This window comes from Exiguobacterium sp. BMC-KP (assembly GCF_001275385.1).
Lineage (GTDB): Bacteria > Bacillota > Bacilli > Exiguobacteriales > Exiguobacteriaceae > Exiguobacterium_A.
This window is the reverse complement of the sequence record NZ_LGIW01000014.1, coordinates 1-228,415: the sequence shown is the minus strand read 5'-3', so window position 1 is coordinate 228,415 and position 228,415 is coordinate 1. Positions and strand designations below refer to the sequence as shown.

At 46.9% G+C, this 228,415-nt stretch carries 235 protein-coding genes, 4 tRNA genes, 1 pseudogene and 2 riboswitches; of the genes and pseudogenes, 86 read left to right on the top strand and 154 right to left on the bottom strand.

The window, feature by feature from the left end; all coding sequences use genetic code 11:
* Positions 1–82 precede the first annotated feature (82 nt).
* From ADM98_RS17645 to ADM98_RS05070, 4 genes are all read right to left on the bottom strand, one after another.
* Positions 83–211: a hypothetical protein gene (locus ADM98_RS17645; RefSeq protein ID WP_268760705.1), complete on the bottom strand. Its 129-nt coding sequence runs from the start codon at positions 209–211 to the stop codon at positions 83–85.
* Between the two features lie 77 nt (positions 212–288).
* Complete coding sequence (locus ADM98_RS05080) at positions 289–1,137, bottom strand: MBL fold metallo-hydrolase (protein WP_053452530.1); 849 nt, start codon at positions 1,135–1,137, stop codon at positions 289–291.
* Positions 1,138–1,221: 84 nt separating this feature from the next.
* Positions 1,222–3,888, bottom strand: coding sequence for an MMPL family transporter (locus ADM98_RS05075; RefSeq protein WP_053452529.1), 2,667 nt, complete (start codon positions 3,886–3,888; stop codon positions 1,222–1,224).
* Positions 3,889–3,918: 30 nt separating this feature from the next.
* Entirely contained in the window at positions 3,919–4,362 is a 444-nt protein-coding gene (locus ADM98_RS05070) for a MarR family transcriptional regulator (protein WP_029343331.1), read from the bottom strand.
* A 133-nt stretch (positions 4,363–4,495) separates the two neighbouring features.
* Here ADM98_RS05070 and ADM98_RS05065 point away from each other — a divergent pair, with 133 nt between their 5' ends.
* Positions 4,496–4,687 carry a hypothetical protein gene (locus tag ADM98_RS05065; protein ID WP_053452528.1) on the top strand — a complete coding sequence of 64 codons (192 nt, stop codon included), beginning with the start codon at positions 4,496–4,498 and terminating at the stop codon, positions 4,685–4,687.
* 40 nt (positions 4,688–4,727) lie between these two features.
* On the opposite strand, the gene ADM98_RS05060 is transcribed toward ADM98_RS05065, so the two are convergent.
* The 3 genes from ADM98_RS05060 to ADM98_RS05050 form a co-directional block, all read right to left on the bottom strand.
* On the bottom strand, positions 4,728–5,177 hold the full coding sequence (locus ADM98_RS05060) for a universal stress protein (protein ID WP_053452527.1): 450 nt from the start codon (positions 5,175–5,177) through the stop codon (positions 4,728–4,730).
* Between the two features lie 28 nt (positions 5,178–5,205).
* The gene (locus ADM98_RS05055; RefSeq protein ID WP_053452526.1) at positions 5,206–5,655 is read right to left on the bottom strand and encodes a general stress protein; all 450 of its coding nucleotides are present in this window, start codon (positions 5,653–5,655) and stop codon (positions 5,206–5,208) included.
* Positions 5,656–5,719: 64 nt separating this feature from the next.
* Complete coding sequence (locus ADM98_RS05050) at positions 5,720–6,454, bottom strand: hypothetical protein (RefSeq protein WP_053452525.1); 735 nt, start codon at positions 6,452–6,454, stop codon at positions 5,720–5,722.
* 123 nt (positions 6,455–6,577) lie between these two features.
* On the opposite strand from ADM98_RS05050, the gene ADM98_RS05045 reads away from it, so the two are divergent.
* On the top strand, positions 6,578–7,216 hold the full coding sequence (locus ADM98_RS05045) for a FusB/FusC family EF-G-binding protein (protein WP_053452524.1): 639 nt from the start codon (positions 6,578–6,580) through the stop codon (positions 7,214–7,216).
* 75 nt (positions 7,217–7,291) lie between these two features.
* Here ADM98_RS05045 and ADM98_RS05040 read toward each other — a convergent pair whose 3' ends face one another.
* From ADM98_RS05040 to msrB, 4 genes are all read right to left on the bottom strand, one after another.
* Positions 7,292–8,830: a GGDEF domain-containing protein gene (locus tag ADM98_RS05040; RefSeq protein WP_053452523.1), complete on the bottom strand. Its 1,539-nt coding sequence runs from the start codon at positions 8,828–8,830 to the stop codon at positions 7,292–7,294.
* A gap of 195 nt (positions 8,831–9,025) precedes the next feature.
* Positions 9,026–11,596 carry a HAMP domain-containing sensor histidine kinase gene (locus ADM98_RS05035; RefSeq protein ID WP_053452522.1) on the bottom strand — a complete coding sequence of 857 codons (2,571 nt, stop codon included), beginning with the start codon at positions 11,594–11,596 and terminating at the stop codon, positions 9,026–9,028.
* Positions 11,597–11,740: 144 nt separating this feature from the next.
* A complete protein-coding gene (locus ADM98_RS05030; RefSeq protein WP_053452521.1) occupies positions 11,741–14,587 on the bottom strand; it encodes a S8 family peptidase in 2,847 nt (948 codons plus the stop codon).
* 149 nt (positions 14,588–14,736) lie between these two features.
* Positions 14,737–15,837, bottom strand: coding sequence for a peptide-methionine (R)-S-oxide reductase MsrB (gene msrB, locus ADM98_RS05025; protein WP_053452520.1), 1,101 nt, complete (start codon positions 15,835–15,837; stop codon positions 14,737–14,739).
* Between the two features lie 187 nt (positions 15,838–16,024).
* On the opposite strand from msrB, the gene ADM98_RS05020 reads away from it, so the two are divergent.
* Positions 16,025–16,411 (top strand): DUF302 domain-containing protein, encoded by a 387-nt coding sequence (locus ADM98_RS05020; protein ID WP_053452519.1) that lies wholly within the window; start codon positions 16,025–16,027, stop codon positions 16,409–16,411.
* Between the two features lie 64 nt (positions 16,412–16,475).
* Here ADM98_RS05020 and ADM98_RS05015 read toward each other — a convergent pair.
* From ADM98_RS05015 to ADM98_RS04975, 9 genes and pseudogenes are all read right to left on the bottom strand, one after another.
* Positions 16,476–17,254 (bottom strand): annotated as a pseudogene (locus ADM98_RS05015) (sulfite exporter TauE/SafE family protein).
* Positions 17,255–17,305: 51 nt separating this feature from the next.
* The gene (locus ADM98_RS05010) at positions 17,306–17,533 is read right to left on the bottom strand and encodes a sulfurtransferase TusA family protein (protein ID WP_053452518.1); all 228 of its coding nucleotides are present in this window, start codon (positions 17,531–17,533) and stop codon (positions 17,306–17,308) included.
* Between the two features lie 44 nt (positions 17,534–17,577).
* Positions 17,578–18,714: an MBL fold metallo-hydrolase gene (locus ADM98_RS05005; RefSeq protein ID WP_053452517.1), complete on the bottom strand. Its 1,137-nt coding sequence runs from the start codon at positions 18,712–18,714 to the stop codon at positions 17,578–17,580.
* A gap of 35 nt (positions 18,715–18,749) precedes the next feature.
* Entirely contained in the window at positions 18,750–19,325 is a 576-nt protein-coding gene (locus tag ADM98_RS05000; protein ID WP_082318503.1) for a sulfurtransferase TusA family protein, read from the bottom strand.
* Between the two features lie 32 nt (positions 19,326–19,357).
* The gene (locus ADM98_RS04995) at positions 19,358–19,654 is read right to left on the bottom strand and encodes a rhodanese-like domain-containing protein (RefSeq protein WP_023466941.1); all 297 of its coding nucleotides are present in this window, start codon (positions 19,652–19,654) and stop codon (positions 19,358–19,360) included.
* A 25-nt stretch (positions 19,655–19,679) separates the two neighbouring features.
* Positions 19,680–20,039, bottom strand: coding sequence for a rhodanese-like domain-containing protein (locus ADM98_RS04990; RefSeq protein ID WP_053452516.1), 360 nt, complete (start codon positions 20,037–20,039; stop codon positions 19,680–19,682).
* A gap of 22 nt (positions 20,040–20,061) precedes the next feature.
* Complete coding sequence (locus tag ADM98_RS04985) at positions 20,062–20,541, bottom strand: DsrE/DsrF/DrsH-like family protein (RefSeq protein WP_053452515.1); 480 nt, start codon at positions 20,539–20,541, stop codon at positions 20,062–20,064.
* A gap of 57 nt (positions 20,542–20,598) precedes the next feature.
* Positions 20,599–20,862, bottom strand: a complete 264-nt coding sequence (locus ADM98_RS04980) for a metal-sensitive transcriptional regulator (RefSeq protein WP_023466936.1) — start codon at positions 20,860–20,862, stop codon at positions 20,599–20,601.
* A 145-nt stretch (positions 20,863–21,007) separates the two neighbouring features.
* Entirely contained in the window at positions 21,008–21,856 is an 849-nt protein-coding gene (locus tag ADM98_RS04975) for a LysR family transcriptional regulator (RefSeq protein WP_053452514.1), read from the bottom strand.
* Positions 21,857–21,972: 116 nt separating this feature from the next.
* On the opposite strand from ADM98_RS04975, the gene ADM98_RS04970 reads away from it, so the two are divergent.
* Positions 21,973–22,821: a sulfite exporter TauE/SafE family protein gene (locus ADM98_RS04970; RefSeq protein ID WP_053452513.1), complete on the top strand. Its 849-nt coding sequence runs from the start codon at positions 21,973–21,975 to the stop codon at positions 22,819–22,821.
* Positions 22,822–22,873: 52 nt separating this feature from the next.
* Here ADM98_RS04970 and ADM98_RS04965 read toward each other — a convergent pair whose 3' ends face one another.
* Entirely contained in the window at positions 22,874–23,731 is an 858-nt protein-coding gene (locus ADM98_RS04965) for a YihY/virulence factor BrkB family protein (protein ID WP_053452512.1), read from the bottom strand.
* Between the two features lie 187 nt (positions 23,732–23,918).
* On the opposite strand from ADM98_RS04965, the gene ADM98_RS04960 reads away from it, so the two are divergent.
* The gene (locus tag ADM98_RS04960; RefSeq protein WP_053452611.1) at positions 23,919–25,013 is read left to right on the top strand and encodes a nitric oxide synthase oxygenase; all 1,095 of its coding nucleotides are present in this window, start codon (positions 23,919–23,921) and stop codon (positions 25,011–25,013) included.
* The gene (locus tag ADM98_RS04955) at positions 25,010–25,456 is read left to right on the top strand and encodes an NUDIX hydrolase (RefSeq protein WP_053452511.1); all 447 of its coding nucleotides are present in this window, start codon (positions 25,010–25,012) and stop codon (positions 25,454–25,456) included. The genes ADM98_RS04960 and ADM98_RS04955 overlap by 4 nt, the downstream gene beginning before the upstream one ends.
* Positions 25,457–25,476: 20 nt before the next feature.
* Here ADM98_RS04955 and ADM98_RS04950 read toward each other — a convergent pair whose 3' ends face one another.
* From ADM98_RS04950 to ADM98_RS04925, 6 genes are all read right to left on the bottom strand, one after another.
* Positions 25,477–26,256 (bottom strand): GNAT family N-acetyltransferase, encoded by a 780-nt coding sequence (locus ADM98_RS04950; RefSeq protein ID WP_160315916.1) that lies wholly within the window; start codon positions 26,254–26,256, stop codon positions 25,477–25,479.
* Between the two features lie 93 nt (positions 26,257–26,349).
* A complete protein-coding gene (locus ADM98_RS04945) occupies positions 26,350–27,738 on the bottom strand; it encodes an amino acid permease (protein ID WP_053452509.1) in 1,389 nt (462 codons plus the stop codon).
* A 222-nt stretch (positions 27,739–27,960) separates the two neighbouring features.
* The gene (locus ADM98_RS04940; RefSeq protein WP_053452508.1) at positions 27,961–29,757 is read right to left on the bottom strand and encodes a mechanosensitive ion channel; all 1,797 of its coding nucleotides are present in this window, start codon (positions 29,755–29,757) and stop codon (positions 27,961–27,963) included.
* A gap of 215 nt (positions 29,758–29,972) precedes the next feature.
* Complete coding sequence (locus ADM98_RS04935) at positions 29,973–31,829, bottom strand: ABC transporter ATP-binding protein (protein ID WP_053452507.1); 1,857 nt, start codon at positions 31,827–31,829, stop codon at positions 29,973–29,975.
* Positions 31,826–33,550 (bottom strand): ABC transporter ATP-binding protein, encoded by a 1,725-nt coding sequence (locus ADM98_RS04930; RefSeq protein WP_053452506.1) that lies wholly within the window; start codon positions 33,548–33,550, stop codon positions 31,826–31,828. Before ADM98_RS04930 ends, ADM98_RS04935 begins: the two co-directional genes overlap by 4 nt.
* On the bottom strand, positions 33,543–34,028 hold the full coding sequence (locus ADM98_RS04925) for a MarR family winged helix-turn-helix transcriptional regulator (RefSeq protein WP_053452505.1): 486 nt from the start codon (positions 34,026–34,028) through the stop codon (positions 33,543–33,545). The genes ADM98_RS04930 and ADM98_RS04925 overlap by 8 nt, the downstream gene beginning before the upstream one ends.
* A 155-nt stretch (positions 34,029–34,183) precedes the next feature.
* On the opposite strand from ADM98_RS04925, the gene ADM98_RS04920 reads away from it, so the two are divergent.
* Positions 34,184–34,525 carry an ASCH domain-containing protein gene (locus tag ADM98_RS04920; protein WP_053452504.1) on the top strand — a complete coding sequence of 114 codons (342 nt, stop codon included), beginning with the start codon at positions 34,184–34,186 and terminating at the stop codon, positions 34,523–34,525.
* Between the two features lie 46 nt (positions 34,526–34,571).
* Here the strand turns inward: ADM98_RS04920 and ADM98_RS04915 are convergent, their stop codons facing one another.
* A complete protein-coding gene (locus ADM98_RS04915) occupies positions 34,572–35,441 on the bottom strand; it encodes a cation diffusion facilitator family transporter (protein WP_053452503.1) in 870 nt (289 codons plus the stop codon).
* A gap of 299 nt (positions 35,442–35,740) precedes the next feature.
* Between ADM98_RS04915 and ADM98_RS04910 the strand changes: the two genes are divergently transcribed.
* Positions 35,741–36,064 (top strand): thioredoxin family protein, encoded by a 324-nt coding sequence (locus ADM98_RS04910; protein ID WP_023466923.1) that lies wholly within the window; start codon positions 35,741–35,743, stop codon positions 36,062–36,064.
* Between the two features lie 76 nt (positions 36,065–36,140).
* Here ADM98_RS04910 and ADM98_RS04905 read toward each other — a convergent pair whose 3' ends face one another.
* From ADM98_RS04905 to ADM98_RS04855, 12 genes are all read right to left on the bottom strand, one after another.
* A complete protein-coding gene (locus ADM98_RS04905) occupies positions 36,141–36,320 on the bottom strand; it encodes a hypothetical protein (RefSeq protein ID WP_152910954.1) in 180 nt (59 codons plus the stop codon).
* 154 nt (positions 36,321–36,474) lie between these two features.
* Entirely contained in the window at positions 36,475–36,771 is a 297-nt protein-coding gene (locus ADM98_RS04900; RefSeq protein ID WP_053452501.1) for an excalibur calcium-binding domain-containing protein, read from the bottom strand.
* A gap of 114 nt (positions 36,772–36,885) precedes the next feature.
* Complete coding sequence (locus tag ADM98_RS04895; RefSeq protein ID WP_053452500.1) at positions 36,886–37,740, bottom strand: DUF3298 and DUF4163 domain-containing protein; 855 nt, start codon at positions 37,738–37,740, stop codon at positions 36,886–36,888.
* Positions 37,724–38,227, bottom strand: a complete 504-nt coding sequence (locus ADM98_RS04890; RefSeq protein ID WP_200904884.1) for an RNA polymerase sigma factor — start codon at positions 38,225–38,227, stop codon at positions 37,724–37,726. The genes ADM98_RS04895 and ADM98_RS04890 overlap by 17 nt, the downstream gene beginning before the upstream one ends.
* Positions 38,228–38,351: 124 nt before the next feature.
* A complete protein-coding gene (locus tag ADM98_RS17325; protein ID WP_156357227.1) occupies positions 38,352–38,513 on the bottom strand; it encodes a hypothetical protein in 162 nt (53 codons plus the stop codon).
* A gap of 18 nt (positions 38,514–38,531) precedes the next feature.
* Entirely contained in the window at positions 38,532–39,005 is a 474-nt protein-coding gene (locus ADM98_RS17235; RefSeq protein WP_152910953.1) for a hypothetical protein, read from the bottom strand.
* 153 nt (positions 39,006–39,158) lie between these two features.
* A complete protein-coding gene (locus tag ADM98_RS04880) occupies positions 39,159–41,516 on the bottom strand; it encodes a carbohydrate binding domain-containing protein (protein ID WP_053452497.1) in 2,358 nt (785 codons plus the stop codon).
* A 61-nt stretch (positions 41,517–41,577) separates the two neighbouring features.
* On the bottom strand, positions 41,578–42,924 hold the full coding sequence (locus ADM98_RS04875) for a GH1 family beta-glucosidase (protein ID WP_053452496.1): 1,347 nt from the start codon (positions 42,922–42,924) through the stop codon (positions 41,578–41,580).
* Positions 42,925–42,947: 23 nt separating this feature from the next.
* A complete protein-coding gene (locus tag ADM98_RS04870; RefSeq protein WP_081637442.1) occupies positions 42,948–43,871 on the bottom strand; it encodes a carbohydrate ABC transporter permease in 924 nt (307 codons plus the stop codon).
* 3 nt (positions 43,872–43,874) lie between these two features.
* The gene (locus tag ADM98_RS04865; protein ID WP_023466912.1) at positions 43,875–44,771 is read right to left on the bottom strand and encodes a carbohydrate ABC transporter permease; all 897 of its coding nucleotides are present in this window, start codon (positions 44,769–44,771) and stop codon (positions 43,875–43,877) included.
* A 60-nt stretch (positions 44,772–44,831) separates the two neighbouring features.
* Positions 44,832–46,139 carry an ABC transporter substrate-binding protein gene (locus ADM98_RS04860; protein WP_023466910.1) on the bottom strand — a complete coding sequence of 436 codons (1,308 nt, stop codon included), beginning with the start codon at positions 46,137–46,139 and terminating at the stop codon, positions 44,832–44,834.
* Between the two features lie 204 nt (positions 46,140–46,343).
* On the bottom strand, positions 46,344–47,357 hold the full coding sequence (locus ADM98_RS04855) for a LacI family DNA-binding transcriptional regulator (RefSeq protein ID WP_053452495.1): 1,014 nt from the start codon (positions 47,355–47,357) through the stop codon (positions 46,344–46,346).
* A 221-nt stretch (positions 47,358–47,578) separates the two neighbouring features.
* On the opposite strand from ADM98_RS04855, the gene ADM98_RS04850 reads away from it, so the two are divergent.
* Positions 47,579–48,007: a VOC family protein gene (locus ADM98_RS04850; RefSeq protein ID WP_053452494.1), complete on the top strand. Its 429-nt coding sequence runs from the start codon at positions 47,579–47,581 to the stop codon at positions 48,005–48,007.
* 91 nt (positions 48,008–48,098) lie between these two features.
* The gene (locus tag ADM98_RS17110; RefSeq protein WP_082318502.1) at positions 48,099–48,272 is read left to right on the top strand and encodes a nucleotidyltransferase domain-containing protein; all 174 of its coding nucleotides are present in this window, start codon (positions 48,099–48,101) and stop codon (positions 48,270–48,272) included.
* A 123-nt stretch (positions 48,273–48,395) separates the two neighbouring features.
* Here ADM98_RS17110 and ADM98_RS17535 read toward each other — a convergent pair whose 3' ends face one another.
* Positions 48,396–48,530, bottom strand: a complete 135-nt coding sequence (locus tag ADM98_RS17535; RefSeq protein ID WP_214748433.1) for a ribbon-helix-helix domain-containing protein — start codon at positions 48,528–48,530, stop codon at positions 48,396–48,398.
* 60 nt (positions 48,531–48,590) lie between these two features.
* Here ADM98_RS17535 and tnpB point away from each other — a divergent pair, with 60 nt between their 5' ends.
* The 5 genes from tnpB to ADM98_RS17315 all read left to right on the top strand — a co-directional run bounded on the left by tnpB (position 48,591) and on the right by ADM98_RS17315 (position 51,222).
* On the top strand, positions 48,591–49,763 hold the full coding sequence (gene tnpB, locus ADM98_RS04845) for an IS200/IS605 family element RNA-guided endonuclease TnpB (RefSeq protein ID WP_053452493.1): 1,173 nt from the start codon (positions 48,591–48,593) through the stop codon (positions 49,761–49,763).
* Positions 49,764–49,829: 66 nt separating this feature from the next.
* The gene (locus ADM98_RS04840; protein WP_053452492.1) at positions 49,830–50,060 is read left to right on the top strand and encodes a hypothetical protein; all 231 of its coding nucleotides are present in this window, start codon (positions 49,830–49,832) and stop codon (positions 50,058–50,060) included.
* A 1-nt stretch (position 50,061) separates the two neighbouring features.
* Complete coding sequence (gene hepT, locus ADM98_RS04835) at positions 50,062–50,469, top strand: type VII toxin-antitoxin system HepT family RNase toxin (RefSeq protein ID WP_053452491.1); 408 nt, start codon at positions 50,062–50,064, stop codon at positions 50,467–50,469.
* A gap of 321 nt (positions 50,470–50,790) precedes the next feature.
* Positions 50,791–50,946 (top strand): hypothetical protein, encoded by a 156-nt coding sequence (locus ADM98_RS17320; RefSeq protein WP_156357226.1) that lies wholly within the window; start codon positions 50,791–50,793, stop codon positions 50,944–50,946.
* 3 nt (positions 50,947–50,949) lie between these two features.
* Positions 50,950–51,222 carry a hypothetical protein gene (locus tag ADM98_RS17315; RefSeq protein WP_053452490.1) on the top strand — a complete coding sequence of 91 codons (273 nt, stop codon included), beginning with the start codon at positions 50,950–50,952 and terminating at the stop codon, positions 51,220–51,222.
* Positions 51,223–52,020: 798 nt separating this feature from the next.
* Here ADM98_RS17315 and ADM98_RS04825 read toward each other — a convergent pair.
* Both ADM98_RS04825 and ADM98_RS04820 read right to left on the bottom strand, forming a co-directional pair.
* Positions 52,021–54,339 (bottom strand): DEAD/DEAH box helicase family protein, encoded by a 2,319-nt coding sequence (locus ADM98_RS04825; protein ID WP_053452489.1) that lies wholly within the window; start codon positions 54,337–54,339, stop codon positions 52,021–52,023.
* Positions 54,336–54,659: a nucleoside triphosphate pyrophosphohydrolase gene (locus tag ADM98_RS04820; RefSeq protein ID WP_053452488.1), complete on the bottom strand. Its 324-nt coding sequence runs from the start codon at positions 54,657–54,659 to the stop codon at positions 54,336–54,338. Before ADM98_RS04820 ends, ADM98_RS04825 begins: the two co-directional genes overlap by 4 nt.
* 89 nt (positions 54,660–54,748) lie before the next feature.
* Here ADM98_RS04820 and ADM98_RS04815 point away from each other — a divergent pair, with 89 nt between their 5' ends.
* Together ADM98_RS04815 and ADM98_RS04810 are read left to right on the top strand one after the other, a co-directional pair.
* Positions 54,749–55,138, top strand: coding sequence for a RidA family protein (locus ADM98_RS04815; RefSeq protein WP_053452487.1), 390 nt, complete (start codon positions 54,749–54,751; stop codon positions 55,136–55,138).
* A gap of 270 nt (positions 55,139–55,408) precedes the next feature.
* Positions 55,409–55,960 carry a DUF4352 domain-containing protein gene (locus tag ADM98_RS04810; protein ID WP_053452486.1) on the top strand — a complete coding sequence of 184 codons (552 nt, stop codon included), beginning with the start codon at positions 55,409–55,411 and terminating at the stop codon, positions 55,958–55,960.
* A gap of 19 nt (positions 55,961–55,979) precedes the next feature.
* On the opposite strand, the gene ADM98_RS04805 is transcribed toward ADM98_RS04810, so the two are convergent.
* A complete protein-coding gene (locus ADM98_RS04805) occupies positions 55,980–56,333 on the bottom strand; it encodes a hypothetical protein (RefSeq protein ID WP_053452485.1) in 354 nt (117 codons plus the stop codon).
* A complete protein-coding gene (locus tag ADM98_RS04800; RefSeq protein ID WP_053452484.1) occupies positions 56,330–56,710 on the bottom strand; it encodes a hypothetical protein in 381 nt (126 codons plus the stop codon). Before ADM98_RS04800 ends, ADM98_RS04805 begins: the two co-directional genes overlap by 4 nt.
* Positions 56,711–56,859: 149 nt before the next feature.
* Between ADM98_RS04800 and ADM98_RS04795 the strand changes: the two genes are divergently transcribed.
* The 5 genes from ADM98_RS04795 (at position 56,860) to ADM98_RS04775 (ending at position 61,792) form a co-directional block, all read left to right on the top strand.
* Positions 56,860–57,540: an ABC transporter ATP-binding protein gene (locus ADM98_RS04795; protein ID WP_053452483.1), complete on the top strand. Its 681-nt coding sequence runs from the start codon at positions 56,860–56,862 to the stop codon at positions 57,538–57,540.
* Positions 57,533–58,564: an ABC transporter permease gene (locus ADM98_RS04790; protein WP_053452482.1), complete on the top strand. Its 1,032-nt coding sequence runs from the start codon at positions 57,533–57,535 to the stop codon at positions 58,562–58,564. The genes ADM98_RS04795 and ADM98_RS04790 overlap by 8 nt, the downstream gene beginning before the upstream one ends.
* Positions 58,565–58,637: 73 nt before the next feature.
* Positions 58,638–60,716, top strand: a complete 2,079-nt coding sequence (locus ADM98_RS04785) for a methyl-accepting chemotaxis protein (RefSeq protein WP_082318501.1) — start codon at positions 58,638–58,640, stop codon at positions 60,714–60,716.
* A 21-nt stretch (positions 60,717–60,737) separates the two neighbouring features.
* A complete protein-coding gene (locus ADM98_RS04780) occupies positions 60,738–61,388 on the top strand; it encodes a Type 1 glutamine amidotransferase-like domain-containing protein (protein ID WP_053452480.1) in 651 nt (216 codons plus the stop codon).
* Positions 61,385–61,792: an NUDIX hydrolase gene (locus ADM98_RS04775; protein ID WP_053452479.1), complete on the top strand. Its 408-nt coding sequence runs from the start codon at positions 61,385–61,387 to the stop codon at positions 61,790–61,792. Before ADM98_RS04780 ends, ADM98_RS04775 begins: the two co-directional genes overlap by 4 nt.
* A gap of 47 nt (positions 61,793–61,839) precedes the next feature.
* Here the strand turns inward: ADM98_RS04775 and ADM98_RS04770 are convergent, their stop codons facing one another.
* Positions 61,840–62,931: a GGDEF domain-containing protein gene (locus ADM98_RS04770; protein WP_035399134.1), complete on the bottom strand. Its 1,092-nt coding sequence runs from the start codon at positions 62,929–62,931 to the stop codon at positions 61,840–61,842.
* A gap of 145 nt (positions 62,932–63,076) precedes the next feature.
* Here ADM98_RS04770 and ADM98_RS17450 point away from each other — a divergent pair, with 145 nt between their 5' ends.
* Positions 63,077–63,253 (top strand): hypothetical protein, encoded by a 177-nt coding sequence (locus ADM98_RS17450; RefSeq protein WP_023466867.1) that lies wholly within the window; start codon positions 63,077–63,079, stop codon positions 63,251–63,253.
* 95 nt (positions 63,254–63,348) lie between these two features.
* The gene (locus ADM98_RS04765) at positions 63,349–64,992 is read left to right on the top strand and encodes a methyl-accepting chemotaxis protein (RefSeq protein WP_160315915.1); all 1,644 of its coding nucleotides are present in this window, start codon (positions 63,349–63,351) and stop codon (positions 64,990–64,992) included.
* A gap of 47 nt (positions 64,993–65,039) precedes the next feature.
* Here the strand turns inward: ADM98_RS04765 and ADM98_RS04760 are convergent, their stop codons facing one another.
* Positions 65,040–65,567 carry an NUMOD4 domain-containing protein gene (locus ADM98_RS04760; RefSeq protein WP_053452477.1) on the bottom strand — a complete coding sequence of 176 codons (528 nt, stop codon included), beginning with the start codon at positions 65,565–65,567 and terminating at the stop codon, positions 65,040–65,042.
* Between the two features lie 132 nt (positions 65,568–65,699).
* On the opposite strand from ADM98_RS04760, the gene ADM98_RS04755 reads away from it, so the two are divergent.
* On the top strand, positions 65,700–66,278 hold the full coding sequence (locus ADM98_RS04755) for an AAA family ATPase (RefSeq protein WP_053452476.1): 579 nt from the start codon (positions 65,700–65,702) through the stop codon (positions 66,276–66,278).
* A 38-nt stretch (positions 66,279–66,316) separates the two neighbouring features.
* Here ADM98_RS04755 and ADM98_RS04750 read toward each other — a convergent pair whose 3' ends face one another.
* Genes ADM98_RS04750 through ADM98_RS04740 form a run of 3 tightly spaced genes read right to left on the bottom strand, consistent with a single transcriptional unit; the run spans position 66,317 to position 68,745 of the window.
* On the bottom strand, positions 66,317–66,658 hold the full coding sequence (locus ADM98_RS04750; protein ID WP_053452475.1) for a GNAT family N-acetyltransferase: 342 nt from the start codon (positions 66,656–66,658) through the stop codon (positions 66,317–66,319).
* Positions 66,659–67,705, bottom strand: a complete 1,047-nt coding sequence (locus ADM98_RS04745) for a DNA alkylation repair protein (protein WP_053452474.1) — start codon at positions 67,703–67,705, stop codon at positions 66,659–66,661. It abuts the gene before it with no gap.
* The gene (locus tag ADM98_RS04740) at positions 67,702–68,745 is read right to left on the bottom strand and encodes a bifunctional transcriptional activator/DNA repair enzyme AdaA (protein WP_087681842.1); all 1,044 of its coding nucleotides are present in this window, start codon (positions 68,743–68,745) and stop codon (positions 67,702–67,704) included. Before ADM98_RS04740 ends, ADM98_RS04745 begins: the two co-directional genes overlap by 4 nt.
* Before the next feature lie 162 nt (positions 68,746–68,907).
* Between ADM98_RS04740 and ADM98_RS04735 the strand changes: the two genes are divergently transcribed.
* The 4 genes from ADM98_RS04735 (at position 68,908) to ADM98_RS04720 (ending at position 73,425) form a co-directional block, all read left to right on the top strand.
* Positions 68,908–69,483, top strand: a complete 576-nt coding sequence (locus ADM98_RS04735) for a class I SAM-dependent methyltransferase (protein ID WP_053452473.1) — start codon at positions 68,908–68,910, stop codon at positions 69,481–69,483.
* Entirely contained in the window at positions 69,461–70,150 is a 690-nt protein-coding gene (locus ADM98_RS04730) for a response regulator transcription factor (RefSeq protein WP_053452472.1), read from the top strand. Before ADM98_RS04735 ends, ADM98_RS04730 begins: the two co-directional genes overlap by 23 nt.
* Positions 70,147–71,496: a sensor histidine kinase gene (locus tag ADM98_RS04725; RefSeq protein ID WP_053452471.1), complete on the top strand. Its 1,350-nt coding sequence runs from the start codon at positions 70,147–70,149 to the stop codon at positions 71,494–71,496. Before ADM98_RS04730 ends, ADM98_RS04725 begins: the two co-directional genes overlap by 4 nt.
* A gap of 135 nt (positions 71,497–71,631) precedes the next feature.
* On the top strand, positions 71,632–73,425 hold the full coding sequence (locus ADM98_RS04720; RefSeq protein ID WP_053452470.1) for an acyltransferase family protein: 1,794 nt from the start codon (positions 71,632–71,634) through the stop codon (positions 73,423–73,425).
* A 50-nt stretch (positions 73,426–73,475) separates the two neighbouring features.
* Here the strand turns inward: ADM98_RS04720 and ADM98_RS04715 are convergent, their stop codons facing one another.
* From ADM98_RS04715 to ADM98_RS04705, 3 genes are all read right to left on the bottom strand, one after another.
* Positions 73,476–74,465: a copper resistance D family protein gene (locus ADM98_RS04715; protein ID WP_160315914.1), complete on the bottom strand. Its 990-nt coding sequence runs from the start codon at positions 74,463–74,465 to the stop codon at positions 73,476–73,478.
* On the bottom strand, positions 74,462–74,989 hold the full coding sequence (locus ADM98_RS04710; protein ID WP_023466847.1) for a copper resistance CopC family protein: 528 nt from the start codon (positions 74,987–74,989) through the stop codon (positions 74,462–74,464). Before ADM98_RS04710 ends, ADM98_RS04715 begins: the two co-directional genes overlap by 4 nt.
* 63 nt (positions 74,990–75,052) lie before the next feature.
* The gene (locus ADM98_RS04705; RefSeq protein WP_023466846.1) at positions 75,053–76,423 is read right to left on the bottom strand and encodes a hypothetical protein; all 1,371 of its coding nucleotides are present in this window, start codon (positions 76,421–76,423) and stop codon (positions 75,053–75,055) included.
* 245 nt (positions 76,424–76,668) lie between these two features.
* Between ADM98_RS04705 and ADM98_RS04700 the strand changes: the two genes are divergently transcribed.
* The gene (locus tag ADM98_RS04700; protein ID WP_053452468.1) at positions 76,669–77,688 is read left to right on the top strand and encodes a hypothetical protein; all 1,020 of its coding nucleotides are present in this window, start codon (positions 76,669–76,671) and stop codon (positions 77,686–77,688) included.
* A gap of 66 nt (positions 77,689–77,754) precedes the next feature.
* Here the strand turns inward: ADM98_RS04700 and ADM98_RS04695 are convergent, their stop codons facing one another.
* The 3 genes from ADM98_RS04695 to ADM98_RS04685 form a co-directional block, all read right to left on the bottom strand.
* Positions 77,755–78,240: a FixH family protein gene (locus tag ADM98_RS04695; protein ID WP_023466843.1), complete on the bottom strand. Its 486-nt coding sequence runs from the start codon at positions 78,238–78,240 to the stop codon at positions 77,755–77,757.
* Positions 78,233–79,600 carry a PepSY-associated TM helix domain-containing protein gene (locus tag ADM98_RS04690; protein WP_053452467.1) on the bottom strand — a complete coding sequence of 456 codons (1,368 nt, stop codon included), beginning with the start codon at positions 79,598–79,600 and terminating at the stop codon, positions 78,233–78,235. Before ADM98_RS04690 ends, ADM98_RS04695 begins: the two co-directional genes overlap by 8 nt.
* 276 nt (positions 79,601–79,876) lie before the next feature.
* A complete protein-coding gene (locus ADM98_RS04685) occupies positions 79,877–80,458 on the bottom strand; it encodes a DedA family protein (RefSeq protein WP_053452466.1) in 582 nt (193 codons plus the stop codon).
* A 272-nt stretch (positions 80,459–80,730) separates the two neighbouring features.
* On the opposite strand from ADM98_RS04685, the gene ADM98_RS04680 reads away from it, so the two are divergent.
* Positions 80,731–81,516, top strand: coding sequence for an NUDIX domain-containing protein (locus ADM98_RS04680; protein ID WP_023466838.1), 786 nt, complete (start codon positions 80,731–80,733; stop codon positions 81,514–81,516).
* A 48-nt stretch (positions 81,517–81,564) separates the two neighbouring features.
* Here ADM98_RS04680 and ADM98_RS04675 read toward each other — a convergent pair whose 3' ends face one another.
* Positions 81,565–82,413 (bottom strand): VOC family protein, encoded by an 849-nt coding sequence (locus ADM98_RS04675; protein ID WP_053452465.1) that lies wholly within the window; start codon positions 82,411–82,413, stop codon positions 81,565–81,567.
* A 121-nt stretch (positions 82,414–82,534) separates the two neighbouring features.
* Here ADM98_RS04675 and ADM98_RS04670 point away from each other — a divergent pair, with 121 nt between their 5' ends.
* Positions 82,535–82,885: a winged helix-turn-helix transcriptional regulator gene (locus tag ADM98_RS04670; protein WP_053452464.1), complete on the top strand. Its 351-nt coding sequence runs from the start codon at positions 82,535–82,537 to the stop codon at positions 82,883–82,885.
* A 103-nt stretch (positions 82,886–82,988) separates the two neighbouring features.
* A complete protein-coding gene (locus ADM98_RS04665; protein ID WP_053452463.1) occupies positions 82,989–83,771 on the top strand; it encodes a nucleotidyltransferase domain-containing protein in 783 nt (260 codons plus the stop codon).
* Between the two features lie 260 nt (positions 83,772–84,031).
* Here ADM98_RS04665 and ADM98_RS04660 read toward each other — a convergent pair whose 3' ends face one another.
* From ADM98_RS04660 to ADM98_RS04650, 3 genes are all read right to left on the bottom strand, one after another.
* Positions 84,032–84,616: a DUF4352 domain-containing protein gene (locus ADM98_RS04660; protein WP_023466833.1), complete on the bottom strand. Its 585-nt coding sequence runs from the start codon at positions 84,614–84,616 to the stop codon at positions 84,032–84,034.
* A 168-nt stretch (positions 84,617–84,784) separates the two neighbouring features.
* Entirely contained in the window at positions 84,785–85,720 is a 936-nt protein-coding gene (locus ADM98_RS04655) for an NADP-dependent oxidoreductase (protein ID WP_053452462.1), read from the bottom strand.
* A 112-nt stretch (positions 85,721–85,832) separates the two neighbouring features.
* Entirely contained in the window at positions 85,833–87,302 is a 1,470-nt protein-coding gene (locus tag ADM98_RS04650) for a methyl-accepting chemotaxis protein (protein WP_053452461.1), read from the bottom strand.
* Positions 87,303–87,455: 153 nt separating this feature from the next.
* Between ADM98_RS04650 and crcB (ADM98_RS04645) the strand changes: the two genes are divergently transcribed.
* Both crcB (ADM98_RS04645) and crcB (ADM98_RS04640) read left to right on the top strand, forming a co-directional pair.
* Positions 87,456–87,854, top strand: coding sequence for a fluoride efflux transporter CrcB (crcB, locus tag ADM98_RS04645; RefSeq protein ID WP_023466830.1), 399 nt, complete (start codon positions 87,456–87,458; stop codon positions 87,852–87,854).
* Positions 87,855–88,205 (top strand): fluoride efflux transporter CrcB, encoded by a 351-nt coding sequence (gene crcB / locus ADM98_RS04640; RefSeq protein WP_023466829.1) that lies wholly within the window; start codon positions 87,855–87,857, stop codon positions 88,203–88,205. It abuts the gene before it with no gap.
* A gap of 54 nt (positions 88,206–88,259) precedes the next feature.
* On the opposite strand, the gene ADM98_RS04635 is transcribed toward crcB (ADM98_RS04640), so the two are convergent.
* From ADM98_RS04635 to ADM98_RS04585, 11 genes are all read right to left on the bottom strand, one after another.
* A complete protein-coding gene (locus tag ADM98_RS04635; protein ID WP_053452460.1) occupies positions 88,260–89,114 on the bottom strand; it encodes a DegV family protein in 855 nt (284 codons plus the stop codon).
* A gap of 69 nt (positions 89,115–89,183) precedes the next feature.
* Positions 89,184–90,212 carry an aldose epimerase family protein gene (locus ADM98_RS04630; RefSeq protein WP_081637451.1) on the bottom strand — a complete coding sequence of 343 codons (1,029 nt, stop codon included), beginning with the start codon at positions 90,210–90,212 and terminating at the stop codon, positions 89,184–89,186.
* 92 nt (positions 90,213–90,304) lie between these two features.
* Entirely contained in the window at positions 90,305–91,981 is a 1,677-nt protein-coding gene (locus ADM98_RS04625) for a LytS/YhcK type 5TM receptor domain-containing protein (RefSeq protein WP_053452459.1), read from the bottom strand.
* Between the two features lie 178 nt (positions 91,982–92,159).
* Positions 92,160–93,476, bottom strand: coding sequence for a hemolysin family protein (locus ADM98_RS04620; protein ID WP_053452458.1), 1,317 nt, complete (start codon positions 93,474–93,476; stop codon positions 92,160–92,162).
* Between the two features lie 36 nt (positions 93,477–93,512).
* Positions 93,513–93,881, bottom strand: a complete 369-nt coding sequence (locus ADM98_RS17640; RefSeq protein ID WP_035399153.1) for a MerR family transcriptional regulator — start codon at positions 93,879–93,881, stop codon at positions 93,513–93,515.
* A 156-nt stretch (positions 93,882–94,037) separates the two neighbouring features.
* Positions 94,038–96,173 (bottom strand): (Fe-S)-binding protein, encoded by a 2,136-nt coding sequence (locus ADM98_RS04610; protein WP_053452457.1) that lies wholly within the window; start codon positions 96,171–96,173, stop codon positions 94,038–94,040.
* A 177-nt stretch (positions 96,174–96,350) separates the two neighbouring features.
* Positions 96,351–97,685, bottom strand: a complete 1,335-nt coding sequence (locus ADM98_RS04605; RefSeq protein ID WP_053452456.1) for an alkaline phosphatase — start codon at positions 97,683–97,685, stop codon at positions 96,351–96,353.
* 104 nt (positions 97,686–97,789) lie between these two features.
* Positions 97,790–98,227 carry an NUDIX domain-containing protein gene (locus ADM98_RS04600; RefSeq protein ID WP_053452455.1) on the bottom strand — a complete coding sequence of 146 codons (438 nt, stop codon included), beginning with the start codon at positions 98,225–98,227 and terminating at the stop codon, positions 97,790–97,792.
* Positions 98,228–98,284: 57 nt separating this feature from the next.
* On the bottom strand, positions 98,285–98,704 hold the full coding sequence (locus tag ADM98_RS04595) for a hypothetical protein (protein ID WP_023466820.1): 420 nt from the start codon (positions 98,702–98,704) through the stop codon (positions 98,285–98,287).
* A complete protein-coding gene (locus ADM98_RS04590) occupies positions 98,694–99,116 on the bottom strand; it encodes a DUF1934 domain-containing protein (protein WP_235147615.1) in 423 nt (140 codons plus the stop codon). The genes ADM98_RS04595 and ADM98_RS04590 overlap by 11 nt, the downstream gene beginning before the upstream one ends.
* A gap of 108 nt (positions 99,117–99,224) precedes the next feature.
* A complete protein-coding gene (locus tag ADM98_RS04585; protein ID WP_052169408.1) occupies positions 99,225–100,925 on the bottom strand; it encodes a glycoside hydrolase family 13 protein in 1,701 nt (566 codons plus the stop codon).
* A gap of 347 nt (positions 100,926–101,272) precedes the next feature.
* Between ADM98_RS04585 and ADM98_RS04580 the strand changes: the two genes are divergently transcribed.
* From ADM98_RS04580 to ADM98_RS04540, 9 genes are all read left to right on the top strand, one after another.
* A complete protein-coding gene (locus ADM98_RS04580) occupies positions 101,273–102,709 on the top strand; it encodes an NAD-dependent succinate-semialdehyde dehydrogenase (protein ID WP_023466816.1) in 1,437 nt (478 codons plus the stop codon).
* Positions 102,706–104,334, top strand: a complete 1,629-nt coding sequence (locus ADM98_RS04575; RefSeq protein WP_053452454.1) for an acetolactate synthase large subunit — start codon at positions 102,706–102,708, stop codon at positions 104,332–104,334. The genes ADM98_RS04580 and ADM98_RS04575 overlap by 4 nt, the downstream gene beginning before the upstream one ends.
* Positions 104,335–104,339: 5 nt before the next feature.
* The gene (ytxJ, locus tag ADM98_RS04570; protein WP_023466812.1) at positions 104,340–104,666 is read left to right on the top strand and encodes a bacillithiol system redox-active protein YtxJ; all 327 of its coding nucleotides are present in this window, start codon (positions 104,340–104,342) and stop codon (positions 104,664–104,666) included.
* A 293-nt stretch (positions 104,667–104,959) separates the two neighbouring features.
* A complete protein-coding gene (locus tag ADM98_RS04565; protein ID WP_023466811.1) occupies positions 104,960–106,495 on the top strand; it encodes a DHA2 family efflux MFS transporter permease subunit in 1,536 nt (511 codons plus the stop codon).
* A gap of 118 nt (positions 106,496–106,613) precedes the next feature.
* Positions 106,614–106,910, top strand: a complete 297-nt coding sequence (locus tag ADM98_RS04560) for a metal-sensitive transcriptional regulator (RefSeq protein WP_023466810.1) — start codon at positions 106,614–106,616, stop codon at positions 106,908–106,910.
* 13 nt (positions 106,911–106,923) lie between these two features.
* Positions 106,924–109,053 carry a heavy metal translocating P-type ATPase gene (locus tag ADM98_RS04555; RefSeq protein ID WP_053452453.1) on the top strand — a complete coding sequence of 710 codons (2,130 nt, stop codon included), beginning with the start codon at positions 106,924–106,926 and terminating at the stop codon, positions 109,051–109,053.
* A complete protein-coding gene (locus tag ADM98_RS04550) occupies positions 109,050–109,256 on the top strand; it encodes a heavy-metal-associated domain-containing protein (RefSeq protein WP_023466808.1) in 207 nt (68 codons plus the stop codon). Before ADM98_RS04555 ends, ADM98_RS04550 begins: the two co-directional genes overlap by 4 nt.
* An 86-nt stretch (positions 109,257–109,342) precedes the next feature.
* Entirely contained in the window at positions 109,343–109,567 is a 225-nt protein-coding gene (locus ADM98_RS04545) for a hypothetical protein (RefSeq protein ID WP_023466807.1), read from the top strand.
* Positions 109,568–109,738: 171 nt separating this feature from the next.
* The gene (locus ADM98_RS04540) at positions 109,739–111,040 is read left to right on the top strand and encodes a globin-coupled sensor protein (RefSeq protein ID WP_023466806.1); all 1,302 of its coding nucleotides are present in this window, start codon (positions 109,739–109,741) and stop codon (positions 111,038–111,040) included.
* A gap of 56 nt (positions 111,041–111,096) precedes the next feature.
* On the opposite strand, the gene ADM98_RS04535 is transcribed toward ADM98_RS04540, so the two are convergent.
* Together ADM98_RS04535 and ADM98_RS04530 are read right to left on the bottom strand one after the other, a co-directional pair.
* Positions 111,097–111,705 carry a class F sortase gene (locus ADM98_RS04535; protein ID WP_053452452.1) on the bottom strand — a complete coding sequence of 203 codons (609 nt, stop codon included), beginning with the start codon at positions 111,703–111,705 and terminating at the stop codon, positions 111,097–111,099.
* Positions 111,677–112,465, bottom strand: coding sequence for a DUF4397 domain-containing protein (locus tag ADM98_RS04530; protein ID WP_053452451.1), 789 nt, complete (start codon positions 112,463–112,465; stop codon positions 111,677–111,679). Before ADM98_RS04530 ends, ADM98_RS04535 begins: the two co-directional genes overlap by 29 nt.
* 220 nt (positions 112,466–112,685) lie before the next feature.
* Here ADM98_RS04530 and ADM98_RS04525 point away from each other — a divergent pair, with 220 nt between their 5' ends.
* Both ADM98_RS04525 and ADM98_RS04520 read left to right on the top strand, forming a co-directional pair.
* On the top strand, positions 112,686–113,144 hold the full coding sequence (locus ADM98_RS04525) for an Lrp/AsnC family transcriptional regulator (protein WP_023466803.1): 459 nt from the start codon (positions 112,686–112,688) through the stop codon (positions 113,142–113,144).
* The gene (locus ADM98_RS04520) at positions 113,144–113,737 is read left to right on the top strand and encodes a LysE family translocator (protein ID WP_053452450.1); all 594 of its coding nucleotides are present in this window, start codon (positions 113,144–113,146) and stop codon (positions 113,735–113,737) included. The genes ADM98_RS04525 and ADM98_RS04520 overlap by 1 nt, the downstream gene beginning before the upstream one ends.
* Before the next feature lie 45 nt (positions 113,738–113,782).
* Here the strand turns inward: ADM98_RS04520 and speB are convergent, their stop codons facing one another.
* The 3 genes from speB to ADM98_RS04505 form a co-directional block, all read right to left on the bottom strand.
* Positions 113,783–114,655, bottom strand: a complete 873-nt coding sequence (gene speB / locus ADM98_RS04515) for an agmatinase (RefSeq protein ID WP_053452449.1) — start codon at positions 114,653–114,655, stop codon at positions 113,783–113,785.
* Between the two features lie 114 nt (positions 114,656–114,769).
* Positions 114,770–115,612, bottom strand: coding sequence for a polyamine aminopropyltransferase (speE, locus tag ADM98_RS04510; RefSeq protein WP_023466799.1), 843 nt, complete (start codon positions 115,610–115,612; stop codon positions 114,770–114,772).
* 144 nt (positions 115,613–115,756) lie between these two features.
* Positions 115,757–116,428, bottom strand: coding sequence for an NAD(P)H-dependent oxidoreductase (locus tag ADM98_RS04505; protein WP_035399166.1), 672 nt, complete (start codon positions 116,426–116,428; stop codon positions 115,757–115,759).
* A 377-nt stretch (positions 116,429–116,805) separates the two neighbouring features.
* Here ADM98_RS04505 and ADM98_RS04500 point away from each other — a divergent pair, with 377 nt between their 5' ends.
* Together ADM98_RS04500 and ADM98_RS04495 are read left to right on the top strand one after the other, a co-directional pair.
* Positions 116,806–118,362 (top strand): BCCT family transporter, encoded by a 1,557-nt coding sequence (locus ADM98_RS04500; RefSeq protein ID WP_035399263.1) that lies wholly within the window; start codon positions 116,806–116,808, stop codon positions 118,360–118,362.
* 90 nt (positions 118,363–118,452) lie between these two features.
* Positions 118,453–119,298 (top strand): metallophosphoesterase, encoded by an 846-nt coding sequence (locus ADM98_RS04495; protein ID WP_023466795.1) that lies wholly within the window; start codon positions 118,453–118,455, stop codon positions 119,296–119,298.
* A gap of 35 nt (positions 119,299–119,333) precedes the next feature.
* On the opposite strand, the gene ADM98_RS04490 is transcribed toward ADM98_RS04495, so the two are convergent.
* Positions 119,334–119,828, bottom strand: coding sequence for a YwhD family protein (locus ADM98_RS04490; RefSeq protein ID WP_023466794.1), 495 nt, complete (start codon positions 119,826–119,828; stop codon positions 119,334–119,336).
* A 65-nt stretch (positions 119,829–119,893) separates the two neighbouring features.
* Positions 119,894–120,418 (bottom strand): hypothetical protein, encoded by a 525-nt coding sequence (locus ADM98_RS04485; RefSeq protein ID WP_053452448.1) that lies wholly within the window; start codon positions 120,416–120,418, stop codon positions 119,894–119,896.
* Between the two features lie 130 nt (positions 120,419–120,548).
* On the opposite strand from ADM98_RS04485, the gene ADM98_RS04480 reads away from it, so the two are divergent.
* Both ADM98_RS04480 and ADM98_RS04475 read left to right on the top strand, forming a co-directional pair.
* Complete coding sequence (locus ADM98_RS04480) at positions 120,549–120,773, top strand: 2-hydroxymuconate tautomerase (protein WP_082318497.1); 225 nt, start codon at positions 120,549–120,551, stop codon at positions 120,771–120,773.
* 72 nt (positions 120,774–120,845) lie between these two features.
* A complete protein-coding gene (locus ADM98_RS04475; RefSeq protein WP_053452447.1) occupies positions 120,846–121,490 on the top strand; it encodes an NAD(P)-dependent oxidoreductase in 645 nt (214 codons plus the stop codon).
* Between the two features lie 54 nt (positions 121,491–121,544).
* Here the strand turns inward: ADM98_RS04475 and ADM98_RS04470 are convergent, their stop codons facing one another.
* The 3 genes from ADM98_RS04470 to ADM98_RS04460 all read right to left on the bottom strand — a co-directional run bounded on the left by ADM98_RS04470 (position 121,545) and on the right by ADM98_RS04460 (position 125,007).
* The gene (locus ADM98_RS04470; RefSeq protein ID WP_053452446.1) at positions 121,545–122,723 is read right to left on the bottom strand and encodes a NupC/NupG family nucleoside CNT transporter; all 1,179 of its coding nucleotides are present in this window, start codon (positions 122,721–122,723) and stop codon (positions 121,545–121,547) included.
* Between the two features lie 122 nt (positions 122,724–122,845).
* Complete coding sequence (locus ADM98_RS04465; RefSeq protein ID WP_235504831.1) at positions 122,846–123,673, bottom strand: phosphotransferase family protein; 828 nt, start codon at positions 123,671–123,673, stop codon at positions 122,846–122,848.
* A 26-nt stretch (positions 123,674–123,699) separates the two neighbouring features.
* On the bottom strand, positions 123,700–125,007 hold the full coding sequence (locus tag ADM98_RS04460; protein ID WP_053452444.1) for an HD domain-containing protein: 1,308 nt from the start codon (positions 125,005–125,007) through the stop codon (positions 123,700–123,702).
* Positions 125,008–125,152: 145 nt separating this feature from the next.
* Here ADM98_RS04460 and ADM98_RS04455 point away from each other — a divergent pair, with 145 nt between their 5' ends.
* Positions 125,153–125,974, top strand: coding sequence for a lipoate--protein ligase family protein (locus ADM98_RS04455; RefSeq protein ID WP_053452443.1), 822 nt, complete (start codon positions 125,153–125,155; stop codon positions 125,972–125,974).
* 16 nt (positions 125,975–125,990) lie between these two features.
* Entirely contained in the window at positions 125,991–126,839 is an 849-nt protein-coding gene (locus tag ADM98_RS04450) for a DegV family protein (RefSeq protein WP_053452442.1), read from the top strand.
* 68 nt (positions 126,840–126,907) lie between these two features.
* On the opposite strand, the gene ADM98_RS04445 is transcribed toward ADM98_RS04450, so the two are convergent.
* The 9 genes from ADM98_RS04445 to ADM98_RS04405 form a co-directional block, all read right to left on the bottom strand.
* Positions 126,908–127,126, bottom strand: coding sequence for a hypothetical protein (locus ADM98_RS04445; protein WP_053452441.1), 219 nt, complete (start codon positions 127,124–127,126; stop codon positions 126,908–126,910).
* Positions 127,119–127,565, bottom strand: a complete 447-nt coding sequence (locus tag ADM98_RS04440) for a hypothetical protein (protein ID WP_160315913.1) — start codon at positions 127,563–127,565, stop codon at positions 127,119–127,121. Before ADM98_RS04440 ends, ADM98_RS04445 begins: the two co-directional genes overlap by 8 nt.
* A complete protein-coding gene (locus ADM98_RS04435) occupies positions 127,531–129,051 on the bottom strand; it encodes a flotillin family protein (protein WP_029343201.1) in 1,521 nt (506 codons plus the stop codon). The genes ADM98_RS04440 and ADM98_RS04435 overlap by 35 nt, the downstream gene beginning before the upstream one ends.
* The gene (locus tag ADM98_RS04430) at positions 129,048–129,569 is read right to left on the bottom strand and encodes an NfeD family protein (RefSeq protein WP_053452439.1); all 522 of its coding nucleotides are present in this window, start codon (positions 129,567–129,569) and stop codon (positions 129,048–129,050) included. Before ADM98_RS04430 ends, ADM98_RS04435 begins: the two co-directional genes overlap by 4 nt.
* Positions 129,559–129,786, bottom strand: a complete 228-nt coding sequence (locus ADM98_RS04425) for a hypothetical protein (protein WP_053452438.1) — start codon at positions 129,784–129,786, stop codon at positions 129,559–129,561. Before ADM98_RS04425 ends, ADM98_RS04430 begins: the two co-directional genes overlap by 11 nt.
* A gap of 151 nt (positions 129,787–129,937) precedes the next feature.
* On the bottom strand, positions 129,938–131,125 hold the full coding sequence (locus tag ADM98_RS04420; RefSeq protein WP_235504830.1) for a multidrug effflux MFS transporter: 1,188 nt from the start codon (positions 131,123–131,125) through the stop codon (positions 129,938–129,940).
* Between the two features lie 11 nt (positions 131,126–131,136).
* Complete coding sequence (locus tag ADM98_RS04415) at positions 131,137–132,270, bottom strand: YfbR-like 5'-deoxynucleotidase (protein ID WP_053452436.1); 1,134 nt, start codon at positions 132,268–132,270, stop codon at positions 131,137–131,139.
* 52 nt (positions 132,271–132,322) lie between these two features.
* On the bottom strand, positions 132,323–133,087 hold the full coding sequence (locus ADM98_RS04410) for a TerC family protein (RefSeq protein WP_053452435.1): 765 nt from the start codon (positions 133,085–133,087) through the stop codon (positions 132,323–132,325).
* Positions 133,088–133,252: 165 nt separating this feature from the next.
* Entirely contained in the window at positions 133,253–134,110 is an 858-nt protein-coding gene (locus ADM98_RS04405) for a TerC family protein (protein WP_053452610.1), read from the bottom strand.
* A 378-nt stretch (positions 134,111–134,488) separates the two neighbouring features.
* Here ADM98_RS04405 and folE2 point away from each other — a divergent pair, with 378 nt between their 5' ends.
* The 4 genes from folE2 (at position 134,489) to ADM98_RS04385 (ending at position 139,879) form a co-directional block, all read left to right on the top strand.
* A complete protein-coding gene (gene folE2, locus ADM98_RS04400) occupies positions 134,489–135,394 on the top strand; it encodes a GTP cyclohydrolase FolE2 (protein WP_023466774.1) in 906 nt (301 codons plus the stop codon).
* Between the two features lie 109 nt (positions 135,395–135,503).
* On the top strand, positions 135,504–137,270 hold the full coding sequence (locus tag ADM98_RS04395) for a LytS/YhcK type 5TM receptor domain-containing protein (protein WP_053452434.1): 1,767 nt from the start codon (positions 135,504–135,506) through the stop codon (positions 137,268–137,270).
* Positions 137,251–137,946: a LytR/AlgR family response regulator transcription factor gene (locus ADM98_RS04390; protein WP_053452433.1), complete on the top strand. Its 696-nt coding sequence runs from the start codon at positions 137,251–137,253 to the stop codon at positions 137,944–137,946. The genes ADM98_RS04395 and ADM98_RS04390 overlap by 20 nt, the downstream gene beginning before the upstream one ends.
* A gap of 139 nt (positions 137,947–138,085) precedes the next feature.
* Positions 138,086–139,879 carry a carbon starvation CstA family protein gene (locus tag ADM98_RS04385; protein ID WP_053452432.1) on the top strand — a complete coding sequence of 598 codons (1,794 nt, stop codon included), beginning with the start codon at positions 138,086–138,088 and terminating at the stop codon, positions 139,877–139,879.
* Between the two features lie 61 nt (positions 139,880–139,940).
* Here the strand turns inward: ADM98_RS04385 and ADM98_RS04380 are convergent, their stop codons facing one another.
* From ADM98_RS04380 to pta, 13 genes are all read right to left on the bottom strand, one after another.
* Entirely contained in the window at positions 139,941–140,765 is an 825-nt protein-coding gene (locus ADM98_RS04380) for an energy-coupling factor transporter transmembrane component T family protein (RefSeq protein WP_053452431.1), read from the bottom strand.
* Positions 140,756–142,459 carry a DUF3744 domain-containing protein gene (locus tag ADM98_RS04375; protein ID WP_053452430.1) on the bottom strand — a complete coding sequence of 568 codons (1,704 nt, stop codon included), beginning with the start codon at positions 142,457–142,459 and terminating at the stop codon, positions 140,756–140,758. The genes ADM98_RS04380 and ADM98_RS04375 overlap by 10 nt, the downstream gene beginning before the upstream one ends.
* A 70-nt stretch (positions 142,460–142,529) precedes the next feature.
* Positions 142,530–143,081, bottom strand: a complete 552-nt coding sequence (locus ADM98_RS04370; protein WP_053452429.1) for an ECF-type riboflavin transporter substrate-binding protein — start codon at positions 143,079–143,081, stop codon at positions 142,530–142,532.
* Positions 143,078–143,935: an SAM hydrolase/SAM-dependent halogenase family protein gene (locus ADM98_RS04365; protein ID WP_053452428.1), complete on the bottom strand. Its 858-nt coding sequence runs from the start codon at positions 143,933–143,935 to the stop codon at positions 143,078–143,080. The genes ADM98_RS04370 and ADM98_RS04365 overlap by 4 nt, the downstream gene beginning before the upstream one ends.
* Before the next feature lie 372 nt (positions 143,936–144,307).
* The gene (locus tag ADM98_RS04360; RefSeq protein ID WP_053452427.1) at positions 144,308–144,751 is read right to left on the bottom strand and encodes a GDYXXLXY domain-containing protein; all 444 of its coding nucleotides are present in this window, start codon (positions 144,749–144,751) and stop codon (positions 144,308–144,310) included.
* The gene (locus tag ADM98_RS04355) at positions 144,748–145,935 is read right to left on the bottom strand and encodes a DUF2157 domain-containing protein (protein ID WP_053452426.1); all 1,188 of its coding nucleotides are present in this window, start codon (positions 145,933–145,935) and stop codon (positions 144,748–144,750) included. The genes ADM98_RS04360 and ADM98_RS04355 overlap by 4 nt, the downstream gene beginning before the upstream one ends.
* A 167-nt stretch (positions 145,936–146,102) precedes the next feature.
* Positions 146,103–148,082 (bottom strand): methyl-accepting chemotaxis protein, encoded by a 1,980-nt coding sequence (locus tag ADM98_RS04350; protein ID WP_053452425.1) that lies wholly within the window; start codon positions 148,080–148,082, stop codon positions 146,103–146,105.
* 191 nt (positions 148,083–148,273) lie between these two features.
* Positions 148,274–149,515: a hypothetical protein gene (locus tag ADM98_RS04345; RefSeq protein WP_160315912.1), complete on the bottom strand. Its 1,242-nt coding sequence runs from the start codon at positions 149,513–149,515 to the stop codon at positions 148,274–148,276.
* Between the two features lie 315 nt (positions 149,516–149,830).
* Positions 149,831–150,130 carry a rhodanese-like domain-containing protein gene (locus ADM98_RS04340; RefSeq protein ID WP_053452423.1) on the bottom strand — a complete coding sequence of 100 codons (300 nt, stop codon included), beginning with the start codon at positions 150,128–150,130 and terminating at the stop codon, positions 149,831–149,833.
* Positions 150,131–150,254: 124 nt separating this feature from the next.
* Complete coding sequence (locus ADM98_RS04335; protein ID WP_053452422.1) at positions 150,255–151,631, bottom strand: amino acid permease; 1,377 nt, start codon at positions 151,629–151,631, stop codon at positions 150,255–150,257.
* Positions 151,632–151,852: 221 nt separating this feature from the next.
* Positions 151,853–153,154: a nucleobase:cation symporter-2 family protein gene (locus ADM98_RS04330; RefSeq protein ID WP_053452421.1), complete on the bottom strand. Its 1,302-nt coding sequence runs from the start codon at positions 153,152–153,154 to the stop codon at positions 151,853–151,855.
* Complete coding sequence (locus tag ADM98_RS04325; RefSeq protein WP_053452420.1) at positions 153,151–153,735, bottom strand: xanthine phosphoribosyltransferase; 585 nt, start codon at positions 153,733–153,735, stop codon at positions 153,151–153,153. The genes ADM98_RS04330 and ADM98_RS04325 overlap by 4 nt, the downstream gene beginning before the upstream one ends.
* A 76-nt stretch (positions 153,736–153,811) precedes the next feature.
* A riboswitch (purine riboswitch) is annotated at positions 153,812–153,911 on the bottom strand.
* 70 nt (positions 153,912–153,981) lie between these two features.
* Positions 153,982–154,968, bottom strand: coding sequence for a phosphate acetyltransferase (pta, locus tag ADM98_RS04320; protein WP_053452419.1), 987 nt, complete (start codon positions 154,966–154,968; stop codon positions 153,982–153,984).
* Positions 154,969–155,313: 345 nt separating this feature from the next.
* On the opposite strand from pta, the gene hemQ reads away from it, so the two are divergent.
* Both hemQ and ADM98_RS17445 read left to right on the top strand, forming a co-directional pair.
* Positions 155,314–156,090 carry a hydrogen peroxide-dependent heme synthase gene (gene hemQ / locus ADM98_RS04315; protein ID WP_053452418.1) on the top strand — a complete coding sequence of 259 codons (777 nt, stop codon included), beginning with the start codon at positions 155,314–155,316 and terminating at the stop codon, positions 156,088–156,090.
* A gap of 103 nt (positions 156,091–156,193) precedes the next feature.
* Positions 156,194–156,343: a hypothetical protein gene (locus tag ADM98_RS17445; protein WP_023466754.1), complete on the top strand. Its 150-nt coding sequence runs from the start codon at positions 156,194–156,196 to the stop codon at positions 156,341–156,343.
* A gap of 96 nt (positions 156,344–156,439) precedes the next feature.
* Here the strand turns inward: ADM98_RS17445 and ADM98_RS04310 are convergent, their stop codons facing one another.
* Positions 156,440–156,808: a DUF423 domain-containing protein gene (locus ADM98_RS04310; RefSeq protein ID WP_029343179.1), complete on the bottom strand. Its 369-nt coding sequence runs from the start codon at positions 156,806–156,808 to the stop codon at positions 156,440–156,442.
* A 2-nt stretch (positions 156,809–156,810) separates the two neighbouring features.
* Positions 156,811–157,416, bottom strand: a complete 606-nt coding sequence (locus ADM98_RS04305; protein ID WP_053452417.1) for a trimeric intracellular cation channel family protein — start codon at positions 157,414–157,416, stop codon at positions 156,811–156,813.
* A 165-nt stretch (positions 157,417–157,581) separates the two neighbouring features.
* Between ADM98_RS04305 and ADM98_RS04300 the strand changes: the two genes are divergently transcribed.
* From ADM98_RS04300 to ADM98_RS04285, 4 genes are all read left to right on the top strand, one after another.
* Complete coding sequence (locus ADM98_RS04300; RefSeq protein WP_023466751.1) at positions 157,582–159,210, top strand: ABC1 kinase family protein; 1,629 nt, start codon at positions 157,582–157,584, stop codon at positions 159,208–159,210.
* A 142-nt stretch (positions 159,211–159,352) separates the two neighbouring features.
* Positions 159,353–160,204 (top strand): GRP family sugar transporter, encoded by an 852-nt coding sequence (locus ADM98_RS04295; RefSeq protein ID WP_200904886.1) that lies wholly within the window; start codon positions 159,353–159,355, stop codon positions 160,202–160,204.
* A gap of 17 nt (positions 160,205–160,221) precedes the next feature.
* Positions 160,222–161,007, top strand: coding sequence for an SDR family oxidoreductase (locus tag ADM98_RS04290; RefSeq protein ID WP_053452415.1), 786 nt, complete (start codon positions 160,222–160,224; stop codon positions 161,005–161,007).
* A 32-nt stretch (positions 161,008–161,039) separates the two neighbouring features.
* Positions 161,040–162,017, top strand: a complete 978-nt coding sequence (locus ADM98_RS04285; protein ID WP_053452414.1) for a cation diffusion facilitator family transporter — start codon at positions 161,040–161,042, stop codon at positions 162,015–162,017.
* Between the two features lie 41 nt (positions 162,018–162,058).
* Here the strand turns inward: ADM98_RS04285 and ADM98_RS04280 are convergent, their stop codons facing one another.
* The 3 genes from ADM98_RS04280 to ADM98_RS04270 all read right to left on the bottom strand — a co-directional run bounded on the left by ADM98_RS04280 (position 162,059) and on the right by ADM98_RS04270 (position 163,820).
* On the bottom strand, positions 162,059–162,769 hold the full coding sequence (locus ADM98_RS04280) for a thermonuclease family protein (RefSeq protein ID WP_053452413.1): 711 nt from the start codon (positions 162,767–162,769) through the stop codon (positions 162,059–162,061).
* A 73-nt stretch (positions 162,770–162,842) separates the two neighbouring features.
* Positions 162,843–163,493 (bottom strand): SDR family NAD(P)-dependent oxidoreductase, encoded by a 651-nt coding sequence (locus ADM98_RS04275; RefSeq protein ID WP_053452412.1) that lies wholly within the window; start codon positions 163,491–163,493, stop codon positions 162,843–162,845.
* Between the two features lie 60 nt (positions 163,494–163,553).
* On the bottom strand, positions 163,554–163,820 hold the full coding sequence (locus ADM98_RS04270) for a DUF5327 family protein (RefSeq protein ID WP_053452411.1): 267 nt from the start codon (positions 163,818–163,820) through the stop codon (positions 163,554–163,556).
* A gap of 57 nt (positions 163,821–163,877) precedes the next feature.
* On the opposite strand from ADM98_RS04270, the gene ADM98_RS04265 reads away from it, so the two are divergent.
* Together ADM98_RS04265 and ADM98_RS04260 are read left to right on the top strand one after the other, a co-directional pair.
* On the top strand, positions 163,878–164,846 hold the full coding sequence (locus ADM98_RS04265) for a Gfo/Idh/MocA family protein (protein WP_053452410.1): 969 nt from the start codon (positions 163,878–163,880) through the stop codon (positions 164,844–164,846).
* Between the two features lie 33 nt (positions 164,847–164,879).
* A complete protein-coding gene (locus ADM98_RS04260; RefSeq protein ID WP_053452409.1) occupies positions 164,880–166,541 on the top strand; it encodes a glycerol-3-phosphate dehydrogenase/oxidase in 1,662 nt (553 codons plus the stop codon).
* Positions 166,542–166,586: 45 nt separating this feature from the next.
* Here the strand turns inward: ADM98_RS04260 and ADM98_RS04255 are convergent, their stop codons facing one another.
* The 5 genes from ADM98_RS04255 to ADM98_RS04235 all read right to left on the bottom strand — a co-directional run bounded on the left by ADM98_RS04255 (position 166,587) and on the right by ADM98_RS04235 (position 172,376).
* Positions 166,587–168,023, bottom strand: coding sequence for an amino acid permease (locus ADM98_RS04255; RefSeq protein ID WP_053452408.1), 1,437 nt, complete (start codon positions 168,021–168,023; stop codon positions 166,587–166,589).
* 208 nt (positions 168,024–168,231) lie between these two features.
* Positions 168,232–169,545: a DUF2252 domain-containing protein gene (locus tag ADM98_RS04250; RefSeq protein WP_053452407.1), complete on the bottom strand. Its 1,314-nt coding sequence runs from the start codon at positions 169,543–169,545 to the stop codon at positions 168,232–168,234.
* A gap of 69 nt (positions 169,546–169,614) precedes the next feature.
* Positions 169,615–170,562 (bottom strand): peptide-methionine (S)-S-oxide reductase MsrA, encoded by a 948-nt coding sequence (msrA, locus tag ADM98_RS04245; protein WP_053452406.1) that lies wholly within the window; start codon positions 170,560–170,562, stop codon positions 169,615–169,617.
* Positions 170,563–170,631: 69 nt separating this feature from the next.
* A complete protein-coding gene (locus ADM98_RS04240) occupies positions 170,632–170,814 on the bottom strand; it encodes a hypothetical protein (protein ID WP_035399267.1) in 183 nt (60 codons plus the stop codon).
* Between the two features lie 80 nt (positions 170,815–170,894).
* Complete coding sequence (locus ADM98_RS04235) at positions 170,895–172,376, bottom strand: amino acid permease (RefSeq protein ID WP_053452405.1); 1,482 nt, start codon at positions 172,374–172,376, stop codon at positions 170,895–170,897.
* Between the two features lie 131 nt (positions 172,377–172,507).
* A riboswitch (Lysine riboswitch) is annotated at positions 172,508–172,696 on the bottom strand.
* Positions 172,697–172,859: 163 nt separating this feature from the next.
* Here ADM98_RS04235 and ADM98_RS04230 point away from each other — a divergent pair.
* Both ADM98_RS04230 and ADM98_RS04225 read left to right on the top strand, forming a co-directional pair.
* Complete coding sequence (locus tag ADM98_RS04230; protein WP_053452404.1) at positions 172,860–173,315, top strand: MarR family winged helix-turn-helix transcriptional regulator; 456 nt, start codon at positions 172,860–172,862, stop codon at positions 173,313–173,315.
* Between the two features lie 136 nt (positions 173,316–173,451).
* Positions 173,452–174,543 (top strand): diguanylate cyclase, encoded by a 1,092-nt coding sequence (locus tag ADM98_RS04225; RefSeq protein WP_235504829.1) that lies wholly within the window; start codon positions 173,452–173,454, stop codon positions 174,541–174,543.
* A 48-nt stretch (positions 174,544–174,591) separates the two neighbouring features.
* On the opposite strand, the gene ADM98_RS04220 is transcribed toward ADM98_RS04225, so the two are convergent.
* Complete coding sequence (locus ADM98_RS04220; RefSeq protein ID WP_053452402.1) at positions 174,592–175,197, bottom strand: TetR/AcrR family transcriptional regulator; 606 nt, start codon at positions 175,195–175,197, stop codon at positions 174,592–174,594.
* 192 nt (positions 175,198–175,389) lie between these two features.
* On the opposite strand from ADM98_RS04220, the gene ADM98_RS04215 reads away from it, so the two are divergent.
* From ADM98_RS04215 to ADM98_RS04195, 5 genes are all read left to right on the top strand, one after another.
* Entirely contained in the window at positions 175,390–176,046 is a 657-nt protein-coding gene (locus ADM98_RS04215; RefSeq protein ID WP_053452401.1) for an HlyD family secretion protein, read from the top strand.
* A gap of 12 nt (positions 176,047–176,058) precedes the next feature.
* A complete protein-coding gene (locus ADM98_RS04210; protein WP_053452400.1) occupies positions 176,059–177,750 on the top strand; it encodes a DHA2 family efflux MFS transporter permease subunit in 1,692 nt (563 codons plus the stop codon).
* A 130-nt stretch (positions 177,751–177,880) separates the two neighbouring features.
* Complete coding sequence (locus ADM98_RS04205; protein WP_053452399.1) at positions 177,881–178,438, top strand: hypothetical protein; 558 nt, start codon at positions 177,881–177,883, stop codon at positions 178,436–178,438.
* Between the two features lie 123 nt (positions 178,439–178,561).
* Complete coding sequence (locus ADM98_RS04200; RefSeq protein ID WP_053452398.1) at positions 178,562–179,119, top strand: nitroreductase family protein; 558 nt, start codon at positions 178,562–178,564, stop codon at positions 179,117–179,119.
* A gap of 221 nt (positions 179,120–179,340) precedes the next feature.
* Positions 179,341–180,537: an MFS transporter gene (locus ADM98_RS04195; RefSeq protein ID WP_053452397.1), complete on the top strand. Its 1,197-nt coding sequence runs from the start codon at positions 179,341–179,343 to the stop codon at positions 180,535–180,537.
* Between the two features lie 79 nt (positions 180,538–180,616).
* On the opposite strand, the gene ADM98_RS04190 is transcribed toward ADM98_RS04195, so the two are convergent.
* The 3 genes from ADM98_RS04190 to ADM98_RS04180 form a co-directional block, all read right to left on the bottom strand.
* Positions 180,617–180,916 carry a hypothetical protein gene (locus tag ADM98_RS04190; RefSeq protein ID WP_053452396.1) on the bottom strand — a complete coding sequence of 100 codons (300 nt, stop codon included), beginning with the start codon at positions 180,914–180,916 and terminating at the stop codon, positions 180,617–180,619.
* 68 nt (positions 180,917–180,984) lie between these two features.
* Positions 180,985–181,437 carry a DUF4385 domain-containing protein gene (locus ADM98_RS04185; protein ID WP_053452395.1) on the bottom strand — a complete coding sequence of 151 codons (453 nt, stop codon included), beginning with the start codon at positions 181,435–181,437 and terminating at the stop codon, positions 180,985–180,987.
* 49 nt (positions 181,438–181,486) lie between these two features.
* Positions 181,487–182,116 carry a TetR/AcrR family transcriptional regulator gene (locus ADM98_RS04180; RefSeq protein ID WP_053452394.1) on the bottom strand — a complete coding sequence of 210 codons (630 nt, stop codon included), beginning with the start codon at positions 182,114–182,116 and terminating at the stop codon, positions 181,487–181,489.
* Between the two features lie 108 nt (positions 182,117–182,224).
* Between ADM98_RS04180 and kynU the strand changes: the two genes are divergently transcribed.
* Genes kynU through kynB form a run of 4 tightly spaced genes read left to right on the top strand, consistent with a single transcriptional unit; the run spans position 182,225 to position 186,392 of the window.
* Positions 182,225–183,502, top strand: a complete 1,278-nt coding sequence (gene kynU / locus ADM98_RS04175) for a kynureninase (RefSeq protein ID WP_053452393.1) — start codon at positions 182,225–182,227, stop codon at positions 183,500–183,502.
* Between the two features lie 10 nt (positions 183,503–183,512).
* Positions 183,513–184,892 carry an amino acid permease gene (locus ADM98_RS04170; protein WP_152910951.1) on the top strand — a complete coding sequence of 460 codons (1,380 nt, stop codon included), beginning with the start codon at positions 183,513–183,515 and terminating at the stop codon, positions 184,890–184,892.
* 23 nt (positions 184,893–184,915) lie between these two features.
* Positions 184,916–185,755, top strand: coding sequence for a tryptophan 2,3-dioxygenase (gene kynA, locus ADM98_RS04165; protein WP_053452391.1), 840 nt, complete (start codon positions 184,916–184,918; stop codon positions 185,753–185,755).
* 13 nt (positions 185,756–185,768) lie between these two features.
* Positions 185,769–186,392: an arylformamidase gene (kynB, locus tag ADM98_RS04160; RefSeq protein WP_053452390.1), complete on the top strand. Its 624-nt coding sequence runs from the start codon at positions 185,769–185,771 to the stop codon at positions 186,390–186,392.
* A 37-nt stretch (positions 186,393–186,429) separates the two neighbouring features.
* Here kynB and ADM98_RS04155 read toward each other — a convergent pair whose 3' ends face one another.
* From ADM98_RS04155 to cydD, 3 genes are all read right to left on the bottom strand, one after another.
* Positions 186,430–187,071, bottom strand: a complete 642-nt coding sequence (locus tag ADM98_RS04155; protein WP_053452389.1) for an alpha/beta hydrolase — start codon at positions 187,069–187,071, stop codon at positions 186,430–186,432.
* A 208-nt stretch (positions 187,072–187,279) separates the two neighbouring features.
* On the bottom strand, positions 187,280–188,989 hold the full coding sequence (cydC, locus tag ADM98_RS04150; protein WP_053452388.1) for a thiol reductant ABC exporter subunit CydC: 1,710 nt from the start codon (positions 188,987–188,989) through the stop codon (positions 187,280–187,282).
* Positions 188,986–190,716, bottom strand: coding sequence for a thiol reductant ABC exporter subunit CydD (gene cydD, locus ADM98_RS04145; RefSeq protein ID WP_053452387.1), 1,731 nt, complete (start codon positions 190,714–190,716; stop codon positions 188,986–188,988). Before cydD ends, cydC begins: the two co-directional genes overlap by 4 nt.
* A 208-nt stretch (positions 190,717–190,924) precedes the next feature.
* On the opposite strand from cydD, the gene ADM98_RS04140 reads away from it, so the two are divergent.
* Both ADM98_RS04140 and ADM98_RS04135 read left to right on the top strand, forming a co-directional pair.
* Positions 190,925–191,407 (top strand): Rrf2 family transcriptional regulator, encoded by a 483-nt coding sequence (locus ADM98_RS04140; RefSeq protein WP_029343142.1) that lies wholly within the window; start codon positions 190,925–190,927, stop codon positions 191,405–191,407.
* A gap of 22 nt (positions 191,408–191,429) precedes the next feature.
* The gene (locus tag ADM98_RS04135) at positions 191,430–191,798 is read left to right on the top strand and encodes a nuclear transport factor 2 family protein (protein ID WP_029343141.1); all 369 of its coding nucleotides are present in this window, start codon (positions 191,430–191,432) and stop codon (positions 191,796–191,798) included.
* A 62-nt stretch (positions 191,799–191,860) separates the two neighbouring features.
* On the opposite strand, the gene ADM98_RS17310 is transcribed toward ADM98_RS04135, so the two are convergent.
* Together ADM98_RS17310 and ypfJ are read right to left on the bottom strand one after the other, a co-directional pair.
* Positions 191,861–192,028, bottom strand: coding sequence for a hypothetical protein (locus ADM98_RS17310; protein WP_156501855.1), 168 nt, complete (start codon positions 192,026–192,028; stop codon positions 191,861–191,863).
* 82 nt (positions 192,029–192,110) lie between these two features.
* Entirely contained in the window at positions 192,111–192,953 is an 843-nt protein-coding gene (ypfJ, locus tag ADM98_RS04130) for a KPN_02809 family neutral zinc metallopeptidase (protein ID WP_053452386.1), read from the bottom strand.
* A gap of 183 nt (positions 192,954–193,136) precedes the next feature.
* Here ypfJ and ADM98_RS04125 point away from each other — a divergent pair, with 183 nt between their 5' ends.
* Positions 193,137–197,582, top strand: coding sequence for an MFS transporter (locus ADM98_RS04125; protein WP_053452385.1), 4,446 nt, complete (start codon positions 193,137–193,139; stop codon positions 197,580–197,582).
* Between the two features lie 44 nt (positions 197,583–197,626).
* On the opposite strand, the gene ADM98_RS04120 is transcribed toward ADM98_RS04125, so the two are convergent.
* The gene (locus ADM98_RS04120; protein WP_053452384.1) at positions 197,627–198,799 is read right to left on the bottom strand and encodes a glycosyltransferase; all 1,173 of its coding nucleotides are present in this window, start codon (positions 198,797–198,799) and stop codon (positions 197,627–197,629) included.
* A gap of 49 nt (positions 198,800–198,848) precedes the next feature.
* On the opposite strand from ADM98_RS04120, the gene ADM98_RS04115 reads away from it, so the two are divergent.
* The 3 genes from ADM98_RS04115 to ADM98_RS04105 are packed head-to-tail and all read left to right on the top strand — an operon-like array spanning position 198,849 to position 202,031.
* On the top strand, positions 198,849–200,027 hold the full coding sequence (locus ADM98_RS04115; RefSeq protein WP_053452383.1) for a hypothetical protein: 1,179 nt from the start codon (positions 198,849–198,851) through the stop codon (positions 200,025–200,027).
* A 1-nt stretch (position 200,028) separates the two neighbouring features.
* The gene (locus tag ADM98_RS04110) at positions 200,029–201,168 is read left to right on the top strand and encodes a glycosyltransferase family 4 protein (protein WP_053452382.1); all 1,140 of its coding nucleotides are present in this window, start codon (positions 200,029–200,031) and stop codon (positions 201,166–201,168) included.
* Positions 201,165–202,031 (top strand): glycosyltransferase family 2 protein, encoded by an 867-nt coding sequence (locus ADM98_RS04105; protein WP_053452381.1) that lies wholly within the window; start codon positions 201,165–201,167, stop codon positions 202,029–202,031. The genes ADM98_RS04110 and ADM98_RS04105 overlap by 4 nt, the downstream gene beginning before the upstream one ends.
* Here the strand turns inward: ADM98_RS04105 and ADM98_RS04100 are convergent.
* Positions 202,015–202,626: a response regulator gene (locus tag ADM98_RS04100; protein WP_053452380.1), complete on the bottom strand. Its 612-nt coding sequence runs from the start codon at positions 202,624–202,626 to the stop codon at positions 202,015–202,017. The genes ADM98_RS04105 and ADM98_RS04100 overlap by 17 nt on opposite strands.
* A gap of 40 nt (positions 202,627–202,666) precedes the next feature.
* On the opposite strand from ADM98_RS04100, the gene ADM98_RS04095 reads away from it, so the two are divergent.
* Positions 202,667–204,001 carry a sugar phosphate nucleotidyltransferase gene (locus ADM98_RS04095; protein WP_053452379.1) on the top strand — a complete coding sequence of 445 codons (1,335 nt, stop codon included), beginning with the start codon at positions 202,667–202,669 and terminating at the stop codon, positions 203,999–204,001.
* A 41-nt stretch (positions 204,002–204,042) separates the two neighbouring features.
* Here ADM98_RS04095 and manA read toward each other — a convergent pair whose 3' ends face one another.
* The 11 genes from manA to ADM98_RS04040 all read right to left on the bottom strand — a co-directional run bounded on the left by manA (position 204,043) and on the right by ADM98_RS04040 (position 212,347).
* Complete coding sequence (gene manA / locus ADM98_RS04090; protein WP_053452378.1) at positions 204,043–204,993, bottom strand: mannose-6-phosphate isomerase, class I; 951 nt, start codon at positions 204,991–204,993, stop codon at positions 204,043–204,045.
* 176 nt (positions 204,994–205,169) lie between these two features.
* Positions 205,170–205,811: a peroxiredoxin-like family protein gene (locus ADM98_RS04085; protein WP_053452377.1), complete on the bottom strand. Its 642-nt coding sequence runs from the start codon at positions 205,809–205,811 to the stop codon at positions 205,170–205,172.
* Between the two features lie 40 nt (positions 205,812–205,851).
* A complete protein-coding gene (locus ADM98_RS04080) occupies positions 205,852–206,919 on the bottom strand; it encodes a YcjF family protein (RefSeq protein ID WP_053452376.1) in 1,068 nt (355 codons plus the stop codon).
* Positions 206,920–207,017: 98 nt separating this feature from the next.
* Positions 207,018–207,485, bottom strand: a complete 468-nt coding sequence (locus ADM98_RS04075; RefSeq protein WP_268760704.1) for a GNAT family N-acetyltransferase — start codon at positions 207,483–207,485, stop codon at positions 207,018–207,020.
* 52 nt (positions 207,486–207,537) lie between these two features.
* Complete coding sequence (locus ADM98_RS04070) at positions 207,538–207,975, bottom strand: GNAT family N-acetyltransferase (protein WP_082318492.1); 438 nt, start codon at positions 207,973–207,975, stop codon at positions 207,538–207,540.
* A 107-nt stretch (positions 207,976–208,082) separates the two neighbouring features.
* Positions 208,083–208,784, bottom strand: coding sequence for a YjjG family noncanonical pyrimidine nucleotidase (locus ADM98_RS04065; RefSeq protein WP_053452373.1), 702 nt, complete (start codon positions 208,782–208,784; stop codon positions 208,083–208,085).
* A 2-nt stretch (positions 208,785–208,786) separates the two neighbouring features.
* Positions 208,787–209,257, bottom strand: a complete 471-nt coding sequence (locus ADM98_RS04060; protein WP_053452372.1) for a DMT family transporter — start codon at positions 209,255–209,257, stop codon at positions 208,787–208,789.
* A gap of 12 nt (positions 209,258–209,269) precedes the next feature.
* A complete protein-coding gene (locus ADM98_RS04055) occupies positions 209,270–209,932 on the bottom strand; it encodes a Crp/Fnr family transcriptional regulator (RefSeq protein ID WP_053452371.1) in 663 nt (220 codons plus the stop codon).
* A 12-nt stretch (positions 209,933–209,944) separates the two neighbouring features.
* Positions 209,945–210,370 (bottom strand): DMT family transporter, encoded by a 426-nt coding sequence (locus ADM98_RS04050; RefSeq protein WP_053452370.1) that lies wholly within the window; start codon positions 210,368–210,370, stop codon positions 209,945–209,947.
* 193 nt (positions 210,371–210,563) lie between these two features.
* Positions 210,564–211,418 (bottom strand): PPK2 family polyphosphate kinase, encoded by an 855-nt coding sequence (locus ADM98_RS04045; protein ID WP_053452369.1) that lies wholly within the window; start codon positions 211,416–211,418, stop codon positions 210,564–210,566.
* A 74-nt stretch (positions 211,419–211,492) separates the two neighbouring features.
* Positions 211,493–212,347: an SDR family oxidoreductase gene (locus ADM98_RS04040; protein WP_053452368.1), complete on the bottom strand. Its 855-nt coding sequence runs from the start codon at positions 212,345–212,347 to the stop codon at positions 211,493–211,495.
* Positions 212,348–212,469: 122 nt separating this feature from the next.
* Between ADM98_RS04040 and ADM98_RS04035 the strand changes: the two genes are divergently transcribed.
* Positions 212,470–212,802: a winged helix-turn-helix transcriptional regulator gene (locus tag ADM98_RS04035; protein WP_235504828.1), complete on the top strand. Its 333-nt coding sequence runs from the start codon at positions 212,470–212,472 to the stop codon at positions 212,800–212,802.
* A gap of 60 nt (positions 212,803–212,862) precedes the next feature.
* Here ADM98_RS04035 and ADM98_RS04030 read toward each other — a convergent pair whose 3' ends face one another.
* The 4 genes from ADM98_RS04030 to ADM98_RS04015 all read right to left on the bottom strand — a co-directional run bounded on the left by ADM98_RS04030 (position 212,863) and on the right by ADM98_RS04015 (position 215,863).
* A complete protein-coding gene (locus ADM98_RS04030; protein WP_053452367.1) occupies positions 212,863–213,855 on the bottom strand; it encodes an NAD(P)/FAD-dependent oxidoreductase in 993 nt (330 codons plus the stop codon).
* A 64-nt stretch (positions 213,856–213,919) separates the two neighbouring features.
* The gene (locus ADM98_RS04025) at positions 213,920–214,810 is read right to left on the bottom strand and encodes a phosphotransferase family protein (protein ID WP_053452366.1); all 891 of its coding nucleotides are present in this window, start codon (positions 214,808–214,810) and stop codon (positions 213,920–213,922) included.
* Positions 214,807–215,289 (bottom strand): GNAT family N-acetyltransferase, encoded by a 483-nt coding sequence (locus ADM98_RS04020; protein ID WP_053452365.1) that lies wholly within the window; start codon positions 215,287–215,289, stop codon positions 214,807–214,809. The genes ADM98_RS04025 and ADM98_RS04020 overlap by 4 nt, the downstream gene beginning before the upstream one ends.
* Before the next feature lie 13 nt (positions 215,290–215,302).
* A complete protein-coding gene (locus ADM98_RS04015; protein WP_053452364.1) occupies positions 215,303–215,863 on the bottom strand; it encodes an isochorismatase family protein in 561 nt (186 codons plus the stop codon).
* A 129-nt stretch (positions 215,864–215,992) separates the two neighbouring features.
* Between ADM98_RS04015 and ADM98_RS17305 the strand changes: the two genes are divergently transcribed.
* The gene (locus tag ADM98_RS17305; RefSeq protein ID WP_023466676.1) at positions 215,993–216,166 is read left to right on the top strand and encodes a hypothetical protein; all 174 of its coding nucleotides are present in this window, start codon (positions 215,993–215,995) and stop codon (positions 216,164–216,166) included.
* Positions 216,167–216,205: 39 nt separating this feature from the next.
* Here the strand turns inward: ADM98_RS17305 and ADM98_RS04010 are convergent, their stop codons facing one another.
* The 4 genes from ADM98_RS04010 to ADM98_RS03995 are packed head-to-tail and all read right to left on the bottom strand — an operon-like array spanning position 216,206 to position 218,887.
* Positions 216,206–216,805, bottom strand: a complete 600-nt coding sequence (locus ADM98_RS04010; protein WP_053452363.1) for a short chain dehydrogenase — start codon at positions 216,803–216,805, stop codon at positions 216,206–216,208.
* Between the two features lie 38 nt (positions 216,806–216,843).
* A complete protein-coding gene (locus ADM98_RS04005) occupies positions 216,844–217,611 on the bottom strand; it encodes an alpha/beta hydrolase (RefSeq protein ID WP_053452362.1) in 768 nt (255 codons plus the stop codon).
* Positions 217,612–217,641: 30 nt separating this feature from the next.
* Complete coding sequence (locus ADM98_RS04000; protein ID WP_053452361.1) at positions 217,642–218,208, bottom strand: hypothetical protein; 567 nt, start codon at positions 218,206–218,208, stop codon at positions 217,642–217,644.
* A 40-nt stretch (positions 218,209–218,248) separates the two neighbouring features.
* Positions 218,249–218,887 (bottom strand): hypothetical protein, encoded by a 639-nt coding sequence (locus tag ADM98_RS03995; protein WP_053452360.1) that lies wholly within the window; start codon positions 218,885–218,887, stop codon positions 218,249–218,251.
* Between the two features lie 124 nt (positions 218,888–219,011).
* On the opposite strand from ADM98_RS03995, the gene ADM98_RS03990 reads away from it, so the two are divergent.
* Complete coding sequence (locus ADM98_RS03990; RefSeq protein ID WP_200904883.1) at positions 219,012–219,503, top strand: DUF4365 domain-containing protein; 492 nt, start codon at positions 219,012–219,014, stop codon at positions 219,501–219,503.
* 231 nt (positions 219,504–219,734) lie between these two features.
* Here ADM98_RS03990 and glmS read toward each other — a convergent pair whose 3' ends face one another.
* The gene (glmS, locus tag ADM98_RS03985) at positions 219,735–221,531 is read right to left on the bottom strand and encodes a glutamine--fructose-6-phosphate transaminase (isomerizing) (protein WP_053452359.1); all 1,797 of its coding nucleotides are present in this window, start codon (positions 221,529–221,531) and stop codon (positions 219,735–219,737) included.
* On the opposite strand from glmS, the gene ADM98_RS17300 reads away from it, so the two are divergent.
* Complete coding sequence (locus ADM98_RS17300) at positions 221,530–221,682, top strand: hypothetical protein (protein WP_160315911.1); 153 nt, start codon at positions 221,530–221,532, stop codon at positions 221,680–221,682. The genes glmS and ADM98_RS17300 overlap by 2 nt on opposite strands.
* A gap of 259 nt (positions 221,683–221,941) precedes the next feature.
* Here the strand turns inward: ADM98_RS17300 and glmM are convergent, their stop codons facing one another.
* The 10 genes from glmM to ADM98_RS03935 all read right to left on the bottom strand — a co-directional run bounded on the left by glmM (position 221,942) and on the right by ADM98_RS03935 (position 228,323).
* Complete coding sequence (glmM, locus tag ADM98_RS03980) at positions 221,942–223,297, bottom strand: phosphoglucosamine mutase (RefSeq protein WP_053452358.1); 1,356 nt, start codon at positions 223,295–223,297, stop codon at positions 221,942–221,944.
* A gap of 29 nt (positions 223,298–223,326) precedes the next feature.
* Positions 223,327–224,613 carry a CdaR family protein gene (locus tag ADM98_RS03975; protein ID WP_053452357.1) on the bottom strand — a complete coding sequence of 429 codons (1,287 nt, stop codon included), beginning with the start codon at positions 224,611–224,613 and terminating at the stop codon, positions 223,327–223,329.
* A complete protein-coding gene (cdaA, locus tag ADM98_RS03970) occupies positions 224,613–225,473 on the bottom strand; it encodes a diadenylate cyclase CdaA (protein WP_053452356.1) in 861 nt (286 codons plus the stop codon). The genes ADM98_RS03975 and cdaA overlap by 1 nt, the downstream gene beginning before the upstream one ends.
* Before the next feature lie 79 nt (positions 225,474–225,552).
* The gene (locus ADM98_RS03965) at positions 225,553–226,173 is read right to left on the bottom strand and encodes an anti-sigma factor (RefSeq protein ID WP_053452355.1); all 621 of its coding nucleotides are present in this window, start codon (positions 226,171–226,173) and stop codon (positions 225,553–225,555) included.
* A 16-nt stretch (positions 226,174–226,189) separates the two neighbouring features.
* On the bottom strand, positions 226,190–226,753 hold the full coding sequence (gene sigW / locus ADM98_RS03960; protein WP_023466660.1) for an RNA polymerase sigma factor SigW: 564 nt from the start codon (positions 226,751–226,753) through the stop codon (positions 226,190–226,192).
* Between the two features lie 125 nt (positions 226,754–226,878).
* Positions 226,879–227,787, bottom strand: a complete 909-nt coding sequence (gene rocF, locus ADM98_RS03955) for an arginase (protein ID WP_023466659.1) — start codon at positions 227,785–227,787, stop codon at positions 226,879–226,881.
* A 211-nt stretch (positions 227,788–227,998) separates the two neighbouring features.
* A tRNA-Ala gene (locus ADM98_RS03950) sits at positions 227,999–228,074 on the bottom strand.
* Positions 228,075–228,084: 10 nt separating this feature from the next.
* Positions 228,085–228,156 (bottom strand) — tRNA-Gly (locus tag ADM98_RS03945).
* A gap of 6 nt (positions 228,157–228,162) precedes the next feature.
* Positions 228,163–228,235: transfer RNA gene (locus tag ADM98_RS03940), tRNA-Lys, on the bottom strand.
* Between the two features lie 4 nt (positions 228,236–228,239).
* A tRNA-Tyr gene (locus ADM98_RS03935) sits at positions 228,240–228,323 on the bottom strand.
* Between the last annotated feature and the right edge of the window lie 92 nt (positions 228,324–228,415).

Sequence of the window (228,415 nt, the reverse complement as noted above, 5' to 3'; positions counted from 1 at the left end):
ACAGCCTCACGCAAGTTATTACCCAATATCTGGTCCCTATGCACTCCCCTGAATTCAAAAAACCGGAACGCACGCGTTCCGGTCATTGTAGATAAAGATCATATAGTAGATACAGGATGCCTCCGACGATGATTAAAAACGAAAAAATGCCAGCTTTCCCAAAAAAGACGCGATCGACCGTATCATCGCGTTCAAATCTTTGCTTTGTCATATAGTACCACTCCCTTTAATAAGCTCGTAGTACTAGTCTTTTTCGACATTTCGTACTCTATTCCTTGTTACAACCTGTCATTTCATTCCATTTGCAAAATAGATCAATGTTTCGGTTTCATCTTCTGTTAAGGAACGTCCCGTTTCTTCCGCATACAATGTCCGCATGTCCTTTAGTTTTCCTCCGGTCGCTTCTGTCACCCGAATTGCTCGACGTAACATCTGGACCTCTTCTTCAAATTCTGACTTCGGCATCGCTTCTCCATGCGACCAAACATAATGATCGACTTCTAAACGATCGAGTGTTGCGAGTAAACGCGTCGTCCGTTCTACCGTATAATTCCACTTCGGTGAGAAGATATCGGCATACATCGCGTCGCCTAGGAACACGACGCGTTCTTCCGGAATATAGACGAGTAGACTTCCTGGAGAATGATCATTTTCGACTTCAATCAAATGACAGTGTACTCCACCTAAATCGATCTCCAGTTGTCCTGTAAAACCAATCGTCGGTAAGATGACTTCGATGTCGCGCGTTGTCCCAAACTCAAGTTTGATCGCGTCCGCACAAAATGGAATCTCAATCCCTTGATCCATCCGGTCTTGTAACGCTTCATCCGTCCAGGCGTATGGTTGCATTTCTTTCATGCGCTTAATCGTTTGTTGTGTTGCCATCGCTGGAAGACCGAGATGTTTCATCCCAAAAATATGATCCCAGTGCCAGTGGGTCAGGGCCAATAAGTCAGGTGTCCCGAGATCCCGCTTCTTCATTTCTTCTAAAAATAGCGTGGCATGGGCTAACGAGTTCCCTGCATCAATCATCAATTGATGATTCTCCCCGCGTACGACGGCGAGGATCGGGCGGTCCGTCTCGCTAACCGGCGTCTGATACCAAATTCGTGAAGTCAGTTGTTTGAAATGTTGCATAATCTACCTCCTTATTATCTGCTCTTAGTATACGCCACGAAAAAACCGAGTCCATCTAGAAGACGAACCCGGTTGTGTTAGTTCTTATTTTTTAGTGTTTGGTCGAAACGGCCACCAGACTCCTTTACCAAACGATACCGTGATCGCTGGAATCAAGAGTGGTAAGACAATCAATCCATACAAGAGTAAACCTGTAATAACGATTGTTGCGATTTGAACGAGACTCAAGACACCGGATGGCATCATCGCTCCAAACGTTCCTGCAAGAATGATCGCTGCCGTAATGATGACAGATCCCATCTTTTTCATCGACAGGAACATCGCTTCCTTCGTATCAAGTCCGTTAATTGTCTCTTCCCGGAATCGGTCGAGTAAGAAGATCGAGTAGTCGATACCAAGGGCGATCAACATGACGAATCCGAAGAACGGAACAGCCCAACTAATTCCGTCATATCCGAGTCCATTGACGAAGATCAACTCAGCAATCGACATCGACGTGTAGTACGTCAGCAATAACGAACCGATCATGAACAATGGCATGATCAACGAACGGAACATAATCGCTAAAATCACGAAGAGACTGATTAACATGACGGTCACCGTTCGTTTGAAATCGGCTTTCGACGTATCATTCAAGTCACTGTTGACACTTGAGATACCACCATACGCGACTGTACTGTCTGCAAACGGTGTACCTTTAATCGTATTCGCTGTCGTCTCTTTGATTGCTGCGACGGTTTGAATCGCTTCCGGTGAATACGGATCATCTTCGAGGATCACTTCGAATTTCAATCCTGTCTGTTGATCGATGGCGTAACGATCAATCGCTGGCTTAAAGGCTTTATCTGACAGCGTATCTTTTGGAACGAACACACCGGTTCCACGAATCGATGTCGCTTGTCCCATTTCGGTCAGAAGATCTGAAATCTCTTCAAGACCACTTTCAATTTTTGTCAGTCCTTCATTCGCTTGACCGACACCATCCGCAAGTTGTGTCAACCCATTTCCAAGTTGACCAGCTTGTGCTCCTTGAGACGCAATTCCGCTCGCTGCTTGACTGATGCCAGCTTGGACTTGGCTCAATTGACCAGATAAGGCATTTAACGTCCCGACTGTTTGTGGGATGTTTTGGGTCGACTGTAACCCTTGACCGACGAGCGTCAACTGTTGGTTGATTTGCCCTAGTCCGTCCGCTGCTTGTTGCAATTGGCTAGCGCCTGCCGAGGCAGCATCTCCTGCCGGCAACTGTCCTGTGATCCCATTGAGATTATCTTCAACGGTCGTCAAACCAGACTGAACGTCTGTCAGACCCGCTGTTGCTTCTTTCATCCCATCAGCAACTTGTTTTAGTTGACGATCGACATAAAAGTCATTGATGACTTCGCCAGTCGGACGGGAAATCGAACGAACCGATTTGACGCCATCAACCTTCACGAGTTCACGGCTTAATTGTTCTGCATAAGGAACTGTTTTTTCCGTAATCAAATCTTTGTCACTCTTAAGGATGACATTGACCGGTAACGACTCACCTGCACCAAAACCATCAGAGATTGCATTGAGTCCTTTGACTGTCTCATATTTCGCACCAATCTCGTCAACTGTATTGAATGATAGATCATCATCATACGTAAAGAGTGTCGGTACCGTAACAACTGCAACGATGATCATCGCAAGCAACGGACGACGGATCGATAATCCGCCATAGTGCGCCCAAAGTTTGCTATCTTGGTGACTCGCTGCTTTCTTCGACGGCCAAAATAGCTTTTCTTTGAGCGTAGCCATAAAGAATGGAACGAGTGTGAACAAGACGAGTAAAAGTACGGCAATCCCGACCGCAACCGCGACCGATGACTTAAAGATTGGGAAATCTGCGAAGCCGATTGCCGAGAAACCGACAAGAACAGCGAGTCCACTGATTAGTAGAGTCCGTCCTGCTGTTTTATACGTGTTGACGATTGCTGTCTCAACATCGTGTCCTGCCGTCAACTCTTCCTTGTATCGGCTCAGTAGCAAGATACAATAGTCCGTACCAATCCCGAACAGAATGGCGACGAGGAAAATTTGCGTATAGTTCGATACCGGGAAGCCGAACCAATCGACGAAAAAGGCGACGAGTGATTGACTGATCAGGTACGTAAAACCAACCGCCACAAGTGGAACGAACGGTGTAACGACTGAACGGAATACAAGTAACAGAAGTCCGAAAATCAGCCCAACCGTAATCAATTCCGTCCGCTTCAGCCCCTCTTGCGAGCTCGTATTGACGTCGTCATTAATTAACGCTTCACCTGTTAAATAAATCGTTTGATCCTTCGGTAAGAGATCTGTCCGAATTTGTTTTGCTAGTTTGACGATCTCTTCTTGCGAACCGTCAACCGTGATCGGCACAAGGACCGTCTTTTGATCTTTTGAGACGAGCTGTCCTTCCGTCTCTTTGTTTTCAAACGGATCAAGGACATCGGTGACTGGACGATCCAGTGCTTCTAAATCCTTAACGATTTGACCGATTGATTTTCGATCGGCATCACTTACTTTGTCTTTGAGCGGAATGACAAGAGAAATTGTTTCTTCACTTGCTCCCGCTTTTTCTAAAATATCAGCTGCTCGCTGCGAATCCGCATCATTCGCAAGCTGAATCGCCCCTGCTTCCTCTGCTTGTTTAGCTAAGTTTGGCGCCGTGAATAGTAGTCCTACTGTGACGATGAGTAATAGCGCAAGAATTGCCCACCGCCATTTAACGATTTGTCGCATGTCTGATTCTCCTCTTCCTTTTATCTGTCTTTAGTCGTTCAACTGCAAAATCTCTTTGATTTTCTTAAAGGTTTCGATGAATTGGATGATTTCTTCTTCCTCGACCTTTCCTTCAATTAAATTCTCAAGATACGTATAGATTTCTTGCTCCGCTTCAGTTGCAACTAATCGACCTGACTCCGTCAGCGAAATATACTTCGTCCGGTGGTCATCTTCTCGTCGTTCGACGATGACAAGTCCTTTTTCCGTCAACTTCTTCAAACGGTTGGAAATCGCGCTTTTGTGAACGCCCTGTACTGCCGCGAGACGACCTGACGAAATCGGTCCGTATTTGCCGACAAGCTTCAACACATGCAGTTGTTCCGGTGAATACATTTGCCAAACAGGCGCTTCGACAGACTTTAATACACGTTCCGTTCCGTGGATCATAACTTCTTCAAACAGGAGGACTGCTTCACGTAGATTGTCTTTCATTTTTAGTTTACCCCCTAAACTCATGACATTAGTTTAGCCCCTCAACTAGAAACTTGTCAACTTCAAACTGTCACAACTTCTCATGCAAAACATGACTATTTTCGATATGATAGAGCTAGAGAGGAGCATGCTTATGTTGACTTTGTTTTGGATTGCGTTAGTCATCTGTCTCGTAGGTCTTGTCTTTACGTTACGGATTGCCAAGCAACCCACAGAAGAACGGTACGACCATAAAACTTCAGCAAAAAACATGTCTTGGATGTATTTCATTTTTCTCCCGATCATTCTGATTTTATTAGGAATCTTCTATTACTTTTTAACATGACATGAAACAGCACACATCGGTCGATGTGTGCTGTTTCATGTCACTTCAAGGTTTTCGGACGGACGATATAAATGTCACATTTCGCATAACGGGAGATGTTTTCAGAAACACTCCCGATCATGATTCGTTCCATCGCATTCATTCCGACCGCTCCACAGACGATCAACCCTGCACCGACGCGTGGTGCGATAACCTTTGGAATCAATGTTTTCGGAGAGCCATTTTCAATAACGAGTTCAACTGTCTCTACTCCAGCTTCCCGTGCCCGTTTTTCATAACGATCAAGTAGTTCTTGCGCATATTCCGTAACGTTCTGATCAATGAAACGCTTATTGGCACGGACATTAGCAAATGTTTGAATATCGATGACATGAGTGATGACGAGTTTTGCATGATCGAGTTTTGAAAATTTGACTGCTTTCTCAAAAGCTAAATCGGCTGTCTTCGATCCATCAACTGCGACTAAAATCGTATGATACTGGCTCTCCATCAAGAATCATCCTTTCTGCACGACTCTCTTACAGCATCCGGTCATTTTCATTTTCAAGGGCGCGGTTTTCATGATCCAGCTTACGTTCCGCCTCGATTCCTTCCGGCTCAGTCTCAAGAATACTCTTCGGCTCCGGTGCAGGACGCGACGCGCCCGCTTCATCTGCTAAAAGAACGTATTCTCCCTGTTGGACGCGCACGACGTGTTGACGAATATCTGACTCTGGTAACCCAAGTTCCGTAAACGCTGTTTGGATTTCCTCAGCAGAAGCTGGTTTTCCAGTAAATCGTTCAAACAGTGTTCGTTTTCCGGAGACGAGTTGCGCAGCAGATTGTCCGCGTAACATCGCCATATCCGTTTTGTCTTGCAGCACGACATACAAATCTTCTTCTAGATAACCCGCAAAATGTAAATCCTCGATTTTTCGAATCAAATCTGTTTCGTTCTGATAGACGCCAATCCATTGTTTTTTCCCCACGATGTATGTCCCCCTCTTTTATAACAGCTATAAGGGATATACCCCAAATTCACCTAAAACATGACTAGGTTGAAGAAGACTTCGAAGAATGCTGCCGAAAGAATCGCTGTCGTTTATAGAAGATGTAATAGCAGACGAGTAACGCACATACGATTCCGAGACCCGTCACGATTTGTTGCAAGAACCCGAGACGCTCGTTAAAGAACAATCCAATCAGATACCACACGAGCACGAGACCAAACACCCAATCCGAATGAATCACGATGAATAAGAGACCTCCGATAATCGCTAAGATGAGTGCAACCGTACTCCATTGGTGTTCGGAAAGACCGAACAGTGAGGTGAATTGAAAGTCAGACAAGATTCGAAACGGTAAAATCAACAGCATCGTACTCATCCAAGCGAGCAACACTGAAAACGGCGAACGCATCCAAGGCGAGCGTCGTGGATGATACTGAATTTTCATATAGACTAAGCAAAGACTGATGAATGAAATGGTCGTCCAGACGAGTTCCCACGGTGGTCCGGTCATACTACTGACACCAAGCGTCACGAGCGATAACGCGAGCCATCCCCCAATATCTTCTATCAGTTCTCGATCTGCCGGGAAGGCACGAACTGGTCGGATACACCAAATCAATAGTGTCGTAAAAACGACACCTGCAATAGCGTCAAAGAAAGGTGCCGGAACAAGAGGTAATGCAGGAATAGTGACTGGATGCGGCCATACGACGCGTGCTAGTAATGCAAAGAGGAATGCTCCTATGTTCATGAAGCGTAAGACTGTTAAAAATTGCATCCGCCTCTTCACCTCCTCGTTCATTCTGTTATTCAATTCCCGTTGCAGGAGTTAGAAAAACAAAAATGTCACTTTGTTCTCTTACCAAATTCCGGTACGATGAAAAGAAAAGGAGGAACGAGCATGGACGCATTTTTACTGCCTTATCAATACAATTTCATTCGGAATCAAGTCGATTTGCTACAACATCAGTTCGCTGCCGTTCATGACCCAGATGTCCGTGATGCGGTCCGGTACAGCGCCGCTGAAAAGATATTCGATCTATTACCCGTACTTACACCGGAGCAAGAAGCCCTGTTGACGAAGATGCGTGACGCTGAATCCGAACAGGACCTTCTCGCGTACTTGGCGCACGTCGAACCTTTTGTCCAACCGTTTCCGAGTATTTCGGAATCACGCATCCGACAGCTCTTCAAAAAAACGAAAAAGTTGCATATTCCACCACTCCATTCCTTCGAATGGGCACAGACGACGTTTTTAAGCTGGAACGATACCGGGAATCGAAAAAAGTACTTCGTCTATCCTTTAGATGGGGAATGGATTGGTGTCGAAAGTACCTATCTGCCGTCGATTCAAAAAGGAATTTGCGCAATTTGTCATACGTATAGTGACATTACACTCGTGACCGCAACGACACGTCGTTCAGCGGAACAACATCAGACGATTGGTCACCATATGTGCATCGATAGCGATGCGTGTAATCACGCCGTGACGAATCCAGATGTCATTGAAACCTTTCTAGCACGTATACAAAAGAAATGATGTTATGAAAAAGACGCTCGTATGCTGATCCGCTTTGGTTCAGCATACGAGCGTCTTTTTTAGACATGACTTCGTTCAGATTGGCGTTGTCGATACATCGTGCAAGTAAAATTGATTTTTCCCACGACGCTTTGCCTCATACATCGCAAGATCCGCCTGCTCGATCAAGTCCGATCGAGACGCTGCATGTGCAGGATAGATCGCTCCACCGATACTTGCCGTCACAGGAAGTGAGATAATCCCGTGATGAAACGGCTGCTCGAACAACGATACAAGCTGTTCCCCACACTGAATCACTTCATCTTCTTGTTCAACGTCAAACAATAAGACGACGAACTCATCCCCACCTTGCCTTGAAATGACTGTATTCGGTGGCAGTTTCTTTTGTAAGCGTGTCGTGACATCGATGATGAGTTGATCTCCGACGCGATGTCCGTACGTATCATTAATTTTTTTGAAGTGATCGATATCGATAAAGAACAAGCCGACTTGTCCTTCACTCGCTTCCGCTCGGTACAGGGCATCTTGAAACAGTCGCGCAAATAAATAGCGATTCGGTAATCCGGTTAAAGCATCATGGTACGCCATATGCCGCATCTCTTCCATTGCAGATGCCAATGCTTCCGTCCGCTCCTCTACCTTCGCCTCGAGATTCTCGCGTAACCGTTGATTATCAACGACAATCCGGATTTGACGAGAAATCAATAACGGGATGGCAATCATCAGACCAATCGTCAAACCGTTCCAACTAATGGTTTGACGTGCCATCGTGACGAATAAAATCAATAAGAACAAATAAGGTGTAATCAAACGTAAGACATCGATCCATCTCCGTGTGGCGTCAAGCGTCACGTGGGATTCCTCAGCGTCAAAGCGATACGCGGCAAGCCCAACAATCATGACAGTCGCTAGCCACAACGGATCAAGCGAGCTCAAGGGAATCGGATAATCGAATCGTTCGAGTACGACATATAAAAGATCAGCGAGTAACTGAAAATGAAACGCGAGTAAAATCAATAATAACGAACCGCCATTTCCTCGCTTCATCAAACCAAAAAATAAGACAATCATCCCACCAAGTAACAATAAATCGCCGATCGGATAACGTAACCACAAGAGTGTTTCGATTGTCAGCAATTCATTCGCTTTTAAATACGGTGTGACCAAGTAATGCCAAGAGAGCGAAGCAGCAACCACTAAAATAATGAACTCATCAAATAAAAAGACGCGTAAATTAACCTCGCGTCGTCGATTTTGTAGGAAATAACCAAAGGCGATGATGTAGATCAAAATTTGAAGACTAAAGATTAAATCAATCCAGTCAAACGGCTCCGTTCGTGTTCGTCCTTGGATGAAATAAAGGAGCTGTCCACATTCGCCTATGCCAAGCATTGCGTTAGCGAATAATAATAAAAGAAATAAACGAGAAGTAAAAGGGCGTCTTGTATGACGTCGCTGTGCCTGCCAAATTAAATAGAGGGAGATTGATACACCACCGATCGTGAACAGACTATTTACGATTTGCCCTAACATCGTATCCGTCCCAACGTACGTCACCCAGCCGATATGAATGAGAAGCCAGCTGATGACAACTCCCAACCATTTCTGATACATGACGAATCCCCCTCTCCTTTTTTAACTATAGTTCGTTTGTCCTACAGGTATATCGGTTCATGCTTGCTGTTTATTCACTCTTTTTTTATTTTATTACTATCTTTTTGTAAGTTTGACTATTTTGAGCTCAACAAAAAACCGTGCTCACACCTAAGCGGTCTGAACACGGTTTGATCATAACGTATCACATTATCTTTAACTGGAACGTCGATTCTCTTTCGGCGATTCAATCGATTCGGTTAGACTAAGCGGTAAAACGATAATAAACCGACTACCTTTCCCGACTTCAGATTCCACATGAATGACGCCTTCATGTTCCTTGACGATTTCCTTACAGATCGATAAACCGAGTCCAGTCCCGCCGATTCGACGTGTATCCGAATTATCAACACGATAGAATTTATCAAATAAGTGTGCGAACGCATGGTGTGGAATCCCAATCCCTTCGTCCTTCACTTCAATGATAGCTTGATCGTCTTTCGTATCAATCCAGACATCCACGCGCCCACCGTCCGGAGAATACTTGATCGCGTTATTGATCAAATTATTCATCAACTGCTTAATCCGATCCTCATCACCTAGAATCAACGGGCGATCTGGACTGAGTAACTGCAAATGAAGATCGTGTTGTTCACTTGAGGCATCATACAAGGACATCACCTGTTCGGTTAAGCTAAATAAATCGAGATGCGCCATCTGATACAACTGTCCACCCGACTGCATGCGCTGAACATCTAAGAAGTCTGTGACGAGATTCGATAATCGTTCCGTCTCATTATGAATCGTCGCTAGATATTTCTGCTGTTTTGAATCATCGATTTTTCGATTCAACATCAATTCTGTAAAACCATAAATCGATGACAGTGGTGTACGTAACTCATGCGAAACAGTGGAGACAAGTTCTGTTTTTAAACGATCCGCTTCCGTTTCCCGGGTAATATCCCGCAAAACAAGGATGATTCCCTTCCATCCACCTACAACATCAATACGCTCCGCGTAGACTTCAAGATGAGCGGTGTTGTTTCGAACATCAAAGCGAACCTTATCCGGTGAAATCTCACCTGAGCGAATCAAATCCAGATACGTATTAAAGGCTTCAACATCATCAACTAACTGGCGCATGACATTGATGACATACTCACTCGATGGCAAAGTTCGATCTACTGTAAATTCCGATTGGAGTTCTGGAATCAACTCAAACAACGGTCGATTGACGTACAACTCTCCATTTCCATCCTCGAGATAGATGATTGCTTCTCGGATCGAGTCCAACACTTGCTCTGTTTTTTCTTTTTCCTGACGCATTCCTTCGTAAGAACGTGTTCGTAAAAGTGAAAGCGTCATTTGTTGCGCAAACTCGCGAATATCCGTCAGCTGTTGTCCTTTATATGAAGATTTGTAGCGAACGAGATAGATGGCGGCAATCAACTCATGGGTTTCTGGGTCTTGGACTGGAATCGTCACTTCATACGTACTAAAGGAATACGGATGATCTTTTTCACGTGTCACTCGTTTTTCTGATTGGACGAATTCCATCTCACGAACAGCACGATTGATAACGGACATCTCATCTTTCAGGAGAACTTTTAAATAGTCCATCGTCATGCCGTTTGTTGTTGTACCGATGAACTCCCCTTCTTCGTAGAGTAAAAGAGCACCGTACTCCGAAGAGGTGATATCGATCATCTTTTGAACGATTGCCGGATATGATTCGACAGTTTCACGAACGGCGAGCGCCTCCGTCAATTCGCTACGTAATCGCAACTTTTCCTCATTCTTTTTCGTCGTTTGATACGCTTCTTCGAGTTCCTCTTGTTGCGCCTGTAACTCTTCTTGTTGCGCGAGCAATTCCTCACTTTGCGCCTGCAATTCTTCGTTTTTCCCTTGCATCGCATCCGTATGGGCATTCGTCGTCACGACCATCCGATTAAAGGAAGCACGTAACAATCCAATTTCGTCTGGACGTTGTTCTGCTGTCTTGTCGATTTCAATCGATTCCTTACGGGCAAGTTTTTGATTATCCTCGACTAGTCGTAACAATTGTCGCGTCATTCGACGAAGGAACGGATGAATGAATAAGAGAATGAATGCAACGAGCACAACGATACTTGAAATCCAAATCCATTGTGATTTCGCGACCTCACTTCGTAATTCTCCAACAGCTGTTTCTTGCTGTTGATTGAGATTCGTTCGATATTCATCAAGTGCAGCAGATGCTTTTTCAATATCTGGTGTAATATCGATTGATCCATCTGCGGTCGGCTTTAATCGTCCTTGTTCTACAAGACGCTCGGCAATCGGTAAAGAAAACAGACTATCGCCTTGTAAAAAATCTTCGTTAATTCGATTCGCCTTTTTTTCGTTAACGTAAGACTGGGTCAACGGAAATAAGGCATCGTAGTACAATTCATATAGATTCGTCATTTGTGCGGCGAATTCTTCTTCTTCATCCGTTTTTGCATTTCGCATGAACCAATCAGTCTCACTTTTAATATCTGTTCGAAGTGCTTGAACCTCGTCAAACCGATCCTGGTCTCCAAATATGACAAAACCTCGTAAGCCGAACTGAACCGTTTGCCAATTGTCCCATAAATCGTTGGCTCGGCGATTTTGTTCACTGATCGTTTCAAGATTCTCTTTAGACGTTTCAATTCGCCCTTCCATGTAGTCATAGACAAAGAACGAAGTAATCGATACTACGACCAGTACCGCATAAAAAACCGTCAGCAGTTGCCGACCGATTCGTCGCCGAATCCAATTCATCATGAATGTATCCTCCTCATCATTCACTGAATGATGCTTTTTCATTTGTTTCTTTTAATATAATAGAAACGCTTTCGAAGCAACAGCTAAGATGTACAAAAAAAGACCTTTTCTCGGAATGTACCCGAAAAAAGGTCTTCGTACCCCTTATTTTTTCGCTTTCTTGACTGTAACAGAAGTCACAGGACTCAATTGTCCGCGTGTATTCTTCACATAGACAGATAGTTTTGCTTTTGCTTTTTGCTTCGGAATTTTTACGGAATAGTTTCCTTTAGAAGAAACCGTTCCTTTTCCAATCACTTTTTTCTTCGCATCTTTTACATAGACACTCAATTTCTTTTCAGCTGTACCCGTTACTTTCGTTTGACCGGCATAGACCGATTTCACTTTGGGTGCAGTTGGCGCTGGTAAGACTTTTACGACAGTCGGTTTACTTGTACGTTTGGCAATATCCGTCACCGTAACGATCAAGCTTGAACCACCCACCTGTTTCGGTAATTTCGCGCTGAACGTACCTTTTGCATCGACTTTCGCCGTTGCAATTTTCTTTTGTTTCGCATCTTTGACTGTAATCGTACCGCCCGCAAGAGCTGTACCTGTCAGTTTTGTTGCACCGGCAAGAACTGGTTTGACTTTTGGTGCGGCTGGTGCTTTACCAGCAATAACTTCTGTACGTTCTGACGTGACGTCAAGCCCGTTTACGTAACGAACCGTCAAAACGGTCCCTTTAGTTTGACGCGGAATCGACACGCTGTATTTTCCAGATTTAGCTGTAGTAGACCCCAACTTCTTAGTTGACCATACTTCAACCTTTGTTCCGGTTTTAACCGTTCCTGTAACAGTCAGTTTATTATCATATACTTTGTTAACAGCTCCACTTAAATTCAATTGCGAAATTGCCCGAGGAATACTGACTTTTCCGTATCCTGAAACTGGACTGACATAGGCAGGAAACTTAAATTCAAGCTCTTCTCCCTCTTCTTCCTCAAACCAATCATTCGGGTTTTCGAAAGCTAGTGGTTCTGCACTTTTTTGTAGAATTTGTTCGATTTGTTTAGGTGTTAGTTTAGGATTAAGTGACTTCAAGATTCCCGCAACAGCTGCAACGTGTGGTGAAGCCATGCTTGTTCCATCCATATAGACCGTATTACCGTCCGGAATCAAACTCGCAACTTTTGAACCTGGTGCAACGACATCAAGTCCTACTCCATAATTCGAGTAATCTGAAACCATACCGAGCGTATTCGTCGCTCCAACAGAAATCGCATATTCTGAGTTTGCTGGGAACCCGACCATCATATCGTAGTCATTTCCTGAAGCGGCAACGACTGTTACACCATGATCCGCAGCATATTTCATCATATAAGCCATTGTGCGGCTTTCACCACCACCAAGACTCATATTGATGACTTTCGCCCCATGATCAACAGCATATTTAATACCGAGTGCAATGGCATCTGTTTCTCCTTCACCATTTGCATTTAAAACTTTAACTGGCAAGATTTGTGCCGACTGATGGATCCCTTGGATACCGTAATCGTTGTTGATCGTCGCTGCGATGACTCCTGCTACGTGTGTTCCGTGACCATTATCATCAATCGCGTCACCGTCACCGTTTACAGAAACATAGTTTTTCTCATTCGCAATATCAACTTTCCCTTGTAAATCCTTTAAGCGATAATCAACACCTGTATCGATGACTGCAATTTTGACAGGTGCTAACTTTTTCCCACTAAACCGTTTTTGGAACTCCTCAAAACCAATCCCAACATTCGGGAACTGTTCGAAAACTGTTTTCTTATTGACGGCCCATTGGTAGTCAAAATTGATATCACTTGTTGCTTTGTAAGTTTGAATCTTTTCAACATATTCGACAGCTGATGAACGACCAATCGATTGCTTTAATGCTGATGCTGATTGCCCTTTCACCGTCGGGTCTTCTGTCACAACAATGAAATCACCAGCTTTACCGAGTGGTAAACGCTCAACATCTGCCGATTGAATTCCAGCAATTTTCATTGAACTGACTGTTTTCCCTGGCTTTAACTTAACAATGAATCGCGTAGTTTCTTTTGACTGAATGTTCATCCCTAATGTTCCGAACGTATCGTCTAATGTACTACCACTCATTTCAGATATCTTCATTTTTTTTGCATATCCATCGATTTCTTCTGCAATCACAGCAGGAGAAGCATCACGTGATAATGTATAAAGACGGTCGACCGCTTGTTGATCTGTCTTTGTCAGCGTGTACGATGTTCCACGTACAAGTGCCTCCATTGCAGGTTTCAATGTTTTTAAATCTTCGTACGCTTGTTGGCGCTTATCCTTATTGAAAAGAAGCGTTTTGACAACGTACGGTGATGTTTTGTAATAAAGTGAAGTCAATGCACGACCTGCATCCGATTGACTCAATACTTGTTTTTGAATCGAGTGCATCAGAGCTAGCATTGGTTTTTCTTCTTTTGTTTGTTTTAATGCTTCTTCTGCCATACAGCTAATATCGCTGATTGGCTCGTATTCAACAGCCAATTTGACGTTATTGTATGTTAACTTAACGTTTGCCGCTTTTGTCGTTTTCCCCTCTTCGATGTTCGGGTAATATTCGACTTTGACATAATATGGTCCATCCCATGCATACGGAACAGCTAATTTTGTTGGTGCTTTTTCGTTCGGCTCGGATTCTGTCCGGTAACGATCAAATGTATCATCTTCAGCTGCCATCGCTTCGCTCGGATAAGCTGTTACTTGAACAGGTTGATCCGTATCGATCGATAACTCGAAGTGTGATGCAGTTTTTTCTATACCAGCTTCATGATTGACACGGTACCAATATGTATTTTTTTCTTCCATTCCGGTCTTAAGTGTCGTTTCTTTTCCTGCTTGTAAAAGTGTTGCGTTTGCAAGAGCGGTCTCCGCCTTTGCAGTAGTTGGTCCTACTCCGAGCGTTAAAACTAAACAGCTCAGCATGACCCAAATCATCAATTTCTTCACACATGCTCCTCCTTCAAAATGGATATACTTTAATTTGATTATAAACAGTATATGGATAAAATGGATAATTAATTTATAGTGAAATCTTACAATTTTGAAAGAAAGACGCATCATGTTCTAAAGAACACGATGCGTCTTTTCGATTCCATTCATTTAAAATCTGCTACATATTCGCTGTATCCTTCTTGTTTCAATTCCTCTTTCGGAATGAAACGTAACGCAGCCGAGTTCATACAATATCGAAGTCCGGTCGGTTTCGGACCATCTGAGAAGACGTGTCCGAGATGTGCATTTCCATGTCGACTCCGAACTTCCATCCGTTTCATCCCGATTGAGAAGTCACTTTTCTCAATGATATTGCCCGGCTCAAGTGGTTTCGTAAAACTCGGCCAGCCTGTCTTCGAGTCATATTTATCATTTGATGAAAACAGTGGTTCTCCAGAAATCAGATCGACATAGATCCCGTCTGCTTTTAAATCATGATACGGATTATCAAATGCTGGCTCTGTTCCATCTTCTTGTGTCACTTTATACTGGATCGCGGTTAATTTCTTTTTGATTTCTGCATCAGACAACTTTGGATAAGTTGGAAGATCGAGTTTCGGTTGATCGTTCCAGTAGCGATTGATGAAGTCGTCACGTCCAGAAGCTGCCCGATAAAACTTATATTTTTTCTCGTTCGTCAAATAATAATCCTGATGGTATGCTTCCGCTTCGTAAAAAGGACCTGCTGCAATCAATGGTGTGACGATTTTATCATCGAAGATTTGTTGTTTGTCTAAATCCTGTTTCGATTGTGCTGCGATTTCTTTTTGTTTCTCACTCGTGTAGAAAATCGCTGTCGTGTACGATTCCCCTTGGTCGACGAATTGACCATCTGCGTCCGTTGGATCAATCTGACGCCAGTAAACATCAAGCAATTGTTTATATGAGATGACACTCGGATCAAACGTGATCAACACCGCTTCCCGATGCCCTGTCGTCTCCGCTGACACTTGATTATACGTCGGATTTTCAACATCACCGCCCGTATAACCAGAAATGACGGACTTGACTCCTTTTAACTCTTCGAACGGGGGCTCCATACACCAGAAGCATCCTCCAGCTAAAATCGCTGTCTCTTCCGGTTGATAACTCAATTCCTTACTGCCACTTGATTTTGCTTGCTGTTGCTGGAACACGAAGTATCCCCCGACCATGATGACGATGAGACCGATGACGGATAAAACTGTCCACATTCGTTTCTTCATCTCCCTTCGCCTCCTTTATTTAGCTTACGTCACGTGACGTCGATTGGATGTTCTTTTATTTAACTGTACCGCGCTAATGCCGGCTTGTCGTAGCATGTGCTCAAACGGAGCACATTACATCATCTGGATTAAAGAAGTGCGATCAGGGAATAGACTCTATAGCTCAAAAACACCAGGAGGGGTATCTATGTTTGATTATACTGTTACATCGCATCACGACTTGGATCGCGTCATGACTCAATTGAAGCAAGCTCTATCAGAAGCATCGTTCGGTGTCCTATGGGAATTTGATTTAGCGAAAAAATTCGAAGAAAAAGAACTTTCTTTTGCTGAAAACTACCATATTCTCGAAGTATGCCAGCCAAAAGAAGCGCATCGCGTCGTATCCCACGATTTACGAGCCGGTTACTTTCTCCCTTGTAAAATCGTTGTCTATACAGAAGACGGACAAACGAAAATCGGTATGCCAAAGCCGACTGCCTTGATGGACTTAGCAGACGAAGCAGCACTTCAGACGGTCGCAGAAGAAGTGGAACATACGCTACGTCACGTGATTGATCAGTCCGCCCAATAAGAAAAACGCTCTACCTGTACGCATTTCCACTAGGAAACATCGTACAAGTAGAGCGTTTTTTTGTTCATAAGATATCGATCCAAATCTTCACGGCTGTCGCTAAAATCAGGACAGCGAGAATGACCTGGAGAATCTTCGTATTCATCTTCTTCCCGGCGATTGCGCCGAGCGGTGCTGCAATTAAACTAGCGATGACCATGATGGCTGCAGGACCCCAGTCGACTTGTCCTGTCGTGATTTTACCGACAGTTGCGCCGATCGACGAAATGAACGTGATCGCAAGCGACGAAGCAATCGTCATCCGTGTCGGGATTTTTAAGAGGACAAGCATGATCGGGACGAGTAAAAAAGCACCTGCTGCCCCGACGATTCCGGCTCCGACACCCACGATGAATGCCGATACAGCTGCGACGGTTTTATTGAACTGGACCTGATCGAGCGGAATGTCGTCAAGCCCTTTTTTCGGAACGAACATCATGATCGCTGCCGTTAACGCGAGAACACCGTAGACGATATTGATTGTATCTTCAGCCAGGATATTTGAACCATAGGCACCGATGAAGCTACCGATTAAAATCGATCCCCCCATGTAGACGATCAATGATTTATTCAAATAACCGCCTTTCCGATACGCCCAGACGCCACCAATCGTCGCAAAAAAGACTTGAATTGCGCTGATCCCCCTGCGACTTCATGGGCGGAAAATGCCGCAAAACCGAGTAGTGGTGGGATATACAGTAACATCGGATATTTAATGATTGATCCGCCAATTCCTAACATTCCTGAAATGTAGGATCCGACGAATCCGATTAAGAAAATCGTCACGATAAAACCTAATTCCATCGTTTATCACCCCTTAAAAAAGAGAGCCGTCAATCAGCTCTCTTTTCAAAATTAACCTTTTTGAATCCAGAATTTTAGGACGCTTGCTTCTTCTTCATGTTTGAGGAGTTCATGACCACCCGATGTCGCCCAAGCCTGAAGATCGTTTTTTGCCCCTTTATCCGTTGCATGGACTTCAAGGATTTGACCTGATTCGAGTTCCGCGATGGCTTTTTTTGTTTTCACGATTGGCATCGGACATGCAAGTCCTTTTGCGTCGAGTACGAGTTCTGATTTCATGTTGTATTCCTCCTGAATGATTTTGATGTTAGATATGAATCGGTTTAGCGCACCGCACAGCGGTTCGGACCGACTTCCATTTCCCGTTGTGTCTCGAGATCGGGTGTCTGTTTTCCCATGTTCGTTTCACGGATGTCTTGGTACGCGTTCGGTTGTGGTGGCAGGTTCTCTGTGACCATCTTCCGGAATTCAGTTTCATCGTCGATGTTGAGACCATGATTGTTCGCAAGTAAGATGCTTAATTTCTCCGCTACACTACCGTCCGTGTTCAATTCTTCAATGATCATGAAGTGTGCTGGCAGAACAATCAATTCCGGTGAAAGATCACGATATGTGTTGTAGAGTGAATCGCGTAAGTCGCCGACCCAGTCTTCTGCGAGACCGGCTAAATCCGGACGACCAATCGAATCGATGAACAAGATATCACCCGTCAACAAATAGCGCTGATCGACGATGAATGACGTTGATCCAATCGTATGTCCCGGGGAATAAAGCGCGCGTACTTCAATCGCCGTATCCCCGACTTGTACCATACTGCCGTCTTCAAGTGGTGCATACTCGAATGTGACATCTGTTGCATCTTTAGGTGGCAACCAATACGTCGCCCCTGTTTTTTCTGCGATGTCGCGTCCTCCAGAAATATGATCCGCATGAAGATGTGTATCAAACACATGCTTAATCGTAATGTTACGTGACGCTGCATAATCCAGATAAACATCCGTCATTCGTGTCGCATCGATAAGAACAGCCTCTCCTTCTGAGATGACCATATACGAGAGACATCCTTTACCGATTCGGACAAACTGGATGACTTCCCCTTGATCAGCTCCCGTATCGTTCAACGTTCCGAGTGAAATTGGTTCTAGATGTTCACTCCATGCTTTCATGCCGCCTGAGAAATACGATACGTCTCGCCCTGCTTCTTCCAGCATATCGGCGACGAAAATCGATGAACCTTCTTTTGCGCAAACGACGAGGACATCCTGATCCGTCGGAAGCTGATCGAGAATCTCCTCAACACCATCCAACAATTCAAAATACGGAATGTTGAGGTACTTGAAGTTCTCTCCTTCAATCTTCCAATCTTGAAACGCATCTTCATTCCGTACATCTAAGATGAACAGAGACTCACGTCCAATGATTTTCTTCGTAACTTGTGCGGCTGTCATTGCTTGTGCCATATCTACTAGTTCCTCCTCTGCTTTACGCTGTTGAATTATTTCGCTGAAACGAGTGTTGTTGTCTCAAATGCCCATTCCTGCATACCCGGTAAGACATTGTGGACCGTGTAGCCCTTGTCACTGAGCTGTCGGCATGCCATATCACTTCGACTGCCTGTCCGGCAAATGACATAAATCGTCTGATTCGAATCCAGTTCCGTGTGTCGTGCTTCCAGCTCGCCTAACGGAATATTGATCGCTCCCGGTACGTGAGCGAAGGCATATTCTGCTTGTTCCCGAACATCGAGTACCGTGATTGAGTCGTCCTGACGTGCTGCTTCAACTTTTGCGTTATCGACGGTTTGGTTGAATGCTGCAGGTTCCGTGACATCGCCCGTCGATTTCCGAACGTAATGACGGAGTACTTCGCCTTCTTCAATCGTACCGAGGTAATGATTACCGGTACTGTTCGCCCAAGCACGAAGATCTGCAGTCGAACCTTTATCTGTCGCCTGGACTTCAATGACTTGTCCCGGTTCTAACGTCTTGATCGTTTTTTTCGTCCGAACGATTGGCATGGGACAAGCGAGACCTTTAGCGTCCAATACGATATCTGATTTAATCATAGTCATACAATTCGCTCCTTTACGGTGTGGGGTATTATTTATTTCGTTTCGCCTTCGTACGACATCATGCCGCCATCCATGTTCGTCACGTCATATCCTTGTCCTTCGAGATATGTTGTTGCGCGACCACTCCGTGCACCAGAACGACATACCATGACATACTCTTTTTTCTTGTCGAGTTCGTTCATCTTGAATTCAATCAATCCGAGTGGAATATGGATCGCTCCCGGAATCATTCCTTCTTTGACTTCATCGACTTCTCGGACATCAATGACGTTCAGTTGTTCACCACGTTCGATTTTTTCCTGTACTTCTGTTGCTGTCATGCGTTTCATATTCATTTCCTCCTCTTCATTCGATTCAACGCCAGGCATTCATTCCGCCACGGACTTCCGTGACATTCGGATAACCGGCTTTTTTTAATACTTTGACGGCTTGTTTGCTTCGCATTCCGCTTTGACAGATGACGAGCACTTCTTTGTCTTTCGGGATTTGATTCAGTTGACTGTTTAACGTTTGTAATGGAATATTCTTAAATCCTTTGATGTGATTGCCCTTGAATTCTGCTGGTGTCCGAACATCGAGATAAAATCGCTTGCGGTCGTTTAACAACGGTTTCAGTTCCGTTGTCGATACTTGCTTGACACCTTTCGTTGGTGCAAACATCTTATAAGCGAGATAGCCGACGATGAGCAACAAGATAATCGATAGTACATCCATGCGTCATTCCTCCTTCAGATCATTAGATGAATAGATTGACGTTTCCGTTCTCCGCATCGGCGAGGTAGGCGGCAACTCCTGCGTACTCAATGCCGTCGTGCAATTCTTCCTGTTTTAAGCCGAGCAGATCCATCGTCATCGTACAGGCGACGAGTTTGACGTCCTGCTCTTTTGCTAATTCAATCAAGTCCGGAAGTGGCATCGCATTGTGTTTCTTCATGACGTTTTTAATCATTTTTTGACCGGCACCACCGAAGTTCATTTTCGAGAGTGGCATCTTATCGGCACCGCGTGGCATGAACTTACCGAACATCTTCTCAAGGAATGTTTTATCCGACTGGATTGGTTCATCTTTACGCATCGCATTCAAACCCCAGAAGGTATGAAAAATCGTGACTTCGTGATCGTATGCGGCTGCACCGTTGGCAATGATATAAGCTGCCATGACTTTGTCGTACTCTCCACTAAATAAAACGATGGTTGTTTTTTTCGTATCTGACATGAACGTAATTCCTCCAAGTTTTTACCCTAATGGGTATATTAATTCGTAAAAAATTTTTTATCTACTTTTCATTAAGAGTTGAACAGCCTCTGCAACGGCTTGTTCATGATTTTCCGTCGCATCATCCTGACGAACACAGTCAATCAAGTTCTCACTGACGACGAGACCAATGACACGATCGATTGCACTACGTGTCGCACTCAGTTGTGTCACGACATCCTTACAGGACGCCTCTTCTTTCATCATTCGAACGATACCGTGGATCTGTCCTTCAATCCGATTCATCCGATGAATGATGCGATCTTCATAACCGTTTTCCATATGAAGTCCATCTCTTTTTTTTAATGTGACATGCGTCATACCTCGTTGGTACATTTCATACAATAATACCTATAGGGGTATAAGTCAACGAAAAAGATTTCTGGATTCATCACTCTGTTCGGTGAGTCCGGAAATCTTTTTGTAGTCAGCCTTTCCAATTCGCTTCTAAAAAATCGATCCAACGCTCTGCTAGTCGAGTTGGCATCTTCTCTGGTAACACATAGCGAAACGTCCGGTTGGAGATTTCTTTCGCATGAAGCGTAAAGGCTTCAGACGGGAAGGACGTGACAAGTCGTTCTGACAGCGCTGCAATACCACTCCCATTTAAAACAAGTTGTCGCGCTAAATAATTCGCATCTACTGTAATCGTTCGAGCGGGAACGATCGACGACGCATCAAGCCAACGATGAAGTGCATAGCGAGAAGCGGACCCTTCTTCGCGGACGATCCACGTCGCATCTTCGAGTGCAAGATGTGTCGCTCCAATGATATGCAGTTGATCTTTCGCAAAGATGATTTGTCTTATTCCATCAAGTATCAGTTCACCTTCAATCATACCGAGATCAATCTCACGATGTCGTAAAGCTGCTGCCACTTGATCATGATTCATCAATTGGATGTCCAGTGAGACTTTAGGGTGAGCGCGCGAAAACAGATGGATCATATCATCAAGCATTATCTCGTGGATCGTATGTGTTGCTCCGATTCGTAGCGTACCTTGGAAGACCCCTTCCGATTCATCTAACTGCGACTGCATCTGTTCGAGTTGGAATAGAATTTCTTTTGCATGCCGATAAACGATCCACCCCATTTCCGATACCTCTACCCCTATTGCGAAGGAATCACGTATTAATAACGAATGTCCGACATCTTCTTCGAGTCGTTTCACGTGAACACTGATCGTCGGTTGCGACAGAAATAACTGCTCCGCTGTTTTCGTAAAATGACGTGTCTCGACAAGTGTAACGAATGTTCTCAGTTCCGTTAATTTCATGTATTCTCCCTCCCCATTACATTTCATAATCATTTATATTTAAATAATTCATTTTTATAATCAAAGATTCCTCTTTCATACTTGAAGTATCACGTATTAGAAAGAAGGATAACTTCATGATTTATATCTTATTTATGTTGTTGGGTGCTATCATCGGCATTCTCTCCGGCTTTTTCGGAATCGGTGGTGGTATCATTCTCACCCCCCTGTTATTAATTCTCGGCTATGAAGCGAGTACCGCAATCGTTCTCAGTCTGTTACTGACACTCGGTTCGACTATAACCGGTACACTCTCGCATCTCCGCTTAAAAACATTCCGTTTTCGCGATGCTGGGATCATCGGTCTATCTGGAATCATCGGTTCAGCGTTAATCACACCAGTCGTCTTTTGGCTCGAGCGTCATGCTGTTACTGACATCGTCTTGTCGAGTCTTTATATCGTCTTACTGCTTGGATTTTCGATTCAATTTCTACGCCCCCGTTCAAAAGAACGTCCGTCTTTTCCGGTTCATGATGCTTCCGTCATGAAGCTCGCCGTCACCGGTCTCGCTGCCGGAATTCTCTCCTCATTGATGGGTGTCAGCGGTGGATTCTTATTAACCCCCCTCTTGATTGGTTGGGTTCGCTTCCCGCTCAAACAAGCAATCGGAACGAGTATTGCCTCTGCAACCCTTATCGTTCTAGGAGGCGTAACAAGTTATGTCGCTTCCGGAACCAGTGCCCCGTTATCGCTTGGTCTTGCCCTGATCGTCGGTGCGTTCATCGGCTCACCACTCGGTGCTGCACTCTTGAATCGCTTTAATGAGCCGTTCGTCCAAAAAGCGTTAGGTATCTTTTATGGTGTCGTTGCCTTGAGCGTCATCGTCAAAGTGTTCGGCCTTCCTTATCTGTCACTCGTATTACTCGCTTTGTTCACACTCAGTCTGTTGAGCGTCTTTGGATACCGGATTCTTAAAACTACCTAAACGAAAAAGCAGCTGACGACATGTGTCAGCTGCTTTTGTGCGTGCTTGATGATTAACGCACGCTTTCTTCTTTGATTTTTTGCGGCTTCATGATTTTTGCTTCTTTTTTCTGACGCATGCGTTCTGCATTCATCAGTCCCCCTAACATCAAGACGACGGCAGATAAATAGAACCACGTCATTAAGACGATGATGCCGGCAAGCTGACCGTAAAGACGATCGTAACTACCGAACTCAGCATAGTAAGAGAAAAATTCCGAAACGACTTGCCAGGCAATCGTTGCAAAGATTGCACCAGGGAGTACCTGACGAACCGTCAGATGGACACTCGGTAAGATCCGATACAATAAGATGAAAAAGACAAGTAAGAACAATGTGCCGAGTCCCCAGCGGAATAAGAACCAAATCCAAGAGTAGTTCGTCACGAAATCAGCGACGATCGCAAAATGGTTGATGAAACGTCGTGTTAGTTTCTCTGAAATCGGAACGATCAACGATATCGGAAGAATGATCATCATCCCGATCGTAAAGGCGAAGTCTTGTAAGAGCCCGCGCCAAAATGGTGCTTTTCGTGTCACTTCAAGCGCATCATTCAGCGAGCGGACAAGTGACTGGACCGACATTGAAGCGAGCCAAAAGGCTGCGAGGAAACTGATCGAGGCAAGTTTAAAGCCACCTTGATCAAAAATCCCAACGACATTTCGCTGAATCAAATCGTACGTTTCTGCCGGAGCAAACGGTCGAATCAAATCAAGTACGTTATCCGACGTAAACGGTAAGAACGAGACGATTCCGACAACAAATAATAAGAACGGGAATAAGGACAACATCAGATAGTAGGCGAGCTGAGCCGATTTATCGAAAAAGGCTTCGCCAAAAAAACGGGCAAATACAGGTTTGATTAAAGACATACATATTTCCTCACTTTCAACTAATTCTCTACACTATCCCCCATTTCGTACCTCCTTTAAACTTTTGGAAGTCTTTTGAACTTATAACAACCTTATACATCATTCAAGTTTGGCGCTTCGGTTCCACGCAGGGTACACTAGGAACAGAGATTGTATTGTGCTTGTTTTTCAGAAAGGATTTCGATTCGTGTACTCACTCATTCAATCCGAAGCAGAACGCTTCTTTACTTCTTATATAGAGCAATACCCCGAAATGATCGGACGTCAGCAAGAAGTTATCCGTTCAATCGAAGAGACGGGAACATATGAGCAGACGTCTTCTGAGCTGGCGTTCGGTGCCAAGCTCGCTTGGCGCAACAGTAACCGCTGTGTTGGACGTCTCTTTTGGGAACAACTCCATGTCTTTGACGCGCGGGAGGCGTTGACCGTCGAAGCGGTCCGCGACGCGTTATTTGAGCACATCCGGTTCGCGACGAACGAAGGACGAATTCGCTCGACAATCACGATTTTCCACCCGACACGGGTTCGACTCTACAATCACCAACTCGTTCGTTACGCCGGTTACGAAACGGACAATGGCATTATTGGTGACCCGGCTTCCATTCAACTAACGCGCCAATGCGAAGCACTTGGTTGGACAGGAGCGCATACATCGTTTGATATTCTGCCCCTGTTGATTGAACTCGATGGACAAGTCAGTCTACATCCGATTCCTGGCGAGCTTGTCCTCGAGGTCAGCATCACGCATCCTGATTATGATTTGTTCGGCGGTCGCGAAGTCCGCTGGTATGCTGTACCGATGATTGCCGACATGCAGCTTGAAATTGGTGGCATCGTCTATCCGTGCGCCCCGTTCAATGGATGGTATATGGGAACAGAGATTGGTGCTCGTAACCTTGCCGATACGGAGCGTTACGATCTCTTACCACTCGTAGCCACCCAACTCGGTTTGAACACGTCACGTGAACGTTCGCTTTGGAAAGACCGAGCGCTCGTCGAGCTGAACGTAGCCGTGCTTGAGTCTTTCGAGCGTGCTGGTGTCACGATCGTCGATCATCATACGGCTGCGAAACAATTCGCTCGTTTTGAAAAAAACGAAGCGGCGTGCGGTCGTGATGTGACTGGGGAGTGGTCATGGCTCGTACCACCGATGAGTGGTGCGACGACACATATGTTCCATAAAGATTACGACCCGGAAATCAAACGACCGAACTTCTTCCCCAAATCGACACAGACAGCTCCTGTGACCGGCTGTCCGTTCCATCAAGGAGCCCTGAAATGAATTATGTCGAACAGTTACGCAAAAAAATCGGTCACGATCCAGTCATTCTCGTCGGTTCCGTCGTCCTCGTCGTGCAGAACGAGCACATTCTGCTAGAGCAACGGAACGAAGCACAAGCTCGCTTCGGTTTGCCTGGAGGATTGATGGAATGGGCGGAATCACCGGAAGAGACAGCCCATCGGGAACTCGCGGAAGAGACGGGATTAGAGGTGGAACAATTGACGCTACTCAATGTCTACTCTGGTCCGCAATACGTGACGACGTTAGCGAACGGAGACGTCTTTCAAAGCGTCACCCTCGCCTATATCGGTGAACATCCAATTGGCACATTAAAACAAAGTGATGAAAGTATCAAGCTTCAGTTCGTCCCGCTCGACGACTTACCAGATCACTTAGTAGGTTCTCACGCTCGAATGATTGAAGACTACAAAAAGCGCCGCTAAATCGATAGCAGCGCTTTTATTTATAGAGACTGACGCATGATGTATTGTTTCAAATCTCGCTGAGTCCATCCTTCAGAACGTAATGCTTCCCACACCTTCACATCTGTCGATTGATAATGATAGGTCGTCCCTGGTAAACGACGGACGATTTCTGTCGCGTGTCTTGCTTTTTGGTCTGCTGGACCGACAACTGACAAAAGTGATGACCCGGCTACTGCCACTACACTTTCTTCTAATTGATAATACTCCGTTTGTACTTGCTGCATGACATGAGGATCCTGTTGCCAAATGTACTCACCTTGGATGTCGTATCGCTTTAAGAATTCTGCTTCTTTAATCGTAGGCAGAACCACTTCTTGTCGTTCATCCGTTAGGTGAAAATAACCGATTTCTCCAACAATCGTATAGTGAAGTGATTCATACAACCGTATCGCTAGATCATTCCCTTGAATGACTTCAAGCATCAACTCATTCATACCGATTTCTTTTGCATGACTCAGTTGCGCTTGGTATAAGGCTTTCGCAATCCCAAGACGACGATACTGCGGAGAAACCCCTAGTCCTCCACACCGCATGACGCGTCGACCATCAATGTCCTTCCAACCGTTCAGCCATAGACCGACTGGCTTTTCTCCATGATAGGCAACGAATGAATGCTCTAACTGATTCCCATCTCGTTCGATGATGCGCTCTTGGAATTCTGCTTCCGATAAGTGCAGCGGAATCAAATAGTCTTGAAATCCATCCTGCATCGCTTGGTACGCCATTTTTACGTCAGGTGCGCGTTGAATGTGAATCATTGAAAAACCTCCTTTTCCACTGAGCTGTTTCGCTTTCTTACTCTTGATTTCCTGCATACAAAAACACCCTTGTCGCCAAGGGTGTTAGTTGATTCATTGATGGAGTTTCGAACGCTTGCGTCCATATCCGAAGTACAACAGTAATCCAATTGCTGTCCAGATGAAGAATGCGATCCATGTGAACGGCTGTAAGTTAACCATCAGCATGATACAAGCGAGGACTGATAGAATCGGTAAAACTGGAACGAACGGTACTTTAAACGCCCGCTTCAAGTCCGGACGCGTCCGGCGTAAGATGATGACAGCGATCGAAATCAGTGAGAACGCTGCAAGTGTTCCGATGTTGATCAATTCAGCGAGTGTACCGAGTGGAACGAATCCAGCGATCAAACCAGCTGCCGTTCCGAGAATCCATGTCGCTTTGACCGGTGTATGCGACTTTTCATTGACGTCCGAGAAGACCTTCGGTAATAATCCATCACGACTCATCGCGAACAAGAGACGGACGAGACCAAATGTCATGACGAGGATGACCGTCGTCATACCAACGATGGCTCCTAAATCGACGAACCCTGCAACCCAGTCTTGACCTGCAACTTTTAACGCAAGGGATACCGGGCTATCGACACCTTCAAACTGCTTAAATGGAACGATCCCGACCATGATAGCAGAGACGACGACGTAGAGAACAGTAACGATTGCCAGTGATCCTAAGATCCCGATTGGTAAGTTGCGCCCTGGATTTTTAACTTCTTCTGCTGCCGATGTGACAGCATCAAATCCAAGGTAAGCGAAGAACGCAATTGCTGAAGCTTGTAAGACACCACTCATACCGAATGGTGCGAACGGTTTGTAGTTACCTGGTTCAATGTACCAGATCCCGACGACGATAAAGAGCACGACGACTGCCACTTTGACGAGTACCATGATATTGTTGACGCGCTTTGTTTCTTTAATACCGAGTGAGAGTAAGAGCGTAATGACCATTAGAATCAAGAATGCTGGTAAGTTGAAGAACGTCTCGCTTCCCGGTACAGCACCTGGAGCAGCTGTTAAAGCCGTCGGTAGTTCTAAACCAAAACCAGCCAAGAGCGACTGGAAGTAACCTGACCAGCCAGTTGCAACGGCACTCGAAGCGAGACCGTATTCCAAAATGAGACACCACCCGATGATCCAGGCTACGACTTCCCCGATCGTCGCGTATGTATACGTATATACACTACCTGAGACAGGAATCATCGATGAAAATTCAGCATAACAAAGGGCTGCGAGCGCACAGACGATAGCGGAAATAATGAATGAGATCGGTAAAGCAGGTCCTGCATAAAGAGCGCCCGTTCCTGTCAGAACGAAAATTCCGGTACCGATGATGGCACCAATTCCAAGTAAAATAAGGTCAAACCCTGATAAGTGACGTGCCAGTTTGGAATGTTGTTTCATGTCCATCATCACACTGACATCTTTCTTGCGAAGCAAACTCATGTTTCATCCTCCGAACTTTTCTCTTTTTTCTGAATATTCAAATCATTAAGGTAATTGACTTTCTTATCATAACAAACGATGTCAGGTTCGATAAGTCTTTTTTTCTGTATTTTTTCACAAAGTGGTCAAACCACTTTTGTGACAATACGACAATGCTTTGATGCGTCAACGCAAAAAACACTCTTTCCCCTAAAAGAAAGAGAGGAAAGAGTGTACGTGTTATTACGGACGATCGTTTGGATGATCAAGGTTAGGACCTTTATGCTCATCTGGATCGATCGGGTAATCATCTTGTTGTGCTAAATCGTTTTCTGGCAATGCACCTTTTGGTGTACCATGCGTCGTCTCATCTGTTGAAGAAGAGCGCGCTGAACGTGGTGCACGATCTGGTGTCACATCATCTGCCGCTTGTGAAGCTGCACCTTTTGCTGCATCTTTTAAGCTTGGTGATGAAGAAGTAGATGCTGACTTACTCGGAAGGTTCGATGTGTCGACTTCCGTGTTCTCTGCTTTCTTTTGAAGACGATCGAGGTAACGCGATGCATTATCACGTCCACCGAGACCAAACGCAAGACCGAAAGCAAGAGCGAGTGCCCCAAGGATCAAGATGAAGGCTGAGTTGACAATCGTATCAGCAACACCAAGTTGATCAAGTGCCATGAAGACAGCAAGTGCAAGGATTGCATACTTCGCAACGCTTGAGAGGACTTTCAGTTCAGAGTTACCGAACAGGCTGTCCATCGTACGTTTGACGAGATTGCTGACGATGATCCCGATTGCGAGAATGATGATCGCTGTTAGGACGCTTGGTAAGAACGCAAGGACGGCACGACCGAGGTCGACCATGAAGTCAAGACCAATCAAGTTGAAAGCTTCGACGACGAAGAGAACGACGATGACGATCTCAACGAGTGCACCAACGATTGAAGCTGGTGATGTAGATGCTTGGTTTGCATCCCATGAACCGATTTTCAAGTGACGTGTTAGGTTGTTGAAGCCAAGACGTGATAAGAGATCCGTAACGAATTTCTTAATGAAGCGTCCGACATAAAGACCAACAAGAATCAGAACGACACCGACGATGATGTTCGGAATCATACCAAGGACATCGTTCAACATGTTGATCGCTGGTCCTGTGATTCCTTTAATATTCAATTGATCAAGTGCTGAAATCGTGATTGGAATCAGAATCAAGATGAAGACGACTGTTCCAAGAATCGACGAAAGTGATTTCGCATCTTTTTGATCTGTTGATCCAAGGTTGAAGCGTGCTGCAAATTTATCCGTTCCAACAGCATGAAGGAAATTCGTCACGATATCGCGGACGATTTTCGCTACGAGGAAGCCGACGAAGAAGATGGCTGCCGCAGCAATCAAGCGTGGAATGAATCCAAGGAATGACGATAACAATTGGCTGAACGGTTGAGAGACACTTTCAACGTTCAAGGCATCGAGGACACCCGGTAGGAACAAAAGCAAGACGAGATAGAAGACGATTTCTCCAGCGATTTTCGGGTAAGACGATAAGTCTGTCTGACCTTGAAGCATCTTGTTTGAACGCACTTTGTCGTTCGACATCAACTTCGTTCCCGCTTTGACGATGATCATGCGAAGAACGACCGCGATGACGTATGCCAAGAGAAGGATGAGTGCTGCTTTCAAGATGTTCGGAATTGCTGCGAGTAATGTACTCATCGTATCCGCAAGTGGTCCAGCAATGATGTTTAGATCAAGGATGTTGAAGACCAAGATAAGAACGAAGACCATGAGAACCCAAAAGACGACGGTTCCAATGATTTTTTCAGGTGTCCACTTTTTCTTCTTTTGTGGCGCCCCTTCTTTTTGAGGTGACAACTTGTTGACGACCCCAGACTTCTCTAACGCTTTTTGAATCCCGTTTGCGATCAGCTTGGCAATGAGCCATCCAATCAAGAATACGATGATCGCTCCAAGCAAGTTGCCGAGTGATCCGAGAATGCCGTTCAAGTTCAACGACGTTCCGTTCCAAATGTTATTCATCCTGCCACACTCCTTCACCTAAATAAAATTATATATTTCTGACACTTCTTTAATTTCCCCAGCTAAAGGATTTATTAAACCCTTGTCCGTACCAGAATGTGGCGTTTCTTGTTTTTCCTACAAGAAATTGGATGATTGCAATATGTGAAGATACACTGTTGCCTCATTCACTTCATAAAAAAGCAGCATCGTCTAAAAGACGACACTGCACTAATTCAAACGACTTCCTTTTCAGAGAATTGACTGTTGTACAAATCCGCATAAAAACCATCTGCCTCGAGCAATTCTTCGTGTGTTCCCTGTTCGATGACACTTCCTTGATTCATGACAAGAATCAAATCGGCATCCTTGATCGTCGAGAGACGATGGGCAATGACGAAGCTCGTCCGCCCTTCCATCAAGCGACGCATCGCTTGCTGGATGAAGACTTCTGTCCGTGTATCCACACTAGAGGTCGCTTCATCGAGAATCATGATCGGAGGATCGGCAAGAACTGCCCGAGCGATCGTCAACAACTGTTTCTGACCTTGCGAGATGTTCGAGGCTTCCTCATTCAAGACCGTATCGTACCCGTCCGGCAACGTCCGGATGAAGTGATCAGCGTGCGCCGTTTTGGCTGCGGCGATGATTTCCTCCTCGGTCGCTCCACTCTTACCGTAAGCAAGATTATCCCGGATCGTACCGTTGAAGAGCCACGTATCTTGTAAGACCATCCCGAACGTCGTCCGTAAGTCTTCGCGTGACATCTCGCGGGTATCGATGCCGTCAATCCGAATCGTCCCCCCGTTCAACTCATAAAAGCGCATCAATAGATTGATCATTGTCGTCTTACCGGCACCCGTCGGTCCAACGATCGCGACGGTTTGTCCCGGTGCGACATCGATGTTCATGTCCTCGATCAAGAGATCGGTTCCGTAACCAAAATCAACGTGTTCGAACGCGACCGCCCCTTCAGCCTGCGTAAGACGATGTGTCGTTACTTCCTTGATTTCTTCTTCTTCGTCCAGTAATTCGAAGACACGTTCCGCTGCTGCGACCGTCGATTGGACGATGTTCGCGATGTTCGCCGTCTGTGTGATCGGTTGCGTGAACTGGCGTGTATAGGTGATGAACGCTTGAATATCCCCGATCGAGATCGCCCGTTGCGTGACGAGAATCCCGCCGACGATACTGATCAAGACGTAACTGATATTCCCGATGAACATCATCATTGGCATGATGATCCCGGAGATGAACTGTGCTTTACGTCCTGCTTCATACAACTCTTCGTTGACGGCATCAAACTGCTCGACCGCTTTGCGTTCATGTCCGAACGCCTTGACGACCGAGTGTCCGGTATACATCTCTTCGACGTGACCGTTCAATTGTCCAAGTGTCCGTTGTTGATCGGCAAAGTATTTTTGGGACCGTTTCAAAATCGGACGGATCGCAAAAATCGAAACCGGTAATGAGACGAGCGAAATCAGCGTTAACAGCGGACTAATCGTCAACATCATGATCAGAATTCCGACGATTGTCACAATTGAGGTGATGAACGATGTCACACTTTGTTGTAACGTACTCCCAATCGTATCAATATCATTCGTCACACGGCTGAGTGTCTCCCCGTTCGGACGACCATCGTAATATTTCAATGGCAGGCGTTCGAGTTTATGATTGACGTCTTCGCGTAAATCGTAGACTGTTTTTTGAGCGATACCTGACATCAAATACTGTTGCAAGTAATTGAACAGACTACTGATGATATACAGTCCAGCCAGCCAGAGCAGGATTTGTCCGATTTTTGTGAAGTCGATCGCCGCTCCCGGCACACCTTGGAACTTCGCATATGCCCCTTCAAACAATTCCGTGATCGCTGTTCCCATGATTTTCGGACCGGCAATCATGAAGACCGTACTGAGGATGGCTGCGAGGAAAACACCAACGAGTGCCGTCCGACGCGGACGCAGATACCGAAGCAGACGACGGAACGTTGCTTTGAAATCCTTTGGTTTTTCTCCGAGCATCATCATATTTCCGCCACCGGGACCACCAGGCGGAGGACCGCCGGCAGGTCGTTTTTTCTCACTCATGCGATTTCCTCCTCTGATAGTTGTGACTTAACGATTTCCTGATAAACGGCATTGTCAGCAAACAATTCATCATGCGTTCCGATTCCGGCGACTTTCCCTTCATCAAGGACGATGATTTGATCGGCGTCAATAACGGTGCTGACACGCTGAGCGACGATCAAGACCGTTGCTTCACGTGTTTCTTCCCGTAAGGCTTTTCGAAGTGCCGCATCAGTTTTAAAGTCGAGCGCTGAAAAACTGTCATCAAAGACATACAAGTCCGGTCGACGAACAAGTGCCCGAGCAATCGACAACCGTTGTTTTTGCCCACCAGAGACGTTTGATCCACCTTGTTCGATCCGTGCGTCGTAGCCGTCCGGCATCCGTTCGATGAAATCGGTCGCTTGTGCAATTTGCGCAGCATGCGCGACCTCTTCGTCTGTCGCGTCCTCTTTCCCGAAACGAATGTTTTCCGCGATCGTGCCCGTGAACAATAACGCCTTTTGGGGAACGAAGCCGATTTTCGACCGCAGTTCCTCTTGCGGGACATCCTGGCTATCGACACCGTTGACGCGGATACTCCCTTCCGTCACGTCATAAAAACGAGGAATCAAATTGACGAGTGTTGATTTACCAGAACCGGTTCCGCCGATCACAGCCGTAACTTCACCTGGTCGTGCCGCAAAACTGATATCGGATAAGACAGGTGTCTCAGCACCTGGGTAACGGAATGTGACGCGATCAAAGACGAGCGTTCCTTTTTCACGGTCAGCGGTTTGTGTACCCTCATCTGTCATCGTCGGAGTCATCTCGAGGACTTCATTGATCCGTTTCGCCGAGACGGCTGCCCGCGGAATCATGACGAACATGACCGATGCCATGACGAGAGCGAACATAATTTGCATGACGTACTGAATGAACGCCATCAAGTCCCCGATTTGCATGCCACCATTATCGATCCGGATGCCCCCGAACCAAATGACACCGACAACGGTCAAGTTCATGACGAGCATCATCACTGGCATCAAGAACGCCATGATCTTATTGACCTTGATCGAGACTTCTGTCAAATCCGCGTTCGCTTTCGTCAATCGTACTTGTTCATCGCGTTCTCGGTTAAAGGCACGGATGACACGAATTCCGGTCAGGTTTTCCCGCAGGACGAGGTTCAAGCGATCAAGTCGTTTTTGGACCTTCCCGAACAATGGAACCCCTTTCCACAGAATCAACAGGATCGAAAGCACAAGGACCGGCATCGCTGCGACGATGACGAGCGATAGTTTGGCGTCTTTTGAAACAGCCATAATCAATCCACCGATGAACATGATCGGGGCACTGACGACCATCCGTAACATCATGATGACGACTTGTTGGACTTGCGTGATATCGTTCGTCGTCCGCGTAATCAGTGACGCCGTCCCGACTTGGTCAAACTCTTGCAGGGAAAACCGTTCGACATGATTGAATACTTGGCGGCGAATATCCCGCCCGAGTCCCATCGATGCCTTCGACGAATAATAACTAGCGGCAACTGCGGCTAACGCCCCGATACCGGTAATCCCGAGCATGACAGCACCAATCTTCCAAATGTAGGCGGTATCGCCAGTGACGACCCCTTTGTCAATGATGTCTGCCATCAGTGTCGGCAAATAGAGATCAGACATCGATTGTGCGAAAACCAAGATGAGCACAGCAAGAACTGCCCATTTATAAGCCGTCAACCGTTTGAGTAACTTAATCATCCGAGCATCCTCCTTTCATTTCTGGCTGTAAGATACGTCCGATGCCTTCCGCAATCTGAGCATGCGTCGCAAGCATCTGGTCGAACACCTTTTGATCAATCGTCTCAAGGACCTGTTCGAGTTGACGTTGCATCCCCTTCTCTTGTTCTTGAATCTCCGTCACGAATTGTTGTCCCTGATCACTGAGCGATAGGACGACTTCTCGTCGATTTTCAGGATTCGTCTCTCGAATGACCCAACCGGACTGCACTAAACCTTCGATCGACTGACTCAGTGTGCTCTTTGGTAAATGCGTATGTGTCGCGAGTGCTTTTTGCGAGATTGGTCCACGTGGCGCAATCGTCATCAAGCTATGAAATTGCGGTAAACTGAGTCCGTTTTCCTGTGCTGTCTGGTGTGCTGCTCGGACGAGATGCCGTTGCACGTTCCAAAACGACTGCATCATCGCCGTTGAACGAACTGTTTCCGTTTGCTCCATCCTGCTTTCCCTCCTTGTTCCATTTCAAATCGTTCCAAAAGGAACAATTACTTATATGAATTAAAATACGCCGATTATTTCTAGTTGTCAACGAAAAGGCAATGTGAAAAATCACATAGTTTTGCTATGCTTTTGTAGAGAAGGAGTGAAGACAGATGAGACATGAGATGGGGTTATACGAAGTACCGTTTCGTTCGATTAAACAGGGGCTGAAAACAGTCGAAATTCGACTCAATGATCCGAAACGTCAACAAGTACAAGTCGGTGATCAGATCCAGTTCACCCATACGGAAACGAGCGAGGCGCTACTCGTCCAGGTGACAAAACGAGAGACATTTCAAGATTTTCAAGCACTGTATGAACACGTATCACAGGAAGCTATCGACTGCGTCGGTTGGTCGATCGACGAACTCGTAACATCTACTTATACAATCTATTCGCCCGAAGCCGAGCAACAGTACGGAGCACTGGCTCTTCACATCGAGTTGTTGCCATAAAAAAAACGTCTTTTCTACAGTCAGCGTAGAAAAGACGTTTTTGAATTCATTCGGGTTCGACGTGAACATGGATATCATAAACTCCGTATTCTTCCGTCAGCGTATCCTCAACACGTGTCGCAATATCGTGCGCTTGATGGATGTTCAAGGTGGAGTTGACGAGGATGACGACATCGACGACTTCATTGTTGCCGTAGTTGCGTCCTTTGATGGACTTGATGCCTTTGACACCTTCAAGATCGAAGATAACATCTTCGTACATCTTCAGTTTCTTTTCATCAAAGCCATCCGTCAGTTCATGAGATGCTTCCGTAAAAATGTCCCACGCCGTCTTACAGATCAAGAAGCCGACGATGATCGCTGTCACGACATCAAGCCATGGCATGCCGAACTGTGATCCGACGATCCCGATCGTAGTCCCGACACTGACCCAAGCATCGGATAGATTATCCTTCGCTGCTGCCATGACGGCTTTGCTTTCAATCTCCTCGGATAACTTCTTATTGTAGCGGTAGACGAAGTACATCACGAGAGCTGAACCGATTCCGACATACGCTGCAAGAACATCAGGCGATTCCTGCTTGCCTTCGAATAACGTCGAAATTGTATCAATCAAGACTTGGAGACCGACTGCCATCATAATGAAGGAAGCTACGAGCGAGGCAATCGTCTCACTTTTCCAGTGTCCGTACTTGTGATCGTCATCTGCTGGACGTTGTGAGATCCGTAAGCCGATTAAGACAGCGATCGAAGCAATGATATCCGTCGCGTTGTTCAAACCATCTGCCCGGAGAGCCGCGGAGTCTGCTGTATAACCAATGATTAATTTTAAAGATGATAACAAGATATAGGCTGCGATACTGATCATTGCACCGCGTTCGCCGCGTTTAAGATTATCGTATTTTTGTTGTTCCATTCTCGTCGCCCCCACTTTCTCTGCGATTAGCAAACCTCATCGTAACAGTCGGAAATCGAGTGGGTCTAGAGAAATCATTTTGTTTCGAACTAGGTAATTAACAAAAGCTCAACAATGTTTCCTTTAACCAAAACAAAATGAATCAGGTCATGTGGCTCTTTTAAAGAAAATCGGTAGCATTATCTTAAAGGACAACCAACTTTTTTGACTTGTCAGACTCTTTGACGAACATAATTCGTGCAAGTTCTGAAGGGAATCGGTAGACTAAAGGTACAACACCAAGAGGAGGAGTTCTCACAATGGCAGAATTCATTAAGAGTGAAGAAACATTCAAGGAATTGATTTCAAGTGATGCACCGGTCATCATCAAGTTCGAAGCAGATTGGTGCCCCGACTGCAAACGGATGGATTACTTCATGCCGGACGTCGAGTCACAATTCGACCACTTACCAATCCATACGATCGACAAGGATGAGTTCCCTGAAATCGCATCGAACCACGATGTCATGGGAATCCCAAGCTTGCTCGTCTTCAAAAACAATGAAAAATTGGCGCACTTGCACAGTGCAAATGCCAAAACACCTGAAGAAGTTACAGCATTCCTTAAACAAAACTTCAACTAAGCAAAATAACCTGACGCCGCTGCGTCAGGTTATTTTTTATGTACCGATCTGATTTGGAGTGCTACTTCCATCCTTCTTAGCTTTTCTTAAAAAAGATGCGGGTGAACAGATTTGTAATCGTTCCAGCTATAGCTGCTTCGATCAGAGCGACGACCACGATTGCTAATAAATCCTGTACACCTAATGCGCCTAAGAAATTAATGAGATTCAGAATGAAAAATAGAATGAAGAAAATTAAATAGTCTCGTTTTCGCATAATAATACTCCTACTCAACATATATTTGTCGTCTTTCATCGCTATAACACTACCACACATGATAATCTTCCAAGGATTACATAATTGAAAGGAACAACTAGCATCTATAAAAAAGTAGTCTTTCTCCCGCTCGAGAAAGACTACTTTTACTCATTTAACGTTCACACGCAATACCGTCTTTATCCCGGTCACTCTTGGTGTTTAAGTTATACGTCGCAAGGCTCACGTATGCCTTATATTTTGTTGCTTTGTAGACCGGTTTTCCGTTCTTGTCATACCCGGTCCGATTCTTTAGCCCCGCTTTTTTCGCGACGCCGCCTTTGTACGTTTTCTGCATTTCCGTACAGTTCTTAAAGGCTTTTGCCTTCGTCGCCGCCTCACTAGCTGCCGGAACATGGATTAAGGCCAGACTGACGACACCCGCGAGTACAAGCCGACTCCATTTTTTCATAGGGATTCCTCCTTTTTTCAAAAAACAACGATTCGTCTTTTGATTATAAGAGGTCATTTTTGGAAATTGTTTCCTTTTTTTATTTTTACGTCAATGATTTTTAAAATCTGACAATCAACGAATATAGATCGAACTGACGAGGTCACCTTTTAAGATCGATGTCGGGATCTTAAATTCGACGATGCCCATATATCCTGGAGCGATGCTGTACTCATCAAATGACAGAACTAATTCGTGGTCTGCCGTAATATAGAAGTTTTGCTTCGCTGAAATGTGCTTGAACTGTTCGTCCTCCGGTACATCCGGTGTTCCTTCGACGAAGTAGACTTTCCCTTCATCTGCTTTCATTTGCCGACGCATCTCTTCTTTTAGATAATCACTGATCGTCGTGATATATCCGTCATCCTTGAACAAAGACGGTAACGTCAGGACAAGCTGTTGCTTCTTATCAATCGTATCGTACTGGACGCTTTCCGCTGCACTTGCCCGTGTCTCCGTGACGGTTCGCCCAATCGACAACAGGTCATCCGTATCCGTCTTGACATCATAGCGGCTATCGATCGCAAATGCTCCCTCCTGTCGGTTCGTCTCTTGTTTGAACTTTTCATAGAGCGCCTGACCATCCGCGATATACTTTTCATTCAGCTGTTGCTCGAGCGCCTTATCCGGTAACGTCACTTGTGGTGCTTTAATATCAGCCGACTGTTGTGTCTTCGTCTCTTTCCAGTCAATCGTTACGATCTCAGTTAGTTGACCGAGGACTGGTACCTTTGCCATCGCGTCCGCAAACGACGCATTACTATTTAATCCACCAACGAATAACGTGATCGCGGCGGCTGTAATCAATACGGATCGTTTCGTCCGCGAAGGACGCATTCGGCGCTCGACTTGTGCAATCATCTCATCGAGTTCTTTAGGAACCGGTGGTTGTTGGTACGCCTGTTTCAGATCATCAAGTTTGTTCGACATCTAGATCATCTCCATTCAATTTCATTTTTAGTAAGGTCAATCCTTTATACAGCCGGGACTTGGTCGTACTTAAATTCAGCTCCAAAATCGTTGCAACTTCTTTTAAAATCAAGTCCTCGAAATAGTGTAAGATGACGACTTCCCGGTACATGACCGGTAGCTCCTCGAGCGCCTGTCGTAAATCAGAATCGGGGTACGTATCTTCTTTCGTCGCGACGAGTTCGATCAGTCGATCCGTGTCGTAACTGATACTATGCTGATGCTTCCGGATCGCATCAATCGCTGTGCGTGTCAAAATCTGATAGAACCAGGCTTTCATCCGTTCCTCATCTTCGAGTCGGTCGAGTGACTGTAACGCTTTTTGGATACTGTCCTGAATGACATCCAGACTATCCTGTTCATTTTTCATATAACTGTAGGTCAACCAGTAGAGATTCGGTTTGTATTGCTTTAAAAAACGGACGAATGCTTTTTCCCGTTTTCTCATTTGACGAGAGGTCATAGGCCGCGGCTCCTTTTTTCGATATCGTTCTGTGTATACATCATTAAGACGGGCGAGTCGAGAAAAAAGTTGACGACACAACAAAAAAAGGTGACACAAGGTCACCTTTTCATGGAGCAGACTTCATTAAGATAAGGATAATCAACAGAAACGGAACGATGAAAAGTAATGGAATGCCGACAATCGTGATACATCCAATATCAACCTTTCGCTGTTTTCGGCGTTCACGTTTCCCCGTCCGTTCTTCACGTTCATTTACGGGACTCAACATACAACTCACCTTTTCTACTTAATAATGCAAATGTCGTGATGTATCACTCCACATTTTCACCTGAAGTAAAATGAGCGCGATACCGTATAAGACACTCATGTATAACGAAAATTCACCAAACAGGACATTCGTCCAAGCATTTAATCCAAACAATGGAATGACAAAAATAAAATACAGTAAAAACTCAAGACTCGCTAATAGATCAAACCAAAGTGTCTCTGAAAACATTCCTTCGAGCAACCAGACACTATAAATATACAGTGTCGAAATCAGACCGAACCAAAGATACCTCGCGATTAATCGATACATCTTCTCTTCCTTTATGTAAAACAGCGAGCCGACTAAATAGCCGAACCAGATGACTGAAGCAATGCTTTGCCATCCATTTATCGTTCCGTCGGGATGAAGTATAGCGGACCAGCCATTGATGCCAATCATACTAATTAAAATTAACAGAAAGAGCAGTCGATATGGTATGTTCCTTTGACGCATGATATGTTTCCTCCCCAAAGCATAAGTACCTATCTTTTCTTTTACTTAATATTCCATATGATAGGTTTTGTTCCTCTTCCATTTCAATAAATTATTCGTCTCTGTCGTTTAAACCACAACAAGGCAATGGACGTGTCCATTGCCTTGCCTTAGTCATTCCTTCACTTTGAGATTCACATCATCAATCGTTACGTCATGGACAGCGAACGGCGAACCTTCTGCGCGTCCCATCAGGAACTTCAACGCACCTGTATCAGCTTGTCCCATCGTAAAGGTATAGCTGTACGTCTTCGGTGTTGTCGTGATTGGCTCGACTTGACTGAAGTAACGCGTGTACGAAGCATTTTCAATCGTCACTTCGATCGGACGCGGTACAGTCGACGATGCCGTGAAGCTCAATACATATGTTTTGCCTTTCGCGAGTGACAAGTTTCCTTGCTCGAGCAAGACACTCCATGGTTCTTGTCCTTCCGCTCCAATCTTTATGCGTGCTGCTTCATTGACAGCTTCGATAGCGGCTTGCGCATCATAGTGGACGTATGACGACCATGACGTTAATCCGTTTGTGAACGAACCGTTCTTCAGTGGTGACGGATCAACCGGCACCGGTGTCACATCGATCAACTCCACATCATCGAGCGAGATTTTCCCGGCTCGTCCACTGAAGTCAAACACAAGCTGATTGTCGTCTGCCGTTTGTGTAGCCGTGAACGGAATGTCGACAGTCGTTGCTTGTTTCGTCAACGGTACAGTCGTCTGTTTCAATTGCTCTTGTGCTCCAGTGATTTTCACCTGAAGTGATTTCGCTTTTTTCGCACCTGCTGTGAATCGAAGCTGATACGCATGCCCAGCTTCTAGTTGAAGTCCCTTTTGCGTTAAGCGTGCCGTCGTTTTTTGTCCATGTCCTTCATAACGGAAATCACGTGACTCAGGATCAACAGCCCCTGTTGTCCGCTTGTTACCGTTGAAGTGCCAATACGTCAAACGATCCATTGCCCCTTGATCGAACGTCCCGTTGTAGACGAGATTCCCGTCCGGTAGTGCCGGTTTTGTTGCATCTTCATCGATGACGCCGCGCGGAATCTGTTCGACACGGACGTTCCCGATCTGAACACCCGCTTTTTCAAGTCCGAGGTTGAACTCAAGACGCGCTGCGAGATCCGTCTCTGCCGCCATATCGAATGTGAACGTATGCCGTTTGACGCTCGGTGTCAGAGCAATCGACTGTTCATTCGAATATTTCGTGTACCCACGCTCTGCTCCACCGCCGACTTTGACCATCATCTTCCGGTCTGCTGTGCTGCTCGCGTCAAAGCTGACTTGGTAACGTCCACCTTGCGCGAGTGATACGTTTTGAATCAACTGATGGGAGTACGTCTGTGAACCAGGCTGATCAATCGTGACGTCCGCCATCCGTTGCCCCTCTTTTTCAATGATCGCAAGACTTCCTTTGCCACCGAAGTCCGGGAGCGTGACGTAGTTCCAGTACAGCGGATCAAACGACTGATTCCCGGTGATCATCGTGACCGGTTGTTCAAAGGCTGCATCATAGACGAGGTTCCCTTCGATCGGTTGCTTGGCTCCGTCCGGTAGCGTCACGTTTTCGTAGGTCGGCTCGACTGGTTCACGGTACGCTCGATTTTTCAAATCATAGACACGAACGTAATCGACTTCCATCTCAGCCGGGAACTTCGTCGTCGCATCGACTTCTCCGTCGAACCAACCACCGACCGCGAGGTTCATGACAAGATAGAAATTTTGGTCAAACGGTGCCGGATAACTATAGTTCGTTGCCGCGTTCAAGCCTTTACTGTACCAATCGTTTTGTGTTTGATAGAGGTTACCGTCAACGTACCAGCGGAGTTCGCCCGGCTCCCATTCGACCGCGTACGTATGCCATTGATCAATCCGTTGACCGTCTGGGAAGTGATAGTCTTTCCCCGTATATTTATTGTTCGGCCAGTTTTCCCCGTAGTGAATCGTTCCGGCGACTTTATCTGGTTGACTGCCCCAGGCTTCCATGACGTCAATCTCACCTGACGCTGCCCAGGCGCCGTACTTGTCTTGCTCCGGTAACATCCAGAACGCCGGCCAAAGCCCTTTTCCGGTCGGTAGCTTCGCTTTGATTTCATAGCGACCATACGTCTTACTGAACAAGCCTTTCGTCTTCAGCTTCGCTGACGTGTAATCGTATGTACCGAGATCATCCGTCGTCTTTTCCTGCTTCGCCTTGATAACGAGTTTTCCGTCGCGAATAAACGAGTTGTCCTGCTTCGTCGTATAGTATTGTTTTTCGTTATTGCCCCAGCCCGGTGAGACCGGTTGTCCGTTCGCATCCTTGATCCAGTTCCCCGTATCATACGTCCATTTCGTCCGGTCGAGTTGTTTTGCCTGAAACTCATCCGACCAGACGAGCTTCCACTTCGTCTCTTTTTTGTCTGCCTTCGCATCGACTGCTTGACCGCTCAGCAATAAACCAGTCCCGACCGCTAGTGCTACCCATGCCTTCATGTCTGTTTCCTCCTTTTAGTCAAAAAGAGGCAAGGACGAATGCTCGACCTTGCCTCCTTTGTCACGCTTCTTGCGGAATCGTTGCCTTATGTTGCTCGATGACGCCCGCATACCAGTGGGCGCTGTCTTTCCAAATCCGTTCCTGCGTCTCGAAATCGACGTAGAGAATCCCGAAGCGCTTATCGTAGCCGAAGCTCCACTCGAAGTTATCGAGCAGTGACCAGAGATAATAGCCTTGGATGTTCATGCCTTCTTCGTTTAAGTCAGATACCGCTTGGAGATGCTGTTCGACATAATCGATCCGGTTTTGGTCAGCGACGCGACCATCAATCAATTCATCATCGAATGCGGCACCGTTTTCTGTGATGTAGATTGGTAAATCCGTATACTCGGCACGCAAACGACGAATCAAGTCCTTGAATTCGCTCGGTGCGATGTCCCAGCCCATACCTGTTTTGTCGTAATCCGAGTACGCATCCTTCTGCAGGAAATCGTTCGCAGCACTGAATTCGACGAGGTTCCGGCTGTAGAAGTTGATTCCGAAGAAGTCACACGGGACAGAAATCGTCTCCATGTCGCCTTCCTCGATGAACGCGTAAGAATGGACGTATTTCGAGAACAAGTTCATCATGTCGACCGGATACTGACCTTTGAAGACCGGATCGAGGAACCAACGATTCGCGTACCCATCTGCATTGTTCATTGCCAGCTGATCGTTGGCGGAATCCGTCTTCGCATACTTCGGTGCCAAGTTCAAGGTAATGCCGATTGGTGTGACCGATTTGAACTCACCCTTCAACAGTTCGACTGCTTTTCCGTGTGATAACAACAAGTGATGCACGGCACGAACGGCTTCGTTCATATCCGTATGACCTGGTGCATGTTGCCCGAGATGGTAGCTGAGGAACCCTGCACACCACGGTTCATTGTGTGTGATCCACGAGTCGACGATCCCGTCGAGCTCCGCAAAACAAGCACGAGCGAAGTCAAGGAACCAGTCGACCGATGCTCGGTTGACCCAGCCGCCTTCTTCATGTGCCCACAGTGGTAAGTCCCAGTGGTACAGCGTCACGGCTGGCTTGATGCCTTCAGCCCGCAGACGTGTCGCGAGTTTCTTATAGAACGCCATGCCTTCCGGATTGTAGACCCCTTTTTGCGGGAAGATGCGTGGCCAGGCAATCGAGAAGCGGTACGTGTCGACGCCAAGACGTTTGATGTGCTGGATGTCCTCTTCATAACGGTGATAATGGTCACAAGCGACATCACCGTTATGTTTTTCGAAGACTTTTCCGTCCTCATCACAGAAGGCATCCCAGATCGAAGGCGTACGTCCGCCTTCGTTGTGGGCTCCTTCGATTTGATACGACGACGTCGCCGTTCCGAATACGAAGTTCGGTGCAAATTTCATATGTGTAATCTCCTTTAAGCTACTTATTCTTTAACGGCACCTGCCGAGATACTGCTGACGATATATTTCGAGAGGAACAAGAAGGCGATCATGATCGGTACGACGGAAATCGCGATCCCGAGATAGAGCGAGCCTAAGTTCTCTGCGACTTGTGACCCTTTCAAGAAGCCCATCAAGACCGGTAACGTATACTTCTCTGGGGAGAAGAGTAAGACGAGCGGCATGATGTAGTTGTTCCATGAACCGATGAACGTAAAGATCGACATCGTCGCGATCGCCGGCATCATCATCGGCAAAGCGATCGTATGGAAGATCCGGAACTCACTCGCTCCGTCCATCCGTGCTGCCTCGATCAGACTCGGATGCAAGACCGTCTGGACATACTGTCGGACGAAGAAGACCGTGAACGGACTTGCAATCGCCGGAACGATCAAGGGGATATAACTATCGAGCAACCCGAGATTTTTACTTAATTCGTAGAAACCGATCAATCCGAGCTGACCCGGAACCATCATCATGACGAGCATGAAGACGAACATCGCATTCTTCCCTTTGAACTGATAAAAAGCGAATCCGAATGCTGTCAACGCCGAGAAATACCCTGATAGGACGGTAACGAGAACGGCAATGATCAAGCTGTTCTTGAACCCAGACCAGATGTTGACGTATGAACTGAGGGCGGCGTAGTTCTCAGCAAGTGAGTTCCCGGGAATCAACGAGAACCCGGACAAGACTTCTTCGTTCGAGCGCGTTGCGTTGATGATCATCATCAAAAACGGGATGATACAGGCGATCGTTAAGACGACGAGACCAATATAGATGACACTTTTGCCGAACCAGGCTTTCTTTTGTTTCGGTGGTGGCGTCAACTTGAGCGGGCGTTCGGAACGCTCCGGTTGTTCCTCCGTTTGTGGCACGATCCGACGTGCTTCTGCATTTCGTTCCATCGGTCAGGCTCCTTTCGGCGAACGTTCTTTTCGGAACATCCCTTTGAAGACGATGATTGAAAAGACGAGCGTGATGGCAAACAGTCCGTATGCGACAGCAGCGGCGTAGCCATAGTTGTTGTATTTGAAAGCTTGGTTATAGAGATAGAGCACCATCGTGTTCAAGGCACCATCTGGCGCACCGACACCATCCGTAATCAACATCGGGAGGTCGAACAATTGCAGACCACCGATCAACGACGTGATCATGATGTAGAGCAAAATCGGTTTTAAGAGTGGCAACGTGATGCGTGAGAAAATCTGCCAACGTGTTGCCCCGTCAATCAAGGCTGCTTCGAAGTAGTCCTTCGAGATCCCGGATACGCCCGCCATGACGACGATGAACGAGTGACCGAGCCACATCCATGTCAGGATAAGCGAGACGGAAATTTGTGCGGTCACCGGTTGCGTCAACCAGTTGATCGGCTCCGAGATGATTCCGATTTTCATCAACATCATGTTCAGTGAACCATGCTGCCAGTCGAGCAAGATGCCGAACAATAAGGCGACCGAGCTGATCGTGATCAAGTTCGGTAAGTAGAACGTCGCCCGGAAGAAGGCAAGCCCTTTTAATTTCAACTGGAGATCCGAGAACAACAAAGCGAGCAATAAAGCGCCACCGATCTGAAGGATGAAGTTCAGACCCCAAATCTTCAGAGTGTTAAAGAACGCTTCGATGAAGTACGTATCCCCGAGTAACCGCGTATAGTTCGCGAGTCCGACGAGTTGTTCGCCTTCAGCGCCCGTGTAGTTCGTGAAACTGTAATAGAAAGTCAAAGCAACCGGATAGATGCTGAAGATCAAGAAGACGATCCAAAACGGTGCGATGAACAGATACCCATGGCGATCGAGTTTTTTCACAGGTCAAACCCCTTTCTTAAACAAGAAGAGGTGAGGCGAGGATCGCCCCACCTACTCTCCTTATTCCGGTACTTTTACGTCCGGATACGCGTTTTTGACTTTTTTGTAGAACTCAGCAAGTGCTTCGTCTTTTGATTTTTTACCTTGGACGTATTCCATGACCGATGCACCATACAATGTATCGAGCTGCTGGTCATACTTCGTGACGATTCCTGGTGTGATCTTGTCTGCTTGATCAAGGAAGAACTCATAGTTGTTCTGTCCGCCGAGAAACTCATCTTTGAAGTCGGTCTTGATTTTTTCAGTAACTGGTTTGTACGCTAACACGTCACCTGTTTCTTTTGCCCAATCTGTTAAGAACGCTTCGTCTTGCGTCATCATCTTGACGAAATCATACGCAAGCTTTTGTTTCTTCGAATCTTTGTAGACACCTAACCACGTACCACCCCAGAAGTATGGGCTCGGTCCGCTTGTGACCGCCCAGTCACCCGCTGATTTTTTCGCGTTTTCTTTGAGGACACTGTGAAGACCCCATGTCGGGAGAACGTAAGAGAAGACTTCTGTTTCAGTCTCTTTACCGTTTTCTTTGACTTTGACCGGTTTATCCATGCCTGCGAACCATGATGGTGACCATTCTGGTGCAAGTGCTGTGTATTGTTTCGTCCGAAGTTCTTTTGCGTAATCCATGTAATCCTTCTTGTCTTGTGTCAAGACGAGCTCTTGCTTATCGTTGACCCAAGGTTGTGGGTCGTTCCCTTGTGCGAACCAACGGATTGATCCTTCATCCGGGAACATCTTGTAGCCTTTGCTCTTCATTTTTTCAGCGACTTCGAAGACGCCGTCCATCGAGTCCATCATGCCGCCGATTTCTTTTGGATCGTCTGTACCGAGAACTTTTTTCGCGATGCTTCGTTTGTAGTAGACGCCACCTGGTGTCGTTTGCCATGACAGCGCACGCACGTTGCCGTCCTTATCTTTCCCCATGTCATAGACGTACGGAATATAGTCATCTTTGACTTCGCCTGCGTTGAATGGTTTTTCAGAGAGGTTCGCCCAGTAGCCGGCATCAACCCACTGTTTCAAGAACGCGATTTCACCTGTGAAGATATCCGGTGCGCCGACGCCACTTTCAAGAGCTGGTTTCAACTTCGTCGGGTAGTCGGCGATTGGCACGATCGTCAATTCGACTTTGACTCCGTTTTTCTCTTCGAACTTTTTGATAGGCTCTTTTAACTCATCCGTGAACGACCAGATTTTCAAGACTTCTTTCCCGCCGCTCGTCTTTTCTTCGCTGCTACCTGAACATCCAGCAAGAACGCTTGCTGTTAACGCACCGACTGTTAACACGCTAACTAATTGTTTCTTCATCTCATCTCATCCTTTTGTTAAGTATTCCGCTTGTACGTAAGCGGTTTCAATTAATTATTCAAAAATACCGAAAGCGCTTTCGAAAAGGCTTTAAAGAAAATTCCCGAAAGCCCTTTCGGAAAAAGTGATAAAAAATGATTTCGAAATCGCTCTCGCTTTTCCTCACTGACAACGAGCGAGAGCGATTCCGAAACAACCATTGTGTTATTCAGGTACTGGACCTGTCGATTGACGAACCATCAAGTTAACCGGAATGACATCGCGTGTCGTAACCCGTTTTTTGTTGACGATCTGTTCAATCAAGACTGATGCTGCATGTTGACCAATCGTTTCCGTATCTTGTCGGACCGTCGTCAACTTCGGTGTAATGTATTTCGCGACATAGATATCATCGTACCCAACGACTGAGATGTCTTCTGGAATCCGTAACCCGGCTTCATGAATCGCTTCAATCGCACCGATTGCCATTTCATCCCCGGCAACGAAGACCGCTGTCGGTCGTTCAGGTAATGCTAGCAATTCGTTCATTGCCCGCTTGCCTTCTTCCCCGGAAAAGAATCCACCGTTGACGAGATATCCGTCCGGAATCGGCAAATCAAGTTGTTTCATCGCTTGCTGATAGCCTTCAATCCGCGCTCTTCCCGCATCTGTCGACGTATCCCCCGCAATGTGGGCGATCAACCGATGACCGAGTTCGTGCAAATGATTGATGGCGAGTGTGCCACCAGTGATGTTATCCGAGTAGACGACACTACAATCGGCACTGTCCATGTCGACGACGACGATCGGAATCGTACTTTGAATCAACTCTTGGACGTGCTGGTCCATCTGATCGGAGCAGATGACGACGATGCCGTCGACTGCCCGGTGTCGGAAATGCTCGAGGTAACTCATATCACGATTGCGTAAGTTTCGCGATGCGAAGATGAGGTCATACCCTTGTTGTTCTGTTGCTTTTCGGAAACTCTCAATGATCGCGTTGAAGAACGGATGCATCATTCCGACGCCATGTGCTTCCGAGAACATCACACCGATCGTCCACGAACGTTTCGTCGAGAGCGACTGGGCGTGCGCGTTCGGTAAGTATCCCATCTCGGCTGCTGCTTGGACGATTTTTGCTTTCGTCTTTTCGCTAACATCCGAATAATTATTTAAGGCTTTTGAGACCGTTGTAATTGAAAAACCGGTCATCTTCGCTAAATCATAAATTGTTCCCATGCTACTCACTCCATTTCATCGAAAGCGCTTTCGATAAATTTAGTATACGAAGTCTCTCTGGAAGTTGCAACCTATTTTTTTATGAAAAATCAGATAAATTGAAAACGTTATCATTTATACTGGATTCAATACAAAAAGAAATCGATTTTTCTTTTAATACGAACAAATGTTTGGTATACTTAAAAAAACACACTTCGCCTTTTTTAGAGAGGAGCTTTCCCATGCCCATTAATCCGTATCTCGTCTTCAACGGCAACACGCGTGAGGCAATCACGTTCTATGCACAGGTTTTCGGTCAAGAACTACCGGACATCATGGAGTTCGGACCAGGTCCCGGTCCTGACGGTCAGCCCTACCCAGAAGAGATGCAGTCACTTGTTCTACATGCTGAACTGATCGTTCATGGTACCCGCTTAATGTTCTCAGACGCAATGCCACATGATCCGGTCACTATTGGTCAGAATGTTACCTTGGCGCTCCACTTATCTGACGTCGATGTGTTACAGAAGACATTTGATCAACTCGCAAAAGACGGTAACGTCATCATGCCGATCCAAAAGACATTCTGGAGTGAAGCCTACGGAATCGTCGAAGATACGTTTGGTATCCAGTGGCAGGTCAATCATGTAGAGAGTGAAGTGTCGGTGTGACCTTTAAACTCCTCGAGTTCTCGAGGAGTTTATTTTTAATATATCTTAGCCATAGTACACTTTGAAAAAAGGGTTGGAAGGAGCGAATCACATGATATCGATGACGTCGCGACAACAACTCGTTCAAACGATTAACGTACGCGTGCATGATCATTTCATTATCTTATTCGGCTCCGGAGCTACGGGAAACATGACAGATGATAGTGATTTGGATATCGCTTATTTAAGTGACCACACCCTCTCTGCCTACGATCGATTTTTATAAAAGCGGGCGCAAAACCCCTATGCCTTTAGGCTAAGGGATGTATGCCTAACTTCCTTGTGTTTGGATGTATTTTTGAATCATTTGTTTGCTGACATTTCCGATGCTACAGGAGACATCACTCCATTACTTTTCTAAACCTTTGCGAATCAGTTCATACACCGCACCGGCAAAAGAAGAAATATAATTCTCTTTTTGATATTTCTCTATTTTTTCCACTAAATCTTTTGGAAATTTAATCAATTTTGATACGCGCTCCATTTGACATCACCTCTTATTAAGTATATACTCAATATATACTAAAAGGGGGTGAAAATCAAGATGAAAGAACACAAGGCTTACAAATTCAGAATCTACCCCACGAAAGAGCAGAAAATCTTGATTGCGAAGACGATCGGTTGTTCACGATTCGTCTTCAACCACTTCTTAGCGAGGTGGGATGAGACCTACAAAGCGACTGGAAAAGGACTCTCTTACGGTTCTTGTTCCAAAGAAATTCCTATCCTGAAGCAGGAGTTTGACTGGCTGAAAGAAGTCGATAGTACTTCCGTGCAAGCTAGCGTCAAACATCTTACCGATGCCTATGACCGTTTCTTCAAGAAACAGAATGAACGTCCTCGTTTTAAATCAAAGCGAAACCCCGTGCAATCGTACAAGACGAACATCCAAGGCAAGTCTCAACTGCCTGAAGTCTCCATCATCGGGAACAAGCTCAAACTTCCGAAGCTGAAATGGGTTCGTTTCGCCTATTCGAAACAGATCGCAGGACGTATTTTGAACGCTACGATTCGACGTAACGCTTCAGGGAAATATTTCGTCTCCCTGCTCGTCGAGCAGGAGATCCACGAATTGCCGAAGACCGGCTCATCTGTTGGCGTCGACGTCGGACTCAAGAACTTTGCCATCCTGTCGGACGGCACGGTATACAAGAACGACCGTTACTTCCGTTCGCTTGAGAAGAAACTGGCGCGCGAGCAGAGAAAGCTCTCTCGACGTCAGCGCATCGCCTTGGCTAGGAAAGTCAAGTTGTCCGAGGCGAGGAACTACCAGAAGCAGAAGCGGAAGGTCGCCCGCATCCACGAAAAGATTTCAAACAAACGTACCGACTTCCTGCACAAGGTATCGACCGAGATCGTCAAAAACCACGACGTCATCGGGATCGAGACCTTGCAGGTAAAGAACATGCAGAAGAACCGCAAGTTGAGCAAGTCCATCTCCGAGGTTAGCTGGTCGGAGTTCTTCCGCATGCTCGAGTATAAGGCCGACTGGTACGGCAAGACCGTCGTGAAGGTCGGAAAGACCTTTGCCTCGAGCCAGCTCTGTTCGAGTTGCGGCCATCAACACAAAGACGTGAAACATCTTGCCCTACGTGAATGGACATGTCCGAGTTGCGGAGTCCATCATGATCGCGATATGAACGCAGGACTGAACCTCAAGCAAGAAGCAGAACGTATCTTAGCTTCTTCAACCGTCGGGACGACGGGGTTAGCCTGATCATTTTTCGACCGTTAGGTCGGATAACTCAGGAATCCACTACGGCTTTAGCCTAATGGTAGTTCAATGGCGGGTCAATTAGCACGACTCGCTGGTCGTGAAGTTGATCTCGTCGATATAAAACAGATTGCCCCGATTTTGACGATGCAGATCCTCACAGAAGGTTTAGTCATCGACTGCCAAAATCCGAACGAGCTGATACGACAACAAATGCGTGCTTATAGCATGTATGCTGCCTTTTCTGAGGAGAGGGCTCCAATCGTACAGTCAATCAAAGATCAGAGGAGTGCTTTTTAATATGAACGATGTGTTGTTAAATAAGATAGCGACCATTGAACGTTGTTTATTAAGAATACAGGATGTCTATCAGAACAAACCTAGTCATTTAAAGGATGACACCAAACAAGATAGTATCATTTTGAACATCCAGCGCGCATGTGAGGCAAGTATCGCCATCGCCATGCATCTAGTTCGAACACGGAAGCTTGGTCTACCTAAATCGAGTCGTGATGGATTTCAGTTGCTCGAGGAAGGTCAGCTCATCGATGCTTCACTGGCTACTAGTCTCATGAATATGGTCGGATTTCGTAACATTGCAGTACATGACTATCAATCACTAAATCTGGACATTCTTCAAGCGATATTAGATTGTCATCTTAATGATTTTTTGACATTCACTCGAACTGTCATTGAACTAGAGGATTGATTCGCTACGAAGCTTTTTTATAAGTAAAGGCGATTCCGTAAATTGGAATCGCCTTTTGTTTAGCTATCACTTAAAGAGTGAAATGCATAATTGGCTGCATTAACGGCTCCAACTAGTATTGTCTTATGTATATTGAAAATTCTCCATTTCCTCACACCTCTTCATTGTAATGTAGCTAAACAAAATAGAAATAATCTTTCAAACGTTTCTACAGGTTCAAAGCAATTTACAGGAACAGTTGATGATATAAAATATGTCATAGGCGTTGAAAAAGGACATATAGATTAACTTAATTCATGAATGGAAGAAGGAGTGTGCTTTATGGATATCCAAACCTTTATCTTTTTAGAAAATGAACAGGAACATGTGAACATCACAGAACAAGATCGCATTCAAGTATACATTCAGCAAAAAGAGGATTGGTTAGAAGACGGCTCTTTAAATCTAGACGGTACGATTTCGTTTACCCAGAATTAAATCATGCAAGGAGCCAATCACTCAGACGAACCTGCACCATTGTGGCAGTACTATGCAGATGCTTTGAAAAACTGTCTAGAGGATGACTCCGCTACATTTTATTATCTGAATACACCTATCGAAGTGTGCTTAAAAAAGGTAGGTAAATATCGATTATCATTAATTATTGATCAAGAAGAAGCTATCTATAATACATTAGATTTCATTCAAGCTTTTAAACAATCAGCTCTATCTTTTCTTCAGCTAATTGAATTTACTTCTAAAATGAATTACTAGGAATAAATTAAAAATTCAAAAATTTTACATTTAAATGCATTAAATTCATTTAATTTATTGTATTTATCCTTTTCTTCCAAACCTGATATTTGCAGATTTCATAGTTTTTATATTCATTACAAACCCTTATAATCCAACAATTTTTTAGACATTAATGATAGGTTGGTTTTAGAAAGACAGGAAACCTGATAAGTTAACCTGATAAAAATTAATGAAATTTTATCAGCCCCCATTAAAAAAAATGATTTAATATATATTTTCAAAATGGTTGAAGCAAAATATTTACCTAAAAAATTTTATTTCCTCATTTTTATTACGAAATTAATTTAAATAAAATTACCTGAAATAAAAATCTCAGCTTCATTATTTTATATTTCCTTACTTAATAGACCATTTTAATTTTTTATTATAATTCCTTCTGTATTTCTTATAAATCATTCTATCGGTTTATAATTCCGTAAGAGTTTGTTTATCTATCTTTCTACCTCTTTATAATCCTGCACAGTTCTCTTATAAATCATTCTATCGGTTTATAATTTCGTAAGAGTTTGTTTATCTATCTTTCTACCTCTTTATAATCCTGCACAGTTCTCTTATAAATCATTCTAACGGTTTATAATTTCGTAAGAGTTTGTTTATCTATCTTTCTACCTCTTTATAATCCTGCACAGTTCTCTTATAAATCATTCTATCGGTTTATAATTTCGTAAGAGTTTGTTTATCTATCTTTCTACCTCTTTATAATCCTGCACAGTTCTCTTATAAATCATTCTATCGGTTTATAAAATTGATTAAGGATTAGCTTTTAGATCGAAAGTATTCGTTAATTCTGTAATTGACGATATCTTTTATGATTCTATAAAGTTCTCTACTTTTTATATTTAATCTCATTAACAAAAACTCACCAGAGAATGTTAATATTCCGCCCATTCTCGGAAACGGCATCTTTTTCAATAAACTTTCTACTTTTACTGTGTCAAATAGTCCTTTTAACTCCGCCGTTTGCGTATCCTTCAACTCCCGATACTTTTCCGCATGCAAATACTCATAAAAGAACGGCGCGACTTCTCCAACCGTAATTGGCTCCATCCATCGTTCTTCTCCCCGCTCAAGCATTGCTAACAGAACGACCATCTTATAACTCCGATTCATGATCGTCTTTTCGACTTGTTCAATCAATTCACGATTTGCGTCGTACGCTTCGACCTCTTCGTCCGATAGTTCCTGATGCTCCTTCAAGAACCCAACGTAAGAACCCCAATCTTGTTTATAGCCTTGTGGAACTGCCGCATATTCTCCGATTTCAACATAGGATGGTCGATGACCAAGTTCGTATTTGATTCGCTCGTATTGCTCAATCAATCGTAACTTCCGCTGACTTGGTTGCCTGAGTCGATGAATCAATTCCAGTGCCCGCGTATCGAACTCAATCACACAGCCGGGTGGTGGCGTAATCGGTTCTGTCTGCCCTCGCTTGAACGATTCTTTCATTGTTCCAAGTAGTTTCAGTTTCGTTTCGACGTTACGGTAATTCCCAATTAAGTCAATGATGACGCAATGCGATTTGTCTTGCGCTAAGCGTAGTCCGCGTCCGATTTGCTGCGTATAAATGGCGACAGATTCCGTCGGACGACAGAACAGCAGTGTATCCACTTTCGGAATATCGACACCTTCGTTGAATAAATCGATCGTAAAAAGAACTTCAATCTCGCCTTGCTCGAATGCTTGCATATATTGCGCGCGATTTATCGTCTGTCCTGTCAGTGCAAATGCCTTCGTTCCTTTATCTCGAAATACTTGCGCTAGATATTCCGCCTGCTTAATCGACGAACAAAAGCCAATTGTCTTCGTTTGATGATGTTTCTCCCATGAATGATAGATATTATCCGCGACTTCACGATCGAGTTGCCGATGCTCGAGCTGCGACGCATCATACGTTCGACCAATTCTTCGAATCTGGGAATAGTCGATCGTGTCATGAATACCGTAATAATGAAACGGCGTCAAAAATCCTTCAGCAATCGCTGCCGTGAAGTGCATCTGGAAAGCAACGTTATGGTGACAGATCGCATAGACATCGGCTCCATCCATCCGGTCTGGTGTCGCCGTCAGACCGAGCAGGAAACGGGGCGTGAAATGATTGATGATCTTCCGATAACTCGTCGCTGCCGCGTGATGGAACTCGTCGACGATGATGAGATCAAACTGGTCAGTTGAAAAACGGTTCAAATGACGCTTTTGCGCCAACGTCTGGACGGAAGCGAAGACGATCTCCGTCGTCTCTGTGACGGTCCGGTCACTGCCGATGTAGAAACCAGTCTGCCACGCCGGATTGACTTTTTGAAACGAACGCTCTGCTTGCAGTAATAGTTCTTTTTGATGTGCCAGGAACAGGACTCGTGTAAAGTCTCCCGCAAAGAACGCACTCAGGTAGGTCTTCCCTAGTCCAGTCGCAAGCACTGCCAACGCCCGTGTCCGTCCTTCTTCCATCGTTTCCCGTAACGCTTGGAGCGCTTCTTCCTGCACCCGGTGCGGCAGGATTTCTGGCGCAACGACGACCGTTCCTTCGTCATACTCGACTTCTGGTTCCGCGACATACTGACGTGCCGCGTACTCTTGACGATAAGCATCTAAGACAACCGGATTCAGTTCTTCTGCCGATTCGCTGAGGTAAAGATCCATGAAGGCATCAATCGCATCATCAAGGATCTGTGGAGCGACAGCTTGTGGTAGATGGACGTTCCATTCGATTCCAGACCGAAGTGCACTGTTCGAGATGTTCGACGAACCGACGATTGATAAGCCAGTCTCTGCGTTTCGAAACAGATACGCTTTCGGATGGAAAGAGCGTCCACCAGACCGATAAAAGCGAACTGACAACCCATCAAGCGCAAGCAACTGTGCCAATGCTTCTGGGTCAGTGATATGTAGATAGTCGCCAATCAACAGACGAATCTCGGCTCCTCGTTGCAACGCACGACGAAACGCCGGGACGAGTAAAGCGACGCCTGACTTCTGAGCAAACGCTGCGACGATATAGACTTCCTCTGCCTGATCAATGGCTTCGATAAGTGAGTCATATAAGTGATGCGTCGTCAGCTTCGCTTCCGGGATCAATCCTCGACCTCGATCAGGTAGAGGCGTTCTTCAAATCCACCGCGTTGTTGCTGTTTCTTCGCTCGGACGGCTTCCAGTTCCTCGACTGTCACGCCATGTATCTTCGCTAACGCTTGGATGAGCTCCAGTAAATCAGCTAACTCCTCGACAGCGTCTGTGTCCGTCGTCGCTTCCTCGTATTCAGCCAGTTCTTCATGTAATTTCTTTTTCGCTTCCACTAGGAATTCATTTTCGTCCAACGTGCGGAACGTCGCTTTTTTCCCGTTTTGGTCGATGATGTTTGGAATCGTGTCTCGAACTAATTTATGATAAAGTGGCATATCAATTCACTCCTTTGAAGGGTTGAGGGATATCCGAGTCGAATCACTCGGTGTCGTACATATGTATTTTATAAGAGGAGGTTCTTTTCATGTCTACATTCAAACAGATCGACACAACGAACGCCCCTGCTGCGATTGGTCCTTACTCGCAAGGCTTTATCGCAAACGGAACACTCTATGCTTCCGGGCAAATCCCGATCGACCCGGCAACAGGCGAACTTGTTCCAGGCGGAATCACGGAGCAGACGGAACAAGTCATGCGAAACGTCGATGCCATCCTGAAAGAGGCAGGACTGACACCCGACCGCGTCGTCAAGACGACATGCTACTTAACGAGCATGGAACACTTCGCTTCTTTTAATACGATCTACTCCGATTACTTCGCACCGCACGATCACTTCCCAGCTCGGTCTTGTATCGCTGTGAAGGAACTACCAAAAGGTGCCTTGGTCGAAGTCGAGATTTTAGGACTCCTCTAATCACACATCACGCATTTTGCGTGGTGTTTTTATTTGTAAATCCTTGTAGTGTCTTCTCTATTCAAAACCTAAAAAATAGAAATTTCAAAATTATTTTAATATAAATAAATTATGGTATTAATTTGGGTTTTATGATAGATTACTATTAATTCTTACTTATTTTATATTAAAATTTGTTATTTATTAAAAAGTATAGCATTTTTTCCATTTTAATAAGTGTAGGAAATACATAGCAATTCTTATTGAATTCGAAGGGATCGGTTTATCAGTATGAAAAAGCTTCTTAAATTGGTACTTGGTTTGATCATCGCAATCGTCATTCTTATCGTTGCAATGGTCGCATGTACATCATTCTTCGCAAACGAAGTAGACAAAGAGCTCAAAAAAGGAGGAGAAGTCACTGCAGTCGATTCAAAACAGGCTAAAGGCGATAAACAAAAAAATACACCTAAGCATTTTGCATTCGGCGATACGATCAAAGTCGGTGATGTACAGCTCACGATTTCAAAAGCTCAAAACCAGTCTCCTGCTCAATACAGCGAATCAAAAAATGGAAATGTCGTTGTATTTGATGTAACAGCAATCAATAAAGGCGATGATTCTGCTTTCATCGATGATACGGAATTCAACCTCTATATTAATGATGAACAAGTCGATTCTTATTTCGGAGATGACATGGCAATCAGTGGTGATTTAAACAAAGGTAAGACGTTAAAAGGTAAACTCTTTTACGATGCACCAAAAGGTCAGTCCCTCGAACTTATCTACAAACCTTCTTTCTCATGGAACGATAACGAAGTCGTCTTTAAAGGTAAAAATTAATGAGTAAGCGCTCCTAGTTTTAAGGAGCGCTTTTACTTTGTTTTGCTCGTCGTTGAATCGCATGCATCACGATTGGTATTTGTACAACCAGATTCAAGATACTTACTCCGATCACTAGTTGACTGACCGTCAATGGATTGAAGTACCCTTCGCCATATCCTCTCCCTACGCTGAGCGCGATCCCGTATGAAATCGCAAACGAAACTAGATTGCCGATGACGATATATTTCGGTTTCCCACTCCGCGCAAGTGAATACGATAGAGCACCGAGTCCAAACAAAAATAAGGCATAGCCTAGAAGTGAACCTTCTTTCCAATCAAAATAGGGTCCAAACCAAGCAAAGGGAATCACATACAACCATGTTCGTTTCATCGCTGCCCCTCCTGACTCGCTTGTGATGTGAAAAAACGATACAACGCGTCACGGATGTTTCTCCATCCAGGTGGATAGACATTTGACTTACTGATACAGATGATTTGTTTATTCGTCGTTACTTCAAGCGTCCAATCCGTCCCGTCTAGCATCTCATGCACTGACTCAGGATACGTCTCCCACGCTACTAGATCATACTTCTTCATCCACATATCCATGAACGCTAGATCGTCTTGTGTCAGTATACGTTCTCCGGATGCCGTCAATCGATTTTCTTCATCTTCTGCTCGAATTGTTTGACTTGCACGGTTCCACCAAAACGTCTGTCCTATTCCCCTTCCGGACTCGCGGTAATAGATCCGTTTTACTGTCTCCATCATAATCATCCCCTAAATTTGATGTTCCCAGTATACTCCATTTATTATTTTTAACCTGTTTCATTTTTTACTATGGTTCTGCTGATTTCTGTTGCTGTGAAACATTTTTCTCCTTCTATCAGTAAATGTAGTGAAAGGAGATGTTTCACATGCATGTATCCATTCAACAAGCCGGTTATGACGTAGGTCAGCCCGTCTTACAAGAGATTGCGTTTGCTTTACAGCCTGGATCCATCACCGGTTTGATTGGTACAAACGGTGCAGGAAAAAGTACGACGATTCAAGCGATGTTCGGTACGCTGCCTTGGGTCGAAGGAGAGATCGATTTACCGGTCTCACTCGCCTATATTCCGGAGCTGCCGACCTATTACGAATATTTGACACTCGCCGAGCACCTTGAGTTGGTCGCCTCGCTCCACGAGACGGATCATGCCTATACGGAACGACTCTTAAAGACGTTCGAACTGCATGCTGTCACAAGTGACTATGTCTCTTCTTTCTCTAAAGGAATGAAACAGAAAGTAATGCTCGTCTGTGCCTTGATGCAACGCGCAGACTGCCTGATCATCGATGAACCGTTCGTCGGTCTTGACGCGGTCGCGACGATTCGATTATTACATTTACTCGAAGCAGAACGGACGCGTGGCGTGGCGATTCTGCTCGTCACCCACGTCCTTGATTCCGCGGAACGTCTTTGTGACGACTTCGTCTGGATTGATCAGGGGCGCATCAAACATCAAGGAACACTCGCTCAAATCGGTGAAGCCTCTGGTCAGCCTGGTGCCCGCTTGTTCGACATCATGGAAGCGATGGTGCTCGAGCATGATTGAAACCTTTTTGAAGCAACGGATCCGTCGACGGCATACGGAACAGCGTCGCTTCTTTCGAGAAATTTTCGATTGGACGATTTTGCTCTATCTCGTCATTCCAGTCGGTCTGTTCATCATCTATGAAACGATCCAGATTTTAAACGGTCAAGCGGACTGGGTTCAAACAGTTCCGGTCGCTTGGATTTTACTCGGTTGGATTCTGTATGGATTCCTGCCCGCCTTTTACGCCTGGTTCGAACCCGCAGATCGTCTCTTCTTCAAACCGGTTCCTGGAGCAATCGTTCGAATGAAGTGGTATTCCGTTCGGTATCACTTCATGCGGATTTTTCTATTGACTGCCGGATTACATCTACTCTGTTTTCCGTTACATAGCACCCGGTTTGACCAATCTAGTATCACAGTACTGCTGATTAGTCTTGCGCTCTCTTTGCTCCAACCGTTCTTTAGCTTCTGGACGTACCGGTTATCCGGACAACGGTTCTTGCGAAAATGGAGCGGTCACCTCGTCCTAGCAACCGGACGTATCACTCTGTTGCTCCTGCTTTGGCTGCAACCGCATCCTGTCCTCTTCGTTGTTGCACTGGGTGTGTTACTATTCGGATCTCTTCATGTCCGGCACTGGTCACGGCGTGAGGACGGATTAACGGAGGACATTCTGTTGTCGATGAAACGACAGTCGAGTTTATCGACGACCGTCCTTGAATTGAACGGTGCCTTACCAAAACCGTCGCATCGAAAGCGTCCGTTCCTTCATCTGCGATTATTCAAGCAGACGCATCAGCAACTCCCGCTGATCACGTATCTGCGAGATCCGAGTAAACGTCGTTTCTTACTCCAGCTGTTTGCTGCGATGAACTATGGCCTTCTCGTCTTACCATGGATTGGACGTGGTCTTGTCATCGCCTTCGTTCTGTTCGTCCTGTATCAAGAAGTAAAACAACACGCCCTGTGGTTTAGAAAGCAGCGCTTCTTTCGGCTCGTTGACTCTCGTATTACAGCTTCTACGGAAAATAAAGTCATTTAAAAGATATGGAAATCCAATATCTCTTCTCGTGTTCCTTTCGTACACTAAAGGTAATCTAAAACGAACGGAGTGGATGCGTATGAAGTGGGGTCTGTATCCGAAAATGTTACTTGCTTTCCTCGGTCTTGCAATCGTACCGATCGTCTTGATCGGCTCGTTTTTGTATATTGAAACGAAGAATGCCTTAACGGACGAAGCTTACGCGAAACTTGAGGCGATTCGTGATGCTAAAAAAGCGACTGTCACGCAACATATCGATGAGAAATTTTTGAACCTCGAAGCATTAGCAGAGAACGAACAAGTCCAGCAAGCTTTCGCTCCCTTAACGAAACAGTTTGCGGACGGTGGACTGGCGAACGACGCCTACCAACAAGAAGCCAAAAAATTCGATACCTACTTCAATCAATACATCGAGCAGTCCGGCTTCTATGATGTCTTCTTCATTGATCCGGACGGAAATGTCGTCTATACGGCGTTCAAAGAACCGGATCTCGGTCAGAATGTCGTCACCGGTGATCTCAAATCGTCAGGGCTCGGAAAAGCGTATCAGGACGCCTTAACAAAACAAACAGGCGTCATTGCTGATTATGCGTACTACGAACCGTCAAAAGCTCCTGCTGCTTTCTTTGCGATTCCCTATGTCGACCCAAAGACGAACAAACCACGTGGAGTTCTTGCGCTTCAGCTCGCCGGTGATCGAATCAATCAGATCATGAAAACAACGGCTGGACTCGGCAAAACCGGTGAATCGTATCTTGTTGGTGCCGATCAACGCTTACGCTCTGATTTCCGAGCGACAAAACAGACGGAAGTCGGCGAAAAACGGGTCCAGTCGACGCCAGTCAAACAAGTCGTTGCCGGTCAGACGAAAACGACAGAAACAACGGACACCGATGGTCATGAAGTCGTGACGTCCTTCACACCACTAAAAATCGCTGGTCTCAACTGGGGACTGATCACAGAAGTCCATACGGAAGAAGTGTTTGCTTCTTTATCTGATTTCGTACAAAAGCTATTGATTGCGTTAGTGGCGTTAATTGCTTTGGTAGCACTTGCTGCGATCCTCTTCACACGCACGCTCGTCCGACCAATTCGCGCGTTACTGCATAGTGCGGGCGCGATTGCCGAACACGATTTATCACAACCGGTCGTTGCGACGTCACGTGATGAGATTGGACAGCTCTCCCGTTTATTCGAGACAATGCGCCTCTCTTTAATCAATTTGGTACAGCGAGTCGATGCAATGTCACGGACGATTGATGACTCTCTCGCTGAGCTCGTCGTTGAAGCCGAAGAGACCGGACACGGAACAAAAGAGATGGCAACAGCAATGACTGGAATTGCCGCAACCGCCCAGCAACAGTCTGGCGCGTTTGATGGGCATACAGCGTCCTTACAATCCTTGACGGCAACAATCGAGCAGAACGCGCAAACGTCGGCTCTCGTCGTCGATAGCGCTAGTCGTTCAGAAAATCTTGCAACGACCGGACGTTCGGATCTCCATGCCGTTACGGAACAGATGCAATCGATTCAAAATGCGATTGATGAGGCTGCCGATAAATCACGTCGCGTCCAAATCGCTTCCGAGAATATCTTAGAGATCATCAGCATCATCGAATCGATCGCTAACGAAACGAATCTTCTCTCATTAAACGCTTCGATCGAAGCCGCACGTGCCGGGGAACAAGGCAAAGGATTCGTTGTCGTCGCACGCGAGATTCAGAATCTTGCCAACCAATCGAAACAGTCAATGGTTCGCGTCCAGGAAACAATCGATTCGATCCAACTGGAGACAAAACAACTCGAAGACGCCATGGCACGCGGAACCGTTGCCGTTCAAGACGGTGTCGTTCGCGTCACGGAAGCGACGCAATCGTTTGATTCGATCGTCACCCAGTCAAAAGGTGTCACTGTTGATATGGCCGCCCTTTCGGAAACGAACCGGGATGTCTTATCGACCGCTTCCCACCTCGTCGCACAAGCCGAACAGCTGCGTGCCGGAATCATCGCCAGCGCTCAAGACAACCAACATGCATCCGAGCAATCACTCGCTTTCAGCGAACGAATGGATGTCGTCCATACGCTGACGGAAGAGATTTATACGCTCTCCCGTGAGTTGCACGAGACGATCAACCGCTATACACTGGATTAAACTTGAAAGGAGACATGCCTCATGCCGACTCACTTATTCCTCTTTGGAGGCGGTCCTCCTTTTACACCGAACTTACGAACACGATTTGCTACATTAACGAACGGTGGACCGGTCGCGATTCTATACATTCCGCGGATCGGTAAGGACTGGACGCGTTACGCCTCGATCTATACGAAGCAGTTACAGGAAGATGGCATTTCGTCTTTCGTCCATCTGCCACTATCTGACGCACCAACAGACGGACAACTCGCGCAACTGAAACAGTGTCAAGGCATCATCATCTCCGGTGGCGAGACCGAATTGTATCAGCAATACTTGGTCGGTACACCGATCGGTGACATCATTCAGTCGCGTTTCGCAGATGGTGTTCCGGTCGTCGGTTTTTCAGCTGGTGCCCTCGTTTCGCCCGAACGGTGTATCATTCCGGAGATCGACCAACGCGACAATCGACGTCTTCGCTTGCCTGGTCTTGCCTTACTGAACGACGCGGTCGTCTGTGTCCATTACGAGACGTGGGGCGAAGCTGCCCATCTCGTGCAATCGTTTACGGAAGAAAGTGCAGACCGTGCTTTCGGACTTGCTGACGAAAGCGGGATCTATTTATGCGATCAGCAGCTCGTCGAAACAGAAGGAACCGATCCCGTCGTATTGTCGCGGAGTCCCGTCAGATGACAGCGATCGTTCCTGCCGTCAAAGGCATCATCATTCACGAGCAACGTCTCCTGATCGTCCGCCGGGCTGCTGCTGACTTCGGCGGTGGGACGTGGGAATGCCCGGGTGGCAAGATCGACTTCCATGAACTGCCAGTCGATAGTCTCGTTCGCGAGATAAAAGAAGAGACACAGTTGACGGTTACCCCGGAGCGTCTGCTCTATGCCTCGAGCTTCCTGACGCATCCCGATCGGCAAATCGTTCTCTTGATGTACATCTGTTCGACGCATCAGACGGACGTTCAGTTATCCGCGGAACACGACGCTTATCTCTGGGCGGACGAAACAATGATTCGTCAGTTGATCGCGCCGAATATCTTAGCTGATTTTGAACGACATGATGTATTTTCGTTACTGCATCGCTAAACACAACTGCCCCGCCTGACCAGTTGGTCGAGCGGGGCAATTTTTATTTACAGTAAAGGATCTCGGTAACAGACGACGCGATTCCGACCGGTTTGTTTGGCTTCATACAATGCTAAGTCGGCTTTCTGGACGGTCTCAAATACAGTCGATGCTTGATCGGATGAAGCGGCACCTAGCGATAACGTGACATGAAAAACGGGGTGCTCCTTATAAACGAAGTGTTGATCGGCGCAGGCAGATCGAATCCGTTCCCCCAGTCGTTCCGCTTGTCGAAGTGGTACGTCCGGCAACAGTAAGACAAACTCTTCACCACCGTACCGACCGACGACGCCCTGTTCTGGACAATACGATTGCAAGAGATGGCTGAGTTGTCGTAAAACGACGTCACCCCCTTCGTGTCCGTATGTATCATTGATTGATTTAAAATGATCGAGATCGAGAATGAGGACGGAGAAGACTGTTCCGTTCTGAGCGTACTCGGCTAACGTTTCATCTAGCTTCCGGCGGTTTCCCAGTTGCGTCAGCCCATCCGTTAAAGCCAGTTCCTGTTGTGTGTGGACGAACAAAAAGTGCTTCCTTAATTCCTGTAAGAAACGATAGGTGACGTAGCCACCAATCATGATGACGATGATATAGACGAGCGCAATCTCTAAAAACCGCTCGAACGTGTTCGTTAATAAATAGAGCGCCGGTAAGCTGTATGCGATCCCTGTTCCAAGCAACACGAGATAATCCTTCATCCGTTGAGCAGCGAACCGTCGATAAATCGTCGCTGTCACGAGTAACGCGACACAGATCAAGGTTGTCAGAATCAGTCCTTGGTATTCGCCAGCTGGTGTCACCGCAAATCGGGCGCCGATGATGAACAGCATCGTGATGCTACCGCTGACTAATCCGCCGTAAAAGTACGCCGTGACGAGCGCAACGAGACGCAAATCAATCTTTGCAACGTCATAGGAAATACTGTTAAAGATCAACAGGGCACCAATCACACCGGCGATACAACCGATCGCGAGTCGGACTTGTAAGGAAGAGTTAGGCGAGATGCGCTCGATCCGTCTTAGCGGTAAAAACGCAAACAGCAATGTCGCAATCAACAGTGAGAAGTTCAACAACAATGAATTAAGCAACGTAAGCACGACGACATCCTCCTCATTCCATTTCAGATGTTTACTCTATTCCCTCCAAATTACACATTCCCCTCTTTTTCCAAGGTTTTCAAACAAGAGGAGAGGGAATCAAACAAATATGTCTATCGTCTACATCATTAAGGGGGAATCTTTCATGGACCGTCAAGCTGAAAAACGAAAAAGTAAGATGCCATTCTTCATTATTCTCGTCATCGCTATCTTCGTCATCGTTGCTGCTGCGTTGATCATTTACGTCACATCCGAACCAAAAGAAGAGACACAAGCACTTATGACACACCTTGCGACTGTCTTACCGATTTACGTGAACTAGATTCACAAGACCTTTACACAAGCCGTACAACACCTTCATACATGTTGCGCCCCCTCCTTCCGATAGGTACACGGGAGGAGATGTTTTTTATGCTTATGAAAAAACGACTATTAGCACAACAACTAAATGGATGGCTGATTCCGATCGTTGCCATCGGACTAATTGTGATCAGCGGTCTAAGCGTTTACGCATCGTATCAACAATCCGTCGCAGCAACTGAGGAACGGCTGATGCGTGAGTTAACCATGTTCGACGCGAATGTCCGGGCAACGTTTCTTGCGTATCCGGATGACACCACAGACCGCTCGCGTGCCATCAAACGATTGCAACAGCAACAGCGAACCGACTTATCACTTGACGACTACACGGTTCGCTTTCAAAGCCTGAACACGAGTGAGGCGTTCCGACCGTTGACACTCGAACCGGCAAAACGAAAACAACTACAACAGCACTTAAAAACAGCCCGTACATATGCTTTTTCGAATCAAGACCAGTTTCTTGTCGCAATGACGATTCCGGAACTCGATGACGTCATCTTGCTGACGACTGATCGCGATAAATTAATCGCCCCTGCTCAAGATTTAGCTTGGACACTTGTCTGGGTCAGTTTGATTACGCTTGTCAGTATCAGCCTCTTGATTCGCTCACGAATTAGAAGACAACTCGCCCCGTTATCGAAACTCTCCTTACAGATTGAAGAAGCGCATGCGAAGCGATCGTATCGTCCATTAACACTCAAGACGACGACCTTTGAGTTACAACAGCTGACGTTTCAATACAATCAGTTGATGCAACAGATCGGAGATTTAACGGCTGAGATGCAACAAGCGAGTCAGGAGCTCGAATCCGTCCAGCCCCACTTTTCCTCACGCTTATCCGCGATGGATCAATCGGTCCAGGCCGTCGATGAAGTCGCCGGTTCTTTACTTGCGCAATCGTCGCAAATGGATCAGACAATCGTCGCCTCGACACGTTTGACCGCTCAAGGGCACGATGCGTTAAGTGAGATGCAAACGACACTTCTCAACAGCCAACATGCCGTAACCCGTTTTCAACAGACTGTTCAGACGAATCACACGACACTTGAGACCTTACAAGAGGAAAGCCAGTTACTGAAGGAACAATCCGCGGCGACAGAGCAGATTTTGCAACAGACCTCACATCTACAGCAGCAAATGGAGACCTCAATCTCACACATCCAACGTGTCGCTGAAGAGACGCGCCGCTTGTCACTGAACGCGCTGATTGAGGCAACCCGTGCCGGAGAAGCCGGTCGTGGCTTCACCGTCGTTGCCAAGGAAGTCGAAAAACTCGCAATCGATATCCGAATGAGTACAGATCATATCCGGCAGGTCAATCAGACCTGGACGACAGGACTCAATCAAGTCGAACAAGCCCTCTCGCAGATGACGGAACGTTTTCTCTCAACATCGCAACAGCTCGAGACGGCAACGGCACACTTGCAACAGATGCTGACTGAAGCGACGACGATCGAAACGACACTGGGTACCGTGGAACACCAACGTCAAATCGTCGCAGATGTTCAGTCGAACATGCAGGAACATCTGCAGTCCGTTCAGCAGTTGATGTCGGAGCTCTCTTCTTACAGCCAAGTCCTCGGTGATCAAATGCAACACCACGTCAACCAGCAGACGGAACTGAAGACACATAGTGCGGTACTCGAGTCACGCATCAGTTCGTTGCAACAGACCGTTCGCTCGAGTGAATCGCCATCTTAACAAAAGGAGCGCCTCCCATCTCTGGTAAGCGCTCCTTTCCTCTGTTCTCAGCCGATATAACGTGCTTCCTTTTTATCGATGATATTTCGAATCCGGTTCTCCGTCACCTGATACTGCTCTGCCAGCTGACGAATCGTCTTCCCTTTTTCATACTGCGCGCGAATCGTTCGAATCTGAAACGATGACAGCGTCACATGTTGACCTAACAAGAGATCAAACTCGCCCAGCAGTTCAGTATACTGTTGATCGATCGAAGGCAGGACGTCTAAGTTCGATAACTGATCGTCAGCCCGTTTGCCGTTGCGCCGGACGAGTTTCGCTTCCGTGACGTCAGCCGTTAGAAAAGCTTGTGCAACGAGTACACCGACCTGGACGCGTTCTCCTCGACCACGTTGATAAAGCGTGACTTTCCGGTATCCTTCCCGATTGAGTCGCGGACGGAGCAAGACACCTTTTCGTCGTTGCTGGACACCGCGACACGTCACAATCGTTCGGTCGAGCGATCTTACGCGACCTAGCGATGAGACTTCATATATACCTACATAGCCGATGACGGCTTTCCATTGTTCTTGCATGGTTGTCCTCCTTCAGACAAGGACACGACGGGACTTCATACTTGAATTATATCAAATTACGAACAAACGTTCTAGTGATGTCACTCGTCGGAATGTGCTATTATTAGCAGAAAAAGGAAATGAGGTTCGTCTATGAAATTTGTCTTGTTACTCGGTCCCCAAGCGGTCGGAAAGATGACGATCGGTCAGGAAATCGAACGATTGACGGAGATGAAAGTCTTTCATAACCACCAGACGATCGACCTGTTATTGCCTTATTTTGATTTCTCTGAACCCGCACATCACCGCTTAAAGGATACGATCCGGCGCGAGATGTTCAAGGAAATGGCGAACAGTTCGCTCGAAGGTGTCCTGTTTACATTCCTCTGTCTATTCGGCGTCGAAGGTGGTGGTCTCGAGTTCATTGAAGAGACAGTCGAATTATTCGAACAAGCGGGTGCTGACGTCTATATCGTTGAACTCGATGCGCCGGTCGCAACACGCCTGCACCGGAACACGACCGAAAACCGATTGACGCACAAAGTAACGAAGCGTGATCTCGCTGCTTCTGAACAGGACTTACGCGAGACGGCGGACGGATACCGGACATGTTCGCTTCCAGGTGAACTACCGGACGTCAACTACCTCTTCCTCGATACGGAACAGTTAAGCGCGCGTGAGAGCGCTGAAGCGATTTGCGACCATTTCAACTGGTCCAAAACAACGGTCTAATCATAAACGAGCCCCGTCCTGCTCAAGCAGGCGGGGCTTTAATGATAGAGTTTGCGTTCATATCGATTCGCCTGCAACTGAAATCCGTTCCGACGCCAGACCGCCGCACTGCCCGCTTCGCCGTAAACATACGTCAGTAATAACGTCCGTGCGAGATACGACAAAATCGACGTCAACGCTTCTGTAATGTATCCGTGCTGATCATCCTCATCCGTCGTCGTGTAACGTAAGGTTCCGGTCGATCCATTCCATGTGAAGGTAATCGTCCCTACGATCGTTTTCTCACGCAACGCATGCAACGTCCATTTACAACCCGATTCTTCATCCGTTGCTTCGACAAACAATCGTGACGTCGTAAAATCCGGATGTCGTCCTTTCATTCAGCTCTCCTCCTCGACCTCAAACGTTGCTGTCGCGTAAACCTCTCCGTTAATTAAAATCGTTAATGTATGTGTACCAGGATAATGGACACGCGTCGTCATGTTCCGAAACGATTGGCGTCGTTCAACTTGTAAGACACCTTTGACTTCCCGCTCCCGCAGTTGAAACACCTTCCGACTCGTTCCACGTTGTTTGACGTAATCGATCGCGTATTCAAGACGCAGACGTTGCTCGACGGAACTGTTTACTTGAAACGAAAACTGTAACTCTTGACCAATCGTCACTGGTGAGACGACCAAGTCCGTCACCGCGACCTCACCTTGCGTGACGTGTCCGAACAACTGTAACACTTCTGGATTTCCGCGCTTCAGTAACGTCCGCGAAGCATGGCGTAAAATCCAGTCTGTATTCGGATCTGTTCCTAAGTGACGTTCGATTCGCTCGATCAGGTATTCCGGATGTGTCTTTGAAATATCGTTCAAGTGATTGGCGACACTTTTTCGGACGTAAAGTGACGGATCCTGTAGTAAGGCGTCAAGAATCGGTAACGCCGGACGCGGATCAGCAATCAAACGCGGAATCGCTTGTCCCCACGGCAGACGCGGGCGTGTTCCTTCAGACGCTAAGCGCCGGACGTGTTCATCGTCTGATGTTGTCCATTTGAGTGCCTGGTCGAGATATCGTTCCTGATCGACAAGTAGAAAACGCCGAACGGCGAACTCCGACGTCGAATGTTGCGTCAACTTGGCAAGTATCTCTATCGCAAGCGTCCAGTCAGAAAGGTCTGCCGTTCGTTCGACATACTCTGGAAAAACAATTCCCGGTAGCCCAGTAAACTGCGGTGCGAGTCGCTCTAGCTCCGACACCGAGTCCGGAAACGGTGGCAAGATCGTCTCCAGCGTCTCCGCCACACGACGGACACGTTGTTTAAACGCGAGTTCTTCCCAGTCTCCCTGCTCGACTCGTCTTCGAAAATCCGGTACATCGACCGCTGCTCCTAAGCGGTCGAGCCAACTCGGTGAAAATACATCTTTAATCAAACTCATCCTTCATCCAGTCCTCTCTGTGTGCGCTCCAGTTTGAGCAATGTTTCCTTGCGTGCGAGTCCACCCGCGTATCCACCTAAATCTCCATTCGTCCGAATGACCCGATGGCACGGAATGACGATTGCCAGTTGGTTCGCTCCATTCGCTCGTGCGACGGCACGAACAGCAGTCGGTTGACCGATCCGGATCGCCAGCTCTTGGTACGAGATCGTCTCCCCACTCGGAATCCGCTCGAGTTCTTCCCAGACGCGGCGTTGAAATGGTGTCCCGTACCGCATCAGTGGCGTCTGAAACGATACCGGCTCTCCTTTGAAGTAACGACGGAGCTCCGCTTCGATCTGTCCAAAGACCGGTGATTCCCCGGGAACGATGACAGCGCGCGCTTTTTGACGTAATTGTTCGATTTCCCGCTCCAGTCCACGTCGGTCGACGAACTCGAGCAGATGTAAGAGTTGATCGTCGGCAATCGCCAGCATCGAACCGAGTGGTGTATCAAGCCATTTCGCGCGTAAGACCTGCCCGTCAAAGCGCGACGGTGCCTGCCCGAGAATCCGTGCTGACGCCTCACGAAAACCACTACTCGATTCATAACCTCCAGCCAACTGCCCTTCGATGATCGGCTTACCGGTCCGGATCTCCTTCATCGCAAGCCCCATCCGTCGTGCCCGAGCATATGCGACGAACGTCATTCCGAAGCGTTTCTTGAACTGGCGGCGTGCCGTTGATTCATCGAGACCAAGTGCTCGAAAATCGGCTTCCTTGAATCGTTTGTCTGGTTCTGCCTCGACCGCTTCGATCAAGCGTTGAATCGTACCATGATCGCCGGGATAAGCAAGCGGATGACAACGACGGCACGGTCGATAAGAGGCAAGTAATGCCTCTTGCGCCGTCTCAAAAAACTCACAGTTCTCTGCTTTCGGTTTTCGTGCCGGACACGTCGGACGGCAAAAGATGCCGGTCGTCTTGACACCAACAAAAAACGTTCCTTCGTACGTCGCGTCCCGGCGAACGAGCGCTTCATAATACGTGTGATGTTCCATCGCCTTCCCCTCCTTTGTCCTTAGTATACCGGCTTGTCCGGTCATCATGTCGCCGAAAATCAGGCATTGATATGTTTAAGATTCACTTAAGAAACATCGTCCTGTTTTCGAAAGGGACGATGTGCATACTACATGATATACTCAACGGAAAGTAGGGTTTTCATGTTTGATTTCTTAAAAGAAGCACTTCACGCACCACTCCGTGTCGGAGCCATCGCACCGAGCAGTCCACGTCTGGCTGAAATGATGGCACGACGCGCCGTCGCCGATCGTCCACGCCAAATTCTTGAAGTCGGAGCGGGTGACGGAGCGATCACCAAAGCTTTACTGGCCGCTCGTTCACCGGAGACACATCTCTTGATTTGTGAACGGAGCGAAACGTTCCGCCCGGCACTCGAACAATTACTGGCTCAGGAAACGAATGTCACTCTCTTCATTGGTGACGTTCAAGGATTATCCGATTCATGGAGCGGACAGATCGACGTCATCGTCAGTGGTCTCCCGTTTGCGTCGTTCCCGGCAGCGTTACGGCATGATTTATTGGCACAATTCCAAACGTTACTACGATCAGACGGTCACTTCATCGCCTTTCAATACACCCGGTTTCAGTTCAAGATGTTCCGGGACTATTTCCAAGAACACAGCTATTCGCACACGCTCTACAATCTTCCCCCGGCTTACGTCTTCGAGGGGGTGCAACAGGAGGAAATGAATCATGCCTACGCTCTTGATCGTTGATGACGAAGCAGACATCCGTCAATTGCTTCGACTCTATTTAACAAATGAAGGTTACGAAATCATCGAAGCCGAAAACGGTGAGGAGGCGTTAACGACTCTTGCAACGCGTCCAGTTGATGCGATGTTACTCGACGTGATGATGCCCGTTCGCGATGGCTTCTCGACCGTTCAAGCGGCGCGCGCTGCCGGTCACACGTTACCCGTCTTGATGCTGACGGCGAAACGCGAAGATATGGATAAGATTCAAGGTTTGACCTTCGGGGCGGACGATTACATCGGTAAACCGTTCAATCCGCTTGAAGTCGTCGCCCGCGTCAAGGCGCTGTTACGCCGCGTCAGTCAGTATCATGTCCCGACTACTGCTTCAGCGATTCAGGTCGGTCCGTTCACACTCAAAGAAGACGAACGCGTCATCTTTAAATACGATGTACCGCTCGCCCTGACACGCCGTGAATTTGATTGCCTGGCGCTCTTTTTGAGTCACCCCCGTCGTGTCTTCTCGGCTGACGACCTGTATGAACGGGTTTGGCAGGAGGAAGCACTTGGTTCCGCGTCGAACGCTGTCATGGTCCTGATCCATAAGCTCCGCGACAAGATTGAGGATGTCCCGAAAGAACCGCGCCACCTCCAGACGGTCTGGGGCGTTGGTTATAAGGTTGAGCCATGAGACGGATCAAACTAACTGTTTGGATGCTTGTCTTGTTGCTGCTCGCTGCATTTTTGAGTACGGCACTTGCCTGGTTGCTGGCGAGTCAATTGCCGCTTGGTGGAAAAACGGTTCCCCGTTACTACTACACGACGGAAGAAGACACGGTGAGCGCTGTTAAAGAGGACATTATACGTTATCAAAATGGACAAATACCGACCGGGCCCTATGAGTGGGCAGTATACGATGCCAATGGTCGTCTGGTCAGCGCTTCCGACAAGTATCCAAAAGACTTAACACCGAGCCGACTGCTTGCTGAGCAAACACCAACCGAGCGGGAGCCATCAGACACAGGAAAGGTTAGGACATTGCACCATATCGAAGCGATCAATCTTGGAACCCGTGAGCCTGGCTATTTTTTGACTGTTCAGTCCGATAAACCAACACTCAATGAATATCAAGTCGGTAATTCGAACGCCTTCTTCATCTTACAAGTCGTCTTGTTCATCGTCTTTTTACTGCTTTTAACACGTTGGATCGCTGGTTTGTTCCGCGAACTCGAGCGACGGCTTGAGCGGTTGACGGTCGAACCAGCGCCAACGGAACCGTTACCTCCCGTCAAAGGACCGAAGGAATTCAAGTTGTTCGCCCAATCGATCGAACGAATCGAACAGGAACTCCGCACCTTACGCTTACGCGACCAGGAGCGGTTCGTCGAGCAGTTGCGATTGATCACGAGTCTGTCGCACGACCTACGGACTCCGTTGACCTCAATCCAAGGCTTCATCCAGTGGCTAACCGAAAAACACGAGACGTTATCCGCGACGGAACGGACGGAGCTTCTAGCGATTGTCACCCGACAGTCAGAAACGCTCGCTTCCCGGATCGACGAATTGTTCACGCTCGCTAAATTATCGAACACCGATTATCCAGTCGAACGGACATCGCTTGATCTCGTCACACTGACGGAACAAGTCCTGGAACTGTTTCCTGGCACTTCTTCTACTGTCAATGGTCCTGCACACGCGACTCTCTTCGCCGATCCGATGCTCTTACGACGCTTGCTTGAGAATTTGATTCGCAATGCGACGCTTCACGGGACCAATGATCTTCGGATTACCATCAACGACGACGCAGAAGGTATCCAGCTGATCTGTTCAAATGCGATTGAATCGACTTATACGCTAGAGGAACTAAACGAATGGCTAACACCGTTCGGGACGTCCGATGCTTCCCGCTCGTCTGGTGGCTCCGGCATCGGTCTGTCGATTGTTCAGCAAATCATGGCGCGTCATGCGGGGAACGTCGCGTTGACTTCACAAGACAACCGCTTCATCGTGACCTGTCGTTTTCCACATATTTCATAAGCCTGCATCCGATGTGCGCATCGGGTGCTTTTTTGGTCAGGTTGTTACTTCTTAGACACTTCTTTGAAATTGGAATTCGATACACTAAAGACTGTTAGAAATTAGTTGTCGTTTTAAAGGAGTTGTTCGTGTCTTATGAAATCCTCGTCTCGTTCGATTACATATATGCCAGGGCTTGATGGCTTACGTGCCTTCGCTGTTCTATCTGTCATTCTCTACCATCTGTCGGTTTCATTCTTCTCCGGTGGTTTCCTCGGTGTTGATCTCTTTTTCGTCCTATCCGGTTATCTGATTACCGGTCTCTTGTTACGCGAGTGGCAGACGACCGGACGCCTCGACTTGAAACGATTTTGGATTCATCGCTTCCGTCGCCTGTTCCCGGCCCTATTCGTCATGCTGTTACTCGTTCTCGGGTACGTAACCATCTTTGAACGCGAACTGTTGCATACGGTTCGCCAAGATAGTGCCTTTGCGCTCATTTACGGGACGAACTGGTGGTATATCTTCCATGACGTCTCCTATTTCGAGTCGTTCGGTAAGCCATCACCGATTCAAAACCTTTGGTCACTCGCAATCGAGGAGCAGTTCTACCTGCTATTCCCGATCTTACTTTGGTTCGGAATGAAAAATCGTCGCTTGTTCCTGCAATTGATGGGCGTTGCGATCGGTGCATCCGTGCTTGCGATGGCGATTCAGTTCACACCTGGTGAAGATCCAAGTCGTGTCTACTATGGCACGGATACTCGGTTATTCGCCCTATTGATTGGGAGTCTACTCGCTTTCGCGTGGCAACCAACCCGCTTTAAGCTCGATATCCCAAAACGTGGTGTCCGGTTACTGAATCAAATAGGTGCCGTTACTTTGCCACTCTTGCTTATATTGATGATTGTCACAAGTGAGTTCGGAAGCTTCTTATACCGGGGTGGCTTTTTCCTTGTCGCCGTCCTTGCTGCACTATTGATTGCTACAATTGCTCATCCGGCGTCGATTTGGAGTCAATGGTTTGCGCATCCAGCACTTGTTGCGATCGGTAAACGATCGTACGGTCTATATCTGTGGCATTTTCCCGTCATCACACTGATAACGCCAGTCGAGCAAATCGGCACGTTCTCATTACTTCGGACCGTGTTGATCGTCGTCGTGCTTGTCGCCTTAACTGAAGCATCGTATCGCTTTATCGAACGTCCGATTCGTCAGCACGGACTATCCGGTTATTTAGAACGTCTGTCGTTACATCCGCGACAGTTACGTCAGTTTTCAACGATGCAGTGGACGAGTGTTGCCGTGTTGACGATTCTCATCGTCAGCTTCATCGGTAACTTATCGATTCTTGCTGTCTCCGATACGCCGAAGCCAGAACCTGCTTTCGAGAAGATAGCGGCGCCAAAAGAAAAACCGAAGCCGATCCTGAAACCGACGACACCAAAAGCAAAGCCCGATCAGCGAAAAATCTGTCGACCGACGCTTGCGATCGGGGACTCGGTCTTACTCGGTGTCGAAGATTATCTCGGCAGTACGCTCAAGCAATTGACGATTGATGCGAAACTCGGTCGTCAGCTGCGAGAAGCGATTCCGCTGAGTGAGCAGTATGCCGCGTATAATCGACATGGACGCCAAGTCATTCTCCACCTCGGAACGAACGGTAGCTTCCGAAAGGATCAGTTGAACAGTTTGCTCGATCAATTCGCAAATGCCGATCACGTCTATCTGGTCACTGCACGCGTCCCGCGTCCGTGGGAAGCAGAGGTCAATCAGATGTTACGCGAGGCATCGAAACGGAAGCGAGTCGAACTGATCGACTGGCATGCTGTTGCCGTCAAACATCCATCTTACTTCGAAGCAGATGGTGTCCATTTGAATATCAAGGGCGCACGTGCCTATTCGAAGATTCTTGCGAAAGCAACGAATTGCGCTGTTTCAACGAAATAAGACCACGTCAAACAAGGTAGCGGAACGATCCGCTACCTTGTTTTTTATACTCATCCTGTCGCTAGCAACCCAAGATAAATCAAACTGACGCTGAATAAACTCAGCAAGATACCCACTGCATGCCGACGATATCCTAGTAAAAGCAGTGGTAAGGTTGCAATCCCCATCATCAAAACCCATCCATTCCCCACTGGATCACCGGTCGGTAGTTGCCCTAGCGTCGGTTGTTCGAGACGGCTGAGTGAAGCACTCGCCATGAACAGCAATACTAAAATGATACTCTCCATCCGGAGTAACGGACGCGGATCGTACGTTGAGTCAAAACGCAACCGACGCCGAACAAGCGTGCCATTACAGAAAGCATAGAACAAAAGCGGTAACAATAAAAGGTGCTTCAGCAACAACGCTTGACCGTATGGCACGCCCCAGAGATTCGGATAACGTTCAAGCGGAATCGCCAGTTGCATCAGTAACAGCCCTGACAGGATGACACCCGTAAAGGCGATCCGGGCAAACGGACTGAACCAACTTAAAAAGGCAGACCAATGAACGGTCGAGCGAGCACCGATGGCTACCCAAAACACGACACCGATCCAAGCTGTCACACATAAGAAGTGACTAAACTGAAGCGTCCACCCGAGCGCACCGTATTTGGCCGCCGCGTGACTCGTTCCTGCGATGCCAATCCATAACGGGATCGTCAAGAGTGCGAGCAGGATGGATCGTCGCTTTTGCCATGTGAATACGATCAATAGGAGTAAAGCAGAGAAGTAAACGACAAGAAACATCCGACCGATATGCAACTCCAGTAATCCTGTTCGAAGAGCCTCTGTCATCGTTTGCGTCGAAAGTAGAAAACGAACGGCACCAAAGACCGGGATGCTCGTTCCAAGAACGAGCATCCCGAGTCCCGCTACCGCCCACGACGTACCGTCCATTAATAGCGGTTTTCGTTTCGTTGGGATGAAGCATAATACCAAATAGCCCATCCAAAGCGCTCCACCCATATAGACGAGTAGTTCTCCTAGAAACGCACTCATGTCGAACGACGACGTAACACGAGAAGGATGACGATACTGATTAACAGTCCCCCGACGATCCATGGGAGCAGTGTCGGAACGAGTCCTTTTGAAACAGGCTCTGCTTCAGGAACGACTGCTGCTTTTTTTTCCATCGGCTCAGCCTTTTCTACAGTGCTTGTTTCAGCTTTTGCCGCACCCAGTACCGTAAAACGGATCGTTCCTTTCACGGGATGACCATCATCTGAAATCGACGCCCACTTGATCGTGTATTTTCCTTCCGTTAAAGGCTCTGAGACGACAGCACTCAGTTCATTTCCGATGATAAGTGGTTTCGCAAGGGCTTGTTCAACTCCATTCGCGTCTACTACACGTAAGGTGCTCGTTTTTTCAACAGCCTCACTGAACGTCAAGCGGATCCGATCGACGGGTTCAGATAATGCCGATCCATCTGCCGGATTCGAGCTTTTTAAACTCGTGTGTGCTTCGACCGATATGGGCAACAGACAAATGAGGAACAGAAGGGCAAATCGGATGATGCGCATGTCGTTTACCTCCTTTCTGCTTGATGTGTACAAGAAAACCCGCTGTCACCAGCGGGTCGTCCTTTATTGTTGCGGGCGACGACGGAGTGCGAAGAATCCAAGGATCGATGCTGCTGCGATACCAAGCAGTGACCAGACGATACCTGTCGTCGATGCTTTTTCTTGCATACCACCGAGACCAGTGTTCGGCATTCCAGATGGTGCACCTTTGAATTTATCTGGGAACTGATCGACGATTGCTGTCGCAGTCCCTTCCCCTACACCGTACATATGCGCGTAAGCTTCACGAATCGCTGGGTACGTTTTGTCGTAATCTTTTTCATTATAGCTATTGAAAGCAAGCAAGAGTTGGTCAATGTGAACCTTTAATCCTTCTTCCAAATCTTTCGCTTTCAAACGTCCTTCTGTTGCTGCATCGAGGAATGCTGCCTGTTCAACACGGTACTCATCAAGTTCCTTCACAGCCATGTCGCGTGCTTGATCATCTTTCGCACCTGTTGCTTTGACATAGTCAACGAAGTAGCCGATGTGGCTCGACCAAATCTTCTTGAATTGTTGCGCTGCTTCACTACCATAAACAGAGCCAATCGAAGCTGTCAGGTCATCCGTATTTTGATTCAAGGCACCGGCCGCAGCGTCAAAGTCTTTTGCTCCGTCAATTCCTTTTTGCATCGCGAGCACTGCAAGCGCCGCGTGTTCAGAGAAGTTTCGGTTCAGTCCGGCACGAAGATCAGCTGCTGGTGTATCAACTTTCGTATTTTTGAATTTATCTGGGTACTGATCGACGATCGCACCAGATAACCCTTCTCCCACCATATACATATGCTCGATTGCTTTACGTAGATTACTGTAGGCAGCATCATAATCACCAGCAACGTAGCTATCAAACGATGTTAACAGTTGCGTGATATGGACTTTTAGTCCTGCTTCGAGATCCGCTGCCTTCAGACGTCCTTCCGTTGCTTTATCGAGGAACGCAGCCTGTTCGACACGATACTCATCAAGCTCTTTCAATGCTTTTTGTTTCGCGTCTTCGTCCTTGGCACCAGTTGCTTTGACGTAATCGACGAAGTAACCGATATGGCTCGCCCAGATTTCTTTGAAGGCAGCGCCTGCTTCTTCCCCGTAGACGGAACCAACAGCTGCCGCTAAATCATCCGTGTTTTGATTCAAGGCACCGGCTGCCTGCTCAAAATCTTCTTTACCATCAATTCCTTTTTGCATCGCAACGACTGCGAGATACGCGTGTTCAGATAGAATTTGATCGAGTGTCGCTCGTAAATCCGATGCTGGAGATGAGACATCGAGGGAGACTTTTCCTGAACTGTGAGACATCTTACTATGGTCCTCATGACCGTGAGCACTGACACCTGCTGCTGGAATCAACAATGCGGCACTAAGCGGAACAGCGAGATACGACTTTTTCATCTTCATCTTATGAACACCCCTTTGATTTTTTGGACTTCACATAGATAACGTAAGGAGTTCACGAATGGTTTTATCTTTTTACATTTTTTATTTAAAATATTTTTTCTGACGAAATAAACTTATGCAGCACTTTCATTATTTTTTAGTTTTTATTTACTCATTTCGCGAAATAGCCAACTTATTTTCTAATCATTTCATTAGAATCTTCTTATAACCTCATCTTTTATCTTTTATAGAACAGGAGTGGACTTATGAAACGGATTGTCATTGGCGCAGTACTTGCTTCGCTCGTCGTCTCGCAAGCAGTTGGACCTGTCGAAGCAAAAAGTAAAGCGAAGAAGAAACCTGTCGTGCAAGTCGATCGAGACAAAAATGGGATTCCAGATGCTTGGCAAAAACAATATCATTTGGGATATGGAAAACAAGTCGCAACAAAAGATCACGATCGCGACGGTTTGATGAATGTACAAGAGTATCAACTTCGTCTCAACCCAACTAAATTGGATTCGGATCGTGACGGGATCAAGGATGGGAAAGAGGATTCGGACCGCGACTCACTCACGAATCAACAAGAATACACAGCGCATCTAAATCCGTTGAAGAAGGATTCCGATCAAGATGGTATTTCTGATGATAAAGAAGATCAAGACAAAGATCGATTGACGACACGCGAAGAGTTCATCGTCGGTACGCAACCATTGAAAAAGGATTCAGACCGTGATGGCATCAAAGACAATGAAGAAGACCGGGACCGGGATACGCTTATCAACGAAGATGAATTTGAACTCGATTCTGATCCAACACAAGCAGACAGCGATCAGGACGGGACTCGAGACGATCAGGAAGATACGGATCAAGACGGAGTTCAGAATAATCAAGAACTCAAACGGATCATGATCAAAGTGACGGATACGAATAAGAAAAAGTTCGAGTGGCGTTACAGTAATGAACATCAACGGAAAGAATTGCGCTTTAAAGACGAGATCGGTATTACTGACGTTGCGACGTTAAAAGATCGTCTTCTCGTCACACCATCGATGACGGAAGAAGAATTATTAACGTTAGTCGCACAGGCGCTTCAATTACCAAACATCAAAACGTTACACGTCCAGATCAAGTTCTATAATGGACAGGAACTCGAATCAGAAGATGAGCACTCGGATGACGATGATTCTTCGGATGACTCAGAAGATGATGATCAAGATGATGATTCAGACGATCATGGAGACGATGACGGGGATGATCACGGAGATCATGGTGATGACGATTAATCGTCTATACGAAAAATGAGAGGACGGAATAGTATTCCGCCCTCTCATTTTTTATTTCATTATTCTTCAATGATGGTGACCGCTACTTCCGCCAGCTGGTTTTGCTCCACCTTGTAAGATTTTTAAATCTTCTTTCGATAACTCACCGACGATGAACTGCCGTGTTGGCATGATCATCGCACCTTCACTGCTTGCATGCGCTTTGACATAATACAAGCCGGATTTCGGTAGTGCCTTCGCAATCGTATAGACACCTGGCTTTGTCTCCTCTGCCGGTTCCATACTATAGCGTACTGTTCCATCCGCTTTCCAGATTTCGAAATGTACATAATCGACTTTTTGAACCGGTTTGGCTTCACGCCAGACTGTTGCTTCAAACGTCTGCTTTTTCTTGGCATCCGGTTGTAAGTCCTTTGGGATATTCATTTTGATCGATAACGGCTTAGCTACGGCATACTGTTCTGCTGCATCGGAATCGACCGCACAGCCAGCAAGACTCGTCGTCGTGACGAGCAGTCCGCCGAGCATGAGTGTTTGTATCGATTTACGCATTGAAGAACCTCCTTACACTCGGAATACGACGGATGACGAGGAAATCGACCAGCCAGACGACGAGCAACGATAGACCGACGAGCGGGAAGACGATTCCCAGCACGACAAGCACAGCGAGGAATCCTTTCAACATGAATGCTTTCGGTCCTTTCGGCGCCCCCATCCCTTTACTTGGTTTTCGCTTCAGCCAGAGATAGAAACCACTGACTGCCACGAGAATGATTCCGAGACAAATCAACAGACTAATTAACTGATTGAACCAGCCGAATTCCGTTCCCTTGTGGAGTGTGATCCCGGTCGCGACGATTTTTCCGACGACACCATAGTTGTCATAACGATAATCAGCGAGCACGGCACCGGAATATTGATCGAGATGGATCGTCGCTTCATTCTGTGCTTTCGCTGGATATGCAGACAGCGTATAGACACCGCTCGGGTCACTTGGAATACTGATCTTAAAGCTTGGATCCATCCCTTGTTGTTTGCCGATTGCAATGATGTCATCGATCGAAGCTGGAACAGCACCTTCGACTTTTGATTGCGGGACATCAAGTGTTTCGGCAGCCCACGGGACTTCCGCGATATCCTTCGTTTGAAGTGTTGACGTCGGTGCCTCCCCACCCCAGATGGACGGTGGATAACCAAGCCCTTGGTTCGTGACAAGGGACTGGAAGTTCGTTCCCCAGAAACCGGACCACGGTAAGCCAGTCAAGATCAGGAACAGCATCCCTGCTGTGATCCAGAATGCTGGAACAGCGTGGAGATCACGACGGAATAACTTCTTACCTTGACGAAGACGTGGGAACAAGACACCTGACAGTCCCTTTTGCTTACGCGGGAACCATAGGAACAGTCCCGTCACGATCAAGACGATTGCCCAACAGGCGACGAGTTCAACGATCCGATCGCCAGTCGTTCCCGCCATCAGTTCCCCGTGGATCTCTTCGATTTTATTCATGATCCGGTCATCGTCAGATAATGTTCCGATGATCTTACCAGAATACGGATTGACGAAGACCGTCGCCGACATGTCTGGTGACGAGACCTTCACTTCACTGGATCGATCGTCGGATTCACCCGGTCGGTACGACGTGACAAGTGCATCGGGATACTTCGCTTTGACGCGATCAATCTGTTCCGTCGCAGTGATGCGATCTGCTTGTGGTGTAACTTCATAATACGATTGATACAGGACGTTTTCGATTTGTGGCTTAAAAAGATAAATGGATCCTGTCACAGCAAGCATGACTAGGAACGGTGCAAAAATGATACCAGCATAAAAATGCCACTGCCAAATCGTCCGGTAAGCAGAAGAAGTCGGTGCTTTTTTGACCGTCTCTTCCGTCTGCATGAGATTCATATGTATCCTCCTCTGGCAATAAATATGTCCACTCTGTGAACACCTCCTAGTATAAGCGTTTACAATCCAATTTCAGCCACTTGCTTGTGACGATAAATTGCCAATACAGTGTGTAAATCAGGTAGCTTTTAAGAAGTGAAAAACGTCTTTTTTTGACAATGATTTCACTTTTCTTGTAGATTACTTCTTATTTCAAAAAACTATCCTTATTCATAAAACCAAACTTCATCTAAAAAAGCGAATCCTGATCTGGATTCGCTTGCTCGTTTGATGTTTTTATATTGAAGAACTTTCCTCGACTGATTCCTTTTGACGCCGATGATATACGATACCTGTTACTACTAGACCGATTAAGATGACTACGATCGCACTGATGATTCCGGGATTCACCTGAAGCCAGTTCCACAGCTCCGACCACGTCACAGCTTCTCCGATCCGGACGATCAAAAAAGTCCAGAGTCCTGTATACACGCCTGCTGCTAAGAATGTCATTACTAAATAACGCGGTAACGGATAACCGAGGAGTCCGGCGACATAATGAATCGGATGTCTGACGCCGGGTAAGAAGAACGATAGTCCGATCGCCCATAACCCGCGCCGTTCGATGATCGTTTCTGCTCGTTCTAAGAAACGTGACTTCATCCAGCGTTTGACGAGCGGAATCTCACGGAAGAACCGAGCAAGTAGATAAAACCACGTAAAGGCGATGAAGAAGACCGGCCATGCGGTCAACCAGATGACGACCGGGTACATCCCCTCTCGTAATCGAAGTGCTGCAAAACTCATCATCAAGACATCGTCCGACAATGGGGTGAACATGATTCCGCCAGCCAGGCGGACGAGTGCCATGATATCCATCACGTATCCCTTCTTTCTGTTTCTCTCTACTTTCAGTATCCCCGATTTTTCTGAAGTTGAGCCCTATCCATTTCTTAAGTTCTTCTTTAGTTATACTTTTCCGATCAAAAGAGATCATCATCGATGATTTAAAGTCACGTAGACCGGAGGATATGTATACGCAATCGTTCAATAAAAACTCCTTTTCCCACATCGAGAAAAAGGGTTTCATCCGTCCGTTCGAGAAGGGGTACAACGTACATCTGAACGCTCATCTGATAGGAGGAATTTCCATGTTACATCGCCGGAAGACCTATACGATTCGTCCCGAACGCCTAGAAGAATTCACTGAGTTTTTCCATACCTATTTGTACCCGCTCCAAGTCAGCCATGGTGCCCGTCTTGTTGGTCGCTGGGTGACCGAGGCAGAAGATGAAGTCATCGCCATTTGGGAATATCGCGACCGTGAACATTACGAACAAGTCGATCGTGATGTCCGCAACAGTGCCTTACGTCGCGAAGCGATGAAGAAGCGCGCGCGTCTCGGCAAAAACCTCTATATCAAATCCTATGAAGATTTCATGACAGCGACCGGTACGTATGCTCCCCCTCGCGCGATCGTCAGCGTGACCGCGTACATCACGAACGATGCCGGTGAAGTCCTGCTCGTCCGCAACCTCCACCGGGGTGATACGTATGAGATGCCGGGTGGACAAGTCGAAAATCACGAGTCGATTCTTGACGCCATCAAACGGGAAGTCAAAGAAGAAACCGGTGTTGATGTCACGATCGATGGCATCACCGGTATCTATCAAAATGTCTCAAGCCATGTCCTGTGCGTCTGCTTCCGTGGGAAAGCCGTCGGTGGTGAACTCGCGACACAAGAAGGCGAAACGACGGATGTCGGCTTCTTCCCACTGACACGTGACTCGCTGAGTGAGTATATCAAACGGGAACACTTCCAGTTGCGGACGCTTGATGCGATGGATCCCCATTACTTCCCGCATGCCTTATATAAAGTCAGACCGTATGAACTGATCAGCCGGTACGACGGTAACGCAACGTCGTCTTCACGGTAAACCAAAAATCCCCTTACAGTGTTTTCACTGTAAGGGGATTTTTTTCGGTTACGTTGTCAATCGAGCGGTAATTCCGGCATCATCGGTGACATAGACATCGCCTGCTTGATCCGTAACGGTATAAGCGGAAGACTTCAACGCCTCGATCGCTGCTTGGAGCGTCGCTTGATCCGGATAACGTAGTGTCCAATAGACGAGTCCGACCGCATCTTCCGGATTCGTCGGTGCGTTGACACCAGACCAGACGTTCAGACCGATGTGATGGTGATATCCACCGGCAGCAACGAATAATGCACGCATTCGCGAAGCGTCAGCGGCAACTTCAAAACCGAGCGTCTCGACATAAAATGCCCGCGCTGCTTCGAGTGTCTTGACGTGGAAATGGACATGTCCCATGACCGTATCGCTTGGCATGCCGTACCAGTCTTCTTCTCCCGCTTCGACGAGCATGCTTTGCCAATCGACGGGATCCGTCGTCATCTTGACGTCTCCATTCGCTTCGTATGTCCACGTCTCACGCGGACGATCGGCATAAATCTCGATTCCGTTCCCATCTGGATCCGACAGATAAAAGGCTTCACTGACGAGATGGTCACCTTGACCAATCTCAATTCCTTGTTCGATTAAATTCCGGATGACGAAACCAAGTTCTTTTCGGTTCGGTAGCAAAATCGCAAAATGATATAATCCGGCGACCGAGTTCGGTGGAAAACGGCGGGCATTCGGATGAACTTCAAGTTCAACGAGTGGTGTATCTTGTGCGCCGAGCACCGTCAACTGATCCGTTTGCGTTAGCACGCGTAATCCGAGTGATGTTGTATAAAATGAAATCGAACGGTCGAGGTCCGTGATACGCAAGCGAACAGGACCGAGTGTGATTTGTGGATGAATGGACATGTTGTTTCCTCCTTCAATGAAATAGCTCGTATCCCTATTATTACGCGGAAGCGATCGAAGCGGAAGTAGGCACGAATAAGTGGTATAGTATCCTAAACGATACCATGAAGGAGGAAGACCGATGGAAGAGACACCAAGCTGTCGCGTCGAGACAGCGCTCGAAATCTTGACCGGAAAATGGAAGCCGTCGATTTTACTCGTCTTGATCACACACGGAACGCTCCGCTTCAGTGAACTAAAGCGACAATTGCCAAACATTACGCAAAAGATGCTGACGGCTCAACTGCGTGAACTCGAACTGAACGATATCGTCCATCGCGAGATTTATCAGGAAGTTCCCCCCCGCGTCGAGTACTCGCTGACGGATTATGGTCGGACGCTTATCCCGGTTCTTGACGCCATCAATGCATGGGGCGAACAGCACGTCATTCATCTTGAACAGAAAGAAAAATTAGCATCGGCCTCTCAATGAGAAATCCATTTCGATGTGATTTCTCATTTTTTATGGAAAAACCTGTCTATTATCACGTATACTGACGTAATAGACTTCTGTTTTCGGAAAGGAATGAGTCCTCATGCATCAACTTCATGCAATCGAGCAACTGGTTGCTCGACTCAAACAAGATCCTGCAGTCGAAGCCATCTTCTTGAAAGGATCCTTCGGACGGGGAGAAGAAGATGTCCATTCAGACATCGATCTATACTGTCTCGTCTCGGAAGAACGTCAAACAACATTCTTATCGCGTCGTTTGTCCCACCTTTCTGCCTATCGTTCAATCATCTGGAAAGATGAGATCGATATCATCGCGCCGCAGATGATCGTCGTCTATGATGATCTGCTACATATTGATTTATTCACGGTGACGCTTGATTCGCTGAACCATAAGGATCAATTGCGTGTCTTGTATGATCCACAAGAACAGTTGACGGACTTTACCGATACTTGCGACTTAACACTTTCTGCTCAAGAAGCGACCGATGAAGCAATCGATGCTGTCTGGTTCTTGTTCCAATATAAAAAAGCAGCAGCTCGCGGAAATGACTTATGGGCAGTCGAGATGCTCCGTAGCGCCTTAATCAAGTTCGCAAAAGTCTTACTCCATCATCATGCTCCTGAACGAGCTCAACTTGGATTAAAGACGATTCCGACGACATTGCCAGACCATCCACGCCTTGCTCTTGAAGCAATCTACGACGTCCTGACACCCGCAACGCATGCTGAAGCGGCTCAACGTTATCTAGCATGTCTAGAGACTGAACGGAACACGCTCGACCAGACGCTCGCCTCTCATCCAGAGACGCTCGCTTTACTCGATCGATTAACGCCTGAACTCTCGATCCAACAATCAGGACGGTAACAAGAACGGGCTGACTCAAAAGTCAGTTTCCACAAAGATAAGAGTATCAGAATGATGATCTGCCACCCTTATCTCGTAACAAAAAGAATGACGCGTCACACGCCACTCCTACAGGAACAAGCACATTTATGCGCTGTCAGAGACAAACAAGACCCGCTTTCCTGCTTAAATGAAGCAGGAAAACTAGCTTGTGTCTCGCCTGAGGAAAGGGCGTGAAAAGACGCGTCATTCTTATATTGAGTCTCTTATATGGTCACTCATTACTGTGTCAATTGAATCTCTTTTGATTGTCCACCTGCCCAGCCAAAGCCAGACGAGACTTCAAGCATCGGATTTTTCACCTGTTTCGGTAATTCAAAGACGATGTTGCCGGTTTTCTCGATATTCGGGTTGATCGTCTCTAAGAAGAAGCCCATCCCGTCTTCATTCGCATAAAGATCGAGTTCCGTATCGGCTGAGTATTCCGTATCGCCGACATTGACTTTAAACATGTTGCTGTCGACGAATCGCTCTTCCTTATCTCCGTTTAGAATCGTCAGACCGATGACTAAAAATTGTCCTGATGTTTTCTTTTCTCCGAGAACGTTCGACAACGTATCGACCATCTTGACGTCGTTGACGACGTACGTCAGTTTCCCGACCTTTACCTGATCATTCACCCCGTACGTTTTCTTGACCGGTTTTGCAACTGCTTTTGCCTTCACTGGTTTTGCTTCTGATTTGACTGCTTCTTGTTCGACTTCTACTTTTTTCTCCGGTGCTGCTTGTTCTTCGTCATCTCCTAGATTCCCGAGAATAACTGCGCCGATCACGATAATTCCTGCCCACTTCAATCCTTTTTTCATGTTACTTCCTCCTTTTAATGTGGCTGACTCACGTCTGATAGCCCTAGTATAGGAAGAAGCAACCCCTTATCCTTTATACTTTTTTAACCAGGTTATTTTTTGTTTATGGTTCGATAAAAAGATTGATAAAAAATAAAAGAGAACGCTGATTTCAGCGTCCTCCTCTTCTTATTCTCCCTTGACCCGAATGACGATTTTTCCTTTTGCGTGCCCTTCTTCGCCATAATCATGTGCTTCCTTGATTTGATCCAGATCAAAGATCCGGTCAACGACAGGTTGTAGCTCGCCACGTTCGACAGCTTTAGCGATATGCTGTAAACGCTCACCCGTCGGTTGCATGAAGACATATGCAGATCGCGCATTATGCTCTTTCGCTTGCTCTTCATCCGGTGGTGTGGAAATCGAGACGAGCATGCCGTTCGGCTTCAGCATCTGATACAGTTCCCCTTGATTGGCGCCACCCATCGTATCAAATACAAAATCGATGTCACGAACACGATCGGCCGGATTTTCCTGTTTGTAGTCAATGACTTCGTCGGCTCCAAGTGCTTTTACCCAGTCAACGTTTTTCGTACTTGTTGACGTGATGACGTACAAACCGTTCGCTTTTGCGAGTTGAATCGCGACCGTTCCGACGCCGCCTGATCCGGCACCAATAAAGATCCGGTCACCTGGCTTCGCATCCATCACTTCGAACATGACCTGCCACGCTGTATGTGAGACGAGTGGAAGAGACGCTGCTTCTGCGAAGCTGAGCGATTCTGGTTTTTTGACGACGAGATGGGCATCGACCGCGACGTACTCGGCATATGTTCCTTGGCGAGCGATTTCCGGACGGCTGAAAACAGCGTCCCCGACTTGAAGATCGGAGACGTTTTCTCCTACTTCCTGAATCACACCGGCAACGTCCCAACCGATGACGAGCGGCATTTCGTAGCTCAACATCTGACGCAAGTATCCTTCGCGTAGTTTCCAATCGACCGGGTTTACACTCGCGGCATAGACTTCGATTAAAACATCATCCGGTCCGATGACCGGCTTGTCCAGTTCTCCGACCTTGAATTGTTCCGATCCACCATACTGTTCAATGTAAGCTGCCTTCATCCGTTGACTCCTCCTTCAATATTCGTTCCCTATCTTCTTCCCCGTCCGTCCTACCGACAAACAGTCTGAAGATACACAACAGCTCCCCATCAATCGATGAGGAGCTGTTTCGTTAACGATTCGTTTGCTGAAGAGTGGATGCCGTTTCGTTCAAGGCATGGATCGCATGCTGCAGCTCCATGACCTGACCGACTTGATGACGTGTCAAGCCGGATAGTGACTCACTTTGTGCGAGCAACGCATTCATGAACGTATCAAGTTGACCGGCTGCTGTCGTGATAGCAGTAAGACTACTCGTCATCGTCGCGAACTGAGTCTGCGCCGACTGGATTGATCCAACAACTTCCGTTGTATCCGTCTCGATCGTCTGTAGCGCTAACTGACTCTCGGCCATACGCTCTTCCTGCTCACGTAACAATGTCGTACTCGCATGAATCGAGTTCCCTGTTTGCGTGACGTCCTGATCAACACGTTCGATGATCGCATTGATTTCCTTCGACGCTTCTGCCGTCTGTGCTGATAGATTACGAATTTCTTGCGCAACGACCGTAAAGCCTTTTCCGAACTCACCCGCACGGGCTGCTTCAATGGAAGCATTGAGACTAAGCAGGTTCGTTTGCGCCGCAATCGCATTGATGCTCGACGTGATGGCGACGATTTCCTGGAAACGTCCAGCAAGCTGTCCGAACGACGTGACCGAATCATCCATGCTCGTCGTCAATTGTTGCAGGGATTGTCCGGCAAGACCAATCGTCTGTCTGCTCTTTTCGGCTGTCGTTCGCGAGGACGAACTGCGCTCGAGTGCGTGATTGACCGCAACGGTCACATCCTCCATCCGATTGACTTGCTGATCATTCAATTGACGAATTTCACGAATCGCTTGGACGCTTCCCGCTGCATCATGTGCTAGCTGTTGCATCGCCAGATCAACCTGACTGAAGGAATCCTTTGCCGCATCAACTGTTTCACTCATCTCTTCCGTGAACGTCGTTACTTCCGTTGCGGTTGCTGCCGTTTGCTCGAGGGCAATTTGCGACGTCGCCGCGTAGGCTTCCGACCGTTCTTGTTCTTGGCGGACGGCTAACATGACGTTCCGTCCAAAGACGGCGACAAAAACAGCCGCCGAGAAAATCATCAAATAAATGACATAGGCGACGATCAAATCGAATGTATTCATAAAGACAATCGTTCCTAGCATTGTGAATACTGCCATCTCAATGAGTCCAAGGATTCCGGCGAGAATGACCAAACGCGGAATTAAATAGACGATTGAAATCGTCAAGTAGAGATAGACGATCGTCCAAATGCTTGGCGACGGCAAGGTCACCAAAACGAGAGCGAGTACGAAATACGTTAACGTCACTTGGACGTACTTCCCGCTCGGACGATGTCCAAGTAGGCGGTTGCCCACAAGCAACGCGACCGTCAAGATCAAACCACCGACTAAAAACTGATAAAACACACTGATTGGGACGTAATTCATTTGCGCAAATAAGAAAATCAATGGATGCGCAATCGTAATTAACGTTGCAATCAGGCGGGACAAAATCTTTGTACTTTGTTGCTCGAGGGCAGATACCATCTTGTTCAAACTCCTTCACCTTATTAAAGTCATACAGTTGTTCATCGGCAGAAAGAATTCATTCGTTAAGTCTCTCGAGTGACTTTTTTTCTTGACGCTTTCTTGAAAGCGGGAGTACGGTTAACGTAGACTTTTTCAGAAAAGAGGATTTCTATGCTGTATGTACTCGTAGGTCTCGCAGGTGTTCTCGGTGCCTCGGCACGGTATGGGCTCGGACTGCTGATTAGCGACTTCACGACTGGTCCGTTTCCGTGGGCGACGCTTGCGATCAACTTGATCGGGAGTTTTCTTCTCGGCTATGCGACACACTTTTTATTTCGAACGAAACTCTTACATCAATATGCGATCACAGCCATCGGCACGGGTTTCATCGGCTCCTTTACGACGTTTTCGACATTCAGCGTTGAGACGGTGACCTTACTTAATGAACATCATTTAGCGGACGCGTTCCTCTACGTACTCGTCAGCCTATTTGGCGGTTTGTTCCTGTCTTATGTCGGTTACGCGCTCGGAACACGACGACTGCGTCACGTGACGAAAGGACGTGAGTGAATGATGCTACTTGCTCTCGCCATCGGTGCTTTTTGCGGCGCCATCAGTCGGTTTGCCGTCAGTCAATGGATGAAGACGGTTTGGAAACGTGAATTTCCACTAGCAACGTTCCTGATTAACGTAATCGGTTCGTTTTTGCTTGGTCTCGTCATCGGTGCGCATCTCGATACGACATGGACGTTACTCTTAGGTACCGGTTTCCTTGGATCATTTACAACGTTCTCGACGTTCAAAATCGAGACGTTGCAGTTATTTCAGGACGGAAATCGTAAAGTACTTACCCTCTACCTCATCTCGAGCTACGGTTTCGGAATTCTTGCAGCGTTCCTTGGAATTACACTTACAGCTTGAACGAAACAAGAGGCGACGGAAAAATCCGTCGCCTCTTGTCGTATCCGTTTCAGTTTAATCATTCATCCAGAATAGACCGACCGTCTCTGCTCCGGCATGCGTCCCGATTGCTGGTCCGAACGTGCCTTCGAGAATCGTCAAATCTGGGAACTTCGCTGCGACTTGTTGCCGCAGTTCCGCTGCCATTTCCGGTGCCATCGTCGTCGCGACATAAATCCGGTTCTTGTAGAACGTGTGCTGACGCATCGATTCATCGATTTGTTTAACCATTTCGATGTAAGCTTTCTTTAAAGAACGTGCTTTTTTGAATGGTACGATTTTTCCTGCTTCATCCGTCGTGATGATCGGTTTGATGCTGAGTAGGTTCGCAAGGAACAAGTCACCGGATGAGACACGTCCACCCCGACGCATCGTCTCCATATTACCGACGATCATATAGAAATGGGTCTTTTTCGTCAACGCTTGTAAGGCAGCGACGATTTCCTCGACGGATTTCCCCTGTGCCGCGAGCTCCATCCCGTAACGAATGAACTCTTGTTGGTTCTCAAACGCCGTATGAGAGTCAATGATATGAACCGGGAAGCTGGCTGCTTCCGCTGCTGATGCTGAACTTTGGACGGTACTTGAGAGTCCATTCGTACAATGTACTGCAATCGCACAGTCATAGCCTTCTTCTTTCAAGCGTTCGTACGTTCCGACGAACTCTCCGAAAATTGGTTGTGATGTTTTGGCAATCAGCTTTTTGTCCGCATCAAGCGCACGGAACAGTCGCTCGACCGTGATCGCATTCTCTTGATACGCCGTATCACCGAGCAAGATTTGAATCGGTACGACATTGACGCCGATCGTTTCTGCCTCTTCCTTCGTGAAATAGGCCATACTATCGGTCACCCATGCTATTTTAGTCATTTCCCTAGCCTCCGTTAGATTCTTCTCGCTTTATCCTACCATATACAGAAGTGGAAATCGCAAGAAACGTCATGACATCATCTGAAAATGAAACGATGTACGCTTATGATAATGCTCATCGGCATGTAAGACGACGGAAGGAAAATTCGGTTGGTTGATCGCATCCGGTAATCCTTGTGTCTCAAAACAGATTCCGAGGTATGGGGTTGCGCGTCTTCCACAAATCGTAAACTCGCCCGACAAATGATTAGCAGTGTAGACGACGACTCCCGGTTGATCCGTCACGACGCGCAATCGCCGCCCGCTGATTGGCTCATCGAGAACGATTTCTCCACCCTCTCTAAGCAGGAAGGGATGATCAACCCCACTACCTGCTTGGCGGAGTTGTTCATCTGATGCATGTGTCACTTCATGCAGGGGACGGGTATCGAGAAAATCAAAGACGGTGTCTGTGACGGGGAGAATATCACCGGTCGGTACCGCATCTTTCGTCAACGGAACATAAAAAGGTGCATCCATTCGTAACAGATGCTGTTCGATCGTCGTTTTTGCTTCACCCGTCAAGTTAAAGTACGTATGATTCGTCGGACTGAATGGTGTCGAAGCTGTCGTCTCCGCTTCATAATGGATATGCAGGACGTTCTCGTCTGTCCATTCGAATGTCAGCGTGAACGACAAGTGCCCCGGATAGCCGTTCTCCCCACTCGGACTATCTAAACGTAGAACAAGTTTGTCGTCGTTGATTTCGTGCGTGAACATTCGGTTCGCCCAATTTTCGCTTCCTCCATGGAGGTGATGTTCACCCTCATTTTGTTCGAGTACATACGTCATTCCTTCCAACGCAAACGCACCATTCGCAATTCGTCCTCCGACGCGTCCGATCGTGGCGCCTAAGTGATGCGGATCATCTTGGTATTCTGATAGGTCGTCAAACGCGAGTACGACATTTTCGACCATTCCATGTTGATCCGGAACCCGGATGGCAAGAATTTTTGCGCCTCGGTTCAAGATATCGATACTATGCCCATGCACATTCTGTAACGTGAATCGTAACAAGGACTGATCTCCTAGTTGCCCTACTTCTGTTGTCGTAATCATCATTTGCTTCCTCCTGTACGATACGTTTTCCTGTTTTCGTATTTACCCTCGGAACGAGACAAAAAAACAACAATGGCAAAAGACCATTGTTGTTACAGAGACGGAAGTGGTAATCGCACTTCGATCCGAGTTCCTTGATGAATGATCGAGTGGACGTGTAATGTTGCAGTCGGACCGTATGTCACGTCTAATGCGCGTCGAATCAGGAACAGATTCGAATCCCCCGCCTCCTGTTGATCCAGTTGTTGCATCACGGCAAGCGGCATCCCTTGTCCATTATCCGTGACTTCGATGACCCAGTCCGTCGTCGCCCTAAAGGCACGGACATCAATCCGGTGATGGCGTCCTGCCTTTACGAACGCATGACGCAGTGCATTATCGACAAGCTGCGTCACAAGGAACGGGAAAACGAAGTATTCTTCAACAGCGGTCTCGATATCAAGATCGACCGTGATATCGGCAGAGGTCAGTTGATTCGGGCGACGCCGTGTTCCTTCTAGTGATAAATAGGCCTTCAGGGTCGCCAGTTCCTCACGGAGTGGATGTTCATCATGCCGCGTCGCTGCCGTCAACAGTTGAAGCAGTGCATTCAATTGATGTTTCACGGGAGTTCCCGGATCAGCTGTCCGCTGGATTTCTTCGATGATGCCTTTCAGATAGCTGACGTGTAACATCGGTTTCATCTTTCTTCCGCTTAACCGGAGCAACTGATCTTCTCGGTACATATGCAACTCTCGTGCTAATAAACGGACGAGTTGTTCCGTCATTCGCTCGACGGTGTCGTCAAATAAGTCTTTCGAAAAGTAACAGATGACGCCTGCCTTTTGACCGTTAATGCGCATAGGATGAAAGCTCAGAATTTGTCCCGTCTGCTCGTCTTCCTGTCGGACGGGTTCTTCTGCTTCGATCCATCGTTGCTCCTCGCGTCTCGGTTGCTCGCCACAGACTGCTGGTTGCTGGTCCGTCATATCGATGACGACCTCTGTCGCCCCGAGCACGACGATCCGTTGCATCTTTGTCTCCTTCAATAACGTCGCTCCGATCTGTCGCGCGACTTCCGAAGTCAATCCCTGCTTTCGTAAGGGTTGTAATGCTTGCAATAGACGATCGGATCGCTCGGTTTGCCGGACGAAGAGTGCTCCTTCGAGTCGAAGTTGTGTCCGTAAAATCATGATGAACAGTACGACCCCACATATGTTTGCGAACAGTAATGGAAAAGCGGCACGACTCATCAAATCAAGTGCTTTTGCCGTATCCGGTGCAAGTAATAGCGTGATTCCACTCTCAAACAGCAATGCTGTCAAGACGATACCGATGGGCGGAACAATTGCATAACCATCATGCAAACGCCAGCGTTTTCGATACCAGCCGCTCGCAAGTCCAGCGAGCATGGCGATGATCCAACCGGCTTCTGCCCCTAACGAACCGAGTACGTAGCGGTGTAGACCAACCAAACATCCCGTGATGCCGCCAATCACGGGTCCACCAATCAATCCGCTCGTCACGATGACAGCGAGTCGGGTATCAAGCAACAAGGCATCTTTTTCGACGGCTAATCCGAGTAACGGATCAATCGTCGTATCTTGCGAAAGTTCAATTCCTGCGTAGTTCATCAAAATACCGGATGACACGAATGCGAAGAGCAGTGGAAGATTCATTCCGCGGTCCATCTTGAATATGTATCGGGAAATGCGCCACTGGGACAATAAAAAGGCTAACAGTGCTAACATACCTAAACGACTCAGTAAGAATGGAATCTGCTCGAGCACGGAATACCTCCTCGTTTCATAGGACGCGATTTAACAATAAAGTAGCTGTAGATTACATTCCCGCTCCTCTCTGCATTCTCCTATCATGCCTGCCGAAAGTTCGCACAATCCGTCCATTCTTGATTTTTTGACTGATGCGATGAAAAAAAGCCGGTTCCTCCATGAGGAACCGACCATCTTATGCTTCTGCTTGTTCAGCTGGATGCAACCAAATCTTGACGCGGTTGATTTGATAGTTTTCCATCTCCATCACTTCGACGGAGAAGTCCGGTGTGTCGATATGCTCACCTGGCTGAAGATCGATGTTGTGCATCTGAATCCAGCCACCGATCGTATCGACATCTTCGACATTCGTAAAACGAATATTGAAACGCTCTTCCAAGTCAGCGAGCAAGACTGTACCGTCGAGTAGGAACTCGTCAGATTTGACCTGTTCGATTTCTTCGACTTCATCTGCATCGAATTCATCACGGATTTCACCGACGATTTCTTCGAGTAAGTCTTCCATCGAGACGAGACCTGCTGTTCCGCCGTATTCATCGACGACGAGAACGAGATGGGTGCGGGTCCGTTTCATCTTGCGAAGTGTCTCTTGAAGCGACGTCACTTCCGAAACAACCGGTAAATCCTTGATATAGTGTGTCACCGGATGCTCATTGCCGTTCGCATAATCCGTCAAGACTTCCTTGACGTTGACGTATCCGAGAATCCGGTCCTTATCATTTTCTTCTGTAACCGGGTAACGCGTGTACGGATTATCCATGAAGATTTCCATCAGTTCATCCTTCGTCAAACGTTCTGAGATCGTCTCCATCCGCATCCGCGGCACCATCAAGTCTTTGACGATGTGCTCATCAAACGCAAAGACGTTTTGCATGAGGGCAAGTTCCGTTTGGTTGATTTCACCACTTTGGAAACTTTGCGCCATAATGATTTTCAATTCATCTTCCGAGTGGGCTTGTTCGTGCCCTGCAGGTTTGACACCGAACAGACCGAGGAATAGGCGCGCTGAACCGTTGAGTAACCAAATGAATGGGTACATGATTTTACCGAACACATAAAGTGGACGGGCGAACAACAATGTCATGCGTTCTGCATACTGAATCGCAAGCGTCTTCGGAGCGAGTTCACCGATGACGACGTGTAAGAACGTGACGGATACGAATGCGATACCAAACGACAAGAGTGTCGAAACAGCAGCAGAGATCCCGAAGTCATCGAAGACAGGGTGCAAAATCTTTTCAACAGTTGGTTCACCAAGTGCCCCAAGACCAAGTGCTGTGACCGTGATACCAAGCTGACAGGCAGACAAGTAGTAGTCGAGATCGCCCGCGATTTTTTTCGCAAGGACGGCACTTTTGTTCCCTTCTTGAATCATTTGATCCAAACGCGACATCCGAACCTTAACGACAGCAAATTCCGATCCGACGAAAAACGCCGTCAACGCAATCAACCAGACCACTAAAAATAAATTGATGAATAATATAGTATCCAAAATCCCCTAAACAGGGGTCACCTCCATTGTTTTGTATTAAAGCTGTGCAATCAAGGAAGCAATCAATGTTAGACGCCGGGACAGTTCTAAGCGGATCGCTTGTTTTTCGACGTCCGTCGAATGTAACAAACGCTGCTCGAGTCCTTCAACCGTCGCCTGAAGTTGTTTCACTTCCTGATAAATCGTCTCCCCTGTTTTTTGTTCCCGTTCCGTAAAAGAAGCAAGAATCTCTTGCAGGGAAAGCCGTTGAGACTTCAAATATTCAATCTTTTCGATTTGATGAATGACCGATTCGTCATACAGACGGTAGCCAGAAGCGGTACGCTCTGGTGTTAACAGACCGAGTGATGTGTAGTAATCGATCGTTCGTTTTGATAAGCCGGTGGTCTCCGCGACCTGACCGATTCGAAGTAACGCCTTCCCAAAAGATTCTCACCTCCTTTCCATAGCTAGTTCTTTTATCTTATCATGTCAAAACCATACAGTAAAACGTCGCGCTTTTTAAGAGAAAAAAAACGACTACTCCCGTTCGCACGAGAATAATCGTTTCATCCCACTTTTTCATACGGTTGCGACAGGTTCTTCGACTGGTACACCGACGATCGACCGTTCCAGTAATTCAACGACATCGTACGTAGCAACCGCCTCGTCGACTTCCTTCGCCTTCGTGCCGTCACTGAGCATCGTCAGACAGTACGGACATGCTGACCCAATGACAGACGGTTGAACCGTCAACAATTGTTCCGTCCGTGCGACGTTGACGCGTGCGCCGACTTTTTCTTCTTGCCACATCATCCCGCCGCCAGCACCGCAACACATCCCTTTTTCCCGATTGCGTTCCGTCTCGACGAGCGTGATTCCTGGAATCTTCTCGAGAATATAACGTGGTGCGTCGTAAATATCATTGTAACGACCGAGATAACACGAATCGTGATAAACGACACGCTCCTTGACTTCATGGAGCGGTGTGATCCGTTTCTCGTCAATCAGTCGTGCGAGCAATTCCGTATGGTGATACACTTCCACGTCCGGACTCAGTCCGAAATCTGGATACTCGTTTTTAAATGTATTGTAGGCATGCGGATCAATCGTGACAATCTTTTTGACGCCGTATTTCTCAAATGATTTGATGTTTGCTTCTGCGAGTTCTTGGAACAAGACTTCGTTCCCGATTCGACGTGGTGTATCGCCCGAGTTTTTCTCATCGTTTCCGAGAATCGCAAACGAGATATTGGCCTCGTTCAGAATACGTGCAAACGCCATCGCGATTTTTTGACTTCGGTTATCGTACGATCCCATCGCACCAACCCAGAACAGGTACTCGAAGTCTTCGCCCGCTTTTTTCTTCTCCTTTGCTGTCGGAACGACGAGTTCATCCCTATTTTTCCGCCAGTTTTCGCGTTCTTTCCGGTTCATCCCCCACGGATTACCTTGACGTTCGATGTTCGCCATCGTCCGTTGCATCTCCGGATCCATCTTGCCTTCCATCATGACGAGATGACGACGGAGGTCGATGATCTTATCGACATGTTCGTTCATGACTGGACACTGATCTTCACAGTTCCGACAAGTCGTACACGCCCAGATTTCTTCTTCCGTAATGACGTTCCCAATCAATGAATCGGGAACGATATCCATCTGTCCGGCTGCTGCCAGGGAAGCGATTTGATTACCTTGCGATCCTTCGAACGCAAAGGCAGGTGCCCATGGCGAACGTTGAGTGATCGCTGCCGTTTTCATGTTGAGATGGTCCCGTAATTTAACGATTAAATCCATCGGCGACAGCATCTTCCCCGTTCCGCTCGCTGGGCACATATTCGTACAGCGTCCACACTCGACGCAAGCATACAGATCAACGAGCTGTTTCTGATTGAAATCTTCGATTCGGTTGACCCCGAAGCTGAATTCCGCTTCATCGTCTTCTGCCTCTTCCATGACTGATAGATCAATCGGTGCCAAACGCCCGACTTTCGACGTTCGACCGAGCCAAACGTTTGCTGTACCGGCAATCAAGTGCGCATGTTTACCTTGCGGGATGTAAACCATGAAGCTAAGTAAGAACAGTAAGTGCGCCCACCAGAAGAAAACGAATAATCCAAACGCAATTGACTCCGGCACCCAACTGAATAAGAACGCGATGCTTGAAGCAACCGGTTCACCGAGCGTCGAATGATTCTCATAGACAAGGAAGAAGCCGTTTCCGAACAGGACGGCGACCATCAAACCACCGATGAAGATCAACGCAAGACCTGCCATGAAATTCCGCTTCAAGCGGACGAGTTTCTCGACGTACCGGCGATAAAATCCCCAAACGACGGCAATCAAGATGACGAGCATGACGATTTCTTGGAAGAATGTAAAAATCGGATAAAGCGGACCGAGTGGGACGTGCGGGAAACGCTGACCGACAGCGAGTCCTTTCCAAATAAAATCGATCGCTCCGAATTGAACGAGTAAGAAGCCGTAGAACATCATGACGTGGATGGCGCCACTTTTCTTATCCTTTAATAATTTCTTTTGACCGAAGACGTTGACTAAGACCGCGTCCAATCGTTCTTTGTTCGTCAGTGTCCATTCCGCCTTTTTCCCCCGTTTAATGGCGGCATAACGACTTTTGACGAGTGACGTGAACAGATAACCCGCATAGCCGATGACGAGTAGGAAGGCAATCCAGTTGATGAGTAAAAACGTATTCATGTTCGAACAAACCCCTTTCCCCCTAAAGCAGTTGTGTTGAAATGAGTATAGCATATAATGAATGGCTATTCATTCATTTTTTTCATTTAGTTTTTACTGTGTCACACAAGCAGATAAGTACTCAAAAAAAATCAAGCAGTGGATCATCCACCGCTTGATTTAATCACGTCCAATACATCATTTTTTTAATTTCATCGCATTGGCCATCAGACCAGGGATGTCCGTATTTTCATGCAATCCACTGAACTGTTCGCTTTGTGGACCGTACGCGTAGAGCGGAACGTCAACACCTGTATGCACGGCAGTCGTCCAGCCGACATACGCTCGTTTACTGATCATCTCATTCAATGTCATGACGCGTTTCTTCGCATCCACTTTTTGCAACGTCTGAATTTCTTCAGTCGTCAAATCAAACGTCGTTTCTCGTTTGACGACAGTTGCGATGTTCGATAAGTCGTCGTTGAACTGACGAACCATCTCATCTCCCGTCGCCTTGACGTTTTTCAAGACTTCCGGTTTCGCTACGTACTCATCGTATCCACCGACGGACATACCACCTGTATCATGGTCACCGGCAACGACGACTAAAGTATGTTTATCTTTTGCAGCAAAACGAAGCACTTTTTCGACTGCCTGGTGGAACGCTTCTGCATCCTTCATCGCCCAAGCAGCATCATGCGCATGACCCGCCCAGTCGATCTGACTTCCTTCTACCATCAAGAAGAAGCCATCGCGATCTTTCTTCAATGTTTGCAGGGCTTTCGACGTCATCGTCGCAAGGCTCGGTTGATTCGTGTTTTCCCGGTCCAGTTCTGGTGCCATTCCTTCTTCTGCAAACAATCCAAGAACTTTACGACCGTCCGTCTCATTTAAACTTTCGAGTGAATCCGCATACTGGTATCCTGCTCGTTCTGCTTTCTTCACTAGATTACCAGCCTCTTGAACGCCACCATTTTTCTGATCAAAAAAGAACTTCTGACCGCCACCCAGTAAGACGTCGACTTTCATTTCATCCATGTATTGCTTCGCGATGTCCGCTTCGTTCGCGCGCGTTGCGACGTGTGATGCAAAAACAGCTGGTGTCGCATGGGTGATAGCTGATGTCGAGACAAGTCCTGTTGCTTTGCCCGCTTGATCCGCCCGATCAAGAATAGACGCCACTTCTTTTCCACTTGGATCCATACCGATTGTTCCGTTGTTTGTTTTTGTTCCTGTTGCCATCGCCGTTCCGGCAGCAGCTGAATCGGTCACTTTCGTGTTTGCCGAATACGTCCGCATCATTCCTTTTAAGTGACCGTCGAGTTCCGTCTCCTCGCCTCCTTGATACCAGCGATAATTCGTTGCATAGGCAGCTGAATAACCGTCCGGGATCATGAAGATGACATTTTTAACCTTCGCTTGTTTCGTGTTTTGTTTTGCCTCGACCGGCTGAGCCGATTCATATGTATAGCCCGCAACTCCCGTCATAAGCACTGTACCGAGAATACCTGTCGCCATCCATTTCTTGTTCATTTGTGTTTCCTCCCTGTTCACGATGATGGTTTCATCATACCGAGCGAATGTAAATGAACGATGGAGACCGCTTTAAGGAATGTAAAGAAACGATGACAGCCGAGTTACCACTTCATCTCTTCAAACATGTAATAGCCTTTGTGCTGTTCTTCTAAATATGCCGATAATGGAAGACGGACGTCTTCACTCGTGATGTACTCCGCTAACTCTGTTTGGTTGATCCACTTCGTCTCAATGATTTCTTCATCGGGATCACTTGGATCAAGTACACCACTCACTTCGCAATCAAAATAAGTCACGAGGCTGTGCGCTTGATAAGTTGGCATGAAGTTCTCCGTTAAGAAGGCAAACGACGACGATGTGACCGTCAAACCGGTTTCTTCTTCCACCTCGCGACGCAGTGCTTGCTCGAGGGTCTCTCCAGACTCAATCTGTCCACCGGGTAAGCTCCAGCGTTTCTCCTGACCCGATTGATTATGGACGATGAGCAGTTGATCGCCCTTACGGATGACCGCGACGATGATTCGATAGAGTGGATACATGACGCTTCCTCCTAAAAAGACCACCTTGCCTAAAACAAGATGGTCCACTGTGATTGTTTATTCTAAGCCGAGCGACTGTGGCAGACGGACTGCACGTGCGAAGGCATTTTTATAGTCCTTTTTCGCGACTAACTTTTCGACTTCACGGATTGCTGGATGCTGTTCGTCCGCGAACGCACCAAGAATCGTCAAGTAACGCTCGTATACTTGATCGTCTTCCTGACGTGCTTTCAAGAGCGCTGTATACAGCATGACGGTATCTTCACCGTATAAGACCGGTAATTCTTCGTTAATTAAAAGCAGTGTATCAATCGCTTCTGGATCGACCTTCGGATTATATTCCGTGATGACCTGCTCTGCGAGTCCTTCGAGTTGATCGCGCCATTCGTTGTAACGCGGCTCATCGTTCTCGAGCCACTCAAACCATTCCTCTTCCAACATCTGCTCCATTTGACGTACTGTTTGTTCAAATGCCATTCGTCTCACTCCGTTCCCAAGTTAAATCAATCATATACGTACCGACTGCTTGTCCATTCATCTTTAATGTATAGCGAAACTGCATCTGCTGCCGTTTCATCTCAATCGTCTTCGTGTCCGTTTCCATCAACATCTGACCGAATTGACTGCCATATTGGCTTTTGGTCGTCTCTCCTAAAATGAAGACGTGATGCATCGCAACAGGACCTTTGCGATTCAAAGCGATCTGGTCTTTTGACCATTTGATCGTCGTATCGATCGGTTGTTCATCCGGCTGAACGAACTTCACGGCAAAACCGTCTTTTGTTTCGAACAATGTGCCGTCCGCCTCAAGTTCGACCGATTCACGCATCGGACCATCTTCGATCGTCGTCACTTGTCGTAATGACACCGGGTACTTTACTGGTTTCACTTCTATCACCTCATCGTTTAGCGTACACGATTTTTTCGTCTGATGCACCTTCTGCTTACATGCAAGAAAAAAACGGATTCGACAACTATCGAATCCGTTCAAAACATATTAGCGCACACGGTACAGACGAGCTTCGAATGGACGAAGTTCCAGCTCTGTTCCTTCATGGTGCATCGTCGGATAGTTGCCGAGCAACATATTGTCCGAGTGCAAGATGATGTCCGTATCGATTTCTGCTGTTTCGCCTTTTAAGTTCGTAACGATCAAGAATTGTTCGTCACCAAACGTCCGTGTATACGCGTAGACTTTCGTATCTTCCGGTAAGATGAGATCATACGCGCCATAGATCAATGTCTCTTCCATCTTACGGATTTGGATCATTCGTTTGTAGAAGTTCAAGATTGAATCTTCATCTTGTTCTTGCGACGCGACGTTGATGTCCGCGTAGTTCGGGTTGACACCAAACCATGGAGATTGATTTGAGAAGCCACCGTTTTGCTCGTTCGTCCACTGCATTGGTGTGCGTGAGTTATCACGGGACGAGTTCCAGATGACTTCCATGATTTCCTCATGTGTCTTCCCGGAAGCAAGTTGCATCTCGTACATGTTTTTCGTCGCGACATCATCATAATCCGAGATGTCCGGGAATTGAACGTTCGTCATCCCAATCTCTTGTCCTTGATAGATGAACGGTGTGCCTTGCATGAAGAAATACATCATCGCAAGCGACTTCGCGCTCTCTTTCCAGTACTGTTCCTCGTCGCCCCAAAGAGAGACCGAACGAACCTTATCGTGGTTTTCGAGGTACAACGCATTCCAACCTGTTGCTTCAAGTCCTTTTTGCCATTTCGTCAGCACTTGCTTCAGTTTGACGACGTCGACGCCTTTTTCAGCGTCTGCGCGCCAGAGATCCATGTGTTCGAACTGGAAGACCATGTTCATCTTACCGTTCTCTTCTCCGACCCAGAGATCCGCTTCTTCCGGTGTGACGCCATTTGCTTCTCCGACTGTCATGATATCGTATTTCGAGAACGTCTCATCCTTCAACTCTTCGAGATACGCATGGATGCCTTCTACGTTCATATGCATATCGAATGAAGGGACATACGGCATACCAAGCGGATTCGGGAGATCAGCGAATGATTGATCCTTGTTGATGTGACTGATCGCATCGATTCGGAAACCGTCGATGCCTTTATCGAGCCACCAGTTGATCATCGTATAGACCGCTTGACGCATGTCGCGGTTTTGCCAGTTCAAGTCTGGTTGACGACGAGAGAAGACGTGCAGGAAGTACTGCTCCGTCTTTTCGTCATATTCCCATGCTGATCCACCGAAAATACTTTCCCAGTTGTTCGGTTCTCCACCATTGACCGCATCTTTCCAGATGTACCAATCGCGTTTCTCATTGTCTTTTGACGAACGTGATTCAAGGAACCACGGGTGTTCATCCGATGTGTGGTTAACGACGAGATCAAGCAAGACCTTGATGTCACGCTTATGCGCTTCTTCCATTAAGAGATCGAAGTCCGCCATCGTACCGAACTCATCCATGATGTCTTCATAATCACTAATGTCATATCCGTTATCGTCGTTCGGTGACTTGAACATCGGGCAAATCCAAAGAACGTCGACGCCAAGATCCTTCAAATAATCCAGTTTTGCGATGATACCCGGAATATCGCCGATTCCATCGTTGTTTGCATCGTAAAAGCTGCGTGGATAGATTTGGTAAGCAACTGCTTCTTTCCACCAAGCTCGTGTAATTGTTTGTTGGGCCGTTTCAGGGCGCGGTATCATTTGTGTCATGTGTCGTGAATCCTCTCGTAGGTCAGTCTTTGGGGTGTTATTTTCATTAGTTATTGAACTTCTATACACAGCGCAACCGATTGCGCAATTCCTCTACCTTCATCTTATCAAATCCACTTTTAAAGTCAATGTTTCGGGGGTGATTCCACCATTTCACATCAACGGTTGTCACTCTTCGTTCACACTGAATATTTCAGATCGTTTTACATTACATTTACTGAATTATCCTACACTGTTTATCGGTCGATTTCTACCCTTTTGCATAACCTTTCCTTCCGAAAGTGAATCTTTTTTTCTTCGTTCGGGTATACCCTTACCAATGCATGTAAAAAAGGGGGATTTTCAGGATGAAGGGACAATTCTTTATTGGTGGGCAATGGCTAGATCACGGACGAGAACGGACGGATGTTACGAATCCAGCAACTGGAGAAGTCGTCGGTAGTGTACCAAACGGAACAAAATCAGACGTCAACGACGCAGTAGAAGCAGCACGGAAGGCATTTCCTGACTGGTCGAAGCGGACAGTCTACGAACGTGCCGAACTTCTCGAGAAGTTATATGCGAAGATGATTGAGAAAAAAGATGAACTGGCTCGCCTGATGACGCTTGAAATGGGGAAACCGCTCGCTGAGTCAGAAGGTGAAGTGCAGTATGCCGCAAACTTCGTCAAATGGTTTGCAGAGGAAGGAAAACGCGCTTATGGGCGTGTCATTCCAACGCATGATGCGAGCAAACGACTTCAAGTCATCAAACAGCCGGTCGGTGTCGTTGCTGCGATCACACCATGGAATTTCCCGGCTGCCATGATTACCCGAAAGCTTGCTCCGGCACTCGTCGCCGGATGTACGTTCGTCATCAAACCACCAACAGCGACTCCGCTTACCGCGCTTCGTCTTCTTGAACTCTGTCAAGAAGTCGGGATTCCAGAAGGCGTCGTCAATGCCGTTACAGGTAGCGGGAAAGCGCTTGGTGAATCACTCGCGACACATCCACATGTCGATAAGATCACTTTCACTGGTTCAACCGAAGTTGGACGGACGCTGATGGCTCAAGGAGCAGAGACGATCAAAGCGATGTCGCTTGAACTTGGCGGACATGCACCGATTCTCGTCTTTGATGACTGTGATCTCGATTTAGCTGTCGCTGAGACGATTAAGTCGAAATTCCGTAATGGCGGTCAAACGTGCGTCTGCGGAAACCGGATTTACGTATCCGACTCGATCTATGATGCGTTCGTTGAAAAACTCGGGCAAGAGACAGCGAAGCTGAAGACCGGAAATGGTCTTGATGCTGAGACGAAGATTGGACCGATGATCAATAAAGCGGGTTACGATAAAGTCAAAAAACATGTTGATGATGCGACATCCGCTGGTGCACGAGTCGTCACGGGCGGAACAGGAACGACGGATGAGGAGAACGATGTCTATTATTATGAAGCAACCGTTCTCGCGGACGTAAAACCCGGCATGCTGATCATGAACGAGGAGACGTTCGGACCTGTTGCTCCCGTCCAGCGTGTCAGTTCTGATGAGGAAGCGGTTCGTTACGCCAACCAGACACCATTCGGTCTCGCTTCGTATGTCTTTACGAAGGATTACGCCCGTGCGATTCGCGCGATCGAAGGGCTTGATTACGGAATCGTCGGCTGGAATGATGGTGTTCCTTCTGCTGCGCAAGCACCATTTGGTGGAATGAAACAATCCGGTCTCGGACGCGAAGGTGGTAGTGAAGGACTCGAAGCCTATCTCGAGACGAAGTACATTTCAATCGGTGGACTAGCGTGAACGCGGCGGATTGGTTCGTCCAATGTTTAGAGGCAGAGGGCGTCACGCATATCTTTGGTGTTCCCGGTGAGGAAAACATCACATTACTCGAATCACTCAGTCGTTCGTCGATCACGTTCATCACGACGCGTCACGAAACGAATGCTGCGTTCATGGCAGCGATGTTCGGTCGCCTGAGTGGACGACCGGGTGTCTGCCTATCGACACTTGGTCCCGGTGCGACCAATATGATGACCGGTATTGCAAGTGCGACGATGGATCATTCCCCTGTCGTCGCGATCACAGGTCAAGGAGCGACAGCACGGCAACACAAAGCATCGCATCAAATATTTGACCTCGTAGACCTCTATCGTCCGGTCACGAAGTCTAGTACATCCGTTCTGTCGGCGGAGGTCATTCCGGAAATCGTGCGACGTGCCTTCGCGACAGCAAAAAGTGAAAAACCAGGTTCAACCCATATCTCTTTTCCAGAAGACATCGCAACACAAGAACGTGATCAAGCAGCGACACCCTTACAGCAGGACAGTACACCAACGCATCTCCATTCCCTGACGATTGATGATCCTGACGCCTTACGTCTGATCGAACGAGCAAAACGTCCGGTCATCATTGCTGGATTTGGCATTCATCGGCAACAAGCACTTGATGCGTTTCGAGCATTCGTCGAAAAGCTCCAAGCTCCCGTCGTCGAGACGATGATGGGAAAAGGAGCGATTTCTTCACACCATCCGCTTGCCGCACACACAATCGGTTTACCAGACGTCGATTACAACCAACGGATTCTCGATTCGAGTGACCTCATCATTACGGTGGGCTACGATATTACGGAGTTACCTCCGCAAAAATGGAATCCGAAAAAGACACCGATCGTCCATTTGGATACGAATCCTCACGAAATCGATGCTTATTATCCGGTTGTCGCGAACGTAGTCGGACCACTCGTCGATATGCTGACTGTATTGACTCCTTTACTGCCCGAGCGTGCGTGGAACGACTGGCAACAAGATCGCGATAAATTACGCGACGAGATTCAAGAAACGTACTCGCTTGCCCTGCCTTTACATCCTCAAAGTATCGTCCGTGAACTCGAACGAACTGTCGGGGAGGATGGCATGGTCTTCTCGGACGTTGGTGCACACAAAGTCTGGCTCGCACGCCATTATCAAACGACACGTCCGGATCAGTTATTCATTTCCAACGGATTTGCTTCGATGGGCTATGGTTTATCGAGTGCGCTCGCAGCCAAGCTGTTATATCCGGACCGGCGAATCGCCTGTGCCGCTGGAGATGGTGCCTTTTTGATGAATGGACAAGATCTCGAGACCGCTGTTCGTCTGAAGCTTCCGCTCGTCGTATTGATTTGGCGTGACGGAACCTATGGACTGATTGAATGGAAACAACAACAAGCGTTTGGGCGTTCGTCTTACATCACGTTTGACAATCCAGACCTCGTTCAACTGGCTCATGCTTTCGGCGCACTCGGTCTCCGTGTCGGTGAACACGGCTCCCTCGCACATTGTCTTGACCAAGCATTTGCAAGTGATGGACCCGTTTTGATTGACTGTCCGGTCGATTACCGGGAAAATCTAAAGTTAAGTGAACGTCTCCGGACGTATGGAGGATGATATACATGACACAACCACGTAAGCTGCAATCCATTTCTGATTTTGATCAATTTGCGTCCGAACACAACGCGTTCGTGATTTGCAAACACAGCACGACATGTCCGATTAGTGCCGCAGGATTCTCGGAGTATACGAAGTTTGCAGATGAAACGTCTGTTCCAACAGCATATCTTTTCGTCCAAGAAGCTCGGACCTTATCGAATCACATCGCCGAACATTACAGCGTTCGACACGAGTCACCACAAGTCTTATTCATTCAAGACGGTAAATCGGTCTGGACAGCCTCGCATTACGACATCACGAAAGATGCACTCGAAACGAACGTCCAGTAATGCTAGACTTCCGGCTGTTTCAAACTGAAGACCAAGCGCAATTTTTCTTTAACGAGAAGGATTGCGCTTTTTTGTTTACCACGAATCGTTATCCTAGGAAGCGATGTCGAGTGTACAACATGCTTCTTTCCTTGTTTACTTCACTAGAAAAACGCTTTCAATCTTACATAAAAAATAAAATTACCTTTCTTAGCTATTATTATTTGTAATTCGAACTAAATCGGATTAAGATAAACTACAGATAGAACGACCGTATAGAAATATGTACCGTTAGTTTAGTTAGGAGGATATTTATGCAACAAAGTGCAACTCACACAGCTCGAGCTCCTTACGGCATTCTCGCCGTTTTGATGATCGGGGCATTCATTGCTTTCTTAAATAATACGTTGCTCAACATCGCCCTGCCTTCGATCATGAAGGATCTTGCGATTGAACCATCAACTGCTCAATGGCTGTCAACTGGTTTCATGCTTGTCAACGGTGTCTTGATTCCGACATCTGCGTTCTTGATTCAAAAATATTCGGTTCGTCGCCTCTTCTTACTCGCGATGACGCTCTTCTCGGCTGGAACGATTCTTGCCGGCTTCGCAGAAGTCTTCCCTGTCTTGCTTGCAGGACGGATGATTCAAGCATCTGGTTCTGCGATCATGATGCCGTTACTGATGAACGTCATGCTCGTCAGTTTCCCGATTGAAAAACGTGGGACTGCGATGGGCTTCTTCGGATTAATCATGATGGGTGCCCCAGCAATCGGACCGACGTTGTCTGGTTGGATCATCGAGCACTATGATTGGCGGATGTTGTTCCACTTCATCACACCAATCGCCTTGATCGTGCTCGTTGCTGGTTTCTTCTTACTTCGTGACGTCAAGGAACGGTCTGCCACTCGGATCGATCTCGCTTCCGTGGCACTTTCGTCACTTGGTTTCGGTGGCTTACTGTATGGATTCAGCTCAGCTGGCTCTAAAGGTTGGGATAGCTTCCACGTCTATGGAGCTTTGATCGTCGGAGTCATCGCACTCGTGACATTCATTTACCGTCAGCTCCATATGGAACGTCCGATGCTCAACTTCAAGATTTATCGTTACCCGATGTTCGCCTTGTCTTCTGCCATCTCGATGGTCGTCACGATGGCGATGTTCTCGGGCATGTTATTGCTTCCGATCTATGTCCAGACGATTCGCGGTATCTCACCACTTGATGCGGGTCTCATGCTATTACCAGGTGCCATCTTGATGGCCGTCATGTCACCGATCAACGGGAAACTGTTTGATAAGATCGGTGGACGTCCTCTTGCGTTGACTGGTTTGTTCATCACAGTCGTTACCAGTTACTACTTCAGTCAGCTCGAGATGGATACGACGTATACGCATCTGATCGTCCTGTATTCGTTACGGATGTTCGGGATGTCAATGGTCATGATGCCAGTCTCGACGAACGGTTTAAACCAGTTACCAACGCGCTACTATCCACACGGAACAGCGATGAACAATACGTTGCAACAAGTATCCGGTGCGATCGGAACAGCCTTGCTCGTAACGATCATGTCGACGCATGCGAAGACACGTGGGACAGAACTCGCGGCTGAAGCGGCGAAGAACATGACGAGTCAACCGACAGCTGAAGCGGCTGCTGCTCTGAAACAGCAGATTACGATGCAAGCGACGCTTGACGGAATCAACTATGCGTTCTTCATCTCGACGTTCATCGCTGGTCTAGCATTCGTCCTTGCCTTCTTCATTAAACGGGCGACACAAGCCGAAGATATCATCAGCGATCAACGCTCATTGAACGAAACGATCGTCAAACCACAAGTTTCCAATCAGTAAGTGCAAAAGCAGTCGCCTCTCGCGACTGCTTTTTTATTTCTTAAGCTATATACTGGTACCCCCCATACCTATATGTTAGAGTAAAGATAACAACAAGATCACCAAAGGAGGCACGACTATGACACACGATCACCCCGTCGTTCCACGAACGAATGAAGAACAAGATGCGTTGATGAAGCGATTGAAGCGCATCGAAGGACAAGTCCGCGGGATTGCTAATATGGTCGCTGAAGATCGGTATTGTATCGACATTTTGACGCAAACGGCATCAATCCAAGCAGCTTTGCGGCAAGTCGAACTACAAATCATCGAACGCCACGTTAAGATGTGCATGCATGAAGTCGCCACCCGTCAAGATAGTACGGACGCTTACGTCGATGAATTGATGTCGGTCATCGCTCGATTGAAAAAGTAAGGAGGGTTTTCTGATGTCAAAAACGATTGAGTTTGATATTGAAGGCATGACGTGTGCCGCCTGCTCCGCCCGGATTGAAAAAGTCCTCAACCGGATGGACGGGGTTGAAGCAACGGTCAACTTGCCGCTTGAAACCGCTCGTGTTTCGATTTCTGATTCTTATGACGATCAAGCGATCATCGAAAAAATCCGAAAAATCGGCTACGGGGCAACGGTCAAACAAGCACCACACGCAACAAAATCGAATCGCCGGATGCTGTATCGCTTTATGATCGCGGCCATTCTATCGTTACCGTTGCTCGCGAGCATGCTGACGCATATTCCAAACAGTCCGTTCCACCTTCCATTCTTAATGAATCCGTGGCTACAGTTTGCTTTAGCGACACCGGTGCAATTCATCATCGGAGCGCCCTTCTATAGTGGGGCTTATAAAAGTTTACGGAGTGGGAGTGCCAACATGGATGTCCTCGTTGCACTCGGAACATCGGCAGCCTACTTTTATTCCGTTGCTGAAATGCTACTCGTCTCTGATATGCCGCATCTCTACTTTGAGACGAGTGCGATTCTGATTACACTCGTCTTACTCGGCAAGGTCCTCGAAGACCGTGCGAAACAACAGACGACGGGAGCAATTAAAAGCCTGCTCTCCCTACAAGCAAAGGAAGCCGTCATCTTAGAGGACGGACAGGAACGAACGGTCTCCATCGATGCAATTCAAACCGGGATGATCTTACTCGTAAAACCTGGGAATAAAATTCCGACAGATGGTATCATTCGCTCAGGCGACGCGTATCTCGATGAATCGATGTTGACCGGTGAATCTGCGCCTGTTCATAAAACGGTTGGGGCATCCGTCATTGGTGGTACGCTGAATACGAACGGATCTTTACAAGTCGAAGCGACAAAGATCGGACAAGCGACAGTTCTTTCACAAATCATTCGTGTCGTCGAACAAGCGCAGACTGAAAAGGCACCGATTCAACGACAAGCCGATCGGATTTCTGGTGTGTTCGTGCCGATCGTCGTTGCCATCGCGCTTCTGACGTTAGCCGCTTGGTGGATGATCAGTGGATCCTTTGCGGAAGCGATTCGTCCTGCCATCGCGGTGCTCGTCATCGCTTGTCCATGTGCACTCGGACTTGCGACACCGACTTCGATCATGGTCGGAACTGGAAAAGGGGCTGAACGAGGGATTCTCTTTAAAGGGGGCGCTCAACTCGAGAATCTTCAACATGTCGATGCTGTCGTCTTTGATAAGACCGGAACACTGACAGTCGGTCGCCCTGTCGTCGTCGAAACGTTCGGTACGGAGACAGCGCTCGATTTCGCTGCTGCGCTTGAACGGCAATCGGAACACCCTCTTGCTCGCGCCATCACAGCAGAACGGGATGTCGTCTTTGATATCGAACGGTTCCACGTCGAATCAGGACGTGGGATCACGGGACAAATCATGGGACATGATCTCATCGTCGGATCGGCGCGAATGATGCAGGAACGAAACATCATTCTTCCTGATTGGACATCACCTGGAGCGACTCTCGTATACGTCGCTGTCGATGGAGAAGTTGCAGCCGGATACGCCATCCGTGACGCGCTAAAAGATTCAGCGAAAGAAACGATCAAGCGGTTGCGCGAGACAAAAGAAGTATATCTCTTGACCGGTGATCGTCGTGAAGTCGCTGATCATTTAGCAACAGAACTGGGACTGGATCCAGCGTTCGTCTTTGCTGACGTTTTGCCGATTGAAAAGGCAGATGTCATTCAGTCACTTCAACAAACGAAACGTGTCGCGATGGTCGGAGACGGTATCAATGATGCCCCTGCTCTCGTAACAGCAGATGTCGGCATCGCGCTCGGTAGCGGAACGGACGTTGCCCTTGAAGCAGCCGACGTGACGCTACTTGGACACGACTTAAAACAAGTTTTACTTGCGATCGAGCTGAGTGAGCAGACGATGAAAAACATTCGTCAAAATCTCGTCTTTGCACTCGGTTATAACACGATTGGTATTCCGGTCGCCTTTCTCGGTCTGCTTGCCCCATGGCTTGCGGGTGCCGCGATGGCATTCAGCTCTGTCTCTGTCGTGACGAATGCGTTACGATTAAAACGTACCCCACTATCTGAAGGAGGAACATCATCATGAAAGAAACAACATTATCTGTTATCGGTATGACATGCAATCACTGTAAAGCAAGTGTCGAATCAGCTTTATCTGAAGTCGAAGGTGTACAACATGCTACTGTCTCACTCGAACAAAACCAGGTTACAGTCCAGCACGAGGATGTTCCTCGTGAACGTCTCGTCGATGCGATCGAAGAAATCGGCTACGATGTACCGACTGCTTAAATTTTCATGCCAAACTGCTTCTAACACGCAGTTTGGCTTTTTTATTTTTTGAAAAGCGGGAATGTACGGAGTAAGGAGGGGTTCGTATGGTACCGAAAATCGAATTCGTAGAACACTTCGACGACAACAAAGGAAAACGATTTAAAATCGAACTTTGGAATCTCGGAACCTTCACATTCAGTGCCGAGTCAGCTCGTGGACCTGTCACCCGTTTCACCTCCATTGACATTCAATTCGTTCAAGCTTGCGTTCAACGAATGCGCTCGATCGTGGACGCTAAAAAAGCATTTCAGGAAGACCAACCAGTCTAATCCTGTTCTTTTTCCATTCTCCTCATGGCGCTTGCCATGAGTTTTTTTGTTTCCGGTCAATGTTTTTCAATATTTTTGTCTTTTTTTCGAAAACCAGTATCGCTTCGGCAAGATGAACCGATAAGAAACAGACATCATTTTATTCACATCTTGAGTATTGGAGGCAACTACGTGCGTAATCCTTTTAAAAGTAAGACTACTTCGGCTTATCAAGCTACCATCGGCTTTCCTGATTCCCGTCTCATTACGAAGACGGCAGATCCTGATCTCACATCCCGTCTCGTATACATGGGGTATACAGAAGAACAGCTACAGACACTTAAATCGATGGCACCTGTCGTTCAAGGCATCTTAGATGAGGTTCTTGAACAGGTCCTCGATCATCTTCTATTAAATCCTGAGATGGCAACCATCGCAAAACAATCGTCGACACGCGAACGACTGAAGAAAGTCTTTGCTGACTACTTCACGAGTCTACTGACAGGAAATATGAACGAGTCATTCCTCGCGATGCGTACGCGAATGGGACAGACACATAAACACAACTTCGTTCCCGTCACTTGGTTCATCGCTTCGTATGCTGCGTTTCAGACGTTGTTGATTCCAAAAATCGTCGAACACTATCAGCATGACCCAGCACAACTGACAACAGCTGTGCTTGCATTGACTCACGCAATGAACTTAGACGCTCAGATCGTGACGAGCCAGTACGTCGATTCTCGCTTGAATGAAGTGACGACGGCGAACGAGTCACGCCGTCAACTTTTGACGGACGTCGTTCGTGTCAGTCAAGAAGTCGCAAGCTCAGTTGAGCACACGGATCATGCCATCATCGAGACGAGCCGACGTGCTTCACAAGTATTAGCAGAAACAGCTCAGACGGAGCAGACAAGCCAGCAACTCGTTCAAATGACGATTGCTAACGAACGACAGATGCAACAGATGGAGCAACAATTCGCTCAATCGACACAACAAGTTGGTACTTCGCTTGAAAGCATCCATGAATTGAAGACGACATCGGATGAGATCGTCCAGATGACGCAAAGCATCGAAGCGATCGCCAATCAGACGAACTTACTCGCGTTGAATGCTTCGATTGAAGCAGCACGTGCCGGTGAACACGGTAAAGGATTTGCTGTCGTCGCGACGGAAGTTCGAAACCTTGCCGAGAATGCGAAATCGTTGAGTAGCAGTATCAACGGTCTGATTCAAAAGAACAATGGTAATATCACACAACTCGTTTCTCAGATGGAAGACATTACACGTGCCAACACCGCATCTCAGCAAGAATTGCAACAAGTTAAACAAGGAATTCAAACCGTTAAGAGTGAAATGGAGAATTCCCTCACCTTGTTTGGACGCAACAAAGAAAACCTCGGGCAAATCGTCGAGACGATCCAAGGTCTCAGTAAGACGACACAAGGCTTGACGACACTGACGACGGATCTTGTCGCTGCTTCCGAAACACATTAAAAAATAGGCAATTCTTATTCTCGGTTTTAACCGAAATAAGAATTGCCTATTTTACTTTACTCGTCTTGTTCTGCTGTGACGACAAGACGCTGATCGTATCCTTTTGATTCTGAAAACGTACCTATACATGAAATGAGCGTCAGTTTATTCATGACGGTTGCACCGAAGATTGATCCGACAGGTGCTTCATCGACAGGATAGGACATGACGTTCGTCACCACGTACGATACCTGTTGTCCTGTTTTTCCCGTCACTTCAATCCGTTGCCCTTTTTTAATCTTGGCTAAATCATAAAAAACAGCGGGACCTTCTTGATCATCCAAATGTCCGGCTAGCACGACATTTCCGGTTTGTCCGGCCTTTGCTCCGTATTTATACCAAGCGACCTGATCGGTCTGTTTCGGAACATCCATCCGTCCTTGTTTATCCTTCCCGACGACTTCGATGTTCGCTTTCACATCGAGCGTCGGAATTGTAATACGCGTTGGTATGAACGCCTCTTCGTCCACCTTTTCGGATGGCGTGGACGAAGAAGACGTCGTTGTTTCGGTTTGTTTTGGTTTTTCCGGCTTTGTAGCATCTGGAGGTGATCCCGATTGACATCCGGCTAATACGAGTAAGAGAAGAAGACTACTCTTAAGCGTTTTGTTTACGACGGACGACATACGCTGTTCCTACTAACAAGGCAGCTGCTGCTGCGACTGCCCATGGTGTAGCAGAAGCCGTATCAGATGAACCACCAAGTCCTGTTTCTGGCATTGATGCCATTTCACCACCGTCTGGGATCAAGAGGACTTCAAATGCTGGTTCGCCTTCAAGTAAGCCGATTGCGAGTGCTGTATAGTTTTTGCCACTGTCGAGTTTGACACCATCCAGTGCTTTGACGACATCCGTTGCGCCTGCAGGACGGACTTCAAGGTCATACGTACCTGCATCGAGTGTACCGTAGTCAGAGACTTTTGAGAATTCAAGGTTACTGAAGAGTGGGTCTCCACCTTTTGGTGCGACATCAACAGCTGGCGCATCTGGTGCAAAGTGTGCGACACGAACCATTGATTTTCCATCTTCGCCTTTACCATTGTCTTCCATGACCGCGAGTTTGATATCAGCTAATTTGCCGATTGCTGCGACCGAATAGAATTTACCAGCTTCTACGTTGAGTGTTTGAGAGAGCACAGGATTTTTCGTAGTTCCTGCAGCGAATACTTCTACTTTATGTTCGCCAGCTGGTAGTGTGAGATAATCTGTGACATCTTTGAATTTTGCTCCTGATACCGCTTTTTTGCCATCGACCGCGATATCGACTGCCGGAGCATCTGGTGAAGCATGAATGACACGAACCATTGCGTCATCCGCTGCGCCTACTGGTAGCACGAATAGTGCAAACAGCAACGTAGCGGTCACAAACGATAAGAGTTTCTTCATCTTTTTTCCACCTTTCTGATTGTCAAATGTACATCGCTCTCAAACCAATGTTCTTACACTTCAGAACATTTCCTTCGTGGTGACATCTTAAACTTAAGATACTGCCGTAAATGTGTAAAGATTTCAGTGTGCTATGAACTTGTTCTACAAACACATTGACTTTTTCTTTCTTTTCGAAATAAAATATCTTAAATAACAATAGAAAAGAAGGTTAAAACCTATGGATTCCTACGATTTAAAAATTATTACTTTTTTGAAAAGGGATGCCCGGATGAAATGGTCAACACTTGCACAACACATCGGCTTATCGGCACCGGCTGTTGCAGAGCGCGTCGCACGCTTACAAGAGCAAGGTATCATCCGTCAGTTGACGACGGTTCTAGACCCCTCCTCCTTTGACTATCGTCTTGCTGCATTCGTCGCTGTTTCACTCGAGCGACCGGAACATCGAGCGCCATTTCTAAAACGGATTCAAGAACTTGAGTATGTACTGGAATGCCATCACGTCGCCGGGGACGATGATTACCTACTTAAAATCCGTTGTCGGGATACAGAACAACTTGATGAAATCATCACCTACCACATCAAAGAATTAGCAGGTATCCTGCGGACGAAAACGACGATCATCATGCGAACGGAAAAGGAGTCGCTTCATTTTCCGTTACCCGAGGTCGACTGATGTTTACGACTGGTTTTGGAATCGGGTTTGCCTTAGCCGCCCCCGTCGGTCCGATTGGCCTCTTATGCATGCAACGAACTCTTCGACATGGACGAATTTCCGGAATTGTTTCCGGACTCGGAGCCGCAACGGCAGACTTTACTTATGGATTGCTTGCCTTATCTGGTTTTTCACTCGTCCAATCTTTACTCACCCAAGCATCCTGGATGCAACTGATTGGCAGTCTGTTTTTGTGTTACATCGGCTGGTCGATGTTTCAAGCTTCTTCGACCGCCTCAATTTCCGATACAGTCTCGTCACGGTTAAGTAACTATCTATCCGTCTTACTCCTGACGTTCTTGAACCCCATGACGATCACGCTATTCCTGGCGTTGTTCGCACGATTTAAATTGACGATGACGAACGGACAGGATGCCTTTTTGTTTCTAATCGGTATTTTTCTCGGTTCTGCCACTTGGTGGGTCATCTTGGCGAACATCACACACCTGCTCAAGCACCAGCTTGCGACACCCACTTTACGTATCATCCAGTGGACGTCTGCCAGTCTAATCATCGGATTCGGTGCGTTCGGGATCATTCAATTCTTCCTCTAAACAAAACAAAAGAGACCGACATCACGTCCGGTCTCTTTTGCTTTTTCATTTAATGAATCCAATCATCATTTCGCGTAATACTTTCGCTGCCGCGATCGCTGTCATGTCGGATTGATCGTACGCTGGGCATACTTCTACCAAATCCGCGCCGATGACGTCGACGTCTGCTCGTGCGATCATATGAACGACTTCAAGTAGTTCCTTCGTTGTCACTCCACCGATTTCTTGTGTACCTGTCCCTGGTGCTGCTGACGGATCGAGAACATCGATATCGATCGTGACATAGACCTTTTTACCGGAAAGTGTCGGAAGAACTTGACGAAGCGGCTCGACGATCTCGTATTTGAAGAGGTTGTAGCCTGACGTTTTCGCCCATTCGAACTCTTCTTTCATACCTGAACGAATTCCGAATGAATAGCAGTTCTCTGGTCCGATCAAGTTTGCGATTTTCTTAAGTGGCGTCGAGTGCGACAATGGCTCTCCTTCATACTCATCGCGTAAGTCCGTATGCGCATCAAAGTGAAGCACGACGAAATCATCGTAGTGTTTATCGAACGCTTTGACGACTGGCCACGTGACTAAATGTTCGCCACCCATACCGAGCGGGAACTTGCCTGCTGTCAGTAACGAATCGACGTAATCTTCAATCATATCAAGTGATTTTTGAGCATTCCCGAATGGTAACGGGATATCTCCCGCGTCAAACAACTTCGCGTCGGCGATGTCACCATCTAAGTACGGGCTATATTCTTCTAAACCAAGAGATACTTCACGGATACGTGCCGGACCAAATCGTGAACCCGGACGGAAACTGACCGTCCAGTCCATCGGCATGCCGTATAAAATTCCTTTTGCATCTTCGTGAGTCGGTTGACTAGCGATAAAGACTTTTCCTGAATATGCTTCATCAAAACGCATGATCCATTCCCCCTGTTCATTTGCCGTTTGCTGATACAAACGTCTGTTTACCTGACAACAGAGCGATTTCGAAGATCGAAACCGCTCTGTTCATGTGTGCTATAGTGACTGAGCTCAGCCGTTCGTCAAATCTTTAACGAATTTCGGAAGTGCGAAAGCTGCCGTGTGAAGCTCAGGCGTGTAATACTTCGTGTCGATCTCGTGGAAACGCTCTGGTGCAACAGCAAGCGGATCGTGTTTCTTTGATCCGATCGTGAACGTCCAAAGACCACTTGGGTACGTCGGAACGTTAGCGATGTAGAGCTTCGTGATTGGGAAGATTTCTTTAACATCACGTTGGACATCACGGATCAAGTCTGGTGTGAACCATGGGTTATCCGATTGTGCGACGAAAATACCGTCTTCTTTCAATGCTTTTGAAATACCAGAGTAGAAGCCTTTCGTGAACAAGTTGACCGCTGGACCAACTGGTTCAGTCGAGTCGACCATGATGACATCATACTCGTTTTCTGCTTCTGCGATATGCATGAATCCATCCCCAACGATGACTTCGACGCGTGCATCGTCCAATCCACCTGCAATGTTCGGGAGGTATTTTTTCGAATACTCGATGACTTTTCCGTCGATTTCAACTAAAACAGCTTTTTCGACGGACGGGTGTTTCAAGACTTCACGGATGACTCCGCCGTCTCCTCCACCAACGACCAGAACCGATTTTGGATTCGGGTGTGTGAACAACGGGACGTGCGCGACCATCTCGTGGTAAACGAACTCGTCCTTATCTGTCGTCATGACCATTCCGTCAAGTAACAACATCGTACCGAACTCGTCCGTTTCAACCATCTCTAGGCGTTGAAACTCCGTTTGTTCGCTCTCATAAACGTGGTTGACACGGAATGTGATACCGTAATCTTCCGTTTGGTGTTCCGTGAACCATAACTTTAATTTTTGTTCCATTTGCGATAGAACCCCTTTCTTTCATCAAGACAAAAGTTGTTCGTATGCGAGTGGCGTTTACGGCGCTTCTTAATCATACAAATGCGAGTATACCGAATTTCGAAAGAAACTTCTATATAATTCGAAAATTTTTGTCTTCTGTCTTTACTCGACGAACGTCACGATTTCATCAAGTGGACGACGTTGCTTATCACGTTTTGGTTCGTCTGCCCGGTAACCGAATGCGACCATGACCGGCACCGTGAAAACAGAACGATCGAGCAGTCCACGATCGACGAGTAATTGCTCGACGGCTTGCTGGTCGAATCCTTCGATTGGACATGAATCGATACCGATTTGTGCTGCCGTCGACATCATGTTTCCGAGTGCGATATAGGCTTGTTTTGCTGCCCAGTCTTCCATCGCTTTTGGGTTATCACCAATCGCGAAATCCTCCTCTAAAAACAGACCATAACGCTTCGTCCGTCCGGCCTTTGCTTCTTCGGATAGACCAAGGAAATCCATCATCTGCGTGACATGTGGACCATTTGCCTGCATTTGTTCTCCTGTCCGGGCGAGGAACAAGACGAAGTGACTCGCTGTCGGCAATTGTCCTTGTGCGCCCCAAGAGATTTCTTTTAATGCGTCTCGGATTTCTGGATTTTGAATGACGAGCATATTCCATGGCTCATATCCGAACGAGCTCGGTGACAGACGCGCCGTTTCTAAAATGAACCGAAAATCGTCTTCTGGGATCATTTGACCATTAAATGTCTTGGTCGCATGACGAGATTGAAATGCTTCGAGAATCGCTTGTTTTTGTTGTTGTTTTTCCATTGGAAATGCCTCCTTCAAAATGATGACTGCTTTTGTTATATCAAATCTGATTTCAGACCGCCTCTGATTTGCTCACATCAAGCTTTACGTTAGTTTTAAGACGAAACGGGAAATAATAGTATTAACGTTTTCCTTTTTTTATTTCCACATTATTTTAAAAACGCTTGATTGCAATCTTTTTTGCTTATCCTTCCATGAAAAACATTGATCTCTTTATTCTCATTTCCCGGTCGATTTGCTTTTCCACACAAATGTTTGTTACGGTAGTACCCTGCGTGATTAGGTTTTGTTATCGGATCGACGGGGTAATGATAATGTCGTTGCCATCATTTGATACAGAACAACTATGTAAAATTCGAAAGAAGGTGTTGAACACGATGGAAAATAATCGAAAAAGTAAGATCACAAAAGTCTTTATGGTATCCGTCATTTTCTGTGTGCTCTTTACCATATGGGGAATCTTACCGGAATCCCTAATCGGTGCAGCTAGTCTCGGAAATGTCACAGCTAAAGCACAATCCTTTGTTTCTAACGGATTTGGCTGGCTATATCTTCTCGGCATGAGTGCTTTTTTAATCATTGCTATCTTTTTAATCTTTTCCCGCTTCGGTTCGATTCGACTCGGTAAGGATTCGGACCGTCCTGAATATGGTCTCATTTCTTGGTTTGCTATGCTCTTCAGTGCTGGTATGGGAATCGGGCTTGTCTTCTGGGGTGTCTCAGAGCCATTGACGCACTTTCATACACCGCCAGTCGCAACAGATGATCCAACGGAAGCAGCACGCCTCGCGATGCGCTATTCATTCTTCCACTGGGGATTACATCCTTGGGCATTATACGCGATCGTCGCGCTTGCTATCGCTTACTCGACATTCCGAAAAGGACGTCCAGCTACGATTGGTGACACTGTCGCTTCATTGATGAAGCCTCGGTATGCTTCTGCCGGTAAAGGTACCGTCGAAGTACTCGCCATCGTCGCAACAGCATTTGGTGTCGCGACGTCGCTCGGTCTCGGTGCACAACAAATCTCAGGTGGATTGAACTTCCTAACGAGTAGTATTCCTAACTCCTTCCTGACACAAATGATCATCATTGTCGTTGTGTCTGTCCTTTACATGATGAGTGCGGCATCCGGACTCGATAAAGGAATCGTTCGTCTCAGTAACGCCAACATCGTCCTCGCCGTTCTGTTGATGATCGGCGTCCTGTTCCTCGGACCGTTCAGTTTCATCATGGACCTTTTCGTGCAAACAACAGGTGCTTATTTGCAAAACTTACCGGTCATGAGTTTCCGGGCATCTGCCTTTAATCCAGACGAACGAGGCTGGATCAACGATTGGACGATCTTCTACTGGGCATGGTGGATTTCCTGGTCACCATTCGTCGGTACGTTCATCGCCCGTGTCTCGAAAGGACGGACGATTCGTGAGTTCGTCATCGGGATTATGCTCGTCCCAACGATCTTTGGTCTCCTTTGGTTCTCTGTCTTCGGTGGATCAGCGATTTGGAACGAATTGTTCCAAAATGTCGATCTGATCTCGACGGTCAACGATAAAGGAGTCGAAACCGGTATGTTTGCTCTATTTGAAACATTCGGTGGCTTAGGCACGTTCCTTAGCATCGTCGCTGTCTTCTTGATTACGACGTTCTTCATTACTTCGGCTGACTCCGCGACATATGTTCTCGGTATGCTATCGTCTGGTGGTAGTCTCATGCCAAGCTTACGCATCAAGCTTGCTTGGGGTATCATCCAGTCTTCAATCGCCGCCGTCTTACTTTATGCCGGAGGATTGAGTGCCCTACAGGCAGCAGCTGTTCTAGCCGCCTTCCCGTTCATCTTCGTCGTCGGAATGATGGTCATCGCCCTGTTCAAAGATTTATCGGAAGAACCCGATGCGCAAAAAGAAGTCACAGACTTAAAACAAGATGCCTAAATCGTTTTGAATTCCTCCTTCCGTCGCATACGGAAGGAGGTCTTTTTTGTTATCCTGAATTATGCAAAGTAGAAAGAAATGAGGTGGCTCATGCGAAAACGTACACGCTGGTTAGTATCCCTCAGCGTCCTCGCATTAGGAAGCTGGTTTTTATATCGTGAAAATAACATCATTGATGTCTCACAGGTGACGGTTACGTCAAATCGCTTACCGGAAGCATTTGATGGTTATCGTGTCGTCCAAGTAGCAGATTTACATGGCAAGGCGTTCGGGAATGAACAAGAACGACTACTGAAGAAAATTGATCGCGAAAAGCCGGATCTCGTCGTCATGACTGGCGATTTGATTGACTCGAGGCGAAACGGTGAAGAAGCTGCCCTTACACTCATGAAAGCGCTCGTTGATCGATACCCGGTCTACTTCGTCACCGGGAATCATGAGGTTCGGCTCAATCTAACGATTTTGCCAAAGCTTGAGCAACTGGGTGTCACCGTTCTCCGAAATCAATCACGTGTCATCGAATACCAAGGTCAATCAATTTCGCTGATCGGTATCGATGACCCGACGACGACACGGTGGCGCGAAGGGCTATCAGAACCGGATGGAATTCGTCAAAGTCTCGATCAAGCATTGCAAGACGTATCACCTGATGCGTTTCGACTTTTGCTTGCGCATCGTCCGGAATATAAATCCTTGTATGCCGAGCGTTCCGTTGATCTCGTCTTATCCGGTCACGCCCACGGCGGACAGATCCGCCTGCCGTTTACGGAAGGTCTGTATGCGCCTGGTCAAGGATTCTTTCCAACCGTGACGGCAGGTCGCTATCAGGAACAGCAGACCGAACTGATCGTCAGTCGTGGTCTCGGAAACAGCCTGTTTCCGTTTCGTCTGTTCAATCATCCAGAACTCGTCGTCTTGACGCTGAAACGACCATGAAAAAAGAACGTGTGCCGCGGCACACGTTCTTTTGTTTAGACCAACGCTTCATGTAAAGCAGCGTCAGCATTTTCCCACATCTCAGGTTTATGTGTCTGCAAGAAATCACGTAACAATTCTTTTGAACGCTCATCCATATGATCGACGACAATTCGTCCTTTAAGGGATTTATCCATCTTATTGACGTGATCAGCAAGAATCTTGAATCCGCGACGCGCTTCCGCATCGACTAGCAGATCGCACGCAGCCACACCGCCGTAATAGAATCCTTCTGGCTTACGACCGACCGTCACCCAGACGATCCAGTACAGTTTGCCATTCGGCGTATCGGCTTTATCCGTCGTGAACTTGACGCGTTTCTCGATTGCTGCTTTCGCGTGCATCGCACCCATGTCGATGTAGGCTTCGCCGTCTTCTGGTGAAATGATGACCGGTGACATACTATTTAAACTAAGTGTTCCGACACCGAATCCACCGTGACCGTCTGTTGAGTTATCTGAAATGATATTGAAGTTAATCTTTTTTTCCATCGTGTTTTGTCCCCTTTTAATCCTGTTGCCTCTATCATACCGTATTCCGAGGTGTCTGCAACCAGTCACTCATAACGAAGCGTCTGTAATTGTTCTTCCGTTGCTCGACGAATCGTCGGGAGACGATAACACGTCATCGACGCAATCTCTTCATGTGCCGGAGGATTTACCTCTTCGAGATGCAACAAGGCTTGATCAAAAAGGGTTTGCGCCGCACGTCCGAATAAAAAGAGACGCTCAAGGGAAGAACAACGCGATCGAATTGCGCGTAATTGATGCGCGAGTTCTCGCACCTTCGCTTCGACCTCCTCTTCCATATCAGCGGTCGGTTTTCGGTTTTGGAATAACGGTTTGAAACGCACATCATCCTCAAGAAGCGTCAACATACCGTATCGCTTCGCTTCTTTTTGATTCAATAGTTGTGCCAATTCTTTATCCGTCACGAGTCGTCCGAACGGAATATTCTGTCCAAATACGATTTCAGCGACCTCGAGTCCTTTAGCACCAGACAACGGATAAGTCGTATCCTCTGGTAACGTACGATCGAAAATCAGTAACGTATGAATCTTCTTCCGTATGATTACGTCCATTATGTCTCTCCTTTTCTCCCATATGTGTATGACTTCCTTCGCTTCCGACAATATTAGCTCCTACCTTATACCCTTCTTTTTCGAAAACGATGTTCGAATTGACGAATCCCCTACTGAATGCGCTATACTGATGGCGTATTGTCATCATGCTAGAGGGGGAAATGAAGTCATGCCATATGTTACGGTTAAAATGTTATCAGGTCGTACAGTCGAACAAAAACGTGCTTTGATTGAAAAAGTTACGGAAGCGGTGTCGGAAACGACGAATGCACCAAAAGAAAACATCACGGTCTTCATCGAAGAGATGGAAAAAACGGATTATGGTCAAGCTGGCGTCATGTTTGCTGATAAATAAAAACAAGAGACGTCCGGTCGCTGCCGCACGTCTCTTTTTCCCATCTACTTGATTTTCTAAGGAGGAAAACTTATGACTACTGTTACTGTACTCGGTGCGACGGGTCGAACAGGTCGCCCTTTAATCGATCGTCTACTTGAAAACGGCTACGATGTTCGCGCACTCGTCCGTTCTACGTCTCCGGACTTACCGATTCACGACCGACTTCACGTCCTGACAGGAGATGCAATGAGTCCCGAAGACCTCGAACAGGCACTCGCAGGAAGTACGGCTGTCTTTAGTTGTCTCGGAACCGATCAACAGCAAGTGCTTTCGACAGCGATTCCACATCTCGTGACGAAGATGAAAGAAGCAGGCATTGAGCGGATCATCTTCATTGGTACAGCGGGTATTCTCGATGCGTCAGAAGAACCTGGGAAATACCGTTTCCAATCGAGTGAATCACGTCGACGTTCGACGATTGCAGCCGAGGATCATTTGAAAGCTTATTTGACTTTAAAGGATGCAGACGTTGACTTCACTGTCATCTGCCCGACGCAACTGACAGAAGACAACGCGCTTACTGCTGACGATCTATTGATTGAAACGACACGTTTCACTGCACCAACGGGACCAATCCCGCGAGAAAACGTCGCCCAGTTCGCCTACGACGTCTATCGCGACGGAACCCATCATCGGGTTCGTGTCGGCATTGCTTCGCATGGTACAACGAATTGATAGACAAAAAGAGCAATGGATCGCTGATCCATTGCTCTTTCATATGTGTAACGATTACAGCAAGACGCTGACGACGATTGCCGTCAAGACACTAACGAGTGTTGCGCCGTAGAGTAACTTCAGACCGAAACTAGCCGCGACACTTCCTTGGCGATCGTTCAATCCTTTAACCGCACCAGCGATGATTCCGATCGACGAGAAGTTCGCGAACGAGATCAAGAAGACAGATACGATTCCGAGAGTACGCTCTGAGAACTCTTTCGAGTACTCTGGAAGGCTCAACATCGCGACGAATTCGTTAGTGATCAATTTCGTTGCCATGACACTACCTGCGCTGACAGCTTCCGCCCATGGAATACCCATGATGAAAGCGAACGGCGCAAAGATGTATCCGAGAATTTCTTGGAACGAGATATTTAGAACCATTAAGAAGATATCGTTGACCATACCGATCAAGGCGTTATAACCGATCAACATCGCACCAACGATGATTGCGACTTTGAATCCATCCATGATGTATTCGCCGAGCATTTCGAAGAATGTTTGTTTCTCTTCGACGATTTCAAGAATATCTTCTTCCGGGTCAACCGTGTATGGGTTGATGATCGAGACGATCATGAAACCACCGAACAAGTTCAAGACGATTGCTGTAACGACATATTTCGGTTCTACCATCGTCATGTACGCACCGACGATCGACATCGAAACGGTCGACATCGCTGATGCACACAATGTGTAGAGACGGTTTGCTGGTAATTGACCGATTTGTTTTTTAACAGTGATGAATACTTCTGATTGTCCGATCGCAGCTGAAGCAACCGCGTTATAAGACTCAAGACGTCCCATACCATTGACTTTCGATAGAACAAAACCGATACCGCGCATCAAGAGCGGAAGGATTTTCGTGAACTGAAGAATCCCGATCAAGGCAGAGATGAAAACGATTGGGAGCAAGACATTGATGAAGAACGGTTGTGCACCTTCGTTTGCTAGACCGCCGAAGACGAAATCAATTCCGATTGCCGCATAACTCAGTAGTTTTTCAAAGACTTTCGCGACGCCACGAATGACGATATAACCGAACGATGTATTGAGTAAGACGAACCCAAGTACGAGCTGAAGAACTAGCATGACCGCAAGCGGTTTCAATTTGATGCCTTTACGGTTGCTGCTGACAAGGAGTGCCAAGCCGAAAACGATAGCCAGTCCGAGTAGTGCGATAAGATATTTCATGAAGTACCCCTCTATCTATTAGTTGTTTATCAGTTGTACATTCGTACGATGTCTGACGTTTAATCTCTTTCCAAGTAATAGAATAATCAATATTTCAAAGAACTACAAGAGGAAAAGTTCATTTAGTAACCGCTTTCGTCATTTTCATGAACTTTCAAGACAAACTTTTCCAAGCGTTCCCGAACATTGTCCTGACTAAGGTTTTGCCTTCCATATGCTTTCCACCCCGGATAGACGTCGATCGTCTCAGGTCCAAAATCAAAAACAGCCCGAATATCCCACGCGTGATCATAGGAACGTTTCGTCTGCTCACAGTAACTTTTTAAAAAATGATCTGCCATCTCGACAGATTCGAGTAAGGCAAGATTTAGCCGGCAATGGGCAATGTCAACTTCAATGGGTCCTACACAAGCATTAATCCAATCAATCGTATGACACGTTCCATCTATTTCGTATAACACATTAACCGGATGAAAATCCCGATGAATGAAACGGATACTTTGACTTTCGATCGGTTCGACAGCTAACAGCTGACGCCATTTCTCCGGATGCTGCGTCCACGTCGGTATACGACGTTCCGTCGCATACGGCTGATACATATACCGGGACTCTGGTACCGGTAGCGCATGGATTGCTGCGAGCATCTGCGCTAGTCGGTCGACATATTGCTCATCTACCTGATCAAGCCGGATCTCTCCCGGTGAACGCGTCATATATAACCATGGTGGTATCTCGTCTTTAACGTTCGCTTGATAGTCCAGTACATCTGGTGCCAAGTCACCAGCTGCATGTAACGCAAACACTTCATGTAAGACGAGATCAGGTTCTTCTCGCAACCAATTTTGATTCGTATGGATGCGAAGAATTCCCTCACCGACCCGAAAAACGAGGGAGGAAGTCGCGCCTTTTAAGACTTCGACCTCTCCTCCCTCCTGACCAATCTTTTGCAAGATTTTCGTAAGTATAGCGGACGAGATCATGACGTCACGCTACCAATCAGTAACTGGTCGATCTGCATCTTCTCATTCGCATGTTCACGCAAGTCGTGTAAAATCTCTTGCGGGAAGAACAGCTTCTCATCCGTTTGGCGTGATGTGGCGATTGCTTGAACAAGGGGCGAAACTTGCGAAATTTCTTTCATCTGCCCATCCTTCATCTGTAACATGATTGGTTGTTTACTGATTTCACCATTATCTCCATATAAATCGTAAGGAAGACGACTCAGTTTGTCTTCAAGCAGATAATACGTCGGATTCAGACCAATCGCTTCAAACAGCTCACATAATTTTTCGTGGACGAGTTCACGTTTTTCAGCCGGATAGTCGACATACTTGAACAACTTCCGATCAACGAATCGCCTAGACAAATCAGAAAGAATTGGATCTTGTTCGTTCGACCACTGCTGAAAATAGAAGTAGACGATTGTCTCATCGAGTCCAAGGAAATCGTGCAACTCCATGTTCTGATCAAATAACGGCATTAAATGAATTGGTGCAATTGCAAACGGATAACCGGACAGATACAGCTCCTGTGCTCGTTCGAGAATCGCTTTTAATAGGTAATCACTCGATCGTGTCACCGGATGCAGGTAAACTTGCCAATACATTTGATACCGGCGCATGATGTAGTCTTCAATTGAGTGCATCCCTGACTGTTTGACGACCATCTGATTCGGTGCCGGGCGCAACACGCGAAGCATCCGCTCGAGATCGAATTTCCCGTAGCTGACACCGGCAAAATGCGCATCACGCAACAAGTAGTCCATCCGGTCGACGTCGAGTTGGGAGCTGATCATCGTGACGAGCAGTTGATTCGGATGCGTTTTATTAATGATTGAGGCGACTTCTTCCGCAAACCCGTCTCCGACTTGATCGAGCACTTTCTTGATTTCCGTATCTCCGAGGATGATTCGCTCCGTCCACGTCTCGTGATTAACACCAAAGACGTTCTCGAACGCGTGCGAAAACGGTCCGTGTCCGACATCGTGCAGTAGTGCTGCAGCGAGCGTCAACTCCCGGTATTGATCGTCCCAGTCGGCGCGACCGTTGAAGACGTCAATCAGTTGCCGCGTGATTTCATAGACACCAAGTGAGTGATGGAACCTTGTATGTTCCGCTCCATGAAACGTCAAAAAGGACGTTCCCAGTTGCTTGATTCGACGCAGTCGCTGAAATTCACGTGTCCCAATCAATTGCCAAATCAACTGATCACTGACATAGATATAGCGATGAACCGGATCTTTGAAGACCTTCGTTTCCTTTAACTGCCCTAATGATTGATACATATGTGTCTCTCCTTTAAATCGAGTCTATGTCGTTGTTGTTCGGTTTTGTTTCCGAGGATTCCTGTCTCCCGCGGCGCTTCGCACAGAAACTTTACACACCCTGTGCTATAATGATGTCGCAAATCTACAATAAAGGAACGAGCCTATGGGAATCGAACTCTTAAAACAAGAACATTATCGTATTTTTGATCAAACGTCACTCGGAACTGCTTTCCATGCGACACAATCGTTTGCGATGGACGACACATTATGTGCTTCCGTTGCGACAGAAGGAGCGGCACTCCGCTCTTGGATTCACCACGAAACGGTCGTCCTCGGCATCCAGGATGCCCGCCTTCCTCACCTCGCTGACGGTGTAGCCGTTTTGTGCGAACATGGTTTCTCGCCCGTCGTCCGCAACTCAGGTGGTCTTGCTGTCGTCCTTGACGCTGGTGTCTTGAATATTTCGCTCGTCTTACCGGAACGCGGTGGGATCGATATCGACAGTGGTTACGAAGCGATGCTTGCACTCGTTCGCCACATGTTCGCGCAGGAAACAGATGCGATCGTCGCTGGTGAAGTCGTCGGTTCATACTGTCCCGGCTCTTACGACCTGTCGATCGCCGGTAAAAAGTTCGCGGGTATCTCGCAACGCCGTGTCCGCGGTGGCGTTGCTGTTCAAATCTACCTCTGTGTTAACGGAAGTGGAAGTCAACGTGCCGCTTTAGTCCGTGACTTTTACGCGGCAGCGCTTCAAGGCGAGACGACGAAATTCGTTTATCCAACCATTGTCCCAGAAACGATGGCTTCGCTTGAAGAATTACTCGGTACCTCATTGACGGTCGAGGACTGTTTACGTCGTGCCTATGAGGCGTTACTTGCGCTCGGCGCTGACTTGACACCAGCGACTTTGACGGAACTCGAGAACGAGCGGTTCGGTGTCAATTTGAGTCGAATGCTTGATCGAAACGAAAAAGCCCTAGGTTAAGAAAGGAGAGAACGTGATGATCCGATTGATCACAGACAGTGGTGCTGATGCACCAAAAGACATGTTAGATGCTTATGATTTTACGATCATGCCGTTCGGCGTATTGATCGACGAAGACACGTTCTTCGACGGAGAATCGATATCTCCAAAACAACTGTATGATAAAATGCGTGACGGCGCAGCACCGAAGACATTCCAAGTAGAAGTCAGCCGGATGGTCGAGGTGTTCACACGTCACTTCGAACAAGGTGATCCCTTCCTCTATCTCGCCTTTTCAAGTGAGTTATCTGGAACATACCAAACCGCGAAGATGCTCGCGGACGAACTCGCGGAAAAGTATCCGAACGTGCCGTATCTCGTACTCGATACGAAAACGGCTTCAACGGGACAAGGACTATTCGTTCTCGATGTCGCAGAATACGCGAAGTCGCATTCGTTCGAAGAAACAGCAGCTTATGCTGAAGCTAAGGTGAACACGGTTCGCCATCTCTTCACGGTAGAATCACTGGAATACTTGATGCGCGGTGGACGGGTTTCTCGTGCTAGTGCCTTCATTGGTGGTCTCTTATCGATCTTGCCATTGTTGACCGTCGAAGACGGGAAGTTGATTCCAAAAGAGAAGATCCGCGGTCAGAAAAAGGTCATGAACCGAATCGTCGAGTGGATGGAGGAAGCGCGTCCCGCGATTGATGGACACCGGATCATGATTGGTCATGGGGATTCGATTGAACGAGCAGAACAATTAAAACAATTGATTGAAGCCCATTTCTCACCAAGCGAAGTCATCTTGACGATTGCTGGCGCAGCCATCGGTTCACATACTGGGCCGGGACTTGTTGTCATTGGGTACGATCTTCCACGTTAATGGCATTCATTCTTACTTTATTTAAAACGGGACAGACTCTGTTTAGAGCCTGCCCCGTTTTTTTGTGATTATGAATTATATCCGAAGAACAGTAGTGAAACACTTAAGACGAGCGAAGATAGGATGAACACGCTCGCCATCCCACCCATTCCAAAGACTAACATCTTCGGCAAATCACGTCGTTTCTTAAGAAGAGCAGTCAATAACCCAACGTTGATCAAGAATACGACGAGAAACGGCAGCAACAGCATCCAGCGCTCTTGCAGTAGAAATACGAGACTATCCATTTTTTTGCTCCCTTCTTTCCGGTACCGAGAACGGTTGGAAAAGATTCAGACATAGGAAACGGAATAAGAAGTAAGCGAATAAAATCGTCGACACTACTTCAAACCCAACGTATCCGACGTCACGCCATCCTATTCCTGTTGTCACACCGGCATACCAATACGGGAAATCGACTGTCAACAGGCTACACATCAGAGCGAGAATGGCTTCCTGACGTGTCTGTCGATCGTGTAGCGAATAGGACACTTTCTTCACATTAAATATATTGACGATTCCTTCATCCGCTGTATATCCCTTGATGATGCCAATGACACCACCTAGTACTGCCAGTGCATACCACGGAAGCGGCCAAGCGACATGAAAAAGAAGGAGCACAAACACGATCAATAAGACGCGACGCTGCATATCAGTCTTCTGTTTTCGACGCTGCCACCGCATCATGAGAATTCAGATTGACCGTCAACGGTTTTGCTGTTCCTTTACCGGAGAAGTTCTCGATCAGCTCTTTGACATCGAGTCCTGACGATGCTTTTAACGTCTCTTGCAGTGACGCCATTAAATCTGTCGCGTAACCCGTGACACGGTTCGCGCCACCACCTTCACCGCTACCTGTATCAACGACTGTGATCTTATCGATGTTGCCGAGTGGTGCTGCAATCTCTTTCGCGTATTCTGGCATCATGCGAATGACCATATCAAGGATTGCCGCTTGTCCGAATTGTTCGAACGCCTGCGCGATTTTTTCTTTCGCTTCTGCTTCCGCAAGACCTTTCAGACGAATGATATCAGCTTCTGTTTCCCCTTGTGCCCGTTCAGCGTCCGCTTTTGCGAGACCATCAAGACGAATTCGTTCAGCATCTGCTTTTGCTGATGCTTCAATCCGGTATTTCGTTGCATCTGCTTCTGCATATTGCTTCGCTCGGTCCGCTTGAGCAGCTTGTTCAATTGAGTAACGATCGGCATCGGCACGTTTTTTGACTTCCGCATCGTATTGTTTCTCACGACGGAGGATTTCGCGTTCTTCGAGTTCAATTTGTTTTTGACGCTCGATGATTTTGATTTGCATCTGTTGCTCAGTGACTTCTTGTTGCGCACGTGCGTTTTCGAGATCATATGCTTGGTCGGCTTTCGCCTTCGCAATATCTTGTTCGCGACGGTAATCTGCCATCTTCAACTGATTTTCTTTTTCCGCTTCAGCGATTTCCGTTGCACGTTCGAGTTCTGCTTTTTTCGCATCCTTTGAAGCTTCCGCTCGTTTGATACGTGTCTCTTTTTCCGCGTCTGCCGTTGCGATGTCCGCATCACGACGAACCTGTGCAATCCGTGGTTTACCGAGTGACTCTAAGTATCCGTTCTTGTCACGCACATCTTTGATTGTAAACGATACGATGACGAGACCCATCTTCGCAAGATCTTGTGACGCGACTCGCTGGACTTCTTGCGAGAATTTATCTCGGTTCTTGTAAATTTCTTCGACTGTCATCGAGCCAAGAATCGAACGCAAATGCCCTTCGAGGACTTCACGCGCTTCTCCTTCGCGCTCTTCTTTTGATTTTCCGAGGAACTGCTCCGCTGCCGTCGCAATTTCAGAAATCGAGCTGCCGATTTTAATAATTGCTGTTCCGTCCGCCATGACCGGCACACCTTGCTCCGTATACACTTCGGGTGTCGTGACTTCGAGCTTACTCGATAACAAACTAAGTGGTGTTGCTTGTTGGAAGACAGGTAATACAAATGTTCCGCCGCCACGAATGATCTTCACGCGATTTCCGGATTCATCGGTATTGACGTTACGTCCTCCGAGATAACTACCGGATACGATCAACGCTTCTTCCGGCCCGACAGTACGGTACTTCGTGATGAATAAGACGATCAATGCAACGATCAAAGCGACCGCGACGATCGATACGATTAACACTGGATTCATAAAAACATCTCCTTTTTCCATTGATGGGGATACGTCACAACAGATGCGACTCCTTGTTTGATCTCGATGACGAGCACCTTTGTGCCTTGTGGTAAAGCTGGTCCTTCAAATAGAACAGCTGACTTCGATACGCGCCCTGACACATCATCGAGTAAGATCTCACCATATCCTTCAGTCGGGATCGGTACGATGACGGTTGCGCTGCGCCCTTCTAGCATCTGTTCCGAAAAACCAAGCGACTGTTCCGCTTGCGCCATCGGAACGAACAAGAAGATATGCATTAGCGTCGTCACTAACAACGCGATGACACTGCTGATGATCAGAATTAACATCGAACCAAGCGGACTGAGCTGTTCGAGTCCGAAGCCGATCGCTGATGTAATGATGACAAAAGATAAGATCAACGTAGGATGAAAGATTTGATCGACGCCTGGAATGACGTCTGAGAATAGGATGGACACAAACACACCGCAAGCGGCGGCCGCTAACGCATACAAATAAAGTGTACTAACGTCCATCTTCGTTCACCTCGATATAAGGGTGCGAGCCGTACAGTTCGTGGTAAGCACGCTGATAGGCAGTCCGGTTTTCCTCAAACAATAGACGAGCCAACTCTTTGTCTCGTTGATCAGTCGCTTCTTCTTGACGACGTAAGTATTTTTTTTGCGCGGCAAAATGACGTGCTAATCTTGCTTCGATCGACAGTTCTCGTTCACGTGGCAACTCCGGTTTCATCGCTCCACTCCTTTCTGAAGTACTGGCTTTCTTTCTCTTCTACGCAAAAATTTTAGAAAATGTTTCAAAATAAATTCCATTTCTTTTCCTTTCATTAAATAAAAAAACGCTTGTCCCATAAATAGGACAAACGTTTTTGAATAACTCATGCTTATGAACGATTTGGTCGACGAACGATTAGACCGTAATAGAGGACGAGCGCTAGACAATCAAGTGTCATGATGATCAGACCCATCGGAACAGCCGATTGCTCCCCCATGATCCCGACGAGTGGTGAGACCAGTGAGCCGACGAGCATCGGTAACAGTCCGAGGAGTGCCGAGGCGCTCCCAGCTGTTGATCCATAGTTTTGCATCGCTAAAGTGAAACCGAGCGTTGAGATCAACCCGACACTTGAGACGACGAAGAAGAGTGGAATCATGACGAAGATTAGTTGATCCGTTAACGTCAAAGCGAGGAATAACAAGATACTCGCACTTGCCACAATCGTCAAACTGATCCGCATCAGCCGTTCTGAATCAACACGACCAGCAAGACGACCAGCGATTTGGGCCGCTAAGATGATTCCGATTCCGTTTAGTCCAAACAAAAAACTGAACTGTTGCGGTGAAGCGCCATAAATATTTTGTAAGACGAATGGTGAACCCGAGATGTAGGCAAACATCGCGCCCATGACGAATGCTTGCGCGAACGCATAACCGATGAAGACGCGATCCGTCAATAAGCGTCCGAACGTCTTCAACGTCGTCGTCAGGTTTCCTTCGACACGTCTATCAAGCGGAAGCGTTTCCGGTAAACGGAGTGCGACGGCAAGTAACATCATTGTGCTTAAAATCGCGAGCAAGTAAAAGACGAAATGCCAGTCGCCGAACCGAAGGATTTGTCCGCCAATGACCGGTGCGAGAATCGGTGCCGTTCCGTTGACGAGGGACAAGGCCGCAAAGAACCGCGTTAACTCGGGTCCTTCAAACAAGTCGCGGACGATTGCCCGGGAAATGACGATGCCAGACGCTCCAGCTGCCCCTTGTACAAAGCGAAGTGCAATCAATACTTCAATCGTCGGTGCCATGGCACAAGCGAGAGAAGCGAGCAGATACGCAAACAAGGCAATCATCAACGGACGTTTGCGTCCGCGAACATCACTGAGCGGTCCAACAATCAACTGTCCGAGTGCCATCCCAAGCATACATGCCGTTAAACTCAATTGGATCAGTGACGCACTCGCATCAAACGAGCGTGACATATCCGGAAAAGCGGGTAGATACATGTCGATCGAGAGTGGTCCAAGTGCAGCAAGTGAACCGAGGATCAAGATCAACGTCAAGCGGCGTGGGGTCATCGTTTCTTTCGTCATGACGTCACGTAATCCAAATCATGCAGGACATAGGCAAGGAAAAAGACGACCGATGGATTTTCGTACGTCATTTGCACCTTTTTGAGTTGCGCGCGATAGCCGGTCTCATACTCGACGCCATTTAGTTTTCGCTCCATGTTCATTTTGATCAACGCATCGAGTTTATCAATCACGTCCACCATTTGTCCTTCGTATGTCTCATCTTTTGCTTCGACGACGAACCGACGAAACGGTGCTCGGATTTCCTCAGGTAATCCATTAATTAACGTCTCTCCTTCCGCCCGTTCGTATGCTTCAAAAGCGGCTGCCGTAATTGGGGTCGCATGTTTGACCGGTCCAAGGACATCTCCTGTCGTTCCCTCGACAAGATCATGACATAGCAGACGAGAGACGACTTCTTCAATGTCAATCGTCACACCGTATTTTTCTGATTCAATCAATCCATTGAAGATACCAAGTGATGCCGCTCGAAACGCATGTGTTGCATCATTATCATCAATCGTGTTGAAACGCCCTTTCCAGCGCCGGATCGTGTCCATCATCAAGATATTTTCAATAAAATGAGACATCTCGTCTTCTTCGATGACAGATTGCGTCAAGCGACGGACAGAAACGAGTGGATGTCGTTCGAGAACTGCCTGTAACTCTGCTGCTTTTTGTTCAAAAAAAAGTGACTCCGTCATCCGTGCTTCCCGGCGTGCATACAACATCGCATCGAATGTATCGATGGCTTCGACGATCCGTCCTTCCGGCGATTCATCCTCTGCATGCACGAGGTATGTCGTGAACGCTGGTTGAAGCGACTTCGAGAGTAAGGCGACGAGCTGTTCACTTGCTTGTTGTTCCATTGCCTGAATATGTGCGTGTAACGTCGGCTCTTTTTTCGTCCGGTGTTTGATTGGTCCCGTGATGACTTCGTTCATATCATGAAACAATGCTTTTCCGAGCAACGTCAAACGATCGACCGGAGCTTGACCGTCAGCTTCTTCTAAATAGCTTGCCATCAAGCTAAATAAAGCGACGCGAAAACTGTGACTGGCTGCGTTATCCGGAAAACGTGGTGCGTATTCATCCCACCGTGGAACATTTTGCATCCGTGTTAACATCCGAATGAAATTACCGTTTTGCATAAAATCTCTCCTAACGAAAAACGGGCAGAGTGTCCCTGCCCGCTAGTTCTAGTTATTGTGCTGATTTAGTCGAACTGTTCCCACTGCGGAACCAACCAATGATTAAAATCAAGGCAAGTACGACCCAGAAGATCGTTTGCCATAGTGTACTCTCTGGAAACTCATGCGGCAAGACGTCGATTGACGGATGCGCAAGTGTCATGACGACGAGTTTTACGCCAACCCATGCGACGAGCCAAAACGCTGCTTCTTCGATACCTGGTCGTTTTTGTAGCAAAACGACAAACCAGCTTGCGAAGTAACGCATGATGACGAGACCAATGATTCCACTGAAGAAGACGACCCAGAATTGTCCTGTATTCAGACCACCAATCGTTCCACCAATCATCGGTAGTGTCGTTGCCATCGCAACAGCTGCAAGCGTCGAATCAACCGCGAACGCTAAATCGGAGAACTCGACTTTAACGACCGTCCACCAAAAGTTCGGTGAGGCTTTTTGTGATGCAATCGTGTCTGGCACTTGATGTTTATTCGATCGTGCTTCGACAATTCCTTTAAACGCCACGTAAAAAAGATAAATCGCTCCAAGAGCCTGAAGCTCCCAAATCGTCGCTAGGTACGAGGCAAAGAAGATTGCCACGAAACGTAAGACGAGTGCCCCGACGAGACCATAAAAGAGTGCTTTTTTGCGCTGATCATCTGGTAACGGCCGGACTAGAACCGCCATGACCATCGCATTGTCGGCGGATAATAACCCTTGCAAAATGATCAGTACGAGCCCGACGGTCGCATACTGTGTAATTAATCCAATATCCATACTAACGAATCCCCTTTTTTTGTTCAGTCTATTTATTATATGCCGGTCGATCGGAAAGAAAAAGATGAAAGCTCGACTCAAGTACTTAACCTTGTGTTTTATTCCCAATGTTCAATAAAATCTAACACAAAAAAACGACCCGTCATCGACGGATCGTTCCATTTCTTATAAGTTTTGATCGACTTTCTTTTCAGCATCTGGATTCGATTTCGTTTTTGGTGAAGAGAACCAACCCCAAAGTGCAAGACCGACCATAACTGTCCAGAAGAATGCCTGCCATGGTGTACTGTGAGCAAATCCTTCAGGAAGTTTTAAGGCTTCAAAGATTGTTCCTTCAATTGATGCATGATATTTCGGGTGCTCGAGCGCGAGAACGGCTAGCTTTACACCGACCCAAGCAACGATTGCAAAGGCTGCTGTCTCAAGACCTGGACGCTCTGCGAGCAACTTCACGAAGACACGTGCCGCGAAACGCATCAAGACGACCCCCATCAAACCACCCGTTAAGATGACGATGAAGTGACCTGTGTTCAAACCACCGATTTCGCCTGATCCCCAGTTCGGAAGGGCAACGGCAAGGGCAACGGCTGCAAGAATCGAATCGACAGCAAACGCTAAGTCTGCGAATTCGATTTTCGCGACTGTCCGCCAGAATTCACCTTTTGAAACTGGCTCTTCCGACTTCGGTTCTTCATCTAGCTCATTTTCAGCCCCATGGTTCTCACCGAGCTTTCTAGCTTTAACGGTCTTATAAATATGCCGTAGTCCCATGATGAGCAAGTACGCCGCTCCAAGTGCTTGGATCTGCCAAATATCGACGAGGAACGAAATCGCGAACAATGCCGCGAATCGTAAGACGAACGCTCCAGCTAGTCCATAAAAAAGTGCTTTCTTTTGTTGTTCTCCTGGTAAGTGCTTGACCATGACCGCGAGTACGAGTGCATTATCCGCTGAAAGTAATCCTTCAAGCGCGATCAAGACGAGTACGACCCAGGCATACTGTAATAGTAACTGCCAATCCATCTCTGTCATCCCTTTCTCTTACTACCTGTAAAATAAAAAAACTTCAATTATTGACCATGACGAAAAAACAATGATTACACGTTCACCTGAACATATACTATAGGATAGTATACCCGATTGCAAGTAAGTTATTCCTACAGATATAGAATGTGTCGATTTTGAGTCGTGCGAGTTTCGTTTTTCCTACAGATATAGAATGTGTCGATTTTGAGTCGTGCGAGTTTCGTTTATCGAACGTTCGTGATAAAATTCAAGACAATACTTCTAGCGATGAAAAGATGAAACACATTTGCGGAATCATCAGACTTGCTCGTCTCTAGCATTCCTGTCATGTTATTACTATTGAAACACTACAAAAGGACAAAGGGGCCAATGAATATGTCTACCTACCCGATTACGTTACCAACAAAAGAAGAGCGCCATAAGCTGTTCGGTTCGGTACCACCAATCAAAGGAACAAAACCGACTGAAAAAGATAAGATGGTCGACTTGCAAAATACACCGAAGAACTTCCTGTTTGCACTAGATGCTGTCGGAATCTCAAACGTCAAACATCCTGTCGTCATCCAAGACGGAGACAAAACACAAGCGACAGTCGCGACGTTTGAACTGTCGACATCACTCGTACAAGACCGTAAAGGGATCAACATGAGCCGTTTAACGGAGCAACTTGATCAATACCATAACGAAGGTTGGACGGTCACGAACGAGTCACTCATTCAATTCGCGCGTGATTTAGCAGACCGCATGGAACAAACGGAAGGTCAATTGACGATCCGTTACCCATGGTTCTTCACACGTAAAGCACCTGCAACAGGTCTTAGCGGCTTGATGAATGCTGAAGTATGGCAAACGGTCAGCGTCAACACGGAAACAGACGAAGCGACATTGTCTGTCGGCTTGACGATCAACGTCACGACACTTTGCCCATGTTCAAAAGAAATTAGCGAATACAGTGCTCACAACCAACGTGGTTACGTCACGATGGAAGCATCGTTACGTGATGAAGCAGAAGACTTTGACTGGAAACAATCATTGCTTGATGCTGCAGAATCCAATGCCTCAGCGCCACTTCACCCAGTACTCAAACGTCCGGATGAAAAGCGCGTGACAGAGATGGCATATGAAAACCCACGTTTCGTAGAAGATATGGTTCGCTTGATTGCTGCTGACTTGTACGAAATGGACCCAATCGCTTCGTTCTACGTCGAATGCCGTAACGAAGAAACGATTCACCAACATGACGCGATCGCACGGATCACGTTCGATAAAGACGCACAATAAGTAAGTCTGCCGTACTCCCTCTTAAACCGAGCGAGTACGGCTTTTTTGTGTGCCGGCATTGCTCTCCCTTTTGCGAGCGTTTACACTTAACTCGAATGGAGGAATGCACATGTTGGAACTGATTCCTTTTTTACTCGAACGACTCGGTATCATGATCATCTTAGCGTTCATCCTCGCCCAGTGGGGACCGACACGACGGCTGCTGCGTCAACCGGAAGCGGGCTGGCAATTTCGTGTCCTCGTCCTATTTTTTGCAACGTACGGTATTTTAAGTAACTATACAGGGGTCAAAGTCGACTTAGCTGAATTCTTACCTCATGCTTGGCTCGAAGAAGTCGACGGGACATCAGCGATTGCAAATACACGAACGATGATCGTCGTCATCAGCGGATTGCTCGCTGGTCCGCTCGGTGGATTGATGACCGGATTGATTGTCGGGGTTCACCGGTATTCCCTCGGCGGATTCACAGCGTTCGCTTGCGCGCTTTCCACCGTCATCGCCGGTGGTGTCAGCGGTCTCTTCCGCTCCTATTGGCGCGACCGCCTCAGTAGCCAAGCGTTATTGCCCGTGTGTCTGACTGCTTTTTTAATGCTGTTTGAAATGTCATTAATTTTACTATTCGCCCGCCCCTTTGATGCGGCAGTCGAACTCGTCCAGTTCATCTTCGTGCCGATGACACTGATCAACGTCCTCGGTGTCTGGTTGTTCTTATCGATCATCCGCCTTGCTGCACGAGAAGAGGAAACGGTTCGGGCACGAGAAGCAGAACGGTCGTTGCATATCGCCGATTTGACGCTTCCGCATCTGACGCGTGGTCTACATATTCATACGGCAGAAGCTGTCGCGGAAATTCTATTGCAGCAAACGCGAGCCGAAGCCGTCTCACTAACGGATCGTTCCGTCATCCTGGCCCATATTGGTATCGGGAGCGATCACCATCAAGCTGGCAGTCACTGGACGACGAAACCGACCGAGCATGTCTTGCAGGACGGACAAGTTCGTCTTGTGGCGGAACGACTCGATATCGGCTGTCCCGTAACGGATTGTCCGCTTCAAGCCGGCATCATCGCTCCGCTCATCGTCGGGGAAACGACGATCGGGACGTTGAAAGTCTATTATCCTCATGCCGAATTGCTCGACGCCGTCGAAGTCGAACTCATTGAAGGGTTAGCGAAATTGTTCTCGACACAACTAGCACTCGGGAATGCCCAGCGGCAAGCCGGTTTACTGAAAGATGCCGAGATCCGGGCACTCGAAGCACAAATTCACCCCCACTTCCTGTTTAATGCGATCAATACGATTTATGCACTGTGCCGGACGGATGTCGAACAAGCACGCACGTTGTTGCTCGAATTGTCGACGTTCTTCCGCAGTAACCTCCAAGGCGCACGATCGACGAAAATTCCGCTCCAAAAGGAACTCGAGCACATCGAAGCATACACATCTCTTGAAGCCGCTCGTTTTCCGAATCGCCCGTTTCTCGACATTGATTTAGCAGACGAGACGACGTCTTTACTCGTTCCACCGTTCATTTTACAACCGTTGATCGAAAATGCGTTCCTTCATGCGTTTTCTTCTGAACAGACAGGATATGTCGGGGTGACGGCATGGTGTGAGGCAGAGCAGCTGTGTCTCGAAGTCGTCGACAACGGACGCGGCATTGACGCTTCGCGCCTTGCTCGTCTCGGTCGAGAAGTCGTTCCGTCCTCGGGCACCGGTACCGCATTATTCAATACGGCAGAACGGATTCGAAGTTTATATGGTGAAAAGGGACAGTTTACGATCACGAGTGACGGTCAAAACGGCACAACGATCGCGATTCGTCTCCCGATTGAACTCAGAAAGGAGATCCAGCATGCGCACCTTGTTGATTGAAGATGAACCGCTCGCACGCGACGAGCTCCGTTATCACGTGACCGCAGCCGGTCTTGAAGTCGTCGGGGAAACCGGCAGTGTCGAGGAAGCCGAACGACTCGTTCGTTCCCTTCAACCCGACTTAGTCTTTCTCGATATCGAGCTAACGGATGGAAGTGGTCTTGAAGTCGCCAAACGCTTGAAATCGATGCCACGTCCTCCAGCTCTTTTGTTTGTGACGGCATATGATGCTCATGCGCTTGAAGCGTTTGAGCTCAATGCCTATGATTACATCTTGAAACCGTATGATCCGGCACGGATTGTCCGTGCGATTGAAAAAGTTGCGCGACCGCTTGCGAAAAAAGCACCTCGACTTGAACGTTTAGCCGTTGAGACGGGCGAACAACTGAAATTATTGTCTCCTCAAGATATCGATTACATCGTCGCTGAGAACGGGAAGACGAAGATCGTCACGGAACATGAGGCGTATCCATCGAACGAGACCTTACTCGAACTCGAACGAAAGCTTCAAGATCATCGCTTTTTACGGGTTCACCGCTCGTACCTCGTCAACTTATCAGCAATCGATGCAATCGAACCTTGGTTCAACGGAGCCTATAATTTAAAAATTCATCAGATTGATGTGCCAGTCAGTCGGACGTATGTCAAACTACTGAAAGAAGCGCTCGGTATTTGAGCGCTTCTTTTTTGTGATTCAAGGTCCATTTTCAACCTTTCATCGAACGAAACCGACAACTCATCTAAAAATCAAAGAAAGCGCTTCCATAACTTGTATACTAAATCCATCATAGTTCATTCAAGAGGAGGAATTTTAGATGAGCGCTACTCCAATCGTTATTGCTGTCATCTGTATCTTATTAATCGCGTATCGTCTCTACGGCACGTTCATGGCTGCGAAAGTCTTAAAAATCAAAGATGATCGCGAAACGCCCGCTCATAAATTAGCGGATGGAAAAGATTACGTTCCAACGAACAAATGGGTCTCGTTCGGACACCATTTTGCGGCAATCGCTGCTGCCGGTCCACTCGTCGGACCTGTCCTTGCTGCGCAGTTCGGATATCTCCCCGGCTTACTGTGGCTCTTAATCGGTGCCGTCATCGGTGGAGCGGTCCATGATATGGTTGTTCTTTTTGCCTCGATGCGCCAAGACGGTCAGTCGCTGTCTGAAGTCGCTAAAAAAGAGCTGGGACCAGTCGCTGGTTTTTGTGCTGGTCTTGCGATGCTCTTCATCATCACGATCACGATGGCCGGTCTATCGATGGTCGTCTTGCACGCACTTGAACATAACCCATGGGGTACATTCGCTGTCTTCTCGACGATTCCGATCGCGATGTTCGTTGGGATTTACTTACGTAAAGGTGGCAACTTAGCACTTGCTTCAACGGTTGGTTTCTTACTGATTTTAGCGGCAATTGGTTTTGGTCCTCAGTTAACGGAAACATTCATCGGTGACTGGTTCGACCTTTCATCCCGTCAACTCGCGATTGCTTTACCGATTTATGCGTTCTTTGCTGCTGCACTGCCAGTGTGGCTCTTACTCGCACCTCGCGACTATTTATCGAGTTTTATGAAAATCGGTGTCTTTCTTGCTTTGATCGTTGGTGTCTTCATCATCAACCCAGATATTCGATTCCCAGCGTTCACGAAGTTCGTTGATGGTGGCGGTCCAATCATCGCTGGTCCGGTCTGGCCGTTCATCTCAATCACGATTGCCTGTGGTGCGATTTCTGGCTTCCACGCTTTCGTTGGTTCTGGTACGACACCGAAGATGATCAACCGTTGGAGTGACATCAAACCGGTTGCTTTTGGTGCCATGCTTGTCGAATGTCTTGTTGCCGTCATGGCATTGATTGCTGCGACATCTCTTGAAGTCGGTGATTACTTCGCCATCAACTCAACACCAGAAGTGTTTGCAACTCTAGGTATGAGCACGGTCTATCTCGATGATCTATCGCGTGAAATCGGTCTTGATCTAGCAGGTCGAACGGGTGGTGCCGTTTCACTCGCCGTCGGTATGACGTTCATCTTCCGCGCCATCCCGTGGTTCAAAGAGATTGCCGGTTTCTTCTTCCAATTCGTTATTCTGTTCGAAGCGGTCTTCATTCTGACAGCCATCGATGCAGGGACACGTGTTGCCCGTTACTTGATCCAAGATTTCTTCGGGGAGTTCTATAAACCTTTAAAACGCGTTGACTGGATTCCAGGTGCGATCTTCGCTTCGGCACTCGGGACGTTCTTCTGGGGATATCTCTTGTTCTCAGGCGACATCGGTTCGATTTGGGCATTGTTCGGCGTCTCGAATCAGCTGATGGCTTCGATTGGATTAATCATCGGTACGACGATCATCTTGAAAATCGCCGATAAAAAAGTCTATGCATTGACGACGTTCATTCCGCTCGTCTATCTTCTGATCACGGTAACGTTTGCGGATATCTGGATGGTCGCAAACGTTTATGCAAACCCAGATTCTCCAGGTTTTAGCGTCTTGAATACAGTCTTGTCCGTAACGATGGGACTCCTCGCGATCGTCATTACGATCTCAGCCGTCAAGAAATGGATTGAACTGTTGAATTCACCACGTTGGGAAAATCAAAAACGTTCTGCGTAAGCGGATCGATGATATGACAAAAGGCAGTGGACGCATCCACTGCCTTTTTCGTGTAACGTTTTTAAAACGGATTATAAAATCGATTGCCATCATGAAAGGTGACGACAAACGAGAAAATCGTCAAAAGTACTACACAACTGATAGCGACATAATCGATTCGTGTCATCGTCTGTTGGTTGTACCACGTCCGCTTTCGTCCCGCACCAAATCCACGGAGATCCATCGCATTGCTGACCGTTTCAATCCGCTCGAGACTCGTAAACAGTAACGGGAGTAAAATCTGGATGCTATTACGCACCCGTTGCCAAAGCGAACCGTGTGAGACAGCAATTCCCCGTGCTTCCTGAGCATTCGCAATCGTTCGAAAGTCTGCTTGTACGTCCGGGATATAACGTAACGCTAATGAGACAGCAAACGCGATCTTATAGGGTACACCAATCCGGTTCAACGAGGAAGCGAACTCCGTCGGATGGGTCGTGACGAGAAACAACACAGCAATCGGAACGATCACACTATATTTTAGGATTAGATTGAACAGATAAAACAATTGTTCTGACGTCACCGTAAATCGTCCAATCCCTTCAAGTAACACATGACGCGATCCGTAGATTTCAACGCCCTGCTCTGGTTCAAAGAGATAAACGGCGAGCGCATTGACCAGAACAAAAATCGCTGTAAAGATTAAGACGAACCGGACTTCCCGAAACTGAATACGCGACAATCGGAATAACACGATACTGACTAAACCCAGTACAAGCAAGACCCGTGTGTCATAAGTGAACATCGTTGCCGTCGTAAATAACAGGAAGCCAATCAATTTCGTCGTTCCCGTCAAACGGTGAATCGGTGAGGCTTTTTCAATATAGCCAAGCATTTCTACAGCCATTGTTCTCGCTCCTTTCGCTCCGTCGTGATCACGGACTCGACGAATCGTTCCGGATCGACTTCGAGATGCTTCGCAATCGTAAAGAGCGACGTTTGTTTTAAATGCGCATGATGAAGCAACTGTTGTTGATTGAGCAGTCCAAATGACGTTCCAGCGTAACGAATGCGACCGGCTTGAACGAGACAGACTTGATCGCTGTATTCTAAGACGAGATGCATGTCGTGTGTAATGATGAGTAACGTCATCCCGTCCTGTTTCAAGCCTTCCAAAAAGTCCATCATATCTGAATAATGCCGGTAATCTTGACCCGCTGTTGGTTCATCGAGAATCAAAATATCTGGTCGTCGGACGAGAATCGAAGCGATCGTCACCCGTTTCTTCTGACCAAAACTCAGTGCTTGGATCGGCCAATTGCGAAACGGATATAATCCGCAACGACGTAACGTCTGCTCGAGACGCTCGTGTTCTTCCGCCTCACTTAATCCGAGTACCTGCATGCCATAGCGGATCTCTTCCTGCACGAGATGTTTTGAAATCATATGATTCGGATTTTGTAGGACGAATCCAATTGTCCCTGCCCGCTCTCCAATCGATTGGGTCGTGATATCATTTCCGTTCAGTAGTATTCGGCCACTCGTTGCCCGTTGATAACCACTCAACACTTTCGCAAGCGTGGATTTCCCGGCACCATTCTGACCGACGATTGTCGTTAGCGTTCCCTTTTGAAAAGTCGCTGTCACACTCTCAAGCACTGGCGTTTCTTGACGATAATGAAATGCCAACTGCTCAAGTTCAAGCAATGAAGTAGATGTTTCAACTTCTTTTGAAGATACTTCCTCTAAACGCTCTAACACATTCGTCTGATTGAACCGTTTTAAAAAGGGATCGATGCGGCTAGGCTGGTCTGAAGATTGTACGGCAAGCCCAGCCCAGCGTGCGGCACTGACGTAGAGCGGTTCACGCAAAATCGCTTGTTTAAGTACTCCATTGCTTAAGATAACATCCGGATGATCGTCCGCAATGATTTCCCCATCGACCATGACAATGATGCGGTCAAACGGGATGACAAGAACATCTTCGATCCGGTGTTCGACGACGATCAACGTTCGATTCGTATCACGCTGCAAACGATCCATCAACATCATCGCCTCTTGCCCCGCGATCGGATCGAGGTTTGCGAGGGGTTCATCAAATAACAAGATATCCGCATCTTCGACGAGTACCCCAGCTAATGCCGCCCGTTGTCGCTGTCCTCCTGATAAATCATTCAATCGTGATTGCAGTAGTGTCTCAACATCCGTCATCCGTGCGACGCGTTCGACGATCTCCTGCATTTCCGGGCGCCCTGTCTGTTTATTTTCGAGCGCAAAGGCAATATCTTCACCGACCGATAAGCCAACGAATTGTGCATCCGGATCTTGTAACACCGTACCAATATGCAACGAACGATCAAACAACGATAACTCCCGCGCGTCCTGACCTTTGATCAGGACCTGACCTTCCCACGTTCCCGGATACGAGAACGGAATCAACCCATTGATGCACTGGGCGAGCGTACTTTTCCCTGAACCCGACGGTCCAACGATTAAGATGCGTTCGCCTGCTTGAATCGTTAACTGAATCTGGCGAAGCGTCGGTTCCGACTGACTTCGATATGTAAATGAAAAATCCTGAAATTCAATCACGTTTGTCATGTTCTTCTCCCCCCAAGCTAAATGAGCTATGTCCCTGTCGTCTCTTCGCACAGGTTCATAGCTCATTCGGTCAAGCTTCGCGTTTTAAGCTGCCTGCTTTACTTCTTGTTTTGGCATATGTGACGAGCAGTAACGTGCCGATGACTCCGACCGTCAAGATATTTGATGTCGCGGCAACAGCCCCTTGAACAAAGACTTTGTTCGCTGGCTCTGCATAAATCAAGATATCGAGTACTGGTGCGAGGATGATCCATCCGATCGCTTGAACGATGGCTTGTGTGGCATTGAATAAGATGATTTTGCGTGTCGTCAATCCGCCTTCTTCTAAACGAATCCGATTAGCAATCAACCCGATTCCAAAACCGACGAATCCAGAGACGATGACCCAACTCCACCACGGGGAACCGTATAAAATCGCATCTTTTAATCCGTGACCAATCAGACCAATCAGGCCAGCTGTAACCGGTCCAAATAAGACTGCCATGAATGCGAGAAACGCATAGGCTGTCTCGATTGACGTGTTCGGTACGCCCGTCGGAATCGCAGCGAATCGACTTAAAATGATGAATACAGCTGCTCCGATCCCGGTTGCGACGATCTGTTTTGTCGTAAATCCTTTCATGTTCGATCTCCTCCTTTGATTTGTTGTACATTAACACTCCAATCATTTCCGATTCCAACTTCAAATGCATGCGCAAACGTACCTTGATTTAAGGCGAGCGCAATCTGATCCAGCGAGTTGATGTAGACGACTCCTGAACCGACTGGCACATCCGCGAACGAATGACCGAAGAGCAGTGTTTGTTCGTAGACGATCCGGTCCCGATACAAAATCGTTACCTTGACGTGGCTGCCGATGTCGAGACCTGCCTGACGGACGAGGGCGACCGGAATGTTCGTCCAGACGTTTCCGAAGCGGACATCGAGAATCTCAACGATACCGGTAACACCTGTGTCTGACGACGAAGCTCGCGTCCGGTCGAGCAAGACGATATCCGAAGCAGGTAAAACTGGTCCTACTTCTTCGAACGTGATGACATGGCTCGATAACCGAGCTCCGGTAAACGCAAAAATATCTCGTCCGTGAAACGTATACGATTCACCCATCCGTGGCAGACGATGGCGCTGATCATCAAGTTGGCGTACTTCGGCAATGTATCCGGCTTGCCAAAGGTGCGTCAACGTTCCGTTATCCGGTGTGATGATGTATTGATTGGCCTGTGTCCGCGCGACGACACTCTTTCGCTTCGACCCGACACCCGGATCAACGACAGAAACGAACACCGTTTGCTCCGTCCAGTACGGTACTGTTTGCAGTAATCGATAGGAAGCTTCCCAAATGTGGAACGGCGGGATGTCATGCGTCAAATCAAAAATCCGAATCTCCGGGTTGATGCTATGAGCGACTCCATACATCGCACTGACTGCCCCGTCACTTACACCAAAATCTGATTGCAATACCAATGCCTCTGCCATCTCGTCATCCTCCTCCTGCGTGAACGTCTCCACAAAAAAGACACCACGCCCTTATCTCTCAGGACGTGATGTCTGATCACGTGGTACCACCTTCGTTCATGGCTCAACTCGCGTTCAGCCACCTCTAGGAGTACGAGACTCCCTGGAATGATAACGGTATCCTTCCTACCGGTCAGTTCTACTAATGAACACGGTTCACGTTCTTCCGACTGCTCCGGGACCATCTTCAAATGACGAAATCGTCTCATTTCCAGCAACAGAGACTCTCTATCGATTTCTAATCACTTTACTCTTCCCGTCTACGCATGCAGATTCAGTTGTCTGAAAATTTAAATTAATCGTACATCCGTTTCATTCCTGACGCAAGGTTTTTTACTCAGAAATTTTTAAATCCGTCGTCCGAATCGTTCCCCATGGCGACACATCTGCTCGGACTTCGAGTGCTTTTGCTTTTTCATATTGTTTTCCGCTTCCCTGTTCGACATAATACTGCGTCAACTGTGGAATCGACACGTATTGATCGTAATAATCGCCGGCGACACTTCCAAAGAATCGCTCATTCGAAATACGATCGATTTGTGCATAACCGGAAGCATCCGTCTTGAAGCTGACATAGACACGACCGTTTTGAACTGTTGCATCTGGTTTTAAATCTGGATATTGAAGCATCACGTACTCACCGTAAACGGGATCAAATGGATCAAACGGCTCTGCCCGAAAGCGATACGATGTGCCGAACCAGGAGGTCGCAAAAAAACTGATGATCAACAGACTAACGACACATGTCTGAAGTATAGGCATGAGATAACGTTTCATGATGCCACACCTCCTCTACGGCGTATCCACCATAAGACACCGGATAATAGGAAGATAAGCAATGCACCGATGAGGAAAAATAAAGACATGTTCAAACGATCCCAGGCATAGATGACGTAAATTGCGACTTGAACGAGAATGAAATAGAGAAAGGCTGGCCAAACGACTGCATGACGGCGTTCTTGATATAACAGATAAAGTAGCGCGGATAATTCAAAGAGGATAGCGAGTAGAATCGCCTGTTCATCAAGCCAAAGGACTCCGACGAAACCAAGCGGAACGATGAATAATAAAGAACGGCGTTTTTGATAGAGGAAGATTCCTAACCCGATGGATACGATTGCTAGCAGAACTGCTTCTATCACGGATGGTAATACAACGGTTGATTCCGCACGAACGGACAGATAGATGATCGAACTGATAGCAGCAACGACCAGGTACAGCATTTCGACAATTCGGCGATTGGACTCCTCACGAACAAGCCAGAGCAGTGGAACGAGTAAGAATAGCGTCCAGACTGGCCACAGGAATCCGTCATACGATACAAGGAGAAATAAGGATAGACCACTAAAGAAGAGGAACAACCAGCTAAACAAAAGTGACGGTAGACGTTGACTAAAGTAAAACCAGCTGAACGAAAGTATGACCATGAGACCAAACGACGTCCAGTCAAGATAACTCGCCTGCTCCTGACCAAAGCCTCCGAGACTCGTGAAGATCGTCCATCCGGAAAGAAAGGCAACGACACCGTATGCTTCATGACGCCAAAGCACATAATGCACTAACGCGGCGACAAACACACACCAACCGAGTAATGACCCTTCCATCGGCAAATGAAAACTTTGAACAACGACGAGAATTGAGGCACCAAATGCTAGGATTCCACCGATTCGAAAGACAACCGGATGAAGAATACGACGACGTTCTGAAAGATCTGCCATGACGTAACAGCCCCACATGAGTGCTACGACAAGTCCGATTTTCCAGCCAATCGGCATCGCTTGCCAATTGGCGGCTAAAAAGCTGAACACAGCCAATGCGATGAATGTCCCTCCTACGATTAACAAGAGCGGTAGACGTTGCTTTTCCTTACGATGGTTCTCATAATCAACGATTCGTTCGACAGTTGCTTCATCCAAAAGACCTGCTTCGCTCCACTCGTTCAACTTGCGTAACTGCTTCACCGTCCCCACCTCCTTCGAAGTGTTAGATACTTATTAAATTCCCGTTTTAGTGCCGTCTCAAGCTCGGATTCACAGGGATTTCAAGTTGTTTGTTCAATTCGTCACAGAATGTTGACAGACAAAAAAAGCAAGGAAGACAGACTTCCTCGCTTTGTGTAATCAATTGTTTAAACACGGAAACGAGCAACGAGTCCCTGTAGCTCTTCCGCCATATCAGATAATGCTTTAGCTGATTGCGAAATCTCTTCCATCGCACTCAACTGTTCTTCCGTCGTCGCTGCGACTTGTTTCGACGCGGACGAATTCTCTTGCGCGATATGTGCGATTTCAGTCGCAGACGCCGATACTTCCTGGACATTCGCCGCGATTTCTTCGACCGTTGCCGTCACGTCTTCGATCCTTGGCGTCATTTCCTGCGTACGTTCGAGAATTTTTTGGAATCGTTCTGCTGATGCTTCTGTCGTCGACAAACCGGCTTTCGTCTGTCCTGAAACTTCCTTCATCATCGTGACCGATTGATCCGTCTCTTGTTTAATGTTTTGAATCAATTGCGCAATTTGTTTCGTTGAATCCTGTGATTGCTCTGCTAGTTTACGCACTTCACTCGCGACAACGGCAAATCCTTTTCCGTTTTCGCCTGCACGTGCTGCTTCGATTGCCGCGTTCAGTGCTAACAAGTTCGTTTGCTCGGCGATCCCGTTGATGACATCAACGATTTTTCCGATTTCATTCGAACGATGGGCAAGTGACGTGATAACACCGCCGAAGTTCTGAACAGAAGCATCGATTTCTTTCATTTGCTCAACGTTCTGCAATACAGCAACTGTTCCATTCTCGGCTTCTGTGGCCGTTGAACGTGACAGTTCCGAGACGTCCGTTGAGCTCTCAGCGATTCGCATGATGCCTGCTGTAATCGATTGAAGTGAAACAGCGTTCGCATCGAGTTGACGTTTCGATTGATCCGCCCCTGCTGCGACCTGTTGAATCGATCCCGCAATCTGCTCTGATGCAGATGTCGTTTGGGCAGAGTTCGCCATCAATTCCTGTGAAGAGCCAGCCACTTGTGTAATCGACTGATCGAGATTGATGATGATCGAACGGAGTGAGTCGACCATGACATTAAAGCTTTGCGCAACTTGCCCGACCTCATCGTTTGATTCAACGATGACGGGTTCCGTCAAATCACCAGATTGAATCCGTTCTGCCCCACGTGTCAAATGACCGAGTGGGCGTAAGATCGAGCGAAGGATGAAGTAAATGAAGACGGCTGCGACGAGTAACATTCCGCCAATGACAGCAAGCGTCGTCCAAAGAATGCTCGATGTCGCGTCTGTGATTTCATGATCGTACAGGGTTCCGGCAACCTTCCACTTCGTTAAATCGTTTGTCATGAAGTCCATCTTTTTGCCTTCATTTTCATATTCATACGAAAATTGTCCGGCTGGGTCAGCATAGAGTGGTGCAACCCAGTTCCCAGTTGCTTTTTCACCTGGTTTTAACGTTGGGTGCGTAACGAACTTTTTATTCGAATCGAGAATCGTCACATAACCTTCTTTACCGATTTTAATCTTTTTCGCGATTTCTGCGATGCGGTCTACATCGACATCAATCGCCACTACGCCTCTTCCGTTACCCGTCGTCTGCGAAAGCGTGACCATCATCTTGTTCGAGGCAGCATCGACATACGGATCGGTAATGACGACTTTGCCACCTGCTGCTTCCGCTGACTGATACCACGAGCGTTCGCGTGGATCATAATCCTCGGGCATGACCTGTTCTGGGAAAATGTTCATATCCCCCTCCGTCGTCGCGAAATAGATGTTCGCTGCTTGCGGATGCATGTCGAGGTATTCGGTCATTTTTTCCTTTAACGCTGCATTTTGTTTTCCTTTTTGATAGAGTGTTCCGTCAATTCGGTCCGCAAAAAAGGCGACATCGCGTCGCATCGGATCAATGATATTTTGAATCTCATCGTTCATCCGATCGACTCCACCGTGTGCCGATTGCAAGATTTGCTCCGTCATCGTTTGTTTCGCCTGATTGTAAGCGACAAATCCAATCACGAGTGCTGGAATTACTAACAATAAAATTGATGTTAGTATTAATTTTTGTTTGATACTCATCGTTCGTTTAATCTTTTGTTCCATGTGTCACTCCATTCTCGAGTGCAAGGACTCGCTATTCTACTTTGTTTATCGGTTAGAATGTGTAATTTTTCACAGGAAAGAAAAAAAAGAAGAAAATTCCTTTTTTAAAGGAATTTTCTTCAGAGGTATCGTTCAGTTGATTACATTCGTATTATCTAAGTATTATTGAACGTTTAAAAGAAGAGAGCCCATCAATTCAACATACGAAAATCATATGAAAACACATCGTGTGTTTGAGTAGAATTCAAAATTTCAGCTAACCCTTTAATTCTACTCTCAGTAACTTTTTTGCCACTTGATAGAGAATAGGTTTCAATCAAATATTTTTCAGCACTTTTTGGATCGTATCGCAACATGTATAAAAAGTTTTCCTTAAAAAAACTTTCTTCATGATGTTGCGTTGCTTCTTGATTGATCTGCTCCAGTTTAAATTTTTTACTGATTCTAGTTGTTTTTGTATCAAACGTCATAATATTTCCAAGTCCATCGATATAATATATTATCCCTTTGTATAAGTGAGATGAATTTTTTATGTTATATGGGATTGAAGTAGTTGAATCTTCGTCTTTCTTATACGAATACATCAGAAATGTTTTTTGTTCAAACGAATTCTTATCAATTCGTTGCATGACCAATTTATTCTTTTCTTCATGATCGATTTCACTAACTTTTAGCACGACATAGTAATAGTCTGAATCACTCAGAATAGAAGAGAACGCTTCAATTTCATTTTTTCCTTCAATCTTCAGTTCGGCTTGAGCAGCTAGCTTCATTTTTCCTGAAGAAAAAGTAACATCTTGAATCCTCATCGGTGAATTTTCTTCTTGAACATTCTGTGTAGTCAGTAATACAATCCGATCTTGATCAGTTCCTGCCGCATTTATATAAAACGGAATAGTCGCCTCTTTAAATCCGGATTTATTACCATAACTTAGTGTATAGGTGTATTTATTCTGTTTATCAAACCCTGTGTTGAAAAGCGAGAAAAATAGTTGTTTTTTTGGAATGTATCCCGTTTGTTCTCCCATATATTGCGGTTTCTTTAGATCAAATTCTTTGTACGAAGAACTAATTAATCTCATCTTTTCTGAATCCACTAGTAAAAGATCGTTTTGAGGAGAGACAGCCAAATTATTTAATTCTAATCCTTTAGACGAAAATGATTTAGCCTGATTTTTACGATCTATAAATACAGTTAATCCAAGACCATCCCCTCCTATATCTTGATCTGATGTCGTCGAGAAATATACAGCGGCTTTTTGCTTCTTCAAAAAATCTGATTTTTCGATGGTTTCTTGAGACAGACTATGCGGTATAGGCTTTAGATAATCAATGGCATAATAAAGTATCGTTCCACCTATTACGATAAGTACGGGTATGAGTATTAGGTATATTTTTTTTCTCATTTTATCTCCTTTTTTACTTTCAAGCATAAAAGTTAATATGAGTATTCCACCACTCAAAATATCAACTCTTGTTAATTAAAACGATTTATACAATATCAGATTACACTAAAAATAGTATTTTTTTACATAAAACTTTATTTTTATATAGGTTTTTATTTCCAAAAAAATGTTATTGAGTAATAAAATAATATGATTACTTTCCTTTTAATAAACGTTTTAAACAAAAAAAGTCCCTTACTTTCGCCAGTAACGTACTGTCAAAAGTAAGGGACTTTCAAATATCACATAACGCTCGATGCTACATTCATTCTAAGTTATCTAACTTGACTACAATCAAAAAAATTATGCTTCCTGATCGCCCTTCCAGTTCATCATACCGCCTTCAACGTTGACGACGTCGTATCCATATTGCTCGAGGAAACGACCAACGTTTTCACTCCGTCCACCTGCTTTACAGATCAAGTAGTATGTTTCGCCTTCTTGAAGTTCTGTATAGCGTTCACCAATCTCAGACATCGGAAGGAAGCGGACGTTTGGAATATGTCCTGCATCATATTCATCTTGCTCACGTACGTCGACGACATGTAACGCCTCGCCTGTTTCTAATCGCTCTTGTAACTCATCTACATGAATCGTTTTCATCTCGTATGACCTCCTGTATCGTTCTGTCGTAAGTGTAGCAAATCTCTCATTAAAACAAAACGAAACCGTTCGATACAAGGGAACGAAAAAGACGAATCCACTTACGGATCCGCCTGTTGTTATATTATTCCCCCGATGCTCGACGTGTCGATTGACGTGTCTCCTTATGCATTCCCCGTGCATAATAGACGGCAATCAGAATCGCGTACCAAAGTGGTCCAACGACGAGAGCGATCCGTGTACTTGCATCAAATGCCATCAAGACGATGACACCAGCAAGTGCTGCGAGTGCGATATAGTTCGCAACTGGGAAGAACGGAACAGCGAACTCTGCTGAACCGTGTACTTTCCGCGCCCGCATCTGAGCGATTAAAATCATCGCCCACGTCCAGACAGCTCCGAACGTTGCGATACTCGTCACGATTGCAAAAACATCTTCCGGTAAGAAGTAGTTCAAGGCAACACCGACAAGCAACGCAACACCCGAAAGAATCGTTGCAAGTGCTGGAACACCGTTTTTCGAGATTTTCGAGAAACGACGCGGTGCTTCACTGTTCTCGGATAAGTTCATCATCATCCGGGCTGTCGAGAAGATACCCGAGTTACATGACGAGAGTGCTGCCGTTAAGACAACAAAGTTGATGATACCGGCTGCTGCCGGAATACCGAGCGATTGAAACAGTAATACGAATGGACTGCTGTTGTTCGCACCAACTTGATCCCATGGATAAATCGATAAAATGACGAAGAGTGCCCCGATATAGAATACTAAAATCCGAAGGAAGACGTTATTAACGGCTTTTCGAATCGTTTTCTTCGGGTTCTTCGCTTCCCCTGCTGTGACCCCAATCACTTCAATTCCTAAGAACGCAAACATGACCATCTGCATAGCAAGGAGTACTCCACCGAATCCGTTCGGTAAGAATCCACCATGTGACCACAGGTTCGAAATCCCAACCGGTGTGCCACCGTTTCCAAGACCAATGACGATCGTCAAGGTCCCTAAGATGATCATGGCGACGATCGCGACGATTTTAATCAACGCAAACCAAAATTCGAATTCACCATAAAATTTAACAGCAATAAAGTTGATACTCGTCATCAACACAAGTGCTGCTAGTGCCCATACCCACCCCTGGGAATCTGGGAACCATACTTTCATGTAAATACCGACTGCTGTGATTTCCGCCATACACGTAAAAATCCAGAGTAACCAATAATTCCAACCTGTTAAAAAGCCAGCTAATGGACTGACATACTTCCGGGCATACTCTGCAAAACTACCAGCCACCGGTTCTCGCACCGCAAGCTCCCCAAGTGCTCGCATGATAATGAAGATGATGATACCACCGATAAGATAACCAAGTAAGATCCCTGGACCTGCCAGTTGGATCGCTTTCGCCGATCCGAGGAAGAGTCCAACACCGATTGCCGCCCCCAGCGACATCAATGTAATATGACGTTCTTCCAGTCCCCGATTCAACTCTGTCTGTTGTTTCATTTTTACGACGTCCTTCCCGTCTCTGTTTGTTTCTTAGCAGTTCCCCGTACCGCTACGTTGTCAGTATAAAGAAGATGTGTCGATTTTGTAAACGTTTTCATATGATATTTCTTACCAAAACCACATACTCGGAATATTCTGATTACGTTGGCAGTATAAAAAAAGGAACCTCCTGCTACTAAGTAGTATACAGGACGGCTCCTTTCGGAAAGTTACAATTGTTAATCAACTTTAGCAAGTGGAGCGTCTACTGACTCAGACTTACCGGTCAACCGGAAGATTCCGTTTAACAATAACGCCGTCAGAGAACCCGCGACGATCGGACTATCCGTCAAGACACGGATTTGCGATGGAAGCCCGGCAACGATTTCAGGATTCATACTGATTCCTAGACCGATTCCAAGGGCAAGTGCCACCGTGATGACGTGTTCGTTCTTTGAAAAATCCACTCGCGATAGAATACGAATTCCGCTTGCTGCGACCGTTCCGAACATAATCAACATCGCCCCACCCAAAACAGGTTTTGGAATCAACGTCGTAAACGTCGCCACTTTCGGTAAGAAACCGAGCAAGATCAAAAATCCACCAGCAAACAAAATGACTTTACGTGTCTTCACGCCAGTCAACTGAACTAGACCGACGTTTTGGCTATACGTCGTATACGGGAAGCTGTTGAAGATACCGCCAACGATCGTTGCAACCCCTTCTGCCCGGTATCCACGTGCCAAATCCTTATCCGTCAAACGACGATCCGTAATCTCACCAAGCGTCAAGAATACGCCCGTCGATTCGACCATCGAGACGAGACCAACGAGTGTCATCGTCAAGATGGCTGTGGCGTTGAATGTCGGGACACCGAAGTAGAACGGCGTCACCATTTGGAACCATGACGCTTCCGCAACTGGGCTAAAATCGATCATTCCCATGCCAAACGCAACGAGTGTACTGATCATCACAGCAATCAAGACAGCTGCTGCTTTTGAGAAGACCGTGCCGTAGCGATTCAAAATCAAAATCAAGACGATTGTTAATCCCGCAAGTCCAAGATAACGTAAGTCACCAAAGTCCTTCGCTCCCTGTCCGCCTCCGATGTCGTTAATCGCAGCCGGAATCAGTGAAATCCCGATGATCGTGACGACTGAACCAAGGACAACTGGTGGAAACAGGACCGCAATCTTACTAAACCAGCCCGAGATGACAAGAATGATGAGACCACTGGCAATCAACGCACCATAAATTGCTGTAATGCCTTGAAGACTTCCAATCGCAATCATTGGACCAACTGCTGTAAAGGTACATCCGAGTACAACAGGAAGGCCAACACCTGTGTATTTCGTGACGAGTACTTGTAATAAGGTCGCCACCCCACACATGAAAAGATCAATCGCAACGAGATATGCAAGTTCTTCTCCTGACAATCCGATCGCACTCCCAACGATCAGTGGAACAACAGCTGCTCCCGTGTACATCGCAAGCACATGCTGAAGTCCGAGACTGGCTGCTTTGAAGTTCGACAATCTCATACTGTCACCGAGTCGACGAATGTCGCTTTTCCGTCCTTCAATGACTCCACACGCGCGAGTGACTCGACACGGAATCCAGCGTCGATTAGCTTTTGACGTCCTGGTTGGAATGACTTTTCAATGACGATTCCAAAACCAGCAACTTCTGCTCCCGCCTGTTCAACGAGACGTGCGAGACCGAATGCCGCTTCCCCATTCGCAAGGAAATCGTCGATGATCAAAACACGTTCGCCCGGTTGTAGGTATTTCTCTGCGACCGTAATTGTGCTCGTCTGCTGTTTCGTAAACGAGAAGACTTCAGCTGAAATCGTTCCTTCGTTCAGCGTGACGGATTTTGTCTTACGGGCATAGACCATTGGTACACCTAAACGGAGCGCTGTCATCATTGCCGGGGCAATCCCACCCGCTTCGATCGTCAGAATCCGTGTGATACCTGCGTCTTGAAAACGTTCCATGAACTCATAGGCGATTTCCCACATCAAGGTCGGATCGACCTGGTGATTTAAAAAGGCATCCACTTTCAATACTTGATCCGATAATACGATTCCCTCTTGATTAATCATGTCGTGTAGACGTTTCATATATACATTCTCCTCTTTAAAAAACGAAAAAACGTACAGTCGCTACCCGGGGGCAGCCACTGTACGCCAAAAAAGAGAGCAGTAACTCACCACCCGTAGTCGGACCGTTACGGCGATCCGGTAGAGACTCGTGGGCCAATTCCCACTATTATACGAGCGTTGCTATACGTTTACGTTTCGTGATTTTCGTGATGTGTACCATTGTACGGGGTTTAGCGAAAAAGTAAAGACTTTTTCACACCGTGCTTAGGCTTGGCGTTCTTCGACCGCTTGTGCTGCCGTGATGATCGCAAGTTTGTAGACATCTTCTTCGTTACAACCGCGTGAGAGATCGTTGACCGGTTTGTTCAAACCTTGAAGGATCGGACCGATTGCTTCGAATCCACCAAGACGTTGTGCGATTTTGTAGCCAATGTTTCCTGCTTCAAGACTTGGGAAGATAAAGACGTTTGCTTGACCTGCAACATCTGATTCTGGTGCTTTTGATTTTGCGACACTCGGAACGAATGCAGCATCAAATTGAAGTTCGCCATCGATCGCAAGTTCTGGTGCACGTTCTTTTGCGATGCGTGTTGCTTCAACGACACGCTCTGTCTCTGGTGATTTTGCTGAACCTTTTGTAGAAAAGCTAAGCAATGCGACTTTCGGATCAATCCCGAATGTTTTCGCTGTTTTCGCAGATGCGATTGCGTTCTCTGCTAAATCGTTCGCATCTGGTGCAATGTTGATTGCGCAATCTGCGAAGACGTATTGCTCATCGTCACGTACCATGATGAAAACGCCAGATGTTTTTTTATAGCCTTCTTGCATTTTGATGATTTGAAGTGCTGGACGAACTGTATCGCCTGTTGCGTGCATTGCACCCGAGACGAGACCTTCTGCTTGTCCTGTGTGAACGAGCATCGTACCGAACGTGTTCACGTCTTTTAAGATGACTGCACGTGCTTGCTCTTCTGTCGCTTTTCCTTTACGACGCTCGACGAACGATGCGACGAGCTCATCAATGCCAGCGTAAGAAGCCGGATCGATCGTATCGAGTCCAGTGACATCGATGCCGTTCGCTGTTGCTGTTTCTTCGATTTGTACGCGTGGTCCGATGACGATTGGTGTGACGAGACCATCTTTTTTCAAACGGACAGCTGCGCCAAGAACACGCGCGTCAATTCCTTCTGGGAAGACGATTTTCGGTTGGTGCGCTTTAATCTTTTGTTCTAACATATCGAATAATTGCATGAGTTTCTCTCCTTTTTAAATAAACACGACGTCGTCGATTTGATCCATTTTCTTTTCCACCGTTTATTATACACAGTTCTCAATCGTTGTTAAAACAATTTGTAAAAAAGTTATCTAACAAAAGCACTGAAGCCATATTCATCGACTATTACAGATATTTTCAAGAATGATACAGAGACTGTTTCCAAGCAAAATAATATCCCATTCCCCTTTTACCCACTCTCTGCTTTTTTCATGTGTTACGACTTCATGGACAAAGACCTTTTCGGGCGAAGCCCATCCATAGAATGTGATAAGATAGGATGTGGAAAAAAACAATTTATTTCAGACTCAGGAGGTCATCCCATGCAACACCAAACATCTGAACCGACTGCTACGCAACAAGCCGCTGAAACACTCGACGGCTGGTATACATTACATGATTTCCGCCGGATTGATTGGTCACGCTTGAAACAAGTCGACGCAACAGACCGTGCGCGCATGATCGAAGAGTTCCAAGCCTTCCTCACAGAGCTTTCTGGCGTCGAAGAAGCTAAAGATGGAAGCCATGCACTTTATACGATCATTGGTCAAAAAGCGGATCTCGTCTTGATGGTTCTTCGTCCAACGATGGAACAAATCCAAGACGTCGAAGTCAAGATGCAGAAACTCGATCTATATGATTACCTCATTCCGACGTATTCTTACGTCTCTGTCGTTGAACTCGGAACGTACCGTGGTTCAGGCGAAGGAAATCCATACGAGAATCCTTACGTGCGTGACCGTCTCTATCCAATCCTGCCGCAAGCGAAGCATATCTGCTTCTATCCGATGAGCAAGTCGCGTCGTGATGGTGACAACTGGTACACGCTTTCGATGGAAAAACGTAAAGAACTCATGTACCGTCATGGTATGATCGGTCGGAGTTATGCTGGGAAGATTCAGCAAATCATCGGTGGGTCGACTGGATTCGACGATTGGGAATGGGGCGTCACGCTCTTCTCAGACGACATTCTTCAGTTCAAAAAAATCGTCTACGAAATGCGTTTTGACGAAGTTAGCGCGAAATACGGCGAGTTCGGTGAGTTCTTCATCGGTAACCGTCTTGAAAGTGAACAATTAAATACTCATTTTGCACTTTAATGTGTTGAATGACGTTTGATAGAAATATCTCATGGGAATATACTCCTTGCGGCTACAAAACAGACTATACAATAGTAGGTTGATTACGTAAGGAGGAATTACCATGGGGAATGCTATGAACCGATCAACACGATCGCGTGAATTGCAATTCGCTGTGCTTTCAAAAGAGCTGAAACCGGTTGCAGATCGCGTACTGGATCGCTATGAGCAAGCATTATCGAAGCTAAACAAAACACAAACGACAAAACGATGAACTCGTTTTGATACCTACGCCTACTCCATCGCGAGTAGGCGTTTTTCGTACAAAAAAGACCGTTCTTCTTCATCATGGAAGAAAAACGGTCAATTATCATAATCCTTTATAGGCACCAATTGCGACAAAGATCCATGCCGCGATGAATAAGACGCCACCAATTGGCGTGATGGCTCCCAGTTTCGTCACGTTCGTCAATGCCATGACGTACAGACTACCCGAGAAGAAGACGATTCCGGCGAGCATCAGCCATGCAGCTAATGACCATTGTGGAATCGAAACTTTCAACAACAAGCCGCCTAGTGCCAAGATTCCGAGTGAATGCACCATCTGATACAGAACACCAGTCTGCCAGTTCGCGAGCATACGTTCCGTCAACATGTCTTTTAAAGCATGTGCACCAAACGCCCCAAGTGCGACCGATAACATCATCGAGATCGCGCCAATCATAATGAATACTTTCATACTTATTCTCCCCCTAACCGTCGTGCTGGTAAATTCCATTCATAATAATACGATAGCATACGTAAAACGGTGATGAGTCCGAGCAATGTGAACAAATGTAGAGGATTCGTCAATTGGAAACGATCAATCACGAGTGCTGCCATAACGGCCCACATCGCATAAATTTCTTTATGCAGGACGAGCGGTTTTCGACCAGCTAGCAAATCCCGAACGACGCCACCACCGACACCAGTCAATACAGCTGCCGAAATCGTTGCCGACAGCGGCAATCCTTTTGCTGACGCCATCAACGCTCCTTGAATCGCAAATGCAGACAGACCGAGCGCATCTGCAAGGACGCCCCAACGTGTCCAGTGCGGCAAGAACAACTGGGGTAACATAAAGATCAACAATGCAACGAGAATCGCGACTAAAAAGAGACCACCTTGCGACCAAAGCGCCGATACCGGCACACCAATCAATAAATTACGAATGGCACCACCACCGAATGCCGTAATTAAAGCAAGTAACCAGACGCCGAATAAATCATATTTTTCTTCCATCGCAACGATTGCTCCACTCATCGCAAAAGCGACCGTGCCGATGATATTCAATAAGTCCCAGGACATGCGCACATTTCACCTTTCTACAAAGAAATTCCAATACTTACTATACTCTCTTTTTAGTTTCCGTAAAGCATTAATTTTCTGTCACCGTTTCGACCGTTTGCGAGTGACGTTTTTAGGTAAAGTAACCTATACTGAAACAAACTGTACAGGAAGCTAGGTGACCGTATGAAACGTTGGGCGCTTTATCGCATCGTCGTCATTGTGACGATGTTCGCACGTTACATTTTTACGATCTATCGATTCACCCGGAAAAACCGGCCAGGTACGAATAACGAAGAGTTTGAGCGCATCATGATTCGAATTGCGCGTGACTATAAGAAAAAAGCATTACGACTTGAAGGACTACTGATTAAACTGGGTCAGTTCCTATCGATCCGAGCCGATCTGTTCCCGCCATCTGTCTTGATGGAACTGACTGAACTCGTCGATAAGGTACCTTCGAGTAAACTTGGAGAGTCACGAAAAATCATCGAAGAAGATTGGGGGATGCCGATCGAAGAAATCATCTCGGATATCAGTCCCCGTCCTGTCGCTTCTGCCTCGATTGGTGAGGTTTACAGCGGAACCTTAAAATCAAACGGTAAGAAGGTTGCGATCAAAGTTCAGCGACCGAATATCGAACAAATCATCAAAACTGATTTCCGTGCCATGCGCATCGTCATTGCCATGTTGCGCCGAACTTCATTAAACAAATCAACTGATTTACAAAGCTTGTATCGCCAAATGGTCTTCGTCATTGGTGATGAATTAAATTACCGGACCGAATTGAAGAACGGTCTCTACTTTAAAAAGATGTATGAGACGAACCCTGTCATCTATATCCCGAGTTATTATGAAGAACATTGTACGAATCGGGTGCTCGTCATGGAATGGATTGACGGGACACGCATCACCGATCTCGATTATTTAGCAGAACATCAGATTGATCGCGACGAACTGGCACGTAACCTCTTCCTGAACGCTGGTGAGCAATTGCTATTCGGTGGGAAGTTCCACGCCGATCCGCACCCGGGCAATGTCCTTGTTCAGTCTGATGGTAAAATCGTCTTATTAGATTTCGGGATGATTGGAGCGACGACGCCAGACGATATGCGGGCAATCCAGCGAATTCTTCAGTCCTTCGTCACATTGGATTATGATGCGATCGTTGATGGTTTAGAAGATTTACGATTCCTATTACCAAATGCGAATAAGCAAAATATCCGACAAGCGATTGAAAAAGCGGTTACGTTCTATCTCGAAAGCGACATGGAAAACGTCGATACGAAACTGATTGAGAAGGTATTATCCGATATCGAATTACTCGTTCGAAACGAACCGATTCAGCTCCCTGCTGAATTTGCCTTCTTCGGACGTGCTGCATCGACGATTCTTGGTATTTTGCAAATTCTCTCACCACAAATCAATCTGCTAGAACTCGCTAAACCGATGGTTCGACGTTGGCTCGATGACGAAGGGAAAAACCAAAACCGTTATCTCCAAATCGCAGGCTCTTACGGCGCGCGGTTGCTTGCCTTTCCGCGACTTGTTAACGATGCCTTAAGTGAACCGACACGTTGGCGGATCATGGAGCAACAAAAGTTCTCACGTGTCGCGAACATCGAATCACTCAAAATCCGGCAGTGGACGAGTTCACTCGTCGGGATCATCAGTCTCCCCTTTAGTTATCTTGGCTATTATTTTACGCAATACGATGTCATGGGGATTTCCTTGACGATTGCCGTCATCGCTTTATGGAACGGTCGGCGGATCGGTCGACAAATCGTTCGTATTGCTGATGAACCTTTCCGATAAACGAAATACCAAAAAACATCTACTTCGGTGGATGTTTTTTTATTTCAGAATAATTCTTCTTTACGCTCCGAGGTTTTTCCTATCCTTTTGCGGGGTACAGCTTCAAGTAGAGAGATAACAGTAAGGAGAGGTGAAACACTTGATTGATATTCTAATTGCCATCGTTCCTGCATTGATGTGGGGATCGTTGCCGCTCGTCGTTTCGAAAATCGGAGGTTCGACAGCGCAACAAATTATCGGTACGACTCTGGGTGCGTTGCTTTTCGCGATCGTCACCTTCTTTTTTGTCAGCCCAGAGCTGTCGACGACTGCTTGGATCGCCGGATTCTTTTCTGGTGCCTTCTGGGCACTCGGTCAAAAAAATCAATTTGCCGCATTCCGTCAAATGGGTGTCTCGAAGACGATGCCGATTTCAACAGGGATGCAACTCGTCGGAACATCGTTGTTTGGTGTTCTCGCTTTCGGAGAGTGGTCAACGACAACTGCGTTGATTCTCGGAATCAGTGCCCTTGTATTGATCATTGCCGGAGCGGCCTTCACTTCTTATAAAGAAGATAAGAGTAAACAAGATGAGAATATCGGAAAAGGAATGACACTTCTCCTCATCTCGACTGTCGGGTATGTCGGGTATGTCGTCATTGCCCGTTGGTTCGATATCAACGGTTGGGAAGCGGTCTTACCACAAGCTGTCGGGATGGTCGTGAGTGCGATTCTTCTCTCTTTACGAGAAGGAGATCTCTTCACGAAAAAAACAGCCGGCAATACGATTGGTGGACTCATGTGGGCTGTCGGGAACGTTGCTTTACTATTTGCGACGGCAAAAGTCGGAGTCGCAACGAGCTTCTCCTTATCTCAAACCGGTGTCGTCATCTCAACGATTGGCGGCGTCCTCTTACTAAAAGAATCAAAGACAAAGAAAGAGATGACATTCGTCATTATCGGCTGTATTTTAGTCGTCGCCGGCGGAATCATGATTGGATTTACGAAACAATAATGAAGGAGTGAAGCATCATGTATGAGAGCTTAAAAGGAAAAGTCGCGATCGTAACAGGTGGATCAATGGGAATCGGTGAAGCAATCGTCCGCCGTTACGCAGAAGAAGGTATGCGTGTCGTCATTAATTATCGGAGTCACCCGGAAGAAGCAAAGAAAATCGCTGAATCGATTAAAGAACAGGGTGGCGAAGCAATCATCGTTCAAGGTGATGTCTCAAAAGAAGACGACATGATCAACCTCGTTAAAGAGACAGTTGCTCACTTTGGTCAGTTGGACGTTTTCGTCAATAACGCGGGAATCGAGATGCCGTCAGCATCTCATGAGATGTCACTCGAAGACTGGCAGAAAGTCATCGATGTCAACTTGACGGGTGCGTTCCTTGGTGCGCGTGAAGCACTGAAATACTTCGTTGAACATGATGTCAAAGGCAGTATCATCAACATGTCGAGTGTTCATGAGATCATTCCATGGCCAACGTTCGTCCACTACGCAGCAAGTAAAGGCGGCGTTAAATTGATGACACAGACACTGGCAATGGAATACGCGCCAAAGGGCATTCGCGTTAATGCGATCGGACCTGGTGCAATCAATACACCAATCAACGCTGAAAAATTCGAAGATCCGGAACAACGTAAAGAAGTCGAGAGCATGATTCCTATGGGCAATATCGGGAAACCAGAAGAAATTTCTGCCGTTGCTGCGTGGCTTGCGTCTGACGAAGCAAGTTATGTCACAGGTATCACGCTCTTTGCAGACGGCGGTATGACACTTTATCCATCATTCCAAGCGGGGCGCGGTTAACCTATTTTGAGTAGACAAGGAGAGAACCGCTCATGACCACTTTTTTCTCATTGATCCGTCGCGGAAATAAGTCAGCCCTTGCTGCTGCAATCGTCAATACGATCATTGCTATTATCAAGTTCGTCGCTTATATCTTGACTGGGAACGTTGCAATGTTTGCTGAAATGATGCATACGATTGGTGACGCGGCGAATCAGTTTTTCGTCTATATCGGTTCTGCCCTCAGTAAAAAAGCACCGACAAAACGATTCCCGAACGGATTCGGTCGTCTCGTTAACCTTGTGTTACTAGCTGCGATCATTGTCGTCGCGTTGCTTGCGTATGAAACGATTCGCGAGGGAATCTTGCATATCACACATGGTCCTGGCGAAGAGACGACTGGGCTTTGGATCATTTTGACGGCGCTTGGAATTGGTGTCGTACTTGAAGTCGGCGTCTTTTATAAAGCGATGATCGAGATTGCTCACGAAACCGGACTTAAGTCTAGAGGACTCACATTGGTTGGTCAAAGTTTCGCCCATCTCGGGCAGGCAAAACCAGCTACACGTCTTGTCTTCATGGAAGATCTTGTTGCGACTCTCGGTGGTCTCATTGCCATCATCGCTGTTCTGATTTCACACTACACATCGTTTTATCAAGCAGAGGGTATTGCTTCGATTTTGATTGGTCTGATGATGTTCTATGTCGTTTATAATGTCTTCATTCAAAATGCTGCCGGTGCGCTCGGTGAGATCGATGAAGTACTGACTGCTAAAATCGGTGAAATCTTATTACGTGATGAAGCGGTTCGTGATATTGAAAAGCTTGAAGTCATTAAGGAAGGGGATCACTTCCATGTCGAAACAGAGATTGAAGTAGACCCTAACTTAACGATTGCTCAAGCGGACGACATCAAGGATCGACTGGAACTGCAAATCCGAATCCTTAAAGGCGTCACCGATGTCACCATCTCCTTTGATGAAGATGATCGGGTGCAACAGTATCAACCACCAACACCGCCTGTAGAGTAGATAAAAAGCCATCGATATCGATGGCTTTTTATCTACGTTCATTAGCGTACTGCTCGGACGAATCCGGCATCTTGCGCTTCTTTTTCCGTACAGAATCGTTGCTCCGGTTTCACTTCATCGTAGGATTGACCACCCGGTACATGGTAGATTTTTTTACCGGAACGATTGATATTCCCTTTGATGGCACATGATTCTGTTTCGTTAATAGCTTGCGCGTTGAATCCACGATTCGTCACGTAACCATCGTGCTCCCAAATCTTTTTCTTCGCCCCTTGTGCTTCCTGTTCGATTTGTTCGAACATATCGACATAACGTGTGTCTGGTTCATAGACGAACGCGACACGCGCAAGTCCTTTTCGAAGCAACTCTTGATTTAACATCTTATCGCCGTACCAGACGTAAGCGAGTAATCGTCCATATCGATCGGCTCGTGATTGATCCCGTTCCAAACGAATCGCTGTTCCGCTCGGTAGGGCCTCTTTTGTAAACTGTGAAGCTTCTGTTCCATAGGGTTGAATCGGTGTATCTGGTTTGACGGTTTCTGGTGTATCGACGAGCAATAAACGTACATCCTCCGTTTTTCCGTCGGCTAATCTCACTTTTAATGTGTCTCCATCGATGACACGTTCAACCGTCGCTTTCGTGACCTTTTCTTCATCCGGTTGTTTGATTCCAAGTAAATCTGTTTCTTCTGGTGCACAACCGATAAGAACAAATAGAAAAAGCAGACTGATCACTACGTATCGTCTCACTTTTCCCCCTCCTCTCCATGAAAATACGGATTCGGTAACATCCCCGAACCCGTATGTCCTATCCTATTTCGACTCATTCGGCTGATAAAACCGTCTCGACTTCGTTTTGGTTTGTATAGAGCGTATAGAACGCTTCCGCTACATTTTTCGGATCAAGCGCCGTTCCACGCTTTACTTCTCCAGCGATCGTGACAGTTCCGACGTAGACGCCATCTTCCTTCAACGTATCATGTAACATATGCGTTACTTGACGAACGCCTGCCTTACCGATTGAGAGGCCCGGTAGCGATTTGATTGCTTGCATCGCAGCGCCGCCTCCTGTAATCAGGATGGCACCTTCTTTTCGTTCCTGCATCGCCGGAGCAACGAGTTGTGCGGCATGCAGTGCACCGAGAACATCGATTTCAAACTCTTTCGTAATCTGCTCTGCTGAGACTTCAAGCACAGACGCTTGATGCAAAATCGAAGCATTGTAGACTAAGACATCGACTTGTCCGTACTGCTCTTCTGTCCATTCGATGAGCGATGCGATATCAGCTTTTCGAGAAGCATCACATTCCACTCCGACAGCTTCTACGCCTGCTTCTTTTAGTTCCGTAATGACGGCTGCGAGTGTTTCTTGTGTCCGCGCCGCACAAACGACTTGAAAACCTTCTTGCCCGAATCGTTTACTGATCTCATATCCGTTTCCTGGTCCTGCTCCAATGACGATTACTGTTTTCATGACGTATCTCCCCTTCTCTTTTCAACTGTGATGGTTATTCCCTGAATCGCGTCATTTCATTCAAAAATCGAGTAATGAAGTGCCTTTTTCTTCTTTCTCCTGCGCGACACCCATGAAACGCGCTAACATCGGATCGACTGCTGGGGTTGCCTGAGGCGTTGACGTAGGTAACGATACCGTCGAGCTTGGCGTCGACTCGGATTCGAGCAGTAGTTCACAGTAAACCTTCATCGCTGCAATCTGTTCTTTCTGCGCAGCTCCTGTCGTTTGATCAATGCGTTGCATCGCTTGACGCATCTTTTCAATGATGTGTTGTTCCGTAATCATCTTGCATTCCTCCTTATGGTAGATTGAGGGTATGAACTTGAAAAGGATGTGTTTTCTATGATTCGTACCGCTTTAGTTGGTTTTGGTCTTGCCGGCGAACATTTACATGCGCCTTATTTACACGCACCTGATTATCAATTAATAGCTGTCCAGTCGAGTCGTTCGGAAGCTGTTGCGACTTATGACGCGACGCTACCTGTTTATCCGACGCTTGAAGCATTGCTCGAAGCGGAGCAGGTCGATTTAGTCGTCATCGCGACAGCAAATCAATTGCATTATCCGCTCGCACGACTCGCTTTGCTCTCGGGTTGTGACGTACTCGTCGAAAAACCATTCACCGTCACACTCGAAGAAGCCGAAACGTTAACAGAATTAGCACGCGTACACGATCGGTTATTGACAGTTTATCATAATCGTCGATATACGAAGGACTTTCGAACGCTGATGTCTTTACTAGCATCCGGGCGACTCGGTACCATTCAAACGTTCGAAGCACATTACGATCGCTATCGTCCCGACGTACAGGATCGTTGGCGTGAACAGGATATCCCTGGTGCTGGTCTACTGTACGATCTTGGGTCACACTTGATTGATCAAGCACTCGTCGCCTTCAATGAAGTGCCGGATCGTGTCTTTTGCGATCAGACGATTCAACGGCAAGGCGGACTTGTCGATGATTATACGCATCTGATTTTAGCGTTCGGTACGCGACGTGCGATCCTCCATATCGGTTCAATCGTTCCGGCTGTTGGTCCTTCCCTAACGGTGCACGGCACAAAAGGAAGCTATTTTGTCGATGAAGTCGATACGAAACGAACGACTTATCAGTTTGCACAAGCAAACGGTCCTCTCGAAGACTTTCCTTTTATCCCTGGTCATTTTGGCGATTATTATACGGATCTTGCTCCAGCTATCCGTAAACGGACGACACCGCCTGTCTCTCCAAAACAAGCTGAACTCGTCATGAAAATCATTGATTGTGCTCAAAAGAGTGCAAAAGTGGGTACATGGATAGAAGTAGACTAACTATCCATTTCAGACGAACAGGGGGAAGACAAGATGTTTTCAAGTACGGAACGGACAGCATGGTTAGAAGAGATGGGACAAGAACTTTTAGATGTCCTCGTCATCGGGGGCGGTATTACGGGAGCTGGTATTTTGCTTGACGCGCAAAGTCGCGGCATGCGGACAGGATTAATCGAGATGCAGGACTTCGCCGAAGGGACATCGAGCCGTTCGACGAAACTTGTCCATGGTGGATTGCGGTATCTGAAGCAATTCGAGATTAAACTCGTCGCTGAAGTCGGGAAAGAACGCGCCATCGTCTATGAGAATGCCCCACACGTGACGACACCGGAGTGGATGATGCTCCCACTCGTTGAAGGTGGCACATTCGGTAGCTTCTCGACTTCGATTGGCTTACGTGTCTATGACCAACTCGCAGGCGTCAAACGCAATGAACGCCGGACGATGCTTAGTAAGGAAGAAACATTACGTTACGAACCACTGTTACGTTCGGAACACTTAGTCGGTGGTGGGCGTTATGTCGAATATAAAACGGATGACGCCCGACTGACGGTCGAAGTGTTAAAAGCGGCCGTCGGTTACGGTGGACGTGCTGTTAACTATACAAAAGCTGAGTCACTCGTCTACCATAACGGCAAAGTCGTTGGTGTGGAAGTACGCGACGTCTTAAGTGGTAAAACGTATACGATTCGGGCGAAGAAAATCATCAACGCGACGGGGCCTTGGGTCGACGAACTGCGCGAAAAGGACGGTTCGAAGTCCGGAAAATCATTACACCTGACAAAAGGGATTCATCTCGTCATCGATCAAGCACATTTCCCACTACAACAAGCTGTCTATTTCGATGTTCCGGACGGTCGGATGATTTTTGCGATTCCACGCGAAGGGAAAACGTATGTCGGAACAACGGATACGAACTATAAAGGAGATATTCTTGAGCCTGGCGTCACCGTCGAGGATCAGGACTATATCCTTGAGGCCACAAATCAAATGTTCAATGTTGAATTACGACCTGAACACGTCGAATCAACGTGGTCTGGACTTCGCCCACTCATTCATGAAGATGGAAAAGATCCAAGTGAACTGTCGCGAAAAGATGAGATTTTCGTTTCAAAATCGGGGCTAATGTCGATCGCTGGTGGTAAGTTGACCGGGTACCGGAAGATGGCAGAACGAATCATCGATATGGTTGCGGATCAATTCAAGACAGAAGAAAATCGGATTTACCTCGCTTCCCGTACGCACGATATCTTGCTTGGCGGTGGTCATCCACAAGGTAGCAAAGGATTTGCTCGTTATTTGAAGGAACAACAACCAAAAGGGGAAGCACTTGGATTGTCACCGAATGAAACGACGTGGCTCATCCAGCGTTATGGCACGAACGTTGAACGCGTCTACGAATTAATTCGGACGCGTGGTGACGAGGCGGCTCGTTATCAATTACCGTTACACTGGTTCGGCGCTCTCCTGTATGGATTAGAAGCAGAACTCGTCATGCAACCCGGTGACTTCTTAAATCGTCGCGCCTCGGCCGTCTTCTTTGATTTCCCGCATGCAGAGCAGTATGCAGACGGTGTTCTTGCTTTGATGCGTAGCGAACTCGGTTGGTCAGCAGAAGAAGAAGCGAAAGCCAATGAAAGCATTCAACGTGAATTTGATGCCGTTCGTGTCAAAGGACCTGTTCCGCTTTCATGATATGAGAAAAGACCCGATTGCCGTGAGGCATCGGGTCTTTGTGTGTCAATCTTCTTCTTTTGAAGCAGCAAGTTCCGCTACTGGCATGTTTCCGGGATGCAGATTCGAACTTTTACGCGCAAAGGCGAAGTAGAGTACTAAACCGATTGCGAGCCAAATCACGAATGCGATCCATGTTTCGAGTTTCAAGTTGAACATCAAGAAAAGACATGAAGCAATCGCTGCGATTGGCACATATGGCATACCAGGGCACTTGAAGGCACGTGGAAGATCTGGTTGTGTCTTACGGAGAACTAAGACCGCGACTGAGATCAAGACGAATGCTGCCAGTGTACCCATGTTGACGAGATTCGCAATGACGTCGAGTGGAACGAAACCAGCGACGAGTGAGCTACCAAGTCCGATCATCCAAGTCGCCTTGAAAGGCGTTTGGTACTTCGGATGTACTTCAGAGAAGACTTTCGGGAACATCCCGTCACGCGAGATGGCGAATGCAAGACGAACCATTCCGTATGTCATGACGAGAATGACCGTTGTAATCCCGAGGATTGCACCGAGATCGATGAAGCCGGCAACCCAGCTCTGACCAGCCATTTGAATTGCAAGTGAGACCGGGTGATCGACACCTGCGAATTTTTGATACGGTACGATACCTGTCATGATAGCTGCGACGATAACATATAAAATCGTACAGACAGCGAGTGAGCCGATGATACCACGCGGCAAGTTCTTTTGTGGGTCACGAACTTCTTCTGCTGCTGATGTCACGGCATCAAAGCCGATATATGCGAAGAAGACGATCGCAGCACCTGAGAAGACGCCTCCCCAACCGAATGGTGTGAAGGGTGCCCAGTTCGTAGGTTCAACGTAGCCGACACCGACAACGATGAAGAGAATAACGACTGCTAATTTGATAACAACCATGATGTTGTTAACGCGCTTCGTTTCCTTGATTCCCATCGACAACAATGCCGTAATGGCAAAGAGGATTAAGAAGGCTGGAAGGTTGAAGAATGTCTTCGCCCCCTCGACTGCTCCTGGAGCTGCTGAGAGTGCCGTAGGAATATGAATATTGAATCCTGCGAGCAAGGACTGGAAATACCCAGACCATCCGGCTGCAACGGCACTGGAGGCGAGTCCATATTCAAGGATTAAGTTCCAGCCGATAATCCAAGCAAAGATTTCACCCATCGTTGCATATGTGTACGTATAGACGGATCCACTGACCGGAATCGTTGATGCGAATTCAGCGTAAGCAAGAGCAGCTAGACCACAGGCGATAGCAGATAGAATGAAGGATACGATAAGTCCTGGTCCTGCAGTTAAAGCTCCTGTTCCCGTCAACACGAAGATTCCGGTTCCGATGATGGCGCCAATTCCTAAAAACGTTAAATCCATCGCGCCAAGATTTCGAGCAAGTCCACTATTGCGTTTACTTGCAGCAATCATAGCGGAAACATCTTTTTTCCGCGTCAAACTCATGATGTACTTCCCCCTATATCTTTTTTGATTTGTCTTACGAAGCGAGTCGTTCGCAAGAACTTAATCAAAAATTTACGAAGTTTTCTGATAAATTGATATAGGTCATTATACCTATTTGTTTTTTGACTGACGCTTTCATCTGCTAAAGAATAAAATTCTCTTCAAAAATAAGGGGTGTGTAACTGCTGTTACACACCCCTTGAATGATTCAGGATTCGATTGTTTTGGTAGCTTCTTTACGTGCCTTGATCCACTCTAAAAACACTTGATAATCCAGCTTTGTTCGCTCAACATACGCACTTGACCAACGCTCGATTTGTTCTAAGAAAGCAGTATCTGAAACACCGATGGCCTGGATGATTTCGACGTCCGCATGATGCGTTAAAACTTTTTCTTTAATACCAGCATCCTGATCCGCCCGTGCATGGATTTTTGCGGTAATTTGACCTTGAATACAAAGAACGTTTTCAAGGTCTTCCTGACTTTTTATGTGCTTCACCTTTAATTTTTTCTTATATGGCGAACGTTCACGTACATAATATTCTTTACCATCTATCGTTAAATAACCGAGATACGGATCTTCATGTGCTTGCATCGCTTTTTGTGAAGTGATGATTCGTCTCCCTTGATGAATCGCTTCAGCTTCTGGACGATAGACGGGTAAAAATAACGAAGGGACAGAAGTTTGTGCCTGTTTCATTTCAAGAATCAAATCTTCTTCGCCGCCTTCTCCCTCAATAAGGAGATAGTAGCGTTCAAGACCAATCGATGCCGTTCCACTATCTAGTTTACGTACAATATCCTTGATTGTATAAAAGGATTCTGTTCGCCGATCCTCCGTATCAATCGTCTCGATATAAGAATACCAAGCACCTTGGATGGCTTTTACTGTCGCGTCATCCACTATTTCCATGTCGGGTAACGCACGAAATCGTCTTGTTCCATTGATAATTTCTGTTCGCTCTCCCATTAATTCCTCACGTTTTTTTTCTGCTTTTTTGATCAACTTTTTAATCGGTCCTTTTGTATTGTCTCTTGTAAAGCAAACATCACTCGGATCTTTTCCGGACGCATATTTTTTTAAATCATGTAAGTATTTAAAGACGTAATTTTGGATGGCAGGTGCTGGATCGTAGCCCGCCTCTTCTGCAAACAATCGAACAGACACTGCCATTCGAATTAAATCATATAGATAAGAACCTAAGTACCCTTCATCAAAGTCATTGACGTCGTAGATGATTTCCCCCTTCGCATTTCCATGAACACCGAAGTTTTCAAAGTGAAGATCACCTTGAATCCAAGTTGGTTTATCTCGTGGTGTATCGAACCCTAAAGGAATCCGAGTCACATCGTAATAAAAAAGATGCGAACTTCCACGGAAAAAGCGAAACGGACTCAAACTCATTTTGTCGTACTTTTCTTGTCGTGCCGCCTCGTTAAGTTGACGAATTTCATGATCATAAAAATCAAGGACCTTCGCAATCGTCATCTGTCGAATTTCTTCATATACCGGCTGAAACATTTTACACTCTCCTCTCGAATTGTAAAAAAAGAGCAGTCAAAACGAAATCGTTTGACTACTCCTTGTGTGTTACTCGAAATGTTTTTTATATTCCCCATATCCTGCCGAATCAAGCTCTTCCAGCGGAATAAATCGTAACGCCGCTGAGTTGATACAGTATCGAAGTCCACCGAGTTCCGTTGGACCATCATCAAAGATATGACCGAGGTGACTATCTGCACTCGCAGAGCGAACTTCTGTCCGTGTCATCCCATGACTCGTATCGAGTTCGACTTCCATCTTGTCTTCTGAGATTGGTTTGGCGAAGCTTGGCCAACCGCAGTTTGACTGGAATTTATCTTTTGACGTAAAGAGTGGTGTCCCGTCAACGATATCGACATATAGACCTGGACGTTCTTCATCCCAGTATTCATTACGGAAAGCAGGCTCTGTCCCGTTCTCTTGTGTAACTTTATACTGAATCGGTGTCAGGCGCTGTTTCAGCTCTTTCTCTTTACCATGATCCTTCCACGCTTCTTTGATGAATTTTGCGCGACCTGAGCCGACACTATACATCTGATAACGGAACGGATTCTTTTTATAATAATCTTGGTGATATTCTTCAGCTGGCCAGAACGGTTTTTCCGGACGAATCTCTACCGCGACCGGACGTGAAAAACGTCCCGATGCGTCAAGTTCAGCTTTTGAACGCTCAGCAGCTTCCCGTTGCGCTTCATCAACATAAAAGATTGCTGGTTGGTACGATTCACCACGGTCGTTGAATTGACCACCACCGTCTGTTGGATCGATTTGACGCCAGAAGATTTCGAGTAATTCTTCATACGTAATGACGGACGGGTCGTACGTCACTTCGACTGCCTCTAAGTGACCTGTCGTTTCCGAACAGACTTCTTTATAAGTCGGGTTCTCTGTATGACCACCGGTATATCCTGAAATGACCTGCTCGACACCATCGTATTTATGAAATGGCTTGACCATGCACCAGAAACAACCACCTGCAAATATTGCTTTTGCCATCTATCTTCCCCTCCTCTGTATATGTCTATTTTACCGCGTTCAGAGCATGGACTCGACTTTCCTGCTCATTCAGTCTTCTGGATTCGCTTTTAGACGACGCATGACGAAATAGATTGCTGCGAAGACAAGGAGAAGTCCTCCAAGCGAATACCAGATGTTATTTAAACGATAGATCATTTGATACAGGGCAAGCGTCACAAGCAATAACGCGATCGGTAAAAAGGCACGCTTAAAGTGGTACCAATAATTCACGAAGATCGCCTCCTATTTTTCTTTCATCTTACTTGAAGCGACATCTAAAAAGCCACCTTCATTTGAAGGTGGCTCACTGATTACGATTGGCGTGGATGTTCTGGGAAGTCCATCTCTTCGTAACGAACGACGGACGTCCGATTTTTGAATTTATGTCCTAACCAGAAAGCAAGGAATAATGGAATTCCGACATACGTCGCGGCAATCCCGACCCAATCAATCTGATCAGCAAGGAATGCTGCGTAGTTTTGACCGACGATGACAAGGAAACAAAGACCGAATGCGAACAACGGACCGAATGGGAACGCTGGTGCAACATACGGCAAGTCTTTTAACGAGTGCCCTTGTGCAATGAACCCTTTACGGAAACGATAGTGACTGATCGCAATCCCGAGCCATGCGATGAAGCCTGTCATCCCGGAAGCATTGAGTAACCACAAGTAAACTTGGCCACCAAACATCGACGTCAAGAAACAGAGCGCACCGATGGCACCTGTTGCAAGCAACGCATTACGTGGTACACCGTTTTTCGAGACTTTCGCGAACAACTTCGGTGCATCACCTTGACGCGCAAGCGTGTAAAGCATACGTGTCGAAGCATACATCCCTGAGTTTCCGGCAGATAAGACAGACGTCAAAATGACGGCGTTCATGAGTGCTGCTGAGAAAGCAAGACCTGCTTTTTCAAAGACGAGCGTAAACGGACTGACCGCTACGTCGGTGATATCATTTGAAACCAAGTTCGGACTCGTATACGGAATGAGCATCCCAATGACGAAAATCGCGAAGACGTAGAAAAGCAAAATACGCCAGAAAACTTGTTTAACTGCTTTTGGAACATTCTTTTTCGGATCTTCTGATTCACCCGCTGCGATGCCGACGAGCTCCGTTCCTTGGAAACTGAATCCAGCAACAAGGATGATTCCGATGACGGCAGGAATCCCACCGACGAACGGTGCATCACCAAGGGCAAAGTTTTTAAAGCCGACTGGTGGTTCTGATGTAAAGACACCGAAAATCATTGCAACACCAACAACTAAGAACACGATGACGGTAACGACTTTGATCATCGCGAACCAATATTCCGCTTCTCCAAATCCTTTAACGGAGAAGAAGTTCAGACCGATCATCAGTAAGAGGAACAATGCACTGAAGTAAAAACCAGGAACGTCTGGGAACCAATACGTCATGACGATTTGTGCAGCAACGAGTTCGACTGCGATCGTAACTGCCCAGTTGTACCAATAGTTCCAGCCTAGCGCAAAGCCAAATGATGGATCGACGAATTTTGTTCCGTATGTCGAGAAGGACCCAGCAACCGGCATGTAAGCCGCCATTTCACCAAGACTTGTCATTAAGAAGTAGACCATCAGACCGACGATAGCGTAAGACAGGAGCGCACCACCTGGTCCGGCTGCGGCAACGGAAGCCCCAGACGCAATGAAGAGTCCTGTTCCGATAGCTCCGCCGATAGCAATCATCGACATATGACGAGCTTGTAATCCACGTTTTAAACCTTCTGCTGTTGAATCTGTTGTTTTGTTAACATCTAAATTGTTCATTTCGTTCGCTTCTCTCTGTATAGATTTTTGAGAGGACACTTTTTGAATGAAAAAAACAAAAAGCGCCCTCATCTTCCAGATGGAAGATGAGAACGCAACATAATAAAATGGATGCGCCTCATTCTACCGTCGTGAAAGATAGCTCTCCACAAGTAAGTGATACCCGACTTGTGACAGTATTAGACCTGTTCGATCTAATCCCAATCGATCATCTTCAAAGCGATGATTGATTTCGGCAATTCTTCCTTTCAGGTCACCTCATTTGTCGCTTGACGACATCCGTAACCGTACTCTTAAGAACTGCAACCTCCATCCCACTGGTTGAGTGAGAACTGATTTAATTGATAGTACTACGTCATATTACACAAATCGCCACGAAATTGTCAATTGCCTTTTTCGAATATCGGGTAGTCGATGGTAAAAATCCGATATGTTTAGTACACTAAATGGTAGAAGTCCACTGAGAGAAAGGATGCTGCTTGCATGCCACAGGAACGTGATTTGCTAACTTACCGACTCGAGGAACAAATGCGTGTCATTCTTCGTACCCTGCGACGTGAACTTAACCGACTATTTGAAGGAACAGCGACCCGAAGTGAATTTTTCATCTTACGGAGCCTTTCGGAAAATGGTCCTCAGCGCCCGACGCTTCTCGCGGAACAATTTGAGCTCGCGACGAGTCAAGTCACTGCTTTGACGGATAAGCTGTATAAACAAGGATACGTCACACGGACACGTTCAACGGAAGATCGTCGTTCAATCGTCCTCGCTTTGACGGATGACGGAGAACGTGCATTTCGGGATCTCGAAATCGTCCGCAGAAACTATTTGCAAGATCGCTTCGGGACATTGACGGAAGAAGAACTCGAAACAATGATTCGTGTCTTTGATAAAATTTTATTGACGATGGATGAAGATACACTTACTTCATCATCATAAAACGGTAGATTTTCTACCGTTTTTTCTATTTTATCTAAAGATTTCCCTCTGTCTAGCCGTTATCTAGTTGAGTATACTGGAAGTATATATATGGAAATCTGTTAGCTGGGGGAGTTGGGAGGATTTGTTGTCCATCATGAATCAATTCATCATTAACTTTTGTCTACTGTTCACAACGATTACTCTCTTGTTCTTACCATTTCGGAATCAACCACGCATTTCGCTGAATTCTAGCTGGAACATACGCCTCATATTAGGCGCTGTCTGTGGTTTGATTGCAGTGTTATTAATGTTCAATGGCATCCAAATTGATGTCGCCCGAGTTGACTTACGAATCGTTCCCGTCGCGATCGCCATGCTGTTCGGTGGTTTCCCAAGCGCCATCGTCGCAGGTGTAATGATCATCGGGACACGTTACTTTTTAACACCCGTCGATCAAATGGAGGGTTTTTATTTATCTACGTTAATCATGACTCTGTTTATTTTAACGATCGGGATCCTTCGCCGTTTCCTTCATGTGAACGGACGCCATTTTCAGCTTATGGTACTAGTAGGGATTCTATACTCCTTACCGGCAATTTATGTGCTGACCAACACATGGTCAACATTCATTAAGATCTCGATTGCCTATATCTTCTTTAATCTACTAGCTGGATTCGTTGCTTTCCGGTTACTAGCGGAACTACGCCGTCACTTCGAAAATATCCAGTACCAGCAGAAACTTGCCATGACAGATGCTTTGACGGGACTTGCCAATCGTCGTCGTCTCGATGATTCACTGTCACTTGTCGGTTCAACCGACCAAGGCTATTCGCTCGTCTTGATTGATATCGATTTCTTCAAGCATGTCAATGATACATATGGTCATGATGCAGGTGATGATGTCTTACGCCAACTTGGTATGACTCTCGCTTCCTTGACACGTCCGGACGATCTCGTTGGACGATACGGTGGTGAAGAATTTTTAATCATTCTGCCGAGCACTTCGGCTAAAGAAGCGCAAAAAATCGCAGAACTGGCTCGGATGACGGTTGCACGTAACCTTTTCCCAACAGCAGATGTTCCTGATTTGCAAATTACGATTTCTCTAGGCATCGCGCATTCTAGTGATTCACATACGTCTCTTGAAGCTTTGCAGCAAGCAGACAAAGCGTTGTATTACTCAAAAGAAAGCGGACGAAATCGAAGTACGATCTATACGAAGGAACTCGCATTCCGACAGGCTTAAAACGGATCAGACACTTTCACATGGGAGTGTCTTTTTTTTTTTACGTACTCATTCCGTTTCCTTAGGAAAACCGATACTCTCAACCGTCCCGAAGACAATCATTCGGCTTAATTGCTCCGCCATATATGCTGCTGAATAGGGACGATCGTTTCGTAACCACGAAATCAATAATCCTAGCTGTCCCCCAATGACGTAATTCAACAACAAATCTCGATCGACGAAAGTAGCCCCATCTGCGACTTGTGACCGAAACACGAGACGATAGTTTTCTTTCAACGTATCGAGAAAACGAGAGATGAACGTTTTAATCGGCCCTTGAACGAGCATCGTCTGATAAAACAATTCGTTTTCTTCGATGTGAATGAACAAACGAGCAAAATAGCGACTTACCTGTTCAACTGTCGGAAAAACCGTGCTTGTAACCGTAATCCGAATCGCCCCTTCAAGTGCCGTCATTTGCTCCTCGACGATTTGGTCAAGCAAATCATATTTATCTGTATAGTGAGCGTAAAACGTCGAACGGTTCACCCCTGCCCCATCTGTCAGCATCTTGACCGTGATACTCGAGAAGCTATGCGTCTTCAATAAACGAAATAATTCCATTGTAATACGGTCACGTGACCGTTTCGGTCGTGGATCACGGCTCTCATTCATTCACATTTCACTCCTTTTTCATTATCTTTTCATAAATGAATCCGTTACCATCTATTTTTCCGACATTTTGTCGGAAATTGTCGGTTGTTTGTTAGCTAACTATCCATATAATTAACTATATTAATTACTCCTCCCCCCAGAGGAGTACTTTTTTTGAATCGATTGTACACAAGAAAGGATGCTAACACACCCATGAGTATGAAAAAATTATTAATCATCAATGTTGTCACTCTCATCGTCTTGATTGGTGGCGGTGTCGTCGGATACTACTATTACGATCAAGCCACAAGCTATGTCAAAACAGACAATGCAAAAATCGATGGTAAAATGATAACGGTTGCGAGCCCAAGCGCTGGTAAATTGACAGATTGGTCAGCAAAAACAGGCGAGTCACTCAACAGTGGTGCAACAGTCGGACACGTCATGACTGCACAAGCTGGACAAAAACCGACAGATCTCTCTGTTTCGATGCCGTCTAAAGCAACGATCGTTCAGTCGATGGCGACAAAGAACGGCTTCGTCGCAGCAGGTACACCACTCGCCTATGGTTTTGACTTAAACGATCTTTGGGTCACAGCGAACATCGAAGAAACAGAAATCGATGAAATCAAAGTCGGACAAACCGTTGATGTGTATGTCGACAGCTATCCGGACACGACACTTTCTGGTGAAGTTGAACAGATCGGAATGACGACAGCTTCAACCTTCTCGATGATGCCTTCTTCAAACGGAAATGCGAACTACACGAAAGTCGCACAAGTCATTCCGGTGAAAGTATCGCTCTCACAAGAAAAATCGCTCGACATTCGACCTGGTATGAATGTGACCGTCCGCATTCATAAGGATTAAGGAGGGACGTTCATGTCTACTACCTTTTTATTCGGATATAGCGCGTTTACGATTCTGATCATCATCGGTGTCAACTGGATCGCCCGTCGAAGTCGCCCATCCAACATGGCACTGGCGACTGATGGACCGACACTTGAAGAATCACTTGAGACGGAACCAACGATGTCCGTGACACCTCCGGTCGCAACACCTCCAAAACAAGTTTCAACTGAAAACGTCAGTATTCCGAAAGTATTGACGGTTTTACTGATTGGTATGTTCATTGCTATTTTGAACCAAACATTGATTAATGTCGCGTTGCCGGTTCTGATCAATGACTTCAACGTTTCAACATCTACTGCTCAGTGGTTGACGACGGGCTTCATGCTCGTCAACGGAATCTTGATTCCGATCAGTGCCTTTTTGATGCGCAGTTATACGTTCCGCCAATTGTTCCTCGCTTCGATGACGCTCTTTTTCTTCGGATCGATCATCTGTTCGATGGCGATGAACTTCCCAGTTATGATGATTGGGCGTGTCGTTCAGGCAGCAGGTGCTGGTATCTTGATGCCGCTTGGATCGAACGTCTTCATGACGTTGTTCCCTCCGCATAAGCGTGGAGCCGCCATGGGGATGCTCGGGATCGCGATGATTCTCGCTCCAGCTGTCGGACCAACAATCACGGGATATGTCATCCAAAACTATGATTGGCATGTCATGTTTTATGCGATGTCGTTCTTTGGATTAGTGACGTTGTTACTCGGTGCAGCCTGGTTCCGTCTGACGCAGCCACTCTCAAAACCATCTTTTGATGCACTTGGTGTCTTATTCAGTACGATTGGGTTCGGTAGTCTCCTTTATGGTTTCAGTGAAGCTGGGAATGATGGCTGGGATAGCCCAATCGTCATCAGTACGATCGTCATCGGTTTAATCGGGATTGCGGCTTTTGCAATGCGTGAACTTTCGATGGAAGATCCAATGCTGAACATTCGTGTGTTGAAGGTGCCGGAATTTTCTTTCACGCTCTTCATCAATGTCATCGTTACGATGGCCTTGTTCGGCGGCATGTTGCTCTTACCGATCTATCTTCAAAGTATCCGCGGATTTTCACCGGTTGACTCCGGTCTTCTCCTTTTACCAGGTTCATTGATCATGGGGATCACTGGTCCTATTGCCGGTCGTTTATTTGACCGCTTCGGTATCCGCCCACTCGCCATCTTCGGTTTAACGTTGATGACTTACGGGACATGGGAATTGACGCAATTGAACATGGATACATCGTATTACTCAATCATGGGGATTTATATGCTTCGGTCATTCGGGATGGCATTCATCATGATGCCCATCATGACTGCCGGTATGAACGCCCTACCGATGAAGATGATTCCACACGGAAATGCAACGCAAAATACGCTCCGTCAGGTCGCCGGGTCCATCGGAACGGCGATTCTCGTCACCGTCATGACACGTCAAACGACGGCTCACTTGGCAGACGATGCGAATCAGTTCACGACTCTTGATCCGACGCTTTCACAACATCTAAATGATCTCGGACAACAACTTGGTAGTTCACAAGCTGCTTCGATGAGCTGGTTTACGACGCTGACGAAACAAGCGACGATTCAAGGAATCACCGATGCATTCTGGATTGCGACCGTCTTATCTGCGCTCGCATTAATTTTGTCCTTTTTCTTGCACGGGAAAAAGGAACCGAATCTAGATTAATTGACGACGGACCAGTTGATGTCACATCAGCTGGTCTTTTCTTATACTTTACGAAAAGTTCTTCTTTGCACTTCAGCTTTAAAATCGATACACTAGGGACAATGAGTTTCATATCTAAAGGAGATGCTTTATGGTTGCCTTTCTGCAATTTTATGCGTTCATCTTTGCTTGTTGTTTTGCTTGGCAAGTTGGTCGACCATCACCTTGGTCACAAAAGATCGTTCGTGCCTTTTTAACAAGTGTCAACGGGCTCTTCGTATTCGCACGTGCCTCGATTTCAATCTTTTTATTAGTTGGACCACTATTACTCGTCACATATCTTGTCTTTCCACGATTAATCACTTTTGAAAATGGTTTAGCAATGGTGATTAGTGTGCTCGTCATCGGACTAGTCGATCGTCTCGTCAGTCTTGTCGTCCTACCACTCATGCGTTCCTTTTTCCTAAAACGTCAACGCGTCATGCCACAATCGGTGGAAATGGTGCTCTATACGATGGCGATGGCAGTCTTGCTCTTTATTCAACTCCACGCTGTCCCTGGCGTTCAGATTCATGTAGCACTGACGATTTTCCTTGGGTTTACGATTTATTTCGCCCATTATTTATTTGCGCTGTACCGGATTCGTCTTATGAAAAAGAAACTAACGACCGTTGCTCAGGATCAAGACGAGGAACGAAAAGTCTCTTAATACGAATTCAATAAAAGATGATTTCCTCTCGGGAATCGTCTTTTTATTTTCTGACAAATAACGTTGACAATGATAATCGTTATCATTTATAGTGAAAAAGTACTCAGTGAGGAGATGAAACGGATGCATGCCCAACAAGTGATTGAAACACGCCGGTCGATCCGGTCCTATACGGAACAACCCGTTCCGGTCGAATTGGTAGAAGCATTGCTCGACACGGCGATTTATGCCCCGAATCATAAATTACGAGAACCTTGGCGCTTTGTTCTCGCAATCGAAGACGGACAAACACGGTACGTCGATGCCTTGATGGAGTTGCTGACAGCGCGCGGTCAATTCGAGACGAAGACGATCGAACAACGTCAGCAGGCGGAACAAAAATTACGGGAAGTCCCGGTTTATTTAACGGTACTTTGTCAGGTACAAGGAACACCGGATCAACAGCTAGAGGATACACTCGCAACAGCTGCCATGATTCAAAATCTACAGTTGGTGGCGACAGAGCGAGGTCTTGGTTGTTGCTGGAAGAGCGGAAAACATTGGTTTACACCAGAATATGCGTCTCTCGTCGGTGCTTCAGAAGAAGAGCGGGTTCTCGGTGTCATTCAAATTGGCTGGCCAGCCGTCGTTCCACCTGTTAAACCTAGAACGTCCGCAAAAGACAAGTTGACGCACTTTTAAGAGGTGCGCATTCTGCGAGCTACCCCTGCTCGCGCCAATCAAGCCCCAATTCAAAATAAAAACGTTCCGATGACGTCTCCCTCCCCAAATGGAGACGCAATCGGAACGTTTTTCTGTTAGAGAAATCCTTCATTATTGACAGTTCATTTAGCTTGATTCTAAGATAATGAAGGTGAAACAAATAACCGCTTACAGAAAGCGGGTCGAAAGAAGGGGTCCCCTTGCACGCGGATCAACGAAAAAAATTAACGGTCCTCATGATCAATATGTTCATTGCCGTCGGGAGCTTCGGGATCATCATTCCGATTCTTCCCGCTTACTTAGCATCAATTGGACAAGGTGGAACAGCTGCCGGATTGATGATTGCGATCTTTGCCGGAGCACAGCTCATAATGTCGCCGATCGCTGGAAAATGGGCTGATCAATACGGTCGTCGTAAGATGATCATTTACGGATTAATCGGCTTGACACTGTCGATGTTCGTCTTCTATTTCTCGAACTCCGTCACAGTACTGTACATTTCGCGCGCAATCGGTGGTGCTGGTGCCGCACTTCTGATTCCAGCCATTTTTGCTTACGTCGCGGATATCACGACGATGGATCAACGCGCAAAAGGAAACAGTTACGTCTCCGCTGCGATGTCACTCGGGATCGTCATCGGTCCCGGGATCGGTGGATTCCTCGCCGAATATGATTTAAAATTGCCGTTACTCGTCTCGGCGATCGTCTCTGGTGCAGCTGTCTTATTCAGTGTCTTGTTACTTCAAGAAAGCGAAAAACATGATGCGACGGCGATGGCACCTGACGAGGGATCGATGCTTCGAAAACTCGGCACATCGTTTAAGAAACCATACTTCGTACCGCTCGTCATTACACTCGTCATGAGTTTCGGTCTGATGGCGTACGAATCGGTACTCGGTTTGTTCGTCGATGATCAATTCGGTGCTTCACCGAAAGATATTGCGATCATGGTGACGTCGACCGGTATTATCAGCGTCATCGCTCAAATCTTCATTGTCGACAAGTTATCGCGTAGTCTGGGAGAAGGAAAGGTCTTGAACTTATTCCTCTTCATCGCAGCGCTCGGCTTCTTATTATCGCTATTAACATCAAGCTACGGTGGATTCTTTGCGATCACACTCGTCATCTTCCTTGCGACGTCGATTTTACGTCCTGTCTTGAATACGATGATTTCAAAGCTTGCTGGGAATGAACAAGGATTTGCCATGGGGATGAATAATGCTTATATGAGTATCGGGAACGTACTCGGACCAACACTCGCTGGTCTACTATATGACGTCAACATTCTCTATCCATTTGCGCTTGGTCTGATCTTCCTTGTCGTGACGTTCATTGGATCGTTCATCTGGCAAAAACGTCAAGCACGGTTGATTGCCAAGGTCGAACAAAGTTCTTAATTGCACCAAAAATAGCCTCGACTGCTCCATCCAATCGGACGGAGTAATCGAGGCTATTTCGTTTATTCCTATTTGTTCGTCATACGAATTGTTCCTCTGTTCCTGATACGAGCAGTTTCGCAACGATTTCTGTTAACAAGAAAACGAAGACGACTCCTGTAAAATCAAGCGTCAACCATGGCATAAGACCAAGACCTAGCAATAGTGTGCCAATCATCAATGAACGATATGAAGAAAAGGTCGGTCGATTCGGACGAAGACTCAGTAAGATACTGACAACACCAAGCACGATGAGCCACGTCACTGAAATATGATAGAAAAAGTGATCCACCAGTAAGAATAGACCGATCGGATACAGCGGAATCCACCAACGGTTCATACCAATGCCTCCCGTTTTTCTTTTCATTATCGCACCATTTGAATTGATTCCCTTTATTTTGAAATGACTTAACCGTATTGTTTTTGATGTGCGCGTTTGAGCTTGAGATATTCCTCATCCGCCCGAATTAAATCCCACTTTTCTTGGAAAATCGCAGCCGATTTGGCTTTTTCTTCATCGATATCGCGTATGTGCAATTCTTTTTTCTCTTTATCTTTATATTTGCGTCCACCCTTATAATTCGCGTAGCGTCGCGCGCGCGTATGACCCATCTGAATGAACTTCCGCGCCATGTCCATGCCGACGAAGTCCCCGTCCTCTTTATAAGCTAAATACATCTCATAAATTTTGTCGGACGATTCTCGAGCGATGTCCGGCGTCTTAAAACGCCAATGCGGCAAAATCTCACTTTTATATGGTTCGACGAGCAACACCCCTTGCTCTCCGCGCCCGACCCGGTATTTTTCCGGTTCCTTACGAAAATCAGTCGTCTTAAAATCGAGATCATAATCAAACGGCATCCCGGTCACGCTCCCTTCTACTCGGAAACGTTCCCTTCCCGCACACTCATCAATCCTCGATCCGGTAGAGTCCTTGCGTATAGATCGTCGCTAAGACGTGTGCGATTTCTTCAATCGTTGCCGTCGCCTCTTCACGGACGACTTCAAATAAGTACATCTCATTGGCAAAGAACCAGCCGCGGGCAACGAGCTTTGAATCAACATCTTGCCGCGCGAGTCCTGTCTCTTGCGCATACTGAATGTCTTGACTGATCCGATCAATGAATCGTTCCCGAATCGCTTTCCATTTTGCACGGACAATATAGGATACACCGATTGCTTGCTCGACAATCCGTAGCATTGCTCGTTCTTCTTCTGCAAGACGTAAGAAATCCGTTGCTTGCGTCACGATGCGTTCTTTCGCCTCCCTCGGCGTCGTCGGTTCAAATGTTCGTTCCGCAATCGCGTGAAAACGACTCATGACATCTTCCATCAAGACGACGAGTAGCTCATCTTTCCCTTCAAAATGGACATAAGCGGTTCCGTAACCGACGCCAGCTTGTTTAATGATTTGTGAAATCGTTGCCGTCTGAAAACCTTGTTCTAAGAAGACGTCACGTGCTGCACTCAACAGTTTCTCGCGTGTCCGCACCGTACGCAGGTGACGTTTATCGATTTTTTCTGGTTGAGAAGATGACATGTCCTTCACTCCTTTTGTTTTCTCTATTCGATAATATTGACACAATGTCAATTTGTTTGCTACGCTTTTGTCAAAATTGATTGAGCATTCATTTAAGGAGGATGACGTATGACATTGCAAGCAAAACGGACCGATGCCGTTACTCGGGACGAACAAGATGCTTTAGCCGCCTATCGTGATGAGTTTTATCTGCAACCGGGTAGTATCTATATGGATGGAAATTCGCTCGGATTGTTATCAAAACGTGCTGAGAAGACGTTACTCGAGTCGCTATCAGATTGGAAAGAACTCGGCATCGATGGCTGGATGAAGGGACGTCATCCTTGGTTTGAATTATCAGAACGACTCGCTGCCCTCAACGCACCATTGATTGGCGCTCAGGCAGAAGAAGTCATGGTCACTGGTTCAACGACCGTCAATCTCCATCAACTCGTCGCGACATTCTTCCAACCGACAGAAGGACGCGATAAGATTTTAGCCGATGCACTGACGTTCCCGTCAGACATCTATGCCCTCCAAAGTCAACTTCGTTTGCGCGGGCTTGATCCAGAGACACACCTCATCCAAGTGCCGAGTCGTGATGGTCGCTTTTTAGAAGAAGACGATATCATTGCTGCCATGACAGACGATATCGCTTTGATCGTCTTGCCGGCCGTGCTGTACCGGAGCGGACAGATTCTCGACATGGAACGTCTGACGAAAGCCGCACACGACCGCGGTATCTTGATCGGTTTTGATGGCTGTCACTCGGTCGGGGCCGTTCCGCATGCTTTCCATGACTGGGATGTTGATTTTGCCTACTGGTGCAATTACAAACACTTAAACGGTGGTCCTGGAACAGTTGGTGGATTATTCGTCCACGAACGTCATTTTGGAACACTGCCTGGTCTGACGGGCTGGTTCGGTTCACGCAAGGACAAGCAGTTTGATATGGATCATACGATGACACCGGCTGCGCATGCCGGAGCATTCCAAATCGGCACACCACACGTCTTAAGTCTCGCCCCACAAATCGGTGCGTTAGAGATGTTCGAAGAAGTCGGTATCGAAGCCGTCCGGACGAAATCACTCGCCTTGACACAGTACATGATGGAACTCGTCGAGCAAGAGTTAGCACCATACGGTTTCGTCATCGGGAACCCGGTCGACGACAAACGCCGTGGTGCGCACCTCAGTCTCGAGCATCCGGAAGCAGCACGGATTTGTAAAGCACTCAAGGAACATCGGATCATTCCTGATTTCCGGGCACCGAACATCGTTCGCTTAGCACCGGTTGCGCTCTACAATACGTTCACTGATGTCTATGACGTTATCGCGACACTCAAACAAATCATGGAAGATAAAGAATACGAACGTTTCGCGAATGAACGCGAAGTCGTTGCTTAAGGAGTACACTATGGAACAACCTACTGAACTACGGCGTGAACTCAAGACACGCCAACTCACGATGATCGCGATGGGATGTGCGATCGGAACGGGTCTCTTCCTCGGAAGTGGACTGGCGATCGGACTTGCCGGTCCGAGCGTTCTGATCAGTTACGCAGTCGGCGCCTTCATCGTCTTACTCTTAATGGGCTGCCTCGCTGAAATGACGGTTGCCCATCCAACATCCGGCTCGTTCGGGACGATTGCGGAACGTTATATTAGTCCCTACGCCGGTTTCCTCGTCCGCTATTCGTACTGGATTGCAAACGTCCTTGCGATCGGTGTCGAAGTCAGTGCGATTGCGATTTATATGAAATACTGGTTCCCAGACATTCCCGGATTCGTTTGGATTCTCGTGTTTGCTGCCGCATTGATTTACATCAATGCCACGACGGTCAATACGTTCGCTACTTTTGAATACTGGTTCTCGGTCATTAAAATCAGTGCGATCTTGCTGTTTATCTTACTCGGTGCCTATTTAGTCATCGGTAGTCCGAGTCCTGAGATTGGTCCGCAAAACTTTACGAATGATGGTGGTTTCATGCCATTTGGTTTCTCCGGTCTCTGGATTGCGATCTTCATCTCCTTGTTCAGCTTCCTTGGAACAGAATTGATTGCTGTCACTGCCGGTGAAGCAAAGGATCCGGACGTCGCTGTACCGAAAGCATTAAAAGCGACAGTCTTCCGTCTCTCGACGTTTTACGTCATCACGATTGCTTTGATGTTGATGATCGTGCCATGGCAACAAGCAGGTGGCGTCGATCAAAGTCCGTTCGTTAAAGTAATGGAGATGCTATCGATTCCGTATGCGGGTGGCATCATGAACTTCATCATCCTGACGGCAGCTCTATCTGCGATGAACAGTCAACTGTACGCTTCGACGCGAATGATGTACTCGTTATCGAAAGCAACGTACGCACCAAAAGTGTTTGGTCGCCTAAATCATAAAGGTGTGCCCCTCTTCGCACTCGCCGTATCGACGATTGGGATTTTCCTTGCTGCGATCATCAGCAGTCAGTCGAGCGTCTCATATCCATTCATGATGGGGATTTCGATGTTCGGAGCAATCTTCACGTGGTTCATGATTTTCATCTCCCACCTCTACTTCCGTAAAGCGTGGGAACGCGAAGGCGGACGGACGTTACCGGTCCGGATGATGGGCTATCCATATCTGACGGTTCTCGGTGCGTTGCTCTTATTCGCACTCGTACTGACGACATGGTTCACCGATTTCCAAATCGTCTTGAAGTTTGGTGTACCGTGGTTATTGTTCTTGTCTGTTGCATATTTCTTCTGGAAACGAGCACACCCGGAACAACCGACGACCGCTCAAAAACGAAAACTGAATTAATTCGATAAAGGGGATGAACAGGTATGGAAAAGACTGATCCTACGTCTATTGAAGCATCGATTCAAACGGATTTTAAGAAAGACATGTCCTACGGAGACTACTTGCAATTAGATCCTTTGCTTACGAGTCAACATCGCTTATCGGGGCATCATGACGAGATGTTGTTCATCATCATTCATCAGACGAGCGAACTATGGATGAAGTTGATTTTGCATGAGATGCGTGCGGCAACGCAAGCCGTTGCAAATGATGATCTCGAATCATCATTTAAGATGCTCGCACGGATCTCAAAGATTCAGCATCAGTTGATCCAGTCGTGGAATGTTCTGTCGACCTTGACCCCTGCCGAATATTTGGAATTCCGCGATGCTCTCGGTCATTCATCCGGATTCCAATCGTATCAAAACCGGCAAATCGAATTTGCGCTCGGCTTCAAAAATGAGCAGATGCTAAAAGTGTACGCGCATGACGAAACACTCTATCCGATGATGCTCGAAGACTTGAAGACACCAAGCATCTACGACGAAACGATCCGAGCGATGGCACGACATGGACTACCAATCGATAAGTCTGTCCTCGAACGTGATGTTACACAAGACTGGACACCGAATGCGAGTGTCGAGGCTGCTTGGGCAAGCGTCTATCGAGATGTCGAGCGGTACTGGGATCTGTATGAACTCGGCGAAAAACTACTTGATATCGGGAGTCAGCAACAGATGTGGCGCTTTAACCATATGAGTACCGTCGAGCGGATCATCGGACAGAAGCCAGGAACAGGTGGCTCGTCTGGTGTCAGTTATCTACGGCGTGTGCTCGACCACCGGTTCTTCCCAGAACTATGGTCGGTCCGCACGACATTATGAGGAGGATTTAGCAATGACGCGATGGATTGATGTTTCACAACCACTTGATCGCCACGTCACGACGTGGCCGGGCGATACACCATTTGAGGCCACACTGACATGGAATAAAGCAGACACCGGTTCCGTCAACGTCGGCAAAGTAACGATGAGTCTGCATACCGGTACTCATGTCGATGCACCATTTCATTTTGATGATGCGGGGCAAAAAATCATCGATCTGGATCCGGATCTCTATATCGGACATGCTCGTGTCATTTACTTGCCGGGTCGAACAGAAATTACAGCTGCCGATTTGGAAGGATTTGATCTCACTGACGTCCGACGCTTGATCATCAAAACGGATGGTTGGATTGATAAGTCGACTTTCCCAGAAACGATTCCCGTGTTGACGCCAAGTCTTGCCGAGCGACTCGGAGAACTTGGAGTTTCGCTGATCGGGCTGGATTTACCAAGCGTTGATGCGATCGATAGCAAGGAGATGGCAGCCCATCACTCCCTCGCGCAACATGGTGTCCATATCCTTGAAGGACTTGTTCTCGATGCGATCACACCTGGCGATTACCACCTGAATGCCGTCCCGCTACCGCTCGTCGATGGCGACGGTAGTCCCGTCCGTGCCTTACTTCGTCCATACTAAAAAATCCGTCCAGCAGAGAATCTGCTGGACGGATTTTTTACTGATGTAGCGATTCAAACAAACTCACTTCGATCTGACGAATAACGTGTCCAAGAACTGCAAGTGACGAATCGACCTCAAATCCTTGATCGAGTGAATGATTCGCTCCTTCGATAACATCGATCATTAATTGTGATGTCTGACATGTTTCAAGTGCTGCCTCATCATAAAACTTATCAGCCGTGCCAATGACAATCAGTCCAGCTTGCGTCGATGTGACGATTTGCTCGACCACTTCGGCTTTAAGAACGGGTGTTAAAAAGACGAAGCGTGCTGTCTGTAGATTTGGTTTAGCAAGTAACGCAGCAAGCGGAATCGTTCCTAACGACTTCGCAATGAACTGGACGTTTTCATATGCATGCTTCTCTAGTACTTCTGAGACGACAGCGTCGACCCGGCGCGTCATACAGGCATTTGATTCCGCGTCTGACATCGAAAATAATTCTTCCGTCACGTAGTGAATACAGATGACATCGATGCCTCGAGCGAGTAGTGCCATCCGGCTGTAGTAAAAGTAAGGATGGTCGTATAAGTAAGACGCTCCCGAAATCAAGAAGCAGACCTGTTTTGATCCCATTTGAAAATGATCATACGAAATGGTCGTCTGATCGACGACGATGGATGACTGCTCGATCCGCATGAAATCCCCCCCATGTTTTTTCTAGACTTTACCATTTCAGAGGTGGACTGTCATGTCTTTTTGACTCTTTCTTATTTCATGTAGGAGTCAAAGATGAATCTGCTTCTTCGCCCATTTAACAAAAAAGGTCGCTTTCCGATTTTTCATTCGGAAAACGACCTTTTGTTCGTCAAACATTTGTTGATTGATCTCTATCTTTTACTACTTATTAGCCAATCGGAGCAAACACAGACTGTTCGACTTGTTTTAACTCATAGAACGCTCCTTGTCGCGCCATCAATTCGGTATACGTTCCGACTTCGATGACGTGACCTTGATCCATGACGATGATTTGATCCATCGCTTCAAGACCCGCTAACCGGTGGCTGACGAGGACAAGTGTCGCGTCCTCCGCTCGCGTGAACAATCGATCGAGAATCATATGTTCCGTCAAAGCATCAACGGAAGATGTCGGTTCGTCAAGCAAGTAAAGCGACGCTTCCCGCAAAAGCACACGAGCAATCGCTAGCCGCTGCTTTTCTCCTCCAGACAAGTTCTCGCCTTTTTCAAATACACGATCGTTTAATTCGAACGTCGTTAACCCAACATCATCGAGCGCTTGACGCATCGCCTCGTCCGTTGCTGCTTCGTTCGCAAGCAATAGATTATCGCGAAGCGTTCCATAAAAGTAATGATTCTGTTGCAGGACGACATTTGCGTGTTGCCAAAGTCCTTCCGGATCAACCGTCTGACTGTCTTGACCAGCAATCGTTAATCCGTCCGTCGGATACATCCGTAGCATCAATTGAAGTAACGTTGATTTCCCGGAACCACTCGCTCCTACGATCGCCGTCTTCTTGCCGGCAGGAATCGAGACGGTGACGTCACGTAAGACCGGACGCGGTGCATCAGGGAAAGTGAACGTCAACGCTTTCGTTTCAAAGGATGGTGCCTGATCGAGGACGAACGGAGTGTACGTTGGCTCCTCTTGCTCGGTCACGACCTCATCGAGTCGTTTCGCAGCATGCCGGCTATCTTCGAAGAAGCCCGGTAAAATCGCCATCGGCGCCGCATTCTCAAAGACCGTCAGCGATGTCATGACGAGTAAAGCGAGGAAAACTCCCTCGAGTTGTCCACTTGCGACGAGATAAGCACCAACACCGAGGACAAGCCATGAAATGATCAGCGTCACCATCGTATTCAAAGCAAGGTTCGAGACGGCGTGTAATCCGTTCCGTTTTTCTTCCTCGACATACCGTTTTGCGACGGCATTCAAGTCCTGTTCTTTTTGATCAAGTTGCTGGTAAATCTTTAAGTCACGATAGCCTTGGAACAATTCTGTCACTTCTGTCGACAGATCACCACGGCGGACACGGACCGAACGTGCGAAACGTTGTTCGCGGTACGCGAACCAACCCGGAATCAAGAAACCGGTCAGAATCAAACCAAGCAATAGAATCCCGGCAATCGTCCACGAGAAGAAACTGACGAAAAAGATCGTACAGAAGAAGACAAGCAACAAGACGATCGGTGGATAAAGAACACGTAAGAACGTATTTTGCAGACTTTCGACGTCACCGACGATCCGAGCAAGTAAGTCCCCACTCCGGTATTTGCCGAAAATTCCTGGCGCGAGCGGCTCGAGTCTCCGGTAGAACGACGTCCGGATATCACTAAGGATCGTAAACGTCGCCCGGTGCGAATAATAACGTTCCGCATACCGACTGACGGCGCGCGTCAGACTCGAGATTTTTTGTAGCGCAATCAGGACGGCAAGCGTCTGAATCGGTGGCAACAAGGCTGCCTTTGAAATCAGGTAACCACTTGCTGCGAATAAACCGACCGCTGTCACTCCGGCGAGGACACCGAAGAAGATCGACCAGGCGATATCGCGTTTTTGATGCACCATCAACCGAAAGACTCCTAGTAGTTCCTTCATCGTGTTTCCTCCCCTCTCTGGACGCTACGCATCCGAGCATATTCCGAATCACGTCCAAGCAGTTCATCGTGAGTGCCACGATCGACGATTCGTCCGCCATCGAGGACGACGATTTGATCTGAGCGCTCGATCGTATGCAGACGGTGTGCGACAGTAATGACTGTCGCTGCTTGTCCAAGCTGTTCGATCGCTTGTTGAAGCAGTCGCTCCGTTTTGACGTCGAGTCCTGTCGTCGGTTCATCAAAGACGATGACGTTCGGTCGTTTCAAGAACGCTCGTGCCAGCGCAACACGCTGTTTCTCGCCACCTGATAGACCACGTCCGCCTTCTCCGATCACTGTGTCGATCCCTTTAGGTAACGTCGCAATCAGCTCCTCGAGCCCTGCTGCCTGCGCCGCCTCAAAAATCTCTTCCGGCGTCGCTTGACGGAGTTCACCGATCGCGATGTTTTCTGCCAGCGTTCCGGCATACAGATACGGATGCTGCGAGATGTAGCTCAACTGACGGAACCAGCTCGCTTCCTCCACCTGACTGCGATTAACCCCGTCAAGCAGAATCCGTCCTTCTTTTGGATCCGCGAGTCCGGCAATCAACTGTAAGACAGTCGACTTACCGGCACCACTGCGACCAATCAACGCCACCTTTTGATACGGTTCGATCGCAAGTGTCACGTCTTGTAAGGCAAAACGTCCTTCTTGATACGTAAAATCAACTTCATCCAAAACGATTCGTGGTGGACGATCGGTCGCAAGTTCCGATTGACCGAAGGCAGTAGGACGATCGTCTGCCGTCAGTTCGGCTGCGATCTGTTTCGCTGCCGCGACACTACCGCGTCCCGTATGGAAGGCAGCTCCCATCTCTTTTAAGGCAAGATAGTATTCTGGTGCCAACACGAGCATCAAGAACGCCGGGATGAAGGTGATGCTTTGGAACAAAATCAAGCGCAGACTGACTTCAAGTGCGATCATTCCCATGCTGAGCATCGAGATGAACTCAAGCATTAACGACGACAAGAAGGCGAGCTTCAAAACCGTTAACGTCGCATCCCGGAAATCAAGACTGCTTTTTTCGATGACGTCACGTTGTCGTTTCGCACGACCAAATAACTTCAAGGTCGTCAGTCCTTGCAACGTATCGAGAAACGTTCCCGAGAACGCCGTCATCTTCTCGAGTTGAGCATCCGCCCGCTTTTGCGTCATGATGCCGATGATGATATAGAACAACGGAATGAACGGTGCTGTGATCATCATGACGAGACCGGTGATCCAGTCATAGCTGAATGCCGCGATCAAGACCATCAAGGGAACAATCGTCGTCTGGACGACTTTCGGCAAGTATTGACTATAATAGCTGTCCATCTCGTCTACAGCGTCGAGCAAAACACTGACCTTCTGTCCCACTTGCCCTTGTAGCATCATTTCGACCGAACGACCTGTGTATTTCGCGACGAGTGCTTCCCGAAGCGCCTGCTTCATGTGTGCCGATAACGTCGTACCGAGACGACCGTTCCAATACGTCACGGCGACCCGGAGCAACAGCATCCCGAGGACGACGAGTAGTAACGGAATGACGGCTTCAAACGGTTGTTCCTTCAGGAAAATCCGATCGACCGTCAACACGATACCATACGATTGACCGACGACCGCAACCCCCATCAGGAAAGCTGCCATGATGAATTGAATAAGAATACTACGTGGAATCTGAACGATTCCTTTTAATGGATTCATATACAAACGTCCTTTCACAAAGTGTGAACGACTTTTAGTGAATATTTTCACATATCGTACATTTAGTATACCGAATCCGGAACGGGGATGCCATGCAGATGCTGTCGAAAAGGTGTGACGGTTTTGTGAGAGCATATGACTCGACAATTCTTTCGAATAAAACTATTATGGATATACATTATCCACGTTTAACGAAAGGAGATTTCTCATGCAAATGAAAACCGGGGTCGAGCAATCCGTCTATGCGATGTTGCTTTTGACCTTCCTTCCGGATCGCGCTGTGTTGCCCGGTGAATTCATCAGCCAGCAACTCGGTGCCTCGCCGACTTATTTTCAAAAGCTCTTACGAAAACTCGTCCAGGCGGATCTATTGTATTCCGTACCGGGTGTCAAAGGGGGCTTTCGCTTACGACGTCCGGCAGACGAAATTCAAATCTTTGACGTCTATCAAGCGATCGAGGGCAAACAGACGTTGTATGCGTCAAGCGGTGTCTTCGAGGATTTGATGGGAATTCAGGAACAGGAAATCGGTCTACTCTCGAATCTGATGACAGAGGCGGAAGATGCGTGGCAATCGACGTTGAAGCGCGAATCGATCGGCTCGATCCGTCAAGCGATCGATGCCTCCTGTCCACCGGAGCATTTAGAACGATTGCATGCGTTAATCACAGACCGGATGATGACACTTTAATGTACAGAAAGAGGTTTTTACTATGGTATTGAATCGTTATTTCGACTTATTCGACGCGTCACGCACAGACGCACAAGCTTTCGAGGATCTCGTTTCCTTATTCACGACAGACATCACGTTCGTCCTGAACGGACAACCAAAGCACGGCATCGACGCCTGGAAACAGTTCGTCCGTCATGTGTTTACGGCGAATCAAGACATTAAGCACATGTACGCAGGCTGGGAAGAAACAACACCAGGAACATATGAAACACGCTGGGCAGTTTGCGGAAAACGGGCAGATGGTAGTGTCTTCACGCAAGACGGAAAAGATATCGCACGTCTCGATGAAAACGGACGGATCGCTTACCTGGAGAACGTTCCAGATGATCCGACGATGTTCCGTTCATAAGATGGCTTTTAAATACCAAAAAACCTGTGTTCCGCGTAAGCAGAACACAGGTTTTTTGGTATTTAGCGCTTCAGTACGAGCCGTTTCAATAAATAGCCCGTGATGACAAGTAACGATGCAATCGCGATATAGACCATGTAGACCAACAAGTCTGGCGCAAATCGTGACACGATGTACGTCAATACGACAACAGCTGTATACAGCAACAAAAATAGACTGATCTGCTTCAACTTTGACACTCCCTTTTGAATCCTTCCCTCTTCTTTACGGAAACGACTGGAAGATGTTTCAAAAGGACTGTCGTTTTCTGTCCTATAGATTCTTCGCTTTGAATGTGTCTCCACCTTCGATCGTGCCGTTATCAAAGCCTTTTTGGAACCAACGCTCCCGTTGCGCCGATGTGCCGTGAGTGAAACTTTCCGGTACGACATATCCTTGTCCTTTCTCTTGTAACGTATCATCCCCGACAGCATTCGCTGCCGTCAACGCTTCTTCGAGATCGCCTTCTTCGAGCAAGTTTTCTCCTTGCGCATGATGCGCCCAGACGCCGGCATAATAATCTGCCTGTAGCTCGAATCGAACGAGGTACTTGTTGAACTTCTCCTCACTCATTTGCTCTCGAAGTGGCATGATCTCATCCGACTTTCCGAGTAACGTCTGGACATGGTGTCCGACTTCATGTGCAATGACATATGCCATCGCAAAATCGCCCGGTGCCCCGTACTTCGTCTGCAGTTCATCATAAAAGCTTAAATCAATGTATAATTTCTGATCACCGGGACAATAAAAGGGACCGACGGACTTCCCTGCTTGTCCGCAAGCCGAACTGACTTGATCCGTATATAAGACGAGCTTCGGTTTTTTATAGGTCTTACCATCTTCTTTGAATTCTTTCGTCCAGACCCGTTCCGTATCTGCTAAGACGACGGAGACGAAGTCCGCTGCTTCTTTTTCCTGTGCTGTTTCTTCATATGTCGTATTTTGCTGATTCCCACCGGTTAAGTCTCCGAGTAATTCAGCTGGATTACCGCCCATCAAGGTGATGACGATCAGCAGGATGATCCCGACACCACCACCGATGCCGGCAATTCCTTTCCCTCCCATTCCCCGTCGATCCTCAACGTTCGAACTCCGTTCTCTTCCCTTCCATTTCATACGCTTTCCTCCTACTCGTTTCGTTGTAGGTCTTTACCCGGAAGCCTTTCTCCTTAACGCTCCGACTTATGGCGGACGGAAATTCAACCGATCATTGCTAAAATAAGTACATCCATTTCTAGGAATATCGCCCTCCTGTAGAGAAGAGTGTCAGCACGGATTTTCGCAGAAAGGAGTTGTCCGATGCACTCGTTCCGTCAACGCCTCAAGAACTTCATGTATACGTACCGTAAGGACATCCTTGTCCTATCTGGTATGTTTGTATTCATCCTGATCTATAGCTTTCCGTTGTTTCGTTCCGGTATGGTGACGTTCAGCGACATGTCTTTCGGACTGTCCTCACATCGCTACTTAGAAGAAATCTACGGTGCTTGGAACAACCGGTGGAGCACGACGACGCTTCTGAATATCGCACGACTACTCTACATCCTACCGTTCTATGCACTCGGTCTATTGTTTGGCTCTTCCGGTCCTGTTTTGATCAAGTCGTTCATCATTGGACTGTTGACGATTTCTGCCCTATCGATGTTCGCTTTTACGAAACGGCTCCATTCCGTTTATGTCTCGAAACACTTTTCCTATCTCTCACTGATCGCCTTCGCAATCGCTGCGTTGTTTTATGCCTTAAACCCGTGGGTGATCACGCGGATTCAACATATCTATTTATTGTGTGGGTATTCCGTCTTCCCTTACGCTTTGATGTTGTTCTTCAACATCTTTGATCCGAAGTTTCGCGAACAGCTCGATCCCGGTTTTCGTTTGTCTGATCGCTTGAGTCGACGAACATGGATTGATATTACAGGACTGTCGATCGTCTTCGCCTTCATGGCGGCGGGAATTCATTATTTCTTCTTCTCGCTGATCTATATGGGTATCATGGTCGGACTTATTTTTCTAAAGACGAGTTGGACGCGTCGCAAAGAACGGATTTGGTCGTCATTACTGTGGTTTTATGTTCGGGCAACCTGTGCGTTTGGTCTCGTTTTTCTACTATTCAACGGGTATTGGTTCTTGATGTACGTCGGCTCGATTCTGACCGGATCGCAAGCCTCACAGCACAACATCAATGTCTCCGATACGTTGATGTTGTTCAGTCGGCACTCGAGTTGGACGAATGTTTTATTTTTAACGAGCTATTGGTGGCCGATGTTTGATTTGACGACGTTACCGCTGACGTTTTGGATTGCTGGCGCCATCACGCTTTTACTCATTTTACTAGGAGCTATCGTCGCATACCGACAACCAATCCACCTGTTCTTCGGTCTACTCGCGATTCCGCTAATCGTCTTTGCGACCGGTACCCATGAGCAGGTTGCGGATGCGTTCGTCCTGTTCGTTACGAAGACACCATTGATCGGTGCGATGTTCCGCGATCCGAATAAGCTGGTTGGTCTCTTGATGGTCAGTTACAGCTTACTGCTTGCCGTCGGGTTGAACGCTGTCTTTACTCGTGCGTCCCGGACGATTCCCTTACAGCTATACCGGATTGTTTCGATCGTCGGGACACTGATCGTCGTCGCCTGCTTTTTCCTCCCTTATCGGACTGTCTATATGGAAGGCTTTTATCATCCGGTCAAGATGCCTAAGGAATACACCACTATCCAAGAAGAAGTCGATGGGAAGTGGTTGCAGTTCCCGATTGCGGACGAGATGACGCAACCGAGTACCGGCATCGCGACTCCACGCTGGAATCAAAATCCACGAAAAGGTGGTGAAATCAAAGCAACAGGTGACGTGCAAGTCTATACGTCGGCACACGATACCGTCTTTCATCATGAAGGGGCGTCGCCGACGATTGGTTACATGATGACGTTCATGCAGTATCTACTCGATACCGGTCGGTCCGAACAAGCCGGACAAATCGCGAAAGCGTTCGGACTGAAGCAGTTCGCCTACCGGGATGAGTACACGGGGATGAAGGAGCGACAAGATTTCAATATAAAGGTTCTACAGGAACAACGTGATCTCGTACAGACGAAACAAGTCGGCTTGTTCACCTTGTTCGACTTGATCGCACCGCTCGATACACGGACCGTCCCACAATTGATTTTGACCCCTTATGGACTCGAACGGTCGATCAGTTATCCGACACTGGATGGGTACGATCTTGGTCGTCAATCGATTTTGTATACGACACAAGGACATCAGGATAGCCTCTCCTGGATGAAAAAAGGCGATATCGTCGAGATGATCGAGAAAAATGATCTTGTGCTCAGTCAAGTACCGGAAGAATACTATTGGAAACCGTTCGAAGCGATTGATTCAGCGAATGCTTTCCTGAACTGGGGTAAGACGTTCCTCCGAAATAATGACTGGCGCTGGTATTTACGGACGCAAGGTATGACGAACCCGTCGTTTGACCTCGACTTCGGAGACGGGATTGGTCTATCGTTTGCTTCTGCACGGATTGACGCGCCCGTCTACAAATTAGACGGATTAAAAGCGAAACAGGTCGCCTCTTTTAATTCCATGCTTGAGGATGAGACGTTCTTTAAAGCCGATAATCCGGACATCGTTGACTTGTCTCCGAATCCGATGTCAAAAGATAATAACCTGCCTGTCCTTCATGCTGAAGTCGCAGAAGGCGACCCGAAATACATCTGGCAAGTCGCGAAGTCCGGTAAGCTGCCGGCACGCCCGAATAACGCCTATCGCTTTGATATCACAGCGAGCGGTCGCGGGGTCGACCGGCTCCATGTCAAGGTCCGGTTCTTTGATGAGAAGGATCGCGAGCTGAATCAAACGTATGTCGTCGCCCCCCGTGATTCCGGTGATGTCGATGCGATTCACTTGCAAGGTGAATATGTCACGCCACGAAACGCAAAAACGATGCGGATCGATCTACTCAGCTTCCAGCGCCCCGAGCGGAAAACGTACTGGTGGGTCCATGATATTAAAATCTTCAGCTATGAGGATTATATGATCCCGAATACGTTTACGATGACAAAAGACTTGCATGCCGGTCGTTACGCTGGTTTTGCTCGCGTGCTGTTGAACCAAAAAGGCGGACAACTCGATCTGACATTCAATAAACGAGGCGTCACGATTCCAACTAAACAACGATCAGGTGCCAAACTCGCCTGGGTCCCGCTCGGTTCGTTCACGACGCCGAGCGGTCCTGCGACGCTCAGCGTGACGAACACGGAAGGCTTTAATGCCATTCAAAACATCGTCCTAATACCGGAAGAAAAGCTAACCACTCTACAAAAACGCATCGACGATACACTTGCCTTCACGAATACCTTGATGGTACTCGAGGCAGAGACCGGATTCGATTACACGGGGCACTTGCAGTCGGAACGAAACTATCCTGGACTAAGCTTTGGGAAAGGAATCGCTGCGCAACGTGGACGTTTACAGCGTTCGATCGATATTCGGGAAGCGACCGATTATCAGCTCCAGTTGATGTTAACTCCGCCACCAGGAAACGATGGTCGGATTACTGTCAAAATTCGAGACGGGAAACAGGTCGTCTTCGAACGCGCCTTGTCTCGTTCTGACATTCTAGCCGGTCAAAAGCACCAACAGCAGATCGGTAATCAGACGGTGACGTACGATCCGCTACACTTAGCGTTCCCGTACCGGATGACGGAGTTGAGTGACGTCTACCAAGCGTTATACGATGTGAAGTTATCCGATATCCCACTCGAGAAGGGACGCTATCAGCTAGAACTATCCTATGCGAGCAAGGTGCCGTCACTCGTCGATTGGAAGGATCTACACAAGTTTGATCCAAACGAGATTGGCACCGACAAAGCTCTCGCCGAACCGGAAGCGGCAGCGAATTGTGCGACGTGTGTCTCGATCACGGATGATATGTTCGACGCGAGTGAGACTGAAGATGGCTACACGATTGATTACGAGCCGACCTGCTCGTGCGATTGGTATATATATGCCTCGCAAAAAATGAAGGTGAAACCTGATCACGAATATTTGATTCAGTTCGACGCTGTCAGCAAGAACGCCCGTCAACGACACCTCAAAGTGTATTACCTAGATAAAGATGATCGTGTCATCGGTACGGATTTCATCAATGAAGTCGAAGAAAAGAAAAAGAAGCAGTGGAACCATTACGAACAAATCGTCATTCCACCGAAGAAGACCGTCCGGATGCAACTGCATATCTGGACGCGTGGAAATGAGAAAAAGGCTGGGCAATTGCGTCTGAAGAATTTAGAAGTGTTACCGTACGATCAACTGATTCTAGTCGATCAACTCGTTCTCTCCGAGCAAAGCGGTACGCTGTTCGCAACAGAACCTGCCCGTGCGCTTGACGTCGATGCCTCACAGATGGGACGGGATATAAAAAGTGATGCGCCACTCGGTCGCTTTACGGTTAATGATTCTCCGACACCGTTATTTAAACTCCAGACGGACCAGGAAATGATGCGTGGTGACACGGCATTAAACGGCGTCAGTCAGTTGTATCGTTCGAACGAAAAGACGGCACATGTGACCGTCGTATTGCGTCCGATTTATTACGCTGGACTGACCATTCTCGTCTTAGCGCTCCCACTTAGTACCTTGTTGATTTATTTCATGACAAGCAATCGTGGTCTGGCTATCCGACAACGTCTATCGTCCGTGTTCAAGCAACGAATTCCTAGCCTGAAACGAAACAAGAGATAGTGTATTTAAAAAGGACAACGGGGATCGATCCCCGTTGTCCTTTTTCATTTAACTGGTGCTTCGTCTTTTCTATGCCGTTGATAGAGACTGAACATCGTCTGCAAGAACGCAATCGAATCCTTAACAAGGTTGACGTGTGATCCCTCTCGTTCGATGCAGGTTACGGGCTGTTGATAGACCCGCAAGCGTTCTTTTTTTGCTGCATACATCAACTCTAAATCGATCGCGAGACCACTCTCGACGTGCAGATAAGGCAACAAACGATGAACGACACGACGGTTAATGATCTTTAGACCGGTCTGCGAATCGGTCACACCTTTTGGTAAGAAGAATCGTGTCAGATTCCGTTTACCGAAACTCATGAAACGGCGGACAGTTCCCCGGTCTTCGATCGTCAAATCCTTCGTTCCGACGACGATGTCATAGTATCCCTCTTGCGCTATCGTCAACAACCGGGCGATATCTTCAATCCGAAACGAATTGTCCGCGTCGACGAACACATAATAATCACTCGAGATATTTTTCATCCCTTCGATGAATAGGCCTGCTTTTCGTGTATTTTGCTCGACATGATGAACCTCCAGATAGCCGACCGTGAATAACGTATCCGTCGCGTCCATGACGATTGAACGGTATTCTTGGAGGAGTGCCTTGGATCGGTCAGACGAAGCATCATCAAAGAAATTGATCGAAGCGTGGATATAATCTTCACTGATGAAGGTTGCAAGAGACTCTAAAAAATCTTTTACATAATTAAAACGTTTCTCTTCGTTAAATATTGGCAATATAAAGGCTATAGTATCCTTTAAAATGGGATATTCAGGATGGATAATATGCTGGATTTCAGCAAACAATTCATTCGGATAGGCGGGACGATAGGAAAACAGACGGAGCATTCCATCTCCTTGAACGGTATGGTACGGAAAATCGCCCTTTAAACGAACTGCTTCTTTGACAATCAGAATTTTAGATCGCGGACGGACAGCTCGAATTTGATTGGCGATTGCTAGCTCCTCTCCACGCGTCTCATAATCAATGATGTATAGAAGAATATCGTGTTCCTCAGCTTCCTGTATTTCAGTGCTGGCAATCTGTTCGAAGGAGTTCGGGCATTTACCCGGCTGTGTGTAGAACAGGACAGGATAGTAGGAAATCAACGATTCGTATGGAATGTGCCGAGAATGATCGGTAAATACAGCGATATGCCCTTGACTCATAAGTCTCATCCTTTCCGTAAAACAGCTCTGACTGATGGGAGGTGGCTCCATGACAAGTTTCATCCAGCGACATGCCGTCTTATTGATTTTCCCGATTCTAGATGTAGCGCTGAACCTCGTGAACTATGCCTATCATTTGTTATTAGCCCGGGAGCTTTCTAGTGCTGTATATGGATTATTGAACGCCTACTTGGCTTTTTTGGGTCTTCTGCTCATCATCGGTGGTGCTTTACAATGGACCGTGACTCGGGACTATAGTCAACAGAAAACGAACGACTACCAAAAGCTACGGTTCCGCATACTGGCGGTTACAGGATGCTTCTTACTTATTTTACTTTATGCATTACCTTATTTCCTGCCGTTTACCAAAATAAACCTGCTTATTGTTTATTTGATCATCGTGTTTCATATCCTTCTATCTTTTCGTCGTGGTGTCTTACAAGCGACTGAACGCTTCTATGCCCTGAACCTCTCTTATTACATCGAATCCGTCGTCAAAGTCTTAGCCACATGGCTCTTGATTCAACAAACGAACGTCAGTTATGCACTATTGTTCATCTTGGCTGGCATGATTGCGTCCTACCTATTAAGCCTGATGCAAGTCACGTTTCCCGTTAGTAGCGGGCGTATCCAGGCGAACGGACTCGTCCATATGGTTCATACACAAGTCGTCATGACGCTGTTTTTCACACTCGATAGTTTACTCGTCACCCGTTACTTCCCACAGTTAGCAGGAGATTATTCGGTTGCCTTACGATTTGGTCAACTGCTGTTGTTCGTCGCGTTATCACTCGCACAATTGTTGCTACCGCGCTTAAGCCAAAAAAGTCAGGACGAAGACTTTCTTCTTTGGGAGCGTCGCTTTTACCGCATTTTATTAGGTGGACTCGCTCTTGCCGTTTTAGTGTATTGGACGATCGTCCCTTATTTGATTCCGATTCTATTTGGGAGTGGTTATGACGCGGCAACTCATTACATCAAATATATGGTTTTCGTTTATGTCGGCATCACGTTGATTCAATATGAAGCACTCGTCCAGTTTTCACTACACAGAACTCGGTACTTGAAAGGCTATTGGTTGATTCTGATTCTGTTCATCATTGTCTTGACGACATTTCATTCGACCGTCGAGACTTGGTTGCTCGCGCAAGCAGGTGTCTTTTTACTCGGTGCCTTGATATTACGTTTCACCTTACCCCGACACCCCCATTCAGTGAAGGAGGCGTAACATGAAACCACATCTACTTTTTTTATCTTGGCGCGATATCAAACATCCGAAAGCAGGTGGTGCGGAAGTATTCACCCACGAGATGCTCCGACGTGTCAGTGACGAGTATGAGATCACCCATTTCTCTCCCGCATTTGAAGGCGGACACGATGTCGAGTTTTTGGACGGCATCACTTATATCCGGAGAGGTACTGCACTTTCCGTCGTTCCGCTTGCCTTTTCTTATTACCAGTCGCATGCTGCGACGATTGATTTAGTCGTCGACCAGATGAACACGCATCACTTTTTCACACCCCTGTATGTTCCATTAGCGAAACGTGCCCTCTTCATTCATCAACTGACACGTGAAATCTGGCAAATCAACGTCCGTCCCCCTTTCTCATACGTTGGTGAATGGACGGAGACACCACGCCTACAGCTGTACCGGACTGGTCGCGCTTTGACGGTCAGCCAGTCAACGGCAGACGATTTGATAGCTGTTGGTTTTTCCAAAAACGAGGTGACGATTCTACCGGAAGGTCTCTCCTTTACTCCATGGAACGAGGAAGACTGGAAGCCGAAAGAAGCACATCCGACCTTTTTATATGCTGGACGGATGTCTGCCTATAAAGGAATCAATGATGCACTCCAAGCTTTCGTCATCGTCAAACGGGAGTACCCGGACGCTCGTTTCTGGGTCATCGGAAAAAAAGACGAGGCGTATATCACAGAACACCTTCATCCGATTGTTCCAGAAGAAATGCGTGACGCCATCACTTATTTTGGATTCGTCAGTGAGGCAGAAAAGCTCGAACGAATGAGTCGTGCGACGGCGCTCCTGTTTCCTTCCAAACGAGAAGGTTGGGGGCTGACGGTCAGCGAAGCGGCGGCTGTCGGTACACCGACGATTGTTTATGACGCACCTGGGCTACGTGATGCCGTCCAGTACGGCATGACCGGTTACATGGCCAAAAGCCAGACGCCGGGTGCACTCGCTGCCGAGATGCGGGCCTGCTTACGTGACCCGGAAGAATACGAAATGATTCAAGCGGCCGGTCATCGGTTTGCTCAAACCTTGCACTGGGATCATACCGGTCAAGCCTTTCGAAACTGGTTGCAACGCGAATTAATACCCGTCGCACTGAAGGAGGATTTTTCATGATTGGAATCGCTATGTCCACATACGAAAATGAAGCAATCATCTCGGAAACGATCCGCTCACTTCAGGCACAACATGCTTCTTTCCTTTGTGTCATCGCGGATGATGGTTCGACCGATACTACCGTCGCGACGATGCGTCGGTTGACAGCAAATGATACGCGATTCGAAGTGCTTTCCCTTCCGCACGGTGAACGAGGTATCGCCCGCAAAACCGCGATTGATCGCTTAAAGCAACACAGTGTCGAGTACCTTTACATCATCGATTCCGATATGGTACTCGAAGAGCAGTTATTAAAAAGCTGTCTCTTGTATCTTGAGGCACATTTAGACGTCGGAGCACTCGTCATTCCCGAACGCGCGTACAGTGATTATGATAATTACTTCAGTCAAGTGAAAGTCTTTGAACGTAATCTGTTCAACGTTCCGACGGATCAACTCGACACGCATACGATGGAAGCCGCACGTTTTTGGCGGATCGAGGCGTACGTCGCCTCGGGTGAGATTGATCCGACGCAAATCAGTTTCGAAGAGACGCAGCCGACAATCCGTTATTTAGAACAAGGTGGGATCATTCGCCGCGCGACATTCACCTACGTACACCACAACGAAAAGCAGGTCGAATTAAACGACCTGCTTCGAAAAAAACGCTATTACTTCGATGTTATGCCCGCGACGCTCGACGCGGAACAGGGCGGCTTCATGAAAGCCTTACGACGTTGGTATTTCTTCCGTCCTGTTCTCTATCATCAGGCTAATTTAAGAAAATACAGCCGTCATCCGCTGTTGACCGTTGGCGTCATCTACATGTACTTGCGTCTTAGCTTCATTGGTGTAGAGTCTCTCTTCTTCAAACGGGTTTCGTAATGCTTCCGACGACTGATTGATACAAGATGTAGGTACCGAACTGCGTGGGGAATTCTAAACGCTGTATCTGATCTTCTTCACGCACCTCTTGTTCGGAGTGACTAATGATTAGAGAGCGTTGACCGGCAATCGTTCCGTCTTCAAAAAATAAACAATACGGACGATCTGAACTCAAAAGCACGCTCTCAAAATGGTTGACCAAATTACGTTTCCGTTGCTTCGTCTCGACGACTTCATCACCAATTTTAGTCATGATAGAGAGTATTCGCTCATCAATTTTCAAAGGTTTCGTCATCATACGACTGACATTCCCTGCATTTACTGCTGCGAGCAGCGTATGCACCTGCATATAATCAGTCAACACGATTTGTTTCGTTAATGGCGCACGTTGTTTGGCAATACGTAACAGCTCGACACCATCCATTTCCGGAAGCCGAAGTTCCGTCAACAAGACATCAACGTCGGCATTGCTGAGTTGTTCCAAAGCCTCTTCTCCTGATCCTGCTTCCTGTACGTCTTGTCCCGCTGCCAGTAGTTTACGACGTAAAATCCGTCGTGTCGGTTCATGTGAGTCAACTAATAGATAAAGTGCCATATGCTATCGCCTCCGTTTTAAAAAGAAAGGATGGTCGTCAATGTATATTCTTTTACTATCAGGTGGATCCGGAAAACGGCTTTGGCCGCTCTCGAACGATTTGAACTCGAAACAGTTCTTAAAAATCCTAGAAGATCGCGATGGCAATAAACAATCCATGATGGAACGTGTTTTTCAGCAGCTTAAGGAAGTCGGGCTGGACGACCGGACCGTCATTACGACGACGAGTTCACAAGTTGATGCGATCGAAAATCAGCTAGGCTTCCGTACTTCCATCATTCAGGAACCGTCACGTCGCGATACGTTCCCTGCCATCATGCTTGCGACAAGTTATCTCGCAGAGCGGATCGATTTAGAAGAGACGGTCATCATCATGCCGGTCGACCCTTACGTTGAATTATCGTTCTTTGAACGCTTCGAGCAACTGGACCAAGCCGTCCAAGAACATCCGGATGCGCTTCATTTAATGGGTGTCGAACCGTTACATCCTACGTCAAAATATGGCTATATCATTCCGCAGACTTCCGAAAACATGTCTATCGTCGAACGCTTTCAGGAGAAACCGACTGTTGAAGTCGCGAGTGACTTAATCGAACAAGGTGCATTATGGAACTGTGGTGTCTTTGCCTGTCGTCTTGACTTCTTGATGCAGTGTCTAGAAGAGCAAGCTGTGCCGACGACATTCGAGGCGCTCCGTTCGAATTATGAGGCATTAGAAAAGACATCATTTGATTATGCTGTCGTCGAAAAGACCGATTTCTTATTCGTTCATCGGTATGATGGTTACTGGAAAGATCTCGGAACATGGAATACATTAACGGAAGAGATGCCACATCCGCTTCATGGAAACGCCCGGATGCTCCACTCGAAAAATACACATATCGTCAATGAATTACAGGTTCCGGTCCTTGGAATCGGACTCGATAACTTAATCGTGTCGGTGAGTCCAGATGGTGTCCTCGTTGCGTCCAAAGACGAGACACCTGCTCTGAAAGAATATTTGACGGATGATACCTTGCCACCACAATTTGAATGGAAACGCTGGGGCTATGCGACGATTTTACATCAACAGCAACTAGAGGACGGACGTTATGCCGTGACCCGACGGCTGCATATCAAGGCGCATCAACAAATCAGTCACCATTACCATCCGCATACTGACTCGACATGGAGTATCTTACAAGGTCGCGCCGAGGCATTGATCGATGGTCAGTCACAACAGCTCGGACCAACTTCTGTCGTGCATATCCCACAAGGTGTACCGCATACGCTGACCACACTAGAAGATCTGATCATGATCGAGATTAAATATTCCATCGATTGGACGGAGCAGGATAACTATCCGCTCCCCATCTCGATTCGGTACAAACCATGATGTTAGAAAGGGCACCTCTTATCGGTGCCCTTTTGTCTGCTCTAATCTAAAAATACTTCACTCGTCACAAATGTGACGGATCCAGCTATTTCGTAATCTCCCGCTCGACGCGGTACAAAGAATTGGTTTCCTTTCTGTAAAGGAATCACGTGATTCCCTTGCCGCGCTTCTCCTTCACCATCAATGACAGTCAATAAACGAAAGACCAGATGATCATGCAACACATACCTCCCGGTCACTTCATGACGGATGACCGTAAAGGAAGGTACTTGAAGCAACTTCGTCATGATGCCCCCCTCCTTGATGATCGTCTCTGGTTGGTTCGTCCACGGCTCATCTGGAATCGTCGTGACAGCGATTGCCTTCTCAACGTGTAATTCTCTCGGTTTCCCGTCATCTCCTAATCTGTCGTAATCATATAGTCGGTACGTCCGGTCGCTCATCTGTTGAATCTCAAGAAGAACGATGCCTGGTCCTAGAGCGTGGATTGTACCACTCGGAATGTAATAGAATTCTCCAGGCTTCACTTTTTGATGCCGAAGTGACGTCTCCCAGTCCTTTTCTTGCGCGCACCGGAACAGGGCATCTCGTGATTGTAGATTGTGACCAAGAATGATTTCTGCCTCTGGTGCAGCCTCTAATATATACCAGCACTCATTCTTGCCGTACGGTTCTCCTTCTAGCCGTCGTGCCTCCTCATCGTTCGGATGGACTTGAACGGATAAGTAGGCGGACGAGTCCAGAAATTTTACATGAAGCGGAAATGCATCAAGCAGATAATCACCGAATAGTTCTGTCCGTTTCGTTTGCCATAATTCATCTAGCGTCTTACCCTGATCAGGTCCATCTAAGAAGTACGTCCGCCCACTCGCATGAGCGGATGCTGTCCAACATTCTCCAATTTGTCCTTCTGGTAACTCAAACTGAAACAACGCTTCTAAACGTCGACCGCCCCAAATTCGTTCTTTGAAAATTGGTTGAATGGCATACATATCGACGCGGACTCCCGATAGACTAGGAGCGACGCTTCACCTCCATCTATACGTTTGGTTACCTCTTTATACCCATTTTTATGTCTATATTATCCAAATAAAACAGATTGAATCATAAAAAAACCAACTCTTAGTGCGTCCCTAGGAGTTGGTTTTCGTATATTTGACTGGCTCTTTTACTGTTCAAGGTAATCGATGATCGTTTGCGGATCAACGCGTTTCGTATAATCCGATGATACTTCGGCGAAACGAATCACACCGTCCGTATCAATAATGAACGTCGCCGGTTTCGGCAACTGCCAATCTTCATTTCCGTTGTGTTTTGCTACATCAAGTCCCGATGCTTTGTAAATCTCGATCAAGTAATCTGGCAGGTCGAACACCAGATCAAATTGACGGGATACATGTAAATCAACGTCACTTAAGACAGGAAAACTTAACGCATTCTTATTCGCCGTCTGCTCTGCAAAGTCAGGTGTCTCCGGGCTGATCGCAACGACGGTCGCTCCCTGTGCACGAATCCGTTCGATCTCCCGTTCGTAAGCGCGAAGTTCGAGATTGCAGTACGGACACCAGCCACCCCGGTAGAACGTTAAGATGACAGGACCTTGCTCGAGTAATGTCTCGATCGCCACAGGTTTGCCGGATACATCTGGTAACGTAAAGTGTGGGATTGTGTCACCGACATCTAGACCTTGTGCGACTCCAGAAGCAGTTAGTTCTGCTGTCGCTTCCGCCATCAGGCGTTGTTTCTCAGCAGGTGCCTTTTGTCGAAATTCCGATTGATACTGTTTGATTTCTTCAAGTAAGCGTGTCATACGTTCTCCCCCTTTATTGCTGTATAGAATAACAGGGGAATTACTCGTTTGTCTCTTCTGACGTCTCCTCCGCTTTCTTCCGGAATCGTTTGACGAATCCCATTAGTTGCTCTGGTGTCAGTTCAAGCTTATTCTCATAGACATATTTCGTCCCGTATCCGAGTGCAAGTGTTGCTGTCGAAGCGACTCCTGCTGCAATGACGGCACCATATCCCGGAACTAGCTTCGCCATTTGCCGAAAGGCCGTTTTTCCGGAATTCCCGACGATCGTCACGACAAGCAACTCTTTTGCACTCTCCTTGGATAACTGTCGCTCATACAGATTCGATAACTTGAGCATCAAGCCGATTTGAATCGAGGTCAACGGAATAATATCAGCTCCGGGAAACGGCACGGCACCAATCGCACCAGCAGCTGTTCCCGCACCGACAATCCAATTGTTGGCTATCTTCCCACGAACGGTCGGATCCATCTGGCGAACGAACACATTATCCTTGTCGAACTTTTTTAAGATATCGAGTACCTCCCGGCGGAGCCGATCGATGTTCGTCCCTTCTCGTGCTGACACAGGAATGATTTTAGGTCCCGGTAGTTTTTCTGCAATATGATGGACGATCGTGTCGACATCATCCGTCGCATCCATCTTCGTGACGACGATTAAGACGTTTTGGTTATGTTGATAGATTTTCCGGAAATTCTTTGTCTCCGTTTCGGATAAGACAGTACCTGCCGCATTTAAAAAATAGAGGATGACATCGGCACTTTGATAGTACGTCCATGTCGCTTCCGAGTTCTGTGTATTGGCATCATTCAATCCTGGTGTATCAACGAAGATGACTTTATCTTCTGGGTGCTGTCTTACTTGATCAATTCGAACCGTCTCACCTGGTCGCGCCCCGACCGTTGCCACTTCTCGTCCGAGAATCGCGTTCAAGGTCGAGGATTTCCCCGCATTGACGTCTCCGATCAAAGCAACCGTCACATCCTGCTCCAACGATTGATTAAAATCTCGTCGCTCTGATTCAAACGACTGATCAAAAATTTCCTCCAGTTTGCGTTTCCGTTTTTGTTGATTGGTCTCGAGTCCTTCACCAAAAAAATCATCCATCGTGATCCCTCCTCCTCTTTTCTGCTTCCTCTCTTTTCCCGTTATTCCTTGATTTCAACACAAAAAGGCAAGTGAACACGATGTCCACTTGCCTAATTTTAGAGATATGTGCTGCGTCGCTCGAGCAATACCGTATCGCGCCATCTGCCTCCGAGCCGACCAATTCGCTCCCGGCGACCGACTTCCCGAAAATCAAAACGTTCATGAAGGCGCAGACTCGCTTGATTTTCCGGAAAAACTTGCGATTGCAACGTCCAGATCCCGGCTGCTTCACTTGCTTTAATGACGTCTTCCATCAAGCGTGTGCCGACACCTTTACCGCGTGCTTCTTCCGCGATATAGAGGCTGATTTCAGCGACACCAGCGTATGCCGGAATCGAAGAGAATGGACTTAACGCGACCCAGCCGAGCAATTGCTCGTCTTCAATCGCAACGAGACGACTGTGTTCATGGTGATGCCTCGTCCATTCTTCGTACGGTAATGCCTCCGTGCGAAACGTCGCGTTCTCCGTCTTTATCCCTTGTTCGTAGATCCGAACGACTTCCGGGTAATCAGATTCTCTCATTAGTCGAATATGCATAGTATCTCCTCTGCTCGTTCGATCATCTCATCAAATTTTATACTTCTAACCGCACTGCCATTTCTCGACCGAATCGATCCCCGTAATCGATGAAACCGAGACTCGCATACAGACGGTGTGCCGCCTGATTGTCTGGTCGATAACCGACGACGATTCGTTTTGCTGCGGGTAACATTCGCATCTCTTCAATCACGGCTTGCATCGCTAATCGCCCGATGCCGTTCCCTTGTTGCGCCTGATCGATCATGATGCGATAAATCCAGTAGCCGCCGAGTTCTTCTAGCTCCGTGTTGTACATCACAAAACCAACGACTGTTTCATCTGTCATGATCGCTCGAAGGACAAGGCTTGGTTCGAACTTCGCTTGCGCGATTGAGTAAACATTTGCTTCCATGAAGTTTTGCTGTTCTGCCGTCAGTGTCAGGTCACAACAGGCTTCCCAATTTTCTGCTGTTACTGGTACGAGTTGAATCATGTTCATTTCCCCTTTTAGTTAGACGGGAGTTGCCTCCAGCGTCTGTTGATCACATCGTTGCACGGTGATCGCCCCCTTTCCTTCTCTTTCCTATCGGCTGACTCGATTCATGATTGAAGGACTTTTGCATTCTCAAGTAACGCGGGCAGTTCATCCAACGAACTAATCGTAAAAGTTGGCTTGATGTCCGTTGCCGACTTTCCTTCTGGATTAAACCAACAGGTTGCGATACCGGCTTCGTTCCCACCTGCAATATCAGCCGATAAGGAATCACCGACGATGATCGTTCGAGTCGGATCGAATTGCGGAATCCGCGCAAACACATGATCAAAGAACCCTACCATCGGCTTTTGGAACCCTGTCTCCTCTGAAACGAAAATTGCTTTAAAATACTGCGTTAATCCGGCGCCATTAAGTCGCGCCCGTTGCGTCTTTGAAATCCCGTTCGTGATGACGTACATCTCGATGTTCCCTTCTAGTTGCTCAAGCAGGGCAGTCGCGCCCGGAATCAATTCCGTTCCTTGCGCGAGATAACTGCGATACGTTTCGTCAACTTCTCGTCCGTCGACTTCTCGTCCTTCTTCCGCAAAGAACATCACGAATCGCGAGTGAATGACTTCCTCACGTGTCACTTCACCCCGTTCGAGCGCTTTCCAGAGCGCGTGATTGATTTCCTTGTAGCGCGTTTCTCGCTCAGTCGTCCACGTTAGATCTTGCTGCTCAAGCAGACGTCGAAAGGCAATCCGTTCCGTCGCTTCAAAATCGAGGAGTGTATGGTCAATATCGAATAATACCGTTTTATAAAACATGTTCAAGCTCCTTTACGTACTTGTTGTACAGTTGTTGTTTTCCCGCCCAGTTGAAATAACAGCACGCCGCCACCAATCAGTAGCACACCGAGCGCTTTTGTCCACGTAAATGGAACGGCTTGTAAGCCGAACCAGCCGAGCGTATCCCACAGTAAGGCAAACAAGATTTGCGACACCATGACGATTGAAATCGCTCGACTTGGTCCGAGCTGTTGAACCCCTTGCGTCACGCAGAGGACGACACCGACTCCGATAATTCCACTAAACCAAAACCAGGTTTGCGCCTGTTCGAGTGCAAACAATTGTGATCCTTCGACGATCAAACCAATCGTCAGTGAAGCGAGGAACCCGAGTCCAAGGACTAACGTCGTCGTCGCCCAAGCACCGACATGTTCTTTGACTTTAGCGTTAAATGTGTTTTGAATACAAACGAGCATGCCCCCACAAAGGGCAAGTATGATTCCCGTAACCATGTTGCACCTCTTTCATTCGTAAATACTTTCTCCGACTCGCTCCATCAACCCGTCCCGATCAATGATTTCAATCGTATGCTGCGTCCGACGGATCAACCCATCATCGACGAACTGACGTAAGACACGATTGACATGACGATAACTCGTCCCAATCAAATCTGCCGCATCGACGAGTTCCTTGCTTGCAAAAGCATCCGTATTTGGTGTCATCGACAATAAATAACTAGCTAGCCGGACTTCGACCGGGTACAGCAGATTAAAGCTGAGCGTATGCGATTTCAATTCAAATTTTTTCGTGATCGTTTCGAGTAAAAATAATAGGAAAGCGGAATGGTGTAAGCGCGCTTCTTCTAAATCCGGATAAGCAATCCGTAAGACGGTCACTGGTGTCACCGCCTCGACCGTATTCATCAAATCAATCTTCCGGACAAACTCAATATCGCCGACGAGATCAAACGGATGCTTGAAGGACAACACGAGGCGTTTCCCCGTTGCCGACATATGTGTGATCTTCAATTTCCCTTCGACGAGCAGGTAGAGTTCATGCGCAACATCACCTTGCCGACACAAGGTCTCACCCGGTCCAAACGTTTGAATGTACATCGCCTTACGTAATGATTCATCAAAGATATGTTCTAACTGATAGCGTTCCAAATAGGTCGTAATGTCCGTCACACTCTCTCCCCCTTAGCTTTTTAAGATGAAGATCCCCACGATCATCATCACGATACCGATGATTTGTGGTCCGCGCAGTCGCCGCTTTATGACACCAAACCAGCCTCTACCGTCAATCCATAACGCAAGCGCCAATTGTGCCAGTAAAAAGAGCGAAATTGTCAAGGTTACACCCATCCGGTGGACCGCTGTCATGTTGCTAAATAAAATGATTGCCGCAAAGGCACCGCCAGCTAGATAGAGCGGTTTGACACGTCGCATCGCTGAAAAACTCCGATCCCGTAAGACGATTGCTAAGAGGATCGCAACGATGAATCCGGTCATCTGGGTGATCGTCGCTGCTTGCCACGTCCCGATCGTTTGACTGATTCGGGCATTGGCGACACTTTGGAGCGTTAAGAAAAATCCGCCGGCAATCGCAAATAAGACACCACGCATGTGCATACTCCTCTCTTATTCCATGATACTTTCATTTAACGAGAGTCGTCTTGATTTGAACAGGACATTTGTCCTGAGATACGAAGAAGTTCATACTTCATGATGACTAAAAAGAATTTCGTACAAAGCCAAGTGCACAAAAAAAACGATTCTTCTCAGCAAGAGAACAATCGCTTTTGGTTTGTTTAAATGCTTATGCTTCTTCTTCCAATCGTTTAATCGCCTCATCGAGCTGTTCCTGATCCTCTTCCGATAACTTCGGATACTGCGGATCAATTTCCTTCAGGACGTCATTCATGACTTCAGTAACGATATAACGCGAATACCACTCGTCATCCGCCGGTAAGATGTACCATGGGGCATAGGACGTCGACGTCGCCGAGACGAGCTCGGCAAAAATTTCATGGTATTCCTCCCAATGCTCGCGTTCCTCAATATCGCTGAACGAGAATTCGAAGTTTTTTGTCGGATCTTTCAAGCGAGTCAACAATCGTTTCCGTTGCTCCTCTTTTGAGACATGGAACAAGAACTTGACGACACGGAATCCGTTCTCGACGAGATACCTTTCAAAGTCGTTGATTTGACGATAGCGCATCTGCCAGACGTCTCCGCTATCTGGTTTTTCTTCCTCCTCGAGTAAATCATGTATCCGCGGCGCAATGACTTCCTCATAGTAGGAACGGTTCAAGATGCCGACTTCGCCTTTTTCCGGTAGCCCTTCGTGGATCCGCCACAAATAGTCGTGCTTTTGTTCTGTATCCGACGGTTTTTTAACGGAAATCGTCCGAAGTCCTTGGGCGTTCAAGTTAGAAAAGATATAGCTAATCGCCTCATCCTTCCCGGCGGCGTCAATCGCTTGCAAGATGACGAGCACACCATTCTTTTCTTCAGCATGTAAACGCCAGTGTAACTCTTGTAATGTCTCAACACTTTTCGGGATTCGTTTCTCGCGTAATTCCGCTTCCGAAATCTCATGTTTTTCTGATGTCGGGTAGTTCGAAAACGAGATCTGCTCGCCTTCCTTAACACGATAAGATGACAGTTTCATAGTAGGGCTCCTCCTTTAATTGCTTCTAAAAGGGGTTTACCCTACTCCCTGTCCCTAAAAACGTTCAGATGAACTTATCTTTTCAAAAGAATACGGACACTCTCTTCAAGCGTCGTTACAGGACGACCGAGTAACGCTTCAAAATCATCACTTTCAACTGCAAGGGTCCCTGCTGCGATATCTGCCTGGATACCAATCAGCATCGGAAGCAAGAAGTCGGGTAGTCCCGCTGCTTTCATTCGCTCTCCATATGTCGTGGCATCGACTTGATCCAAGATGACTGATTGATTGAGGACCGCTCCGACTGCTGCCGCGAGTTCTGCTTGCGTATGCAAGGGACCCGATAATTCATAGATTGCTTGCGGCTGTTCAAGCGTTAGTCCTGTCGCGATCGCGATTGCGTACTCTTCTTGCAACGCCCATCCGACTTTTCCTTCACCGGCTGCCGTTAACCAGTTTGCACCTTGCGCGACCGCCTCGATCGTTGCTAATTCATTCTCAAGATACCAGTTGTTGCGGAAAAAGACATACGGAATACCTGTCGCTTGAATCGCTTCCTCGGTGACACGATGTGTCCGCGCGAGTCCGTTCGTGCTGTGTGCTGCATTGGCGATACTCGTGTAGCCGATCAGCTTGACGCCTGCCTCTTTTGCTGCCGTGACAGCAGTTTGGTGCTGACGAATCCGTATTGCTTCTTCACCGTCTGTTGAGATGATCAACAGGCGATCAATATCTTGAAATGCGTGTGTGAGCGTCTCCGGCTGATCAAAGTCACCACGCCGAACATCGATTCCTTGCGCTGCAAGTGATGCCGCTTTTTCGACATTACGTACGCTGACAGCCACGTTCTCGACACCAACTCGTTCACTGAGTTGTTGAACGATCTGCGCTCCTAATTTTCCAGTTGCTCCTGTAATTAACCATTTCATGATAAAACCACTCCTTTGAAGTTTGATGTTGTTCTTCATGATACGCTAGGTGATACACTAAAAAAAGTAGGCACTTATCTGAAACTAGGTCCCTCAAAACGAACCAATGGGAGAGGATAAACGTGGCTGTATTCGATTCAACAACCGATCAACGGACGGCCTGTCCGGTTACCCGTGTGCAACAAATGGTCGCTGGCAAATGGAAGATCATCTTACTGTGGCATCTGACGCACGGCACACATCGTTTTCACGAACTACAACAATTAACCGGCATCTCAAAGGGAACGTTGACGCGACAACTGCGTGAGCTCGAAGCGGATGGTTTGATTCAACGGCATGTGTTTGGCGAGGTTCCGCCTCGTGTTGAATATTCCCTGACCGATGCCGGACATAGTTTTTTACCGATTCTCGATCAAATAGCAGCTTGGAGTGAACAACACTTTCAGATGGAATGATCGCGTGTAACAAAAAACATGCGCTTCTTCTCGATTCAGAAAAGAAGTGCATGTTGTCGTTCATTCCGTCGCTGTCACCGTCTGACGTAAGTGGGTATCAATCGCCTCCGCGACGCGTAATCCGGAGATGACAGCACTCTCGACGCGCGTCCGTCCTGACGCATCATCGGCTTCAAGGAACGCATCACCAGCAAGCCAAAGTGGATGTGCCGAAAGCTTCAGGTGCGGTGTCCGGTAAACTGCGCGTGCCTGAGCGTACCGCCAACGCTTGAGCTGACGTGAGACGATTGTCACTGGTCCAAGTTGCTGTTGCAACAACCGTTCGACTTCAGCGAGTGTCTCTTCTTCCGGGCGCGTGTACCAGTCTTCACTGAAGCGGGCTGTCATATAGACGCTTAGGAGTGTCGTCTTCGAAATCTGTTTCTCGGCATTATTGACGAGCTTCAACATCCCATCGACGAGATGTTCGTCTTGTAGACCGACTTCTCCGATCGTGAGTCGCTCTTCGATTTCAAACAGACCAACGAATGTCGGCTCGAACGTCACCTGACGCAACTGCTCATGATCGTCATCTCCGAGCGCCAGATCAGAAGACTGCAACAGTTCATATGCTTGCGGCACAGGCGCCGTCACGAGTAACGCATCATACGCACCTTGATGATCTGTCGCTTGTGTGACGAGTTCGCCCTCCGTTGCCGTAATATGCGTGACCTGTTCATTCAACTGGACAGGAATCCCTCGACCAATGGCTTGTACGAGTTGATTCATCCCGTTCGTCGCGACATAGCGTGGAAAATCCGTGCCGAACCACTTACGAACCCATCCCCTCTCAAGCCATTCGTCGACTTCGCGTCCCAACTCTTCCGTCCGGACCGTGAAGAAGACGGCACCATGATCCGCTGTTCCTTCATCAATCCGACGAGTCGCCATTCGCCCCCCGACGCTTTGGCTTTTTTCAATGATTTCAACGGTATGTCCCGCTGCCTGCAACTGACGTGCCGCAAAAATACCGGCGAGTCCTCCACCAATGATTCCGATTCGTTTCCCTGTCATCTCGCTTCCCCCTCAGATTCCTCATTTCCCTAAGTATAGAGGTTTCTTCCAAGACATGGGTGAATCAATACCCGTCCGATATGCTCGTCTTTAATTCCTGTTCGATGAGCGCGATATTCTCCTCAAAGAACGCCCGGTGCTCTCCTAAACCACGCTTAACACACCAGCCGACGGCAGTCAGTGCTTCCCATAAGCGATAGTATTCAAGATACATCTGCATCGGAACGTGCGGATGAACAGTTGCATATCCTTCTTGAAATGCCGTGACGTACATGGAACCGAACTCGTTTAGATTGCGGACGATCTTCGTGAAATCCATCTCAACGGCTCCATAGCGGGTCGTTTCGAAATCAATCACACCCGTGACAGTCTCTCCTTCTGTCAGTAAATTCGCGAGACGGAAGTCACAGTGCGTAGCAACGGGACGAGAGGGTTCCGGTAGCAGCTGTTCACGTCTCGCTAACTCTATCTCAATACTTTCTAGAAAATCAGGTTCAAGCGCCGACGTGATGAACGGCATGAACCCCTCGAGTTTTTCGCTTCGAAAATGCCGCCAGTCTTGAACTGGATACGCATAAAATCCATCTTCCGTATATTCGCCATATGCTTCTCCGGTGCATGTATGCAGTTGTGCGAGCGTTCGACCGATTTCGTACGCTAACGTTTTAGTCATCGTGACTGGTGCTCGTCCCGGTAAAGCAGCGAGCACGAACGCCCCTGTCGTCTGTCCAGGAGCTGCTTCAGCTAAAATTTCCGGTACTGGCACATGTCCTCTTAGTGCATGAATCCACCCGCGTTCACGATACCATTTTTCTGCCGTATACGGACGCTTCAAGAAAATGACCTGACTATCCGCTAAAACGAGACGATCTACTTCAGAACTATACGATTCGTCAACGGTTGCGCACGCCGCGACGTCGAGTTGAAAATGCTCAATCCATTCGTCTCGCGTCATTCCGCAGTTTCCAACGTCTTCTGTAACGTTTCTCCTGGTAGTCCGTCAATCGGTCCGATATATGTCGATTCAAAGCCAAGTCCTATTAAAATACGACGCGATGCTTCATGCGCTGGATCAATCGTCGCCGTGACGACTTGTAACTCTTCTTCTGTTGCTAGCTGTAACAGACGCCCAGCAATCGCTGTACCGTATCCTTTTCCCCAGTGACCCGGTAGCAACATATAACCGAGTTCTGCTTCGAACGGCTGTGTTTGACTCCGCGTCACGTGACCAATACCAATCCATTCCTCTTTAGCAAAAGTGAGATAAGAACCAAGTCGGTCGTGCTGTTGTTGTTCAAGGATTCGCTCAAAGCGTTGTTTCGTTTCTGCCTCTGTTAACGCCTGTTCCGTGATGTAACGCATGACGCGTTCGTCTTGAACGAGCGTCGCGTATCGTTCGTAATCGGGCGCTGTCACTTTTCGTAATTCAATCATGTTACTCTCCTTTTCATGTTCGGTAGTCATTGTGAATTGGGGTGAAGACATCGTCCGTCGACGGACGGACGATTGCAAAGTGCTCGACATTATAGTGTCCGTGTAAGACTTGATTGTGGTGAGCAATCATTTGTTCAGGCGTCAGTACATCGGAGCCGTTCGTCGTATGTCCGTCGGCGACGAGTGTGACATCAAAGCCATGTACCGTCGCACTACGTACCGCGGTATCGATACAGTGCTCGGTCTTACAGCCTAAGACGATCAGATGTTCAATCGAGGCTTGGCGTAGATGGTCGAGCAAGGGTGTACCATGAAACGCATTCGTCGCTGCTTTATCAAACGTAACACTCGATGTTGGAACAGGAATCGAGTCATGGACTGCAAAACCAGCACCCGCCCCTCCTGCCACATCTAGATCACGGATGAAGACGACCGGGATATTCCGGTCGTCTGCTTCAAGTACGACTGCTTCGATGACGTGTGCAACTTGTTCTTTTAAGTATACCGGACGTTCTTCCGTGTTTCCGTCGACGAGTTCCTGTTGAAAATCAATCACTAGGACCGCTTGTTTCATCGTCATGTTCCTCCTTGTAAAATCGACTGCTTGTTTCCTTCCCGTTCATCTGAATGATTTCCTGCTCTTGACGGGCGTGAAACTTTTTAGCTGTTGGATTCGTTAAGAAGAAGGAAAGGATGTGTCTGGATGATTTGGTTTGGCGTCATCTTCTTATGTGTGCTCCTCGTCAATCTGACACTGGAGAAACTCATCATGAACCGAACGATGACAGGACGCTGGTTCGTCCGCAACTTACTCATTTGTCTCGGGATCACTCTCTTATTATTCGGGATCGAACGTTATGTCCTATCCGGTCTGTAAAAAAAGCAGATAGCGAAAAATCGCTATCTGCTTTTTTAGTTAATAGACTTCGTAATTTTGCCCCGTCTGTGCCCCTTCGACACTCTTTTCGAACGCCGTTGCGACACGTGACGCCGGAACGGCTTCAAAACCACGGAAGAACGGTCCGTACTTCTCGAGCGACTCAATCAGTACATTCGGACTGACGCTGTTGATCCGAATGCCTCGTGGCATCTCGATCGCTGCTGCATGAACGAACGCTTTGACCCCACCGTTCGCGAGAGCCGCGGATGCGCCTTGGCGAATCGGATCGTCCATCATGATGCCGGTCGTCAATGTAAAACTTCCCCCGTCTCGTACTGACTTCAAACCAAGTAAGACGAGATTGACTTGACCCTTTAGTTTACTATCGATCCCGATTTGATTAAGCTCCGGTGTTAAGTCCGTCAATGGACCAAAATGAGCGCCACCTGTAGCACTGATGACGGCATCAACAGAACCTACTGCTTCATACATCGCCCGAATACTTTCCTCTGATGTGATGTCGACTTGCACATCTGCTCCGCTTCGCCCAGCACGAATGATTTCATGTCGCTCACTCAACTGTTCGACGACTGCCTGACCAATCGTTCCACTAGCCCCTACTACTAAAATTCTCATGACACACTCCCCTTTCATGTATAGCTTACCTATCTAGCCTACTGCACATCAGCTGACGGTTTCAAGGAAGGTATCGGATGTGTCTTCAAGAAGACGAGAATTTCATCAAACAGACGTTGTTTGTCTCGGTCAAGCGTCAGTAAATGTTTACTGTTCGGAAGAAGAACTTTTTTTTGGTCTCGGCTCGATACTGCTGTTTCAATTCGTTCAAGACTTGCATGATAAACTGCATCATCTAATGCGCCAAGGAACAAAGCAATGGGCTGATTAATACTTGGCAAGAGTACTTCTGTCTCGATGATGAATTGCTGAAGTGCCCGTAAATCTTTTTCCGGTCGTGGAAAATGACGGTCTACAAAGTCTGCGATCCACTCTGGCGAACGGTCGTCAAATTGAAAATACCGTTCCGTATAACGACGGACGCGGTGCTCAAGTCCTGCAATCGTTCGTTCAAGAACCGGCGTCGAGAGTAAGACGAGTCCCGCGCATCCTGACTGCTCTGCCAGTCGAAGCGCCATCACCCCACCGAGCGATTGTCCGATCAAAAAGACGTGTTTGTACCCTTGGTCATGTAAAAATGAAAGTCCGTCTTGCGCCGACTGCCAAACGTCTTCGATCGTCGTCGCAAATAAGCGCTCCGGCGATTCCCCGTGCCCAGCATAATTCGGTGCATAACAGGTATATCCTTCCGTATGTAAAAAGCGAGCGAGCCCCCGCATCTCATTCGCACTACCGGTAAAGCTGTGCAATAACAAAACAGCAGGTCCAGGTCCCGGTAAGTACAAATTCTTTGATTTTGTGATCATATTCGTTCCCCCTTTACCTGTGTACAGTTCTCAGACTTCCCTTTTCGAAGTAGCCTTCTGTAACGACTCTAAAATCAGAAACCCCGGATAGTCCGCTTCAGATCGTCTTTCGCCACTTGATCGATAATAGGCATTCCAGTAACTAATCATTCGTTCTTCGATTCGTTTTATGTATGCCGGATCATCGTGGACGAATTGTTGCTTCACTTCCGGATTCCATTGATCAATTGCCGGTGCGATAATCTCCACGATTTCACGAACATACTCGCTAGCAAGTTCAAGGATATAGGCGAGGATCCATCCGTCTTGTTGATGTGTCTTGAGTAACTGACAAAGGTAATGCTCGCGGATGTGACCGTCATGATGACGCGTGTAGAGACCATATAAAATCGTCCGTTGTGTTGGCGTCAACTGTTCGATTCGCTCTGGCGCGACTTCTGGTACATATACGCGCGTCGGAATCTGTATGCGTTCCTGTTCTAGCTTCACTTCGATTGATCCTGGCGATAGACGTGTCCATTTAAACGGTAGACACGCTTTGACGACTCGAACGTCCTGTTCATATCGTTTAGGGAATGCTGAAATCCATCGGTTCATCTTATTCTCCTTTTATAGGTATACTTGAAATCAGCATCTTTCATTGTTCACCACTTGATTTTTTTTGAAAAGGAACATACTCTTCTTCAAAGCTCATATACCAGTATCCAGAATCATCCTGTTTACATATAGCTCTTCTTAATTCTTTCAATCCTTTTGGATTGAAGCTATACGCAGACACTCTTTCTAAACTAAGTTCTACATCATAATATCGATAAATCATTAAGCAATTCGATTGTTGAACTTCATTCTTTTGGAGGACTAGTTTGTTTAAATATTGAATTCTTCCTGCTGATTCTATGTATTGAGTCCCTATTACATTATGAGGAATATACTCTTTATCCGTTTGTGAGAATAGCTTTTCAATGGTTTCTACATCTTTATTCCAAACATTTTCTCGCTCTAAATGCAAAGCAAGAAATAAGAAATGTTCATCATCGATTCGAGCATCCCACTTCCACCAAGATAAATCCATTGGTCTGGAACGACCCTTAGCCTTATCAAATTTAGAATCTTCTACAAACGCACTAAAACCAAGCATCTCACCAAGATTAGCAAAATAATCTATTTCTCTCTTAGTGAACATAGAACGATTGTGTAATTGAGATAAATTCATTCTTCGATAATTTCGTACATAACCTTCAAAAAATTGCATAAGATCGAAATATTGTTTTTCCAAACGAATCCACCTTTTTTTTATATGATTTATTGAAATTACAAACTAGTATACTAACTAATAGTCTATGTTATTATTTGGTATCAAAAAAGATATAGAGTAAAAAACTCGCTACGGGGGGATTATTATGCCGAATACTAATTGGATAAAACTTAGTCCATTACAAATCGGAAAATATGCAGAGTATTTTGCAAAAATGGAATTTGCATCTTATGGATGCGATGTATACACATCAGAAGTAGATGATCACGGAATAGATTTTATTGTAAAAGATAAAAATGGTCGTTTCTGTGAAGTACAAGTAAAGTCCCTTAGAGGAACCGGTTATGTGTTTATGCAAAAAAACAAGTTCGATATTACTAATAAAAATCTCTATTTGGCTTTATTAATATTTAATGGTGAAAAGTTACCAGAGATTTTTCTTATTCCTGCAACAGCATGGAAAATATCTAATAAAATATTTGTTGATAGAAATTATGAGAAACCCGATCAAAAAAGCAAGCCTGAATATGGAATAAATATATCTAAAAAGAACTATCCCCTTCTTGAAATCTTTAAATTCGAGGACTCTATTCAGGATTTTTTATTAGAAAATGATACTACAAATACTAATTTCTAAAATGTAAATATCATTGATTATAACCAATATTTTCGCTCTTCTTTTTTTCTCTTATTCTTCCTTATACCTTTTTCACACTTTTATCTATATTTTTACTCAATCTTTTTGTCCAACAAAAAACGAGAAAAGTCGGATTATGATTCCGATTCTTCTCGTCTAAAAGGTATTTTATTCTATAAAGAATATAAGCTTATCTTGCTCGTGCATTTATTCATAAAATAATTCACTAACTTATTCAACCGTTACTGACTTCGCCAAGTTACGTGGCTTATCGACGTCACAGTCGCGACCGAGTGCCGCATAGTATGAAATCAATTGAAGTGGCAAGACCGACAAGAGCGGTGACAAGAGTGGCTCGACTGCTGGGATGACGAATGCATCCGTTGGCAATTCAAGACCTTCTGCTGCGATGACACACGCGTTTGCACCACGTGCGACGACTTCCTTGACGTTCCCACGGTTGTTGAGGTGAACGTGTGGTTGTGTCACGAGTGCGATGACTGGTGTGTTGTCTTCGATCAAAGCGATTGGACCGTGCTTGAGCTCGCCACCTGCATATCCTTCTGCTTGGATATACGAGATCTCTTTGAGTTTCAATGCACCTTCCATCCCGACATATGCATCTTGTCCGCGACCGATGAAGAACGCGTTACGTGATTCAGACAAGTACTCTGTCGCGATTTCTTGGAAACGATCTTTTTGAGACATGACCGATTCCATCGCACTTGAGATTTTACCGAGTTCCTTCATGAGATCGAAGTTGACAGCAACCCCTTTCGCTTGAGCGAGGTCAAACGCAAGAACAGCGAGGACAGCGATTTGAGCTGTATACGCTTTTGTTGAAGCAACGGCGATTTCTGGACCCGCATGGAGTAACAACGTCGCGTTTGCTTCACGTGACAATGTTGATCCTGGAACGTTCGTGATCGTCAATGCTGGGTGACCGAGTTTTTTCGCTTCAACGAGAACGGCACGGCTATCCGCTGTTTCACCTGATTGTGAAAGGAATAGGAAGAGTGGTTTCTCTGTCAATAATGGCATGTTGTATCCGAACTCAGAAGAGATGTGGACTTCTGTTGGGATACCAGCGATTTGTTCAATCAACTGTTTTCCGATCAAACCAGCATGGTAGCTTGTTCCGCAACCGATGATGTAGACACGGTCACGACCGAGTACGAGATCACGAACCGATTGGTCGAGTGTGATGTCGCCTGCTTCATTTTGATATTTTTGAACGATGTTGCGGATAACAGCTGGTTGCTCATCCATCTCTTTGAGCATGTAGTGCGCATACGTTCCTTTTTCGATATCTGATGCATCGATTTCAGCCGTATATGCTTCACGCTCTTGGATGTTACCGTCGAGATCTTGGATCGTAACGCTATCACGGGTCAAGATGATCATCTCACCGTCATGCAACTCAACGAATTGATCCGTTACTTGCAACATTGCCATTGCGTCTGATGCGACGACGTTGAATGTCCCGTCACCGAGACCAACGAGAAGTGGTGATTTGTTTTTCGCGACGTATAAGACATCTGGGTTTTCCGCATCAATCAATGCGAGGGCATACGAACCGTGCAAGACGCGAAGAGTTTGACGGAATGCTTCCGCAACATCACCTGTCTCGTTAAAGTTCTTTTCAATCATCTGAACGATGACTTCTGTATCCGTGTCGCTGAGAAGATCGACGTTCAATTCTGCTTTCAACTGCTCATCGTTCTCGATGACGCCGTTGTGCACGAGTGTGAAACGTGTTGAAGCACTTTGATGCGGGTGCGCGTTTGGTACGCTTGGGACACCGTGTGTCGCCCAGCGTGTGTGTCCGATTCCGACTGTTCCGTCTGCCTCTGCAGGAACGACTTCGCGTAGCGCAGCAATCCGGCCTACTTCTTTATGGACTTGAACGCCGTCATTGACGAACGCAAGACCTGCCGAGTCATAACCGCGGTACTCGAGCTTCTCGAGACCTTTTAATAGAATTTCCTTCGTGTTGACCTGTCCAATCATACCTACGATTCCGCACATGTTACATCTCTCCATTTACAAGTATTTCCCTGAAGAGGAAACGGCTCTTGTCGAGAGGATCCCGACCGGTCTGTTTGTCCGCCCAATCACTTGGACGATTTCAGAACGGTTTACGGTATGGATCTGGTACCGGGAGGCATCCGCCGAATGATTCGATAAACCTCCACCTCGTCAGCTTTCCTTAACTTAGGGAAGCCCTGGCGCTTTTTAGTTCCGTCTGACCCCGTTTCTGTCCGACTTCACCATCATACGAACTTTACTTTGAAAAAGCAAGAAAGGTAACGTAGTTGTAACTATTCCCGATATTTCACTAATCAATACGTATAATCCCTATTTTTTGTAAAATTCTCAATCGATTTTTCTAAAAAAATTGCAAAAAAGAAGCAGAGCGATCGCTCTGCTTCAATTCCTTAGTTTTCTTGTAACGCATAATTCTCACGAACAACGTTTGCGATCCGCTCAACGTATGCATCACATGCCTCTTGTGTCGGTGCTTCCGCCATGACACGTACGAGTGGCTCTGTACCTGACGCTCGAACGAGGATCCGTCCGTTACCTGCCATCTCTGCTTCGACTTCTGCAATGATCGCTTGAACGGCAGGACCGCTCATTGCACCATTTTTATCAGAAACACGGATGTTGACGAGACGTTGTGGGAAGATTGGCATCTCAGCAGCGAGTTCCGATAGTTTCTTCCCTGTCGCTTTCATGATTTGCAACAACTGGACGCCTGACAACATACCGTCACCTGTCGTTGAATAATCCATGAAAATGATATGACCTGATTGTTCGCCACCAAGCGTATAGTCATTCTTACGCATCTCTTCAACGACATAACGATCACCGACGGCTGTCTGAAGCGCCGTCATCCCGTGTTCTTCGACTGTTTTATGGAAACCGAGGTTACTCATGACTGTCGCGACAATCGTATTGTCTTTCAGACGACCGAGTTCGTTCAAGTATTTTCCGCAGATAAACATGATTTTATCGCCATCGACGATATCGCCGTTCTCATCAACAGCAATCAAGCGATCGCCATCTCCATCAAATGATAGACCAACATCCGCGCTCTTTTCTTTGACGAAAGCAGCGAGATGTTCTGGATGTGTCGAACCAACACCATCGTTGATGTTGAGTCCGTTCGGAGTTGTTCCGATCGTCGACACTTCTGCTTCCAAGTCACCGAATAGGCGTGGTGCAAGGCTTGACGTCGCACCATGTGCACCATCGATCGCGACATGAATACCTGAGAAGTCTTCATCCGATGTCTGACGAAGCATATGGAGGTATTTTTGCGCACCCTCAAAGTAATCGTGAACGAAGCCGAGTTCTTTACCAGCTGGACGCGGTAACGTATCTTCTACTTCATCGAGTAATGCTTCGATTTCGAGTTCTGTTGCGTCATCGAGCTTAAAGCCATCTGAGCCGAAGAACTTGATTCCGTTATCTTCAACTGGATTGTGTGAAGCAGATATCATAACTCCTGCTGTCGCATCCATTGTTTTTGTCAGATACGCGACACCCGGTGTCGAGATGACACCAAGACGCATGACTTCTGCACCGATCGATAAAAGACCAGCGATGAGCGCGTTCTCAAGCATTTGACCAGAAACACGTGTATCGCGCCCAATCAACACTTTTGGTCGTGTGCTTTCGTGTTTCGTCAACACGTAACCACCTGTTCGACCAAGACGGTACGCAAGCTCCGGTGTCAATTCTACGTTTGCGACGCCGCGTACGCCGTCAGTTCCAAAATACTTACCCATGTGTTATTTCCTCATTTCACTAATTTGTTTTAATTGGTCGGAACAGAAGTCCGGGGAACAGCTTTCAGCGTGACATCCATATTATCAGGACGCAAGACATCAAAGGCTTTTGACGTCTGATACGAGATCGGCAATCCATGTGTTCCTTCCTTCAGTCCTGTTACGTCGATGACCGCTTTGATATCTGTTGCATCGATCGTTGCTAAATCAGATTCTTTCCCACGGACGACAACATCAATCGTTTGATTGTAATCAATCGTATATTTCGATTCATCAAATCCATTCAATGTAACGTTCACACCCGAAATCGTTTTTTCAGCTCGATCCTCAACGGTTTCCGTCGTCGACTTGGCATTTTCCTTTTCGACGACGATATTGACTGTAACACGCGTCGGATCCATCGCTGTTGCATTTTCTGGTTCAACGAGTTTGACTGTTTTTTCAGTCGTCTTCGTTAATCCTTTCAACGAGACAGCTTCTGTATCAACAGAACCAATGCGTTCTAATTCTTCTTTTGTTCCATATAAACGAGCTTGTGTCGTGACAGGAACAATTTTAATGACGGTATAACCTTTTTTGACATTGTCTTTTGTTTTCACATTGATCGGTACCGTCTTACTTTCCTTATAGATCGGTACTGTGATTTCTAATTGCTCTGGTTGGTACGATGCATTAATCGTATTTCCATTTGCATCGGTCGCTTTTGCATTGAACGTCTCTTTAAACGTCTCTGCTCGACCTGTTACATCGATTGGAACTTGAATCGCTGAAATTGCCTGTAGCTTCTCTGCCCCACCCGTGACTTCGACCGTTTGTTGGTTCGGCTGTGCTTCACCTACGACATATCCTTCAGCGATTTTATTTTTATTTAGTAAGGCAACTTGTACCGGTACTTCCTTTGTAATCTTCTTATCAAGGAAGACTTCAATCGTCTGTTGTTTTGGTGTCACTTCGACATCTTTCCCGAAGCCGGTTGCCGTGACACGGACACGGTGATATCCGGGATCAAGTCCTTTTAAATCAATCGATAATCCAAAATCCTGAACGAGCCGAAGCATCGTCAAGCTACTCGAAGGACCTTTAACGGTCACTTCCATACTATCTGGAATATTATAAGCGACCCACTGCGATTCATCGTACTGGACTGTGATTGGCACATCAAATTTCGTTGAACCTTGTCCTGCGATCGGTAAGAGGCTAGCCGCATCACTTTTTCCTGTCGTATTCGAACCTGCAACCATCAGATACAACATGACGGCTAAGGCGACAGCGACAATGCGTAAGAACCAGCGTTCATTGAACCACTTTTCGAACATTATTTTTTCGCCCCCATCCAGTTCAAGAAGGAAGTATTCGTCGGTTCGACCTTGACGATTGTCTCAAGCAACTTCGTCCGTAAGGATTCTTCATCAAGTTCTCGGTACAGGCGTCCGTTGATGGCGAGAGAAACGCCACCTGTTTCCTCTGAGACGACGAGTGTGACACTATCCGTTACCTCACTGACTCCGATTGCTGCCCGGTGACGTGTGCCCAAATCTTTTGAAATATGTGCGCTCTCTGACAGCGGTAAGTAACAGGCAGCAGCTGCTAACTTGCCTTGCTGGACAATGACAGCACCATCATGAAGTGGCGTATTCGGAATGAATAAGTTGATCAAGAGTTGACTTGTGATTTGCGAGCCGAGCGGAATGCCTGTCTCGACGTATTCACTTAGTCCTGTCTCACGCTCAATCGTCACGAGCGCTCCGATACGACGCTTCGACATGTATTGAGCAGACGATACGAGCGCATCGACGATTCGAACTTGCTCATCTTCATCACTGATCGCACTGCGTGAGAAGAATTTACTCGTTCGTCCGAGGTGTTCGAGTCCACGTCGGAGCTCGGGTTGGAAAATGATGATGATCCCTAGTAACCCGTAAGTGATGATTTGATTCAGTAAGAATTGCAATGTTTTGAGTCCAAAAAAGCCGCTCAGGAACCAACTGATCAAAATGACCGAGATGCCTTTAATGAGCTGGACAGCTTTCGTCCCTTTGACGATGATCATGAGACGGTAGATGACGAACGTCACGACCGCGATATCAATCACATCATTAATATAATCGTACCAATGTACGTTTTCTCCCAGTTTCAACAATTGAAATTGAAGTGGTTGCCAGCTGAAGTAATTCACCAACCGTGCCCCCTAACTCATCTGATTTAAACAGTTTCCATTATAGCACAAAGGGACGAGTTCGACTCGTCCCAGCTGATTATTGAAATAGACGCTTGATTCCGTACCATACGCGTTCAAATAATTGATCGATTTCCTTAATTTCTCCAGTCACACTACCAGCACTCGCCGTGTAGGCTTTCCCGTCAACGGTCATGACGTCGCCATTGACTTTCCCTTCGATTCGGACGTTTCCACCTTCGACGTAAAGATCCTGATCGACTGTGACGCCTTTCGGGACGACAACTTCGCCATTTTGAGCGACGATACCTGGTGCATTCGTATAGGATAAGTCATGTTCTTCTTGTGCCATATAACCACCCAGGCTACCGACCGACAAGAGTAAGAACACAGCCGCTGCCGCGAGCAATGGGTACTGCTTCATCTTCCCTCCAAAACGAGACGGTTGTGGTTGGTGTAGCAAAGCAGCGCTTGGCATATCCACCTGGTCGGGCAATTGTGCCAGCACGCGGGATGTAAAATCTGCCGATAATTTGGGCGCTGGAAGTTGACGTAGTCGAGCATCAAGGAGCCGATACTCTTCGAACTCGTCCATCGCGTCTGCTTCCCGTAACTCTGCTTCTAATCGCTCGAAGTCCTCAGGTGGTTGGTTTTGATCTAAATAATCCTGGATCCGTTCATGTACATGCTCTCGTGACATGGTGAGTTCCTCCTTCTCATCGTTTAGCAAAATGCTTTTTCAGCGCTTCCCGTCCACGATGAATTCTAGTTTTGACAGTAGCGACTGGTAATTCGATCATTTCACTGATTTCTTTCAGTGATAGATCTTCTACATATTTCAGGACGAGTGGGACACGGTATTTTTCTGGTAAAGCTGCAATCGCATCCCCGACTTCGTTTCGTTGCTCGTTATCGACCACTTGGTCCTCCGGCAAGGTGTCCTTGCTCTCGAGTTGTGAATACAATGTCAGTCCTTCAGTACCTGACATCTCAGCATCAAGAGAATAATCAGGTTTCTTTTTCCGTAATCGGTCAATCGATACGTTTGTAACGATTCGGTATAACCAAGTTCGGAACTTCCATTGTGCATTATACGAATCAATCTTCGTAAATACACGGATAAAGGCTTCTTGTGTCGCATCCTCCGCTTCCATTCGATCGCGCAAGACACGGAAAGCCACAAGAAAGGCACCTTCCTTATATAGATCAACAAGTGCCGCGAACGCATCACGGTCTCCTTGTTTCACTCGCTCGATTAAGCGTAGTGTCGTTTCTTCCACTTTGAATACCCCCCGCTCTATGCGGTCAATCTCTTATACGAAGTCGACCGATAAATGTTTCATCTCCTTTTAAATTGTAACAAAAAAAACTTGAACCCCGATGAAAAGAGTTCAAGTTCTAACCATTATTTTACTAAGCGATGTGTTTCCATTGCCAAAAGTAAATCGCCAATCAGCTCATTCGCAAGCTCTGCAGTACCGTTTCCTTCTTCAAGTAACGGATTCACTTCAACGAATTCAGCAGCGATAAAGTCTTCTGCTGTTGCGCAATGCTGTAACACAGTCTTCGCATCATCTAAGAAGATACCATCAGCGACACGTGTTCCTGTACCAACGACGAGTGATGGATCAAGACCATCCATATCGAAGCTTAAATAAAAAGCATCCGTTGTTTCTTTCAAATAAGCAATTGCTTCTTCCATGATTGCATCCATTCCCCGCGTTCGGATCGCTTCCATATCATAGACACGAATACCAAGACGATCAATCAACTCTTGTTCGCCTGGATCGACGTCACGTAATCCGATGAAAACGAGATGCTCTGGTTGCAATTTGACATCTGTCCCTCCGACTTCCGTTAAGCGCTGATGTCCTTCCCCAAGGGCTACAGCGAGCGGCATGCCGTGGATGTTACCAGAAGGTGATGTTTCAGGTGTATTCAAATCACCGTGTGCATCGAACCAGATGACCCCAAGACGTGGCACAGTCTGGCGAAGACCTGCAATCGTTCCGATCGCCATGCTGTGATCACCACCGACAAGTAACGGAAAACGTTGTTCCGATAACGCATCACGAACAATCAGGTGCAAGTCATTCGTCGTATGGACGACTCCTTCGAGACGTTTCAGTTTCGGATCTTCTTCTCGGACTGCATCTTCGGATAAGACAGCCGCTTCCCCGTAGCGAACTGCTTCTTGTCCCCGTGCTTCGAGTGTCGCTAGTAGACCAGCTTTTTCGACAGCTGCAGGTCCGTGTTCAGTGCCCGGCTTTCCTTGTCCATAACGATACGGTACGCTGATATACGCGATATTCATTCGATATTCCCCCTATGTCATAGTCACTTCTACACATATTGTAAGCGGTAACAAACAAGTGGTTCAACTCGACAAAATGACGCATGAATATACAAAAAAACACCGTGAAGGGAATCACGGTGTTCTTGCGTACGTACTCTGGTTATGCTTGGCATTTCATATAAAAAAAACTTAAGACGAACGAAACTCGCTTAAGATCTTTAAATAAAATTGGTGGAGCCTAGCGGGATCGAACCGCTGACCTCCTGCGTGCAAGGCAGGCGCTCTCCCAGCTGAGCTAAGGCCCCAAAAAGAAAAAGCGGAAGACGGGATTCGAACCCGCGACCCCGACCTTGGCAAGGTCGTATTCTACCACTGAACTACTTCCGCAAGAAATGAGCCATGCAGGATTCGAACCTGCGACCCTCTGATTAAAAGTCAGATGCTCTACCAACTGAGCTAATGGCTCGACATGGTGGGGGGGGGCGGATTCGAACCGCCGAACCCGAGGGAGCGGATTTACAGTCCGCCGCGTTTAGCCACTTCGCTACCCCCCCAGTTTGTCTAGGAAACTTATACAATTGAGAAAAAACAGTGCCGGCAACAGGAGTCGAACCCGCGACCTACTGATTACAAGTCAGTTGCTCTA

Excerpts from the sequence above, each read along its gene's own strand:
- ADM98_RS17645 (WP_268760705.1), bottom strand. The coding sequence starts at position 211 with ATGACAAAGCAAAGATTTGAACGCGATGATACGGTCGATCGCGTCTTT.
- ADM98_RS05080 (WP_053452530.1), bottom strand. The coding sequence starts at position 1,137 with ATGCAACATTTCAAACAACTGACTTCACGAATTTGGTATCAGACGCCG.
- ADM98_RS05075 (WP_053452529.1), bottom strand. The coding sequence starts at position 3,888 with ATGCGACAAATCGTTAAATGGCGGTGGGCAATTCTTGCGCTATTACTC.
- ADM98_RS05070 (WP_029343331.1), bottom strand. The coding sequence starts at position 4,362 with ATGAAAGACAATCTACGTGAAGCAGTCCTCCTGTTTGAAGAAGTTATG.
- ADM98_RS05065 (WP_053452528.1), top strand. The coding sequence starts at position 4,496 with ATGTTGACTTTGTTTTGGATTGCGTTAGTCATCTGTCTCGTAGGTCTT.
- ADM98_RS05060 (WP_053452527.1), bottom strand. The coding sequence starts at position 5,177 with ATGGAGAGCCAGTATCATACGATTTTAGTCGCAGTTGATGGATCGAAG.
- ADM98_RS05050 (WP_053452525.1), bottom strand. The coding sequence starts at position 6,454 with ATGCAATTTTTAACAGTCTTACGCTTCATGAACATAGGAGCATTCCTC.
- ADM98_RS05045 (WP_053452524.1), top strand. The coding sequence starts at position 6,578 with ATGGACGCATTTTTACTGCCTTATCAATACAATTTCATTCGGAATCAA.
- ADM98_RS05040 (WP_053452523.1), bottom strand. The coding sequence starts at position 8,830 with ATGTATCAGAAATGGTTGGGAGTTGTCATCAGCTGGCTTCTCATTCAT.
- ADM98_RS05035 (WP_053452522.1), bottom strand. The coding sequence starts at position 11,596 with ATGATGAATTGGATTCGGCGACGAATCGGTCGGCAACTGCTGACGGTT.
- msrB (WP_053452520.1), bottom strand. The coding sequence starts at position 15,837 with ATGAAGAAACGAATGTGGACAGTTTTATCCGTCATCGGTCTCATCGTC.
- ADM98_RS05020 (WP_053452519.1), top strand. The coding sequence starts at position 16,025 with ATGTTTGATTATACTGTTACATCGCATCACGACTTGGATCGCGTCATG.
- ADM98_RS05010 (WP_053452518.1), bottom strand. The coding sequence starts at position 17,533 with ATGAAATCAGAACTCGTACTCGACGCAAAAGGACTTGCATGTCCGATG.
- ADM98_RS05005 (WP_053452517.1), bottom strand. The coding sequence starts at position 18,714 with ATGGCACAAGCAATGACAGCCGCACAAGTTACGAAGAAAATCATTGGA.
- ADM98_RS05000 (WP_082318503.1), bottom strand. The coding sequence starts at position 19,325 with ATGACTATGATTAAATCAGATATCGTATTGGACGCTAAAGGTCTCGCT.
- ADM98_RS04995 (WP_023466941.1), bottom strand. The coding sequence starts at position 19,654 with ATGAAACGCATGACAGCAACAGAAGTACAGGAAAAAATCGAACGTGGT.
- ADM98_RS04990 (WP_053452516.1), bottom strand. The coding sequence starts at position 20,039 with ATGGATGTACTATCGATTATCTTGTTGCTCATCGTCGGCTATCTCGCT.
- ADM98_RS04985 (WP_053452515.1), bottom strand. The coding sequence starts at position 20,541 with ATGTCAGATACGAAAAAAACAACCATCGTTTTATTTAGTGGAGAGTAC.
- ADM98_RS04980 (WP_023466936.1), bottom strand. The coding sequence starts at position 20,862 with ATGGAAAACGGTTATGAAGATCGCATCATTCATCGGATGAATCGGATT.
- ADM98_RS04975 (WP_053452514.1), bottom strand. The coding sequence starts at position 21,856 with ATGAAATTAACGGAACTGAGAACATTCGTTACACTTGTCGAGACACGT.
- ADM98_RS04970 (WP_053452513.1), top strand. The coding sequence starts at position 21,973 with ATGATTTATATCTTATTTATGTTGTTGGGTGCTATCATCGGCATTCTC.
- ADM98_RS04965 (WP_053452512.1), bottom strand. The coding sequence starts at position 23,731 with ATGTCTTTAATCAAACCTGTATTTGCCCGTTTTTTTGGCGAAGCCTTT.
- ADM98_RS04955 (WP_053452511.1), top strand. The coding sequence starts at position 25,010 with ATGAATTATGTCGAACAGTTACGCAAAAAAATCGGTCACGATCCAGTC.
- ADM98_RS04950 (WP_160315916.1), bottom strand. The coding sequence starts at position 26,256 with ATGATTCACATTCAACGCGCACCTGACGTAAAAATGGCGTACCAAGCG.
- ADM98_RS04945 (WP_053452509.1), bottom strand. The coding sequence starts at position 27,738 with ATGAGTTTGCTTCGCAAGAAAGATGTCAGTGTGATGATGGACATGAAA.
- ADM98_RS04940 (WP_053452508.1), bottom strand. The coding sequence starts at position 29,757 with ATGAATAACATTTGGAACGGAACGTCGTTGAACTTGAACGGCATTCTC.
- ADM98_RS04935 (WP_053452507.1), bottom strand. The coding sequence starts at position 31,829 with ATGAGTGAGAAAAAACGACCTGCCGGCGGTCCTCCGCCTGGTGGTCCC.
- ADM98_RS04930 (WP_053452506.1), bottom strand. The coding sequence starts at position 33,550 with ATGATTAAGTTACTCAAACGGTTGACGGCTTATAAATGGGCAGTTCTT.
- ADM98_RS04925 (WP_053452505.1), bottom strand. The coding sequence starts at position 34,028 with ATGGAGCAAACGGAAACAGTTCGTTCAACGGCGATGATGCAGTCGTTT.
- ADM98_RS04920 (WP_053452504.1), top strand. The coding sequence starts at position 34,184 with ATGAGACATGAGATGGGGTTATACGAAGTACCGTTTCGTTCGATTAAA.
- ADM98_RS04915 (WP_053452503.1), bottom strand. The coding sequence starts at position 35,441 with ATGGAACAACAAAAATACGATAATCTTAAACGCGGCGAACGCGGTGCA.
- ADM98_RS04910 (WP_023466923.1), top strand. The coding sequence starts at position 35,741 with ATGGCAGAATTCATTAAGAGTGAAGAAACATTCAAGGAATTGATTTCA.
- ADM98_RS04905 (WP_152910954.1), bottom strand. The coding sequence starts at position 36,320 with ATGCGAAAACGAGACTATTTAATTTTCTTCATTCTATTTTTCATTCTG.
- ADM98_RS04900 (WP_053452501.1), bottom strand. The coding sequence starts at position 36,771 with ATGAAAAAATGGAGTCGGCTTGTACTCGCGGGTGTCGTCAGTCTGGCC.
- ADM98_RS04895 (WP_053452500.1), bottom strand. The coding sequence starts at position 37,740 with ATGTCGAACAAACTTGATGATCTGAAACAGGCGTACCAACAACCACCG.
- ADM98_RS04890 (WP_200904884.1), bottom strand. The coding sequence starts at position 38,227 with ATGAGAAAACGGGAAAAAGCATTCGTCCGTTTTTTAAAGCAATACAAA.
- ADM98_RS17325 (WP_156357227.1), bottom strand. The coding sequence starts at position 38,513 with ATGTTGAGTCCCGTAAATGAACGTGAAGAACGGACGGGGAAACGTGAA.
- ADM98_RS17235 (WP_152910953.1), bottom strand. The coding sequence starts at position 39,005 with ATGCGTCAAAGGAACATACCATATCGACTGCTCTTTCTGTTAATTTTA.
- ADM98_RS04880 (WP_053452497.1), bottom strand. The coding sequence starts at position 41,516 with ATGAAGGCATGGGTAGCACTAGCGGTCGGGACTGGTTTATTGCTGAGC.
- ADM98_RS04875 (WP_053452496.1), bottom strand. The coding sequence starts at position 42,924 with ATGAAATTTGCACCGAACTTCGTATTCGGAACGGCGACGTCGTCGTAT.
- ADM98_RS04870 (WP_081637442.1), bottom strand. The coding sequence starts at position 43,871 with ATGGAACGAAATGCAGAAGCACGTCGGATCGTGCCACAAACGGAGGAA.
- ADM98_RS04860 (WP_023466910.1), bottom strand. The coding sequence starts at position 46,139 with ATGAAGAAACAATTAGTTAGCGTGTTAACAGTCGGTGCGTTAACAGCA.
- ADM98_RS04855 (WP_053452495.1), bottom strand. The coding sequence starts at position 47,357 with ATGGGAACAATTTATGATTTAGCGAAGATGACCGGTTTTTCAATTACA.
- ADM98_RS04850 (WP_053452494.1), top strand. The coding sequence starts at position 47,579 with ATGCCCATTAATCCGTATCTCGTCTTCAACGGCAACACGCGTGAGGCA.
- ADM98_RS17110 (WP_082318502.1), top strand. The coding sequence starts at position 48,099 with ATGATATCGATGACGTCGCGACAACAACTCGTTCAAACGATTAACGTA.
- ADM98_RS17535 (WP_214748433.1), bottom strand. The coding sequence starts at position 48,530 with ATGGAGCGCGTATCAAAATTGATTAAATTTCCAAAAGATTTAGTGGAA.
- tnpB (WP_053452493.1), top strand. The coding sequence starts at position 48,591 with ATGAAAGAACACAAGGCTTACAAATTCAGAATCTACCCCACGAAAGAG.
- ADM98_RS04840 (WP_053452492.1), top strand. The coding sequence starts at position 49,830 with ATGGCGGGTCAATTAGCACGACTCGCTGGTCGTGAAGTTGATCTCGTC.
- hepT (WP_053452491.1), top strand. The coding sequence starts at position 50,062 with ATGAACGATGTGTTGTTAAATAAGATAGCGACCATTGAACGTTGTTTA.
- ADM98_RS17320 (WP_156357226.1), top strand. The coding sequence starts at position 50,791 with ATGGATATCCAAACCTTTATCTTTTTAGAAAATGAACAGGAACATGTG.
- ADM98_RS17315 (WP_053452490.1), top strand. The coding sequence starts at position 50,950 with ATGCAAGGAGCCAATCACTCAGACGAACCTGCACCATTGTGGCAGTAC.
- ADM98_RS04820 (WP_053452488.1), bottom strand. The coding sequence starts at position 54,659 with ATGCCACTTTATCATAAATTAGTTCGAGACACGATTCCAAACATCATC.
- ADM98_RS04815 (WP_053452487.1), top strand. The coding sequence starts at position 54,749 with ATGTCTACATTCAAACAGATCGACACAACGAACGCCCCTGCTGCGATT.
- ADM98_RS04810 (WP_053452486.1), top strand. The coding sequence starts at position 55,409 with ATGAAAAAGCTTCTTAAATTGGTACTTGGTTTGATCATCGCAATCGTC.
- ADM98_RS04805 (WP_053452485.1), bottom strand. The coding sequence starts at position 56,333 with ATGAAACGAACATGGTTGTATGTGATTCCCTTTGCTTGGTTTGGACCC.
- ADM98_RS04800 (WP_053452484.1), bottom strand. The coding sequence starts at position 56,710 with ATGGAGACAGTAAAACGGATCTATTACCGCGAGTCCGGAAGGGGAATA.
- ADM98_RS04795 (WP_053452483.1), top strand. The coding sequence starts at position 56,860 with ATGCATGTATCCATTCAACAAGCCGGTTATGACGTAGGTCAGCCCGTC.
- ADM98_RS04790 (WP_053452482.1), top strand. The coding sequence starts at position 57,533 with ATGATTGAAACCTTTTTGAAGCAACGGATCCGTCGACGGCATACGGAA.
- ADM98_RS04785 (WP_082318501.1), top strand. The coding sequence starts at position 58,638 with ATGCGTATGAAGTGGGGTCTGTATCCGAAAATGTTACTTGCTTTCCTC.
- ADM98_RS04780 (WP_053452480.1), top strand. The coding sequence starts at position 60,738 with ATGCCGACTCACTTATTCCTCTTTGGAGGCGGTCCTCCTTTTACACCG.
- ADM98_RS04775 (WP_053452479.1), top strand. The coding sequence starts at position 61,385 with ATGACAGCGATCGTTCCTGCCGTCAAAGGCATCATCATTCACGAGCAA.
- ADM98_RS17450 (WP_023466867.1), top strand. The coding sequence starts at position 63,077 with ATGGACCGTCAAGCTGAAAAACGAAAAAGTAAGATGCCATTCTTCATT.
- ADM98_RS04765 (WP_160315915.1), top strand. The coding sequence starts at position 63,349 with ATGAAAAAACGACTATTAGCACAACAACTAAATGGATGGCTGATTCCG.
- ADM98_RS04760 (WP_053452477.1), bottom strand. The coding sequence starts at position 65,567 with ATGCAAGAACAATGGAAAGCCGTCATCGGCTATGTAGGTATATATGAA.
- ADM98_RS04755 (WP_053452476.1), top strand. The coding sequence starts at position 65,700 with ATGAAATTTGTCTTGTTACTCGGTCCCCAAGCGGTCGGAAAGATGACG.
- ADM98_RS04750 (WP_053452475.1), bottom strand. The coding sequence starts at position 66,658 with ATGAAAGGACGACATCCGGATTTTACGACGTCACGATTGTTTGTCGAA.
- ADM98_RS04745 (WP_053452474.1), bottom strand. The coding sequence starts at position 67,705 with ATGAGTTTGATTAAAGATGTATTTTCACCGAGTTGGCTCGACCGCTTA.
- ADM98_RS04740 (WP_087681842.1), bottom strand. The coding sequence starts at position 68,745 with ATGGAACATCACACGTATTATGAAGCGCTCGTTCGCCGGGACGCGACG.
- ADM98_RS04735 (WP_053452473.1), top strand. The coding sequence starts at position 68,908 with ATGTTTGATTTCTTAAAAGAAGCACTTCACGCACCACTCCGTGTCGGA.
- ADM98_RS04730 (WP_053452472.1), top strand. The coding sequence starts at position 69,461 with ATGCCTACGCTCTTGATCGTTGATGACGAAGCAGACATCCGTCAATTG.
- ADM98_RS04725 (WP_053452471.1), top strand. The coding sequence starts at position 70,147 with ATGAGACGGATCAAACTAACTGTTTGGATGCTTGTCTTGTTGCTGCTC.
- ADM98_RS04720 (WP_053452470.1), top strand. The coding sequence starts at position 71,632 with ATGAAATCCTCGTCTCGTTCGATTACATATATGCCAGGGCTTGATGGC.
- ADM98_RS04715 (WP_160315914.1), bottom strand. The coding sequence starts at position 74,465 with ATGAGTGCGTTTCTAGGAGAACTACTCGTCTATATGGGTGGAGCGCTT.
- ADM98_RS04710 (WP_023466847.1), bottom strand. The coding sequence starts at position 74,989 with ATGCGCATCATCCGATTTGCCCTTCTGTTCCTCATTTGTCTGTTGCCC.
- ADM98_RS04705 (WP_023466846.1), bottom strand. The coding sequence starts at position 76,423 with ATGAAGATGAAAAAGTCGTATCTCGCTGTTCCGCTTAGTGCCGCATTG.
- ADM98_RS04700 (WP_053452468.1), top strand. The coding sequence starts at position 76,669 with ATGAAACGGATTGTCATTGGCGCAGTACTTGCTTCGCTCGTCGTCTCG.
- ADM98_RS04695 (WP_023466843.1), bottom strand. The coding sequence starts at position 78,240 with ATGCGTAAATCGATACAAACACTCATGCTCGGCGGACTGCTCGTCACG.
- ADM98_RS04690 (WP_053452467.1), bottom strand. The coding sequence starts at position 79,600 with ATGAATCTCATGCAGACGGAAGAGACGGTCAAAAAAGCACCGACTTCT.
- ADM98_RS04685 (WP_053452466.1), bottom strand. The coding sequence starts at position 80,458 with ATGGATATCATGGCACTCGTCCGCCTGGCTGGCGGAATCATGTTCACC.
- ADM98_RS04680 (WP_023466838.1), top strand. The coding sequence starts at position 80,731 with ATGTTACATCGCCGGAAGACCTATACGATTCGTCCCGAACGCCTAGAA.
- ADM98_RS04675 (WP_053452465.1), bottom strand. The coding sequence starts at position 82,413 with ATGTCCATTCATCCACAAATCACACTCGGTCCTGTTCGCTTGCGTATC.
- ADM98_RS04670 (WP_053452464.1), top strand. The coding sequence starts at position 82,535 with ATGGAAGAGACACCAAGCTGTCGCGTCGAGACAGCGCTCGAAATCTTG.
- ADM98_RS04665 (WP_053452463.1), top strand. The coding sequence starts at position 82,989 with ATGCATCAACTTCATGCAATCGAGCAACTGGTTGCTCGACTCAAACAA.
- ADM98_RS04660 (WP_023466833.1), bottom strand. The coding sequence starts at position 84,616 with ATGAAAAAAGGATTGAAGTGGGCAGGAATTATCGTGATCGGCGCAGTT.
- ADM98_RS04655 (WP_053452462.1), bottom strand. The coding sequence starts at position 85,720 with ATGAAGGCAGCTTACATTGAACAGTATGGTGGATCGGAACAATTCAAG.
- ADM98_RS04650 (WP_053452461.1), bottom strand. The coding sequence starts at position 87,302 with ATGGTATCTGCCCTCGAGCAACAAAGTACAAAGATTTTGTCCCGCCTG.
- crcB (WP_023466830.1), top strand. The coding sequence starts at position 87,456 with ATGCTGTATGTACTCGTAGGTCTCGCAGGTGTTCTCGGTGCCTCGGCA.
- crcB (WP_023466829.1), top strand. The coding sequence starts at position 87,855 with ATGATGCTACTTGCTCTCGCCATCGGTGCTTTTTGCGGCGCCATCAGT.
- ADM98_RS04635 (WP_053452460.1), bottom strand. The coding sequence starts at position 89,114 with ATGACTAAAATAGCATGGGTGACCGATAGTATGGCCTATTTCACGAAG.
- ADM98_RS04630 (WP_081637451.1), bottom strand. The coding sequence starts at position 90,212 with ATGATTACGACAACAGAAGTAGGGCAACTAGGAGATCAGTCCTTGTTA.
- ADM98_RS04610 (WP_053452457.1), bottom strand. The coding sequence starts at position 96,173 with ATGAATACGTTTTTACTCATCAACTGGATTGCCTTCCTACTCGTCATC.
- ADM98_RS04605 (WP_053452456.1), bottom strand. The coding sequence starts at position 97,685 with ATGAACAAGAAATGGATGGCGACAGGTATTCTCGGTACAGTGCTTATG.
- ADM98_RS04600 (WP_053452455.1), bottom strand. The coding sequence starts at position 98,227 with ATGTATCCACTCTATCGAATCATCGTCGCGGTCATCCGTAAGGGCGAT.
- ADM98_RS04595 (WP_023466820.1), bottom strand. The coding sequence starts at position 98,704 with ATGGCATTTGAACAAACAGTACGTCAAATGGAGCAGATGTTGGAAGAG.
- ADM98_RS04585 (WP_052169408.1), bottom strand. The coding sequence starts at position 100,925 with ATGACACAAATGATACCGCGCCCTGAAACGGCCCAACAAACAATTACA.
- ADM98_RS04580 (WP_023466816.1), top strand. The coding sequence starts at position 101,273 with ATGAAGGGACAATTCTTTATTGGTGGGCAATGGCTAGATCACGGACGA.
- ytxJ (WP_023466812.1), top strand. The coding sequence starts at position 104,340 with ATGACACAACCACGTAAGCTGCAATCCATTTCTGATTTTGATCAATTT.
- ADM98_RS04565 (WP_023466811.1), top strand. The coding sequence starts at position 104,960 with ATGCAACAAAGTGCAACTCACACAGCTCGAGCTCCTTACGGCATTCTC.
- ADM98_RS04560 (WP_023466810.1), top strand. The coding sequence starts at position 106,614 with ATGACACACGATCACCCCGTCGTTCCACGAACGAATGAAGAACAAGAT.
- ADM98_RS04555 (WP_053452453.1), top strand. The coding sequence starts at position 106,924 with ATGTCAAAAACGATTGAGTTTGATATTGAAGGCATGACGTGTGCCGCC.
- ADM98_RS04550 (WP_023466808.1), top strand. The coding sequence starts at position 109,050 with ATGAAAGAAACAACATTATCTGTTATCGGTATGACATGCAATCACTGT.
- ADM98_RS04545 (WP_023466807.1), top strand. The coding sequence starts at position 109,343 with ATGGTACCGAAAATCGAATTCGTAGAACACTTCGACGACAACAAAGGA.
- ADM98_RS04535 (WP_053452452.1), bottom strand. The coding sequence starts at position 111,705 with ATGTCGTCCGTCGTAAACAAAACGCTTAAGAGTAGTCTTCTTCTCTTA.
- ADM98_RS04530 (WP_053452451.1), bottom strand. The coding sequence starts at position 112,465 with ATGAAGAAACTCTTATCGTTTGTGACCGCTACGTTGCTGTTTGCACTA.
- ADM98_RS04525 (WP_023466803.1), top strand. The coding sequence starts at position 112,686 with ATGGATTCCTACGATTTAAAAATTATTACTTTTTTGAAAAGGGATGCC.
- ADM98_RS04520 (WP_053452450.1), top strand. The coding sequence starts at position 113,144 with ATGTTTACGACTGGTTTTGGAATCGGGTTTGCCTTAGCCGCCCCCGTC.
- speB (WP_053452449.1), bottom strand. The coding sequence starts at position 114,655 with ATGCGTTTTGATGAAGCATATTCAGGAAAAGTCTTTATCGCTAGTCAA.
- speE (WP_023466799.1), bottom strand. The coding sequence starts at position 115,612 with ATGGAACAAAAATTAAAGTTATGGTTCACGGAACACCAAACGGAAGAT.
- ADM98_RS04505 (WP_035399166.1), bottom strand. The coding sequence starts at position 116,428 with ATGGAAAAACAACAACAAAAACAAGCGATTCTCGAAGCATTTCAATCT.
- ADM98_RS04500 (WP_035399263.1), top strand. The coding sequence starts at position 116,806 with ATGGAAAATAATCGAAAAAGTAAGATCACAAAAGTCTTTATGGTATCC.
- ADM98_RS04495 (WP_023466795.1), top strand. The coding sequence starts at position 118,453 with ATGCGAAAACGTACACGCTGGTTAGTATCCCTCAGCGTCCTCGCATTA.
- ADM98_RS04490 (WP_023466794.1), bottom strand. The coding sequence starts at position 119,828 with ATGGAAAAAAAGATTAACTTCAATATCATTTCAGATAACTCAACAGAC.
- ADM98_RS04485 (WP_053452448.1), bottom strand. The coding sequence starts at position 120,418 with ATGGACGTAATCATACGGAAGAAGATTCATACGTTACTGATTTTCGAT.
- ADM98_RS04480 (WP_082318497.1), top strand. The coding sequence starts at position 120,549 with ATGGCGTATTGTCATCATGCTAGAGGGGGAAATGAAGTCATGCCATAT.
- ADM98_RS04475 (WP_053452447.1), top strand. The coding sequence starts at position 120,846 with ATGACTACTGTTACTGTACTCGGTGCGACGGGTCGAACAGGTCGCCCT.
- ADM98_RS04470 (WP_053452446.1), bottom strand. The coding sequence starts at position 122,723 with ATGAAATATCTTATCGCACTACTCGGACTGGCTATCGTTTTCGGCTTG.
- ADM98_RS04460 (WP_053452444.1), bottom strand. The coding sequence starts at position 125,007 with ATGTATCAATCATTAGGGCAGTTAAAGGAAACGAAGGTCTTCAAAGAT.
- ADM98_RS04455 (WP_053452443.1), top strand. The coding sequence starts at position 125,153 with ATGGGAATCGAACTCTTAAAACAAGAACATTATCGTATTTTTGATCAA.
- ADM98_RS04450 (WP_053452442.1), top strand. The coding sequence starts at position 125,991 with ATGATCCGATTGATCACAGACAGTGGTGCTGATGCACCAAAAGACATG.
- ADM98_RS04445 (WP_053452441.1), bottom strand. The coding sequence starts at position 127,126 with ATGGATAGTCTCGTATTTCTACTGCAAGAGCGCTGGATGCTGTTGCTG.
- ADM98_RS04440 (WP_160315913.1), bottom strand. The coding sequence starts at position 127,565 with ATGATGCGGTGGCAGCGTCGAAAACAGAAGACTGATATGCAGCGTCGC.
- ADM98_RS04435 (WP_029343201.1), bottom strand. The coding sequence starts at position 129,051 with ATGAATCCAGTGTTAATCGTATCGATCGTCGCGGTCGCTTTGATCGTT.
- ADM98_RS04430 (WP_053452439.1), bottom strand. The coding sequence starts at position 129,569 with ATGGACGTTAGTACACTTTATTTGTATGCGTTAGCGGCCGCCGCTTGC.
- ADM98_RS04425 (WP_053452438.1), bottom strand. The coding sequence starts at position 129,786 with ATGAAACCGGAGTTGCCACGTGAACGAGAACTGTCGATCGAAGCAAGA.
- ADM98_RS04420 (WP_235504830.1), bottom strand. The coding sequence starts at position 131,125 with ATGACCCCACGCCGCTTGACGTTGATCTTGATCCTCGGTTCACTTGCT.
- ADM98_RS04415 (WP_053452436.1), bottom strand. The coding sequence starts at position 132,270 with ATGCAAAACGGTAATTTCATTCGGATGTTAACACGGATGCAAAATGTT.
- ADM98_RS04410 (WP_053452435.1), bottom strand. The coding sequence starts at position 133,087 with ATGGATATTGGATTAATTACACAGTATGCGACCGTCGGGCTCGTACTG.
- ADM98_RS04405 (WP_053452610.1), bottom strand. The coding sequence starts at position 134,110 with ATGGATTGGCAGTTACTATTACAGTATGCCTGGGTCGTACTCGTCTTG.
- folE2 (WP_023466774.1), top strand. The coding sequence starts at position 134,489 with ATGTCTACCTACCCGATTACGTTACCAACAAAAGAAGAGCGCCATAAG.
- ADM98_RS04395 (WP_053452434.1), top strand. The coding sequence starts at position 135,504 with ATGTTGGAACTGATTCCTTTTTTACTCGAACGACTCGGTATCATGATC.
- ADM98_RS04390 (WP_053452433.1), top strand. The coding sequence starts at position 137,251 with ATGCGCACCTTGTTGATTGAAGATGAACCGCTCGCACGCGACGAGCTC.
- ADM98_RS04385 (WP_053452432.1), top strand. The coding sequence starts at position 138,086 with ATGAGCGCTACTCCAATCGTTATTGCTGTCATCTGTATCTTATTAATC.
- ADM98_RS04380 (WP_053452431.1), bottom strand. The coding sequence starts at position 140,765 with ATGGCTGTAGAAATGCTTGGCTATATTGAAAAAGCCTCACCGATTCAC.
- ADM98_RS04375 (WP_053452430.1), bottom strand. The coding sequence starts at position 142,459 with ATGACAAACGTGATTGAATTTCAGGATTTTTCATTTACATATCGAAGT.
- ADM98_RS04370 (WP_053452429.1), bottom strand. The coding sequence starts at position 143,081 with ATGAAAGGATTTACGACAAAACAGATCGTCGCAACCGGGATCGGAGCA.
- ADM98_RS04365 (WP_053452428.1), bottom strand. The coding sequence starts at position 143,935 with ATGGCAGAGGCATTGGTATTGCAATCAGATTTTGGTGTAAGTGACGGG.
- ADM98_RS04360 (WP_053452427.1), bottom strand. The coding sequence starts at position 144,751 with ATGAAACGTTATCTCATGCCTATACTTCAGACATGTGTCGTTAGTCTG.
- ADM98_RS04350 (WP_053452425.1), bottom strand. The coding sequence starts at position 148,082 with ATGGAACAAAAGATTAAACGAACGATGAGTATCAAACAAAAATTAATA.
- ADM98_RS04345 (WP_160315912.1), bottom strand. The coding sequence starts at position 149,515 with ATGCTTGAAAGTAAAAAAGGAGATAAAATGAGAAAAAAAATATACCTA.
- ADM98_RS04340 (WP_053452423.1), bottom strand. The coding sequence starts at position 150,130 with ATGAAAACGATTCATGTAGATGAGTTACAAGAGCGATTAGAAACAGGC.
- ADM98_RS04335 (WP_053452422.1), bottom strand. The coding sequence starts at position 151,631 with ATGAAACAACAGACAGAGTTGAATCGGGGACTGGAAGAACGTCATATT.
- ADM98_RS04330 (WP_053452421.1), bottom strand. The coding sequence starts at position 153,154 with ATGAGATTGTCGAACTTCAAAGCAGCCAGTCTCGGACTTCAGCATGTG.
- ADM98_RS04325 (WP_053452420.1), bottom strand. The coding sequence starts at position 153,735 with ATGAAACGTCTACACGACATGATTAATCAAGAGGGAATCGTATTATCG.
- pta (WP_053452419.1), bottom strand. The coding sequence starts at position 154,968 with ATGCAATTATTCGATATGTTAGAACAAAAGATTAAAGCGCACCAACCG.
- hemQ (WP_053452418.1), top strand. The coding sequence starts at position 155,314 with ATGCAACACCAAACATCTGAACCGACTGCTACGCAACAAGCCGCTGAA.
- ADM98_RS17445 (WP_023466754.1), top strand. The coding sequence starts at position 156,194 with ATGGGGAATGCTATGAACCGATCAACACGATCGCGTGAATTGCAATTC.
- ADM98_RS04310 (WP_029343179.1), bottom strand. The coding sequence starts at position 156,808 with ATGAAAGTATTCATTATGATTGGCGCGATCTCGATGATGTTATCGGTC.
- ADM98_RS04305 (WP_053452417.1), bottom strand. The coding sequence starts at position 157,416 with ATGTCCTGGGACTTATTGAATATCATCGGCACGGTCGCTTTTGCGATG.
- ADM98_RS04300 (WP_023466751.1), top strand. The coding sequence starts at position 157,582 with ATGAAACGTTGGGCGCTTTATCGCATCGTCGTCATTGTGACGATGTTC.
- ADM98_RS04290 (WP_053452415.1), top strand. The coding sequence starts at position 160,222 with ATGTATGAGAGCTTAAAAGGAAAAGTCGCGATCGTAACAGGTGGATCA.
- ADM98_RS04285 (WP_053452414.1), top strand. The coding sequence starts at position 161,040 with ATGACCACTTTTTTCTCATTGATCCGTCGCGGAAATAAGTCAGCCCTT.
- ADM98_RS04275 (WP_053452412.1), bottom strand. The coding sequence starts at position 163,493 with ATGAAAACAGTAATCGTCATTGGAGCAGGACCAGGAAACGGATATGAG.
- ADM98_RS04270 (WP_053452411.1), bottom strand. The coding sequence starts at position 163,820 with ATGATTACGGAACAACACATCATTGAAAAGATGCGTCAAGCGATGCAA.
- ADM98_RS04265 (WP_053452410.1), top strand. The coding sequence starts at position 163,878 with ATGATTCGTACCGCTTTAGTTGGTTTTGGTCTTGCCGGCGAACATTTA.
- ADM98_RS04260 (WP_053452409.1), top strand. The coding sequence starts at position 164,880 with ATGTTTTCAAGTACGGAACGGACAGCATGGTTAGAAGAGATGGGACAA.
- ADM98_RS04255 (WP_053452408.1), bottom strand. The coding sequence starts at position 168,023 with ATGAGTTTGACGCGGAAAAAAGATGTTTCCGCTATGATTGCTGCAAGT.
- ADM98_RS04250 (WP_053452407.1), bottom strand. The coding sequence starts at position 169,545 with ATGTTTCAGCCGGTATATGAAGAAATTCGACAGATGACGATTGCGAAG.
- msrA (WP_053452406.1), bottom strand. The coding sequence starts at position 170,562 with ATGGCAAAAGCAATATTTGCAGGTGGTTGTTTCTGGTGCATGGTCAAG.
- ADM98_RS04235 (WP_053452405.1), bottom strand. The coding sequence starts at position 172,376 with ATGAACAATTTAGATGTTAACAAAACAACAGATTCAACAGCAGAAGGT.
- ADM98_RS04230 (WP_053452404.1), top strand. The coding sequence starts at position 172,860 with ATGCCACAGGAACGTGATTTGCTAACTTACCGACTCGAGGAACAAATG.
- ADM98_RS04225 (WP_235504829.1), top strand. The coding sequence starts at position 173,452 with ATGAATCAATTCATCATTAACTTTTGTCTACTGTTCACAACGATTACT.
- ADM98_RS04220 (WP_053452402.1), bottom strand. The coding sequence starts at position 175,197 with ATGAATGAGAGCCGTGATCCACGACCGAAACGGTCACGTGACCGTATT.
- ADM98_RS04215 (WP_053452401.1), top strand. The coding sequence starts at position 175,390 with ATGAGTATGAAAAAATTATTAATCATCAATGTTGTCACTCTCATCGTC.
- ADM98_RS04210 (WP_053452400.1), top strand. The coding sequence starts at position 176,059 with ATGTCTACTACCTTTTTATTCGGATATAGCGCGTTTACGATTCTGATC.
- ADM98_RS04205 (WP_053452399.1), top strand. The coding sequence starts at position 177,881 with ATGGTTGCCTTTCTGCAATTTTATGCGTTCATCTTTGCTTGTTGTTTT.
- ADM98_RS04200 (WP_053452398.1), top strand. The coding sequence starts at position 178,562 with ATGCATGCCCAACAAGTGATTGAAACACGCCGGTCGATCCGGTCCTAT.
- ADM98_RS04190 (WP_053452396.1), bottom strand. The coding sequence starts at position 180,916 with ATGAACCGTTGGTGGATTCCGCTGTATCCGATCGGTCTATTCTTACTG.
- ADM98_RS04185 (WP_053452395.1), bottom strand. The coding sequence starts at position 181,437 with ATGCCGTTTGATTATGATCTCGATTTTAAGACGACTGATTTTCGTAAG.
- ADM98_RS04180 (WP_053452394.1), bottom strand. The coding sequence starts at position 182,116 with ATGTCATCTTCTCAACCAGAAAAAATCGATAAACGTCACCTGCGTACG.
- kynU (WP_053452393.1), top strand. The coding sequence starts at position 182,225 with ATGACATTGCAAGCAAAACGGACCGATGCCGTTACTCGGGACGAACAA.
- ADM98_RS04170 (WP_152910951.1), top strand. The coding sequence starts at position 183,513 with ATGGAACAACCTACTGAACTACGGCGTGAACTCAAGACACGCCAACTC.
- kynA (WP_053452391.1), top strand. The coding sequence starts at position 184,916 with ATGGAAAAGACTGATCCTACGTCTATTGAAGCATCGATTCAAACGGAT.
- kynB (WP_053452390.1), top strand. The coding sequence starts at position 185,769 with ATGACGCGATGGATTGATGTTTCACAACCACTTGATCGCCACGTCACG.
- ADM98_RS04155 (WP_053452389.1), bottom strand. The coding sequence starts at position 187,071 with ATGCGGATCGAGCAGTCATCCATCGTCGTCGATCAGACGACCATTTCG.
- cydC (WP_053452388.1), bottom strand. The coding sequence starts at position 188,989 with ATGAAGGAACTACTAGGAGTCTTTCGGTTGATGGTGCATCAAAAACGC.
- cydD (WP_053452387.1), bottom strand. The coding sequence starts at position 190,716 with ATGAATCCATTAAAAGGAATCGTTCAGATTCCACGTAGTATTCTTATT.
- ADM98_RS04140 (WP_029343142.1), top strand. The coding sequence starts at position 190,925 with ATGCAAATGAAAACCGGGGTCGAGCAATCCGTCTATGCGATGTTGCTT.
- ADM98_RS04135 (WP_029343141.1), top strand. The coding sequence starts at position 191,430 with ATGGTATTGAATCGTTATTTCGACTTATTCGACGCGTCACGCACAGAC.
- ypfJ (WP_053452386.1), bottom strand. The coding sequence starts at position 192,953 with ATGAAATGGAAGGGAAGAGAACGGAGTTCGAACGTTGAGGATCGACGG.
- ADM98_RS04125 (WP_053452385.1), top strand. The coding sequence starts at position 193,137 with ATGCACTCGTTCCGTCAACGCCTCAAGAACTTCATGTATACGTACCGT.
- ADM98_RS04120 (WP_053452384.1), bottom strand. The coding sequence starts at position 198,799 with ATGAGTCAAGGGCATATCGCTGTATTTACCGATCATTCTCGGCACATT.
- ADM98_RS04115 (WP_053452383.1), top strand. The coding sequence starts at position 198,849 with ATGACAAGTTTCATCCAGCGACATGCCGTCTTATTGATTTTCCCGATT.
- ADM98_RS04110 (WP_053452382.1), top strand. The coding sequence starts at position 200,029 with ATGAAACCACATCTACTTTTTTTATCTTGGCGCGATATCAAACATCCG.
- ADM98_RS04105 (WP_053452381.1), top strand. The coding sequence starts at position 201,165 with ATGATTGGAATCGCTATGTCCACATACGAAAATGAAGCAATCATCTCG.
- ADM98_RS04100 (WP_053452380.1), bottom strand. The coding sequence starts at position 202,626 with ATGGCACTTTATCTATTAGTTGACTCACATGAACCGACACGACGGATT.
- ADM98_RS04095 (WP_053452379.1), top strand. The coding sequence starts at position 202,667 with ATGTATATTCTTTTACTATCAGGTGGATCCGGAAAACGGCTTTGGCCG.
- manA (WP_053452378.1), bottom strand. The coding sequence starts at position 204,993 with ATGTATGCCATTCAACCAATTTTCAAAGAACGAATTTGGGGCGGTCGA.
- ADM98_RS04085 (WP_053452377.1), bottom strand. The coding sequence starts at position 205,811 with ATGACACGCTTACTTGAAGAAATCAAACAGTATCAATCGGAATTTCGA.
- ADM98_RS04080 (WP_053452376.1), bottom strand. The coding sequence starts at position 206,919 with ATGGATGATTTTTTTGGTGAAGGACTCGAGACCAATCAACAAAAACGG.
- ADM98_RS04075 (WP_268760704.1), bottom strand. The coding sequence starts at position 207,485 with ATGAGAGAATCTGATTACCCGGAAGTCGTTCGGATCTACGAACAAGGG.
- ADM98_RS04070 (WP_082318492.1), bottom strand. The coding sequence starts at position 207,975 with ATGATTCAACTCGTACCAGTAACAGCAGAAAATTGGGAAGCCTGTTGT.
- ADM98_RS04065 (WP_053452373.1), bottom strand. The coding sequence starts at position 208,784 with ATGTTTTATAAAACGGTATTATTCGATATTGACCATACACTCCTCGAT.
- ADM98_RS04060 (WP_053452372.1), bottom strand. The coding sequence starts at position 209,257 with ATGGTTACGGGAATCATACTTGCCCTTTGTGGGGGCATGCTCGTTTGT.
- ADM98_RS04050 (WP_053452370.1), bottom strand. The coding sequence starts at position 210,370 with ATGCGTGGTGTCTTATTTGCGATTGCCGGCGGATTTTTCTTAACGCTC.
- ADM98_RS04045 (WP_053452369.1), bottom strand. The coding sequence starts at position 211,418 with ATGAAACTGTCATCTTATCGTGTTAAGGAAGGCGAGCAGATCTCGTTT.
- ADM98_RS04040 (WP_053452368.1), bottom strand. The coding sequence starts at position 212,347 with ATGAAATGGTTAATTACAGGAGCAACTGGAAAATTAGGAGCGCAGATC.
- ADM98_RS04030 (WP_053452367.1), bottom strand. The coding sequence starts at position 213,855 with ATGACAGGGAAACGAATCGGAATCATTGGTGGAGGACTCGCCGGTATT.
- ADM98_RS04025 (WP_053452366.1), bottom strand. The coding sequence starts at position 214,810 with ATGACGCGAGACGAATGGATTGAGCATTTTCAACTCGACGTCGCGGCG.
- ADM98_RS04020 (WP_053452365.1), bottom strand. The coding sequence starts at position 215,289 with ATGATTGAATTACGAAAAGTGACAGCGCCCGATTACGAACGATACGCG.
- ADM98_RS04015 (WP_053452364.1), bottom strand. The coding sequence starts at position 215,863 with ATGAAACAAGCGGTCCTAGTGATTGATTTTCAACAGGAACTCGTCGAC.
- ADM98_RS17305 (WP_023466676.1), top strand. The coding sequence starts at position 215,993 with ATGATTTGGTTTGGCGTCATCTTCTTATGTGTGCTCCTCGTCAATCTG.
- ADM98_RS04010 (WP_053452363.1), bottom strand. The coding sequence starts at position 216,805 with ATGAGAATTTTAGTAGTAGGGGCTAGTGGAACGATTGGTCAGGCAGTC.
- ADM98_RS04005 (WP_053452362.1), bottom strand. The coding sequence starts at position 217,611 with ATGATCACAAAATCAAAGAATTTGTACTTACCGGGACCTGGACCTGCT.
- ADM98_RS04000 (WP_053452361.1), bottom strand. The coding sequence starts at position 218,208 with ATGAACCGATGGATTTCAGCATTCCCTAAACGATATGAACAGGACGTT.
- ADM98_RS03990 (WP_200904883.1), top strand. The coding sequence starts at position 219,012 with ATGCCGAATACTAATTGGATAAAACTTAGTCCATTACAAATCGGAAAA.
- ADM98_RS17300 (WP_160315911.1), top strand. The coding sequence starts at position 221,530 with ATGTTACATCTCTCCATTTACAAGTATTTCCCTGAAGAGGAAACGGCT.
- glmS (WP_053452359.1), bottom strand. The coding sequence starts at position 221,531 with ATGTGCGGAATCGTAGGTATGATTGGACAGGTCAACACGAAGGAAATT.
- glmM (WP_053452358.1), bottom strand. The coding sequence starts at position 223,297 with ATGGGTAAGTATTTTGGAACTGACGGCGTACGCGGCGTCGCAAACGTA.
- ADM98_RS03975 (WP_053452357.1), bottom strand. The coding sequence starts at position 224,613 with ATGTTCGAAAAGTGGTTCAATGAACGCTGGTTCTTACGCATTGTCGCT.
- ADM98_RS03965 (WP_053452355.1), bottom strand. The coding sequence starts at position 226,173 with ATGTCACGAGAGCATGTACATGAACGGATCCAGGATTATTTAGATCAA.
- rocF (WP_023466659.1), bottom strand. The coding sequence starts at position 227,787 with ATGAATATCGCGTATATCAGCGTACCGTATCGTTATGGACAAGGAAAG.